Annotated in this window: 182 protein-coding genes, 3 tRNA genes and 1 pseudogene (1 of these 186 running past the window's edge); 82 read left to right on the forward strand and 104 right to left on the reverse strand. The window is 68.7% G+C overall.

The window, feature by feature from the left end:
- Nucleotides 1-62 carry the end of a DNA-3-methyladenine glycosylase I gene (locus tag B7K21_RS06565; protein ID WP_084074381.1) on the forward strand. Its footprint begins 520 nt before the window's first position, so 62 of the gene's 582 nt are visible here — the last part of the coding sequence; its start codon lies off the left edge, out of view; it ends in the stop codon at nt 60-62.
- Between the two features lie 7 nt (nt 63-69).
- On the opposite strand, the gene B7K21_RS06570 is transcribed toward B7K21_RS06565, so the two are convergent.
- From B7K21_RS06570 to gcvP, 5 genes are read right to left on the reverse strand one after another with little or no spacing between them, the layout of a single operon-like run.
- Nucleotides 70-627: a (deoxy)nucleoside triphosphate pyrophosphohydrolase gene (locus tag B7K21_RS06570; protein WP_304441282.1), complete on the reverse strand. Its 558-nt coding sequence runs from the start codon at nt 625-627 to the stop codon at nt 70-72.
- The gene (gene gcvH, locus B7K21_RS06575) at nt 624-1,007 is read right to left on the reverse strand and encodes a glycine cleavage system protein GcvH (RefSeq protein ID WP_084074382.1); all 384 of its coding nucleotides are present in this window, start codon (nt 1,005-1,007) and stop codon (nt 624-626) included. Before gcvH ends, B7K21_RS06570 begins: the two co-directional genes overlap by 4 nt.
- Nucleotides 1,008-1,038: 31 nt before the next feature.
- On the reverse strand, nt 1,039-2,193 hold the full coding sequence (gene gcvT, locus B7K21_RS06580; RefSeq protein ID WP_084074383.1) for a glycine cleavage system aminomethyltransferase GcvT: 1,155 nt from the start codon (nt 2,191-2,193) through the stop codon (nt 1,039-1,041).
- 20 nt (nt 2,194-2,213) lie between these two features.
- Nucleotides 2,214-2,558: a hypothetical protein gene (locus B7K21_RS06585; protein ID WP_084074384.1), complete on the reverse strand. Its 345-nt coding sequence runs from the start codon at nt 2,556-2,558 to the stop codon at nt 2,214-2,216.
- A 34-nt stretch (nt 2,559-2,592) separates the two neighbouring features.
- Nucleotides 2,593-5,439 carry an aminomethyl-transferring glycine dehydrogenase gene (gene gcvP / locus B7K21_RS06590; protein WP_084074385.1) on the reverse strand — a complete coding sequence of 949 codons (2,847 nt, stop codon included), beginning with the start codon at nt 5,437-5,439 and terminating at the stop codon, nt 2,593-2,595.
- A 135-nt stretch (nt 5,440-5,574) separates the two neighbouring features.
- On the opposite strand from gcvP, the gene B7K21_RS06595 reads away from it, so the two are divergent.
- On the forward strand, nt 5,575-6,558 hold the full coding sequence (locus B7K21_RS06595; RefSeq protein ID WP_084074386.1) for a glycosyltransferase family 2 protein: 984 nt from the start codon (nt 5,575-5,577) through the stop codon (nt 6,556-6,558).
- 76 nt (nt 6,559-6,634) lie between these two features.
- Entirely contained in the window at nt 6,635-9,151 is a 2,517-nt protein-coding gene (locus tag B7K21_RS06600) for a glycogen/starch/alpha-glucan phosphorylase (RefSeq protein WP_144016083.1), read from the forward strand.
- A 40-nt stretch (nt 9,152-9,191) separates the two neighbouring features.
- Here the strand turns inward: B7K21_RS06600 and B7K21_RS06605 are convergent, their stop codons facing one another.
- Nucleotides 9,192-9,566: an RNA-binding S4 domain-containing protein gene (locus B7K21_RS06605; protein ID WP_084074387.1), complete on the reverse strand. Its 375-nt coding sequence runs from the start codon at nt 9,564-9,566 to the stop codon at nt 9,192-9,194.
- 125 nt (nt 9,567-9,691) lie between these two features.
- On the opposite strand from B7K21_RS06605, the gene B7K21_RS06610 reads away from it, so the two are divergent.
- The 6 genes from B7K21_RS06610 (at nt 9,692) to B7K21_RS06635 (ending at nt 13,946) form a co-directional block, all read left to right on the forward strand.
- A complete protein-coding gene (locus B7K21_RS06610; RefSeq protein ID WP_084074388.1) occupies nt 9,692-10,324 on the forward strand; it encodes a hypothetical protein in 633 nt (210 codons plus the stop codon).
- Complete coding sequence (locus B7K21_RS06615; RefSeq protein ID WP_084074389.1) at nt 10,321-11,442, forward strand: low specificity L-threonine aldolase; 1,122 nt, start codon at nt 10,321-10,323, stop codon at nt 11,440-11,442. The genes B7K21_RS06610 and B7K21_RS06615 overlap by 4 nt, the downstream gene beginning before the upstream one ends.
- Nucleotides 11,442-11,819, forward strand: a complete 378-nt coding sequence (locus B7K21_RS06620; RefSeq protein WP_084074391.1) for a YchJ family protein — start codon at nt 11,442-11,444, stop codon at nt 11,817-11,819. Before B7K21_RS06615 ends, B7K21_RS06620 begins: the two co-directional genes overlap by 1 nt.
- Before the next feature lie 116 nt (nt 11,820-11,935).
- Complete coding sequence (locus B7K21_RS06625) at nt 11,936-13,141, forward strand: inorganic phosphate transporter (protein WP_084074393.1); 1,206 nt, start codon at nt 11,936-11,938, stop codon at nt 13,139-13,141.
- Between the two features lie 3 nt (nt 13,142-13,144).
- On the forward strand, nt 13,145-13,381 hold the full coding sequence (locus tag B7K21_RS06630) for a hypothetical protein (RefSeq protein ID WP_084074396.1): 237 nt from the start codon (nt 13,145-13,147) through the stop codon (nt 13,379-13,381).
- Between the two features lie 70 nt (nt 13,382-13,451).
- Entirely contained in the window at nt 13,452-13,946 is a 495-nt protein-coding gene (locus B7K21_RS06635) for a heme-degrading domain-containing protein (RefSeq protein WP_084074399.1), read from the forward strand.
- Here B7K21_RS06635 and B7K21_RS06640 read toward each other — a convergent pair.
- The 4 genes from B7K21_RS06640 to B7K21_RS06655 form a co-directional block, all read right to left on the reverse strand.
- Nucleotides 13,930-15,303: an amidohydrolase family protein gene (locus tag B7K21_RS06640; protein ID WP_084074402.1), complete on the reverse strand. Its 1,374-nt coding sequence runs from the start codon at nt 15,301-15,303 to the stop codon at nt 13,930-13,932. The two genes, B7K21_RS06635 and B7K21_RS06640, sit on opposite strands and share 17 nt — an antisense overlap.
- A 95-nt stretch (nt 15,304-15,398) precedes the next feature.
- On the reverse strand, nt 15,399-18,119 hold the full coding sequence (locus B7K21_RS06645; RefSeq protein WP_144016084.1) for an FtsX-like permease family protein: 2,721 nt from the start codon (nt 18,117-18,119) through the stop codon (nt 15,399-15,401).
- A gap of 62 nt (nt 18,120-18,181) precedes the next feature.
- Complete coding sequence (locus B7K21_RS06650) at nt 18,182-18,913, reverse strand: ABC transporter ATP-binding protein (protein WP_084074408.1); 732 nt, start codon at nt 18,911-18,913, stop codon at nt 18,182-18,184.
- Nucleotides 18,910-19,509 (reverse strand): PadR family transcriptional regulator, encoded by a 600-nt coding sequence (locus tag B7K21_RS06655; protein ID WP_084074411.1) that lies wholly within the window; start codon nt 19,507-19,509, stop codon nt 18,910-18,912. The genes B7K21_RS06650 and B7K21_RS06655 overlap by 4 nt, the downstream gene beginning before the upstream one ends.
- A gap of 405 nt (nt 19,510-19,914) precedes the next feature.
- Between B7K21_RS06655 and B7K21_RS12760 the strand changes: the two genes are divergently transcribed.
- On the forward strand, nt 19,915-20,421 hold the full coding sequence (locus B7K21_RS12760; protein WP_200806249.1) for a hypothetical protein: 507 nt from the start codon (nt 19,915-19,917) through the stop codon (nt 20,419-20,421).
- A 35-nt stretch (nt 20,422-20,456) separates the two neighbouring features.
- Here B7K21_RS12760 and B7K21_RS06665 read toward each other — a convergent pair whose 3' ends face one another.
- From B7K21_RS06665 to B7K21_RS06695, 7 genes are all read right to left on the reverse strand, one after another.
- Nucleotides 20,457-21,065 (reverse strand): hypothetical protein, encoded by a 609-nt coding sequence (locus tag B7K21_RS06665; protein WP_084074414.1) that lies wholly within the window; start codon nt 21,063-21,065, stop codon nt 20,457-20,459.
- Nucleotides 21,066-21,175: 110 nt separating this feature from the next.
- Entirely contained in the window at nt 21,176-21,667 is a 492-nt protein-coding gene (locus B7K21_RS06670) for an FBP domain-containing protein (protein WP_084074417.1), read from the reverse strand.
- A 260-nt stretch (nt 21,668-21,927) separates the two neighbouring features.
- Nucleotides 21,928-23,427 (reverse strand): sucrose phosphorylase, encoded by a 1,500-nt coding sequence (gene gtfA / locus B7K21_RS06675; protein ID WP_234989200.1) that lies wholly within the window; start codon nt 23,425-23,427, stop codon nt 21,928-21,930.
- Nucleotides 23,424-24,374, reverse strand: a complete 951-nt coding sequence (locus B7K21_RS06680) for an alpha/beta hydrolase (RefSeq protein ID WP_234989201.1) — start codon at nt 24,372-24,374, stop codon at nt 23,424-23,426. Before B7K21_RS06680 ends, gtfA begins: the two co-directional genes overlap by 4 nt.
- Nucleotides 24,375-24,379: 5 nt before the next feature.
- A complete protein-coding gene (locus B7K21_RS06685) occupies nt 24,380-25,204 on the reverse strand; it encodes a carbohydrate ABC transporter permease (RefSeq protein ID WP_084074422.1) in 825 nt (274 codons plus the stop codon).
- Nucleotides 25,201-26,169, reverse strand: a complete 969-nt coding sequence (locus tag B7K21_RS06690; protein WP_084074423.1) for a carbohydrate ABC transporter permease — start codon at nt 26,167-26,169, stop codon at nt 25,201-25,203. Before B7K21_RS06690 ends, B7K21_RS06685 begins: the two co-directional genes overlap by 4 nt.
- Before the next feature lie 7 nt (nt 26,170-26,176).
- Nucleotides 26,177-27,562, reverse strand: coding sequence for an ABC transporter substrate-binding protein (locus tag B7K21_RS06695; RefSeq protein WP_084074424.1), 1,386 nt, complete (start codon nt 27,560-27,562; stop codon nt 26,177-26,179).
- 196 nt (nt 27,563-27,758) lie between these two features.
- Between B7K21_RS06695 and B7K21_RS06700 the strand changes: the two genes are divergently transcribed.
- Both B7K21_RS06700 and B7K21_RS06705 read left to right on the forward strand, forming a co-directional pair.
- Complete coding sequence (locus B7K21_RS06700) at nt 27,759-28,817, forward strand: LacI family DNA-binding transcriptional regulator (RefSeq protein ID WP_200806250.1); 1,059 nt, start codon at nt 27,759-27,761, stop codon at nt 28,815-28,817.
- Nucleotides 28,818-28,993: 176 nt separating this feature from the next.
- Entirely contained in the window at nt 28,994-29,527 is a 534-nt protein-coding gene (locus B7K21_RS06705; protein WP_084074426.1) for a type 1 glutamine amidotransferase domain-containing protein, read from the forward strand.
- 25 nt (nt 29,528-29,552) lie between these two features.
- Here the strand turns inward: B7K21_RS06705 and B7K21_RS06710 are convergent, their stop codons facing one another.
- Nucleotides 29,553-30,284, reverse strand: coding sequence for a sulfite exporter TauE/SafE family protein (locus B7K21_RS06710; protein WP_084074429.1), 732 nt, complete (start codon nt 30,282-30,284; stop codon nt 29,553-29,555).
- Nucleotides 30,285-30,481: 197 nt separating this feature from the next.
- Here B7K21_RS06710 and B7K21_RS06715 point away from each other — a divergent pair, with 197 nt between their 5' ends.
- Nucleotides 30,482-31,156: an HAD-IA family hydrolase gene (locus B7K21_RS06715; protein WP_084074432.1), complete on the forward strand. Its 675-nt coding sequence runs from the start codon at nt 30,482-30,484 to the stop codon at nt 31,154-31,156.
- 14 nt (nt 31,157-31,170) lie between these two features.
- Here the strand turns inward: B7K21_RS06715 and B7K21_RS06720 are convergent, their stop codons facing one another.
- From B7K21_RS06720 to B7K21_RS06735, 4 genes are read right to left on the reverse strand one after another with little or no spacing between them, the layout of a single operon-like run.
- Nucleotides 31,171-32,286 (reverse strand): mannonate dehydratase, encoded by a 1,116-nt coding sequence (locus B7K21_RS06720; RefSeq protein ID WP_084074435.1) that lies wholly within the window; start codon nt 32,284-32,286, stop codon nt 31,171-31,173.
- A gap of 28 nt (nt 32,287-32,314) precedes the next feature.
- Entirely contained in the window at nt 32,315-33,418 is a 1,104-nt protein-coding gene (locus B7K21_RS06725) for a sugar kinase (protein WP_084074438.1), read from the reverse strand.
- Nucleotides 33,419-33,451: 33 nt separating this feature from the next.
- The gene (gene eda / locus B7K21_RS06730) at nt 33,452-34,078 is read right to left on the reverse strand and encodes a bifunctional 4-hydroxy-2-oxoglutarate aldolase/2-dehydro-3-deoxy-phosphogluconate aldolase (protein ID WP_307155795.1); all 627 of its coding nucleotides are present in this window, start codon (nt 34,076-34,078) and stop codon (nt 33,452-33,454) included.
- A gap of 40 nt (nt 34,079-34,118) precedes the next feature.
- Entirely contained in the window at nt 34,119-35,591 is a 1,473-nt protein-coding gene (locus tag B7K21_RS06735) for a mannitol dehydrogenase family protein (RefSeq protein WP_084074441.1), read from the reverse strand.
- 304 nt (nt 35,592-35,895) lie between these two features.
- On the opposite strand from B7K21_RS06735, the gene B7K21_RS06740 reads away from it, so the two are divergent.
- Nucleotides 35,896-36,762, forward strand: a complete 867-nt coding sequence (locus B7K21_RS06740; protein ID WP_084074444.1) for an SMP-30/gluconolactonase/LRE family protein — start codon at nt 35,896-35,898, stop codon at nt 36,760-36,762.
- A 44-nt stretch (nt 36,763-36,806) separates the two neighbouring features.
- Nucleotides 36,807-37,505 (forward strand): GntR family transcriptional regulator, encoded by a 699-nt coding sequence (locus B7K21_RS06745; RefSeq protein WP_084074447.1) that lies wholly within the window; start codon nt 36,807-36,809, stop codon nt 37,503-37,505.
- A 45-nt stretch (nt 37,506-37,550) separates the two neighbouring features.
- On the opposite strand, the gene B7K21_RS06750 is transcribed toward B7K21_RS06745, so the two are convergent.
- The 4 genes from B7K21_RS06750 to B7K21_RS06765 all read right to left on the reverse strand — a co-directional run bounded on the left by B7K21_RS06750 (nt 37,551) and on the right by B7K21_RS06765 (nt 43,169).
- Nucleotides 37,551-38,564, reverse strand: coding sequence for an alcohol dehydrogenase catalytic domain-containing protein (locus B7K21_RS06750; RefSeq protein ID WP_084074448.1), 1,014 nt, complete (start codon nt 38,562-38,564; stop codon nt 37,551-37,553).
- Complete coding sequence (locus B7K21_RS06755) at nt 38,561-39,538, reverse strand: ABC transporter permease (RefSeq protein ID WP_084074451.1); 978 nt, start codon at nt 39,536-39,538, stop codon at nt 38,561-38,563. Before B7K21_RS06755 ends, B7K21_RS06750 begins: the two co-directional genes overlap by 4 nt.
- A complete protein-coding gene (locus tag B7K21_RS06760; RefSeq protein ID WP_084074454.1) occupies nt 39,535-42,012 on the reverse strand; it encodes an ATP-binding cassette domain-containing protein in 2,478 nt (825 codons plus the stop codon). The genes B7K21_RS06755 and B7K21_RS06760 overlap by 4 nt, the downstream gene beginning before the upstream one ends.
- 92 nt (nt 42,013-42,104) lie before the next feature.
- Complete coding sequence (locus B7K21_RS06765) at nt 42,105-43,169, reverse strand: substrate-binding domain-containing protein (protein ID WP_084074457.1); 1,065 nt, start codon at nt 43,167-43,169, stop codon at nt 42,105-42,107.
- A gap of 264 nt (nt 43,170-43,433) precedes the next feature.
- Here B7K21_RS06765 and B7K21_RS06770 point away from each other — a divergent pair, with 264 nt between their 5' ends.
- The 3 genes from B7K21_RS06770 to B7K21_RS06780 all read left to right on the forward strand — a co-directional run bounded on the left by B7K21_RS06770 (nt 43,434) and on the right by B7K21_RS06780 (nt 45,635).
- Nucleotides 43,434-44,678 (forward strand): TIGR03862 family flavoprotein, encoded by a 1,245-nt coding sequence (locus tag B7K21_RS06770; protein ID WP_234989202.1) that lies wholly within the window; start codon nt 43,434-43,436, stop codon nt 44,676-44,678.
- 146 nt (nt 44,679-44,824) lie between these two features.
- A complete protein-coding gene (locus tag B7K21_RS06775; protein WP_084074462.1) occupies nt 44,825-45,247 on the forward strand; it encodes a MerR family transcriptional regulator in 423 nt (140 codons plus the stop codon).
- Nucleotides 45,231-45,635, forward strand: coding sequence for a carboxymuconolactone decarboxylase family protein (locus tag B7K21_RS06780; RefSeq protein ID WP_084074465.1), 405 nt, complete (start codon nt 45,231-45,233; stop codon nt 45,633-45,635). Before B7K21_RS06775 ends, B7K21_RS06780 begins: the two co-directional genes overlap by 17 nt.
- 81 nt (nt 45,636-45,716) lie before the next feature.
- Here B7K21_RS06780 and B7K21_RS06785 read toward each other — a convergent pair whose 3' ends face one another.
- The 7 genes from B7K21_RS06785 to B7K21_RS06815 all read right to left on the reverse strand — a co-directional run bounded on the left by B7K21_RS06785 (nt 45,717) and on the right by B7K21_RS06815 (nt 53,725).
- The gene (locus B7K21_RS06785; RefSeq protein WP_234989203.1) at nt 45,717-46,610 is read right to left on the reverse strand and encodes a carbohydrate kinase; all 894 of its coding nucleotides are present in this window, start codon (nt 46,608-46,610) and stop codon (nt 45,717-45,719) included.
- Nucleotides 46,611-46,614: 4 nt separating this feature from the next.
- Nucleotides 46,615-47,937, reverse strand: a complete 1,323-nt coding sequence (locus B7K21_RS06790) for a glycoside hydrolase family 32 protein (protein ID WP_200806252.1) — start codon at nt 47,935-47,937, stop codon at nt 46,615-46,617.
- On the reverse strand, nt 47,907-48,875 hold the full coding sequence (locus B7K21_RS06795) for a LacI family DNA-binding transcriptional regulator (protein ID WP_307155797.1): 969 nt from the start codon (nt 48,873-48,875) through the stop codon (nt 47,907-47,909). Before B7K21_RS06795 ends, B7K21_RS06790 begins: the two co-directional genes overlap by 31 nt.
- Nucleotides 48,876-48,952: 77 nt before the next feature.
- Nucleotides 48,953-49,864 carry a carbohydrate ABC transporter permease gene (locus B7K21_RS06800; protein ID WP_084074475.1) on the reverse strand — a complete coding sequence of 304 codons (912 nt, stop codon included), beginning with the start codon at nt 49,862-49,864 and terminating at the stop codon, nt 48,953-48,955.
- Entirely contained in the window at nt 49,864-50,742 is an 879-nt protein-coding gene (locus B7K21_RS06805) for a carbohydrate ABC transporter permease (RefSeq protein ID WP_084074478.1), read from the reverse strand. Before B7K21_RS06805 ends, B7K21_RS06800 begins: the two co-directional genes overlap by 1 nt.
- A gap of 69 nt (nt 50,743-50,811) precedes the next feature.
- On the reverse strand, nt 50,812-52,158 hold the full coding sequence (locus tag B7K21_RS06810; RefSeq protein ID WP_084074480.1) for an ABC transporter substrate-binding protein: 1,347 nt from the start codon (nt 52,156-52,158) through the stop codon (nt 50,812-50,814).
- 37 nt (nt 52,159-52,195) lie between these two features.
- Nucleotides 52,196-53,725: a glycoside hydrolase family 32 protein gene (locus B7K21_RS06815; RefSeq protein WP_084074483.1), complete on the reverse strand. Its 1,530-nt coding sequence runs from the start codon at nt 53,723-53,725 to the stop codon at nt 52,196-52,198.
- A gap of 281 nt (nt 53,726-54,006) precedes the next feature.
- On the opposite strand from B7K21_RS06815, the gene B7K21_RS06820 reads away from it, so the two are divergent.
- Nucleotides 54,007-55,425: a DUF4041 domain-containing protein gene (locus B7K21_RS06820; RefSeq protein ID WP_084074486.1), complete on the forward strand. Its 1,419-nt coding sequence runs from the start codon at nt 54,007-54,009 to the stop codon at nt 55,423-55,425.
- Nucleotides 55,426-55,516: 91 nt separating this feature from the next.
- On the opposite strand, the gene B7K21_RS06825 is transcribed toward B7K21_RS06820, so the two are convergent.
- The 4 genes from B7K21_RS06825 to B7K21_RS06840 all read right to left on the reverse strand — a co-directional run bounded on the left by B7K21_RS06825 (nt 55,517) and on the right by B7K21_RS06840 (nt 58,119).
- Nucleotides 55,517-55,600: transfer RNA gene (locus B7K21_RS06825), tRNA-Leu, on the reverse strand.
- Nucleotides 55,601-55,691: 91 nt separating this feature from the next.
- Entirely contained in the window at nt 55,692-55,967 is a 276-nt protein-coding gene (locus B7K21_RS06830) for a hypothetical protein (RefSeq protein ID WP_084074487.1), read from the reverse strand.
- Nucleotides 55,964-57,901, reverse strand: coding sequence for a ferrous iron transporter B (locus tag B7K21_RS06835; RefSeq protein WP_084074490.1), 1,938 nt, complete (start codon nt 57,899-57,901; stop codon nt 55,964-55,966). The genes B7K21_RS06830 and B7K21_RS06835 overlap by 4 nt, the downstream gene beginning before the upstream one ends.
- Entirely contained in the window at nt 57,898-58,119 is a 222-nt protein-coding gene (locus B7K21_RS06840) for a FeoA family protein (protein WP_084074492.1), read from the reverse strand. The genes B7K21_RS06835 and B7K21_RS06840 overlap by 4 nt, the downstream gene beginning before the upstream one ends.
- A gap of 130 nt (nt 58,120-58,249) precedes the next feature.
- Between B7K21_RS06840 and B7K21_RS06845 the strand changes: the two genes are divergently transcribed.
- From B7K21_RS06845 to B7K21_RS06905, 13 genes are all read left to right on the forward strand, one after another.
- A complete protein-coding gene (locus B7K21_RS06845; protein WP_084074495.1) occupies nt 58,250-58,957 on the forward strand; it encodes a DUF3662 and FHA domain-containing protein in 708 nt (235 codons plus the stop codon).
- Nucleotides 58,958-58,961: 4 nt separating this feature from the next.
- Complete coding sequence (locus tag B7K21_RS06850) at nt 58,962-59,483, forward strand: FHA domain-containing protein (protein WP_084074498.1); 522 nt, start codon at nt 58,962-58,964, stop codon at nt 59,481-59,483.
- 4 nt (nt 59,484-59,487) lie between these two features.
- The gene (locus tag B7K21_RS06855) at nt 59,488-60,693 is read left to right on the forward strand and encodes a protein phosphatase 2C domain-containing protein (RefSeq protein ID WP_084074500.1); all 1,206 of its coding nucleotides are present in this window, start codon (nt 59,488-59,490) and stop codon (nt 60,691-60,693) included.
- Nucleotides 60,693-62,114 carry an FtsW/RodA/SpoVE family cell cycle protein gene (locus B7K21_RS06860; protein WP_084074503.1) on the forward strand — a complete coding sequence of 474 codons (1,422 nt, stop codon included), beginning with the start codon at nt 60,693-60,695 and terminating at the stop codon, nt 62,112-62,114. Before B7K21_RS06855 ends, B7K21_RS06860 begins: the two co-directional genes overlap by 1 nt.
- Entirely contained in the window at nt 62,111-63,577 is a 1,467-nt protein-coding gene (locus tag B7K21_RS06865) for a penicillin-binding protein 2 (RefSeq protein ID WP_084074506.1), read from the forward strand. The genes B7K21_RS06860 and B7K21_RS06865 overlap by 4 nt, the downstream gene beginning before the upstream one ends.
- Nucleotides 63,577-64,599: a serine/threonine-protein kinase gene (locus B7K21_RS06870; protein WP_084074507.1), complete on the forward strand. Its 1,023-nt coding sequence runs from the start codon at nt 63,577-63,579 to the stop codon at nt 64,597-64,599. Before B7K21_RS06865 ends, B7K21_RS06870 begins: the two co-directional genes overlap by 1 nt.
- 70 nt (nt 64,600-64,669) lie before the next feature.
- Nucleotides 64,670-66,748, forward strand: coding sequence for a Stk1 family PASTA domain-containing Ser/Thr kinase (pknB, locus tag B7K21_RS06875; protein ID WP_084074508.1), 2,079 nt, complete (start codon nt 64,670-64,672; stop codon nt 66,746-66,748).
- A gap of 83 nt (nt 66,749-66,831) precedes the next feature.
- A complete protein-coding gene (locus B7K21_RS06880; RefSeq protein ID WP_159448439.1) occupies nt 66,832-67,914 on the forward strand; it encodes a polyprenyl synthetase family protein in 1,083 nt (360 codons plus the stop codon).
- A complete protein-coding gene (locus tag B7K21_RS06885) occupies nt 67,911-68,804 on the forward strand; it encodes a squalene/phytoene synthase family protein (RefSeq protein ID WP_084074514.1) in 894 nt (297 codons plus the stop codon). The genes B7K21_RS06880 and B7K21_RS06885 overlap by 4 nt, the downstream gene beginning before the upstream one ends.
- Entirely contained in the window at nt 68,801-70,486 is a 1,686-nt protein-coding gene (gene crtI, locus B7K21_RS06890; protein ID WP_084074517.1) for a phytoene desaturase family protein, read from the forward strand. The genes B7K21_RS06885 and crtI overlap by 4 nt, the downstream gene beginning before the upstream one ends.
- Nucleotides 70,483-70,812: a lycopene cyclase domain-containing protein gene (locus B7K21_RS06895; RefSeq protein WP_084074519.1), complete on the forward strand. Its 330-nt coding sequence runs from the start codon at nt 70,483-70,485 to the stop codon at nt 70,810-70,812. Before crtI ends, B7K21_RS06895 begins: the two co-directional genes overlap by 4 nt.
- Nucleotides 70,809-71,123 carry a lycopene cyclase domain-containing protein gene (locus B7K21_RS06900; protein WP_084074522.1) on the forward strand — a complete coding sequence of 105 codons (315 nt, stop codon included), beginning with the start codon at nt 70,809-70,811 and terminating at the stop codon, nt 71,121-71,123. The genes B7K21_RS06895 and B7K21_RS06900 overlap by 4 nt, the downstream gene beginning before the upstream one ends.
- The gene (locus B7K21_RS06905) at nt 71,120-72,004 is read left to right on the forward strand and encodes a prenyltransferase (RefSeq protein ID WP_084074525.1); all 885 of its coding nucleotides are present in this window, start codon (nt 71,120-71,122) and stop codon (nt 72,002-72,004) included. The genes B7K21_RS06900 and B7K21_RS06905 overlap by 4 nt, the downstream gene beginning before the upstream one ends.
- A 23-nt stretch (nt 72,005-72,027) precedes the next feature.
- On the opposite strand, the gene B7K21_RS06910 is transcribed toward B7K21_RS06905, so the two are convergent.
- From B7K21_RS06910 to B7K21_RS06915, 3 genes are read right to left on the reverse strand one after another with little or no spacing between them, the layout of a single operon-like run.
- Nucleotides 72,028-72,654, reverse strand: coding sequence for an aminodeoxychorismate/anthranilate synthase component II (locus B7K21_RS06910; RefSeq protein ID WP_084074527.1), 627 nt, complete (start codon nt 72,652-72,654; stop codon nt 72,028-72,030).
- Nucleotides 72,651-72,818 carry a hypothetical protein gene (locus B7K21_RS12590; RefSeq protein ID WP_159448440.1) on the reverse strand — a complete coding sequence of 56 codons (168 nt, stop codon included), beginning with the start codon at nt 72,816-72,818 and terminating at the stop codon, nt 72,651-72,653. The genes B7K21_RS06910 and B7K21_RS12590 overlap by 4 nt, the downstream gene beginning before the upstream one ends.
- Complete coding sequence (locus B7K21_RS06915) at nt 72,815-73,660, reverse strand: class E sortase (RefSeq protein WP_084074529.1); 846 nt, start codon at nt 73,658-73,660, stop codon at nt 72,815-72,817. Before B7K21_RS06915 ends, B7K21_RS12590 begins: the two co-directional genes overlap by 4 nt.
- A gap of 328 nt (nt 73,661-73,988) precedes the next feature.
- Here B7K21_RS06915 and B7K21_RS06920 point away from each other — a divergent pair, with 328 nt between their 5' ends.
- Nucleotides 73,989-74,246 carry a cell division protein CrgA gene (locus tag B7K21_RS06920; RefSeq protein WP_084074532.1) on the forward strand — a complete coding sequence of 86 codons (258 nt, stop codon included), beginning with the start codon at nt 73,989-73,991 and terminating at the stop codon, nt 74,244-74,246.
- Nucleotides 74,247-74,523: 277 nt separating this feature from the next.
- Here the strand turns inward: B7K21_RS06920 and B7K21_RS06925 are convergent, their stop codons facing one another.
- Both B7K21_RS06925 and B7K21_RS06930 read right to left on the reverse strand, forming a co-directional pair.
- Nucleotides 74,524-75,303: a rhomboid family intramembrane serine protease gene (locus B7K21_RS06925; RefSeq protein WP_084074535.1), complete on the reverse strand. Its 780-nt coding sequence runs from the start codon at nt 75,301-75,303 to the stop codon at nt 74,524-74,526.
- 3 nt (nt 75,304-75,306) lie between these two features.
- A complete protein-coding gene (locus B7K21_RS06930; protein ID WP_084074538.1) occupies nt 75,307-75,846 on the reverse strand; it encodes a peptidylprolyl isomerase in 540 nt (179 codons plus the stop codon).
- A 91-nt stretch (nt 75,847-75,937) separates the two neighbouring features.
- On the opposite strand from B7K21_RS06930, the gene B7K21_RS06935 reads away from it, so the two are divergent.
- Nucleotides 75,938-77,029: a hypothetical protein gene (locus tag B7K21_RS06935; RefSeq protein ID WP_084074541.1), complete on the forward strand. Its 1,092-nt coding sequence runs from the start codon at nt 75,938-75,940 to the stop codon at nt 77,027-77,029.
- 146 nt (nt 77,030-77,175) lie between these two features.
- On the opposite strand, the gene B7K21_RS06940 is transcribed toward B7K21_RS06935, so the two are convergent.
- Entirely contained in the window at nt 77,176-77,751 is a 576-nt protein-coding gene (locus tag B7K21_RS06940; protein ID WP_084074543.1) for a manganese efflux pump MntP family protein, read from the reverse strand.
- A 189-nt stretch (nt 77,752-77,940) separates the two neighbouring features.
- Nucleotides 77,941-78,513 carry a helix-turn-helix domain-containing protein gene (locus B7K21_RS06945; RefSeq protein ID WP_084074546.1) on the reverse strand — a complete coding sequence of 191 codons (573 nt, stop codon included), beginning with the start codon at nt 78,511-78,513 and terminating at the stop codon, nt 77,941-77,943.
- A gap of 55 nt (nt 78,514-78,568) precedes the next feature.
- On the opposite strand from B7K21_RS06945, the gene B7K21_RS06950 reads away from it, so the two are divergent.
- The gene (locus B7K21_RS06950) at nt 78,569-79,744 is read left to right on the forward strand and encodes a benzoate/H(+) symporter BenE family transporter (protein ID WP_084074549.1); all 1,176 of its coding nucleotides are present in this window, start codon (nt 78,569-78,571) and stop codon (nt 79,742-79,744) included.
- A gap of 35 nt (nt 79,745-79,779) precedes the next feature.
- On the forward strand, nt 79,780-80,133 hold the full coding sequence (locus tag B7K21_RS06955; protein WP_144016086.1) for a hypothetical protein: 354 nt from the start codon (nt 79,780-79,782) through the stop codon (nt 80,131-80,133).
- Nucleotides 80,134-80,193: 60 nt separating this feature from the next.
- Here B7K21_RS06955 and B7K21_RS06960 read toward each other — a convergent pair.
- The 7 genes from B7K21_RS06960 to B7K21_RS06990 form a co-directional block, all read right to left on the reverse strand.
- Nucleotides 80,194-80,269 (reverse strand) — tRNA-Ala (locus tag B7K21_RS06960).
- A gap of 94 nt (nt 80,270-80,363) precedes the next feature.
- Nucleotides 80,364-80,437 (reverse strand) — tRNA-Ile (locus B7K21_RS06965).
- Nucleotides 80,438-80,526: 89 nt separating this feature from the next.
- Complete coding sequence (locus B7K21_RS06970; RefSeq protein ID WP_084074554.1) at nt 80,527-81,306, reverse strand: DUF3566 domain-containing protein; 780 nt, start codon at nt 81,304-81,306, stop codon at nt 80,527-80,529.
- Nucleotides 81,307-81,450: 144 nt separating this feature from the next.
- On the reverse strand, nt 81,451-82,998 hold the full coding sequence (locus tag B7K21_RS06975) for a SulP family inorganic anion transporter (RefSeq protein ID WP_084074556.1): 1,548 nt from the start codon (nt 82,996-82,998) through the stop codon (nt 81,451-81,453).
- Nucleotides 82,999-83,148: 150 nt separating this feature from the next.
- Nucleotides 83,149-84,996 (reverse strand): BCCT family transporter, encoded by a 1,848-nt coding sequence (locus B7K21_RS06980; RefSeq protein WP_084074559.1) that lies wholly within the window; start codon nt 84,994-84,996, stop codon nt 83,149-83,151.
- 154 nt (nt 84,997-85,150) lie between these two features.
- The gene (locus tag B7K21_RS06985; protein WP_084074562.1) at nt 85,151-86,665 is read right to left on the reverse strand and encodes a catalase; all 1,515 of its coding nucleotides are present in this window, start codon (nt 86,663-86,665) and stop codon (nt 85,151-85,153) included.
- 39 nt (nt 86,666-86,704) lie between these two features.
- Nucleotides 86,705-87,139 (reverse strand): Fur family transcriptional regulator, encoded by a 435-nt coding sequence (locus B7K21_RS06990; protein WP_084074564.1) that lies wholly within the window; start codon nt 87,137-87,139, stop codon nt 86,705-86,707.
- A 222-nt stretch (nt 87,140-87,361) separates the two neighbouring features.
- Here B7K21_RS06990 and B7K21_RS06995 point away from each other — a divergent pair, with 222 nt between their 5' ends.
- On the forward strand, nt 87,362-89,860 hold the full coding sequence (locus B7K21_RS06995; RefSeq protein ID WP_084074567.1) for an FAD-dependent oxidoreductase: 2,499 nt from the start codon (nt 87,362-87,364) through the stop codon (nt 89,858-89,860).
- Nucleotides 89,861-90,031: 171 nt separating this feature from the next.
- A complete protein-coding gene (locus B7K21_RS07000; protein ID WP_159448441.1) occupies nt 90,032-92,002 on the forward strand; it encodes a leucine-rich repeat domain-containing protein in 1,971 nt (656 codons plus the stop codon).
- A 6-nt stretch (nt 92,003-92,008) separates the two neighbouring features.
- Here B7K21_RS07000 and B7K21_RS07005 read toward each other — a convergent pair whose 3' ends face one another.
- The 8 genes from B7K21_RS07005 to dnaA all read right to left on the reverse strand — a co-directional run bounded on the left by B7K21_RS07005 (nt 92,009) and on the right by dnaA (nt 104,523).
- Nucleotides 92,009-93,112, reverse strand: coding sequence for a hypothetical protein (locus B7K21_RS07005; protein WP_084074572.1), 1,104 nt, complete (start codon nt 93,110-93,112; stop codon nt 92,009-92,011).
- A complete protein-coding gene (locus B7K21_RS07010; RefSeq protein WP_084074574.1) occupies nt 93,109-94,950 on the reverse strand; it encodes an HSP90 family protein in 1,842 nt (613 codons plus the stop codon). The genes B7K21_RS07005 and B7K21_RS07010 overlap by 4 nt, the downstream gene beginning before the upstream one ends.
- A gap of 3 nt (nt 94,951-94,953) precedes the next feature.
- Nucleotides 94,954-97,551, reverse strand: a complete 2,598-nt coding sequence (gene gyrA, locus B7K21_RS07015; protein ID WP_084074576.1) for a DNA gyrase subunit A — start codon at nt 97,549-97,551, stop codon at nt 94,954-94,956.
- A gap of 16 nt (nt 97,552-97,567) precedes the next feature.
- Nucleotides 97,568-99,574 carry a DNA topoisomerase (ATP-hydrolyzing) subunit B gene (gyrB, locus tag B7K21_RS07020; protein ID WP_234989205.1) on the reverse strand — a complete coding sequence of 669 codons (2,007 nt, stop codon included), beginning with the start codon at nt 99,572-99,574 and terminating at the stop codon, nt 97,568-97,570.
- A gap of 182 nt (nt 99,575-99,756) precedes the next feature.
- Nucleotides 99,757-100,095 (reverse strand): DUF721 domain-containing protein, encoded by a 339-nt coding sequence (locus B7K21_RS12825; protein WP_234989206.1) that lies wholly within the window; start codon nt 100,093-100,095, stop codon nt 99,757-99,759.
- 184 nt (nt 100,096-100,279) lie between these two features.
- Nucleotides 100,280-101,521 carry a DNA replication/repair protein RecF gene (recF, locus tag B7K21_RS07030; RefSeq protein WP_084074583.1) on the reverse strand — a complete coding sequence of 414 codons (1,242 nt, stop codon included), beginning with the start codon at nt 101,519-101,521 and terminating at the stop codon, nt 100,280-100,282.
- Between the two features lie 3 nt (nt 101,522-101,524).
- Nucleotides 101,525-102,652 (reverse strand): DNA polymerase III subunit beta, encoded by a 1,128-nt coding sequence (dnaN, locus tag B7K21_RS07035; RefSeq protein WP_084074590.1) that lies wholly within the window; start codon nt 102,650-102,652, stop codon nt 101,525-101,527.
- A 458-nt stretch (nt 102,653-103,110) separates the two neighbouring features.
- The gene (dnaA, locus tag B7K21_RS07040) at nt 103,111-104,523 is read right to left on the reverse strand and encodes a chromosomal replication initiator protein DnaA (RefSeq protein WP_373994279.1); all 1,413 of its coding nucleotides are present in this window, start codon (nt 104,521-104,523) and stop codon (nt 103,111-103,113) included.
- Nucleotides 104,524-104,765: 242 nt separating this feature from the next.
- On the opposite strand from dnaA, the gene rpmH reads away from it, so the two are divergent.
- The 8 genes from rpmH (at nt 104,766) to B7K21_RS07080 (ending at nt 110,717) form a co-directional block, all read left to right on the forward strand.
- Entirely contained in the window at nt 104,766-104,903 is a 138-nt protein-coding gene (rpmH, locus tag B7K21_RS07045; RefSeq protein WP_084074592.1) for a 50S ribosomal protein L34, read from the forward strand.
- Nucleotides 104,904-105,248: a ribonuclease P protein component gene (gene rnpA, locus B7K21_RS07050; protein ID WP_084074595.1), complete on the forward strand. Its 345-nt coding sequence runs from the start codon at nt 104,904-104,906 to the stop codon at nt 105,246-105,248.
- Nucleotides 105,245-105,586 carry a membrane protein insertion efficiency factor YidD gene (gene yidD, locus B7K21_RS07055; RefSeq protein ID WP_234989207.1) on the forward strand — a complete coding sequence of 114 codons (342 nt, stop codon included), beginning with the start codon at nt 105,245-105,247 and terminating at the stop codon, nt 105,584-105,586. Before rnpA ends, yidD begins: the two co-directional genes overlap by 4 nt.
- Before the next feature lie 12 nt (nt 105,587-105,598).
- The gene (yidC, locus tag B7K21_RS07060) at nt 105,599-106,645 is read left to right on the forward strand and encodes a membrane protein insertase YidC (protein WP_084074598.1); all 1,047 of its coding nucleotides are present in this window, start codon (nt 105,599-105,601) and stop codon (nt 106,643-106,645) included.
- A gap of 69 nt (nt 106,646-106,714) precedes the next feature.
- A complete protein-coding gene (locus B7K21_RS07065; RefSeq protein WP_084074601.1) occupies nt 106,715-107,200 on the forward strand; it encodes a R3H domain-containing nucleic acid-binding protein in 486 nt (161 codons plus the stop codon).
- Between the two features lie 121 nt (nt 107,201-107,321).
- Nucleotides 107,322-107,996, forward strand: a complete 675-nt coding sequence (gene rsmG / locus B7K21_RS07070; RefSeq protein ID WP_084074604.1) for a 16S rRNA (guanine(527)-N(7))-methyltransferase RsmG — start codon at nt 107,322-107,324, stop codon at nt 107,994-107,996.
- A gap of 628 nt (nt 107,997-108,624) precedes the next feature.
- Nucleotides 108,625-109,704 carry a ParA family protein gene (locus B7K21_RS07075; protein WP_304441283.1) on the forward strand — a complete coding sequence of 360 codons (1,080 nt, stop codon included), beginning with the start codon at nt 108,625-108,627 and terminating at the stop codon, nt 109,702-109,704.
- Nucleotides 109,701-110,717 carry a ParB/RepB/Spo0J family partition protein gene (locus tag B7K21_RS07080; protein ID WP_084074607.1) on the forward strand — a complete coding sequence of 339 codons (1,017 nt, stop codon included), beginning with the start codon at nt 109,701-109,703 and terminating at the stop codon, nt 110,715-110,717. The genes B7K21_RS07075 and B7K21_RS07080 overlap by 4 nt, the downstream gene beginning before the upstream one ends.
- Nucleotides 110,718-110,769: 52 nt before the next feature.
- Here the strand turns inward: B7K21_RS07080 and B7K21_RS07085 are convergent, their stop codons facing one another.
- From B7K21_RS07085 to B7K21_RS07115, 7 genes are all read right to left on the reverse strand, one after another.
- Nucleotides 110,770-111,708 carry a D-alanine--D-alanine ligase gene (locus B7K21_RS07085; RefSeq protein WP_084074610.1) on the reverse strand — a complete coding sequence of 313 codons (939 nt, stop codon included), beginning with the start codon at nt 111,706-111,708 and terminating at the stop codon, nt 110,770-110,772.
- A gap of 33 nt (nt 111,709-111,741) precedes the next feature.
- Nucleotides 111,742-113,043, reverse strand: coding sequence for a PLP-dependent aminotransferase family protein (locus tag B7K21_RS07090; RefSeq protein ID WP_084074612.1), 1,302 nt, complete (start codon nt 113,041-113,043; stop codon nt 111,742-111,744).
- A gap of 127 nt (nt 113,044-113,170) precedes the next feature.
- Nucleotides 113,171-114,505, reverse strand: a complete 1,335-nt coding sequence (gene trxB, locus B7K21_RS07095) for a thioredoxin-disulfide reductase (RefSeq protein WP_084074615.1) — start codon at nt 114,503-114,505, stop codon at nt 113,171-113,173.
- A 163-nt stretch (nt 114,506-114,668) separates the two neighbouring features.
- Complete coding sequence (locus B7K21_RS07100; RefSeq protein WP_084074617.1) at nt 114,669-116,069, reverse strand: hypothetical protein; 1,401 nt, start codon at nt 116,067-116,069, stop codon at nt 114,669-114,671.
- Between the two features lie 53 nt (nt 116,070-116,122).
- On the reverse strand, nt 116,123-117,823 hold the full coding sequence (gene murJ, locus B7K21_RS07105) for a murein biosynthesis integral membrane protein MurJ (protein ID WP_159448442.1): 1,701 nt from the start codon (nt 117,821-117,823) through the stop codon (nt 116,123-116,125).
- A gap of 1 nt (nt 117,824) precedes the next feature.
- Nucleotides 117,825-119,882 (reverse strand): DUF6049 family protein, encoded by a 2,058-nt coding sequence (locus tag B7K21_RS07110; RefSeq protein ID WP_084074622.1) that lies wholly within the window; start codon nt 119,880-119,882, stop codon nt 117,825-117,827.
- Nucleotides 119,879-120,313: an NUDIX hydrolase gene (locus B7K21_RS07115; protein ID WP_307155799.1), complete on the reverse strand. Its 435-nt coding sequence runs from the start codon at nt 120,311-120,313 to the stop codon at nt 119,879-119,881. The genes B7K21_RS07110 and B7K21_RS07115 overlap by 4 nt, the downstream gene beginning before the upstream one ends.
- 208 nt (nt 120,314-120,521) lie before the next feature.
- On the opposite strand from B7K21_RS07115, the gene B7K21_RS07120 reads away from it, so the two are divergent.
- Both B7K21_RS07120 and B7K21_RS07125 read left to right on the forward strand, forming a co-directional pair.
- Complete coding sequence (locus B7K21_RS07120) at nt 120,522-121,982, forward strand: CCA tRNA nucleotidyltransferase (RefSeq protein WP_084074626.1); 1,461 nt, start codon at nt 120,522-120,524, stop codon at nt 121,980-121,982.
- Between the two features lie 274 nt (nt 121,983-122,256).
- Entirely contained in the window at nt 122,257-122,892 is a 636-nt protein-coding gene (locus B7K21_RS07125; RefSeq protein ID WP_084074628.1) for a hypothetical protein, read from the forward strand.
- Between the two features lie 49 nt (nt 122,893-122,941).
- On the opposite strand, the gene B7K21_RS07130 is transcribed toward B7K21_RS07125, so the two are convergent.
- The 7 genes from B7K21_RS07130 to B7K21_RS07160 form a co-directional block, all read right to left on the reverse strand.
- Nucleotides 122,942-123,544, reverse strand: a complete 603-nt coding sequence (locus B7K21_RS07130; protein WP_084074631.1) for a cadmium resistance transporter — start codon at nt 123,542-123,544, stop codon at nt 122,942-122,944.
- Entirely contained in the window at nt 123,541-123,900 is a 360-nt protein-coding gene (locus B7K21_RS07135; protein WP_006590980.1) for a helix-turn-helix transcriptional regulator, read from the reverse strand. Before B7K21_RS07135 ends, B7K21_RS07130 begins: the two co-directional genes overlap by 4 nt.
- A gap of 150 nt (nt 123,901-124,050) precedes the next feature.
- Entirely contained in the window at nt 124,051-124,950 is a 900-nt protein-coding gene (locus tag B7K21_RS07140; protein WP_084074633.1) for an AAA family ATPase, read from the reverse strand.
- Entirely contained in the window at nt 124,937-126,388 is a 1,452-nt protein-coding gene (locus tag B7K21_RS07145; protein ID WP_144016088.1) for a Mu transposase C-terminal domain-containing protein, read from the reverse strand. Before B7K21_RS07145 ends, B7K21_RS07140 begins: the two co-directional genes overlap by 14 nt.
- 6 nt (nt 126,389-126,394) lie before the next feature.
- Nucleotides 126,395-126,961, reverse strand: coding sequence for a recombinase family protein (locus tag B7K21_RS07150; protein WP_084074635.1), 567 nt, complete (start codon nt 126,959-126,961; stop codon nt 126,395-126,397).
- Between the two features lie 548 nt (nt 126,962-127,509).
- A complete protein-coding gene (locus tag B7K21_RS07155; protein ID WP_084074638.1) occupies nt 127,510-128,424 on the reverse strand; it encodes a cation diffusion facilitator family transporter in 915 nt (304 codons plus the stop codon).
- Nucleotides 128,424-128,801 (reverse strand): helix-turn-helix transcriptional regulator, encoded by a 378-nt coding sequence (locus B7K21_RS07160; protein ID WP_084074641.1) that lies wholly within the window; start codon nt 128,799-128,801, stop codon nt 128,424-128,426. The genes B7K21_RS07155 and B7K21_RS07160 overlap by 1 nt, the downstream gene beginning before the upstream one ends.
- Nucleotides 128,802-128,930: 129 nt before the next feature.
- Between B7K21_RS07160 and B7K21_RS07165 the strand changes: the two genes are divergently transcribed.
- The gene (locus B7K21_RS07165; protein ID WP_084074644.1) at nt 128,931-129,923 is read left to right on the forward strand and encodes a cytochrome c oxidase assembly protein; all 993 of its coding nucleotides are present in this window, start codon (nt 128,931-128,933) and stop codon (nt 129,921-129,923) included.
- An 11-nt stretch (nt 129,924-129,934) separates the two neighbouring features.
- Here B7K21_RS07165 and lnt read toward each other — a convergent pair whose 3' ends face one another.
- From lnt to B7K21_RS07220, 11 genes are all read right to left on the reverse strand, one after another.
- The gene (gene lnt, locus B7K21_RS07170; RefSeq protein ID WP_234989209.1) at nt 129,935-131,785 is read right to left on the reverse strand and encodes an apolipoprotein N-acyltransferase; all 1,851 of its coding nucleotides are present in this window, start codon (nt 131,783-131,785) and stop codon (nt 129,935-129,937) included.
- A gap of 174 nt (nt 131,786-131,959) precedes the next feature.
- A complete protein-coding gene (gene ccsB / locus B7K21_RS07175) occupies nt 131,960-132,946 on the reverse strand; it encodes a c-type cytochrome biogenesis protein CcsB (protein WP_084074650.1) in 987 nt (328 codons plus the stop codon).
- Nucleotides 132,947-132,948: 2 nt separating this feature from the next.
- Nucleotides 132,949-134,658 (reverse strand): cytochrome c biogenesis protein ResB, encoded by a 1,710-nt coding sequence (locus tag B7K21_RS07180; protein WP_234989210.1) that lies wholly within the window; start codon nt 134,656-134,658, stop codon nt 132,949-132,951.
- Entirely contained in the window at nt 134,655-135,341 is a 687-nt protein-coding gene (locus B7K21_RS07185) for a DUF305 domain-containing protein (RefSeq protein ID WP_084074653.1), read from the reverse strand. Before B7K21_RS07185 ends, B7K21_RS07180 begins: the two co-directional genes overlap by 4 nt.
- Nucleotides 135,341-135,979, reverse strand: a complete 639-nt coding sequence (locus B7K21_RS07190; protein ID WP_084074655.1) for a DUF3105 domain-containing protein — start codon at nt 135,977-135,979, stop codon at nt 135,341-135,343. The genes B7K21_RS07185 and B7K21_RS07190 overlap by 1 nt, the downstream gene beginning before the upstream one ends.
- Before the next feature lie 30 nt (nt 135,980-136,009).
- The gene (locus B7K21_RS07195) at nt 136,010-136,750 is read right to left on the reverse strand and encodes a cytochrome c biogenesis CcdA family protein (protein ID WP_084074658.1); all 741 of its coding nucleotides are present in this window, start codon (nt 136,748-136,750) and stop codon (nt 136,010-136,012) included.
- Nucleotides 136,751-136,752: 2 nt separating this feature from the next.
- Nucleotides 136,753-137,340, reverse strand: coding sequence for a TlpA disulfide reductase family protein (locus B7K21_RS07200; protein ID WP_234989211.1), 588 nt, complete (start codon nt 137,338-137,340; stop codon nt 136,753-136,755).
- A 79-nt stretch (nt 137,341-137,419) separates the two neighbouring features.
- Nucleotides 137,420-137,815 (reverse strand): helix-turn-helix transcriptional regulator, encoded by a 396-nt coding sequence (locus B7K21_RS07205; protein WP_084074661.1) that lies wholly within the window; start codon nt 137,813-137,815, stop codon nt 137,420-137,422.
- An 87-nt stretch (nt 137,816-137,902) separates the two neighbouring features.
- Entirely contained in the window at nt 137,903-138,397 is a 495-nt protein-coding gene (locus B7K21_RS07210; RefSeq protein ID WP_084074665.1) for a signal peptidase II, read from the reverse strand.
- Nucleotides 138,398-138,429: 32 nt separating this feature from the next.
- Nucleotides 138,430-140,394, reverse strand: a complete 1,965-nt coding sequence (locus B7K21_RS07215) for a cation-translocating P-type ATPase (RefSeq protein WP_084074668.1) — start codon at nt 140,392-140,394, stop codon at nt 138,430-138,432.
- Nucleotides 140,391-140,780, reverse strand: coding sequence for a helix-turn-helix transcriptional regulator (locus tag B7K21_RS07220; protein ID WP_084074671.1), 390 nt, complete (start codon nt 140,778-140,780; stop codon nt 140,391-140,393). The genes B7K21_RS07215 and B7K21_RS07220 overlap by 4 nt, the downstream gene beginning before the upstream one ends.
- A 141-nt stretch (nt 140,781-140,921) precedes the next feature.
- Here B7K21_RS07220 and B7K21_RS07225 point away from each other — a divergent pair, with 141 nt between their 5' ends.
- Nucleotides 140,922-141,515 (forward strand): cadmium resistance transporter, encoded by a 594-nt coding sequence (locus tag B7K21_RS07225; protein ID WP_084074672.1) that lies wholly within the window; start codon nt 140,922-140,924, stop codon nt 141,513-141,515.
- Nucleotides 141,516-141,631: 116 nt separating this feature from the next.
- Here B7K21_RS07225 and B7K21_RS07230 read toward each other — a convergent pair whose 3' ends face one another.
- Nucleotides 141,632-142,021 (reverse strand): heavy metal-responsive transcriptional regulator, encoded by a 390-nt coding sequence (locus B7K21_RS07230; RefSeq protein ID WP_084074673.1) that lies wholly within the window; start codon nt 142,019-142,021, stop codon nt 141,632-141,634.
- Between the two features lie 98 nt (nt 142,022-142,119).
- On the opposite strand from B7K21_RS07230, the gene merA reads away from it, so the two are divergent.
- From merA to B7K21_RS07255, 5 genes and pseudogenes are all read left to right on the forward strand, one after another.
- Entirely contained in the window at nt 142,120-143,508 is a 1,389-nt protein-coding gene (merA, locus tag B7K21_RS07235) for a mercury(II) reductase (RefSeq protein ID WP_084074674.1), read from the forward strand.
- A gap of 564 nt (nt 143,509-144,072) precedes the next feature.
- A pseudogene (locus B7K21_RS07240) lies at nt 144,073-144,663 on the forward strand (recombinase family protein); the annotation flags it as partial.
- Between the two features lie 7 nt (nt 144,664-144,670).
- On the forward strand, nt 144,671-146,068 hold the full coding sequence (locus B7K21_RS07245) for a Mu transposase C-terminal domain-containing protein (protein ID WP_082157300.1): 1,398 nt from the start codon (nt 144,671-144,673) through the stop codon (nt 146,066-146,068).
- Nucleotides 146,065-146,883, forward strand: coding sequence for an AAA family ATPase (locus B7K21_RS07250; RefSeq protein ID WP_084074676.1), 819 nt, complete (start codon nt 146,065-146,067; stop codon nt 146,881-146,883). The genes B7K21_RS07245 and B7K21_RS07250 overlap by 4 nt, the downstream gene beginning before the upstream one ends.
- Before the next feature lie 54 nt (nt 146,884-146,937).
- Complete coding sequence (locus B7K21_RS07255; protein ID WP_084074677.1) at nt 146,938-147,297, forward strand: DUF559 domain-containing protein; 360 nt, start codon at nt 146,938-146,940, stop codon at nt 147,295-147,297.
- Between the two features lie 94 nt (nt 147,298-147,391).
- Here the strand turns inward: B7K21_RS07255 and ald are convergent, their stop codons facing one another.
- Nucleotides 147,392-148,486: an alanine dehydrogenase gene (ald, locus tag B7K21_RS07260; protein WP_084074680.1), complete on the reverse strand. Its 1,095-nt coding sequence runs from the start codon at nt 148,484-148,486 to the stop codon at nt 147,392-147,394.
- A 159-nt stretch (nt 148,487-148,645) separates the two neighbouring features.
- On the opposite strand from ald, the gene B7K21_RS07265 reads away from it, so the two are divergent.
- Nucleotides 148,646-149,179, forward strand: a complete 534-nt coding sequence (locus tag B7K21_RS07265; protein ID WP_084074682.1) for an Lrp/AsnC family transcriptional regulator — start codon at nt 148,646-148,648, stop codon at nt 149,177-149,179.
- A 10-nt stretch (nt 149,180-149,189) separates the two neighbouring features.
- Here B7K21_RS07265 and B7K21_RS07270 read toward each other — a convergent pair whose 3' ends face one another.
- The gene (locus B7K21_RS07270; RefSeq protein ID WP_084074684.1) at nt 149,190-150,497 is read right to left on the reverse strand and encodes an MFS transporter; all 1,308 of its coding nucleotides are present in this window, start codon (nt 150,495-150,497) and stop codon (nt 149,190-149,192) included.
- Nucleotides 150,498-150,544: 47 nt separating this feature from the next.
- Between B7K21_RS07270 and B7K21_RS07275 the strand changes: the two genes are divergently transcribed.
- The 11 genes from B7K21_RS07275 (at nt 150,545) to B7K21_RS07325 (ending at nt 158,738) form a co-directional block, all read left to right on the forward strand.
- The gene (locus tag B7K21_RS07275; RefSeq protein WP_084074686.1) at nt 150,545-151,891 is read left to right on the forward strand and encodes an acyltransferase; all 1,347 of its coding nucleotides are present in this window, start codon (nt 150,545-150,547) and stop codon (nt 151,889-151,891) included.
- A gap of 34 nt (nt 151,892-151,925) precedes the next feature.
- Nucleotides 151,926-152,615, forward strand: a complete 690-nt coding sequence (locus B7K21_RS07280; RefSeq protein WP_084074689.1) for a TetR/AcrR family transcriptional regulator — start codon at nt 151,926-151,928, stop codon at nt 152,613-152,615.
- A complete protein-coding gene (locus B7K21_RS07285) occupies nt 152,612-153,268 on the forward strand; it encodes a LysE family translocator (protein WP_084074692.1) in 657 nt (218 codons plus the stop codon). Before B7K21_RS07280 ends, B7K21_RS07285 begins: the two co-directional genes overlap by 4 nt.
- Before the next feature lie 82 nt (nt 153,269-153,350).
- Entirely contained in the window at nt 153,351-154,046 is a 696-nt protein-coding gene (locus B7K21_RS07290; RefSeq protein WP_084074695.1) for a DUF805 domain-containing protein, read from the forward strand.
- Nucleotides 154,047-154,186: 140 nt separating this feature from the next.
- Nucleotides 154,187-154,378 (forward strand): hypothetical protein, encoded by a 192-nt coding sequence (locus B7K21_RS07295; protein ID WP_084074698.1) that lies wholly within the window; start codon nt 154,187-154,189, stop codon nt 154,376-154,378.
- Complete coding sequence (locus B7K21_RS07300) at nt 154,375-154,668, forward strand: hypothetical protein (protein WP_084074700.1); 294 nt, start codon at nt 154,375-154,377, stop codon at nt 154,666-154,668. Before B7K21_RS07295 ends, B7K21_RS07300 begins: the two co-directional genes overlap by 4 nt.
- A complete protein-coding gene (locus B7K21_RS07305; protein WP_084074702.1) occupies nt 154,665-156,458 on the forward strand; it encodes a hypothetical protein in 1,794 nt (597 codons plus the stop codon). The genes B7K21_RS07300 and B7K21_RS07305 overlap by 4 nt, the downstream gene beginning before the upstream one ends.
- 8 nt (nt 156,459-156,466) lie before the next feature.
- A complete protein-coding gene (locus B7K21_RS07310) occupies nt 156,467-156,901 on the forward strand; it encodes a hypothetical protein (protein ID WP_144016090.1) in 435 nt (144 codons plus the stop codon).
- The gene (locus B7K21_RS07315) at nt 156,898-157,548 is read left to right on the forward strand and encodes a hypothetical protein (RefSeq protein WP_084074704.1); all 651 of its coding nucleotides are present in this window, start codon (nt 156,898-156,900) and stop codon (nt 157,546-157,548) included. Before B7K21_RS07310 ends, B7K21_RS07315 begins: the two co-directional genes overlap by 4 nt.
- A 43-nt stretch (nt 157,549-157,591) precedes the next feature.
- On the forward strand, nt 157,592-158,269 hold the full coding sequence (locus tag B7K21_RS07320; RefSeq protein ID WP_084074705.1) for an SDR family oxidoreductase: 678 nt from the start codon (nt 157,592-157,594) through the stop codon (nt 158,267-158,269).
- A gap of 91 nt (nt 158,270-158,360) precedes the next feature.
- A complete protein-coding gene (locus tag B7K21_RS07325) occupies nt 158,361-158,738 on the forward strand; it encodes a DUF805 domain-containing protein (protein ID WP_084074706.1) in 378 nt (125 codons plus the stop codon).
- Between the two features lie 91 nt (nt 158,739-158,829).
- On the opposite strand, the gene B7K21_RS07330 is transcribed toward B7K21_RS07325, so the two are convergent.
- Both B7K21_RS07330 and B7K21_RS07335 read right to left on the reverse strand, forming a co-directional pair.
- Nucleotides 158,830-159,924 carry an inositol-3-phosphate synthase gene (locus B7K21_RS07330; protein ID WP_084074707.1) on the reverse strand — a complete coding sequence of 365 codons (1,095 nt, stop codon included), beginning with the start codon at nt 159,922-159,924 and terminating at the stop codon, nt 158,830-158,832.
- Nucleotides 159,925-159,938: 14 nt separating this feature from the next.
- Nucleotides 159,939-160,535, reverse strand: coding sequence for a PadR family transcriptional regulator (locus B7K21_RS07335; RefSeq protein WP_084074708.1), 597 nt, complete (start codon nt 160,533-160,535; stop codon nt 159,939-159,941).
- Nucleotides 160,536-160,809: 274 nt separating this feature from the next.
- On the opposite strand from B7K21_RS07335, the gene B7K21_RS07340 reads away from it, so the two are divergent.
- Nucleotides 160,810-163,068, forward strand: a complete 2,259-nt coding sequence (locus B7K21_RS07340; protein WP_144016091.1) for a transglycosylase domain-containing protein — start codon at nt 160,810-160,812, stop codon at nt 163,066-163,068.
- A gap of 39 nt (nt 163,069-163,107) precedes the next feature.
- On the opposite strand, the gene B7K21_RS07345 is transcribed toward B7K21_RS07340, so the two are convergent.
- Both B7K21_RS07345 and B7K21_RS07350 read right to left on the reverse strand, forming a co-directional pair.
- Nucleotides 163,108-164,418 (reverse strand): hypothetical protein, encoded by a 1,311-nt coding sequence (locus B7K21_RS07345; RefSeq protein WP_084074710.1) that lies wholly within the window; start codon nt 164,416-164,418, stop codon nt 163,108-163,110.
- Nucleotides 164,419-164,442: 24 nt separating this feature from the next.
- Nucleotides 164,443-165,741, reverse strand: a complete 1,299-nt coding sequence (locus B7K21_RS07350; protein ID WP_084074711.1) for a hypothetical protein — start codon at nt 165,739-165,741, stop codon at nt 164,443-164,445.
- A 248-nt stretch (nt 165,742-165,989) separates the two neighbouring features.
- Here B7K21_RS07350 and rpsF point away from each other — a divergent pair, with 248 nt between their 5' ends.
- The 6 genes from rpsF to B7K21_RS07380 all read left to right on the forward strand — a co-directional run bounded on the left by rpsF (nt 165,990) and on the right by B7K21_RS07380 (nt 170,135).
- Nucleotides 165,990-166,280, forward strand: coding sequence for a 30S ribosomal protein S6 (gene rpsF / locus B7K21_RS07355; RefSeq protein ID WP_084074712.1), 291 nt, complete (start codon nt 165,990-165,992; stop codon nt 166,278-166,280).
- A 57-nt stretch (nt 166,281-166,337) separates the two neighbouring features.
- The gene (locus tag B7K21_RS07360; RefSeq protein ID WP_084074713.1) at nt 166,338-166,820 is read left to right on the forward strand and encodes a single-stranded DNA-binding protein; all 483 of its coding nucleotides are present in this window, start codon (nt 166,338-166,340) and stop codon (nt 166,818-166,820) included.
- A 24-nt stretch (nt 166,821-166,844) separates the two neighbouring features.
- The gene (gene rpsR / locus B7K21_RS07365; RefSeq protein WP_084074714.1) at nt 166,845-167,081 is read left to right on the forward strand and encodes a 30S ribosomal protein S18; all 237 of its coding nucleotides are present in this window, start codon (nt 166,845-166,847) and stop codon (nt 167,079-167,081) included.
- A 14-nt stretch (nt 167,082-167,095) separates the two neighbouring features.
- Entirely contained in the window at nt 167,096-167,542 is a 447-nt protein-coding gene (gene rplI, locus B7K21_RS07370) for a 50S ribosomal protein L9 (RefSeq protein ID WP_084074715.1), read from the forward strand.
- Between the two features lie 570 nt (nt 167,543-168,112).
- The gene (dnaB, locus tag B7K21_RS07375) at nt 168,113-169,474 is read left to right on the forward strand and encodes a replicative DNA helicase (protein ID WP_084074716.1); all 1,362 of its coding nucleotides are present in this window, start codon (nt 168,113-168,115) and stop codon (nt 169,472-169,474) included.
- Between the two features lie 67 nt (nt 169,475-169,541).
- Nucleotides 169,542-170,135: a redoxin domain-containing protein gene (locus B7K21_RS07380; RefSeq protein WP_084074717.1), complete on the forward strand. Its 594-nt coding sequence runs from the start codon at nt 169,542-169,544 to the stop codon at nt 170,133-170,135.
- Nucleotides 170,136-170,146: 11 nt separating this feature from the next.
- Here the strand turns inward: B7K21_RS07380 and B7K21_RS07385 are convergent, their stop codons facing one another.
- A complete protein-coding gene (locus B7K21_RS07385) occupies nt 170,147-171,043 on the reverse strand; it encodes a cytochrome c biogenesis CcdA family protein (protein ID WP_084074718.1) in 897 nt (298 codons plus the stop codon).
- A gap of 240 nt (nt 171,044-171,283) precedes the next feature.
- Here B7K21_RS07385 and B7K21_RS07390 point away from each other — a divergent pair, with 240 nt between their 5' ends.
- Nucleotides 171,284-172,573, forward strand: coding sequence for a hypothetical protein (locus B7K21_RS07390; RefSeq protein WP_084074719.1), 1,290 nt, complete (start codon nt 171,284-171,286; stop codon nt 172,571-172,573).
- A 77-nt stretch (nt 172,574-172,650) separates the two neighbouring features.
- Here the strand turns inward: B7K21_RS07390 and B7K21_RS07395 are convergent, their stop codons facing one another.
- Complete coding sequence (locus B7K21_RS07395; protein WP_084074720.1) at nt 172,651-173,628, reverse strand: zinc-binding dehydrogenase; 978 nt, start codon at nt 173,626-173,628, stop codon at nt 172,651-172,653.
- Nucleotides 173,629-173,710: 82 nt separating this feature from the next.
- Between B7K21_RS07395 and B7K21_RS07400 the strand changes: the two genes are divergently transcribed.
- Nucleotides 173,711-175,441, forward strand: a complete 1,731-nt coding sequence (locus B7K21_RS07400; protein WP_084074721.1) for a SulP family inorganic anion transporter — start codon at nt 173,711-173,713, stop codon at nt 175,439-175,441.
- A 22-nt stretch (nt 175,442-175,463) separates the two neighbouring features.
- Here B7K21_RS07400 and B7K21_RS07405 read toward each other — a convergent pair whose 3' ends face one another.
- Both B7K21_RS07405 and B7K21_RS07410 read right to left on the reverse strand, forming a co-directional pair.
- Nucleotides 175,464-176,984 (reverse strand): glycoside hydrolase family 43 protein, encoded by a 1,521-nt coding sequence (locus tag B7K21_RS07405; RefSeq protein WP_084074722.1) that lies wholly within the window; start codon nt 176,982-176,984, stop codon nt 175,464-175,466.
- 31 nt (nt 176,985-177,015) lie between these two features.
- On the reverse strand, nt 177,016-178,014 hold the full coding sequence (locus B7K21_RS07410) for a LacI family DNA-binding transcriptional regulator (RefSeq protein ID WP_084074723.1): 999 nt from the start codon (nt 178,012-178,014) through the stop codon (nt 177,016-177,018).
- A gap of 195 nt (nt 178,015-178,209) precedes the next feature.
- On the opposite strand from B7K21_RS07410, the gene B7K21_RS07415 reads away from it, so the two are divergent.
- The 5 genes from B7K21_RS07415 to B7K21_RS07435 all read left to right on the forward strand — a co-directional run bounded on the left by B7K21_RS07415 (nt 178,210) and on the right by B7K21_RS07435 (nt 184,912).
- Nucleotides 178,210-179,502 (forward strand): extracellular solute-binding protein, encoded by a 1,293-nt coding sequence (locus B7K21_RS07415; protein WP_084074724.1) that lies wholly within the window; start codon nt 178,210-178,212, stop codon nt 179,500-179,502.
- A gap of 14 nt (nt 179,503-179,516) precedes the next feature.
- Entirely contained in the window at nt 179,517-180,533 is a 1,017-nt protein-coding gene (locus B7K21_RS07420; protein ID WP_084074725.1) for a carbohydrate ABC transporter permease, read from the forward strand.
- Nucleotides 180,533-181,408 carry a carbohydrate ABC transporter permease gene (locus B7K21_RS07425; RefSeq protein WP_084074726.1) on the forward strand — a complete coding sequence of 292 codons (876 nt, stop codon included), beginning with the start codon at nt 180,533-180,535 and terminating at the stop codon, nt 181,406-181,408. The genes B7K21_RS07420 and B7K21_RS07425 overlap by 1 nt, the downstream gene beginning before the upstream one ends.
- 107 nt (nt 181,409-181,515) lie before the next feature.
- Nucleotides 181,516-183,801, forward strand: coding sequence for a glycoside hydrolase family 3 N-terminal domain-containing protein (locus B7K21_RS07430; RefSeq protein WP_084074840.1), 2,286 nt, complete (start codon nt 181,516-181,518; stop codon nt 183,799-183,801).
- 85 nt (nt 183,802-183,886) lie between these two features.
- A complete protein-coding gene (locus B7K21_RS07435; protein ID WP_084074727.1) occupies nt 183,887-184,912 on the forward strand; it encodes a LacI family DNA-binding transcriptional regulator in 1,026 nt (341 codons plus the stop codon).
- Between the two features lie 36 nt (nt 184,913-184,948).
- On the opposite strand, the gene B7K21_RS07440 is transcribed toward B7K21_RS07435, so the two are convergent.
- From B7K21_RS07440 to B7K21_RS07460, 5 genes are all read right to left on the reverse strand, one after another.
- A complete protein-coding gene (locus B7K21_RS07440) occupies nt 184,949-186,472 on the reverse strand; it encodes an alpha-N-arabinofuranosidase (protein WP_084074728.1) in 1,524 nt (507 codons plus the stop codon).
- Between the two features lie 107 nt (nt 186,473-186,579).
- On the reverse strand, nt 186,580-187,197 hold the full coding sequence (locus tag B7K21_RS07445; protein ID WP_084074729.1) for a LysE family translocator: 618 nt from the start codon (nt 187,195-187,197) through the stop codon (nt 186,580-186,582).
- Between the two features lie 78 nt (nt 187,198-187,275).
- Nucleotides 187,276-188,091 carry an AraC family transcriptional regulator gene (locus B7K21_RS07450; protein WP_084074730.1) on the reverse strand — a complete coding sequence of 272 codons (816 nt, stop codon included), beginning with the start codon at nt 188,089-188,091 and terminating at the stop codon, nt 187,276-187,278.
- A gap of 199 nt (nt 188,092-188,290) precedes the next feature.
- Entirely contained in the window at nt 188,291-188,716 is a 426-nt protein-coding gene (locus B7K21_RS07455; protein WP_084074731.1) for an NUDIX hydrolase, read from the reverse strand.
- 73 nt (nt 188,717-188,789) lie between these two features.
- Nucleotides 188,790-189,212 (reverse strand): HIT family protein, encoded by a 423-nt coding sequence (locus tag B7K21_RS07460; RefSeq protein ID WP_084074732.1) that lies wholly within the window; start codon nt 189,210-189,212, stop codon nt 188,790-188,792.
- A 132-nt stretch (nt 189,213-189,344) separates the two neighbouring features.
- Here B7K21_RS07460 and B7K21_RS07465 point away from each other — a divergent pair, with 132 nt between their 5' ends.
- A complete protein-coding gene (locus B7K21_RS07465) occupies nt 189,345-189,572 on the forward strand; it encodes a hypothetical protein (RefSeq protein WP_084074733.1) in 228 nt (75 codons plus the stop codon).
- 85 nt (nt 189,573-189,657) lie between these two features.
- On the opposite strand, the gene B7K21_RS12450 is transcribed toward B7K21_RS07465, so the two are convergent.
- The 4 genes from B7K21_RS12450 to B7K21_RS07475 all read right to left on the reverse strand — a co-directional run bounded on the left by B7K21_RS12450 (nt 189,658) and on the right by B7K21_RS07475 (nt 193,962).
- Entirely contained in the window at nt 189,658-189,864 is a 207-nt protein-coding gene (locus B7K21_RS12450; protein WP_144016092.1) for a hypothetical protein, read from the reverse strand.
- Nucleotides 189,865-190,334: 470 nt separating this feature from the next.
- Entirely contained in the window at nt 190,335-192,287 is a 1,953-nt protein-coding gene (locus tag B7K21_RS07470; protein WP_084074734.1) for a DUF3732 domain-containing protein, read from the reverse strand.
- Nucleotides 192,287-192,778: a three component ABC system middle component gene (locus B7K21_RS12925; RefSeq protein ID WP_373994280.1), complete on the reverse strand. Its 492-nt coding sequence runs from the start codon at nt 192,776-192,778 to the stop codon at nt 192,287-192,289. The genes B7K21_RS07470 and B7K21_RS12925 overlap by 1 nt, the downstream gene beginning before the upstream one ends.
- Complete coding sequence (locus tag B7K21_RS07475; protein WP_144016093.1) at nt 192,775-193,962, reverse strand: ABC-three component system protein; 1,188 nt, start codon at nt 193,960-193,962, stop codon at nt 192,775-192,777. The genes B7K21_RS12925 and B7K21_RS07475 overlap by 4 nt, the downstream gene beginning before the upstream one ends.
- Between the last annotated feature and the right edge of the window lie 106 nt (nt 193,963-194,068).

Here is a 194,068-nt window from a genome sequence, read left to right on the forward strand (position 1 = left end):
CCGCCATGCAGGCGTGCGGCCTGGTAGACGACCACATCGCGGGTTGTGTCGCGCGACGCTAGAGGCCCATCAGCACCAGCCGCGGCGGTTGCGCTCCACAGCGTCGCGCAGGAGCGCCTCGACGATGCGCTCGTCCGCAGGCAGCCACGGAACATCGCGCCACGCGCCGGGCTCGAGCCATCGGAGAAGGTCGTGATCCTCGAGCGGCTGGGGCTGAGGCTCGCCGCCGTCTGCTGACGGCTTCAAGGTCGCCCACCACACGCGCATGACCAGGCGCGGACCGGCGGCGTCCGGGGCGCGCAGCTCCCACACCGGTCCCGTCGAGCCGATGCCGGGCAGCTCCGCGGGCGCATCCGGTCCGACGATCTCGTCGCCCAGCTCCACCTCGACGCCCAGCTCCTCGGCGAGCTCGCGATGCAGCGCCTCCTCGGGGCTCTCGCCCTCGTCGACCTTGCCGCCCGGGAACTCCCACAGACCGGCGAACACGGGGGGCGCATTGCGCCTCGCCGCGAACAGCAGTTGGGGAGAATCCAGATCGTCGGTGATCGCCGCGGCGACCACGAGGCGCGGCTCGCCGTTCACGGGAACCTGTCCGTGACCGCCGGGGGACTCGGCGCGGGAGGTCACTCGGTGATCGCCGCGTAGGCCTCGGAGTCGAGCAGATCGGACGCCTCGGCGGTGAGGCGCGCCTTGAAGATCCACCCCTCGCCGTACGCGTCCGCGCCGATCGTCTCCGGCGCGCCCTCGAGTGCAGCGTTGACCTCGACGACCTCGCCGGTGACGGGCGAGTACAGCTCGCTCACCGCCTTGGTCGACTCGAGCTCGCCGCACACCGAACCGGCCTGCACTGCGTCGCCCACGGAGGGAAGCTCGACGTAGACGATGTCGCCCAGCGCATCGGCCGCGTGCTCCGTGATGCCGACGGTGACGACCGCGCCCTCCGCGAGGTCGCCTGCCACCCACTCGTGCTCCGCGGAGTAGCGGAGCTCGTCGGGAACGTTCGCCATGGGTTGTCCCTTCCTCGGTGAGACCGCGGCCCTACGCAGTCCTCGTGTAGAACGGTAGCGCGACCACCGTCATCGGCTCGGTACGGCCACGCACATCGATGCCGAGCCGCGTGCCGGGCTCGGACAGCGAGCGCGGCACGTAGGCCATCGCAATGGGCCTGCCCAGCGTCGGCGACGGCGCTCCGGAGGTCACGACCCCCACCTCGGCCCCGCCGGGGCTGAGCACCGCATAGCCCGCGCGCGCCGCACGGCGACCCTCGCCGACCAGGCCGACGAGGCGTCGGGCATGCGAAGCGCCGTCCTCCTCCGAGGCCTTCCAGGCGTCGCGCGCCGCCTCGAGCGCGGCGCGCCCCACGAAGTCACCGCGCGGGTTCTTCTCGGTGCCGAACGCGACCACGCGCCCCAGGCCCGCGTCGAACGGGGTGGTCTCGCGCGTGAGCTCGTTGCCGTACAGCGGCATCCCCGCCTCGAGGCGCAGCGAGTCGCGCGAGGAAAGCCCACACGGGATGAGGCCGTGCGGCTCGCCGATCGCGAGCGCGAGCCTCCATACCGCGGCCGCCTCGTCCGCGCCTACGAAAAGCTCGAACCCGTCCTCGCCCGTGTACCCCGTGCGCGCGACGAACGCATGGACATCGCCCTCGAGCAGCACGTGGGCGGCGGTGTAGTAGCGCATGGCCTCGATGTCGTCGGCGCCGCGCGCGGTCATCTCCATGACGATCCCTTGCGCGCGCGGGCCCTGCACCGCGATGAGGGCGATCTCGGCAGAGTCGTCCTCGACGTCGGTGTCGAAGCCTTCCGCACGGTCGAACAGCTCGTCGAGCACCACGTCCTTGTTTGCCGCGTTGGCGACGATCACGTAGTGGTCCCAGTCGCGCCTGTACACGATCAGGTCGTCGATGACGCCACCGTCGGCGGCGCACATCATCGTGTACTTCGCGCCACCGAGCGCAACGGCGCTCATGCGACCGACGAGCGCGTCGTCGAGGAACGCCTCGGCGTCGGTGCCGCGCACCGCGATCTCGCCCATGTGGCTGAGGTCGAACAGTCCAGCGGCGGTGCGCACCGCAGTGTGCTCGGCGATGTCGCCGGTGTAGCGGACGGGCATCTCCCAGCCCGCGAAGTCGACGATCGTCGCGCCCAGGGCGACGTGCTCGTCGTGGAGGGGGGTGCGCAGTGGAGAGGTCACGCGTTCAGCGTAGTCGCGGCTCAGGAGAGTCCGTCGAGGAGCTGAGTGAGCGCGTCCCGGACGGGCTCCTCGAGCTGAATGACAATGCCGAGAATGAGCAGAAGGTAGTGGCACACGAGCGCCACAGTGGCGACGTCGTCCTCCTCGGCGCCGGCCCTGCGCGCGGCAGCGCGGGCGAGGTGCCCCAGCACGATGCCGACAACGATGCACACCGCTGCAGCAGCGGTGACGACGTAGGCGGGCACGGCGTCGACGAGATGACCGGCGCGCGAGCCGGGCACGAGCAGGATCGCCATGGTGACGACGACGAGCGTCGCCGACGTGACCGAGAGCTTGCCGCTCACGTTCGCCTGGGCCTGGTCCACGCGTTGCACCTCCGCGACGCCGACGGCGTCGTGTCTAGTCCTGCTCGTACTCCTCGAGCGGCGGGCATGCGCACACGAGGTTGCGGTCACCATACGCGTTGTCGATGCGGCGCACGGGCGACCAGTACTTGTCGACCCTGAGGTACGGGGCTGGGAACGCGGCCTGCTCGCGCGTGTACGCCTGGGACCAGGCGTCGCCCGCGACCATCGCGACCGTGTGGGGCGCGTGGCGCAGCGGCGAGTCCTCGGCGGAGATGTCGCCACGCTCGACGGCGGCGATCTCCTCGCGGATCGCGAGCATCGCGTCGATGAAGCGGTCGATCTCGGCGAGGTCTTCGGACTCGGTCGGCTCGACCATGAGCGTGCCGGCGACGGGGAACGACATGGTGGGTGCGTGGATGCCGAAGTCGATGAGGCGCTTCGCGACGTCCTCCGCGGTGATGCCTGTCGCCTTGGTCAGCGGCCGGAGGTCGAGGATGCACTCGTGCGCGACGAGGCCGTTCGGTCCGCGGTACAGCACCGGGAACGCGTCGTCGAGCCGCGCGGCGATGTAGTTGGCGGCGAGCACGGCCACCTGCGTGGCACGCAACAGTCCGGGTCCGCCCATGAGCGCGATGTACGCCCACGAGATGGGCAGGATGCCCGCCGAGCCGTACGGTGCGGCGGAGACGGGCGCACCCTTGCGCAGCAGCTCCTGCGGTCGCCGCACGGCCTGCTGCAGCTCGGGCAGGAACGGAACCAGGTGCTCGGCGACGGCCACAGGCCCGACGCCGGGGCCGCCTCCTCCGTGCGGGATGCAGAAGGTCTTGTGCAGGTTCAGGTGCGAGACATCGCCACCGAAGTGGCCGGGCTTCGCGAGGCCGACGAGCGCGTTGAGGTTCGCGCCGTCGATGTAGACCTGGCCACCGGCGTCGTGCACCGCGGCGCACACCTCGCCCACTTGCTCCTCGTAGACGCCGTGCGTCGACGGGTAGGTGAGCATGATGCAGCTGACCTTGCCGGCGTGCTGCTCGAGCTTGGCGCGCAGGTCGGCCATGTCGATCTCGCCGTCCGAGGCGGTTGCCACGACCACGACCTTGAGCCCGGCGAGCACCGCGGAAGCCGCGTTCGTGCCGTGCGCCGACGCGGGGATCAGGCAGATGTCTCGCTCCTCGCCCTGGGAGCGGTGGTACTCGTGGATCGCGAGCAGCCCCGCGTACTCGCCGCGTGAGCCCGCGTTGGGCTGCACGGACACGGCCGCATAGCCGGTGATCTCAGCGAGCCAGTCCTCGAGCTGCGCGATCATCTCGCGGTAGCCGCGCGTCTGGTCGGCGGGCGCGAAGGGGTGGATCGTCGCGAACTCAGGCCAGCTGATCGCCGCCATCTCCACGGCGGAGTTGAGCTTCATGGTGCACGAGCCGAGCGGGATCATGGTGCGGTCGAGCGCGAGGTCCCGGTCGGCAAGGCGGCGCATGTAACGCATCAGCGACGTCTCGGAGCGGTGGGCGCTGAAGATCGGGTGCGTGAGGTAGTCACTGGTGCGGCGCAACTCACGCGGAATCGCGACGCGCGGCGGCGAGTAGATCGGGTGACGCTTCGCCGCCGTGAAGGCCTCGACCACCATGTCCAGCGTGTGGAGCTCGGTGACCTCGTCGCACGCGATCGCGACCGTGTCGGCATCGACGCGCCGCAGGTTGATGCCCTCGGCTGCGGCGCGCGCCACGACGGAGTCGGCTCCGCCCGGCACCTCGCAGACGATCGTGTCGAAGAAGTGCTCGTGGCGCACTGTCACGCCGGCGGCGGTGAGAGCGTCGGCGGCGGCGACGGCCGTCGAGTGGACGCGCATCGCGATCTCTCGCAGGCCGTCCGCGCCGTGATAGACCGCGTAGAAGCCGGAGACGATCGCGAGCAGCGCCTGAGCCGTGCAGATGTTGGATGTGGCCTTGTCGCGGCGGATGTGCTGCTCGCGCGTCTGCAGCGTGAGCCGATACGCGGGCGCGCCCTCGGCATCGACCGAGACGCCCACGAGACGGCCCGGCAGCTGGCGTTCGAGCCCCTCGCGCACCGAGATGAACGCGGCGTGGGGCCCACCGAAGAACAGCGGCACACCGAACCGCTGCGCAGAGCCGACGGCGATGTCCGCGCCCAGCTCGCCAGGCGCCTTGACCAACGCGAGGCTCAGCAGGTCGGCCGCGACGGTCGCGAGCGCGCCTACGCCGTGAGCCGCCTCGATCACGGGCGTCACGTCGCGCAGCACGCCCGACGCGCCGGGCTGCTGGACGACGACGCCCACCAGGTCCTCGGGCGCTTCCCAGCCCTCGACGAGCTCCTCGACACGCAGCGGAAGGCCGATCGCCCGGCACTGTGCCTCGACCACGGCGACGGTCTGCGGCAGCGTCTCGGAGTCGAGGACGACGATGCCGCCGTCCTTGCCCTTGACCGCGCGGCGCATCAGCAGCACGGCCTCTCCCACCGCGGTCGCCTCGTCCAGCAGCGACGCACCCGCCACGGGAAGCGCGGTCAGATCGGCGATCATCGTCTGGAAGTTCAGCAGCGCCTCGAGCCGCCCCTGCGAGATTTCCGCCTGATAGGGCGTGTAGGCGGTGTACCAGGCCGGGTTCTCGAGCACGCCGCGCTGGATCACCGCTGGCGTCACCGTGTCCGAATAGCCCTGACCGATCATCTGCACCGCGGTGCGGTTGCTGCCGGCGAACCGCCGCAGCGCGCCGAGCACCTCCTGCTCGCTGCGCGCCTCAGGAAGCTGTAGCACGTCGTCGAGCCGGATCGATCCGGGCACGGCGGCCTCCGCGAGAGCGGCCAGGGACGGATGCCCCACGGCATCGAGCATCGTCTCGACGGCGTCGTCAGAGGGTCCGATGTGGCGGTCAGCGAACGAGGTCACCCGCCCATTGTGTCGCAAAGCCCCTGCCAGCGACAGGGCGCACGCCGCACGGACGGAAGGCGCGCGTCGGGCATGTACCCGCCCGCTCGCGCGCTTGCGCAAGGTCGCGCGTCGTGGTGACTACGCTGAGGTGCCATGAAGCTCGTCATCCAGGTGCCGTGCCTGAACGAGGAGGCGACCCTCCCGACGGTGCTGGGCTCGATCCCTGCCGAGGTGCCCGGCATCGACGAGATCGAGGTGGTCGTCATCGACGACGGCTCGACGGACAGGACCGCCGAGATCGCGCGTGAGTACGGCGCGACCGTGCTGCGCCACACCGGACGCATGGGCCTCGCACGCTCGTTCCGCGACGGCGTGGAGTACGCGCTGTCGCACGGTGCCGACGTGGTCGTCAACACCGACGGAGACAACCAGTACCCGCAGGCGCGCATCGCCGACCTCGTCGCGCCGATCGTCGCCGGCAAAGCCGAGATCGTCATCGGAGACAGGCAGACGCGTCAGATCGCGCACTTCTCGCCGTTCAAGAAGGTCATGCAGCGCTTCGGATCCTGGGTCGTGAACAAGGCCGCCGGAACCGAGCTGCCCGACGCAGCGTCTGGCTTTCGCGCCTACTCCCGCTACGCGCTCTACCGGCTGAACATCGTCACCAAGTTCAGCTACACGATGGAGACGATCATCCAGGCGGGCAACAAGAGCCTCGCGATCACCGCAGTGCCGATCACCACGAACCCCAAGACGCGCGAATCGCGCCTGTTCTCCAACATGTGGGTCCACATGGCGCAGTCGGCCAAGGCGATCATGCGGTCGTACCTCATGTATCGCCCGTGGACGGTGTTCGCACTGCTCGCCGTCGCGTTCGGCGTCGCCGGCCTGACGCCGTTCGTGCGCTACGCGATCCTGCTCGTCGCGGGCGACCAGGGCGACCACTTCCAGTCGCTCATGCTCGGCACGCTGCTGCTGGTCGGATCGCTTCTCTCTCTCGCGCTCGGCGTGCTGTCCGACCTGCAGCGGACGAACCGCGTGCTACAGGAGGACCAGCTGGAGCGAGCGAAGGAGCAGTCATACGGGCCCGCCCGCCCCGCCGCCGAGCTTGCCCGCGACGGGTCCGACGCGGCCTGACGCCGAGCGTCACGCCAGCCCGATCCGAGCGTCGGGCATGTGCACCGGGTTTCGCGCGCGTGAACATCTCGCTCGCATGCTGACAGGGCCGCCCCCGGACCCGTACCGTGAGCGGGTGAATGAGAACACTCCGCCCGTCGCCGCCCCCGAGCACACCGTCGAAAGCTTCACGCGCGCGTTCCTGCGCGAGCTCAACTTCGGGCAGGGCGTGGACCTGGACCGAGCCAGCGCCAACGACAAGTACCTCGCGCTGTCCCGCGCAGTGCGCCACTATCTGACGGCGCGCTGGCTCGAGACGCTGCGCAACCAGTACCGCGATCAGGCGAAGGTCGTCGCGTACCTCTCGGCCGAGTTCCTGCTCGGACCGCAGCTGGAGAACGCGCTGCTGGCCTCGGACCTTGAGGACGTCGCGCGCGAGTCGCTCGCGGCGCTCGGCGTGGACATCGACGAGCTTCGCGCGGTGGAGGTCGAGCCGGGTCTGGGCAACGGCGGGCTCGGACGCCTCGCGGCGTGCTTCATCGACTCGCTCGCGACGCTGAACGTGCCGTCGATCGGCTACGGCATCCGCTACGAGTACGGCATCTTCCGCCAGAAGTTCGTCGACGGCAGGCAGGTCGAGCAGCCGGACACCTGGCTGCACCTGGGCTCGCCGTGGGAGCTGCCGCACCCCGAGTACGCGGTGGACGTCTCGTTCGGCGGTCACACCGAGGCTCCGCCCGCCGGCAGCCCCGACGGCGCACGCACGTGGGTGCCCGGTTGGGGCGTCACGGCGATGCCGTACAACTACATGGTCCCCGGCTACCGCAACGGCCGCGTCAACACGCTGCGCCTGTGGAGCTCGCACGCGCAGCACGAGTTCGACCTCCAGGAGTTCAACGCCGGCGACTACGCCGAGGCGGTGCGCGCCCGCACCTACGCCGAGAACATCTCCAAGGTGCTCTACCCCGAGGACTCGACTCCGCAGGGCAAGGAGCTGCGCCTACAGCAGCAGTACTTCTTCGTGGCCGCCTCGCTGAAGGACTTCATCGACCACGTGCTGCCCGACGGCTACGACCTGCACCGGCTGCCCGAGCGCATCACATGGCAGCTCAACGACACGCACCCGGTGATCGCCGTGCCGGAACTCATGCGGATCCTCGTGGACGAGAAGGGCTGGGCGTGGGACGACGCGTGGGCCGTCACGCAGAAGGTCTTCGCGTACACGTGCCACACGCTGCTGCCCGAGGCGCTCGAAGTATGGCCGGTCGACCTGCTGGGGCGCCTGCTGCCGCGCCACCTGGAGATCATCTATCGCATCAACGAGGAGTTCCTCGAGGTCGTGCGCGAGGCGTACCCGGGCGACGAGCTGCGGGTGCGCCGCATGTCGATCATCGCTGAGGAGCCTGCGCGCGCCGTGCGCATGGCTCACCTCGCCACCGTCGCGGGCTTCAAGGTCAACGGCGTCGCCGAGCTCCACTCGCAGCTGCTGCGCGACAAGGTGTTGAACGACTTCGCGCAGCTGTGGCCCGACAAGTTCACGAACGTCACGAACGGCGTGACGCCGCGCCGTTTCGTGCGGCTCTCGAACCCGGCCCTCTCGGGCCTGATCACGGAGGCGATCGGCGACGGCTGGGTCACCGACCTGTCGCGCCTGAGCGAGCTCGAGCCGCTCGCCGACGACGCCGAGTTCCGTCGCCGATTCCGCGAGATCAAGGGCGCCAACAAGCAGCGCCTCGCTACCGTGCTTGCGGCACGCGACGGCCTCGAGCTCGCCGGCGACGGTCTCGTGGACGCCATGGTGAAGCGCCTGCACGAGTACAAGCGCCAGAGCCTCAAGCTGCTCCACATCGTGTCGCTGTACGAAGGCATCACGTCCGGCCGCATCCCGCTCGAGTCCGTCACGCCGCGCACGTTCGTCTTCGGCGCGAAGGCCGCGCCCGGGTATGTGCGGGCCAAGGAGACGATCGAGCTGATCAATGCCGTGGGCCGGACGATCAACGCCGACGCGTCGCTGCAGGGCCGCCTCAAGGTTGCCTTCCCCGCGAACTACAACGTGACGCTCGCCGAGACGCTCATCCCGGCGGCCGACCTGTCGGAGCAGATCTCACTCGCCGGCAAGGAGGCGTCCGGCACGGGAAACATGAAGTTCGCTCTCAACGGTGCGCTCACCGTCGGCACGGATGACGGCGCGAACGTGGAGATCCGCCAGCTCGTGGGCGACGAGAACTTCTTCCTGTTCGGCATGGACGAGCCGGCCGCGGCAGCACTCCAGGCCAGCGGCTACGACCCCGGCGCGTACTACGAGTCCGACCCAGAGCTGAAGGCGGCGCTCAACATGATCGCCTCCGGGGCGTTCACGGATGGCGAGCGCGGCGGGGCCGTGTCTTCGATCTTCGCGTCGCTCACGGAGCGCGACCGCTTCATGGCGCTCGCGGACTTCCGTTCCTACATGGACGCGCAGGCAAGGGTCGAGACGGCGTACGCGGATCAGGACGCGTGGAGCCGTTCCGCGATCCTCAACGTGGCGCGTTCGGGCTTCTTCAGCTCCGACCGCTCCATCCAGGACTACCTGGACCGCATCTGGGGCGCCAAGCCCATCGCGCAGAACTCCTGACGAGGTCGCAACCGGGCGCACGCCCGACGCCGGGGCCGGGTCAGCGGCTGGGTCGCCCCCGCAGGCGGTCGAGTTGGCGCCGCTCGCGCTTGGTCGGCTTGCCCGCTCCCCGGTCGCGCACTCCGAACGCGCCCACGTGCTCCTTCTTGGGCGGGGGCGGCGAGTGATCCTCGTACGCCTCCGCCGCGGGGGCGGCGCCGACGCGCTTGAGCAGGAGCTTCGTCGCAACCACGATTCGTTCGCGCTCGTGAGTGCGGACAATCACGGTGTCGCCCACGCGCACGGGCGTCGAGGGCTTGGCGCGCTCGCCGCGCACGCGCACGTGGCCGGCCTTGCACGCATCGGTCGCCTGCGTGCGGGTCTTCGCGAGGCGGACGGCCCACACCCATACGTCGGCGCGGACTGACTCGGGCATGAGTCGAGGGTACCCATGCGTCGTGTGAGGCACTCAGTGCTCAAACTGGCCCGCTCAGAGCACTGAGCGCCTCACAGGACGCAGCGCGGCGAACGCCTCTCATCTGCGCGCCCTACCCTTGAGGCATGGACGTGTTCTACGAGGTCTTCGGGTGGATCGGCTCGGTGCTGATCGTCGTGTCGCTCATGCAGGCGCGGATGCTGGTGTTCCGCTGGATGAATCTCATCGGCTCCACCATTGCGACGGCGTACAACCTCATCTACGGCATCTGGCCCTACGTCGCGATGAACGTGGCGATCGTCGTGATCAACGCGTACTGGCTCAACCGGCTCTATCGCGAGGCGAAGGATCCGGAGGTCTACAAGGTCATCCCGGTGCCGTCCGACGGCCCCTACTTGCGCCACCTGCTCACGGTGCACGGGGCAGACGTCGCACACTTCGCGCCGGCATTCACGGCGGAGCCGGGCGAGGGGGCACCGCGTCACTCGTTCCTGATCGTGCGTGGCGACGAGGCCGTGGGCGTGGTCGCAGTGCGTGAGGAGGGCGACGGCGTGGGACGCGTCGAGCTCGACTGGGTCAAGCCGCGCTTCCGCGACTTCACGCCGGGGCACTTCGTGTACGAGAACTCGTCGGCCCTGCCCGACGCGGGCTTCCGTCAGCTGCGTCTCACACCTCACGACATGACGGACCGCGAGTACCTGCGTAAAGCGGGCTTCCGCACCGAGCGCACCGAATGGGTGAGGGACCTGGCCGCATGACCCCGACGAGCGCCATCCACTTCGCGTCCGACAACTACGCGTCTGTCCACCCCGAGGTACTCGCCGCGATCGCTGCGGCCGACGGCGGGCACGAGCCCGCCTACGGGTCCGACGCCGCGACGGCCGAGTTCGACGCCGCGGTGCGCGCGACGTTCGGCGAGCACGCGGTTGGCTTCCCCGTGTTCAACGGCACTGGCGCGAACGTCGTGTCGCTGACGGCCCTCAGCCCGCGCTGGGGCGGTGGCGTGGTCGCCTCGGAGCACGCACACATCCACAACGACGAGGGCGGGGCTCCCGAGAAGGTGGCCGGCCTCAAGGTGCTCGCCTTGGATTCGCCCGACGGGCGGCTCACCCCCGCACAGCTCGACCGGTATGCGGGCGACCTGGGGGACGAGCACCGCGCGCAGCCGCTCGTGCTGTCTCTCACGCAGTCCACGGAGGTGGGCACCGTGTACGCGCTCGAGGAGCTGCGGGCGCTGGTGGACGCGGCTCACGCGCGCGGGATGGGCGTGCACGTGGACGGCGCGCGCATCGCGAACGCCGCCGCCGCGCTCGGCGTCGGCCTGCTCGAGGCGTGCGGCGGCGCTGACGTGCTGTCCCTCGGCGGCACCAAGAATGGCGCGATGCTGGGCGAGGCCGTGGTGGTGCTGAATCCGGAACTGAGCCCCAGCGTCGGGCATGACCTGCCGTACCTGCGCAAGCAGGCGATGCAGCTGGGCTCCAAGATGCGCTACGTCTCGGCGCAGCTCACGGCGCTCCTCACCTCCACCGACGAGGCGGGCGATCCGCTGTGGCTGCGCAACGCGCGACATTCGAACGCGATGGCGACGCTCCTGCGGGCCGAGCTGGAGCCGCTCGCGCGCGACGGCTTGTTGCGATTCACGCAGCCCACCGAGGCGAACGCGGTATTCGTGGAGATGCCGCGCACGCTGGCTGACGACATCCGCGCCACCGGGACGCGCTTCTACGACTGGAAGCCGGGCACGACGCCCGGGACGGTCGAGGTGCGGCTGATGTGCTCGTGGGACACCGCCGCGTCGGACGTCGCGTTGCTCGCCGAGGTGGCGCGCGCTGCCGCGCACCCCGTCGCTGTCGAGGCGCCGGCGGAGGACGCCTGATGGCGACGTGTCCCTGCGGCTCGGGCGACGGTTTCGCCGACTGCTGCCGGCCCTACCTGCGCGGCGACGCGGAGGCGCCGACGGCCGAAGCGCTGATGCGCTCCCGCTACACCGCGTACGTGCGCGGCGACGAGGACTACCTGAGCCGGACGTGGCATCCGAGCACGCGGCCAGCGACGCTCGACCTCGCGCAGACGCCGTGGCGAGGGCTCGAAGTGCTCGCGACAGAGGCGGGCGGACCGGACGACGACGAGGGCACCGTGACCTTCGTGGCGCACTATGCGACGGGTGCGATCTCCATGGGATCGATGCGCGAGGTGAGTGCGTTCACGCGCGTGAATGGCCACTGGCTCTATGTGGGCGGAGAGGTATCCTGACGCAGCGCAGGACAGGGACCTAGGACCCAAAGCGCACGGGCCTCTCACGCGTGCCCGGACAGCCGTGAGGGAGCCGTTCACCCGTTCGTCATGCAGGTTCACGATTCCAGGCCACAATGGAGCATGTGAACGAACCGGCCCTGCTCGCGATCGTCGTAGCCACGGCACTCGCGTTCGACTTCACCAACGGCTTCCACGACACCGGCAACGCGATGGCCACCTCCATCGCGACGCGCGCGCTCAAGCCGCGCCAGGCGGTGCTGCTGTCCGCCTCGCTCAACATGGTGGGTGCGTTCCTGTCGCTCACGGTCGCTGCGACCATCGCGACGGGCATCGTCGACTCCGGCATCGTGACGCTCGAGGTGGTGCTCGCGGGCCTCGCGGGCGGCATCGTGTGGAACCTCGCGACGTGGCTGTTCGGCATCCCCTCGAGCTCGTCGCACGCTCTCGTGGGAGGCGTCGTGGGCGCGGCGCTCGCCGCCGCCGGCACGGAAGGCGTGCTGTGGACGGGACTCATCTCCAAGGTGCTGCTGCCCGCGCTGATCGCGCCGATGGTCGCGATCCTCGTGGCGACGGTGGCCACGGCGGTCGTCGCGCGCCTGACCCGCGACGTGCCGCAGGACACCAACGACCGCGTGTTCCGCTGGGGGCAGATCGGCTCGGCGTCACTCGTCTCCCTCGCACACGGCACGAACGACGCACAGAAGTCGATGGGCATCATCCTTCTCGCCCTGATCGCCGCGGGAGCGGTGGACCCCGACGCGAGCGTGCCGTTCTGGGTGATCGTGTCCTGTGCGCTGGCCATGGCGCTCGGCACCTACACCGGAGGCTGGCGCGTGATCCGCACGCTCGGCAAGGGACTCGTGGAGCTCGAGTCGCGCCAGGGTATGGCCGCCGAGACCTCGTCGGCCGCCGTCATCCTCCTGTCGAGCCACTTCGGCTACTCCCTGTCCACCACGCACGTCGCGACCGGCTCGATCCTCGGCTCCGGCGTCGGCATGAAGGGCGCGAGCGTGCGCTGGAATGTGGCGGGCCGCATGTTCTCCGCGTGGCTCATCACGGTTCCCGCCGCAGCCGCTGTCGGTGCGGCGTTCTACGGGATCGACAAGCTCGTGGGCGGTGACGCCGGCTCGTACGTGGTGTTCCTGCTGCTCGTGGCCGCCGCGTTCGTGTTCTGGGCGCTGTCGCGCCGCGAGCCCGTGGACCACCGCAACGTCAACCACGACTGGGAGTCCGGCGAAGAGATCGTCGCCGAATCGGTCGAGGCGCACGACCCGACGCTGCTCGCCCCGGCGGGCGACCGCGCCGAGGCGGGGAGGTAGGCCGTGAGCACGTACGTCGAGTGGGGCGCGCTCGCCAAGATCCTCATCTTCGGCCTGCTTGTCGGCGCCGGACTTCCCGCGCTGTTCGCGCTGGGCGTCCGCGCGCTCGAGGGGCCGGGATCACGCGACGCCGACGGCAACCGCCCCGCCGTGCGCGTCGTGCTCGCCGCGGCGTGCTTCACCGTGATCGTCGCCGCGGTCGTCGGCGCGATCGTCTACATCGCCGCCGGCGGTCACTAGCCTCCGCACGCCCGACGCTGGGGCCGGGTTCGGCGTCCCGCGCGTCCAGTCGGCGCGCTAGGTTCGGCGTATGACTTCCTCACACGACGACCTCAACGCCGAGCTCGCGGTGCTGCGCGAGACCGAGTCCACGCTGGTGCTGACCCGCTTCACGCACGCCGACGCCTGGACCCTCGGCTCGTGGCTCGTCGAGCGCGGCCGCCGTGACGGGCTCGGAATCACCGTGGACATCCGCAAGGGTGACCAGCAGGTCTTCCACGCGGCGCTTGAGGGCACCACGCCGGACAACGACGACTGGATCGAGCGCAAGGTCCGCACCGTGCGCCGCTTCAGCACGTCGAGCCTCATCGTGGGGCGTTCCCACGCGGCCAAGGGCGTGGACTTCAACGACGCGACCCAGCTGCCCTTCACCGAGTACGTGGCGCACGGCGGCTGCGTGCCGGTGCGCATCGCGGGCGTCGGCATGGTGGGCACGCTCACCGTGTCGGGACTCAAGCAGGAGGACGATCACGCACTCGCGGTGGAGGCGCTGCAGTGGCTGCAGGGGGTCAGTGCGGGCTCATGAGCCCCTGCTGCTCGCCCGACGACTCAAGGTAGGCGCTGCGGCGCGCGAAGAGGTCCGGCACCAGGTCGCGCACGCGTGCGATGAGGTCGGGCAGGGAGGCGTGGACGAGCGCGCCGCCATCCACCACTACGTCGCCCGCCACCATCGTGAGCGTCACGTCGGAACCGCGCACCGCGTGCACCAGGTTGTGGTGGATGTTGGCGTAGGGGCCCTCTGCCAGGAGCGGCGTCATGCGAGGCGTATCCGTACGGACCGCCACGGCGTCGGCCTGCTTGCCCACCTCGAGCGAACCGAGCCGGTCGCCTTGACCGATCGCGCGGGCGCCTCCGCGCGTAGCCATCTCGAGCACGGCCCACGAGTCCATCGCGGCGGCATCCATGGCGCGCAGCTTGCCCAGGAGCGAGGCGACCTTCATCTCCTCGAACATGTCGAGGTTGTTGTTCTCCTTCTCGCCATCGGTCCCGATGCCCACGGCGATGCCAGCCTCGAGCAACTCGGCGACGGGCGCGAAGCCGCTCGCGAGCTTCATGTTGCTCACGGGGTTGTGGCTGACGCTCACGCCGTGCTCGGCCATCAGCGCGATCTCGCCCTCGTCGAGCCACACGGCGTGCGCGATCATCAGCCGCGGCACGTCCATGAAGCCCAGATCCTTGAGGGCGTGCATGGGCCGCTTGCCGGTGCGCTCCAGGAACAGTTCCACATCCAGAGACGACTCGCTGCAGTGCGTGTACAGGCCCGTGCCGTACTCCTGGGCCATCGCGATCGCGCGGCGCTGGCCGGCCTCGTCGGCGTAGAACGGGTGCTCGAGGCCCACCCACGGCATGATCCGGCCGCCAGCGGCTCCGGTCCATTCGGCGAGCATGCGCTCGTTGTCGTCAAGGGTGTCGAAGTAGTCGTAGTCGGGGTGCTCGCCCACGTAGTTGACGGTGACCACGCGGTTGCCGAGCGCGCTCGCCGCTCGGGCGGCGCCGTCCATGTAGCGCCACATGTCCACGACCGTCGTGGTGCCGGACAGCAGGCCCTCGGCGTAGCAGAGCCACGACGCGGCCTCCGCCTCCTCGGGGCGCAGCACGCGGTGCATGGGGTCGATGTGCAGGCGCAGCCACTCCCACACAGGCAGGTGCTCGGCGGTGCCGCGCAGCATGCCGCTGTGGTGATGCGCATTGACAAGACCCGGCATGAGGACGTTGTCGCTCAGGTGGCGGGCACGAGCGTCGGGGTAGGCGGCCACGAGCGCGGCGCGGCTGTCGACGGCCAGGATCGTGCCGTCTTCGTGCGCGAAACCCGCGTCGGTGAGCACGCTGCGCGCAGCGTCCATGGGGACGAGCACGTCGGCGGTCAGGATTTGCACGGCCATCGGGGACCTCCTCGGTAGTCGCGAGAAGTGCACCACACCTTGATTTCGCGGGAGTTTCCGCAGGCCCGGTGTTGAAAGTCGGAATCTGCCGCCGATCAGGCCGCCAGCCTGTAGTGCACCGCCTTGGGCACCTTGGTGAACACCCAGGCCGCGAGCGCGACCACCCCTGTCAACGCGAGCGACGCGGCGACGATCCACCACCACGGGAGCACGTAGTCGCGGTCCAGCGTGGAGAACCCCTGCACCACCACCCATGCGGTCCCCACGGGCGCGCCGATCGCACCCGCGAGGCCCACGATCAGCGCCCCCTGCCACGCCGCGACCGAACGTGCGAGTTGAGGTGAGGCACCGAGCGAGGCGAGCGTGAAGTCGTCTTGCCGGGCATCGGCGCGGGCGAGGCCGAGCGCGATGGAGACACTGGAGAACACGAGCAGCAGCGCAACGCCCATGATTGCCGCGCTGACGACGGCGGCGTACGTGTCGCGCGGCCCGCCACCGACGTAGACCCACGGCGTGGAGCCATCGGGCATCCGGGCGGCAGCGGACAACTGCGCCTGCTGCTGCTCGGTGATGGGCTCGTCGGCATCGATCAGCACTGAGGTGGGCTGGGACGGCCAGCCGATCTCGGCTGCGGTCTCGGGCGAGACCATCGCGAGTCCCACGCGCATGGTGCCCGGCGCGACCTGCTGGAAAGCACCCGGAAGTGTGAGCGACTCGTCGGGCAACGACCCGAAGTCCGGGAACTCCCCGCCGTCCACGTCGTAGAAGCCCACTGTCACGGTGCCCTCGTCGAGGAAGCTCGACGAGAAGACGACCACCCCGCCGCCGGCGAGGGCGTCCAGCGCCGCGTCGCCGGGATCGGTGCCCGCGAGCGCGGCCAGATCGTCGGCGTCGCCGACCACGATCCGCGAGGTCCACGGCCCAAAGTCAATCTCGCGCGAGTCGCAGCGCGGATCTGCGGCCCTCTCTCGCGCTGAGACGCTGAACTCGGGATCGATGAGCTCGGGGCACACGTTCTGCTCGGGCGCGAGGAGGAACGGCACCGCAGACATGTCCACCGCGCCCGGCTCCACGCCATTGAAGTTGAGGAAGGCGTCGAACACGGTGACCTCCGCGTCGGGGAGCACATCGTGCGCCGCCGCGACCACGATGTCCGCCTGGTCGGCCGTGCCCTCGATCGCGAAGCCCAGCTCGACGATCGCGTCGCCTACCGGCGCGTGGGGAGTCCAGTAGTCCAGCAGGTTCGCCCTGCCACGGTCCAGCGTCAGGATCAGGCCAGTCGAGATGGCGATGGTCACCGCGATTGCGGCCACGACTGGCGCGGTACGCCCGATGCTGCGGCTGGCATCGCGCACGGCGATCCGTCCGGCGAGGGGTGCGTTGACTGCGGCACGGCCGAGCAGCCGGAGCATCACGGGCACGAGCAGGGCGAGACCGCCGAAAGCAAGCACTGCGCCCGCGACGAGGATCATCGAAGCCTGGGAGCGCTGCGCATAGGCGGCCCCGCCCGCGAGGTCGAGCGACTGGTCGAGCAGACGCGCTGACCACGCCATCGCCGCCCCGCCCGCGATGACCGCAAGCGCGCCGAGGACGGCGGTCCAGCGTCGGGCACGCGGGGGACGGGTGCTGCCCCGCAGGACGCCGAGCACGTCGAGTCGCGACGCGGCGAGCGCGGGGACCCAGGCGGAGACGATGCCCACGAGCGCGCCGTAGGCGGCCGTGAGCGGAAGGTGCGACCAGTTCACGTGATAGCCCCAGGTGCTGTACTGCCCTTCGGCGCCGCCCCAATGCAGCAGCACGTAGTCCCAGCCGAGCCCGAGCGCGATGCCGAACACACCTCCGACGACGCCGCCTGCGAGCCCGAGCCACAAGCCTCGTGCCACACCCACCGCGACGAGCGAGCTTCCGTGCGCGCCGTTCGCCCCGAGCATCGCCATCGTGTGCCTTTGGCGACGGAACGTCACGGCGAAGGCGGCTCCGGCGAGCAGCATCGCTGCGAAGAGGCCGACGGCACCTGCTCCTAGCAATGCCGCATCGGTCTCCTGCTCGATGGGCGTGAGACCGCCGGTCACCGGCGGCCCTGTGACCACCTCGCGCGAGTAGGCGACGAGTCCCTGCCGGTTGAGTTCCTGCACGTCGCTCCACGACAGTGGCGTGTCCACGAGGTACCAGGTCATGGAGCCGTTGATGCCCCACTCGCCGAGGGCTCCCACAGCGACCGGCGCGCCGGACGTGGTGAAGACGGTTCCTGAACCATCGACGCGCGGCGACAGGATGCCCACGACCGTGTACTCGCCCGTGTCCGCGAGCTCGACAGCATCGCCGACGGCCACGCCCGCCACGGACGCAAGGGTGGGAGAGATCATGATCTCGTCGTCGGCCGCGGGGACTGATCCATCCACGAGCGTGTAGATGCCCGCGAGCGACTCGTCCCATGCCTCGCCAGCCGTCAGCGTGGCCCTGGCCGACGCGTCGGGCGTGTGAAGGAAGGTGCTCGCACCCAGCAGGTCGATGGTGCGCGCGCCGTCGGGGAGCAGCGCTTCGACTTCTGCCGCCGTGTACTCGTCGGTGCCCTCGAGCGCGCCGTCGCCCTCGACGGCGCTCTGCACATGTTCGGGCACGGTGGGAGCCTGGACCACAGGGTTGCCGGCCGAGTCCCACACGCGCACCCACGCCTGGGTCTGCCCCAGCTCGGCAGTGAGCTTCTCGTCGAGCGTGGGCGTCTGGCTGGCCATGACGGTGGAGATCAGCATGATCGCGGCAGCCGGCACCGCGACGAGCGCCGCCACCAGCACTCCCTCGCGGGGCTTGCGCATCAGCTCCCGACCTGCGAGGCGCAGCGCGGTGCGGGTGCGCCGGACGGGCCCTAGCGGCGAGCTCACAGCGTCCCGCCGGTGAGGAGCGATTCGGGCTGAGAGGCGCGCGTCTCGTCGACGATGCGCCCGTCGGCGAGGTAGACGATGCGGTCGGCCCACGCGGCGTGCCTGGCGTCGTGGGTGACGACGACCACGGCGGCGCCCTCGTCGGCCCGTTCGCGCAGGCCCTTCAGCACCGCCTCCCCGGTGACGGAGTCGAGCGCTCCCGTGGGCTCATCGGCGAGCAGTAGGCGCCGGCGCCCGACGATCGCGCGGGCGATCGCGACGCGCTGGCGCTGGCCGCCCGAGAGCTCGTCGGGGAAGGACGAGGCGCGTTCCCGCAGCCCTACGGCCGCGAGTGCACGACGCGCCTCGGAGCGCGCTGTTGCCGACGACGCGCCGCCCAGGTCGAGCGGCAGGGCGACGTTCTCGAGCGACGTCAGCGTGGGCAGCAGGTTGTAGTCCTGGAACACGAAGCCGACGCGCTCGCGCCGCACCTGAGCGAGCTTGCGGGCGCTGAGCTTGCCGAGCGGCCGTCCGTCGACTTCGATCTCGCCGTCGGTGGGCGCGAGCAGGGCGCCCGCGATCGCCAGCAATGTCGACTTTCCCGAGCCGGAGGTGCCCATCACGGCCACCATCTCGCCCGCGAAGACATCTAGCGTCACATCAGCGAGCGCGGTGACGGTGGTCTCTCCGTCGACGTAGGTCTTGGTGACACCGCGCATCGCGAGCGCGGGCCGCTCGTCGAGCGTCATCGCTGGACCCCCTCACCGGTAGCGGGGACAGCGTCGGGTGCGCTGGCGCCGGGCGTCTGCAGCGCCCCTCGCGTGCCCGACGCCGTGACCGGTGTCCGCTGAGCGAGTCTGGCCTCGGTGTGGTCGAGCCACCGCACCTCTGCCTCGGCGCGGAAGATGAGGGCATCGGCGACGAGCTCCCACGCCTCGTCGCTGCCGGTGCGCTTGGCGCGGTTGAGGTCCTGCAGCGAGGTCATGACAGCGCGGCGCTGCGCGTGAATCACGGCGAGCACGTCCACGCCGGGGGTCGAGGCTGCGAGCGCGATCTTCAGAGCGACGTCGTCGCGCCCCACCTTCTGGACCGGCACCGGGCTGGACCACCACTGCTCGACCTCGGTGCGTCCCACATCGGCGAGGCGGTAGCGGACCTGGCGACCGCCGTCGGACTCTTCGCGGGTGACCAGGCCGTCGCGCTCGAGGCGCTCCAGAGTCGTGTAGACCTGGCCGACGTTGAGCGGCCATACGCCGCCGGTGCGGCCCTCGAACTCCTGGCGCAGCTCATAGCCGTAGCGGTCCCCTTCGCCCAGCAGGACCAGCAGCGAATGCTTGATCGACATGTTGAACCCCCATGCATACCCGGTAAGTAGTTCTGACTATATACCGGGTATGCAACCGGCGCGAGGAGGAGCGACTGCGCGTGTCGCGCCCATCCACAGATTCGCGAGAGGCATTGCCGCGGACATCCAGCACTGGCTACGGTGAGGTTCCCCGGGGAGCCCCCCGGGGCTACACATGAAGGGGGAGTCGTTGGGAATGGCTGTTATCAGGAGAGTCCGAGGACTGACGTACGCGGCACTCTTGGGGACCGCTGCGGCATTGGCCGCGGCGTCAGCGGCACACGCGGGCACCAAGCCGGGTGAGGATCATGGACAAGCAGGAAAGGGTGGAGAGCAGCCCACGGTCGTCGTCGACGGCATCGAGACGACGCCGATCGCCCCCCCGACAACCTGAGCGCCGAAGTGATGGACGCGCTCGACGCGCTCCCGGTTGTCAACACCGAGGGTGAGGTGCTCAGTGAAGACTCGACCGCCACAGACCGCGCGGCGGAAGTCTCGCTTCCGGGCCCACTCGGCAGCGGAGCCTCTGGTGTCGAGGTCGCGGCTCTGGGGGTGAGTATCTGCTTCCCTGGCACAGACTCGGACGACATCGGAGTGCGATACGGCGAGGCTCGTGTACACGGATGGTGGACACGCGGCAATTGCCCCGACGGCGTGAAGGCCGAAGTAACGACCACGCTCTATGCGCTCTTTGGCGACTACAACGGGTACGCGAGGGTTTGGGTACAGCAAGACACCAACTCGCGGAAGCTGTACCCCGGGTCGAGCAGGCGCGTGCTCGCCCACCGCGACTGCGTATGGCAGGAGCTCACGGGCTGGCGGGTCAAGGTCGACGTTGACGTGATCGGGTACGCAGATCCCGCTGGCGGGGTCGACAACATCACCAATCTCTACTGCCGCCCCTCGATGTGACCCCACATCACCTCTGGTGACGCTTTGGGCGGGCGTCAGTTCATATAGATGAACTCGCGCCCGTCCGAGCCGGGCGGCCAGGCAGCGACCGACAGCAGAGGCGAAGCGTCCACTGCCGCGAGTGCGACAGTGCTGCTGGCGATGCTGACGAAGCGCACCTCGCGATCCGACGCGAGACACCACGAGCGGTCCTCGGGCCACAAGAACGACGGATGGTCCGCCTCGTCGAGTTCGAGGTCCTCGAACCAGCTCTCGATCCCAGAGATGGGTCCAGCCGCAAGGAAATACCGCACTCCACCCAAGGTCATCACGCACGCCTTCGCCGCAGCATCGTCCATGCGGGAGACGCCATTGTCAGCAACCAGCGCGTACACCATCACGGATTCCGTGAAGTGCTGAAGAACAGCGACGATGTCTCGCTGCACCTCGAGGACGCTCCGCTGCTCCCCAGCGAAGGCAGCATCGCTCTCTGCGTCCGCGCTCGACTCTGGATCGACGAGCAAGAGTGCGCGTGCGTAGGACTCGAAATGGCCCGGTCCACGCGTCACCAGCAGGTCGAACTCGAGCGGACTCGAGGCGATCCACTTCGCTTCGTCACGCTCGGCACAGAAGGAGAAGCCGTTCCCCGTTGCATTTCGGAACATGGCTCGAGTCTAGGGAAGAACCGAAGACCAACATGGATAGCCCGGACTCGTGGGGACAACGACGCCGAGTCGAAGGCGCTATGGAGAACTGCCGCGAACCCCTCCTTCCGCTACGCACACCCAAGCACCTCGCCCACGAACGCGCGCACATGCTCACCGAGCACCGTGATGCGCTGCTGACGCCCGGCCTCGCGGTCGAAGCCGGGATACGGGATCGGGGGCAGGCGACGCACGTTCACGGGGCATTCGAAGTCCTCGCACACGCGGATGCCGATCGTGTCGCCGTTGCGGCCGGCGGCCCCCGCGCGCTTGGCCACATAGAACGCGACGTCGTTGGGCAGGGTCACGTCCTCGCACCACGCGCATTGCGGGCGAGTGCGGGCGCGCGCCTCGGCCTGGCGCAGCATGATGCCGACGATCTCAGCGTCGAGCTCGCACACGACGTACCCGACTTGCGGCAGCTTGCGGTCGCGCCACCCCAGGAACTCGCGCGCGGACCAGTCGATCTCAGCGAAGTCCTCGGGCAGCAGGGCCTGGGTGCGCTCACGCTTGGAGGCGTTGATGAAGGAGGCGCGAATCTGCGCCTCGGTGAGGGAGTTCATAGGTGTGTCCGTTCGATGTGCGCGCGAACGATGCCGCGTCGCAGAGGTGAGCCGAGGTGGCGGGCGCGCCACAGCGCGGGTGGCCCTGAAGAGCCACCCGCCGGGTCAGCTCAATGTGCCGAGGGCGCAATGCGCGCCGACGACCTCCTCACGCCCTGCGGGCGTCCCGAACGTATGCACGGCGTCGAGTTCACTTCGCCACTCAGCGCGCAGGGTCGGCCGCAGTCGGCCGACTGCGACCCATGTCGCGACCGGGCTGATCAGCCAGCGACGTCGCGCTCCGTCAGGACGGTGCGCCGACCACGAACGCCGGTCTCGCTCAGCGTGAAGGTCGCCTCGGCCACATCGAACTCGAGCGACACACTGTCGCCGCCGCACACCCACCGCATGATCCCGCGCGCCCCCGAGAGGTCAGCGGAGAACTCGCCACCGAATGCGCCGTGGTCGCGTCGCAGCCGGATCGCCGCGATCTGCGCAGCAACGACCGGGTCTGCGAGCGCCGTCGCCAGTTCGGCAGCCGTGTAGTGGTGTCGGTTCACGTCACGCCCGACGCCCGTGCGGGCGAGCAGGTCCATATCGTTGACTCCTGCGAGCAGGCCGACGTAGTAGATCTGCGGGATGCCCGGCGTCATGAGCTGGATCAGGCGCGCCAGCACGTAGCGCGCGCCGTTGCCACCGAGCGCATCGAAGAAGGTGCAGTTGACCTGGTAGAGGTCGAGGTTCGAGGCAGCCGCACCCGTCGCCTGGCGACTCGTGCCACGGCTCGCGTCGTGGATCGACTCGACCAGCGCGTCGATCTGCGTCGGCTCCAGGAGCCCGGGCACGCCCGGAACCAGGCCGGATTCGCCCACATCCACGATCCCGATGCCGTCGTGCGTGTCGAGCACCGTGTACGAATTCTGCGGGCGAACGTCGAGCCAGCGCGCGAGCGGGTCCAGATCGTGCGCGTGGAGCGCGTGCAGCACTAGCGGAGGCAGCGCGAAGTCATACACGTAGTCGACGGTGCGCGAGATCTCGATCTGCTGCGTGTAGTGACCGTGCACCTCGAGCAGCACGCGCGCTCCGCGCTCGTGCGCGAGCGCCGAGATGCGCTCCGTGTAGCGACGGGTCGCGTCCGTCATGAAGCAGTCCGTGCCCGGCGCCTTGCCCGTGTAGCCCACAGCATCGAGTCGCAGTTCCGTGACTCCCGCGCCGGTGAGCGCATCGAGCACCTCCACGAGGTACGTCCACGCCTCGTCGGTGCGCAGGTCGATGTCGATCTGTTCCGGTGTGAACGTGGTCCACACGAGCCGACGCTCGCCGCCCCAGACCATCGGAGTGAACGGGAGTCCGGGACGCGGCCGATAGATACGCGTCAGGTCTGCCTCGGTCGCCCCCTCGGGAAACACCGACGAGAGCGTGAGGAACATGGGCGCCCACGGAGACTCGTCGCCACGCTGCACGACATCACGGAACCGCGCCGAGTGAGAAGAGACGTGATTGACGATCACATCGCTCATGACGGCATGGGAGCTCGCGAGGGCGCGCACGTCCTGCCAGGCGCCGAGCCGAGGGTCGACGCTCGCGTGATCTTCGGGATCGAAGCCCGCATCCGCGCCATCGAAGGGCGTGAAGTACGGCAGCAGGTGCACACCGTCGAATACGCCTGCCAGGGGGCCGGTCAGCAGAGCGTTCAGGCCCGCGAGGTCGCCCGCGAGCCGATCCACGTAGGTGATGAGCTGGGGGCCATTCGTGCGCGTCGTCGATCCCCTCGCGGTCACGCGCGCTCCAACAGTCGTCGCAGCCATGCGACGCGCGGCCTGCGCGCGTCACGGGACATGCGCGCCCACGGCGCGAGGACGTCGAAGGCGTGCGCACCACCCGGCCACACGTGCAGTTCCGCCTGTCCGCCGTCGGCCCAGATGCGCGACGCGAAGTCGACGCACTCGTCGCGGAAGGTCTCGGCGGAGCCCACATCGATGAACACCGGCGGGAGACCGGAGAGGTCCTTCGCGAGCGAGGCCGATGCGTGCGAGGTCGGCTCGGCATCGCCGAGGTAAGCCCCCCACGCTGTCGCGTTCGCTGTCGCATCCCACGACCCCAGCCCGACCATCTGCTGAGCCGAGCACGAGTTCGAGCGGTGATCGAGCATCGGGCACATGAGAAGCATCCCGGCCGGAAGCGGCGCCCCGGAGTCGCGAAGTGCGAGTCCCACCGCGGCCGCCAGGCCGCCTCCCGCGCTGATGCCCACAAGCACCATGCGTTCGGTGTCGAGTCGATCAGGCGCCGCACCTGAGCGAAGCCACGCGAATGCCGTCATCACGTCATCGAGCGCGGCCGGGAACGGCTCCTCCGGCGCGAGCCGATACTCGACGGACACGACAGCGCAGCCGACCTCGTGGGCGAGCTCCGCCAGCAGGTCGAGGTCAGCCTCCGCGGTGCCCGCGATGAGGCCGCCGCCGTGCAGGAACACGAGCGTCGGAACGGGACCGTGCCCGTGCGGCGGCGCAAGCACCACGAGGGGGACGTCCGGCTTGCCCTCCCCGCCGGTCGCGACGACATCCACGCGGTCGAAGCCCCAGTGCGTCGTCGGCGCGAGCGAGGCGACATCGCCGCCAAGCGCACGCACACGAGGAATGTCCTCGCGCGCCATCGACGTGACGACGATGTCCCGACGCCGCTCCAACGCGCGCTCGATCTCCGGATCGAAGGGCGGGGGGGTCTGCATCTGGGTCATCCCTTCACCGCTCCCTGCAGGAGCGCAGCGACGAACTGGCGCTGGAACACGAGGAACACGATCAGGACGGGTGTAAGGATCAGCAGCGATCCTGCGCACAGCAGCGGAATGTCCGTGCCCCACTGGCCCTGGAACGCGCCGAGCGCGCCAGCCATCGTGCGCTTGGTCGGGTCGTCGACGAGCACGATCGCGAGCAGGAACTGGTTCCAGGTCCACAGGAACAGCAGGATCGCGAGAGAGGCAATCGCAGGGCGCGACAGCGGGACGTGGACTCGCCAGAACAGCTGCCACGTGGAGGCGCCGTCGACCTTCGCGGCCTCGGTGAGGTCCTGAGGCATGTTGACGAAGTGCGCGCGCATCCACATCACCGCGAACGGCATGAACAGTCCGATGAGCGGCAGGATGATCGCCCACTGAGTGTTGAGGAAGCCGTAATCCCGCACCTGGTAATACAGCGGGACGATGATGCCCTCGAACGGCAGCGTCAGGCCCAGCACGAAGACCACGAACAGGGTGCGGCGGAACGGCACCTCAAGGTGGCCGAGCGCGAAGCCCGCCAGCGTGGCGATCAGCAGCGAGATCGGCACCACTCCCAGCTCGATCAGCACGCTCGAGGTGAGCATCTTCGCCATGTTCGCCGACTGGAACGCGATCACGAAGTTGTCCCAGTGGAACTCCTCCGGCAGCGACAGGCCGTTCGGGTAGGTACCCGGCGCGTGCAGGGCGGTCACGAACAGGGTCACGAACGGGATCAGAGTGATCAGCATGACGAAGATGAGGATCGCGCGCCCGAGCAGGACCTCGCGCGTGGATGTTCTCATGACATGCTCTCCGTCCTGGTGAGGCGGTTGAGGGGGAGGACCACGATCAGGACGAGCGCCGTGAGCGCGACCGCAAGCGCGGAGGCCTGCCCGATCTCCCGCGAGAAGAATGCGAGGTAGTAGATCTCGAGGCCCGGCACGAGCGTGGAGTTGCCCGGCCCTCCCTGGGTGGAGATGAAGATGATGTCGAAGCTGCGCAACGCGCTGATCACCGTGATGATGATCGCCACGCCGAGCTCCTGGCGTACGGCGGGAAGCGTCACCGAGACGAACTCGCGGATCGCGCCCGCGCCGTCGAGTCGCGCGGCCTCGTAGAGCGCCGGGTCGATCTTGGTCATGCCGGCGAGCATCAGCAGCATGCACAGACCGACGTTGACCCACGCGCCGATGACGCCGACGGCAGGCAGAGCGGTGTCGAAGTCGCCGAGCCAAGCTCGCGTGAGGCTCTCGAGACCGATCAGTGACAGGAACTGGTTCAGGACGCCATCGCTGGCCATGATCCAGGTCCACATGATGCCTGCGGCGACGAGCGGGATGACCTGCGGCAGGAACAGCACGGTGCGCGAGGCGAGCGCGAGCTTGCTCGCGCCGAGCTTGCGGATGATCGCCGCGGCGATGACGCCGAAGATCACGGGGATGATCGAGAAGTAGAGGATCAGCTGGAAGGCGTTCACGATCGGCCCGATCAGCTCGGGGTCGGTCAACAGCCGCACGTAATTGTCCAGGCCCACCCAGGTGGAGGGTCCGATGCCGTCCCAGTCGTAGAACGAGTACTGGACGGTAGCGAAGAGGGGGCGCAGGACGAACATCGCGTAGAAGAACAGCGCCGGAGCCACGAGCGCGAGTCCGGGCAGTCCCGCTCGCAGGCGCCGCGCCCTGTCGGCGCGGCGCCTGCTGCGGATGTCGCCTGACGGCTCTTCGGTCGGCGAGGTCACGCCGGCGGAGGGACGCCAGGTTCGAGCCATGGTGGGATCAGCCGCCGATCTGCTCGAGGTAGTCGGCCTGGACCGACTCCAGCATGCCTGCCGCGGTCTGCTCGCCCGCGACCATCTTCTGCAGGTTCGGAGTCCAGCTCTTCGCGTAGATCTCGCCGGTGGCGTTCGCGATGAAGTCCATCGAACCGTTGTTCTCACCGACGATCGCGCCGGCGGCGAGGGTCTGAGCCGTCACCGAGTCGGGGTCGATCTCGGGCATGAACGCGTCCACGGGGCCCATCGGGTGCGAGCCGCCGACCTCGACCGTGATGGTGCGAGCGGCCTCGTCCGTCGCGACCCAGTCGAGGAAGAACGCCGCGCAGTCAGGGTTGCCTGCGTTGGCGGAGATGCCGTAGGTGAGCGGTGCCGACATGGCGCCGAGCTGGCCGCCCTCCTCGAGCGGAGGCATGAGGAAGAAGCCGGCCTCACCGGGCATCTGGGTGTCGAGGTTTCCCGACTCCCAGTCGCCGTTGAAGATGAACACCGACTCGCCGCCGATGAAGCGGCTCATCATCTGCGAGTAGTCGAGCGAGTTGATGTCGTCGGCGAAGTAGCCCGCGTCGATCCAGCTGGCGAGGTGCTCGGCGGCCTGGACGTTGGTGTCCGTATCGATGGTCGCGCCGTCCTGGAGGTAGATCCACGAGTTGATGTCGCTCGGGGGTCCATACGAGGCCATGAGCGCCTGCAGCGGGAAGGCGAGTCCGCCGGTCGCGCCGCCGTTGAACTGCGCCACCGGCGTGAGGCCCGCGTCCTTCGCGGCCTGGAGGTAGCCGTCGAACTCCTCGAGCGTCGCCGGGGGCTCGGTCATGCCGATCTGCGCCGCGAGCTCCTTGTTGTAGAAGACACCGGTCATCGAGAAGTTCAGACCCATGCCGTAGAGCGGGCCGTCGCCACGGCGACCGTCGGCGTCGACGCGCAGCTGCTCGAGCTGCGACGACGGCCACTGGTCCCAGCCGAAAGCCGCGGCGTACTCGTCGAGGTCCATCAGCAGACCCTGGCTCGCGAGGTCGGACATCTGCGGCAGGCGCATGATGTCGGTGTCGGAGTCCGCGAGCGTGCGCGGAGCGTTCTGCGTGATGACCGCGAACTGGTCCTCGCGGATGTCGAAGGTCACGTTGGGGTACTGGTTCTCGAACTCGGCCGCGAGCTCAGCGAAGATCGGGAAGCCGGTCTCGACGTAGGCCTTGATCGTGGTGTCCTCGGCGGGGCACGAGAAGTCGCCCGATGCGCTGGGGGTCGAGGTGCCGGTGGCGGTCTCCTCGGGCTCCGCGGTGCCTCCGGGGGGCGAGCACGCGGCGAGCGCGAGCGCCCCGGCAAGGCCGAGCGCCAGCGACGGCACGAGCCGACGTCCGGTCGCCCGGTGGGTGAACGATGCCTGAGACATCTTTGTCTCCTTCCGTGGGGGAGTGCCGTGCACAGGTCGTTGAACACGGTGCTAAAACGAACTAGCAAGCGTCAGAGTGGCCCATCCAGCGTCGGACTGTCAACTGCGTACCGCGACCGTTGGCTAAATCGTTATTGTTCTTCCATGCCGCCGCGCGCGCCGAGGCCGCGGAAGAACTCAGCGAGGAGGTGCCCCGATGGCTCGCAAGCGCGTGACTCTCGCCCAGGTCGCCTCGGAGGCCGAGGTCGCTGTCTCGACTGCCTCGCTTGTGCTCTCCGGCCGCGGGACAGAGGTGCGCATCTCGGAGAAGGTGCAAGAGCGCGTGCGCGCGACGGCCGCCCGGCTCGGCTACCGGCCCAACGCCGTCTCCGTCGGCCTGCGCAAGGGAAGTACCAGCACTCTCGCTTTCGTCTCTGACTCCGTCGCGTCCTCACGTCTCGCGGGAGAGATGATCAAGGGCGCCATCGAGGCCGCCCGTGATCGCGGGTACATGGTCTTCGTCGGTGAGACGGGCGGAAACCTGACGCTCGAGCGTCAACTGCTGGACGCGATGGTCGACCGCCAGGTGGACGGCATCGTCCTCGCGTCGATGCTCACCCACGGTCGCGAGCTGCCCACCGGGCTCGACTCGACTCCAACCGTGCTGCTCAACATCGCCGTCGACGGTGACCCGGGCATGCCCGTCGTGCTTCCCGACGAGCTGCAGGCCGGGCGGGACGCCGCGAGCGCTCTTGTCGACGCGGGCCTCACCGACATCCACCTCATCGGATCGGGTCCACGCCCCGAAGATGTGCGCACCATCTCCGCCGCCGCCCACCTCCGCCTGCAGGGCATCCTCGAGGTGCTCGATGCGCACGGGCTCACGCCCTCCTCAGGTCACGCGATCAACCAGTGGCTCCCGCCGGAGGGCTTCCGCGCCGCCAACGAGATCCTCGACGCCGGCACGCCGCAGGCGATCGTGTGCTTTAACGACCGCCTCGCGATGGGCGTGTACCAGGCCGTGCAGGCTCGAGGGCTCCGCATCCCCGAAGACGTCTCGGTCGTGTCGTTCGATGACGCCTCGATCGCCGCATGGCTCCGACCGGGCCTCACGACCGTCGCGTTGCCCCACAGAATCATGGGAAAGCGCGCCGCCGAACTGCTCATCGACTCGATCGAGCACGACCGCGCACACCCTGACGGACCCGCGGCCACCGGGGTGCACCTCGTGCCCATGCCCGTGCGGGTGCGCGAGTCGATCCGCGCACACGACTGACAGCAGACCCGTCCATCGCCCGCTGCGGCGCTCTCATGGCGAGGCGGCTCGGCGTCGGGAGCATGGAATGGGTGCAGCGGACCTCCCGTTGACGAGAGCGTGAGGGGCTCGGTCGACAGGCCGGTGCCCCTCGTGCCGTACCGGCGACCATCGGACCCGACCACAAGGAGGACGAGATGTCAGCGCTCATCATCACCACCAACTACGGCGTGGAGCAGGACGAGCTCGTGCGGCCCCTCGACGCCCTCAAGGGCGCGGGAGTGCCCGTGACGCTCGCCGCCGTCAGCATGGATCCGGTCAGCACGCTCGTGAGCGACAAGGACCCCGGCGCCAAGGTCGAGCCCGACTCGACGCTGGCCGAGGTGGACCCCAAGGACTACGACGTGCTCGTCATTCCCGGCGGCACCATCAACGCGGACACCCTGCGCACGCACCCCGAGGCGGTCGCGCTCGTGCGCGAGTTCGCCGACGCCGGCAAGACGATCGCGGCGATCTGCCACGGGCCGTGGCTGCTGGTCGAGTCTGGCGTGGCCGAAGGCCGCACCGTCACCTCGTACCCCTCGCTCCAGACCGACTTGCGCAACGCGGGAGCGACCTGGGTGGACGAAGAACTCAAGCGGTGCGAGGCGGAACCCTCGACGCTCCTCACCTCGCGCAACCCGCGAGACCTGGACGCGTTCGTGCCCGCCGTCGTCGAGGCCGCGCGCTGACGCGGCAAGCATCGCGAACGCCGCGTCAGACAAGAAGGTAGGCGGCGCCGATCACGGTGAGGACGATCACCATGGCCTCGAACACCGCTTGGTCGAGTCGCTCGGCGATCAGCCTGCCGCCGAAGGCGCCCACGAGCACCGCCGGGATCAGCACCAGGTCCAGCAGGAGACCTGAGGGCGTGAGCAGGCCGAGTGAGATAGAGAACGGCAGCTTCGCGATGTTGACGATCGCGAAGAACCACGCTGCGGTTCCCAAGAAGGTCTTCACCGGGAACCGTGCGGCGAGGAAGTACATCGACATCACGGGCCCGCCGGCGTTCGCGACCATCGTCGTGAAGCCGCCCAGCGTTCCGTACAGGACCCGGCCGCCGTGCGGTCGTTCGGGAGCCGACGTGCGCCGCCGCCACAGCGTGAACGCGATGAGGAGCAGGAGCGTGACGCCGATGACGCGTCGCACCGCGTCATCGTCCGCGAGCGCAAGGAACGCCACGCCCAGCAGCACGCCCGCGATCACCGCGGGCACGAGCCGCACGAGTGCGCCCCAGTCCGCGTGGCGGCGGTACGCCCACAGCGCGAACACGTCACCGACGATCAACAGCGCGAGCAGGGTTCCCGTCGACTGGCGCGCCGGCAGCACGGCGGCGAACGCGGCGATCGACAGGGTCGACGCGCCGGGAAGCGCGGTCTTCGAGATGCCGACGACGGCGGCACCGGCCGCGAGCAGCACCCATGCCGCGGTGGGGAGATCGGGCAGCATCGGCTAGGCCACCGCGTCGGTCGAGACGCGGGAGGACGCGCCCGACGCTGTCTCGCTCATGCGATGCCCCTCCCTCCGGGTGCCGTGGGGTCTCGCGCCCCGCCGCAAACTACCGCCTCCCGGCCTCGCGCGGCTACGGTCAAGGTCAGGCGCGACCGCCGACAGTGGTCGCAGGCAGGACAGGAGTGAAGGCCCAGATGAACGAGAACTTGCCCGCCGCACGCGAGACTCTTGAGGTCGAGGCGGTGCTGCTCGACATGGACGGCACGATCGTCGACTCCACTGCGGTCGTGGAGTTGATGTGGGCGCGGCTCGCCGACGAGCACGGCCTGGACCTCCAGGAGATCCTCGCGTACTCCCATGGCCGGCAGAGCCAGGACACCTACGCGAAGTTCCTGCCTCCGGGATCGGACATCGCGGCTGCGTGCGAGGAGCACGCCCGCACCGAGCTGACCCTCACGGAGGGCATCGTCGAGATTCCCGGTGCGCGCGTGCTGCTCGAGGCGCTGGCCGGGCTCCCGCATGCAGTGGTGACGTCGGCGCCTCGCGACCTCGCGGTCCAACGCATCGTCGCGGCGGGACTTCCTGTGCCGCCCGAGCTGGTCACCGCTGAGGAGGTCACGGTGGGCAAGCCTGATCCGGAGGGCTACCTGCTCGCCGCGAAGCGGCTGGGCGTCGATCCCGCGCGCTGCCTGGTGCTCGAGGACGCCGACGCGGGCCTCCAGGCCGGCATCGCGTCGGGCGCGACGACGGTGGTCGTGGGCGAGCATCGCTCCGAGGCGACCGAGACGCTCACTCGCGTCCACGACTTCACCTCGGTCAGGGCGCGGCCGGCGGCCGGCGATGGCATCGAGGTCACGTTCGGCCAGTGAGTCGCACATCCGTCTCAACTGCGACAGGCGTCCCACACCCCAAGAAGGTACTGAATGCCGAGCGCGCGATCGTAGAGGCCGTAGCCCGGACGCGGACGGTTCGTCGTGTTCTCGTCCCACAGATGGCGGCCGTGGTCGGGCCGTATGTATCCGGCATAATCGGCCTCCGCGTAGGCCCGCATCACCCCTACGGTGTCGACTGAACCCTCGTTCGCGCGATGCGCGACCTCGGTGAAGTCCCCGCCCGGCAGGTGCTTGATGTTGCGCACATGCGTGAAGTGGATGCGATCCATGAAGGTCCGCACGGCGGCGACTCCGTCGGCCTCCACGTTCGAGGAGAAACTGCCGAGGCAAAGCGTGAGGCCGTGGTAGGGGCTGTCGTTCAGCGACAGGACCGTCGCGAGGTGCTCCCTGGTTGAGACCACGCGGGGCCAGCCGAACAGGTCGAATGCGGGATCGTCAGGATGCACCGCCAACTCGATGTCGTACTCCTCGCACGTGGGGATCACCGCTTCGAGGAAGTAGCGGTAGTTCTCATACATGTCGGCATGGGTGACACCCTGGTACGCGTCATTGAGCTCACCGAAGTGCGCGAGCCGCTCCGGCTCCCAACCCGGAAGGGTTAGCCCCTGCGATCCAGCTGCCATATCCTCAATCAGCTTCTCCGGGGTCAGGGCGTCCACGACCGCCTTCTCGTAGTACAGCGCGGTCGAGCCATCAGGGAGCGGGTGCCAGAGGTCCGTCCGCAGCCAGTCGAAGACGGGCATGAAGTTGTAGCAGACCACCTTCACGCCCGCGCGCCCCAAGCGCTCGAGAGTGGTGACGTAGTTCGCGATCGCGTCGTCCCGTGAGAGTCCGAGCACGGTCTTGCCCACCTTGATCGACTCATGCACGTTGACCGACTCGACCACGGTCGCGTCGAAGGTCTTCGTCACGCCTGCGGCACGATGCTCGGGCGTGAGCTCCGTGATCTTGGCGACCTCCGCCGCGATCTCCTCCTCGCTCCACACCTCGCCCGCCTGCTTGTGGTGAAGAGACCACACGATGGTCTCGACGCCCGGGATCTGGCGAATCTGGTCAAGGGAGACGGTGTCGTTGCCGTCGCCGTACCAGCGGAAGCTCATCTTCATGGGGCAATGCTCCTGATTCTTGAGTGCGTCAGCGGTCGACTCGGGCGCCGCCGCCGGATGCGAGCTTGAGGATCTCGTCCTTGGACGCCATCGATGTGTCACCGGGCGTCGTCATCGCGAGCGCGCCGTGTGCCGCACCCCAGTTCACCGCCGTGCCGAGTCCCTCGCCAGCGAGGAGGCCAGCGATCAGGCCCGAGGCGAACGAGTCGCCGCCGCCCACGCGATCGAGGATCTCGAGGCGCTCGCGGTGCGTCGCATGCACGAGGCCAGTGCCGGCCGACCATGCGAGCGCGCCCCAGTCGTTGACGGTGGCAGAGCGCACGGTGCGCAGCGTCGTGGCGATCACGGAGAAGTTCGGGTAGGCCGCTGCCACCTCGTCGATCATCGCCGCGAAGCCGGAGACGTCCAGTTCGGAGAGGGACTCGTCGACGCCAGGCACGTCGAACCCCAACGACGCCGTGAAGTCCTCCTCGTTCCCGATCATCACGTCGATGTATGGAGCGATCTCCCGGTTGACCTCCTGCGCGCGAGCCTGTCCACCGATCGACTTCCACAGCGACGGCCGGTAGTTGAGGTCGTACGAGACGACGGTCCCGTGTCGGCGTGCGGCCTTGACTGCGGCGAGCGTGGTCTCCGCTGCAGTGTCGGACAGTGCCGCGAAAATTCCACCCGTGTGGAGCCAACGAACGCCACGGTCCCCGAAGAGGTGCTCCCAGTCGACGTCGGAAGCCTTCAACTGCGAGGCGGCCGTGTGACCGCGATCAGAGACGCCTACCGCGCCGCGCACGCCGAAACCGCGCTCGGTGAAGTTGAGGCCGTTGCGCACCTCACGGCCCACGCCGTCGTACGAGGCCCATGAGATGAATGACGGATCGACACCGCCCGCGAGGATCAGTCCTTCGATGAGGCGGCCCACCTCGTTGTCGGCGAGAGCGGTGACGATAGCTGCGCGCAGGCCGAAGGCTCGGCGCAATCCCCTCGACACGTTGTACTCGCCGCCGCCCTCCCATGCGCGCAGCTCTCGCGCGGTCCGGATGCGGCCTTCGCCGGGATCGAGGCGGAGCATCACCTCGCCGAGCGAGACAGCGTCGAAGGCGCACTCGCGGGCTGGTCGAATGGAAAGTTCAGGCATGTGTCCTCCTGGAATGTGTACGTGTCGGACGCGCTAGGCCTGCGCGAGCGCGATGGCCTGTGCGGTGATCTCCGTGATGCCGGCGAAATCGCCAGCGGCGATCATTGCGGGCGACACCATCCACGAACCACCGGCTGCTACCACGGCAGGAATGGATAGGTAGTCCTGCAGGTTCGCGGGCGATATGCCACCCGTCGGCATGAAGGACACGCCAGCGAAGGGGGCGCTGAGCGCGCGGATCGCGGCTGGACCTCCCGACGTCGCCGCCGGGAAGAACTTGACCGTGTCGAGACCAGCCTCGATCGCGGCCTGCACCTCGGTCGCCGTGACGGCTCCCGGGATAACGGACACGCCGCTCTCTCGGCATCGTTCAACCACAGCGCTACTCAGGCCCGGCGAGACGACGAAGGACGCTCCAGCGGCGACCACCTGGTCGACCTGGCGAGCATCGGTCACGGTGCCCGCTCCGACGATCAGGTCTCCTCGGGCGGCGAGCGCGCGGATCGCTTCGAGCGCGCCCTTGGTGCGTAGCGTGACCTCGGCGACCGGGAGACCCCCGTCGACGAGCGCCGCACCCAAGGGGTCAGCATCGCGCCAGTGCTCTAGCACGACCACGGGCACGATACGGCGCTCGACCAGAGTGGACATCTGAGCGTTCACCACTTCTCCTTTCGCGAGGCGCGCCGAGGTGCCGCGCTTGTCACAGCTCGACCCGGCCGGCTGCGACGCCATCGAGGCGCGCGGCTATCGATGAGGTCAGCTCGGTTGAGGCGGCAAGGTCCTGCGCGCCGATCGCGCCGAAGAGCCGTGCGATCCGTTCTGGCCCCGGTGAGACTCCGGACCAGCATGCGGCGAGTGCGGGGCTCGCGGGGTCGGTGGTCCCGAATGCCTGCCCGCCCTGTTCGTCGGGCCGGGTGGCATTCGCCCAGGCCGCGAGCGAGAGCTCGAGGATCGGCGTCGCCTGTCCCTGCGCACGCAGTTCCCGCAGCGTGCCGAGCCAACGCTCGGGGATCTTCAGGGAGCCGTCGGAGCCGATCTGGCGCAGCAAGTGATGCATCGACGGGTTACGGTAGCGCTCGACGAGGTCGTCGACGTAGGCGTGGGCATCGAGACCTGCGTCGGGCAGTGAGGGGGCGACTTCTGCGCCGAACGCTCGCACGAGCGCCTCGCCCCATGGGGCGCGAAGCACGTCAGCGACTGTGCCGCAGTCTGCGGCGAGCCCTAGGTACGCCATGGCCGAATGTGATCCGTTCAAGAGGCGCAACTTCATGAGCTGGTAGGGAGCGACATCGGGCACGAAGAGTGCACCGCTCAACTCCCACTGCGGTCGGGGGGCACTGAAGTGGTCTTCGAGGACCCACTGACGGTACGGCTCGCCGAGCACCGGCATCTCGTCTCGCAGCCCCAGAGCCTCCGAGGCGAGGACTCGGTCCTCGTCAGTGGTGGCGGGCACGATGCGGTCGACGATCGTCGCCGGGAACGTGACCGCCTCGCTCACCCACTCGAGCAGATCGTCTCGGTCGGCCCATCCGCTCTGCTCGATGAAGGTCCGGACGACTGTCGCGAGCGCGGGTCCGTTGCCGGCCATGTTGTCGCATGAGACGACGTTGAGAGGTGCACCATTCCCTCGCCAACGCGCGCGCAGCCCGGCCGCGAGCTGCCCCAGGATGGTCGCGGGCTCCGCGTCCGATGCTGTTGCGCGGAGGTCGGCCGCGATCGGCGCCGCACTGAGGTCGAGCGTGCCGTCGGGGCGGCGGTAGTACCCCTTCTCGGTCACGGTCAGAGTGACGGTTCCCACGCGCTCGGTGGTGAGGAGGCTCCTGACCTGCGTCAGGTCTGTTCCCAGGTGCAGCGCGTCGACGATGGATCCCACAGCGCGGGTGGTCAGCGCTCCGGGTGCTCGGTCAGTCACCGAATAGAGGCAGTCCTGTGCCCGCATCTCCGTGACGGCACGCGCCGCGAACTGCTCGACTGCGACGATTCCCCAGGGCTCTCCTGCGGCGGCTGCAGCCTGTTCGGTGTAGACGGCCTGGTGTGCTCGGTGGAATGCGCCGAGCCCGAAGTGCACGACGTGCGGCGTGAGGTCACCGGGATTGACGAGCGGTCGCGCACTCTGCTCGAGCCGGCCGAGGGTTGCACGCGAAAGCCTCTCCGTCGGCACGGTCCCGGTCATCAGCGGCCCGCCTTGTCGTGACCGTCGTTCGCGGGCATGGCGGGATGCCGTTGACCCGACGGGTCGATCTGCTGCAGCTCGGTCATGATCACGTTCCACTCCTCGGCCTCGATGCCTCGACACAGGCGACGAGTGATCGTCGCCTTGCGTACAGTCCTAGTATACAAGCGCAACGTCTCGTCGCTGTCAAGGCGGACTCGCCCGCAACCAGCACCGCGAACTACCGCGCCCACCCGCCGGGAAAGGCGAACTTGACAGCGCTGAAACGCAGGTATTGCATACAAGTGACAAAGGAGCTCAACCCATGGCATCGACAGCAGCGCTGCTCTCGTCCCGGTCCGCCCGCATCGCCTTCGATGGATTCCGTACCGAACCGGTGCTCGACCACCCCGAAGGGCTCGACTTCGACCCCGTGGACGGCAGCCTGTGGTGCGGAGGCGAGGCGGGACAGGTGTTCCGCATCGACCTCACACGCCAGACGATCGAACTGGTCGACCACCACGTCGGCGGCTTCACGCTCGGCCTCCGCTTCGGACCCGGCCGACGCGCGATCTGGCTCGACGCCGTCGCGCGGCAAGTGCGCTCGCTCGCTGTAGGGACCGACAGAGGCGTCGAAGTGCTGGTAGATCGCATCGTCGACGACCACGAGCTCGTCTACCCCAACGCCCTCGACATCGACACTGACGGCACGGTGTACTTCTCCGACAGCGACGGAGACGCGGACCACGGGGGCGGCGGCATCTACCGCATCGACCCCACCGGAGAGGCCTCCCTGTGGAGCGCGGGACCGTTTCACTTCGCCAACGGCGTCGCGATAGCTCCCGACCGCTCAGCGCTCTATGTGGCGGAGTCGGCCAGCCGCAGCGTAGCGCGCGTTGGCATCAACGCCGACGGCAGCGCGGGCGAGATCACGCGCGTATGGACCCTCGGCAACCGTGTGCCCGACGGGCTGACGTACGGCCCCGACGGCGCCCTCTACGTCGCGTGCTACTACCCGTCTGTCATTCTCCGGCTCGAACCGGACGGCAGCGTGACGACTGTGTTTGAGGACCCCATCGGCCACACATTGTCGAACCCGACCAACCTCGTATTCCGCGGCACCGACGCCTTCATTGCGAACCTTGGACGCTGGCACATTGCACAGCTCGACATGGCATCGGTCGTGTTGTGACCATCGACACGCGCGAGAACAGTGTTCGCAGATACGATTCCGACATGACCAGCCCTCGTACCAATAGGCGCGCCGTATACGAGGAGCTTCGGCGCCGCGTCGTAGGACTTGACCTCGGCCCAGGGGCACCGCTGTCCGAGAATGAGCTTGCCGCCGAGCTCGGCGTCTCGCGCACGCCTATTCGGGAGGCGCTGATCATGCTCGTACAGGACGGCCTGGTGCAGGTCTTCCCCAAGGTGGGAACCTTCGTCTCACGGGTGGACGAGCAGAGCGTGCTCGACGCACAGTTCCTCCGTGAGGCGGTCGAGCTCGCCTCTCTCGACGATGTCCCCGCGACGCCCGACCCGGTAGTGGTGGCTGAGCTGCGGACGATCCTCGCCGAGCAGGAGGCGTGCGAGGACGACCCGGAAGCCTTCTTCCACCTCGATGAGCAGTTTCATCAGGGACTCCTGAGGTTGGCGCACCATGAGGGAACCTGGCCCCCGGTCGTCGCCGCGAAGGCTCACCTGGACCGTGCACGCCGACTCGGCCTTCAGGGCCACTCGCTGCACACCTTCACCTCGCAGCACCACGAGATCTTGGACTCGCTTCTCGAGGGCGGCGCTGACAGCGCACGCCCGATCCTGCGCGACCATCTCAGGTCAGTGCTGCAGGACATCGCCCGAATCCGTGAGACCTCGCCGGAGCTGTTCGCTCCCACCTCCGGCCCTCCTGTGCGACGCAACGTCGCCGTCTGGGAGTGACCGCGCCACGTCGTCGCGCCGCCCGGGCACGGTACCGGGTTCCCTCTAGAAGGAGAGCGCAACCTTCGCCACGGTTGGATCCCGACGCTCGATGAGTTCGAAGGCCGCCTGCGCGTCGGCCAAGTCGAACGTGTGCGACACGGCGTCCGCGATGTCGACAAGGCCCTCCTGCACCAATCGGATCGCCTCGGGAAAGCGGCCGTTCTGAAGCCGCGACCCGCGGACGTCAAGCTCTTTCGAGGTGATCAGGAACTGGCTGGCCATCACCGGCGCCGCGTCGAACCCCATGGGGACCACTCGCCCCGCATTGCCCGTGACCGTCATCGCATCCATCAAAGAGTTCTTCGTGGCCGCGGCGTCGATCGTCACGGTTGCTCCGTAGCCGTCGGTGTGCCGCATCACGGCCTCGAACAGATCCTGCGACGTGAGGTCGATGACATCTGCGCCCATCGCCTTCGCAACCTCCAGGCGGGCGGGAGAGATATCCGCGACCATGACGTGTGCGGTCTTCAGGCGCGCAACCTTGTGCAGCGTGCCGCCCAGGGCCCCGTAACCGATGATGAGGAGCGTGTCGTCAGCGGCGAGCCCTGCCCTCGCGCAGCTTTGGAGGGCGATCGTGACCGGCTCGATCATCACGGCATCTGAGTCGGAGACGAAGTCCGGCAGCACATGACAGTCGTGCTCCGGCACTGCCATGAACTCACGGTGCCCACCGTCGATGTGCACCCCGCGCACCTGGAGGAACTGACAGACGTTGCCGCGATCGTGGCGGCACGCGTAGCACTCTCCGCAGTTGACCAACTGGCTGATCATGACGCGATCACCGGGGACGACTCTCGTGACGCGCCGCCCCACACGCTCGACCACGCCGACGAGCTCGTGGCCCATGATGCGCGGGTAGCGGGCCGCCGCATTGGTGCCGTCGTAGATGTGCACATCCGAGCCGCAGACGCCCACGGCGACCATGCGCACCAGGACGTTGTCGACCTCGGTGAGCGAGGGCGGGTCGATCTCGATGACCTGCAGGTCGCGGGGACCTGCGATCCTCACCGCTCTCATGCGAGCACCTTCCTGGTCTTGCGACGACGGGTTTGGACTCCGGCGACCGACAGCACGAGCACGCCCACGAGGAACGCACCCATCACGAGCTGTCGCGCTCCCGAAGGAAGCTGGTACATGCCCTCCGCCGTGCTGAGCGACGAAGACATCAGAGTCACCATCAGGGCGCCGAAGATCACGCCGACCACACTTGAGCGCCCGCCCGATGCGGCCGTGCCTCCCACGAACGCTGCCGCAACGGACGGCAGGAAGTAGGCGAGTCCCATGTCCTGGAACGCGCCCCCCATGACTGCGGCCGCGAGCACTCCTGCGAGGCCGCTCAGCACTCCGCCAATCACGAACGCACGGGTCACCACGGTTGGCGTTGGCACGCCTGCAAGAGTCGCCGCGGTTCGGTTCTGACCAACCGCATGGAGCTGGCGTCCGTAGCGAGTGCGGTACAGGAGCACCGCGAGAGCGATTCCGACGACTCCGACGATGATGGTCTGCACGGAGACCGGGCCGACGGAGCCGGTGACGAATCTGACGAATCCCGAGTGGGGCAGCACCTTCATGTGCGAGGCGCTCACCAGCACGATGGTGAAGAAGATGTATCCGGTGGCGAGGGTGGTGACCATCGCCGGGACCTTGAGATAGACGTTCACGAATGCGTTCACCAGTCCGCACAAACCGCCGATGAGTACTGCACCCACGAAGCCGAGCACGGGATTGAAATCCATGAGCGTGGTCGAGACATAGGCGCACAACGTGAGGATGTAGATCTGGGACAGGTCGATTGCCCCGTCACCCGAGGTGACGACCACCATCTGGCCTAGTGCGAGCAGTGCTGCGAACGTTGCGAGGCGGGCGCTTGTGAACAGCACGTTGCCATCCATGCTGCCGGTCATCGCTCCGATGACCAGGAAGATCAGGACGCTGCCAAGGATCGGCCACACGGCGGGGTAGCGGCGAACCTTCACCATGAGGTCGCTCATGCCAGCGCACCAGCCTTCCGGCGCGAGACGAGCCTTGCGGCCAGCACGCTGATGATGATGAGACCAGTGACGGCCATCTGCAGGTTGGAGTCCACGTTGATGAAGACCAGCAGGGACGTGATGAGCGACATGGCGATCGCCGCTGCGACCACACCGACAGGTACGACCACGCCGCCAGACATCTCGCACCCGCCGACGATGACCGTCGCGATGCTGATCATGCAGAACGCGAGCGATGTGTTCACATCAGCCGCGTACGTCACTGCGGTGAAGAACAGGCCTGCGAAGACGACCATCAGGCCAGCCATCGCGTAGTTGATCATCTTGCCCATGAGGTATGACCAGCCGGAGCGCTCGACGGCGTCGCGGTTGTTCCCGACGCCACGGAGCACCATGCCGTACTTCCAGCGGAACAGTACGAACCACGCGCCTGCCGCGGCGACGATGCAGAGCACGGCCGACATCGGCAGGAACAGGATCTGCATTCGGTAGAAGGAGCTGAGCCACGCAGGGCTCGCACCTCCAGGCACCGGCGCGATCATGAGTGCGATGCCAAGCCATATGAACTGGGCGCCGAGAGTCACGACGATCGCTGGAAGGCTTCGTAGGTGTATGAGCGCCCCCATCAGCGCGTACGCGACGATCAGGAGCACGAGACTCACGACTCCCACCACGACGCTTCCGCTGAGGAGGAAGGCCACGAGCACGTTCGCGAGGCCGATCGAGTACCCGTTGCCCATATCGATGTCGCCTGACGCCACGATGAACATCTGGCCGAGAGCGGCGAACACGAGCGGCACGGCGGTGCCGAGGAGGAGTCGCGCTCCGGTGAAGCTGAGAATGTTGGGATTCACGGCCGCGTTGAGCGCAAGGATGACGAGCATGGCAGAGATCGGCAGAGCCAGGCGCGAGTGGAGAGCCTTCGCGAACAGTGAGCGGCTTGCCTCCTCGTGCGTCGCGCGCTGGACCTCCGAGAACGACGCCCGCACGATGTTGGGCACGGAGACTTCGTCGCCGGCAAGCTCTGCCGTGATCTGACCGTCGCGCATGACGTACACGCGGTCACAGATCTCCATCTCGGCGTCCTCGGTGGAATGGAACACGACGGCCTTGCCGGCGGCGGTTGCCTCGTCGAGCAATGTGTAGATCTCCTGCTTGGTGCCGATGTCCACGCCTGCTGTCGGGTCGTTGAGCACGATGATGTCGGCACCGGAGGCGAGGCCGCGGGCGATGAGGGCCTTCTGTTGGTTGCCTCCGGACAGTGCGGTGATGGGGCTGTCCACTCCCTCGGCGCGGAACTTCAGCCGGTCGTACCAGGCACCCGCGAGCGCTGCGGAGCGCTTGCGGTCCAGCAGGCCCCATCGTGTGACGCTTGTGAGGCTCGAGATGATGATGTTGTCGAGGATGCTCCACAGCGGGAAGACGCCCTCGCTGGCACGGTCGCCGCTGACGTAGGAGACGTCGCCATCGACCCTCAGCCGACCATCCCGGCCTGGGCGTGCGTCGAAGATGCTGCGCAGCAGCGCAGGCTGACCGCTTCCGACGAGGCCGGAGATGCCGACGATCTCTCCGGCACGGACTTCAAGGTTGACGTCTTTGAGGCCGCGCCCGGTGTACTGCTCCGCGCGCACCCTGACAGTGCCCTCGGTGGACTCTGGTCGCTCGCGTCTCGCGAGGTTCGCGCGGACGCCGCCGCCCATCAGTCCGACGAGGTCGTCGGCGGTGATCTGCTCGGGATCGAACTCGCCTGCGTCTCGCCCGCCCTGCAAGAGGACGATCCTGTCGCTGACATCGCGGATCTCGTCGAGCTTGTGCGAGATGTAGATGACTGCCACGCCGGTCGCGGCGACCTTGCGTACGGCCTCACTCAACTGGGCTGCACGGTTCGCGGAGAGCGCGGAAGTCGGCTCATCGAGGATGAGCAGCCTCAGGTCGTCGCCCATGAGTGCTTTGCAGATCTCCACGATCTGTCGGCCAGCGAGCGAGAGGTTGGAGACTGGCTGTGCGACATCAATGCCGTGGCCGGGGAAGTACCTGTCGAGCAGTTCTTCTGCGGCAGCCTTCTGTCGGGCGCGCCACCCGCGAGGGGACAGCATTCCGTGGTCCATGTTGAGGAGCGCGAAGTTCTCGTAGACGGCGAGGTTCGTGCATAGCGACAGATCTTGGTATGCGCATGCGATGCCAAGCTCGGTGACGTCGTGATGGGACACATGCTGCGCCTGGCGGCCGTCAATGACGATGGTGCCGGAGGTGGGCTCGAGTACGCCGGTGATGATCTTCATGAGCGTGCTCTTGCCAGCGCCGTTCGGGCCGACGAGCCCGATGACCTCTCCGGGCCGGATCGTCAGATCGGTGCCCGCGAGCGCCTGCGTAATTCCGAAATGCTTCTCGACGCCTCGAATCTCGAGCAACGGGCTCGCGCTCGTGAGGGTGGCGGCGTCGGGTGCGGGAGCGGTGTCTCCGTGCAAGGCCATGCTGTCCCGTCTCCTCGTGTGTCGTCTGCTGGGTGCAGGGGGGGTGCGAGCGCGGCGGGCCGTTGGGAGCTTCGGCCCGCCGCGCCGCGCGATCAGTTGTAGAGGGTGCTCCGCACCCACTCGCGGTCGTAGGTGGGTGCCGCGATCGCCTCGTCGTCGACGTCGGCGTACTGATCCACCTCGTCGGCGGTGACGATGCCGATCGGGTGGATCATGTCCGACGGGATGTCGTACTCACCGGAGAGCACGTCCACGGCCACGTAGACGGCTGTGGCGCCGTCCCAGGGGTTGGCGGATACGGAGATCGTGTCGTAGCCCTCAGGCGCCTCGTTGGCCCACCACTTGAGGAAGAATCCACGGTTGTCACCGCCGATCATGGGCAGGTCGGCGCCGGCCTGCTGGAAGGCCTGCACTGCCGCGTAGGAGTCGCCACCCTGCGTGACGACGCCGTCGATGCTGCCGTACTGCTGGAGAAGGCTTGGCAGCACGCCTGCGAGCTCGCTCTGCGCCTTCGAACCTGTCCAGTCGGTGTAGATCTCGGCAGCCACGGTGATGCCCGGGTAGTTCTCGAGCGCGTCGAGGACGCCTTCATGCGCCTTCGCATCGAATGCGTCGCCCTCCATGCCGCGCAGCTCGATGATGGTGCCCTCACCGCCGATGCCTTCGGCGATGTATGTGGTGAGCTGGTTCATCTGGTCCGCTGCGTCGAAGTAGATCTGGTAGACGCCGTCTGCGTCGGTCTCGATCGGGCCGTCGTTGACGGTGATGACGGGGATCCCAGCATCCGATGCTTCCTGCACCACGCCGGTCAGGGCGGTGGCCGAGCCCGGGTCGATGATGATTGCGTCCACGCCCTGCAGGATGAAGCTCTGGATCTGCTGGATCTGCTTGTTGTTGTCCTGGTTCGCTTCCGCAAAGATCAGCTCGGAGACTTCGCCAGTCGCCATGAGCTCCTCTGCGGCCTCCTTCGCGTAGGCCTCCATGGACTGGCGGAAGGTGTTGCCGTTGAATGAGTTGCTGAATCCGATGACGTAACCGTCGCCACCGGGCGCTGTGGGATCGTCGGTCGTCGTTCCGCCGTCGCTGCATGCGGCGAGCGTCCCAACGAGCGCGATCGCAACCATGGGAAGCACGGCCTTGCGGGTCCTCCGTGACATCTGTCCTCCTCGTTGAAGCCGATGTGTATGGCCTGGCGGAGACACCTGCGTCACCGCCACTGGGGGCTGCGCCAACGAATTCGCCGGCACTTCCCGGTACTTGTATACAACGCTTGTATGCGTATGTCCAGTCGTCCCCGCACGAGTGCCAGGAGACGTTATCGGAACGAGATGTACGCGCGGGGGACGAGACCCCTCGCCACGCGACGTGCACTACGTTGGCCCCATGGTCACGTGTGCGACGGCGGTTGCCCGGCGGCGACCGTGAGCCCGCCGACTTCGAGCACCGCGGCCGTCATCGGCGGCGGACCTGCCGGACTCTTCGCGGCGCAGACACTCGCTGCAGCTGGCGTGAAAGTGACCGTATACGAGCGCATGCCCTCGCCCGGACGCAAGTTCCTGCTGGCGGGCCACGGAGGGCTCAACATCACTCACTCAGAGGACCGCGCACCGTTCCTCGGGCGCTACGGACCCTCCGCAGATCGGATCGCGCCGATGCTCGAGCGGTTCAGTCCGGAGGATCTGCGCGCGTGGTGCGAGTCCCTCGGCCAGCCGACGTTCGTCGGCTCCAGCGGGCGCGTGTTCCCGCAGGCGTTCCGCGCGACTCCCCTCTTCCGCGCCTGGCTTGCGCACCTGGCCGACGCCGGGGTCACCATCGAACGACGCTCCGCCTGGTCGGGGTGGGACGCCGACGGGCGCGTGCTGATCACCGACTCGTCCGGTCGTACGCGGGCGGTCAAGAGCGACATCACCGTGTTCGCACTGGGCGGTGCCTCATGGCCCCACCTCGGAGCCGACGGCTCGTGGGTCGAGCCGTTCCGCGAGCGCGGCGTCGAGGTGACGGAACTCCGGGCCGCGAACGTGGGGCTTCGCGTCGCGTGGTCCGACGTATTCGCCCAACGCTTCGCGGGGGCTCCGCTCAAGAACGTCTCCATCACGGTGCGCGGCAGCGGCGCGCCACCTCGGCGCGGCGACGCGATGCTCACGCGCGCCGGCATCGAGGGCGGCCCCATCTACGCCAGCGGGGCGACCATCCGCGCGGCGCTCGATGCCGCCTCAGCGGGGGACGATGCGTGCGTGCTTGATATTGACCTCCGGCCCGACGTCGACGCAGCTGAACTCGAGAAGCGGCTGTCGCGACGACGGCCCAAGGACTCGGCCACGACCTGGTTGCGCCGTTCCGTGGGGCTCGACCCCGCAGGCATTGGCCTGCTGCGGGAGGCGGGTACGTTGCCCACCGAGCCCGCCGCGATGACGGCGCTCATCAAGGCCGTGCCAGTGGCGGTCGTCGACACGATGCCGATCGACCGTGCCATTTCTACTGCGGGTGGCATCGCGTGGTCCGAGGTGGACGAGCACCTGATGGTGCGCCGCATGCCAGGCACCTTCGTGGCGGGCGAGATGCTCGACTGGGAGGCACCCACCGGCGGGTATCTGTTGCAGGCCTCGTTCAGCATGGGGGCGTGGGCGGCGGACGGCGCGCTCGCGTGGCTGGGACGCGACGTCTAGTGCGAGCCAGCCCCGGCGTCGGGCATGTGAGGAACCCACGGCATCGTCCACATCTCTCCCGCTTCGCACAGTCATGCATCGCAAGCCACGCCCTTCGCATGCAAGTCGCTTGACTTCGAGCGCGCGCGAACTTCTAGCCTGCTGACATGGCAGAGGACGAGGCGGGCCTGACGGTCGCGCAGATGAGCGAAGCGATCGGCATGACCGCTCACACCTTGCGGTACTACGAGCGTGCAGGCCTGATCCGCACGGTCAGTCGGAGCGCCGGAAACCAGCGACGGTACTCCGCGGCGGACGTGGAGTGGCTGAGGTTCCTGGTGCGCCTTCGGGAGACCGGCATGCCGATCGCCCGGATGCGCGAGTACGCAGGGCTGCGCGCGCGGGGCCCTGCGACCACCGACTCACGACTACGACTGCTCGAAGAGCATCACGCGGACCTGCGCCAGCAGATCACCCTGCTTCGTGCCCATGAGCGGGCGCTGGCCGTGAAGATTGCGGCCTACCGAGATGACCTCGCCGCCCGCCACGAACCTCGACAGAACGGAACTGATGATGACCGAGACGACTGAACGACAGCGGCGGTTCGCACACGGCAAGACGGTGCTCGATGCTGTGGACGGAACCGCTGGCGCGAACGTCATCGATGCCCTCCAGGACATCTCGCCCGAGCTCGGTCACCAGGTGGTCGCGTGGGCCTTCGGCGAGATCTACTCGCGCCCTGGCCTGGAACCCCGCGACCGCCAGCTCGTGACCCTAGGCATGCTCACCGCGCTCGGCGGCTGCGAGCCCCAACTCGAGGTCCACGTCAATGCCGCGCTCAATGTGGGACTGACCCCGCAGCAGATCACTGAGGCGCTGCTGCACTCCGCCGTCTACTGCGGCTTCCCCCGCGCACTGAATGCGACGTTCACCGCCCGGAAGGTCTTCGCCGAGCGCGGACTCCTGCCCGTCGCGTAGCCGGAGGAACGTGGCCACGGCGCGGCTCTAGCCGCATGCGGGAGCAGCTCACCCGAGCGTCGCCCGGCGGCAGGACTCCGGTCACGGACGAGGGGGCGCGAGTGCCTGGGCGAGGTCTGTTGCGGTGGGCAGGTCGGCTCCCGCGCGTGCGACGGTGATCGCGGCCGCGCTCGCGCAGTACTCACCCACCTCGCGCAGCACACCAGGCGCGGCTCCAGCCAGATCGATGTCGACTGTCGTGGCGATGAGCGCGGCCATGAACGTGTCACCGGCACCGACGGTGTCGACCACATCGACAGGTTGAGACACGACATCAACACGGTCAGCGTGGGAGGCAAGGAGCGCGCCGTCACCTCCGCGCGTGATCGCCACCAGGTCGGGCCCCAGGTCGAGCAGACGCTGAGCGACATCGCTGAGCGGGACTGACGGATAGACCGCGGCGGCGTCCTCGTCACTGAGCTTGACCACGTGCGACAAGGCCGCGATCTGGCGCGACGTCTGAGCGCCGCGGGCACTGTCCACCAGTGCGGGCCGAATGTTGGGATCGAAGGTCACCCGCTTGCCGTCGAGCGCGGCTTCGCGCACCAGCTCCAGCACCACGGTGGCACCGGGCTCAAGGAAGCACGCGATCGAGCCCACATGGATCGCATCGAAGTCCGAGACGTCAATCGCAGGAATGTCCCACCGAATGTCGAACTCATAGGTGGCGCTGCCATCGACCCCAATCGAGGCCCTCGCAGTCGAAGTGCGCTCCAGACAGAACGACTCCGGCCGCACCACCACACCCGAATCCTCAAGGTGATGCACGATCCGACGGCCCCGCTCATCATCAGCGACAGCGGTCAGCAGCTCGACATCCACGCCAAGCCTGCCCAGACCCAGCGCGACATTCGCCGGCGAACCCCCCACGATCTCCACACCGTCAACCACGTCCATCAACGCCTCACCCACGACCAGAATCTTCGGTGACTCCACGTGCCTACTCCAATCCATAGACGACGACCGTGCCCGCATCGGCCGCCACCCGAAGACCAGCGCCTCGCGGCGAGATGGCGGTGGCGAACACGCCCGCCGCCGAGGACACCTCCAGCACCGGCCCGTCGACGATGATGCGCAGTCCGCCCTGTACGGGAACTCGCTGCGTATCGGCGGATGTGCCCACAGTCAGTTCGCCGTCCGCTACGGACAGCTCAGCAGCAAGCGCACCCTCCGACGTGATGAGGAGCGTGCCTTGCGTGCACTCCCACTCGATGTCAGCCGCCAGTCCGGGCAGAACGCCGTCCGCGACGGACTCGGTGCGGTGCGCGGCGACATCCGGGTGCGGCTGCGCGACGAGCCGACCCGCCCGCACAGCGACTCGATACGGGAAGCTGTGCGCCCCGGCCCAGCCGTCACCCTCGATTCCCCGTAGCCAGAAGGTCAGCGCAGGCTCACCATCCGCATCCGTGAACAGAGACGGCGCGTAGAGGCTCGAACCCCATGTCAACTGCGCCCAATCGCTCGGTACGAACACGCCATCGCGATACGCGCCGACGGCGCAGCCGGCGTAGTGGAGGACGTCGGCGTCCCACACCGAGGACACCATCACCGCGTGACCATCCACCTCGAAGATCTGCGGACACTCCCACAGCGCACCCATCCACACCGGATCACGCTCACAACTGTCGCGCGACAGAGCGACCCCGTCGTACTGCCACCGGTCGAGGTCACGTGAAGTGTAAGAGAGCGCCATCGCCGTCCCGTCGCGGCCAGCCGCACCCACGAACATGCGCCAAACCTCACCCTCACGACGCACGAACGGGTCACGGAAGGCGATCAAGTCCAAGCCGTCAGGCGCCTCCACCACCACGTCGCCCTTGACCCATGACAACCACGACTCATCGACTGGGCGCGCCACCCGCACACGACCAATCCCGAACTCCGGCACCGACGTCGCCGTATAGAACGCCCTCGTGCCGTCGCCATCGACGACCAGACAGCCCGTCCACACGCCGTCATCACCCTCACCCGGCGCAATCGCGACCGGGAGTTCCCGCAACGACAAGAGATCCGGACCCGAGGCATGCCCCCAGTGGCAATTCGGCGCCCACTCCGTACTGTCAGGAACGTATTGGAAGAACGCCTCGTAGCGGCCATCCCTGAACGTGATCCCATGAGGATCGTTCATCCAACCCGAAGCAGGCGTGAAATGCAGCACAGGACGCAAGTAAGTCTCCAAGTCGGAACGTGTGATCTCCCCCGGCCGCCTCGGGGTGGCGGGGAGGCCGCTCGCTAGATCGATTCCCTGACCACCGGCGGGCACGCGACCGCGGTGCGCGGCGAGCGGTCCGGACCCGGGCCGTCGAGCAGTGCCCGCACGCCCTCGACTCCGAGCCGGAAGTGAGGCAGGCCCACCGTCGACAACGGCGGGTGCAGGTGGGCCGCGATCACTTCCTGGTTGTCGAAGCCGACCACCGCCAGATCCTCGGGCACCCGCAGGCCGCGCTCGCGCAGGTAGTCGTACAGTCCCATCGCGACGCGGTCGTTGTGGCAGAAGACGGCGGTGGCTCCCGAACCGAGAATCCGCTCGGCGATCAAGTAGCCGCCTTCCTGCATCGGCGGAGCGTCAAAGACGAGGGCGGGGTCGACGGTCAACCCGGCGCTCCTGAAGGCGTCGTGGTAGCCCGCCATGCGTCCCTCGCGTGCAGGCGAGGCCGTCGTCGTATTCACGAAGGCGATGCGTCGGTGACCCGCCTCGATCAGCATCTCGGTCGCGCTCCGGCCACCCTGGCGCTCATCGGGAACGACGGATCTCGCCGAGTCGTCAGCCGCGAAGCAATTCACCAGGACGACGTCGTGCCCCGCGAGCGACTCGGGCACGGCGACCTCCCGGTGGTACCAGCTGGAGTAGAGGATGCCTCTGACCTTGTGCTCGAGCATCATCTCGATCGCCGACTCCTCGGCCGCGGAGTTGCCGTCAGTATTCGCGACCAGCAGGACGTGGCCCCGCTTCCAGGCCTCGCTCTGCGCTCCGCGGATGATCTCGCCTGCGAATGGGGTGGTGGCGATCGCGTCGGCAACGAGGCCGATGAACTGCGAACGTCCGCTCGAGAGCGTCTTCGCCATGATGTTGGGACGGTAGCCGAGGTCGGCGATGGCCTGTCGGACGCGCTCGCGCGTCCCCTCGCCGATGCGGGCGCTCGGATTGTCGTTGACGACGTGCGAGACGGTCGCCGTCGACACCCCCGCACGGGCGGCCACATCACGGAGCGTCACCCCTTTGGCAACCGGCCGCGATGCCGGTGCTCCCGCGTCCTCGTCACCCTGATGCACTGGCGTCATCCCTTGTTAGCCCCACTTTCCAGACCATAGATCATCGCCTTGTTCAGCACGAGGAAGACAAGCATGAGCGGCGTGATCGTCACGCATACCGCGGCGAAGGTGGCAGTCCAGTCGACGTTGCCCATCGCTCCGATGTAGTTCTGCAGGCCGAGAGGAATCGTCTTGAGTTCATCTGACAGGACGAAGGTGTTGGCGAAGATGAAGTCGTTCCAGATGAAGATGCTGTTCACCAGCACGACGGTGACGATGGTGTTGACGGAGAGCGGCAAGGTGATCTGGCCGAAGACGCGGTAGGGACCAGCGCCGTCCATCGACGCCGCTTCGTACGTCTCGCGCGAGATGTAGCTGTAGAAGGACGAGAACAGGTAGATCGACATCGGCAGCGAGAAGGCCGCGAGCGGGATGATCATCGACTGGTACGTGTCGAGCAGTCCGATGTTCGCGTAGTCGATGAAGAGCGGCACGAGGGCGATCTGGACCGGAACGATGATGCCCAGCAGGAACATCGATCGCACGAAGGTCTTCAGTCTGAATCCGAGCACTTCGAGCGCGTATGCGCCCATCATTCCCAGGACCACGATCAGCACGTTGGCGCCCAAGGTCACCACCAGGCTGTTAACGATGTTCAGACCGAGGTTCCCCGTCGAGAACGCTCGGGAGAAGTTGTCCAGAGTGAACTCAGTGGGAAGCGAGAACGGGTTCGAAGACGCGAAGTCCTGTTCGGTGCGCAGGCTGGTCATGAAGAGCCACACCAGCGGGTACACCTGCATGATGACCAGCGCGGTGACGAGCGTGGAGGAGATCACACGGTGCGCGTGCAGTCGACCTCGCCGACGTGGTGCGACGTCGCCGTCTGGCGCGGGGGCGGCGGGAACCTTGCGGTCCACGCGGGGGGTGAGGAGAGTCATCAGTCGACCTTTCGCCTCAGGAGGAAGTAGATGAGACCGACGGCCACGAGGCACTCGACGACGATGAACACCGAGATGGCGCTGGCGTAGCCGTAGTCCGTGTGTGTGAAGGCGGTCTTGTACATGTATGTCGTCAGCAGCTCAGACGCCTGTCCTGGACCGCCGTTGGTGAGCAGGTAGGGAATGTCGAATCCGCGTAGTGCGTACGTGGCGGCCATGATCGTGGTGGTGATCCACACGGGCCGGATGTACGGGAACTTGATTCGCCAGAAGATCTGCCACCAGTTGGCGCGGTCGAGCGTCGCGGCCTCCTCCAGGTCCTTCGGCACTGCCAGCAGTGCCGCGTACACGATGAGCATGTACAGGCCCGCGAATCGCCAGCCCTCGGGGACCGACACGGCGGCAAGCACCGTGTCGACGTTCGACAGCCACGGCTGCGCCAACGAGCCAAGTCCCACCCACTCGAGAACCTGGTTGAGCAGTCCGGTCGGCTCGTACGAGTAGATGCGCTGGAAGAGGAAGGCGATGGCGACCGTCGAGATGACGGCCGGGAGCAGGTAGAGCGTCTTCACCAGCTCGCGACCACGCCGAAGGGTGGTCAGCAGGCCTGCGACCAGGAGCGCTCCGCCGAGCTGCAGGACCAGGCAGATCGCCAGGTAGCCCATGGCGTTGCCAAACGAGGTCCAGAAGACATCGTCGCGCGTGAACATCTTCACGTAGTTGTCCAGCCCGACGAACTTCATGTCGGTGATCCCGTCCCACTTGAACAGGCTCAGGAAGAGCGACTGCACGATGGGCAGGAGGACGGCGAAGGCGTACACCGCCAGCGGTGGCACAAGGAACACGAGGACCGAGATCTTCGAACGACCCGGGAGCATCTTTGCCTCTTTCACACTCTGTCGGGGCCGGTCCGGCGGGGGCGGTGCCCCCACCGGACCTCCCACTGATTACTCTGCGAACGCCTCGGGACCGTTCTCGGCGATCACTGCATCCATGGTCGCGATGAACCCCTCGGGTGTCTCGTCGCCCTGGACCAGAAGCGTGAGCTCCTGCTGGAGACGCGTGTTCGACGTCGGGTCGAGCTGCGTGTCCCACGGCATCGCGATCGCGTCGCCGACATCGCCGGCCTGGTCGACGGCGCGCTGGTAGAGCGGGGTCGCGTTGTCAGGAATGGCCGCGGAGGCGGTCGTTGTCGGCGACAGCGCCCCAGACTCCGTGTAGACCTCCGGGTAGCGCGCAAGCGCGTAGGCGAGGAAGTCCTTCACCAGCGGGTCGTAGGTCTCGGCGTTGACTGCCATGCCGATGCCCGACGGCGTCACGTACTCGTTGTCCGCGGTCACTGCACCGTCGATCGTCGGCAAGGTGAAGTAGTCGACGTCGTCCCTCACACCCTCGTCGAGATTCTCGGTGGCGAGGTTGCTGAGCTCCCACGTGCCGATGTTGTAGACGGCCGCCTGGCCGGTGGTGAAGAGCGCCTGCGCGTCGGCGTAGCCGGTCGACGAGAAGCCGGGCTGGAAGCAGCCCGCCTGACCGAGGTCGTAGAGCCAGTTGACCGCAGCCACGCCGGCGGGGTCCGAGAACTTCGCCTCTCCCTTCTTGAGCGCCTGCACGTACTCGGGGCCGGCCATGCGGAACGGGTAGTACGCCATGTAGCGCTCGAGCGGCCAGAGGTCCTGACCGTCCAGCGCGATCGGGGTGATTCCCTGCGCCCTCAGTGCCTCGCACATGGCCGGGAAGTCATCGAGCGTGGCGGGCACGTCGATGCCTGCCTGCTCGAACAGCGCGGTGTTGTACCAGAAGAACTCGAGCTGGAACTCGAACGGGATCATGTACAGCGACCCGTCGTCGAAGCGCTGGTAGTTCAGCGCGGCGGGGAGGTAGTCGTCGTACAGTCCCAGATCCGTCAGCAACTCCTCGGCGTCGACCATCTGGCCGGCGCCCGCCAACTTCTTGGCGAACGGCGTGGCGTCGGTGTCGAAGAGCTCCGGCAGCTGGTGCGCTGCGGCGAGGGTCTCGTACTTCTGGATGTACGAAGGCCGGTCGGGGGTGGTGATCAGGTTCAGTGAGAAGCCCGGGTGGTCGGCGGCGTACTCGTCGGCGATCTGCTCCATCGCAGTGATGACGCCACCGTCGGCAGGGCGGGACAGGAGCCACGAGATCTCACGTGGAGTGATCGTGCCATCGTCCGAGGACGAGCTGTCCGGGGACGCGCCTGACGCGGAGCACGCTGCGAGCGTGAGCGTCAGAGAGGCCGCGGCGGCAACCGCTGCGACATTGAGGCGGTGGTGCTTCATGATGCTCTCTCTTCCATCATTGAATGAGCGGTGGGAACTACTGGGTTGATGCGCCTGAGGTATCAGGCACGCTGTGAGCAAAGTCGGAGGACCCACGCAGTTCGGCCCGCCAATCGCTCACCTCCCCGTCATTCGTACGGTTCCGGCTCTTGACCGCTACCTGCGTCAAGGTTGCCGTACCGTCGCTGACGAAGAAGCCAAGACGACCCTTGGTGTGGTCGTAGATTCGGGTGCTGAGCATCGCGGTTCCGTCGATGTTCACCACGCAGATGTCGCCGTCGAGCACGATGTCGATGACGTGCGCCCCCGGGTCGAGGCGCAGGGGGCGTTCAAGTTCGACCAGGAACGGCACGTCGCCAGAGATCTGCCACTGTTCCGTGCCTGTCGTGGCCCGCGGCCACCGATCGAAGACCGCTCGCCCGCGCCGCGGTTCCAGGCGCAGGACGTAGCCGGTGTCGCCGTCGTCGGAGGCGCGAAGCAGGAGGCCGACCTCTGACACCTCGCCTTCGAGTTCAAGCTCGGCGTGGATGTGGCACTCCGTGGGCAACGTGGCGTCTCCGACGATGGCGACGTAGCCATCCGGGGAGGCGAGCCGCGCGCCTTCAAGGCCGCGTGCCGCGTCGTCGAGGACGGCGTCGAAGACCGCCAGACGCTCGCGTGGCACTTGGAAGTCGAGCGTGCCATCCGCGCGTGGGATCGCCTCGACCACCGACAGCGAACCCGCCCACTGCCACGCACCGTCATCCCGATCGGCCTCACGGGACGCGATCCAGCCGTAGAAGAATCTTCTGCCATCGAGCTCCAAGGACTTCGCGGCGTAGAAGGCGCGGCTGTCGAGCGTGTCGAACTCTGGCGCGATCCACGGCCCACTCAAGGACCTCGCCATCCGGTAGCGGGTCACGAACGCATCGGAGAACTCGGAGTACACGAGATACCACCAGTCACCGATCTTGAAGACCTCAGGGCACTCGTGCGCAATGTAGCGGCGAGGGTCATAGAACGGGGCGACAGCAGTCCAGCTCTCGAGGTCGTGTGAGACGCATTGCGCGATGGTCCCGCGACGGCGCTCCGGACCCGAAGCGTGGCGAGCCGCAATGAGCATCCGCCACAGCCCCGCTTCGTCGTCCCACAGCACGAACGGGTCGCGCCAGTCGCCGGACTCGTACCCGGCTGGCGCGCCGAAGGTGTGCTCGGGGTGACGGTTCCACGTGCGCATGCCGTCGTCACTCGTCGCGTGCATGACGAGTTGGAGAGGTCGCCCGTCCTCTCCCAGACGCGTCGGGTTCTGACCGGTGTAGAAGACGTGGTGAGTACCGGACTGATCCACCACGATGCTGCCGGTGTAGATGTTCCAGTCCGACGCTGACCGGCCACCCGAGGCCAGTCGCTCTCCGTGGTCAGTGAACGTCACGTTGTCGTGCGTTGTGATCAGGTGCCAGGGCATGCCCGACTTGGGCCAGTTCCGGCGCTCGTGAAGGTAGAAGAGATACGCAGTGCCGTCCTCGACCCACGGAATCACATCTCCCACCCACGCCTCGTCGGGCCGGAAGAACAGTCCTTGTGACATCTTTGTCGCCGTTCGTTTGGTTAAGCGCTTGAGCTGGTGTCACCGTACGCCCTGAGGAGAATGCGGTCAAGCGCTTAACCAAAACGTTACGTGTCCGGCACGAACTCACGGGAGGAGCGGCGAGTCGCGCACTCCAGACGGCTGGTCCCACCACGGTCGCCGCGCCGAGGTCGAGTACCTGACATGGTGTGGCCCTGCCCAACACGAGGTGACAAGGAACCCGGTGTCACTCCCCCGCCATACGATGCGAACCGTCAAGGTTGACGTTGAGGGGATTGAGAATGTCGCAAACGCAGGAGGGTTGGTACCCCGACCCCACCAAGAGGCACGAGCAGCGCTACTGGAGTGGCAGCACCTGGACCGAGCATGTTTTTACCAAGGGCGCGCAGAGCGTGGACCCGTACGTGACCGAGCTGGCGCAGGTCGCGTCATCCGCCACTACAGATGCGGGTGCGGACCGGAAGGTCCCGCTGTTCGGTGCCCGCAAGCATGCCGGCAAGCTCCAGGAGGAGAATGACCGCCTGCAGGCACTGATCGATCAGCACGGCCTGAAGGACGTCGCAGATCTCGACGCGATCCGGATCGAGATTCAGGATCAGATCACCCGCGCACAAGCCGATCTCGCCTCCGTCCAGAGGGCGTTGCAGGCCGTGGAGTCGCAGAGGCGCGAGGCCGAGCGCGACGTGGTGAACCTGCGCCAAACCGCAGGCATGCAGGAGTTCGGGATCTACGACTACGAGCATCCTGCAGAGTCGTCCGTCGCGCTGGCGACAGAGCTTGAGTCGGTGCGCGCTCAGATCAAGCAGCTGGTGTCCAGCAAGAAGGCGACCGACGCCACGTCAGGCTTCACATTCAACAACTCCACCAAGCAAGGCGAGAAGTTCGTGGCTGACATGTCCAAGCTCATGCTGCGCTCGTACAACGCCGAGGCCGAGAACTGCGTCAAGACCGTCAAGGCCGGCAACCTCGCCTCAGCCCAGACGCGTCTGACGAAGTCGATGGAGCAGGTCGAGAGACTGGGCAAGATGATCAACTTGTCCATCACCGCGCCGTACCACCGGCTGCGCCTGAAGGAACTGGAGCTCGCGGCCCGTCACATGCAGGCCCTTCAAGCGGAGAAGGAGGCCGAGCGCGCACACCGTGAGGAACTTCGTGAGCAGAAGCGCGTCGAGGGCGAGCTCAAGGCTGCGAAGGAGAAGCTGGAGAAGGAACGCTCGCACTACGAGAACGCGATCGCGGCCCTCGTCGACAAGGGTGACGACGAGGGCGCAGCCCGGCTGCGGGAGAAGCTCGCCGACACCGAGAAGGCAATCGCCGACGTCGACTACCGTGCCGCGAACGCCCGAGCGGGCTACGTGTACGTGATCTCCAACGTTGGCGCGTTCGGACCTGACGTCGTGAAGATCGGCCTCACCAGGCGTCTGGAGCCCGTGGACCGCGTCAACGAACTGGGCGATGCCTCGGTGCCGTTCCGGTTTGACGTCCACGCCCTCTTCTTCGCCGACGACGCGGTCAGCCTAGAAACCAGCCTCCACCAGCGCTTCGCCGACCGCCGACTGAACAAGATCAACCTGCGTCGCGAGTACTTCCGCGCCACACCGCAGGAAGTGCTCGACGCACTCAAGGAGCAACACGTCGAAGTCCTGGAGTTCACGCTCGAGCCCGCCGCTGAGGAGTACCGAGCCAGCCAGCCCGCATAGGACAGCGAGCGCTCAACCAACGCCAGCGTCGGGCACATGAAGCCCCCAGGCAAAGCGAAAGGCCCCCGATCTCTCGGGGGCCTTTCTCACGTGCGCGAGGGGGGAGTTGAACCCCCACGCCCTTTCGGGCACACGGACCTGAACCGTGCGCGTCTGCCTATTCCGCCACTCGCGCGTGCCGGGAAATGCTAGCACGACAGCGACCTCCCGAACGAACCGGTGTCAAGGGCGCCACACCGTGCAGAGGCCAGGTGAGGGACGGGTAATCAACGCGAGAGCGGGCAGCTGGCGCACGCGATCTTCGCTCCGGGCGTGCACGTGCCGCACGCGGAGCCCGACGAGACGACCAGCCCCAGTCTCTCCGCCTCGGCGGCGACGGCCTCCGCGAGGTCCGCGCTGACGCCGAGCTCGCGTGCCGCGGCGGCGGGCGTGAAGCCGCGACCCATGAGCGCGACGACGGAGCCGAACACCGAGCCCGCACCGGAGACCGGGCCGCCCTCGCGTCGGGCGGGCGCGGCAGCCGCGCCGTCCGGGCCCCTCACAGTCGGCTCCCGACCTGGAAGACGAGGGTCGCGATCAGATAGGCACCAGCGAACGAGGTGGCCGCGGCGCCGGCCGTCCACCGACCGCCATAGAGACGCCGCTGCTCTGCGAGCGTCGCGAGGCACGGCATGTAGGCGAGGACGAAGAGCATCAGTGCGAGCGAAGCCGCGGTCGGATGGCCGCCCGAGGTTTCGGCGACGGTGGCTCGCACCTGTTCGCGCAGCGCGACCGCGCCGGAGTCCGTGGTGTCGTCAACTGCGTAGGCCTGCGCGAGCGCACCGACCACAGCCTCCTTCGCGGCGACGCCGGTGACGAGCGACGCCGCAATGCGCCAGTCGTCGAGGCCCATCGGAGCGAGCGCGGGCGCGACTCCCTGGGAGACGACGCCGTAGACCGAGTCCTCGACGGGCACGTCGGCGACGCTGTGGCCTCCACGCGCGGGGATCGCCTGCAGCACCCACAGCGCGACGACCGCGAGCAGGATCACGGAGCCCGCCTTGCGCACGAACGACACGACGCGCGACCACACGGAGCGCCCGAGCGTCCGCAGGTGCGGCCACTGGTAGTCGGGCAGTGCGATGACGAGGGACTGTGGGGTCAGGTCGCGCATCACGGTGGTCCGTGCGAGGAGGCCCCCGGCCACGACGAGCACGACCGACGCGACGTAAATGCCGAAGACGACGGTGCCGGCGTTGTGGGGGAAGAAGGTCTGCGCGAGCACCAGGTAGACGGCGAGGCGCGCGGTGCACGAGGTGAGCGGCACCAGCATTCCGGCGAGCAGCCGCTGGCGCGCATGAGGGAGCACCGAGGTCGCGGACAGCGCGGGGACGTTGCAGCCGAAGCCCACGATAAGGGGAAGCATTGCGCGGCCGTCCAGACCGATGCTCCGAAGGGCTTTGTCGGCGACGACCGCGACACGCGCGAGGTATCCCGACGCCTCGAGCCCGCTGATCGCGGCGAACATCAGTGCCATGAGCGGGATGAAGGAGACGACCGCCGAGATGCCGGCGAGCACACCCCCCAGCAGGAACGACTCGAGCCACGCGGGGCCCGACACCGCCTCGAGCAGCCACCCCGCTACGGATGCGACCGGACCGTCCACGAAGCCGGACATCGCGTCCATCAAGGGCGTCGCGACCACGGTCGTGAGCTGGAAGACCGCCCACACCACCAGAGCGAACACCGGGATCCCGGCCCACGGGCTGAGCAGCACCCGGTCGAGCGTGTCCGAGAAGGTGGGACGCGCGTCGGACGCGGGAAGCACTTCGTCGACCACCCGCTCCACCCAGTCGAAGAGCACCTGCGCCCGCTCAAGCTCGGTCGACAGCGCCGCGTCGTCCGCGGCGAGCTCCGGGAGGCCGCGCACCCGCGCGGGGCGGGTCAGCGACCTCGAGACCGCGAGTGCGAGCGCGTCCAGACCCGCTCCGGATCGGCCGTTGACGGCGACGACCGGCACACCAAGGACACGTCCCAGCGCGCCGACGTCAGGACCGAGGCCGCGCGCCTTGGCGAGGTCCGTCATGGTCACCGCCACAACCACGGGAGCGTCCTCGAGCGCGAGCTGCGCGAGGAGGTACAGGGAGCGGCTCAGCGCGGTCGCGTCGAGCACGGCCACGTGCACGCCGCAGTCGCCGCCTGCGACGGCGTTGGTGGCCACCTGCTCGTCGGGCGAGCGCGCGATGAGGCTGTAGGTGCCGGGGAGGTCCACGAGCGACACGTCGGTGGTGCCGCAGCGCCACGTACCCTCGGCCACCGCGATCGTCGTGCCCGGTGCGTTGACGACGTGCTGGCGTGCCCCGGTCAGCGCGTTGAACAGCGTCGACTTCCCGACGTTGGGGTTGCCCACGAGCATCACGCGGGGCATCGACGGGGTCTCCGCAGGCACCCCACCGCCCGCAGGCGCGGGCCCGTCGTGGCAGTGCTGCGCGCTCATGCCGGGTCCGCCTCGATCTCCTGGGCCGTTGCGCGGTCGAGCGCGATGCGGGCAGCTCCAATAGCGACGATCCGCGCACCCGCCGCGGCGATGCCGACGACCCTGACGATCACGCCCGGGCGCAGGCCCATCTCGCGCAGGTGCAGCGCTGCATCGGCCTCGGTGCTCACGGCGCGCACCCTCGCGCGAGCGCCTCGCGGAAGGTCGGCGAGTCTCACACGATCAGGGTAGGTCTGAGGGTCAGGCGAGCCTCACCTACCAAGGTCCCGATTTTCGCAACGACACTCGCACGGAAAAGGCGTCGAGAGCCTCGTGCCTGGGCGCACACCCGCACGTTACGATTCACGCATGGGTGTGCTCGACCGTTTCGAGAAGGGCGTCGAGAACGTGATGCAGAACGCGTTCGCGAAGACGTTCCGCTCCGGCATCAAGCCGGTCGAGCTCTCCGGAGCCCTCAAGCGCGAGAGCGACAATCGGGCGGCCATCGTGGACCGCGGTCGGACGGTCGCGCCGAACGAGTACGTGATCACTCTGAGCGAGGCGGACCACGGGACGGTCATCGGCTGGGGCGACGATGCTCTGGCGCATGAGCTCGAGGAGTCGCTGCAGGACCACGCGTCGCGTCAGGGCTACAGCTTCGTGGGCGCTGTGCAGGTCACGTTCGCGCAGGACGCGTCGCTCGCGACGGGCCGCTATGCGGTGAGCTCGCGCACTACACGCGGCCCCGTCGCCCCTGCTACGGGACGCAATCCGCAGTCGCGCTATCCGCTGCTCGACATCGACGGCCAGCGCTACTACCTGACGGGCGAGCGCACGGTCCTGGGGCGCGGCTCGGAGTCGGACATCGTGGTCGACGACACGGGCGTCAGCCGCCGCCACATCGAGCTGGAGGTCACGCCGTACGGCACGGTGCTCACTGACCTCGGGTCGACCAACGGCACGTACGTCGAGGATCAGAAGGTCAAGGAGGCCACCCTCGTCGACGGCAACGCGATCACCATCGGGCGCACGACGCTGATGTACTGGGATCCGGTGCCGGCGGAGGGGGACGACTGATTCGATGAGCCAGCTCTCCATCACCCTGCTGCGCATGGGCTTCCTCGTGCTGCTGTGGAGCCTCGTCCTGGTCGCGATCGCGGTGCTGCGATCCGACCTCTACGGCACGCGCGTCGTCTCACGCGGCCGCGGCCGCACGGCCAAGCGCACGCCCGACGCTCGTACGGAGAAGCGTCCGGCCCCCTCACGCGGGGCGACCGGGGTGCGCACGGGTGCGGTGGGCACGAACGAGCCCACGGCGGCCCACCTGGCCGTCACGTCCGGGCCACTCAAGGGGGCGACGGTGCCGCTCGGCTCCGCGCCGATCATGGTGGGTCGCGCGTCCACCTGCACGCTGGTGATCGAGGACGACTACGCCTCGTCCCGCCATTGCCGGATCTTCCCCGAGGGCGGCACGTGGATGGTCGAGGACCTCGGCTCCACGAACGGCACCTACCTGGGTAATCAGCGAGTGGACGACCCGGTGCCGTTCCGCATGGGAGACGTCATCCGCATCGGCGCCACGAGCCTCGAGCTGAGGAGCTGATTCCGTGTACATCGGCCTGAGCTTCGCCGCGCGCACCGACGTGGGTCTGGTGCGTGCGGACAATCAGGACTCCGCGTACGCGGGACCCCACCTCTTGGTGGTGGCTGATGGCATGGGTGGTGCCGCCGGCGGCGACATCGCCTCGTCGATCGCGGTGGGCCGGCTCGCCGCCCTCGACGGCGAGAGCCACGGCCCCGAGGAGGCGCTGGACGAGCTCAAGGACGCCATCGCCGATGCGCATGGAGAGATCGTCGCGCGCGCGGAAAACGACCCGGAGCTCTCGGGCCTCGGCACCACCGTCACTGCACTGCTGCGTGCGGGCCAGACCATGCACATGGCGCACATCGGCGACTCCCGCGCCTACCTGCTGCGCGACGACGTGCTGGACCAGGTCACGCGGGACCACACGTTCGTGCAGCACCTCATCGACACGGGACGCCTCAGCGCGGCCGACGCGGAGCACCACCCCAAGCGCAACCTCATCCTGCGCGTCCTCGGCGACATCGACGCCGACGTTCCCGTGGACATCTCAGTGCGGGAGACGCGCCCCGGCGACCGCTGGATGCTGTGCTCCGACGGGCTGAGCGGCGTCGTCAGCCGCAGCACCATCGAGGAGACCCTCAAGGAGATCGAGAACCCGGGCGACTGCGCCGACGCGCTGGTGAGCCTCGCGCTTGCCGCGGGCGCTCCGGACAACGTCACCTGCGTCATCGCGGACGTCGTGGACATCGACTCGCTGCCGCGCGGCCAGGGGCCGAACACGCAGTCGCAGATCGTCGGCTCCGCCGCCCGCGACCGGAACAAGCCCACCTCGGGAGGCACCTCAGCCGCAGGGAAGGCCGCGCGCCTCAACCCGCGCGAGGCGGTCGAAGAGGACGAGGAGCCCTCCCCATGGGCCCGACGCTGGAACACCTGGAAGGCCTGGCTCCTGCCGCTCGTCGCGCTGCTCGTGGTGCTCGGGGGCGCGTGGGCGGGCTACGCCTGGACGCAGAATCAGGTCTACGTAGGCGAGTCGGACGGGATGGTCGCGATCTATCAGGGCATCCCTGAGGACGCGCCGCTCGTCACGCTGCACACCCTGATCGAGGTGAGCGACGTCGAGATCGCCACGCTCGCGCCGTATCAGCAGGACCGCATCGAGGATACGATCCGCGCGCGGGACGTGGACGAGGCCCGCGCGATCATCACGGCTCTCGAGGACGGCGACTGATGGCGACGGTCTCCGAGCTTCGCGTCCACCGCGGGCGCGGAGCCGAGGGGTGGCTGCTCGCGCTCACGGTCGTGATCGCCGCGCTCGCGCGCTCGCTCGTCGACTACCACGCCGACGTGCTGGTGATCAGCGAGATCGCCTGGTACACCGCCGGTTTCGCGGCGGCGTGCACGGTGCTGCACCTCGTGATGCGCACGTTCGCCCCCCACGCCGACCAGGTGCTGCTGCCCGCCGCGCTGGGTCTCGTCGGCGTCGGGCTGGCGATGATCCGTCGCATCGACTTCGGGTACTTGCAGAACAAGGGACGCGAGACTGACTTCGGCGACGCGCAGATCATGTGGGCGCTGATCGGCGCCGCGTGCCTGATCGCCGTGCTGATCATCATCCGCGACCACCGTGTTCTGCGGCGCTTCACTTACACCGCTGGCGTGGTCGGCATCGTCGCGTACCTGCTGCCGGCCGTGCCAGGGCTCGGCGTCGAGATCAACGGCGCAAAGATCTGGATCTCCATCGCGGGGCGGTCGCTGCAGCCGGGCGAGTTCGCCAAGATCGCGCTCGTCATCTTCTTCGCGGGCTACCTCCAGGCGAACCGCGACGCGCTCGCCCTCGCGGGCCCCAAGGTGCTGGGCCTGAGGCTTCCGCGCATGCGCGACATGGGGCCGCTCGCGGTCATGTTCGGCGCGGCGCTGCTCATCATGATCAACCAGCAGGACCTGGGCGCGGCGCTGCTGTTCTTCGGCATCTTCATCGCCATGGTCTACGTCGCGACCGAGCGCGTCAGCTGGGTCATCATCGGCCTGCTGCTGTTCATCGTGGGCGCCGTCGCCGCGGGCATCGTCTTCCCGCACGTCGCGGCGCGCTACGACGCGTGGCTGCACGCGCTCGACACCGACGTGTACTCGTCCGGCAGCTCGCAGCAGCTCGTCGGCGGCCTGTTCGGCATGGCCTCGGGCGGCCTGTTCGGCACCGGGCTCGGCGAGGGCCGCCCCGACCTGGTGCCGTACGCCGAATCCGACTTCATCATCGCGTCGCTCGGCGAGGAGCTCGGCCTGACGGGCCTCATGGCGATCCTGACGCTGTACGTGATCATCGTGCAGCGCGCGATGCGCACCGCGATCGGCGTGCGCGACGGCTTCGGCAAACTGCTCGCTGCGGGGCTGGGCTTCATCCTCGCGCTGCAGGTCTTCATCATCGTGGGCGGCGTGACGCGCATCATCCCGCTCACGGGCCTCACGACGCCGTTCCTCGCCTACGGCGGCTCGTCGATGCTCGCGAGCTTCATCATCATCGCGCTGCTGCTGCGCATCTCGGACCTCGCGCGCCGCCCTGCGGACACGCCCGGGCCGCGCAAGGAGCCCGACGCTGCGGCTCAGGACCCGTCGCGCCGTCGCCCCGATCTTGAGGAGGCGGGTGCGCAATGAACGATCCGATCCGCCGCCTGTCCGTCGTCGCGCTCGTCATGATCCTCGCGCTCATGATGAGCTCGTCGTGGATCCAGGTGCTCGGCGCCTCGCGCCTGAACGAGGACCCTCGCAACGTGCGCACGCTGTACCGCGAGTACGGCACGTTCCGTGGGCCGATCGTGGTGGAGGGCGAATCCGTCGTCTCCTCGGTGCCGGTGGACGATCCGTTCAACTTCCAGCGCACCTACGCGCTCGGTCCCGTGTACGCGCCCGTGACCGGCTACTACTCGATCGTGTACGGCCGCAGCGGCATCGAACGCACCGAGAACACGCTGCTCAACGGCACCTCGGACTCGCTGTTCTGGACGCGCATGGGCAACCTCTTCTCCGGCGAGCAGCAGGCGGGCGCCTCGGTGGAGCTCACCCTGCAGGCCGCGGTGCAGCAGGCGGCGTACGACGCTCTGGGCGACCAGCGTGGCGCGGTCGTCGCGCTCGACCCGGAGACGGGTGCGATCCTCGCGATGGCCTCGACGCCGTCGTACGACCCCGCGGTGCTGGCGAGCCACTCCACGAGCAGCGTCAACGAGGCCTACGCCTCGCTGCTGGCCGACCCGAACGATCCGCTCATCAACCGCTCGATCGCAGAGACCTACCCTCCCGGATCCACGTTCAAGCTCGTCGTGACGGCGGCCGCGCTCGAGGCCGGCTACACGCCCGAGACCTCCGTGCTCGCCCCCGACGAGCTCGCGCTCCCGAACTCGAGCGCGACGATCAAGAACTACGAGAGCGAGTCGTGCACGTCGGACGGCACGGACCGCACCACCCTGGCCGAGGCGCTGCGCATCTCGTGCAACACGGCGTTCGCGCAGATCGGCATGCTGCTCCAGTGGGGCGTGATCGAGCGCAAGGCGGAGGCGTTCGGCTTCGGCACGTCATTTGAGATCCCCCTCCTGACCGCGGCATCGCAGCTGCCGGAGGATCCCGACGCGGCGCAGACCGCGCAGAGCTCGATCGGACAGTTCGACGTCCGGGCCACACCGCTGCAGATGGCGATGGTCGCCGCCGCCATCGCGAACGACGGTGAGCTCATGTACCCCTACCTCGTGGACCAGGTGCGCACCTCGTCCTTCTCCGTGGTCGAGGAGGCCGAGCCGCGCGTGTTCTCAAGCCCCATGACTGCGGCGGACGCGAACACGCTCACCGACATGATGGTCGCCGTGGTCGACTCCGGCACCGGGCGCAATGCGCGCATCGACGGCGTCGCGGTCGCGGGCAAGACCGGCACCGCGGAGACGGGCCTCGACACCCCGGCGCACTCGTGGTTCGTGGCCTTCGCGCCCGCTGACGATCCGCAGGTGGCGGTGGCGGTGCTCGTCGAGAACGGCGGCGACGTCGGCTCGGGCGGCACCGGCGGCCGCGTCGCCGCACCCATCGCCAAGGCGGTCATGGAGGCCGCCCTCGCGCAGGCGGGGGGCCAGTGATGGGCATCGCGGCAGGAACGACGCTCGGCGGGCGCTACGTGCTGCGCTCCATGATCGCCGTGGGCGGCATGGGCGAGGTGTGGCGAGGCGAGGACATCGAGCTCGCCCGGCCGGTCGCAATCAAGACGCTCAAGGAGTCCTCGGCCTCCAACACGGTCTTCCTCAAGCGCTTCCGCAACGAGGCCAGGAACGCCGCCGGCCTCATGCACCCCAACATCGCCCAGGTCTTCGACTACGGGGACCAGGAAGGCACCGCGTTCCTCGTGATGGAGCTCGTCGACGGCGAGCCGCTCAGCTCGATCCTCGAGCGCGAGCGCACGCTCGCCGAGCGTCGCCTGGTGCGCATGATGATCGACACGTGCCGCGGGCTCCAGGCGGCGCACGCGGCCGGAATCATGCACCGCGACGTCAAGCCGGGCAACCTTCTGGTACAGCCCGGCGACGGCATCAAGATCACTGACTTCGGCGTCTCGCGCGCCACCGACCAGACCACCCTGACCGCCACCGGCATGGTGATGGGGACCGCGCAGTACCTCGCGCCCGAACTGGCGCTGGGCAAGCCGGCGACCCCCGCGTCGGACGTGTACGCGCTGGGGATCATCATGTACGAGGCCGTCGTGGGCAAGCGGCCCTTCACCGCGGCGACGGCCGTGGACATCGCGGTCGCGCAGGTCAACAACGACGTGCCCCCGCTGCCGGACACCGTGTCGCGGCCCCTGCGGGACCTCATCCTCCACGTGCTCGAGAAGAGCCCGCGCAAGCGCCCCGGTGACGCCGAGCGGCTCGAGCGCCTGCTCATGGAGCTCCGGCTGCCGGCTGAGCACGTGCCCGCGGAAGACGTGCCGTCGCTCGAGCCGGATGTACGCGAGGAGGCGCCCGACGCGGCGGCGGCTGCAGCGTCGGGCATGCCGGGGGAGCGGGCCGAGGTGGACACTGCGCCCGCCGAGGCCAGGCGCAGGCGGCTGCCCCCATCCATCGCCCCCAAGGAGCATCGGCCACGCCCGGATGTGAGGGCTCGATGAGCGTCAGACACGGGGGATGCCACAATAAGGCGGAGCGCGCACGCGTGCGCACGACAGCATGGGACGAGGAATGAACGAGGAAGCGAAGATCCTGGGCGGCCGGTACGAGGTCGGCGACCTGATCGGTCGCGGCGGCATGGCCGAAGTCCACATCGGCTACGACACCCGCCTGGGCCGTACCGTCGCGATCAAGATCCTGCGCGCCGACCTTGCACGCGACCCGTCGTTCCAGACGCGGTTCCGGCGCGAGGCGCAGGCCGCCGCAGGGCTCAACCACCCGGCGATCGTCGCGGTCTACGACACGGGCGAGGACCACGTCGTCACGGACGCGGGCTTCCCGCAGGCCGTCCCGTACATCGTCATGGAGTACGTCGAGGGCCACACGGTGCGCGACATCCTCAAGGGTGACGTCGCGGCGCCGATCGACGAGGCCGTCGAGATCACGGCAGGCGTGCTGTCCGCGCTCGACTATGCGCACCACGCGGGGCTCGTGCACCGCGACATCAAGCCCGCCAACGTGATGCTGACCCCCACGGGTGCCGTCAAGGTCATGGACTTCGGCATCGCCCGCGCGCTCGCCGACGCAGGTCAGACCATGACGCAGACGCAGGCCGTCGTCGGCACCGCGCAGTACCTGTCCCCCGAACAGGCGCGCGGGGAGAATGTGGACGCCCGCTCGGACCTGTACTCGACCGGCTGCCTGCTGTTCGAGCTCCTCGCAGGCCGTCCGCCGTTCGTCGGCGACTCTCCCGTCTCCGTCGCGTACCAGCACGTGCGCGAGGAGGCCCCGCGTCCGTCGCAGTTCGCCGCAGACGTGCCCACCGAGCTCGACCAGGTCGTGCTGCGCTCGCTCGCGAAGAACCGTGACGAGCGGTACGCGAGCGCTCAGGAGTTCCTCGCGGACCTGCGCGCCGTCATGGGCGGTGCCCCCGTGAGCCCCTCGACCGGGGCGATCGCCGTGGGCTCCGCCGCGCTCGGCGCGGGCGCCGCCGGAGTCGCTGCGGCGTCGTTCCAGCCCGAGTCCGGCGAGCAGCCCACCACCGGCGCCACCGCGGTGATGCCGGAGGCCGCAGGCACCGCCGTCATGGCGGGCGCGGCGTACCAGGGCGTGAGCGGCCCGCCGCCATCCGTGCCGCCTGCCTCGCAGCCGGTCACTGGCGAGGAGGAACTCGTCGACGAGGCCGCCGAGCGCAAGCGTCGCATCATCCTGTACTCGTCCATCGGCGCAGCCGCGCTCATCGCGGTCGTCCTTTTGCTGTGGCTGCTGCTCAAGCCCGACGCTCCGGCCGAGCCGGACATCGAGGTGCCCTCGGTGGCGGGCATGACGCAGGAGGAGGCGACCACCGTGCTCGAAGACCTGGGGCTCGAGGTCACGCCCGAGGAGCAGGCGAGCGCCGACGTGCCGCTCGGCCAGGCCATCGGCACGGATCCCGAGGAGGGCGAGATGCTCTTCGAGGGCGACGACATCACGCTGCTGGTCTCCACCGGGCCGTCCGAGCTCGCGATCCCCGACGTGCGCGGCATGTCCGAGGAGGAGGCGACTGCCGCCCTCGAGGACCTGGGCCTGACCATCTCCGAGGTGGACACGACCGCGCACGACCCGACGCTCGAGGAGGGGCGCGCAGTCGGCACCGATCCCGCCGCAGGCACCACGGTCGAGGCGGGCGCGTCGGTCAAGCTGCTCATCGCCGACGGCCAGGTCGAGCTACCCAACCTCGAAGGCATGACAGAGGACGAGGCGCGCGCCGCGCTGCAGGCTCTCGACCTCAGCTCGGTCATCACGACCGTCGAGTCGGACGAGGCCGAGCCCGGGACCGTCGTCGCCCAGAGCCCCACCGCCGGCCTGGTGCCGATCGGCTCGAGCGTCGAGATCTCCGTGGCCGAGGCGCCCAGCGTGCGCGAGGTTCCGAACGTCGCGGGACGCACCGAGGCCGACGCGCGCTCGCTTCTCGAGGACGCCGGGTTCGGGGTCGCCGTGACCTACCAATACTCGGCTACCGTTCCGGCGAACCAGGTGATCTCGCAGAACCCGAACGCCGGCACCCAGGTCGCCGTCGGCACCACGGTGAACCTGGTCGTGTCGCAGGGCCCAGAGCCCGTCAGCTCTCCCACACCCGGCCCGGGCGGCGGAGGCGGGGGCGGCGCCTAGCCGCCGGAAGATTCCGGCAGCAGTTCTCAGAAATGGAGCCCCGTGGGAATGCCCCACGGGGCTCCGCTGTCATACAGTGCACTATGGCGCATGTTCTCTCAGTCGATACGCTCCACGGCTTCGTGGCGGAGCGGCTACCCGCCGTGCGCGCCGCGCTGGACGCTCATGTCGCACGCGCGATGACGGAGATTCCCGAGGCCGGTGACGACTACCGCGACTTGTGGGCGACCCTCGGCGCGCAGTTCGACGGTGGAAAGAATGTTCGGCCCTCGCTCGCACTCGCCGCGTATGCGGGACTTGGAGGGGACGAGCCCGAGGCGATCGTTCCCGTCGCCGCCGCGATGCAGATGCTCCACACTTCGATGCTGATCCACGACGACATCCTCGATCACGACGAGGTGCGTCGCGGCCGCCCCAATGTCGCCGGCACGCGCCGCGCAGCGCTGGCCGGGAGCCGGCTCAGCCCGGCACAAGTCGAGGACCACGTGATGACCGCAGCGCTGCTTGCTGGCGACCTCGCGCTGAGCTCCTCGTACGACCTGATCTCGCGCGCTCCCCTGCCCGCGCATCACCGCATCGCGTGCCTGGACCTGGTGACGCGCGCGATCCGCAGCACGATCGCGGGGGAGCTGCTCGACATGTACAGCGGTCTGACCCACCCGGGTGATGCCGACCCGATGGTGGTGTGCGAGCTCAAGACCGCCGTGTACTCGTTCACGGCGCCAATGCTCGCAGGTGCGCAACTCGCTGGCGGCGACCCGACCATGGTGGGTCACCTCGAGAAGATCGGCACCTCGCTGGGAATCTCGTTCCAACTCGTCGACGACGATCTGGGCGTGTTCGGCGACCCAGAGGTCACCGGCAAGTCCCACCTGTCCGACATCCGTGAGGGCAAGCGCACCGAGCTGATGCGACTCGGATATCACCGTGGCAGCGCCGCGGCCCGGGACATCCTCGATGGCGCGCTTGGCAACTCCGAGCTGGACGAGCAAGGTGCCGCGCGCGTGCGCGAGGTCCTCATCGGCTCCGGCGCCCGTGGTCAGGCCCTCGGGGTCGCCCGCCGCCATGCGCGTCAGGCGCGCCGCATCGCACTCGAGCGGATTCCCGCGCCCCTGTCCGGCTACCTCGTCGAGCTCATCGACGCTCTCGAGGAGCGCACCGCGTGAACGACCGGCCCGAGGCTGGCGACGACGCCGGCCTCGCCCTCTACGACCGCACAGCGCACGACGCCGCCGCGCAGGTGATCGCACGCTACTCCACGAGCTTCGGGCTCGGCACGCGCCTGCTGCCGCGCGCGATGCGCGGACGCATCGAGGACGTGTACGCCATGGTCCGTGTGGCGGACGAGATCGTCGACACGTATCGCGGTCCCGACGCCGGCACCCTGCTCGATGCCTTCGAGGACGAGGTGCATGCCGCGCTCGACCGCGGCTTCTCGACGAACCTGATCGCGCACGCCTTCGGCCGTACGGCGCGCACCGTGGGCGTCGGTCGCTCCCAGACGGTGCCGTTCTTCGCGTCGATGCGCATGGACCTTACGCGCGCCGAGCACACCGACGAGTCGTTCCGGGAGTACGTGTACGGCTCCGCCGAGGTGGTCGGCGAGATGTGCCTCGCGGTCTTCCTGTACGACGGCACTGGTCCGGTGAACATGCCCGACGCGGTTGCGGCTGCGGCACGCAGGCTCGGCGCGGCGTATCAGAAGGTGAACTTCCTGCGCGATCTCGCCGAGGACGACGGCACGCTCGGCCGCTCGTACTTCCCCGGCGTGACCGCTGCGACCCTCAGCGACGCGACGCTCGCGGAGCTCGTGGCCGACTGCCGCGCCGACATCGAGGCAGCGAAGGCCGCGCTCCCCGCGCTGCCGCGCCGCGCCCGCATCGGAGTGGCCACCACGATCGACATCTACACCCGGCTGCTGGACCGCATCGCCGTCACGCCAGCGAGCGACCTGGTGAGGACGCGCGTGCGCGTCCCAGACCCCATCAAGCTGGGACTCGCCGCACGCAATATGGTGGTCGCGACTCCCCAGACCACCTCCGGAGGTGCACCATGACCGCCCAGCCCACCCCAGCGTCGGGCATGCCGCACGTGGTCGTGATCGGCGGGGGCATCGGGGGACTGGCCGCGTCGGCGCTGCTCGCGCGCGGCGGCATGCGGGTGACGTTGCTGGAGCGCCATGAGCGCGTCGGCGGCCGCGCAGGCACGCTCGAAAAGGCTGGCTTCCGGTGGGACACGGGGCCGTCCTGGTACCTCATGCCCGAGGCGTTCGATCAGTTCTTCGCACTCATGGGCACATCCACCCAGGAGGAGCTCGACCTCATCGACCTGGATCCGCGCTATCGCGTGTTCTTCGAGGGCGACGATCCTGAGGGTGCAGCGGAGGCACTCGACGTGGAGGCAGACGCCGAGGCCAACTACGCGCGATTCGAGGCGATCAGCGCGGGCGACGGCGAGGCGATGCGTGCCTACGCCGCCGACTCGTATGAGCTGTACCACCTGGCACTCGACCGCTTTCTGTACACGACCTACGCCAACCCGCTGCGCGCAGCGTCGCCCCGGGTGGTGCAGCGCCTGCCGCGGCTCGCACGCCTGCTGACTCGCCCGCTGGGCGCCGCGATCGCCGCGCGCGTGCGCGACCCGCGCCTACGCAAGATCCTCGGCTTCCATGCGGTGTTCCTCGGCTCCGCGCCCGACCGCGCGCCCTCGCTGTACTCTCTCATGAGCCACCTGGATCTCACCGACGGCGTCCGCTACCCGCGCGGCGGCATGTACGCGGTGATCCGCGCGCTCGAGTCGATCGCGCTGCGCGAGGGCGTGCAGATCCGCACGAGCGCCGATGTGACGCGCATCGACGTCGGGCCAGACGGCCGCGCGCACGGTGTGACCCTCGCCTCGGGAGAGACCCTCGCGGCCGACGCGGTGGTGTCCGGTGCGGACATGCATCACACCGAGACGGCCCTGCTGGACCCTGAGCACCGCTGGCAGGACGAGCCGAAGTGGCAGCGCCGCAGCCCCGGCGTGAGCTCGCTGCTGGTGTTCGCCGGCGTGCGCGGCACGCTGCCGCAGCTGGATCACCACAACCTGTTCTTCACGCGCGACTGGGACGCGAACTTCCAGGCGATCGTGGGCGGCGAGGACCTCCACGCCCCCGTGCCCGCGTCGGTGTACGTCTCGCGCACCACCGCGACCGACCCGTCCGCCGCGCCGGACGGGCACGAGAACCTGTTCATGCTCGTGCCGTTCCCCGCAGACCCTTCACTGGGTGCGACCCCGGAATCGCGAGAGGAGCTCGAGGAGCTCGCCGGGCGGTACCTGGACCAGGTGGCCGCGTGGGCACGCATTCCCGACCTGCGTGAGCGCACCACCGTGCACGCGATCACCACGCCCTCGGACTTCGCGACGCAGCTGAGCGCCTGGCGCGGCTCCGCTCTCGGACTCGAGCACACCCTCGCGCAGTCGGCGCTGTTCCGGCCCGCGAACGTCTCCGCCAAGGTGCCGAACCTTCTCTACGTCGGCTCGTCCACCGTGCCCGGCATCGGCATGCCGATGTGCCTCATCTCCGCCGAGCTCGTCGCCAAGCGCCTGCTGGGCGACACCTCGGCGACGCCGCTGGCCACACCAGCGGCGCCCGGCTTCCTCGCCGGATCCCGGGCGCGAGGACTGCTGGGAGACCTGGCGCGCCGCGCTTCGGGCAAGCCCGACGCCGTGGCCGCCTCCAGCGGGGACGCCGCGTGAGCGTCGCGTACCTCGCCGCTCTCGTGGTGAGCCTGCTGGGGCTCGGCGTGCTCGACCGGCGGTTCCGCCTCGCGCTGTTCGACCAGCCCCGGCGCACGGCGCTGACGGTGGCGCTCGGCGTCGCCTTCTTCCTCGTGTGGGACCTGATCGGCGTGGAGCTGGGCATCTTCTTCATCGGCGATGCCCCGTACCAGACGGGGCTGGTCGTGGCACCCGAGGTGCCGGTCGAGGAGTTGCTGTTCCTCACGCTGCTCAACTATCAGACGCTCCTGCTGTGGCTCGCGTTCTCACGCCGTCGCGCTCGCCCCACGGGGGTGTCCGCGTGACGTACGTGATCCTGTCTGTGGCCGTGCTCGCGCTGCTCGCGCTCGTCACCGTCCCGACGCTGCGCAGGCTCCGCGCAAGGCCGCTGCTTCTCACCGGGCTCGTGCTCGTGGCTCTGACCGCGGTCTTCGACAACGTCATCGTCGGCCTGGGCATCGTCGACTACGACGAGGCGCTGATCTCCGGTGTGCGCGTGTGGTTCGCACCGATCGAGGACTTCTCGTACGCGCTCGGGGCTGTCCTGCTCGTGCCAGCGCTGTGGACGTGGCTGGGCCGCTCGGGCCGTACCGTGACGTCGGAGGAGAACGCATGAGTGTGCTCGCGAGCATCGTGAAGGCCTCGCGGCCCGTGTCGTGGATCAACACCGCGTTCCCCTTCGCCGCCGGCTACCTGATGGCGGTGCGCGAGATCAATGCCGTGCTCATCGTCGGCACGCTGTTCTTCCTCGTGCCGTACAACCTGCTCATGTACGGCGTGAACGACGTCTTCGACTACGAGTCGGACCTCGCCAACCCGCGCAAGGGCGGCATCGAGGGCGACGTCATCCGGGACCGCGAGCGCGCGCGGCGCGTGCACCGGGCGATCCTGTGGGCCTCCGGAGTGACGGTCCTGCCGCCGATGGTGTGGCTCATGCTGCAGGGCGGTGCCGCTGCAGCCGTCACTCTGGTGCTCGTCGTGTTCGGGGTGATCGCCTACTCGGCTCCGGTGCTGCGCTTCAAGGAGCGCCCGGTGCTGGACTCGCTCACCTCCGCGCTGCACTTCGCCGGGCCCCTGCTGTATGCGCTCGTGCTCGCGGAGGTATCGCTCGGCGATGCTGCGGTGTGGCCCGTGTGGGTCGCATTCGTGCTGTGGGGCATGGCCAGCCACGCCTTCGGTGCGGTGCAGGACGTGAAGGCCGACCGCGAGGGCGGGATCTCCTCGATCGCGACCGTGCTGGGCGCGCAGCCCACGGTGTGGTTCTCGATGGCGGCGTATCTCGCGGCTGCGGTCCTGCTGGTCCTGCTGCCCTGGCCCGGCACGCTCGCGGCCCTGCTGCCCCTGCCGTACGTGGCTTCCGTGTCCCGCTTCGCGCGCGTGACGGATGAGACGTGCGAGGACGCGAACCGCGGATGGCGCACGTTCTTGTGGCTCAACCAGCCCGTGGGCTTCTTGGTGACGATGCTGCTGATCGTCGAGTGGAACGGCTGGCTCTAGCCGCGCCGGGTACCCCCGACCGGCTACTTGCGCACGAGCGGGCTGAGGCCCGCGGACCGAGCCTCCGCGTCGGGCATGCCGCACACCTCGAGCCAGTTCGCGAGGAGGCGGTGACCGCCCTCCGTGAGGACGGACTCTGGGTGGAACTGCACGCCGGCGAGCGGCAGGGTTCGGTGCTGCAGGCCCATGATGATGCCGTTGGCCGTGGAGCACGTGACCTCGAGCTCGTCGGGAACCGTGGGGTTCTCGACCGCGAGCGAGTGATACCGCGTGGCGGTGAACGGCGACGGCAGGCCCGTCAGCACCGAGTCGCCGTGATGCGTGACCTCGGACGTCTTGCCGTGCATGAGCTCCGGCGCGTGGCTGACCACGCCGCCGAAGACCTCGGCGAGCGCCTGGTGGCCCAGGCAGATTCCCAGCATCGGGATGCCGTACTCGGCGCACTGGCGGATGGCGTCCATGGACGAGCCTGCCTCCGCGGGAGTTCCAGGCCCAGGGGAGACGAGCACGCCGTCGTAGTCGGTGACCGGACCGACGGTGTGCAGGGCGTCATTGCGCACCACCGTGATCTCGGCCCCCATCTGACGCAGGTAGCCGACGATCGTGTAGACGAAGGAGTCGTAGTTGTCGACGACGAGGATCTTCGTCATGCTCCGCCCTCCACCGTCTGCTCCTGAATCGGCAGGTGCACCGACACGTACGGGAAGACCCACTCGAAGAGCACGAGCACCATCGCAGCGAACGCGACAGCGAGGATCAGTGCCTTCATCCACGCGTTGCCGGGGAGCCGTCCCCAGACCCAGGTCGAGATCATGAGAGGTCCTCCACCATCTCGGGCGGGATGCCCTGATCGAGCGGCGCCCAGTACTTCATCTCCGCGTGCACGATCCAGCGCTGCGCCGCCGAGTAGAGCGGGTGGCACGTGGTCATCGTGAGGTAGCGGCCGTCGGGTGCGACGCCGGGCTGGTTGGGCACGGGCGCGACGACCTGCACGTCGGTGGGGCGCACGATGTCGTACTCGTAGATCTCGTAGACGTAGTACGCCTCGTCGGTCTGGACGATGACCGAGTCACCGACCTCGAGCTCTGCGACGCGGTTGAAAGGCTTGCCGTAGGTGGTGCGGTGGCCGGCGACCGCGAAGTTGCCCAGCCCGCCGGGCATGGCCGTGCCCTCGTAGTGGCCGATGCCGAGCACGTCCAGCACGGTGCGACGGTCGGTGCCCTGCGAGATCGGCTTGACATAGTCTTCGCCCCACCGCGGCACGTACATCACCGCGAACGTCTCGGCGTGGCCCGGCTCCGACATGACCGGGGGGTCATCCGTGAACTGGAACTCTGCCGGGATCGTCTGCACCACGTCGGGCGCCGAGACGTCGCCGCCCTGGCCGCTGCCCTGATCCGCCGTGATGGGCGCGATGAACTCCTCGACGATCTCGTCCTGCACCCGGTCGGCCTGCACGTCCGTGTAGAACAGCTGCCACAGCACGAACAGGCCCAGGATCACGCCGGCTGCGATGAGCAGCTCACCCGTGATGCCGAGGATGCGGTCCAGCACGCCCAGGCGGCGCGGGGCCTTCTCGCCGTCCACGGGGACGGGCTCACCCTGAGGCGGGGCCGCCGACGCGAGCCGGGCCTCGAGGTCGGAGTCGATCGCCATAGTGCCCCAGGGTACGCGAGCGCACGGGCGCAGCCCAGCCCCTGTGGGGACCGCACTGGCACCCCAGCTGTTCGCCTGAGGACGCCGCGTGTGCACGCGCCGCGGCTCCCGCACGCGGGTTGCCCATTCGCCGCGTGTCGACCCGCCGACGCGGAGCCAACACGCCGAGTGCACCACGAAGTGCGTGTGGGAGCCGCGGCGGCAACACTCACGCATGGTCCATTCGGCGGCTGGGCCCGGGGTCGCAGGCCGACGTTCTCAGCACTGGGTACCCTTGACCCAGCAGCCGTACACCGCGCGCGAGCGCGACGACCCCCAGGAGTGAGCCGTGCCCGAGTCCAAGAAGCGGACCAAGAAGAACAAGCCGCAGGTCTACAAGGCCCCCCGCAACCTCGGCAAGCCCGAGTCGGAGAACCCCAAGTGGCTCGTCCCCACCATCGTCGCGCTGCTCGTCATCGGCCTCGGCTGGATCGTCGTGCACTACATCACGGCCGGCCAGTACCCGCTGCCGATCTACAACTGGAACGTGGGCGTCGGCTTCGTGTTCATGGCCGCGGCGATGGGCCTGCTGACGCGCTGGAAGTAGTCCGCGCGCCGCAGACGCCGCGCCTCACCTCAGACGTCGAGCGCACCAGGGCAAGCCCGCCCTGGTGCGCTCCGTTGTATCCGGGCGGGGTTCGCGCCGCGCTTCTCGATCTCCCGCGTCACGCTCCACAGGCACGCCCGACGCTGTGCACAAGTCGGCGCCCCCGCCCGCGATCCTGTGGATAACTGTGGGGATATGTGAATGACACTGCTGTAGTTATCCCCACCCATCTCCACAGTGGGGGATAACTACAGGGCTGTAACTAGCCCGAGTCGCGTCAGCGCCGCAGACCCTTGCGGTCCACCCAATGCAGCATCGCGAGCATGCACAGCGCGCCGCCGACGGCACCGCCGAGGTGGGCCTCCCACGAGATGCCGGGGATCACGAAACCCAACACGAGCCACAGACCCGCGGTGGTGAGCACCGAGCGGTAGTCGAGCTTGAGCTTCCAGAGCACGACCGCGTACGCGGCGAAGAGGCCGAAGATCGCGCCGGAAGCGCCGCCGTGCACGCCTCCATTGGCGAGCAGCACCACGCTCAGCGAACCCCCGACGAGGGACACCGCGTACAGCGCGAGGAATCTGAGGCGCCCGAGGATCGGTTCGAGCTGCGTGCCGAACTGCCACAGCACGAGCATGTTCATGCCGATATGCCACACGCTGAAGTGCAGGAAGCCTGAGGAGATCCAGCGGTACCACTCGGTGCCGACGCCGCCAAGCGCATCGCCAATCGCCGGCCAGAGTCCCCAGTCAATGATCCACACCTCGCGGCCGATCACGAGATAGCCCGCAGCGAAGGCGAGCACGTTGAGCGCGATGATCGCGTACGTGATGACTGGGGTGCCGAAGGCGGAGGTGAAGCCGAGGCGGTTCACGACGGGGCGCACCTGCTGGCGAGCCTCACGCTCGCAGTCGACGCACAGCACGCCGACGGGTGCCGGCACCTGGCACTGGGGGCACGTGGGCCGGCCGCAGCGCTGGCAGGTGACGTAGGAGACGCGGTCCGGGTGGCGCGGGCAGACGGGCTCGACTGCGGCCGCGCCCCCCGAAGCGGTCATCGACTACTCGGCGATGGTGACGGACGTGATCATCACGTCCTCGACCGGGCGGTCGCCGGGACCGGTCTTGGTGGTGGCGATCTTGTCCACGACGGCCTTGGACTCGTCGTCCGCGACCTTGCCGAAGATGGTGTGCTTGCCGTTGAGCCAGTCGGGGTTGGTCACAGTGATGAAGAACTGCGACCCGTTGGTGCCCGCGGGCTTGCCCGTGATCGGGTTGACGCGCTGGCCGGCGTTGGCCATCGCGAGGAGGTAGGGCTCGTTGAAACGCAGCTCGGGGTGGATCTCATCGTCGAAGGTGTAGCCGGGGCCTCCGGTGCCGGTGCCGAGCGGGCAGCCGCCCTGGATCATGAAGCCGTCGATGACGCGGTGGAAGACGAGGCCGTTGTAGAAGGGCTCGTGGCTGGCCTCGCCCGTGGCGGGGTCCTTCCACTCCTTCTCACCCGTGGCGAGGCCGACGAAGTTGCCGACGGTCACGGGCGCGTGGTTAGGGAAGAGCTCGATCCGGATGTCACCGGCGGTGGTCTCGAAGGTTGCAATCATGCTCGCCATTGTCGCATAGGGCCTCGCGATTGCACCCGAGAGGTGGCACGATGGGTAAAAGGCTCACCAACTGGACGATGGGAGGCTCGCAATGGGACGGGCGAAGTTCGAGATGGACCCCGAGCAGTACCGTAAGCAGGCCGAACAGGCCGCGGTCGCGGCTCGCGAGGCCGCCGACAAGGCGGCGCACGCGGCGGTCGATGCCGCCAAGCGTGCCAAGGAGTGGGCGGGTCCGCAGGCCGAGCATGCGGCCGAGTGGGCGGCGCCCAAGGTTGCGCAGGCGAGGGCCTGGGCCTCACCGAAGGCGAAGCAGGCGTACGACTGGGCGGCGCCGCGCGCCGAGGCCGCGTATCACGAGGGCGCACGCAAGGTCTCGCCTTACGCCAAGAAGGCCGGCGAGAAGGCGTCGCACTGGACCGATGTCGCGCATGGCGCGATCGTGGGTGCGGCCATCCCTGCGGTGGTCGCAGCCATTGAGGCCGCCGGTGAGGAGCCGGAGGAGAAGAAGGGCGGCGCCGGCAAGGTGCTGTTGCCGATCGCGCTCGCCGCGGCCGCCGGTGCGGCGCTCGTGGTGTGGGCGCGTCGCGACCCGGGCCGCGACGCCTGGGCCGGTGATGACGAGTGGGAGCTCGACGGCGACGACGGCTCCTTCACGGACCGGCTCCGTCACGACGTCAACAAGGCCACCGACATGACCTCGTCGGCCATGAAGAAGGCCTTCGCGACCGTGTCCGATGCGGCGCAGACGGCCTCGAAGCAGGTCGCCGACGCGGCCGGTCCCGCGTGGGACAGGGCCATGGAGCAGGTGGGCCCCACCTACGCGAAGGCGAAGGAGGCAGCGGGTCCGGCCTATGAGCGCGTCAAGGAGACGGCGCTTGAGGAGGCGAAGAAGATCCAGGAGGCCGCGGGCCCCGCGATCGAGCGCGTCAAGGAGACCGCCACGGCTGAGGCGAAGAAGTTCGCGAGCCAGGTGGACGAGGCGCGGCACAGTGCCGCGGTCGGCCTGGCTGGCACGATCGACGATGCCGAGGACGTCTGGGAGGACGAGGGCGGCACCGGCGAGGATGGGCTGACCGCCGAGGAGCGCAAGGACGAGGCGATGGCCAAGAAGGCGCCCGCCAAGTCCACGGCAGCGAAGAAGCCTGCGGCCAAGAAGCCCGCCACGAAGAAGACGGAGAGCTGAGACCGCTCAGCCGACCACGCACGGACGCCCCGGCCTCATGGCCGGGGCGTTCTGCTGGGTGGAGGCGTGAGGAGCCTGGCTGATGCGTGGGCCGCGTCTGCGGAGGCGTGAGGAGCCTGGCTGACGCAACCGTCGGGCGTGTGCGGTCAGCCTGCGGCGAGGTGCTCGATGAGGATCTTGACGCCGATGCCGATGAGCACGAGGCCGCCGGCGATCTCGGCGTAGGAGCGCAGGTGCTGTCCCGCGTGGTGACCCAGCCGGTAGCCGGCCAGCGAGGCGACGAAGGTGATGACGCCGATCGCCACGACCGCGAACACGATGTCCACCTCGAGGAAGGCGAACGAGACTCCGACCGCGAGCGCGTCGATGCTGGTGGCGATGCCCAGCACGAGCAGTTCGCGCGCGCCGATGCGCACGTCGCCGTCCGGCACGTCGTCGACGTCGTCGTCGGCATGGCGCGATTCCCACAGCATTTTCGCGCCGATGGCCACGAGCAGGCCGAAGGCGATCCAGTGATCGAACGCCTGCACCTGAGAGGCGAACTGCGACGCGAGCGCCCACCCGATCACGGGCATGAGCGCCTGGAGGAGACCGAACGTGATGGCGAGCTGGAGCGCCGGCTTCCACACGAGGCGTCGCAGGTGCATGCCCTTGCCGACGGACACAGCGAAGGCATCCGCGGCGACGCCGAGGGAGGTCAGCAGGAGCGTGAGGAGTGACAACGGAAGGCACCTCGCGGTGTCGAATGGCCGTGTCGAGAGACTGTCAGGGGTCGCCTCGGCACGCTGAACGTGCCGAAGGTCTCGCTCACCCGGCAGTGCCAGGAATCCACCCCGGGCGCCGGAGCGCCAGTATGTCGACGTGGATTCGGATCCTTGCGGATCGCTGGGAGCTACTCCCCTTCGTCGGCCCTAGTCTGGCACATCTGCCCGACGCATGACCAGCACCGCCTCGGCCGGACCGTCGAGCGCGGCGTAGCTGTGCGCGGAGTCCGACTCCCAGGCCACATGCTCACCGGGTCCGGCCTCGACTTCCTCGCCCGCGCGTCCGGCGCGCACCCGTCCGCGGGTGACGATGAGGTGCTCCACGACACGTGCGCCGTGGGCAGCCGAGCGGTGCACCTCGCCCGGGGTGAGGTGCAGGGTGTAGATCTCGACCGCGTCGGATGCGGATCCGGTGGTGCCGAGTAGGCGCGTCGAGATACCGGGAGAGGAGACCTCCGCGCCTGGGCGTTCAGCCAAGAGCCACGCGAGCGGCAACTCAAGCGCGTTCGCGAGCGCGTACAGCGTGGAAAGGGTCGGGTTGCGGGCGCCATGCTCGATCTCGGACAGCGACCCCTTGCCGATGCCCGCCATGGTTGCGAGCGCGCCAAGCGAGAGACCGCGCTCCGCGCGGATCGCCCGCAGCCGTTCGCCGACGAGCGGGGCGATGTCCTCGGGTGCGGTCTGCGGAGGTGAGCCCGCGTGCGTGGCGTCGGTGTTCACCTTGCCAGCCTAACCAGTGTTCCGTTTGCGGAACACCTCGAGTACCGTTCTGTCTATGGAACACGGCTTTCGGCACACCGTCGCGATGGGCCTCGTCACCGCACTCGTCGGCTTCGCAAGCTCGTTCGCCGTCGTACTCGCCGGACTCAAGGCCGTCGGTGCCAGCGATGCGCAAGCCGCCTCCGGCCTCGCGGCACTGTGTGTGACGCAGGCGATCGGCATGCTGTGGCTCTCGTGGCGTTACCGCACACCGCTCACGCTCGCCTGGTCCACACCCGGCGCCGCACTGCTCGCCACTCAGGGCTACGTGGAAGGCGGCTGGCCCGCCGCGGTCGGCGCCTTCGCGCTCACGGGTGCGCTCGTCGTCGCGACCGGGCTGATCGCCCCGCTCGGCCGCCTCGTGTCCGCGATCCCCACCCCCATCGCGCAAGCCATGCTCGCCGGCGTCCTCGTGCCTCTGTGCCTCGCACCGTTCACGTCGCTCGCGTCGCAGCCGTGGCTCGTCGGCGTGCTCATCGTCACGTGGATCACCGTCCATGCGTTCGCGCCCCGCTGGGCCACGCCCGCGGCCTTCGCGCTCGCGCTGGTCATGATGGTCGTGGCCACGGCACGGTCCGGCAACCTCGCCCTCGCCACGCCCACGTTCACCCTCACGAGCCCGACGCTGTCGCTGGGCTCCGTACTCGGCGTCGCCGTGCCGCTCTACATCGTCACCATGGCCTCACAGAACGTGCCCGGCGTGGCGGTGCTGCGCGCAGCAGGCTTCGAGACGCCATGGCGTCCGGCGATGCTCGTCACCGGCGTCGGCACCGTCCTGGGCGCCCCGTTCGGTGGGCATGCGATCAACCTCGCGGCCATCACCGCCGCATTGCCCGCCTCCCCCGAATCCCACCCCGACAAGTCCCGACGCTGGGTCGCCACCGCGACGGCCGGCGCCGCGTACCTGGGGATCGCCGCCATCGCCGCAACCCTCACCACGCTGGTGGCCGCTGCTCCCGCCGGCTTGCTCGAGGCCGTCGCCGGCCTGGCGCTGCTCACCACCTTCGCAGCCTCCACCTCCGGCGCCCTCACCGAGCCGAGCGACAGGATCCCGGCGGTGATCACCCTGCTGCTCGCGGCGTCGGGCGTCGCCATCGCCGGCATCGGCTCCGCGTTCTGGGCACTCATCGCCGGCCTCGCGGTCCGGTGGGTGCTCGCTCAGCGTGATCGCGGTGCCGTGACGGTACGGTGAGGCGAGAGCACTGCTACAGGGTCAAGGGGGGACCGATGACATACGGTGCGGCGTCCCAAGAGCCCCAGGCACCGCGTCGGCGCCGGTTCGCATGGCTGCACCTGCTATGGGCGATGCCCATCGCCACCGCGGCAGCCGCAGGGCCGCTCTTCATCGCCGCACTGTCGCAATGCGGCATCAGCGGATGCTCCGGCGGGGGATACGGCGTGTCGTACGGCGATCCCGGGGAGATCTTCGCCGAGGTGCTCCTGGCGGTGGCGATCCTCCTCACGCCGATCGTCGCGGTGCCGTGGGTGCGCTCGTGGAAGGCTCGGCTCGCCGTCGCCGTCGGCATCGGCGCCCCGTTGCTGATCGTGCTCTTCAACGAACTCAAGCCTCCGGCTCACTGACCAGCCGGGCGCCCACGATCCCCCAGACGCAGAAGGCCCGGCGCGTGAGCGCCGGGCCGGTGGTGGAGCCTAGGGGACTCGAACCCCTAACCCCCTGCTTGCAAAGCAGGTGCGCTACCAATTGCGCCAAGGCCCCTTGCGGGTGATCCATCATCTCATGAGGATCTGTGGCTCGGAAGGGAGCGGCTGCGCCGCATCGACCATCCGACGCGACCTTCCGGTCGCTTCCGTGGGCCCAGGAGGACTTGAACCTCCGACCTCTTCGTTATCAGCGAAGCGCTCTAACCGCCTGAGCTATGGGCCCGTTCTCCGCGGCGTGGCCGCGGCGATAAACCATACCAAACGCGAGGGGCGCGAACCAAACTGGCGGCGGCCCCGGCGTCGGGCGTGGGTTCAGTCGTCGGTGAGGGTGACGTAGAAGCCGCCGACGACGGCGGAGACGACGTTGTAGAGGAAAGCGCCGATGGTGGTGAGCGCGGTGAGCAGCACCACGTTGACCACGGCGATGAGCGTCGTGGCGGACATGACCTTGTCGATCTCCACGAACTGCAGCAGGTCGAGGTCGGTGTTCTCGGGGAACAGGCGCAGCACCCACTCGTTGATGAGCACCCACGTGCCCATCGAGTCGAGCACGTTCCACAGCACGTACATCGCGACGACCATCATGATGCCGATCGCGATCGACAGCAGGAAGCCGATCTTGAGTGCCGACCACGGGTCGATGCGCGAGACGAGCACGCGGACCTTGCGGGGTCCGCCCTTCTTCTTGGACGCGGCGATGGGGTCGGCCGAAGCGATCTCTTCCTTCGCATTCGCCGCGGCGGACTTGATCTTGCCCAGGCCACGCCCGAACGCGGAGGTCGACTCCTCCTCGACGGGCGCTGCCGGCTGCTGCGGGGCAACGGGCTGGGCGCCGGTCGTCGGACGCGCCGGGAACGCCGTCGAGCCGGACTGCGGCGCGAAAGGGTTCGAGGCGGGGGCAGGGCTCGAGGTCGGGGCGCCGTTCGCTCCCGCTCCGGTCACCGGGGTGCCGCCGGTGAGCGGGGCGCGCGTGGGCACCTGTCCGGAGCGCAGCGGCGCGCGCTGCGGGGACACGCCCGACGCGGGGGTCACCGGGGCGGCCGACGCCGGGGCGTCGGTGGTGGGCTGCGTGGCGCGGTCGTCCGCGTTCATCGACACTCCTTCGGGACGGCGACGCGCCGTCTCACGGGGTCCAGGGTACTTGAGGCGCAGCGAAGGCTCACTCCCGCCCCCTCAGGTTTCTCAACGTACCTGGATCGAGAAAGGTTGCCCCGGCGGCGGATCGGGTGGGAGGCTTCAGTGCCCGGCGCCCAGGTGACCCGTCATGCGGCCGTGGAACTCCTGCGACGCGTCGTTGAGTCCGACGATCTCGACGCTCTTGCCGTGCGTCGCGTACTTGTGCTCGATCGAGTCGAGCGCGGCGACGGTGGAGGCGTCCCACACGTGCGAGTGCGTCATGTCGATCACGACCTTGTCCGGGTCTCCTGCATAGTCGAACTGCGAGTACAGGTCGTTCGAGCTCGCGAAGAACAGCTCGCCGCTCACGGTGTAGCGGCGCACGCCGTCGACGGGCTCCGCGCCCGTGACGTCGGCAATGTGTGCGACTCGGCGTGCGAACAACACCGACGCGAGCACGACGCCCGCGACCACGCCGTACGCGAGGTTGTGGGTCACCACGACGATCGCGACCGTCACGAGCATCACGGAGGTCTCCGAGCGCGGCATCCGCCTGAGCGTCGAGGGCCGAATCGAGTGCCAGTCGAACGTGGCCCACGAGACGAAGATCATGACCGCCACGAGAGCCGCCATCGGGATCATCGCGACCACGTCGCCCAGCGCGAGGATGAGGACCAGCAGGAACACGCCCGCCGCGAACGTCGACAGACGTGTGCGGGCACGGCCCACCTTCACGTTGATCATCGTCTGGCCGATCATCGCGCAGCCACCCATGCCGCCGAAGAAGCCCGTGATGATATTCGCGGCGCCCTGGCCCCACGCCTCACGCGTCTTGTCCGAGTGGGTGTCTGTGACGTCGTCCACGAGCTTGGCGGTCATGAGCGACTCGAGCAGGCCGACGAGCGCGACGCCCAGCGCGTAGGGAGCGACGATCTGCAGCGTCTCGAACGTCAGCGGAACGTCGGGGAAGAACAGCGTCGGCAGGCCCTCGGGGAGCGCTCCCTCGTCGCCGACGGTCGGCACGGCGATGGACGCGAGCACGGTGACGAGCGTGAGCACGACGATCGCGACGAGCGGCGCGGGGACCACGGTGGTGATCTTGGGCAGGAGCGCGATGATCGCGAGCCCCACGCCCACGAGCACGTACACGATCCAGTTGACGCCCGTGAGGTGCGGCAACTGGGCCATGAAGATGAGGATCGCGAGCGAGTTGACGAAGCCGATCATCACGGAGCGCGGGATGAACCGCATCAGCTTCGCGACCCCGAGCAGGGACAGCACCACCTGGAAGACGCCGCCGAGGATCACCGCCGCGATCAGGTAGTCGAGTCCGAAGTCACGCGCGAGCGGCGCGACGACCAGCGCCACCGCCGCGGTCGCCGCCGAGATCATGGCCGGGCGGCCGCCGAGGAACGAGATGGCGATCGCCATCGTGAACGAGGCGAACAGCCCGACGCGCGGGTCCACTCCCGCGATGATCGAGAACGAGATCGCCTCGGGGATGAGGGCGAGCGCCACCACGAGCCCCGAGAGGACCTCGGTGCGCATCACCTTGGGCGACAGCCAGTCGGGACGCTGCCACGAGCTGGGCCGCCACGGGATCCCAAAGCGATCGGTGACCTCGGGGACGCCGGTGGACGTGCGTCGGGCGGGCGCGGGCGTGCTCATGCGGGGTGCTCCTGACTGGCGGGGACATCGCTGCCAGGCAGGCGTGAGCACGCGCGTCAGCGCGTCGCTTCAGGGGTGGGGGGCCTGCCGTGGCCGCCTCAAGGGTACCGGAGGCTTCCCTGGGCGGTCACGGCACGTGACCTGCTGGGCCTACTGCTGCTCCCGGGGACCCGGCCCGCCCGGAGTGTCGTCAGTCGCGATCGGTGCCTCTGGGGCGCCCGACGCGTCGGCTGGGGGCGTCGCGGCAGCCGCCGGCGGCGCCTTCCTGCGCCCGGGCAGCGACGGCATCTGCGGCATGCGGCGCCTCTTCACCGGAGGCGGGTCGGGCTGCGGCTGGTCGAGGCCGTAATGGTCGCCGATCTCGGAAAGCAGCTCCTGCCGGTCCTCGAACTCGTAGCGCAGATGCTCCTTGTGGAACATCTTCCACAGCGACACCACCATCAGCAGCATCACGATCGAGAACGGGAGCGCCGCAATGATGGAGGCCGTCTGCAGCGCGCCGAGGCCTCCCGCCACGAGAAGAGCGGCGGCGACAAGGCCCTCGGTGACGCCCCAGAACACGCGCACCCAGCGCGGCGGGTCATCGGTGCCGTCAGCCGTGAGCATGGACACCACGAGCGAGCCCGAGTCAGACGACGTGATGAAGAACAGCGCGATGAGGATGATCGCGCCGATCGACACGAGGTACCCGCCGGGCAGGTCGGCGAGCATCGTGAACAGCGACATCGTCGAGTCGACGGATCCGTCCTCGCCGATCAGCCCGCCCGCGCCGTAGATCTCGCGGTACAGCGCCGTGCCGCCCATGATCGAGAACCACAGGAACGTGATGATCGTGGGCACCGCGAGCACTCCCGCGACGAACTCGCCCACGGTGCGACCCTTCGAGATGCGCGCGATGAAGATGCCCACGAAGGGCGCCCATGCGATCCACCAGCCCCAGTAGAACGTGGTCCAGCCCGCCTGCCAGTCCTCGCCCGCCTGGCCCTCATAGGCCGAGACGTCGAAGGTGAGGCCGATGAAGTCCTGGATGTACGTGCCGATGGACTGCACGAACTCGCGCTCGAGGAACAACGTGGGTCCCGCGATCAGCACGAACAGCATGAGGCCCCCGGCGAGCACCAGGTTCGCGTTCGAGAGCCACTTGATGCCCTTGCCCACGCCGGACAGGAGCGAGGCGAGGGAGATCGTCGTGACGATGCCGATGATGACGACCTTCGCGAGGTTGCCGGGGTTCGACAGCAGGTCCACCGCCTCCATGCCGGAGGCGATCTGGCTGACCCCGAGGCCCAGCGAGGTGGCGACGCCGAACAGGGTGCCGACGACGGCGGCCACGTCGATCGCGTGCCCGAGTCCCCCCTTGACGCGCTTGCCGAGCACCGGCTGCAGCGACCAGCGGATCGACATCGGCTTGCCGAGGCGATGCACCGTGTAGGCGATCGCGGCGCCCACCACGGCGTAGATGGCCCACGCATGGATGCCCCAGTGCATGTAGGACTGGTTGATCGCCTGCTCGGCGATGTCTGCCTGCGGCAGGCCCGCCACCGCGGGACGCGGATTGGCGTAGTGGTTCAGGGGCTCGGCCACACCCCAGAAGACGAGCCCGATGCCCATGCCGGCCGCGAACAGCATCGAGAACCAGGAGACCGTCGAGAACTCGGGGCGATCGGACTCCTTGCCCAGGCGGATGCGCCCGAACCGGCTCAGGCCCATATAGAAGGAGAACGCGACGAAGATGGCGACGGCGAGGATGTAGTACCAGCCGAGCGCACCCACGATCGACCCGTTCACGCTCTCGAAGAACTCGCCTGCCGCGTCGGGCAGCGCCATCGCGAAGATCACGAAGCCCACGATGATCACCGCGGCCGGGTAGAAGACCCACGGCGTGATGCCCGCGTTGAGGCGCGCGAGCCACGATGAGGGTTCGGGAGGAGCGGCTCCCGCGGGCGCGGCCATGTCGTCGGTCTCGGTGGTCGTGGGGGAATCCGGCTCCTGGGACATGCATGTCACCGTAGCAATGTCGCATGGCCCATGCAGGATGGAACCTTTGCCTGGACATGACGAAGGCCGGACCTCCCGGGGACTGGAGGTCCGGCCTTCGCGACGGCGGAGCCCTGGGCGGGCCCCGCCGTCAGGTGACGAGGCGCAGCGTCGGTCAGACGCTCGCGGGCTCCCACCCAGTGCCAGGCTCGCCGGCCTCGAAGGGCGCCTTGCCCGTGAGGTTGGCACGCAGCTGGGCGCCCAGGTCGGCATCCACATTGGTCCAGTACTGGATCGCGCGCTCACGGATGTCGTCCGACTTCACGGCGCCCACGTGGCCGGTGATCTGCTCGAGGATGTGAGCCTTCTCCTGGTCATTGAAGACGTCGCGGTAGAGCGTGCCCGCCTGACCGAAGTCGTCGTCCTCGGCGTGGAGCGTCGCGGCAGCGCGCACCAGCTCGCCATCGGACTGCCAGTTGCCAGCATCGCCCGCCCGCTCGGCGTCGGCGTGAGCGCCGCCGTGCGAATTGGGCGCGTACACCGGGGTCTCGGGTGACGAGAACGAGTAGCGCATCGCGCCGTCCTTGGCGTACGAGTGACCGTGCGGGCTCGCCGCGTGCGGCGAGTTGACGGGAAGGTCGGCGTGGTTGGTGCCCACGCGGTAGCGATGGGCGTCCGCGTAGCTGAAGATGCGGGCCATGAGCATCTTGTCGGGCGACGCGCCGATGCCGGGCACGAAGTTCGACGGCGCGAACGTGGCCTGCTCGATCTGCGCGAAGTAGTTCTCGGGGTTCTTGTTGAGCTCCATGACGCCCACCGGGATGAGCGGGTAGTCGCCGTGCGGCCACACCTTGGTGAGGTCGAACGGGTTGAAGCGGTACGTCTTCGCGTCCTCGTAAGGCATGACCTGCACGTAGAGGTCCCAACGCGGGTAGTCGCCGGCCTCGATGTGCTCGTAGAGGTCGCGGATGTGGTGATCGGCGTCCGAGCCTGCGAGCTGGCCCGCCTCATCGATGGTCAGACCGTGCACGCCCTGCTGGCTCTTGAAGTGGTACTTGACCCAGAAGCGCTCGCCGTCGGCGTTGATCCACTGGTAGGTGTGCGAGCCGTAGCCCTGCATCTCGCGCCACGAGCGGGGCAGGCCGCGCTCGCCCATGAGCCAGGTGACCTGGTGGGCGGACTCGGGCTGCAGCGTCCAGAAGTCCCACTGCATGTCGTTGTCACGCAGGTGCGAGCCCGGCAGGCGCTTCTGCGAGCGGATGAAGTCGGGGAACTTGATGCCGTCGCGGATGAAGAACACCGGGGTGTTATTGCCCACGAGGTCGTAGTTGCCCTCGGTCGTGTAGAACTTCAGCGCGAAGCCGCGGGGGTCGCGCCACGTGTCGGGGGAGCCGTGCTCGCCCGCGACCGAGCTGAAGCGCGCGAGCATCTCCGTCTCGACGCCGGGCTGGAACAGCGCGGCGCGCGTGTACTTCGCGATCTCGTCGTTGGTGGTCGTGAACGTGCCGAACGCGCCGCCGCCCTTGGCGTGGACCACGCGCTCCGGGACACGCTCACGGTTGAACTGCGCGAGCTTCTCGACCAGGTAGTGGTCGGTGAGCGCGGTGACGCCGTCGTTCCCGACGGTCTGCGAGTGCTGGTCGGAGGCGACGGGCGCCCCCGAGTTGGTGGTGGTGAACTTGTCCGTCATGGCTGGCGGACCTCCTCTGCGTGGTGGGGACGTGAGAGTTCAGTGGACAGTGGCGACGGAGGCCTCGCGGCACTCCGTGCACACTCCCCAGTAGGTGACCTCGGCCTCTGCGATCGCGAAGCCGTGGGTCTCGGAAGGTGTGAGGCAGGGCGCATGCCCGACGCTGCAGTCGACGTCGGCGACCTTGCCGCAGTGCGTGCAGACGACGTGGTGATGGTTGTCGCCCACCCGGAGTTCGTAGAGGGCCGGCGAGCCGGCAGGCTCGATCCGACGCGCGAGGCCGTGCGTGGCGAGGTCGCCGAGCACGTTGTAGACCGCCTGAAGCGAGGTCCGCGGAAGCGTCTCGCTGACCTTCGCGAAGATCGCGTCGGCTGCGGCGTGCGGCATCTCGACCAGGGCGTCGATCACCGCGACGCGAGGCGCGGTGATGCGCAGGCCGGAGTCGGCCAGCATCGTGCGCGCGTCGAGGTCCATGCCTCTGACACTAGCGGTCTCTTTTGAATTGATCAAATCAAATGCCGCGGCGGCTCTCGCCCTGCAGCCCGGGTACAGACGGAGCATGCTGGGAGGCGAGGAAGGTGCGCGCCTGCCCGTCCTGACCCCAGCGTCGGCCGTCTCGGTGACCTAGGGCCCAGGCATGCCCCCGGGGGCAGGCGTAGCCTCAAAGCAGGTCAAATACCCCGGGAGGTATGAATCATGAAGCTCGTCGTCGTCGGCGGAGTCGCCGCAGGAGCATCCACCGCAGCCAGGGCACGTCGCCTCGACGAGTCCGCCGAGATCGTCGTCTTCGAACGCGGCCACCACGTCTCGTTCGCGAACTGCGGCCTGCCGTACCACGTGGGCGAGGTGATCTCCGAGCGCTCCCGCCTGCTGCTGCAGACGCCTGAGAGCCTGCGCGAGTCCCTCGACATCGACGTGCGCATCGCCACCGAGGTCGTCGCGATCGACCGAGAGGCAAAGACGGTCTCCGTACGCGAGGTGGACACCGGCAAGCAGTACACCGAGTCGTACGACAAGCTCGCACTCTGCATGGGAGCCGAGGCGGTGCGTCCGCCGCTGCCCGGCATCGACCACCCCGCCGTGGAGGTGCTGCGTCGCATCGGCGACATGGACCGCATCAAGACCCGCCTCGACGCCGCCATCGACGCGCAGAAGGCGGGACGCCGCGGCACGGTCACCGCCGTGGTCGTCGGCGCAGGCTACATCGGACTCGAGATGGCCGAGAACCTGCACCACCGCGGGGTCAAGGTCGACGTGGTCGAGCTCGCGCCGCAGATCCTTCCCCCGGTCGACGCCGACATCGCCGCCCCCGTCGAGCGCCACCTGCGCATGCGCGGCATCGGACTCCACCTCTCGACCGCTGCGGCGGCGTTCCAGCCGCTCGCCGACGCCGACGGCAATGACCGCGTGAGCGTCGAGCTCAACTCGGGGACCACGCTCAAGGCGGACCTGGTGATCCTCGCCGCGGGCGTCAAGCCTGCGGTGGAGCTCGTGAAGGACGCCGGGATCGAGCTCGGCGAGCGCGGCGGCATCAAGGTCGATACCCACATGCGCACCTCGGACCCGTCCATCTACGCCGCGGGTGACGCTGTCGAGACTCCGCACCCCGTGCTGCCCGGCGAGTTCCTCGCGCCCCTCGCGGGACCGGCGAACCGCCAGGCTCGCGTCGCCGCCGAGAACATGTGCGGTCGCGACTCCGAGTACAAGTCCACCCAGGGGACTTCGATCGTCAAGGTGTTCGACATGGTCGCGGGCGGCACCGGCGCCACCAAGCGTCAGCTCGAGGCCGCGGGCATCGACTACCGCGTGATCCACGTGCACCCGTCGGGCCACGCCGGCTACTACCCCGGCACAGCGATGATGCACATCAAGCTGCTGTTCTCGCCGAAGGACGGCGCGATCTACGGAGCCCAGGTGTGCGGCTTCGACGGGGTCGACAAGCGCATCGACGTGTTCGCGATGGCGATCCGCGCAGGCCTCACCGTCTTCGACCTCGAGGAGCAGGAGCTCGCCTACGCGCCGCCGTTCGGCTCCGCGAAGGACCCCGTCAACATGGCCGGCTTCGTCGCGGCCAACACCATCCGCGGCGACTTCGACCTCTGGTACGCCGAGGAGTGGCCGCTCGCCGACGGGACTCGCCTCGTCGACGTCCGCACTCCCGAGGAGTACGGCATCCACCACCTGCCGGGCGCCGAGAGCGTGCCGCTCGCCGACTTCCGTGAGGCCGTCAAGTCCTGGACCGACAAGGACCAGCCGATCCGCGTGTACTGCGCAGTGGGCTTCCGGTCGTACCTCGCGCACCGCATCCTCATCCAGAACGGCTTCACCGACGTGAAGACCCTCTCGGGAGGCTCGACCACCTACGGTCATGTGCACGACAACCCCGCCGAGGAGTACAGCGCGCAGCCTCCGATGGAGAACTACGCGGAGAAGGTGTCCGTCGCGTCGGCGGTCGCCGCGGCGACCGGCAAGCAGACCGACCTGGACTGCACTGGCCTCGCATGCCCCGGCCCGATCATGCGGCTCGCGAACGCGATGAAGGCCGCAGATGCCGGCGACGAGATCCGCGTCACCGTCTCCGACCCGGGCTTCGCACTCGACGGACCTGCGTGGGCGTCCAAGAACGGGCACACGCTCGTGTCGATGGACCCCAAGGGCCCCGGATTCGTCGCGACGTTCCGCAAGGGCGGCGTCGCCCCGGTCCAGGTGGGCGGCAGCAACGGCGGCAACAAGCTGTCGATGGTGGTCTTCTCCGGCGACCTCGACAAGCAACTGGCGGCGTTCATCATCGCCAACGGCGCGCTGGCCATGGGCCAGGAGGTCTCCCTGTTCTTCACCTTCTGGGGACTCAACGCGCTGCGCCGCACTGACCCGCCCAAGCGCGACAAGTCCATGATGGACAAGATGTTCGGCGCCATGATGCCGAAGGGCGCTGAGAAGCTGACGCTCTCGCAGATGCACATGGCTGGCGCTGGCACCGCGATGATCAAGAACGTCATGAAGCAGCACGACGTGCAGTCGCTGCCCGAGCTCATCAAGAACGCGCAGGACGGCGGCGCCCGCCTGCTCGGCTGCACGATGACCATGGATCTGCTGGGCATGGCGCAGTCCGACCTCATCGAGGGCGTCGAGCTCGCCGGCGTGGCGACCTTCCTGGGCGAGGCCCAGGAGTCAGGAACCACGCTGTTCATCTAGCGTGCGATCCGCCCGAGCGCGGGCGCAGACATCGAGAGGCCCGGGGAGACCCGGGCCTCTCGGCGTGTATGCGAGGTGCGCAGTGCTGCAGCATCGCGTAGCATCTCTGCAAACGGATAGTTCTCACCACTTATCTTCGCTGGAGTCCCCGTGCCACATGCTCCCCTTCGAGTGCAGACCCACGTCGCGCTCGTCCTCGCGCTCGTCGCCTCTTTCGACATCCTCCCGGCCACCCCCGCAGCGGCCGCCACCGTGACGCAGGCCGGCATCACCTACGAGACCGCCGGCGACGGCACCGCCACGGTCACCGGCTTCGACGGGTCGAGCGCCTCGGTGACCATCCCGGACTCGATCACCGAGGCGGCAACCGAGTACCTGGTGATCGCCATCGCGGACCACGCCTTCGATGGGAATGCGTTGACCTCCGTGACGATCGGCGACGAGGTGCGCCGCGTCGGCCGCAATGCCTTCTGGAACTCCGGAATCACCTCGCTCACGCTCGGCAGTTCCGTGGAGACGATCGCCTGGGCGGCCTTCGAAGGCACCAGCCTCGGCGACGTCGTCATCCCGTCCAGCGTCACCACCATCGAGAACTACGCCTTCGCAGGCTCGGGACTGACGAGCGTCACCATCGACGGCGCCGACACCTCGATCGGCTACGAGGCATTCGCCCGCAACCCCGCCCTCGCCTCCGTCGACCTCGGCAACGGCGCCACCACCATCGGCGAGCGCGCATTCCAGAACCTCACGAACCTCACCCACCTCGACCTTGGCGGCACCACCAGCATCGGCTACGCCGCCTTCGAAGGCACCCACCTCGGCAACCTCACCATCCCCGCCAGCGTCACCGCGATGGGCTCCTACGCGTTCAAGGACGCCGGCCTCACCAGCGTCGTCATCGAGAACGCTGCCTTCACCATCCCGGCTGAAGCGTTCTTCCTCAACCCCGACCTCGCCGTCGTGGACCTCGGCAATGCCGTCACCGGCATCGGACATCACGCATTCGCGGACGCATCGCTCTCCGAGGTCTCGGTGCCGGGCACCGTCGTCTCCATCGGCAACTTCGGGTTTGCAGGAAACGTGGGTCTCACGACGCTCTCGCTGGCACCCGGGCTCGAGACCATCGGCGATGGAGCCTTCGCCTACACCGATCTGCGGGAGGTCACCATCCCGTCCACGGTCACCACCATCGTCGACGGAGCCTTCCTATTGAGCGGGCTCACGTCCGTCACCATCGACGATGCCGCCGTCAGCATCGGAAGGTTCGCATTCGGATACAACACCATCGAGTCGCTGGACCTCGGAAGCGCCACTGTCTCGATCGGTGCACGGGCGTTCCGAAACAACGCGCTCACCACGGTGACGCTGCCCGAGCAGGTCTCGATCGTCGGACCTGACGCTTTCGATGGCAACCCCTTGGAGACCGTGCGGGTCCTCGGACCTCTCGCCACCTACCCTGGCGGCTCGTCCTACGGCCCCTTCGGGCCAGGACTCGATCCGCTCATCCAGTTCTCCGAGGAGCATCGCGCGAGCGGCTACACGAGCCCTACCGTCACGCTTGGCGGCGCCACCTACCGCTCCGTCGGCCTGATCACGGTGTCCATCAAGACCAACCTGACGGCTGAGCCGACCGTGCTCGAGGTGCCGTCCGGCTGGGTGCTCGCGGCGCCTTCACTGGTCGAGGACGGCTACTGGCTCACGTCGCTCTCCACCATCCCCGCCGGGATCCAGGTGGGCGAGACACTCACACAGTCCGCGACGATCACGGCGGAACTCGCGCCGACCGCCGTGTCCGGCGCCGCGTCGGCCGTGCGGGGCGAGCCGTATCGCGTCGAGGTCACCGGGGTGCCCGATGGTGGACGGGTCGCGGTCGAGCTCCACTCGGCGCCCGTGGACCTCGGCACGCACGAGGTGGTCGACGGCGCCGTGACCGTCACGATCCCCTCCGACGCCGAGTTCGGCGCGCACGACCTCGTCGTGACCGGCGAGCAGTACGGCACCGCAGTCGGCACGGTGCAGCTCACCGTCGTCGAACCGCTGGCCGAGACAGGGCCCGACGGCGCATCGCGAACCATGGGGCTCGCGCTGGTGTGCGTGCTGATGGGCGTCGCCGCACTGTTCGGACGACGCCTCCGGTACTGACGCCGCTCAGGCCACGCCGGTGAGCGTGCGCTCGAGATGTTCCACGTGGAACGTCGTGCCGCCGCGCGCGTCGAAGCGCTCCGCGAGGTGACGGGCTGCCGCCACCGCGCGCGGCGCGGCCTGTGCGACGGTCCAGGGTTGATGGCCGGTCGGTAGCAGGCGCCCGACGCGGGGGTCACCTGCCGTGCTCAGCGGCTCGGATCCCAATCCGGCGGCCTCCAGACCTGACAGCACGGCCGCGAGCTCTCGCAGCGCAGACATGCGCAGGTGCGTCGCCAGTGCTGAGCCCATCGCCCACGGCAGCGCGGACTCGACATGCTTGAGCGCCTCGTCGAACCGCCCGGTCGCGAGCGCGTAGCGGGCGAGCCGCCCCAGCACCTCGGGCGTCGTCGGCCGCGCCTGCACACGACGCGACGCCGAGGCATACGCGGCCTCCGCGTCGGGCATGCGTCCCATCGCGGTCCACGCGAAGAGGCCCCGGCTCAGCGCGGAGGCGGGCTGGTCGGCGTCGACGCACGGCTCAGCGGCGTAGTCATCACACGCTGCAATCGCCGCCTCGACGCGCCCCGCGGAGTCGGCGATCTGCGCGGCGATGTCACGCGTGCATCGGATGCAGTGCGTCATCGCGTCGCCCGGAGTCAGGATCGCCTCGTCGATGTGCGCGGCGGCCGCGTCAGCGTCGCCGAGCGCCCACGCGTGCAGCGCGCGCAAGACGGAGACCGCATGCGGACCCGTGCCCGCAAGGCGACGTTCGTGCGCATCGATCAGCTCCGTCACCCGCGCCGGCGCGAGTGCATCTGAGAGCGCGAGCTGTCGCAGGGCCCAGTCCTCGAGATAGAGCACGTCCTCCGTGCGATCGAGTCGGCGCGGATGCGAGGCAGGGTCATCATCGTGCCTCGCGACACACCAGGCGAGGTGCGTCACCGCCTCGGAGACCTCGAAGCGCATCGCAGCGTTCGGCACCGCGCGCAGCCGTGCCGCGTACTCGACGCCGGCGTCGTTCGCCTCGCGCGCGAGCGCGATCGACTCGTCGAGGAGCATCGCCTGGGCGCGCAGCTCCCAGGTCCGATCCGCGCGCTCGATCAGCTCGAGCGCCCTCGCGACGGTCACGCGAAGTCCTCGGGACGCAGCTCGCCGAACCCTTCCAGGCCGACTTGCAGGGCAATGAGCTCCTGAAGCGCGTCGCCGAGCGCGCGGCGGTCGCGGCCCTCGAGCGGGTGGTGCCCGGCGAGGAGCGCGGTGACCAGCAGCACCTGAACCACGCGGACGAACACCGCTTCGTCGCTCAGCCGCGCGAGCGCCCGCACGGTCGTATCGTTCCAGTTCAGGCACAGTCGAGCGACGGGCGCGTCGCTGCGGTCGGCGGCCTCGGCTCGCTCGACTGCATCGAGCACCTCTGTCCAGGGATTCGGCATCGACCATGCGTAGCCTTCGCCGCGAGCTCGGCGGCGGTCGGCCGCGCGAAGCGCCTCGGCGTCCTGCACGTACAGCGCCGGCACCTCGAGCTGGGGGATGCTTCGCACCTCGACCTGCAGTCCGCCGCGATCGGCAAGCACGTCCGAAGCGCGCCGCGCGACCTCGCGAGCCAGGGCGGCGTCTTCCCCCGACGGCGGGGCAAGCGTGTCGATCAGCGTCGCGACGTCCACCTCCTCGGTCGGCACGATCCCCAGTCGGCCAGCCAGGCGCAGAATCGCCTCGTCGTACGCATGACCGGCGTTCACGAGCAGGCCAGGGGTGAGCCCTGCTGCCTGACGGAACTCGTCCACGGTCGGCGCGTAGTGAACCGTCTGGCCGAGCGAGGCGAGATCGGCAAGCGTGCGCTCGCCCTCCGTGGTCGGTACGACCAGATGCGGAAGGACGACGTGCGCGAGCGGCACGTCCACGAGGCACAGCTGCTTGAGCGCCATCCCGTGCACCGCCACGAACATGCGCAGCAGCCCGGGATTCTCGTCAGCGGTGACGCGGATCCAGCTACGCAGAGACCGATCGATCGCCTCGCGCGTGGCGGTGAGCGCGTCGTCGTCCACGAGCGCCTCGCGCGACGCGGTCGGGGTGAGTCCCGTCGAGTCCACGACCACGGCCACGAAGAATGACCACTCCGGGAGCAGCCGCTCGACGCGGTCACCCACCAGCATCCCGCCCAGGTACACGCGCGCGGGAGGCGCCGCACCGGGAGGCGGAGGGGTGGGAAGCACATACGCCGTGCCGAAGGTTCCGGTCTCCGGCACGGCGAGCGCGATCGTCGCGAGCGGCGCCGCGCCCAACAAGCTCTCGCCGTACAGCTCTCGGTCCACCGGGTTCGCGAGGAACGGCGCCGCGCTCGTCACCTGCGCCCAGCCGACGCTGGGTTCGGCGATCCTCACCGTCACCTTCAGGTGCGCCGCGAAGCGCGCCGCCGCATGGCGCACGAACAGGTCGTCGACCAGCATCCGCGCATCGGGCCGAGGGCGCACCGTCACCGTGGAACCCACGGGAACCGCGTCGGCCTCCGCCGCCTCGAGCTCCGTCACGGTGAACGTGCCGTCGGACCGGCCCGTCCACACGCACGGCGGCGCTCCGGTGATCGAGCGCGACACCACCTCGATCTGGTCCGCCACCATGAACGCGCTCAGCAGTCCCACGCCGAACCGTCCCAGCCGGTCGGTGCGCGGCAGGTCGAGCAGATCCTTCTTGGAGGACCTGCCCACGGTGGCGAGCAGCTCACGCGCTTCGGACGCGGTGAGCCCGACGCCGTCGTCGGTGATCACCAGCGCGTCACCGTCGTGCCTGGCCGGCGTGATCGACACAGCGCCTTCATGCCCGGGCTCGATTTCCGCCCGAGCCGCCACGGCGTCGGCCGCGTTCTGGATCAGCTCCCGCAGGTACACCCGCGGCGACGAGTACAGCGACCGCCCGAGCAGGTCCACGACACCTGCGAGGTCCACCTGGAAGCGCTCGGGCGCGGTCACTGCCTACTCCGTTGCGTCAGCCGTGGTCGCCTCGCCGTCAGTGACGCCGTCCTCGGCTTCCGCCTGCTCCTCGAGGTTGCGCTCGACGTTGCGGGCGATGCCGATAATGCGGTCGTTCTTGCCAGGCTTGGCGAAGATGACGCCCATCGTGTTCTTGCCCTTGACCGGCACCTCGGTGACGGACGACCGCATGACCTTGCCGGACTCCATGATGACCAGCACTTCGTCGGTGTCGTCCACGAGCATCGCCCCGACCAGGTCGCCGCGCTCCTCGGTGAGGGTCGCAACCTTCACGCCCAGGCCTCCGCGGTGCTTGGGGGACCAGGCCGACGCCGCCGTGCGCTTCGCGTAGCCGGCTGCGGTCACGACGAACGAGTACGGGCCGCCTGCGGCGACGACGGCCTCGACCGCGTCCTCGGCGACCTCCTCGCCCGCATCCTCGCCCGCGTCGGCCGTGCCCGCGAGGATGACGTCCATCGCCAGCAGCTCGTCGTCGTCCCGGAAGGACATGCCCTTGACGCCCGACGTTGCGCGGCCCATGGGACGGAGCTCGTCATCGGTCGCGTGGAATCGGAGCGACTGGCCCTTGCGGCTGACCAGCATGAGGTCGTCGTCCTCCGATGCGAGTCGCGCCGAGACGAGCTCGTCAGGACGAAGCTCGCCGTCCTCGCCCTCGACCTCACGGAGGTTGATCGCGATGAGACCGCCGGAACGGTTGGAGTCGTAGGCGCTCAGGTGCGTCTTCTTCACCAGACCGCGCTTGGTGGCGAGCACGAGGTACGGCTTGTCCTCGTAGGTGCGCAGGTCCATGACCTGCGCGATCTCCTCGCCCGGCTGGAAGGCCAGCAGGTTCGCGACGTGCTGACCCTTCGAGTCGCGGCCGCCTTCCGGCAGCTCGTAGCCCTTCGCCCGGTACACGCGACCCATGTTCGTGAAGAACAGCAGCCAGTGGTGCGTGGTGGTGACGAAGAAGTGATCCACCATGTCGTCGCTGCGCAGCGTCGCACCGCGCACGCCCTTGCCGCCGCGCTTCTGCGCGCGGTACTGGTCGGAGCGGGTGCGCTTGACGTAGCCGCCCGAGGTGATCGTGACGACGACCTCCTCCTGTGCGATGAGGTCCTCGACGTCTACCGAGCCGTCGAACGGGGAGATCTCGGTACGGCGCTCGTCGCCGAACTTCTTGACGACCTCAGCGAGCTCCTCGGAGATGATCGTGCGCTGGCGCGGCTCCGAGGCGAGGATCGCCTTGAAGTCTTCGATCTTCTCCATGAGCTCGGCGTACTCGGCCTCGATGCGCTGACGCTCCAGCGCGGCAAGGCGACGCAGCTGGAGGTTGAGGATCGCGTTCGCCTGGATCTCGTCGACGTCCAGGAGCTCCATGAGTCCCGTGCGGGCCTCGTCGGCTGAAGGGGAGCGACGGATGAGCGCGATGACCTCGTCCAGCATGTCGAGGGCCTTCACGTAGCCACGCAGGATGTGGGCCTCGCGTTCGGCCTTCGCCAGGCGGAACGCGGTCCGACGCTGAATGACTTCGATCTGGTGCGCGATCCAGTGCTTGACGAACTGGTCGATGCTGAGGGTGCGGGGCACGCCGTCCACCAGCGCGACCATGTTCGCGCCGAAGGTCTCCTGCAGCTGCGTGTGCTTGTACAGGTTGTTCAGCACGACCTTCGCGACGGCGTCGCGCTTGAGCACGATCACCAGTCGCTGGCCGGTGCGACCCGAGGTCTCATCGCGGATATCGGCGATGCCCGTGAGCTTGCCGTCCTTGACGAGCTCCGCGATCTTGAGCGCAAGGTTGTCCGGGTTGACCTGGTACGGAAGCTCGGTGACGACGAGGCACTGACGACCCTGGAGCTCCTCGACGTTCACGACGGAGCGCATGGTGATCGAACCACGGCCCGTGCGGTACGCCTCCTCGATGCCCTTGCGGCCGAGGATCATCGCGGCCGTGGGGAAGTCGGGTCCCTGGATGCGCTCGATCAGCGCCTCCTGGAGCTCCTCACGCGAGGCCTCCGGGTGGTCGAGCGACCACTGCACGCCGTCCGCCACCTCACGAAGGTTGTGGGGCGGGATGTTGGTCGCCATGCCGACCGCGATGCCGGCGGAGCCGTTGACGAGCAGGTTGGGGAAGCGCGCCGGCAGCACCGACGGCTCCTGAGTCTTGCCGTCGTAGTTGTCCTGGAAGTCGACGGTGTCCTCGTCGATGTCCCGCACCATCTCCATGGCGATCGGCGCCATGCGCGACTCGGTGTAGCGGTGCGCAGCGGCGGGGTCGTTTCCGGGAGAGCCGAAGTTGCCCTGGCCGTCCGCCAGCGGGTAGCGCAGGGACCAGTCCTGCACCATGCGGACGAGGGTGTCGTACACCGCACCGTCGCCGTGCGGGTGGTAGTTACCCATCACCTCGCCGATGATGCGGGTGCACTTCGAGAACGAGCGGTCGGGTCGGTAGCCGCCGTCGTACATCGCGTAGACGACGCGGCGATGGACGGGCTTCATCCCATCGCGCACATCCGGGAGGGCGCGGCCGACGATGACGGACATGGCGTAGTCCAGGTAGGACTGCTGCATCTCCACATTGAGATCGACCTTCTCGATCATGCCGTGGTTGTGGACCTCAGATGTCAAGGAACCTCACGTCCTTCGCGTTGCGCTGGATGAAGCTGCGGCGGGCCTCGACGTCCTCGCCCATGAGCACGGTGAAGGTCTCGTCGGCGAGCGCTGCGTCGTCCATGGTGACCTGCAGCAGGGTGCGGGTCTCGGGATCCATCGTGGTTTCCCACAGCTCCGAGTAGTCCATCTCACCCAGACCCTTGTAGCGCTGGATGCCGTTGTCCTTGGGCATCTTTCGGCCCGCCTCGCGGCCCAGCTTGAGCATCGCGTCGCGCTCACGGTCGGTGAATGCGTACTCGTGATCGGAGTTGGACCACTTGAGCTTGTACAGCGGTGGCTGCGCGAGATACACATACCCGGCTTCGATGAGCGGGCGCATGTAGCGGAACAGCACGGTGAGCAGCAGGGTCCGGATGTGCTGGCCGTCGACGTCAGCATCGGCCATCAGCACGATCTTGTGATACCTGGCCTTGTCGAGGTCGAACTCGTCGCCGATGCCGGACCCGAAGGCCGTGAACAGCGCCTGGATCTCGGCATTGGCGAGAGCCTTGTCCAGGCGCGCGCGCTCGACGTTGAGCACCTTGCCGCGCAGCGGCAGGATCGCCTGGGTCGCGGGGTTGCGTCCGCGCACTGCGGAGCCGCCCGCCGAGTCTCCCTCGACGAGGAAGATCTCGGAGATCGACGGGTCCTTCGAGGAGCAGTCGCGCAGCTTGCCAGGCATGCCGCCGGACTCGAGGAGCCCCTTGCGGCGGGTCGCTTCGCGCGCCTTGCGGGCGGCGATGCGTGCCTGCGATGCCTGCATCGACTTGCGGATGATCTCGCGCGCCTCGTTCGGGTGCGAGTCGAGCCAGTCGGTGAGCTGCTCGCCGACGACGCGCTGGACGAAGGTCTTCGCCTCGGTGTTGCCGAGCTTGGTCTTGGTCTGGCCCTCGAACTGGGGCTCGCCGAGCTTGACGGAGATCACGGCGGTGAGGCCTTCACGGACGTCGTCGCCCGTGAGGTTGTCGTCCTTCTCCTTGAGGATGTTCTTCTCGCGCGCATACCTGTTGATCAGGGTGGTCAGCGCGGCGCGGAAGCCCTCCTCGTGCGTGCCGCCCTCGGTGGTGGCGATCGTGTTCGCGTACGTGAACACTGACTCCGAGTAGGCGGACGTCCACTGCATCGCCATCTCGAGCGAGATCTTCTTCTCGGTGTCCTCGGCCTCGAGGGAGATCACGTCCTCGTGGACCAGCTCCGACTTCTTGGCGGCGTTGAGGTGCGAGACGTAGTCAACCAGTCCGCCGTCGTAGCGGTAGGTGACGGAGCGGGACGTGGGGATCTCGTCGTCGTCCGCGGCCTCGTCGCTCGGTGCGATGTGCTCGGGGCGCTCGTCCGTGAGCGTGATCGACAGGCCCTTGTTGAGGAACGCCATCTGCTGGAAGCGTGCGCGCAGCGTCTCGTAGTCGTAGACCGTGGTCTCGAAGATCTCCGGGTCGGCCCAGAAGGTCTGCTGCGTGCCGGTCTCGTCGGTGTCCTCACCCTTGACCAGGGTGGTCTGGGGCTTGCCGCCGTCACCGAACGACTGGCGCCAGACGCTTCCCTGCCGCTTCACCTCGGTCTCGACCTTGTGCGACAGCGCGTTCACCACGGAGATGCCGACGCCGTGCAGACCGCCGGAGACCGCGTACCCGCCGCCGCCGAACTTTCCTCCGGCGTGCAAGATCGTCATGACGACCTCGACGGTCGGCTTGCCCTCGGTGGGGTGCATGTCGACGGGGATGCCGCGGCCGTTGTCGGTCACGCGCACGCCGCCGTCGGCGAGGAGCGTCACGGTGATGGTGTCGCAGTAGCCGGCGAGCGCCTCATCCACCGAGTTGTCGACCACCTCATAGACGAGGTGGTGTAGACCTCGCTCGCCTGTCGAGCCGATGTACATGCCGGGCCGCTTGCGGACCGCCTCGAGACCCTCGAGGACGGTGATGTTCTCGGCGCCGTACTCAGGTGCACCCGAGGGGGTCGCGCTGTCTGTCACGTAGATCGCCTTTCAAGCCCCTGACGCGACCTCAGATGGCTCGCGTCATATCCTGGATCATTCTAGTGGCCCTGAGAGGCTTTCTGGGCCTGTTCACAGGGGTTTTCCGGCTTTCGCTCGGAGTACATGATCGAGGTTCGCAACGGCGATCCCCGCGAGCGGGTGGATCGGGGCCTCTCGGCTCACCCGTAGGTGTCGCGTGGACCGCGGCCGCGCACCGTGCGCGGACCCTTCGTCCACGTGCGCGCCGTCGGCCCGAGCACGGTCAGCTCCTTGACGAGGTCGCGCCCGAGCTCCTCGTTCAGGCGGTGCATGAGCTGACCCTTCATCAGGGTCAGCTGCGTCGCCCATGCGGTCGAGGTTGCCTTCACGGTGAGCACGCCGTCCTCGAACCCGAGGGGCTCGCAGCGATCGGCGATCTGGTCTCCCACCACCTCGCGCCAGCGCGCCGTCACCGACGTGATCTCGATCTGCTCGGCCCAGCCCATGCGACGCAGGAGCGTGGTGACCGCATCCGACATCGGGCGCGGGTCCCGGCCCGCGCCGAAGGGCTGGGGATCCCGGTCCAGCTGGGCGCGTTTCTCGTTCCTGTCCCGACGCGCCGCGCGAGGTGACGTACGTCGCGCGCCTCGTTCTCGAGCGGACGCCCGCGCGCGTTCCATGGCCTCGCGCGCGAGGTCTGCCGCGGAGGTGATCGGCTCCTCGTCAGGCATGGTCGGCCCCCGCAGCCGCGGTCTCCGGCACCGCGACGCCCATGGTCACCCGCACGACCGAAGATCCGGCGGGGTGACTCGCGAGGGCTTCCGGCACATCGGCCGCGACCGCAGCGGTGATGAGCACCTGGCTCGCCTCGGCCAGCCGTGCGGCCAGGGCATCGCGGCGGCCAGCATCCAGTTCGGCGAACACGTCATCGAGGATCAGCACCGGCTCGCCGTCGGGGTCGCCATCGGGTCCGCCTTCGGCGGTGAGCAGCGCGTACGTCCCGAGCCTCAGTGCCAGCGCGCACGACCAGCTCTCGCCGTGGCTCGCATACCCCTTCGCGGGCATCTCGCCCAGGCGGATCTCGAGGTCATCGCGATGCGGGCCGACCAGGCTGACGCCCCGCTCGATCTCCGTGGGACGCAGATCTCGCATCCGCGCAAGCATGACTTCGGCCAGGCGCGCCGCCTCGACGTGCGACCCCGGACCGTCCTCCTCTGGCGACGCGTGCTGCTCGGTCCGTTCAGCGTCGGGCCTGCCCGACGCTGGGCTCAGGTCCTCCTGCCAGGTCGCCCGGTACGAGACGAGGCAGTCACCGCCGTCCGGCGCGACGTCGGTGTAGGCGTCCCGGACGTGTGGGGCGAGAGCGGCAACCGCCCGCCGACGTGCGGCCACGATGCGACCGCCGAGCTCAGCCAGCTTCTCGTCCCAGATGTCGAGCATCGTGAGATCGCCGCGTGCGTTGCGGGCCGTCTTGAGCATCGAGCCTCGCTGCCGGAGCACGCGCTCGTAGTCGGCGAGGTCGCCCGCCATGGCGGGTTGCAGGCCGACGACCAGTTCGTCCATGAACTGCCTGCGCCCACCAGGATCGCCCTTGACCAGCGCGAGATCTTCGGGAGCGAACACCACCGTTCGGAGGATTCCCACCAGATCGCGAGGTCGCGCCTGGCCCCTATTGAGACGCGCGGTGTTCGCCTTGCCTGGCACGAGCGTCACCTCGATAGCCAGCGCGCGGCCCGCCTTCTCTATGCGTGCCCCGACGATCGCGCGCGGCGCGCCGAAGCGGATCAGTGGCGCATCCGAGGCGACCCGATGCGAGGACAGGGTCGAGAGATAGCGCACGGCTTCGACCACATTGGTCTTGCCCTGACCGTTGCGCCCGACGAGCGTCGTCACCCCTGGTTCCAGCGGCAGATCCAGATGCTCGTAGCTGCGGAAGTCGGCGAGCTGGAGGTGGGTGACGCGCATGCCCTACGAGGCGATGCGGATCGGCACCAGCAGGTACCGGAACGCGGAGGCGAGTTCACCGTCGGGCTTGTCCAGCCCGATGAACTCGACCGGCTTGGTCTCCTGAGTGAAGCCGAAGCGCACGTACTCGGTGCCGAGGGCGCCGAGCCCGTCGAGCAGGTACTGCGGGTTGAAGGCGACAGTGATATCGCCGCCCTCGACAGTGGCCTCGAGCGCCTCAGACGCCTGGGCGTCCTCGCTCTGCCCGGCATCGAGCGTGACCTCGCCCTCGGCGAAGGCGAGACGCACCGAAGAGTTGCGCTCGGCGACGAGCGACACGCGTCGCGTCGCGTCGATGAGGTCCTGGGTCCGCACGACCGCCGTCAGCGGGCTCTCGTCGGGGAAGAGTCGGCGCACCTGCGGGTAGTCGCCGTCCATCAGTAGCGAGGTGGTCACCAGACCGCCGGCCTCGAAACCGACCAGGTCCACGCCCTGACCGGAGCTCAGGGCAACGGTCACGTCCCCCGCGCCGAGAGCCTTGGCCGTCTCGCTCAAGGTCTTGGCCCGCACGAGTGCGACCGAGGAGATGTCGGACGCGGACGGCTTCCAGCTCAGCTCGCGCAGCGCGAGACGGTAGCGATCGGTGGCGAGCAGCGAGATCTGAGAGCCCTCGATCTCGACGCGCACGCCCGTGAGGATCGGCAGGGTCTCGTCGCGCGATGCCGCGACGGAAACCTGAGCGACTGCGTGCTGGAACTCGGTGCCGTCGATCGTGCCCGACTGCTCAGGCATGGAAGGCAGGTCCGGGTACTGGTCCACGGGCATGGTGGCGAGCGTGAAGCGCGAGGCGCCGCAGGTGACCGAGACCTTGGTGCCGTCCAGCTCGAACTGGACCGGCTTGTGCGGAAGCGCGTTCGCGATGTCCCGCAGCAGACGGCCCGAGACGAGCACCTCGCCCGCGGACTCCACGTCGGCAGGGAACTCCCCGCGCGCGGACACCTCGTAGTCGAAGCTGGACAGACGCACGGTGCCCGAGGCGTCGGCCTCGAGGTGGACGCCGGCGAGGACCGGAACGGGCGGACGCGCCGGGACGGCGCGCGAGGTCCAGGCCACGGCGTCGGTGAGCACGTCGCGGTCGACGGAAAACTTCATCGGGTTCTCTCCTTGGCTTCTGGGGGAAAGACTACGCCAGATGGGACGCGCGTCCAGGGGGTGGTGAGAGCGCGTCCGATGCGCGGGGCGCGGCGCGTCATGAAGGTCGGATGGGGATGGATAACAAGAAAGTACGGGAAGTAGTCATAGGGGCGGTGGAATCTGGGGAGAACCTGCGATCGCCCAGGTACGGATGCGAATCATGATGTGCATGAAACGTGGATCACGCTGCGGATGGGTCGCAGGAGGTGGTGGAAGGCGTCACGCGAATCACAGGTTCCTGTCATTTCTCCACACTTCGTCCCTGGTGGATGACTGTGTCGTTCACAAGTACTCACAGGGTTTTCCACATCTGTGCAAGGCGTACCTGACTGTGGTATTGCGACAAGTGTGGGAAAGCGGCGGGACCGCCATGGAACTCCGCAACAGCGTCGGGCGCAGCCGGGAAGCGGCGTGGCTCAGCTGCGCGACTGCTGCTTGATGCGCGCGTGGATCTCGTTGACCTGGTTGTACATCTGACGACGCTGCGCGATCTGGTCCTCGACCTTCTTGACCGCATACATGACCGTGGTGTGGTCCTTGCCGCCGAAGCTCTCACCGATCTTCGGAAGTGAGAGGTCCGTGAGCTGGCGGCACAGGTACATGGCGATCTGACGCGCCGTCACGAAGACTCGCGATCGTGAGGTGCCCGTGAGCTCCTCGATCGAGATCCCGAAGTAGTCGGCGGTCATGCCGATGATCGCTCCCGCGCTGATCTCCGAGTCGTCGTCGCTGATGAGATCCTTCAGCACCACCTGCGCCAAGGTCAGATCGACGGGCTGCTTGTTCAGTGCCGCGAACGCGGTGACTCGGATCAGCGCACCCTCGAGCTCGCGGATGTTGCTCGTGATGTTCGAGGCGATGTACTCGAGCACGTCTCCGGGAGCCGCCACGTCGTCCGCCTGCGCCTTCTTGCGAAGGATCGCGATGCGGGTCTCGAGGTCCGGCGGCTGCACATCGGTCATGAGACCCCACTCGAAGCGGGTGCGCATGCGCTCCTCGATGCCGTCGAGGTTGCGAGGGCTGACATCCGAGGTGATGACCACGTGCTTCCCGGCGTTGTGCAGCGCGTTGAACGTGTGGAAGAACTCCTCGAGCGTCTGCTCCTTGCCCTGCAGGAACTGGATGTCATCGATGAGGAGGACATCGACCTCGCGATACGTGCGTTTGAACGTCAGGGAGCGGTCGTCGCGGATGGAGTTGATGAAGTCGTTGGTGAACTCCTCCGAGTTCACATACCTGACCCGGGTCTGCGGCTTGATCTGCCTCGTGTAGTGGCCGATCGCGTGGAGCAGGTGCGTCTTGCCCAAGCCGGAGTCGCCGTAGATGAAGAGGGGGTTGTACGTCTTGCCCGGGCTCTCGGCCACGGCGAGCGCCGCGGCATGAGCGAAGCGATTGGACGAACCGATGACGAACGTGTCGAACGTGTACCGCGGGTTCAGGTGCGGGTCCGGCACCGGCTCGGCCTCCCGGGCGAGAGACTCGCGCCGAAGTCTCTGATCCACAGGAGGTGGTGGCGTCTGGTCGCCGCCCTCAGGAACGGGAGTCTCACTCGGAGTCAGTGAGCTGTCCACCGTGACGGCGATGCGGATGTCGCGCCCGATCACCTCGGACAGCGCCTCGGTGATCGGACCGCGTAAGGTCGTCTCCACGTAGTTCTTCGTGAAGTCCTCGGCGACGGCGAGGAACACGTTTCCCTCGACCACGACGAGGGGAGTGACGAGCCTCAGGAACGAGCGGTGCTGCGTGGAGATCGAGTCGTCGGCCGCCAGCAGCGTCAGCGCGCTCTTCCACACCTCTTCGATGCTGGGTGTGGCGGCCTCATCGGTCACCCGAACCACTCCTTCTGCTTAGTCGTCCACAGGTTTGTGCACAGGCCGTTGAGACTACGTCATAGAGTCGTAACCCGGGAAGCGGCGTGTCGCTCCCTACCCCTCAAGCCATTGTGCGGGAGCCTATACGTTTCGGGTCATCCCGGCGATGGGTGCTGTGCAATTTGACCCAGGCGGTCCTGGCGCGTAACGTTGGTGCGCTGATGTGACCTCATCCCCCTGAACTTTCTTGGAGTACTGCCGTGAGCAAGCGGACCTTCCAGCCGAACAACCGCAAGCGCGCTAAGACGCACGGCTTCCGCCTGCGCATGCGCACCCGTGCCGGCCGCGCGATCCTCGCGTCGCGTCGCCGCAAGGGCCGCGGCAACCTCTCGGCCTAAGTGCTGGCGGCCGGCACTCGACTGCGGACGGCGGCGGACTTCGAGTCCGTGATGCGCCGCGGGTCGAGGTCCGGACGCAGGACCGTCGTGGTCTACCTCGCGCAAACCGGCGATGCCTCGAGCATGGCCGGTTTCGCTGTTTCCAGAGCAGTGGGGGGCGCCGTGGTACGCAATCGAGTCAAGCGGCGACTCCGCGCGATCGCCGCCGATCTTCTTCCCACCCTCCCCGCCGGAACGGGCCTCGTGGTGCGCGCGCTGCCCGCGTCGGCGTCGGCGTCGTTCGCCGCACTCCAGAGGGACGTGTCCGACGCGGCTTCCTCCGCCCAGCGAAAGGCCCGCCAGTGAACACCGTCCGACGCGTGCTTCACGGCATCGCCGCAGTGCCGCGGCTCGTCCTCATCGGCCTGGTACGTGTCTACCAACTGGTGGTCTCGCCACTGCTCGGACCCCGCTGCAAGTACTACCCCTCGTGCTCCCACTACGGTCTCGAAGCGCTCCGTCGCCATGGAGCTCTCAAGGGCACGGCACTCGCGACGTGGCGAGTGCTGCGCTGCAACCCCTGGAGCCACGGTGGCGTCGACGACGTCCCTCAGGTGGGGGAGCCGTTGTTCAGGCGCGCCCCCGCCGCTCCTCATCAGGACCTCCACGCTGTAACCTCGACGCCAGTCGACCTCAACGAATAGGCACACTTCCTCATGGCATTCCTTGACACGATCCTCTACCCGCTCGAGTGGGTGGTCGCCAACGTGATGGTGATCTGGCACCAGATCCTCGAGTTCCTCGGACTCGATCCGGCCGCGGGCATCACCTGGGCGCTCTCGATCGTGGGACTCGTCGTCACGATCCGCATCGCCCTGATCCCGCTGTTCGTGAAGCAGATCAAGGCATCCCGTGCCATGCAGGTGATCGCGCCGGAGCTGCGCGAGATCCAGAACAAGTACAAGAACAAGAAGGACCAGGCGTCCCGCGAGGCCATGAGCCGCGAGACCATGGAGCTCTACTCCAAGCACAAGACGAACCCCTTCGCCTCGTGCCTGCCGATGCTCATCCAGGCCCCGATCTTCTTCGCGCTGTTCCGCGTCCTCAACTACTACCTCGAGGGGGACAAGGGCGAGATCGGTCTGCTGACCCAGAACCTCATCGACCAGGCAGCATCTGCCACGCTGTTCGGCGCGCAGCTCAACGAGACCTTCCTGACCCCCGGCAGCAGCACCGAGGCGAAGATCCTCTCGGCGGTCCTGATCGTCGCGATGGTCGCCACCACCTTCCTCACGCAGCGTCAGCTCACGCAGAAGAACATGCCCGCCTCCGCGCTCGAGGGCCCGATGGCTCAGCAGCAGAAGATCCTCATGTACGTGCTGCCGTTCATCTTCGTCATCTCCGGACCTAACTTCCCGGTCGGTGTCCTCATCTACTGGACCACCACCAACCTGTGGACCATGGGGCAGCAGTTCTACGTGATCCGACGCAACCCCACGCCCGGTTCCGAGGCCGAGCGACGGCTCAACGAGCGCAAGGCAGAGAAGGCGCGGCGCAAGGGTCTAACCATCGAGGGCACAGGCTTCGACATGACGGCCGAGACGGACACCAAGCCCACCGGCGGACAGCGCCAGCAGCCCAAGCGCAAGAACCGCAACAAGGGCGGACAGCGCCCGCAGCAGGGCGGCGGCAAGCCCGATGCGGGCACGGGCGACGACGCGAACGGCGACGGTTCGGACGGCGACTCCGGCAAGTCCAGCTGATCCAGATTCAGACCACGCGCGCCACGCGCGCCACAGACCGCCGCGAGGACGCGGCAGAAGCGAGACAACATGAGTGACGAGAGCATCAAGCGGCTCGAGGCAGAGGGCGACGCTGCGGCAGACTTCCTCGAGGAACTGCTCGACATCCTCGACATGGACGGCGACATCGATATCTCCGTCGAGGCCGGCCGTGCGAAGGTCGCGGTCGTGCCGGACGGGCCCAGCCAGGACCTCAAGCGGCTCGTGGGTCCCGAGGGCGAGGTGCTCGACGCGCTGCAGGACCTCGCGCGGCTCGCCGTGCAGTCCGAGACGGGGGAAGTCAGCCGGCTGATGCTCGACATCGCCGACTTCCGCGCGGGACGGCGTGAGAAGCTCGCTGAGCAGGCCCGTGAGGCCGTCGCGAAGGTGCAGGAGTCGGGCAAGCGAACTGAGCTGCCGCCCATGAATGCCTTTGAGCGCAAGGTTGTCCACGACGTCGTGCTCGCGGCCGGGCTGGGCTCGGAGTCGGAGGGCGAGGACCCGCAGCGCTACGTGGTGGTGCTCCCGGCCGAGTAGCCATCGGAGGTGATCGCGTGACGCGGTCGCTCCAGTCGATTCGTTCGTTGCTTGCGCGCCGTCGGCCCGAAACCCCGGGCTGGCGGCGCGCTAGTGTTTCACGTGAAACAGGAGGATGGGAATGACTGACGATCGTGCACCGGGCGACGAGATCGATCCTGCGCTGCGCACGCTCGACGGCGACCCTCTGCATGGAGCGGCCGCGGTGCGCGACTACTTCGGCGACGTCTACCCCCGAGTGCTGGCCTTCACGGAGATGCTCGCCGACCAGGGCGTGCTGCGCGGCCTCATCGGCCCGCGCGAGTTGACCCGCGTGTGGGAGCGGCACATCCTCAATTCCGCCGCAGTGGTGCCATTCCTTGGGCCTGGCGTCACGGCAGATGTCGGCTCCGGGGCAGGCCTTCCAGGGATGGTCATCGCCGCCATGGAGCCTGAGCGGTCCGTGGTGCTGATCGAGCCCATGGAACGCCGGGTGCAGTGGCTCCTGGAGTCCGCGCGGGAGTGTGGCATTGAGAACGTGACTGTGCTGCGCGGTCGTGCGGAAGAGGTGCGCGAGTCCGTCGAAGCAGACGTGATCACGGCGCGGGCGGTGGCGAGCATCGACAAGCTGGTCAAGTGGTGCGCTCCCTTGCTGTCGGAGCACGGCAGCATGGCACTGCTCAAGGGGCGGTCCGCGGCCGATGAGCTCGAGCGCGCGAAGTATGCGCTACGCAAGCATCACCTGGCAGGAGAGGTGCTGTCGGCCCCGACTCTCGAGGGACTCGAGCCGACCACGGTGGTGCGGCTGAGTCGCTGAACTCAGCGCGGAGCGCTCGCTGGGAGCGCTGCGGTGAGAGGTACGCGACGACCGCGCAGGAGGATGACGTTGATTCTGGGCTCCGGAGTCCGCGCAGCCCGAGTCGGCTGTCCGTCTCAGATAGCGAATGTTTCACGTGAAACGCGCGGGCACCGGGGTTGTTCCCCTGGATTCTCCACCGAGATATCCACAGCGCATCTGTGCGGGAAACGACGGTTGTGCACCGTCTCTGTCCACAGACGTGGGCGGGGGCCTGGCACCGGGAGGGGCCGCGAGGAAGATAGCCGGAGCGCGTCGAGGTCCGCCGTCAGGAGCGCGCGGACCCCACTGCGCGATAGTCTGACTACCCCAGTGGCGTCGGTCGTTGACGTCCATGCTTCGGCTTTCCCGCTGGGTGGCGCGCGCTGACTGTTTCACGTGAAACATGGCGCGCGGATGGGCGGAGCGATGAGGTCACCAGTCCTCAGTGCTTCGCGACACGAGGGGGCGTCCGAGAATGGCGTTCCTCCGAGTTGAGTGTGAGTGGGCGCGCCGCGATAGACGCGGTCAGCGCCGGGAGAGGGGCTGCATGTCCGGCCGCCCGATGGACACGATCGGCACTGCAGTGGAGAGATGACGAGGAGCCTGTGTGACTGACAACCACGAGAACGCCCCGGTGAGTGGCGCAGCTGACGCATGGGCGGGTGACGTGGCGCGCCCCGTGGTGCCTTCGGCGCCGAACCGACGGCCGTCGGACTCGGGCTACGGCGCGCCTGCCTCGGGCACGGGGAATCTTCCGCGCGAAGGCGGCGGTGTTTCACGTGAAACCACGGAGTTTGTGCCGGGGGACGACAGCCCCGTGGGGCGTGAGCTGTGGGAGACCGAGCAGTTGCGTCGGAGCCTTGAGGATGCAGATTTCCCCCGCCCGTCGTCACCGCGCGTGATCACCGTGTCAAACCAGAAGGGCGGCGTCGGCAAGACCACCACGTCCGTGAACGTTGCCGCGGCTCTGGCCAGCCGGGGAGCGAACGTGCTGGTGATCGACGCGGATCCGCAGGGAAATGCCTCGACCGCATTGGGAGTGGAGCACCGCTCGGGGACACCCTCGATCTATGACGTGCTTCTCGACGACGTGCCACTGTCTAGGGTCGCGCAGCGCTGCCCGGATGTGCCCACGCTGTGGTGCGTGCCAGCGACCATCGACCTTGCGGGAGCGGACATCGAGCTCGTCTCGGTGGTGCGTCGCGAGTTCCGTCTCCACGACGCCGTGCAGCAGCTGCTCAAGGGCGCGGGCAAGGATCTCGACTACATCTTCGTCGACTGCCCGCCGAGCCTGGGCCTCCTCACGCTGAACGCCATGGTCGTCTCAACCGAGGTGCTGATCCCCATTCAGTGCGAGTACTACGCGCTCGAGGGCCTCACACAGTTGATCAAGACCGTGGAGATGGTGAAGAAGCACCTGAACCCGCAGATCCATGTCTCGACGATCGTGCTCACGATGTTCGATGGACGCACGAACCTGGCCCGTGAGGTCGCGGGAGAGGTGCGCTCGCACTTCCCCGAGCAGACGCTCGAGCAGACAGTGCCGCGTTCCGTGCGCGTGTCAGAGGCCCCGAGCTTCGGACAGACGGTCATCACCTACGATCCCGCGTCGAGCGGTGCCGTGGCCTATCTTGCGATCGCGCGTGAAATCGCGGCTCGCCACTTTGCCAAGGAAGGACAGCAGTGAGCAAGCCGAAGCGTGGCCTCGGACGGGGCCTCGGAGCACTGATCCCCACGGAGGCCGAGGAGACCGCGGCGCCGTCGCAGCGCCCCTCCGATGTGTTCTTCGCCGGCACCGGCGCGATTCCCCAGGTTTCCGATGACTCGCGTCCAGTGGCGTCCGACGTGGACGAGGAAGACGCCCCGGACCTCGTGCCCGTTCCGGGAGCGCGGTTCTCACACATCGATCCGCATGCCGTCGTGCCGAACCCGCGCCAGCCGCGCACGGTCTTCGACGAAGAGGCGCTCGCTGAGCTCGTGGGGTCGATCAAGGAGATCGGCGTCCTGCAGCCCATCGTGGTGCGGCCGAACCCTGCGGGTGAGGGCTACGAGCTGATCATGGGCGAGCGGCGTCTGCGCGCGTCGAAGGAGGCGGGTCTCGCGCAGATTCCTGCGATCGTCCGCAGCACGGATGACGTGGACATGCTCCGAGACGCGCTCGTGGAGAACCTGCACCGGAGTCAGCTCAACCCGCTCGAGGAGGCGGCTGCATATCAGCAGCTCCTCGATGACTTCGGTATCACTCATGAGCAGCTCGCGACCCGCATCAGCCGCTCTCGCCCGCAGATCTCGAACACGCTGCGTCTGCTGCGCCTGCCCCCTCTGGTCCAGCGCCGAGTCGCAGCCGGCGTGCTCTCGGCGGGGCACGCGAGAGCGCTGCTCGGCCTCGACGATCCCGCGGCCATGGAGCACCTCGCGCAGCGCATCGTCGCGGAGGGCCTCTCGGTCCGCGCCACGGAGGAGGCGGTGACGCTCGGCGTCGCTGCGCCCAAGGAGAAGAAGGGTGCGGTGAGGGCCGGAACCCGCACGCCCGCGCTCGACGACCTGAGCGCGCGTCTCGGCGACCGTCTGGACACGCGTGTCAAGGTGCAGCTGGGACGTTCGCGAGGAAAGGTGACGATCGACTTCGCCACGGTCGAGGACCTCAACCGCATTCTGGGAATCATCGCGCCGGAAGACCCGGGAGTCTTCCAGGGCTGACCCGTGTTCAAGGACTGACTGAAGACCGTTCCCCTACCAGGGGCGATGGACGTCAGGCGCCGCGGTGGAGCGCCGTCTCGAGCATGTCGCGGTACAGTTCGCCGAGGTCCAGACCTGCGGCTTCGGCCGCCTGCGGGAAGAGCGACGTCTCCGTCATGCCGGGCGTGATGTTGATGTCGATCACCTGCGCGCGACCCTCCTCGTCGAGGATGATGTCCACGCGCGAGAGGTCGCGCAGATCCATGACGCGGTGTGCGGTCAGCGCTGCTTCGGAGACGGCGTCGGCTTGAGCGGCGTCGAGCCGTGCGGGCGCGTAGTACTCGACGCGGCCAGGGTTGTAGCGCGCGTCGTAGTCGTAGGAGCCGTCGTAGACGACCTCGACGCCTGGAAGCGCGTGGGCGTCCTCGCCGGTGCCCACGATGCTCACTGCCACCTCGGTGCCCTGGACTGCGTGCTCGATGAGCGCCATGTCTCCGTACGCGTAGCTGTGCACCATCGCCTTGGCGAGCTCGTCGCGCGTGCGAACGATGCTCACACCCAGGGCCGAGCCGCCGCGGGCTGGCTTCACGACCAGGGGTAGGTCGAACCGCGCGACGATGGCGTCGAGCATCTGCTCGGCGCCCACCTCGCGGAACAGCGACTGGGGGAGGGTGACGTAGTCAGGCGTGTGCAGTCCGTGGCGGCTCATCACGGCCTTGGCCACTGCCTTGTTCCACGCGACGCGCGCGGCCTTGGACGAGGTGCCGACGAACGGCACGCCCAGCACCTCGAGGAGCGCCTGCAGCGACCCGTCCTCGCCGGATGCGCCGTGCAGCAGCGGCCAGACGATGTCGACGCCCGAGTCGCGCAGGTCAGGAATGAGCGCGTGGTCCACGTCGTGGATCGAGATCTCATCGACGTGGGGCCGCAGCGCCTCCTGGACGCGTCGCCCCGAACGGATGGAGACGTCGCGCTCGTGGGACAGGCCGCCTGCCAGGATCATCGCGTGCATGTCGGGTCCTCTCGGGGCTTCTTCGCCGGGTCGTCAGTTGAGGTCGGGTGCGGGGAAGTCGACGGTCTCGCCCGTCGGGCCGCCGGAGGTGCCGAAGATCTCGACCGTCTCCATCTCGGCGTCCACGACGGTGGCGAGCCGCCGGATGCCCTCGCGGATGCGCTCAGGCGTGGGATAGCAGTACGAGAGGCGCATGTGGTCGGTTCCGGAGCCGTCGAAGAAGAATGCGGAGCCCGCGACGTAGGCGACGCGGGCCGTGATGGCGCGCGGCAGCATGGACTTCGCATCGAGGCCCTCGGGGAGCTTGACCCACACGTAGAAGCCGCCGTCAGGAACGTTCCAGGTGGCCTCGGGGATGTGCTCCTGGAGCGCGGAGATCGTGGCGTCGCGTCGCTCGCGGTACTGCTCGCGGAAGCTCTTGATCTGCCCCTGCCAGTCGTGGTGGTCGAGGTAGCTGCGGATGGCGAGCTGGCTCGCGTTGGAGGGCGAGAGGATCGCAGCCTCGGAGGCGAGCACGAGCTTCTCGCGGACGGCGTGCGGCGCCACGGCCCACCCGACGCGGAAGCCAGGCGCGAAGGTCTTGGAGAAAGACCCCAGGTAGATGACCCCTTCGGGGTCCATCGAGCGCATCGCGGGCAGCGGATCGCGGTCGAATCCCAGCAGTCCGTAGGGGTTGTCCTCGAGGATCAGCACGCCGTGGCGACGGCAGATCTCGAGCACCTGCACGCGCCTCTCGAGCGACAGGGTCACGCCAGCGGGGTTGTGGAAGTTCGGCACGGTGTACAGGAACTTCACGCGGCGGCCGGCGGCCGCGAGGCGGGTCAGTGTGTCCTCCAACGCGGAGGGGATGAGCCCGTCGGCGTCCATGGGGACGTGCACCACCTCGGCCTCGCGAGCGCGGAAGACCCCCAGCGCGCCCACATATGAAGGTGCCTCGGCGACGATGACGTCGCCTGGGTCGATGAATATGTTGGTGACGAGGTCCAGGGCCTGCTGCGATCCGGTGGTGACGACGACGTCGTCGGGATGCGCGGAGATGCCCTCGAGCGCCATGACGTCGAGGATGCGCTCGCGCAGCCCCTCGTCGCCCTGCCCGGAGCCGTACTGGAGCGCGACCTCGCCCTGCTCGACGACGAGACGGCGCATCATCTCGCCGAGCTCCTCGAGTGGGAGGCCCCCGATGTACGGCATACCGCCGGCCAGCGACACCACCTCGGGGCGGCTGGCGACGGCGAAGAGAGCTCGGATCTCGGACGCGCGCATCTGATGTGCGCGTGCCGCGTAGGACCCGTACCAGGGGTCGAGCCGCGTGCCGCCGGTGTCCGAGGTGCTCATGTGCGCAAGTCTCGCACGTCGGCGCCGGTGTCCAGTAGTCGGCACATGGGCCGCAAAGCAGCGAGGTGGCACCTCATGTGAAGTGCCACCTCGCATGCCCGACGCTCGGGCAGGGTCATGCCTGCGTCTACGCGGAGGCGGGGGCCCCCGCGAGCACCTCGTCGAAGAGACTCACCAGGGCGGGCTTGGGCTTGGCGCCCACGACGGAGCGCACGAGCTCGCCACCGGCGAAGAAGGAGAGCGTGGGGATCGACGTGACGCCGTACGCCTGCGCGAGCGAGCCGTTGGCGTCGGTGTCCACCTTGACCACCTTGATGCGTCCCGCGTACTCGGATGCGAGCTCCTCGAGGATCGGCGCGACGGCGCGGCACGGCCCGCACCACGTCGCCCAGAAGTCGACCACGACCGGGAGGTCGGACTCCAGGACCTCGGCCTTGAACGTGTCCACGGTCGCGGCGACGGGAACCGCCGGAGCGGCCGCGGCGGGCGCCTCGACCGGGGCGACGACCTCCGCAGGGTCGCCGGCAGCGTCGGCCAGAGCGTCCAGGTAGTGCTGGGCGTCAAGCGCGGCCGCGCAGCCCGAACCGGCGGCAGTGATGGCCTGGCGGTACCGCGAGTCGACGAGGTCGCCGCACGCGAACACGCCGTCCACGTTGGTGGCCGTGGTGCGGCCCTGCACCTGGACGTAGCCGGCCGCGTCGGTGTCGATGACGTCCTTGACGAGCTCGGAACGGGGGATGTGACCGATCGCGACGAACAGTCCGGTGGCGGCCAGCGTCGTCTCCTCGCCGGTCTTGACGTTCGCGACGCGCACGCCCGCGAGCTTGTCGCCGCCGTCCAGTCCGACGACCTGGGAGTCCCACACGAACTCGATCTTGGGGTCTGCGGCGGCGCGGTCGGCCATGATCTTCGAGGCGCGCAGCTCGTCGCGGCGGTGCACCAGGTAGACCTTGCGGGCGAAGCGCGTGAGGAACGTGGCCTCCTCGACGGCGGAGTCGCCGCCGCCCACCACGACGACGTCCTGGTCGCGGAAGAAGAAGCCGTCGCACGTGGCGCACCACGAGACGCCCTTGCCGCTCAGTCGCTTCTCGTCATCGAGCCCGAGCTCGCGGTACGCGGAGCCCGTGGCGAGGATGACGGCGTTGGCCGTGTAGGTCTTGCCCATGCCGGTGGTCACGGTCTTGACGGGACCCTCGAGCGCGAGCTCGGTCGCGTCGTCGAAGATGACCTCGGCGCCGAACCGCTCGGCCTGCGCCTGCAGCGTCTCCATGAGCTCGGGTCCCTGGATTCCCTCCACGAAGCCGGGGAAGTTCTCCACCTCGGTCGTGTTCATCAGCGCGCCGCCCGCGGTGATGGAGCCCGCGATGACCAACGGCTCGAATCCTGCGCGCGCGGCGTAGATCGCGGCGGTGTAGCCGGCGGGGCCGGAGCCCACGATGATCAGGTTGCGGTTGTCGCTCATGCTGTACCTCACGTATCGAATGGCGCCGATGGATGCGCCACGGTCTCCAACAGATGCTAGTCGGCGCGTGTTCCCGAGCCGACCCTCGGGCGCAAGATTCACTCAATCATCATTGAGCGTCCCCGATGATTCGTCGCCCCCGCGCGCGCGGATGGGGCGCGACTCACTCCTCGGGGGCTGGTGACGCCGAGGGCTCCGGCTGCGGCGTGTAGGTCGTCGCCGGGTACGTGAACTCGGGGTAGGGGTTGGACGGGCCCGACGGTCTGTCGTCGGGCGATCCCTCAGGCATCTGCCCGAGCGCGTAGACGAAAGCGAGCACGACGCCCAGCAGCCCCAGCCCGATGATGATGGGTGCGCCGACAAGAGGACCGGGCCGGCGCGCGCGCGTGCTCGCCTCCTGCACCCGCGCCGCGAGCTGGTCCGACTGCGGCCACCGCCGTTGCAGGCGCCGCATGAACGCCTCCCATGCGGACGGCGGCACGGACGCGTTCTGCACCTCGGCGATCACGTCCCATGACTGCAGGTCATCGAACTGCTCGCGCTCCTCGCGCGTCGGGCCGGCTGCGGCGCGCGCCGCGGCCGCCGCCTCGCGGGCAGCACGCGCCTTGCGGGCGCGCTCGTCCTCGAGAAGGGGGCGTGTCACCTCGTCGAGACGCTCCGACGCGACCGCGAGACCCACGACGCCGTCACACAGCCCCAGCGCGACGTCCCTCTCGGCCACCCGGCGGGCGCGTGCGAGCACCGCGTCGGACGCGACCTCGGCGCCCGATCGCCCGAAGGCCCCCTGGATGTCCTGCGCGAGCACCTCGCGTCTCACGGGGAGCGCTCGCACCTGCGCGGCGAAGTCACGCAGTGCCGCGCGGGACCCTCCCAACGCCGTGGACAGCTCCTGGAGCCTCGCGGGCGCGTCACCCGCGATCGTGCGCACGGCGAGCGCCCAAGCCGAGCGCGGAAGGCCGCGCGGCAGGTCGTCCTCGGAGGCGTCGCCCGCCTCACGTCCTGTCAGCGCGAGCACGTAGAGCCCGGCGAGCGCGGCAGCGTCCGCACGCTCGGTCATTCCGACGCCCTCGCCCGCCTGGGCGCGCAGCTCGCCGTCGACTCCCAGACCGGAGAGCAGCACCGAGCCCGCGTCAGTGACAGTCACGGCCGACGCGCGGATCGCGCCGTGGTGGAGTCCGCGCGCGGAGAGAGGCCTCAGCGCCTGAGCCAGGCTTCCGACGAGGGCAGCCGCGATCGGATGCGACAGATTGCGGCGCGGGAGGATGTCCCCCAGCGGACGACCCTCCGCGCGCTCGACCACCACGTAGGTGACGCGCTCGTCGGCACCGGCGCCAGCGTCGGACGTGCCCGCGGCGAGCACGCGTGCGAGGCGAGGATCGCCGATGCCCGATGCGCGGCTCGCAGACCGGCGGACCGCAGACGGCGCGACCGACGTCACCACGAACACGGTCACCTTGCGCCGCAGGCGCTCGTCGCGCGCGAGCCAGCGCTCCACGCCCGGAACGTCGTGATCCTCGGGCGACACCAGCACGAAGCGGCGCTCGAACGTCGCTCCTGACCTCACGTCATGACCCCCTGGTGGCGCGCCTGGTCAGGCGCAAAACTGTGGTGTGTAGATCATCGTACGCGCCGCACGCGACGCAGAATCGGCCTCAGCACCTGCTCCAGCTCCTCAACGCGCAGGAGTCGCAGGACGGTTCCATAGACGAGCGCCATGGCCGCGGCGACCAGACCCCCATAGCCCAGCGAGCTGACAGACGTGAGGGCCCCTCCCAGGCTCGTGAACCACTCGGGGTCGGGCCCCAGCACCATCAGGCCGGCACCCGCTGCCGCTGCCGGAATCGCCCCCACGAGCGCCTTGAGATGGAGGATGGCCGTCCTCCCGGCGTCGATGCCGCCCAGCCGGCGGTGGAGCGTCACCCCACGCACCAGCACGGCAACCACGTTCGAGACCACAAGGCCTGCCGCGACGCCCGCCGCCCACCAGCGGGGATCCGCGAGCGCCTGCACGCCGTACGCCACCGCGAGCCACGCCAGCGTCATCGGGATGTGGATGAGGAACACCGAACGCGCGTCCTCCATCACGAACAGCACACGCTTGACCAGCACGCTCAGGCCGAGAGGCACGAGACCGAGCGACAGCACCCACACGACCTCGGTCACCGAGCGCGCCTCAGGGTTCGAGGCGGTCGGGAGAAGTGCGCGCACCACCAGCGGACCGATGACCAGCATCATCGCCGTCGCGTAGACGGTGAAGACGCCGATGAGTCGCGCTCCACGGGAGATCTCGCTGCGCAGTCCGCCGATGTCACCGTTCGCATAGAAACGGGACATCGTCGTGAACAGGGCGGTGAGGATCGAGACCGTCACCAACGAGTGCGGGACGAGATAGACGGTGAGCGCGCTCGTGTACGCGGCGTTGCCCGCGATGCCAATGGCCTCGCCGTCGGGGTTCGCCGCCGACGCCACCTGCGTGGTCAGTGCGACACCGATCTGCTCGACCACGACCGCAGCGAGCGCCCACGACACGATGCGTCGCAGCGTGGCGAGCTCCCCTCGCGGCCCTGACCAGCGCCACTTCCAGCGGTAGCCGCCCCTCACGAGCGGGATGACGAGGATCAGCGCCTGCGCGGCGATGCCGAGAGTCGCGACGCCGCCCAGCAGCGCGATGCGCTCCGGAGTCCAGTCGGAAGGCACGAACTCGCTGCCGGTCACGTACTTGCCGTAGATCGCGATGTATGCGACGAGGCCCGCGATGCCGATCACATTGTTGAGCACCGGCGCCCACATGAACGGACCGAACTGCTCGCGTGCGTTGAGCACCTGCCCGAGCAGCGTGTAGAGGCCGTAGAAGAACAGCTGCGGGATGATCCAGTACGCGAGCCCCGTGGCGAGCGCGAGCAGCTCGGGGGACCAGTCCTGCGAGTAGACCTGCACCATGATCGGCGCCGCGATCGTGAGCACGGCGGCCGCGCCAGCGGAGATGACCGAGCCGATCGTGACGATCCGGTCCACGATGCGCTTGCCATCAGCCTTGCCGAACGCCTTGACGATCTGCGGCACGAGCGCCGAGTTCAGGACGCCAGCGGCGAGCAGCGCGAACATCGCGTTGGGGATCTTGTTCGCGACGTCGTAGGCGTTCGCTCCCGCAGCGTTGACGCCGAGTGCCGCCACGAGCAGCATCGTGCGCACGAAGCCGAGAATTCGCGACACGAGCGTGCCCGAGGCCATCACGAGGGTCCAGCGGCCCAGGTTGCCTCGACCCTCTCGGCCCCCGGGGGCGATCTGCCGCTCGACTTCGTCGCCGGTGTCAGTCACGTCAGTCATCTTGCCGGTCCGGCTGCGCTTCCGCCTCGTCACCCGCGCAGGTCACGTCACTGTCGCCCGGCGCGGCGGCCTGCTCCGCGCGTGCTGGGCCGAGGCGCGTGTCGCGGCGGCCACGGCGGATCGTGCGCACGACGCCGCCCACGAGCAGAAGCACCAGCAGAGCGGAGAAGACGAGCGTCGCCGCGTTTCCCCAGTCGGCGCGCACGCGCACCGTGAGCGACTGCGGCGGTGCGAGGAGCTCGCCGTCGAGCGTGGTGGCGCTGGCCGAGACGTCGACGTTGGCGGTCGAGACCGCAGAGAACGGCACCTGAACCGCGAGCTCGCCGCCTGCGGGCACCGTGGCTCCGGGAGAGCCTTCGACCCGCAGATTCACGGCCGAGGACTCGACGACCACGCGCACCGTCACCGCCTGGTCGAGCCCGTTGCGCACGGTGATCGGCAGGAATCCCTCGGCGGCGATGAGGTTCAGCTCGGACGAGGTCGCGACGGAGATCGCATTCGCCGTCTCGGTGGCCGCCTCGATGGCGTTCTCCACGAGCGACTCCCGCGAGTGGGGCGTGCCGCGGCTCACAAGCGAGGCCGCGCGCAGGATGTCCCGTGCGTGGTCGGCGAGGAGCTCGTCGGGACGCTCCGCCGCCGACGCCACCACCGCGACGTTCTCGTACGCGTTCCCGAGGCGCACCACATCGGGGCGCGACAGATCGTCCTCCGCACCGCCCGACGCGAACGTCGCCTCGACACGACCCGTGTCGGAGAGCACGGTCGCGAGGGGTACGGGCCGCACCCAGGGTGTGCTGAAGAGCGTCGTGATCGACGAGGACGCGATGGCGGAGTCGATCTTCCAGGACTGGCCAGGCGCGATCACTACGGGGTCGCTCTCGCCCGAGCCCGCGATCAGTGCGGATTCCGCCACGAGACGGAACGTCGCCGTCGGCGAGCCGGTCCGGTACGACCCGAGCGTCTCTGTGAGCGTCGCATCGGGCTGGATCACCGCGACCGGTCCCTCGGACGTCTGCACCTGCGCGACCGTGGCCGACTTCGCGCCGGGAAGCGCCTCCGCGGCGAAGCGGGGCTCGAGCAGCACCGCCGTCGCACCAGCGCTTGCGGCCGCGGCGAGCGTGGGCTCATCCGCGATGGCAACCGGAGCGATCCACGGCAGCGTCGCGAGGTCGGGCTCACCGGAGGTCAGCGGCCCGGTCAGTGCGACGTCCAGCAGACGAGTGTCACCCGCGTGGGCCAGCGAGGTGAGGTCGACGTCAGCCGCGGGAACGCGGAAGGCCTCGTGATCCTCCACTGTGTCGTCGTCCGCGCTCGCGGGATCGACCAGGAGCGTCACCCTCGAGTCGGATGCGGCGGCGAGCGTCATCTCCGCCCGTGCGGTGGCGCCCGTCACCGTGGCAGCCACATTCACGGAGAGCTCGGGCACCTCAGCGTCCGCCCAGGTCAGCACCATGGCATCGAGCGTGGTCGCGCCGGTCGCGTCGACGCGAGTCACCGACAGTCCGTACACGCCCCACGAGCCGCCGGGCAGTGCGAGCGACGAGGCGGGCAGCGCAAGGCTCACCGCATCCATCGCCCCCGCGAGGAGTCGCCCGCCCGCGCCGAAGGGCGCCGTCGCGACGGTCGTGCGGGGGAACGCTCCGGGGTCGGCGAGGAACGCCTCGAGCTGCCTCTGATCCGTGAGAGGAGCCGACGTGAGGCGGATGTGGAGCTCGGCGCCCGTCACGGCGGCATCCGTGTCGTTGTTCAGCGCCACGGTCAGTCGCAGCGTCGATGACGGCATCACCACCGCAGGGCTCGCCCCCGTGATCTCCGCCGACACCATGCCCGCCGTGGCCATGCGCGCTTCCGACGACTCCGTCGGCGCCGCGAGGAGCGCGGGCACACCGCCCGAGCCGAGCGTGACCGGTGGCGACGCGACGAGTGTGGGCACGACGGGCTCGTCGGCGGAATCGAGAGGCACATCCCCCGCGGTGGCGGCCACGGGAGTCGCGAGTGCGGCGACGGCCGCAAGGCACAGTGCCGCCAGGCCCTGACGAGTCAGTCTCACGAGGGTGCCAGCAGGGCGGCCGCCGCCTGTGCCATCTTGCGCTCATTGGGGAACGCGAGACGCTGCACCAGTTGCGTCACCGGAATCCAGTCGGCGACCTCGGCCTCATGGTCGGGATCGTTCTCCGTGGTGATGACGCCGCCGCGGGCCTCGAGCAGGTAGTGGTGCACAGTCTTGTGCACACGCCGGTCCTCGCCCGTGAACCAGTAGTCGATCACGCCGATCGGCTGGATGATCTCGGCATCGATGCCGGTCTCCTCCGCGATCTCGCGCACTGCGGCGATCTCGGGCGTCTCTCCGTGCTCGATGTGCCCCTTCGGAAGGCACCATTCCAGGCGCCCCGCCCGATTGCGACGGCCGATGCACGCCGCGTAGGCCACGCCGTCCTCGACCTTGATGGCGATACCGCCCGCCGACACCTCGTTGCTCACGGGCAGATGCGATCCGCGCCCGCCCGAGCCATCGCGCCGGCGCCGCAGCGAGGCCCCGCCGGGCGGCATGGGCGCCGGGCTGGGTCGCGGGACGGGCGGCACGGGCATGCCGCAATGCTAACCGGGGCATGTGTCCCCTCTGTGACCGCGCGCGCGAGTCATCCCCAGCCACAGCGTCGGGCGGGCGATCTCTGGGAGACTGTTCTCCATGCCTGAGCCCACCGCGCCCGATCGGGTGCCCCTCGACGTGCTCCGTCGCCGCGCCGTCGGCCTGTGGACCGCGCTGCCCTCCGAGGTCGGTGAGCTGGGCGCGCTGTTCGCGGACGCCGGGCACGAGCTCGCACTCGTCGGAGGGCCCGTCCGGGACGCGTTCCTCGGGAGGTCGAGCGCCGACCTCGACTTCGCCACCTCAGCGTCGCCTGACGAGACCGAGGCGTTGCTCAAGCGCTGGACCAGCGCCACCTGGGACATGGGGCGCGAGTTCGGCACCATCGGCGGGCGACGCGGCGACGTGGTGGCGGAGATCACCACGTACCGGGCCGATGAGTATGACGGCGCCACCCGCAAGCCCGTCGTCGCCTTCGGCGACTCGCTCGAGGGCGATCTCGCGCGGCGCGATCTGACGGTCAATGCGATGGCTGTGCGCGTGCCTTCGCTCGAGTTCATCGACCCGTTCGGGGGGCTCGAGGACCTCGCAGGGGGGCTCCTGCGCACACCGATCGACCCCGCCGTGTCCTTCGGTGATGACCCGCTGCGCATGATGCGTACCGGACGCTTCGCCTCGCAGCTCGGCTTCGACATCGAGCCAGCGACGTTCTCCGCGATGCATGCCATGGCGGACCGGATCTCGATCGTGAGCGCCGAACGCGTGCGCGACGAACTCGTCAAGCTGCTCCTCGGCGCCGATGTGCGCGCTGGGCTGACAGCGCTCGTCGACTCAGGGCTCGCACAGCGCGTGCTGCCCGAGCTGCCCGCGCTCAAGCTCGAGGTCGACGAACACCACCACCACAAGGATGTGTACGAGCACACGCTCACCGTCGTGGAGCAGGCGATCGACCTCGAGACCGATGCGGACGGGCCCGTGCCGGGACCCGACCTGGTGTTGCGCCTCGCGGCGCTGCTGCACGACATCGGCAAGCCCGCGACGCGACGTCACGAGCCGGGGGGCGGCGTGAGCTTCCATCACCACGAGGTCGTGGGCGCCAAGCTGTCCACCAAGCGCCTCAAGGCATTGCGCTTCGACAAGGACACCATCCGTGCCGTGCATCACCTCGTCGAGCTGCACCTGCGGTTCCACGGATACGCGGACGCCCGCTGGTCGGACTCGGCGGTGCGCCGCTACGTCACGGATGCGGGACCCGAGCTCGAGAGGCTGCACCGGCTCACCCGCGCCGACGTGACCACGCGCAACCGCCGCAAGGCCGAACGCCTCTCCTTCGCGTACGACGACCTCGAGCAACGCATCGCCGAGCTGCGCGAGCAGGAGGAGATCGACGCGATCCGGCCAGACCTGGACGGCACGCAGATCATGGAGATCCTCGGAATCGCGCCGGGCCGCGAGGTGGGTCAGGCGTACAAGCACCTGCTAGAGCTTCGGATGGAGCATGGTCCGCTCGGCACCGAACGCGCCGAAGCAGAACTGCGCGCCTGGTGGGATGCGCGCGGCTGAACGCCCGGCTGCTCCTCCCGACCGTCAGTCCCCGCCGCCCTCCCTCCACGGCCCCCGCCACCACTGCCCCCGCCGCCCCCACCGACCTCGCCCTCCCCAGCCAGGGCGCTCATGCCTCCCGCCGGAGGGTTTGAATGCTGATCCAGGGCGTTCATGTCTCCTCGGACAATCCGGCCATCATCGTCCCCAGGTCCGGAGCTCCTGCGCCCTTTCCACAGTTCTGTGATCCCGTGCGACCGCCAGCCTGTCAAGACATGAGCATCGGCGCGTGTCCATGGCAGACCTCACACGCGTGACCACCCGTTCCTTGGGGCCCTTCTCGTATGCGCAGCTCACCGCGCTCGCGAGTCGCAAGGGAGTCGACGCCGCCATCTCGCGCAAGGAACTGATCCGGCTGCTTCCGAATCGGTACTGCAACGCGCTGCACTGCGAGTCATGGCTGGTGCGAGCCCTTGCGGCTGTCGACTGGTCGGGTGGAGCGCTCGCGGGCCAGTCGGCGCTCGCCATGGCCGGTGCGGGTGAGGAGCCGACCGCGATCGACGTCGTGGTCAAGCCTGGTCTGCATCGGGCTGGCCCCGACTGGGTGAGGGTGCGTTCCACGGTCAACGCCACACCGACCTTCCATGCGCTGGGGCGCTCGGTCGTGACACCGGCCGCGGCTGTTGTGCAGGCGTTCGCGTGGGCGCCGGCGGATCGGCGGGCTGGGCTGATCCTTGAGGCATGCCGACGCGGAGTGTCGCCCGAGCATGTGCTTGCCGCGTCGGAGTCATATTCGCGGTTGCCCGGGCGCGCGGAGTTGACGCTCATGGTGTGGCTTCGTTCGCTTGGTGGCGGGGTTTTTGCAGCGCTCCGTGGCGGTCTTGTTGCCGCGATCACGCAGGACTGGCTGCAGGTAGGTGTCGCGGTCTGAACCGAGAGGGGTGCGCCCGGTCGGGGCCGTTTGGATCGCTGCCGCTACGTCAGAGTCCGAAGGCTCCGCCGCTGACGAGGATCACGATGCCGAGGCCGATGAGAACGATGGGGAAGAGGATGTGCTCCCAGCGTTCGAGCACTTCGGCGATCGGGGGGCGGGTGGCGACGAACTTTGCCAGGGCCACCAGGACCGCGACGAGCGCGAGGAAGACGATGCAGTAGGCGACTACTGCGAGAGGTTCCACGCCGAGGAAGACAGGGGTGTAGACGCCGATGTTGTCGCCGCCGTTGGCAAGGGTGACGCCTGCGACTGTCCACACGCCGACCTTCTTGCCGGCAACCTTGGCCTCGTCGTCATCGTCGTCATCGTCTCCGCGCCAGGCCTGCCATGCGGCCCAGAGGCCGAGGCCCAGAGGGATGAGACCGAAGTACGGGATGGCTGCCGAGGGCAGGAATGCTCCGGCACCGATGGTCACCAGGACCGCGGCACCGAGGATGCCGGCGAATCCGAGGTACTGGCCGGCCAGAATGCGGGCGGTAGTGCCGCGCTGGCCTGCCCCTCGCGCGAAGAAGAGGGAGAGCACGATGATGTCGTCGATGTTGGTCGCTGCGAACAGGCCCATCGCCTGCAAGACCGAGGTGAGGATCATGCGCCCTCCCCAGCTGCGTCGCATCCGGGAAGCGAGCAGGCGGGATCGATGCACGGGGCGTCTTCGTCCACTGCCAGGGTGGCATCGACCAGTGCCGTCAGCGCCTGCGCCAGGTGCGAATCGGCGATCTCATATCGTGTCCGACGACCCTCGGGCTCGGAGACGACGATCCCGCAATCGCGCAGGCATGCCAGGTGGTTGGACACGTTCGGGCGTGTCAGGTCCAGATCTCGGGCCAGTTCCGCCGGGTAAGCGGGATGGTCGAGCAGGGTCAAGATGATCCGGGATCGAGTGGGGTCGGCCAGTGCACGACCCAGGCGGTTCATCACGTCGAGACGCGAAGCAATAGTCAGCATGGACTGAACTATACAGCGCGCACGGAACACTCGGTCACAGGCGTCAGCCCAGATCGCATGCCCGTAAGGGGAACCCTCACCGGACACCACCGCTACTTATCGAGAGGAACGTGTGAGTCGCATCGCTTGGTGGCGTGCTTCTGGTAGCGGTCAGTGGCCGATGAGGAGGGCTTCTCTGGCGGCGCCGACGAGCTCTGGGGTGAGGGTGTGGAGGTCGTTGATGGTCTGGATGCGTTCGATCTGGGTGGCCAGGCGGTCCAGGAGCCGGAAGTTGCCTGCGGTGATGCGAGCGATGGTGGCCAGGGCGGTGGCGTGCGCGATCGGGTCGTGGTCGGCGTGCTGGGCGGGTAGGCGCGTGGTGAGGACAGCGGTGAGCTCGTCGGGGCCGAGGGGTCTGTACTCGTGGGCGAAGCCGATGCGGCTGTAGAGCTGGGGATAGCGCGCGAGGCGCTTTTCGATGCCTGGCATGCCGATGAGGATGACGCCCATGTGGTGGCGGTCGTAGTAGTCGCGGACTTGCTCAAGACCGGTGCTCTTGAGCCTGTCGGCTTCGTCGATGATGAGCAGCTCGGTGCGCCCGGAGGAGCGTGAGGCGTCGTGAACGTAGGGGTCGACGAGTCCGAGCTCGTCGTAGTCGATCGCGTAGGAGATCGCTTGGCAGGCTCGGGGTAGGCCTTGGTCGATCTGCTTGATGGTGGCGGCCACCGTGGGGGTGTAGAACGCGGTGCGTACTTCCAGGACCCGTGGCGGCACGGGTCCGACCGTGTCGCCGACGTCGTATTGCCATCGCTCCCAGGAGTCGACGCCGGCGTAGTGGCGGGCTGAGAGTGTCTTGCCTATCCCGGGCGGGCCCCAGCACAGTCCGATGTAGCGGTGGGTGCGCACGGTGTCGGCGAACTCGGTGAACCGCCGGTGCTCGCGGGTGCTGTAGAAGGACGGGACGGGGTGAGGGTGCGGGGCGGCGGAGTTGACCTCGTCGAAGGTTCCGGTGAGGAACCGCCGGCCGTCGTCGTCTTTGCCGAGCACGGAGAGCTTCTTAGTCGGTGGCATACAGACGCAGTCCATGTCGTGGTCGGGGCTCAGGAGCCGGTGGCGGTGCTGTGTCGTCGGTGCTGACTGCTGGTGGGGCGTATCGGGTATCGCTGGGCAGGGCGCTGGCGAGGGTGCGGTGTTGGCGGAGCTGGTCCTTGAGGTCGCGGCGGCGTTGACGGCGGGCGGCTTGGAGCTGGTCGAGGGAGATCGACTCGGCGGACAGCTCAGGGGCGATCGCCCGGCACAAGAACTCGTCGTTGAAGTACACGCGGATCTCCCCGACGTCGCGCGGGTTGAAGCGGACGGTGACCTGCTCCCCGACGTAGGCGGCCAGGACTGTGGACAGGTAGCGGGTCGAGGCGAACTGGATGCCGTCGCGCTGGACCTTGCGGGTGGTGGCCGCGGTGAGCAGGAGCAGGTCGAGATCCTCAGGGTGGGCGGGGCTGCGCGGGATGAAGCCGCTCGCGCTCCACCGGACGGTCGGCCCCTGGTGGGTCTGGGAGTGGGGGCGGGCGTTGTACTCGGCAACGACGTACTGCTCGAGGATGGCGTCGAGGTCTTCGAGCGAGAGCGACGGGGAGGTGACCGGTGCGCCGTTCGTGCCGTGCGGGATGTACCCGGGCAGGTGCGGCAGGAGCTCGGTGGTGACGGTCCGGTAGAACCGCTCGATCTTCCCCCGCCCTTGAGGCACCCCGACCCGGGAGTGGATCAGCCGGATGTGGGTGTCCAGGCACACCTGCTCCAGGCGAGCGGAGGTGAAGTCCGAACCGTGGTCGCTGTAGAGGACCTCGGGCAGCCCACAGACCGGCCAGCCCGGGTTCGCCTTGGCATTGACGGCCTGGTGCAGGGCGAGCGCCGTCTGCTCGGCCGAAGGTGCGCCGAGGAAGAGGGTGTAGCCGACCACGGCGCGGGAATAGTCGTCCAGGACCACCGTCAACCAGGGGCGCACCTGGGTGCCCTTGGCGTCGAGGATCGCCACGTCCAGGAGAGTGTGGTCGACCTGCCACTGCTCGTTGGGGCGCTCGGCCGAGCGCCGTAGCACCAGCTCGAACCTGTCCCGGTATCCCGCGTCCCCGTGCTCGGCCAGAGCGCGCAGCCCGGGATCGATCCCGGCGACCAGGCTCCGGACGCTGGAGTAGCTGGGGGCAGACAGGCCGCGATCGTGTGCGATGCCGGCCACGCGGCGGTGGATGAACGCCACTGTCGGAGTCGGCATTGCCAGGGCGAGAGCTTCGACTACCTCGATCAGCTCTGCCGGGATTCGACGCCGGCCATGATCGCTGCGTTGGCGCCGAGCGAGGCTGTGTGAGGTGGGGTCAGACCGATAGGCGCGCGCCCAGCGCGAGAGGGTGCGCAGCGGGACCCCCGACTCGGCTGCCAGCCGCGTCCATGGGACACCGTCGTCGTGGCGGCGCAGGAGAGCGATCTTGTCCGAGACCTCCCACCGCGCCGGCACGTCCCCTCACATCGGCCGTGCGTCTTGGGCGAGGTGGCGGTAGATCGTGCCGCGCGAGACCCCGAAGGTCTCAGCGATCTGCTGGACCGTGTAGGATTTCTCGTCATACATCGCCCTGGCCTGACGCGCCTTCGTCGCCGTCATCTTGAACCGGCCCCCACCCTTGCGACCTCTCGCGCGGGCAGCGGCAAGACCATCCTGGGTCCGCTCGACGATCAGGTCATGCTCGAACTCGGCGATGGCCGCGAGCATGTGGAAGAACAGGCGGCCACCCGGTGTCGTGGTGTCGATCCCCTGAGACAGTGCCTTCAGCCCAATGCCCCGCTGCTGCAAAGTCTCGACGACTTCCTTGAGGTTGCGCACCGATCGACCAAGCCGGTCGAGCTTGGTCACCACGAGGGTGTCACCTGAGCGCAGGTAGTCCAGAGCATCGTCGAGCGCGGGCCGCTTGGCCAGCACACCCGAGGCGTGCTCGACGAACACCTTCTCGCACCCCGCGGCGGCGAGCAGGTCCGTCTGCCCGTCCGGATTCTGCTCCCGGGTCGAAACGCGCGCGTATCCGATCGAAGCCATCACCCGAATGTACCGACAACGTGCCTCGCGGTACATAGGTCTCGGACACGGCCCATGAGACACGACGCGCGGTGCAGCACCGTTGTGACTCCCGGCGGAAGTTGGCGGGCTCCTGCCGGGACTAAGTGGCGGTGGGCTGGCCGGGCGTTCGATCCGCTGACCAGCTGGCCGTGGGTGCCGTCGTCGCGGTGAACGGACCTGACGGGCAGGAGTGGGGCGACGGAGCCACGACGGTGTCCGGCGCCACTGTTACCCAGCGCCTTGGCGATGGCCTCCCGGCCGGGGACTTCCAGGTCGCTTGCGCTCCGTGTCCGGTGACGGCCACCCTGTCGACGGGACCTTCCGCTTCACCGTTGAGGCGGCGCCTGAAAGCGCGAGCACATCTGAGCCGTCGCCCGAGCGTGCCGACGAAGGGGCGACACCGACCTGGCCGCCTACAACGCGATGCTCGCACGCCTGGCCCGGCGCGCCGATGCCACCGCCCCTGGGCGCACCCAGCAACCAGGGGCCCCCCAAGCGCTCGGCGGAGGTGTCGAGGGACTGAGCGGCTACCAGGTCAGGTCTGAGCACTCGTGCTGCTGCTGGGCCGTCTCCACCTGGAGCGTGGCGTGGGCGATGCCGAAGCGATCCCGCAGGATGTCCCGCGCGGCGGCCAGGACCGCGGCGTGATCCGATCCGCTGCTCGCGACGAGGTGAGCGGTGGCGACGTTCATCCCGGAGGTCAGCACCCACAGGTGCAGGTCGTGGATGGCGCTCACGCCGGGCACGGCGCTCAGCTCTCGGCTGACGGCCTCCGGGTCGATGCCGGCGGGTGCGTGCTGGCCGAGTACCGCGAGGACCTGCCGCCCCAGGGTGACGGCACGCACGATGACGAAGACGGCGATCGCCAGGGCGACGACGAGGTCCCAGACCGGCCGCCCGGTGGCGATGATCAGGACACCGGCGACCATGACGCCGACGGAACCGGCAGCGTCGGCCACCACTTCGAAGTAGGCGCCCCGGACGTTGAGGCTGTCCTTGGACCCGCTGCGCAGCAGCAGCATGGAGACAAGGTTGATCACCAGGCCCACGAAACCGACCGCGAGCATCACGCCCGAGGGTAGGGACGGGTCCTCGCCGATCCGGCTGATCGCCTCGACGACCACGTACACCCCGACGCCGAGCATGATCAGCACGGTCAGGCCGGAAGCGAACACTTCCGCGCGGTACGAGCCGTAGGTTCTTCTTCCGGTGGGGTCGGGGCGGGTGGCGATCCGGGTGGCGAGCAGGGCCGCCCCCAGTGCCACGACGTCGGCGGCCATGTGCCCGGCGTCGGAGATCAGCGCGAGGGAGCCGGAGATCAGCCCGGCCGCCAGCTCGACGGCGAAGAACGTCGCGGTCAGGAAGAACGCTGCGGCGAGGCGGCGGCGGTAGCGCCCGCCGGCGTGCTCCGCGACGGGGCCGTGACCGTGCCCGGCGCCCATCAGCGGCTGCCCTCGTGTCCGGTGTGCTCGCGGCACACGTCCAGCAGCATCCGCACGTGGGCGTCGGCCAACCGGTAGTACACCCGGCGGCCCTCACGCCGGTTGTCCACCACCGCCGAGGCCCGCAGTAGACGCATCGTCTGGGACACCGACGCCTCTGGGACCTGCACCGCTGCGGAGATGTCGCACACGCACAGCTCACCGGCCTCCAGCAGCGCGTACAGGATACTGGTGCGCCGCACATCACCGAGCAACCGGAACAGCTCGGCCAGCGCACCTGCCTCGGCGTCGTCCGGGACGCTGGCACGAATCAGTGCCACACGTTGGGACTGCGGATCACCACCGACGCAGCCGTCCAACGGCAGGACCCGACCCATGGGCATCTCCTCATCTGCGCGGATCTTCAGATAAGGTCACCCTAGCGCTGCGCTCGCCGTGAGTCGCAATCTGGTCGATCGCCTTCACACCCATGTCGCTGTGAGGGGGCGAAGGCGGAGGAGGAGCGGATGCAGGACGACCCGGGCGTCACGGGGCCGGTGTGGCTGCCGACCGCACCACCGTCCCTGGAGACGATGCTGGCCCCGACGCTGCAGCCCGTGCCGGTCCTTCCGGCGCTGGCCGCGGTGCTGCTGGTGCTGTACCTGGCGGGCGCGTGCCGGCTGTGGCTGCGAGGGCGGCGCTGGTCGATCGGTGCGACCATCTCGTTCACGGTGGGCTGTGTGGTGCTGGCGCTGGTGACCGGTGCGGGCATCGAGGGGTACGGGTTGCGGCTGTTCTCGGCGTTCATGTTCCAGCAGCTGACGTTGATGATGCTCGTCCCACCGCTGCTGGTGCTGGGGCGGCCCGGCACGTTGCTGCTGCGCGCGACCCCGCACCGGGGGGTGGGCACGGTGGTGCTGGTCACGGCGCGGCGGGCCCTGCGCAGCCGGGTCAGTCGGGTGGTGCTGCACCCGGCGGTGATGGTGCCGTTGTTCCTGCTGGCGTTCTACGGGCTGTACCTGGCCGAGCTCGCCGACCCGCTGCTGCGCACCTGGACCGGGCACCTCGCCCTGGAGGTGGGGTTCCTGGTGGCCGGTCTGCTGTTCACCGTGCCGGTGCTGTCCACCGACCCGTTGCCGATCCGGCAGACCCATCATGGCCGGGCACTGGACCTGGTGCTGGAGATGCCCCTGCACGCGTTCTTCGGGGTGATCGTGATGATGGCCACCGCGCCGATGGTCCCCTTGTTCGCCGCGCCGCCGGCCGGCTGGGGGATCGATCCCCTGCGCGACCAGCAGCTGGCCGGTGGGCTGGCCTGGTCCTACGGGGAGGCGCCGGGACTGCTGATGCTCCTGCTGATCGCCAGCAGGTGGCAGCGCAACGACACCGAGCGGTCCAGAGCCCGAGACCGGCAGATCGACCGCGACGGCGGCGCCGACGCCGAGCTCGAGGACTACAACGCCTACCTCGCGCGCTTGAACGGCTCGCGGCCCTCGGGGGCGCCACCTGCACAACCGTGATGGTCGGAGCCTCACAGGACCTCGGCATCGGAGGTTGCCGACACCGCGGTGGTGGTCTTCTCGACGATGTCCTGGCCGAGCCGGATCCCGGTGTAGGCCGCGACAGCCATCAGCGCGAGGAACCCGACGATCAGGCGCCCCTCCAGCCACGAGGGCCACACGCGGGTCACCCACACCCGGCCCGGCACCCGCAAGGCGCGCACCCGCTGGGCCCGCACCCCCAGCCTCGGGGCCTGGGCCTCCGCCGCGCGGAGCCGCCGCGGGAAGGGGCGGCGGCTGCGGTCACGGCCGGGTCGCCGACTGCCTACCAGCGCACCGCTGACGACAGCGGCCGCCGCCAGGACGTAGACGGCGGTCTGCGGCGTGGTGCCCAGTCGCGCCGCCGGGGTGAGCGTGCTGCGCAGCGGCAGCGAGGCAATGAGCTCCTCATCGGTGAACAGACCGGTCCGCGCCACGACCGCCCCGTCCGGCATGATCATCGCGCTGACGCCGACGGTGGAGACCTGGACGGTCGACCTGCCGTGCTCCACCGCGCGGAAGCGGGACATCGCCAGCTGCTGGGTCGACTCCGGAGTGCGCCCGAACGAGGCGTTGTTGGTCGGGATGACGATTAGCTCTGCCCCGTCGAGGACCCCTTCGCGGATGAGGTCTGCGTAGGCGACCTCGAAGCAGATCCCGGTGGCCAGGCGCACGTCACGTCCAAGCGCGTCGATCCACACGTCCATGACGGCGGGGTCGCCGCCGGCTGCCATGTCCGTGGCGACCCGGTCGACGAGCGGAGTGAGCTGGCGGAAGAACGCGCGGAAGGGGACGTACTCCCCGAAGGGCACCGGGTGCTGCTTGGCGTAGGCGTCGCCACTCCCCGCACCGGCGGTCCAGGTGATGATCTCGTTGTAGCGGATGTCCTGCCCGTCGGGAAACCGCTGGGTCCCCAGCAGCAGGGGGGCGCCAACCGCTGCGGCGGCGCGCTCCACGGCCGAAGCCTGCGCCAGGTCGGTGCGGGGGTCAATGTCGGCGGCACTCTCCGGCCACACCACCAGGTCCAGCTGGCGCCCTCCGGCGGTCGCCGCGAGCCGCTCGGTGCCTTCGGCGTGGTTGGCCGTGACGTCGCGGGCCTGCTCGGCCCAGTCGGCGCCCTGCTGCGGGACATTGCCCTGGACGGCGCCGACCAGCAGTGAGCCGTTCTCCGGGCCCGCGGTCAGGGGAAGCAGGCCCGGGACACCCGCCAGGAGCACCGCGGCGAGCAGCGCCCGAGCCGCGGGGATAACCGCGGTGCGGCGCAGGTACTGCAGCGCCAGCGCGATCAGCGCCCCCGTCACGGCGACGAACGCGGAGACCAGGACCTCCCCTCCGTAGGGCGCGAGACGCAGCAGGGGCGCCTCGGTCTGGGAGAACGCCAGGAAGCCCCACGGGAAGCCCCCGAAGGGCCAGGAGCTGCGGACCTGCTCGATGGCGACCCACAGCACGGCTGCGGTGACCGCCTGGGCCAGCGGGCGACCGGTGAGCCAGACGGCCCTGCGCGCGTACGCCCACAGCGCACCAAAGCCGGCGACGTACAGCGCCTGGAACACGCTGAGCGCGACCCACGGGAGCGCCGATCCGGTGGCCTGCACTGCCCAGTGGACCAGCGGCAAGAAGAACGTCAGCCCCCAGACCAGGCCGATGCCTGCGGCGCGGACCGGTGACGCGCCGCGCATCGCGAGCAGCAGGCACGCCATGCCGGCGTAGGCCAGCGGCCACCATCCCCGGTCAGGAAACGCGAGACTCATCGCCCAGCCACCCACGCCTGCTCCGACCAGCACCAGCCCCGGCAGCATGAGGCCAGGTAATGAGGTGCCACCGTTGCGGCGTCGCGCATTCACGCGCTCGACCTCCTGCCGGGGCGACCCGACGTCGACGCGAGGATCCCCGCCGACCACACCAGCTGGACCGGGCCGCGCGGCCGACAAGGAAGGGCGGTCCGGAGCCGTGCTCACCCAGCGCCTCCCGATGGGTCGTCACGCACCTGCCGGGCGCACATCGGCGTCGGCCGGTCCTCAGACGCCGGCATAGGAGTGCAGGCCCGTGATGAACAGATTGACGCCGACGAAGTTGAACCAGAACGCGGCGTATCCGGCCAAGGCGAGCCACCCGGCCTTCCTGCCCCGCCACCCGGCGGTGGACTGGGCGTGCAGGTAGGCGGCGTACAGCACCCAGGTGATGAAGGCCCAGGTCTCCTTGGGGTCCCAGCCCCAGTACCGGCCCCAGGAGTCCTCGGCCCAGATCGCACCGGCCAGCACGGCGAACGTCCACACCGGGAAGGCGAACAGGTGGGCGGTGTGGGCGACGCGCTCCAGGGTGGCGCCAGCCGGCAGCCGGCCGGCGTAGCCGCGGGTCGCCTGCCCGCCGGCATCGCGCGCGTCGGCGCGTCGGCGCGTCAGGTACAGGCCGGTAGCAGCTGCCCCGACGGTGAAGACACCACCGGCGATGATCGCCGCCGCGACATGGATGACCAACCAGTACGAGTTCAGCGCCGGGACCAGGTCCCCCGCGGGGGTGTAGAGCACCGTCACGGCCAACCCCAGGCACAAGGTGACCAGAGCAAGGACCCACACACCCAGGTCCCGAACCGGCTGGCCGCGGCGCAGGAACACCAGGTAAGCGGCCGTGGCGGCCAGTGTGGCGGCGGTCGTGAACTCATACATGTTGCCCCACGGCGCCCGGCCCACGGCCAGACCCCGGGCGACGACCCCGGCCACGTGCAACACGAACGCGAGCGTGGTCAGTGCCGCCGCGATCCGCTCCGTGCGACGCGCGGCTGCATCGCGGATCGCGGGCCGGCCCCCAGCGGTCGGCGGCTGCGGGTCGGGAACGGCGGCATGTGCGCCGGCGGCGTCCGGCTCGAGGCGAGGCGCGTCCTCAGGCACCGGGTGCGACCGGCGGGCCGCCTGGTAGGCGTAGGCGAGCATCGCCAACGCATAAACCGCGATGGCGCTGTAGATGAGCCGGTCGCTCAGCTCGGCCAGGAGGTTGGGGATGGGCACGTTCAGTCCTCTCGGTCGTGCGGGGAAGCGTCTGCGCCGCCCGGTTCAGCGCCTGGCAGGGCGGCGAGCAGCGACGAAAGCTCGCCAGGGACCGGCTCACGGCGGGTCAGCGCGTAGCTGGCTGCCTCGACAGTCGCGGCGCCGCCTGCGGACGCTGCGCTGACACGGACCCAGACCCGGCGTCGGCGGACCGCCAGTGAGACCGTCAGGCCCAGCAGGAGGGCGACCGCGGCGACCAAGGAGAGCTCCTTGCCGGGGTCGTGGGCGATCTGAAAGTTCGCGAACCGCGAGACCGACTCGAACGTCAAGGTGCCCTGCCCGCCGGGCAACGTCATCGACTCACCAGGTCGCAGAGCGCGCGCGAACGGCTCGTCCCCGACCATGACCTGGCTCAGATCGGTCTTGTCCAGGCGGAAGACCGACTGCGGTGCGCCGTCACCCAGGCCGAGGTCACCGGTGTAGGCGGTCAGCAGCAGCTGGGGATCGACCAGGTCCGGGTACAGCGATCGAGGGCCGGCCGCGGGGTCGACGGAGGCGGTGGGCAGGAAGAACCCTTCGAACCCCAGCTGCGTCGGCTGCCCGTCCGGGACCTTGATCACGCCCTCGGAGGACAGGTTGCCGTCGAAGGGCACGAACACCACCGGCCCGGAGAACACCGTCTGACCCCGGCCATCGATGACGCTGACCACCGGGGCGTAGCCGTGGCCGGTGAGGAACATCTTGGTGCCCTCCACCTGCAGCGGGTGGTTCACCTCGACGGTGACCTTCTCCGCAGGGCCGCCGGGGGTGCGCAGCACGGTCAGGTCGGCCTGGAAGTCCCGGGCGCTGCCGCGTTGGGGGCCGGCCGTCTCGAACCTGGCAGTGAAGTCGTCCAGCGTGACCGAGAACGGACTCAGGCCCGCGGCGTCAGTCAAAGGCCCGGGAGTGAACTCGTCGTACTGCAGCCGCGTGTTCGTGAAGGAAGCACCCTCCACGACGATCACCCGCCCCTCGAAGCCGAAGAGCGACCCGATCGCGACGCCGAAGAGCAGGGCCAGAAGTGACAGGTGGAACACCAGGTTGCCGGCCTCGCGCAAGTACCCCTTCTCCGCCCGCACGGAATCGTCATCGACGACGACGCGAAACCTCCGGGCCCGCAGATGAGAGGCGGCTGCCTGCAGGATCTGCGCCGGCTCCGCGGCCACGGTCGCACGACGGTGGTCGTCCAGGCGCGCGAGGTTCGTCGGTGCCCGTGGGGGTTCAGCGCGCGCCGACTGCCACAGGCGCGCCGCGCGCGGCAGGACGCATCCAGTCATGGAGACCATGAGCAGCAGATAGATCGCGGCGAACCAGGGCGAGGAGTACACCTCAAAGAACCCAAGCCGGTCCAACCACGGGCCCACCACCGGGTTGTCAGCCAGGAAGCGGGTCACGGCGCCGGGGTCGAACGCGACCCCGCGCTGGGGAAGCAACGACCCGGGCACGGCAGCCAGGGCCAGCGCCAGCAACAGCAGCACTGCGGTCCGCATGGACGTCAGCGTCCGCCACGCCCACCTGGCCCATGCCACCAGGCCCTGCCCCGTCGGGCGCGGTGGCACCGCCATCACCCCAGGGCGAGCCGCCTCCTCGAGACGGTGGCTGAGCGCAGTGTCCTCGAGCGTGTCCTCGGCTGGCCGGGATGCCGTGGCCTCGGCGACGGCGTTACCGGGCCAGGCGCCGATTGATTCGGTCACCGGCCCGCAGACCCGGCTTCCCGCGCGTCGAGCATGTCATTGAGTACCGCGAGCTCGGCGGTCTGGGAGCTGACGATCGCCTGGGCCAGACGACGCACGTCCTGGTCCCCGACCAGGTCGAGGGCCGCCTGAGCCATGGCCACGCCGCCTTCGTGGTGCGCCACCATGAGCCGCAGGTACAGAACCTCAGCATCGAGCCCTCCCGCCTCGGCGAGCCTGCCCAGGTCCTCATCACTCGCTATCCCGGGCATCACCTCATCGGATCCCGGCCCCCCGGTCGCGTCAGCACCGTCGCCCATGGACCCCATGCCGGAGCCGGGTTCGCTCATCCACTGCATCGGCGCGGCCAGGCTGGCCTGCGGAAGGTCCCACTGCTCCAGCCAGCCGTACATCTGCCCAGCCTGCTGCTGCTGGGTCAGCAGGATGTCCAGCGCCAGGGACCGGACCTCGGGATCCTCCGTGCCGTCGCGCACCATCGTGGACATCTCCACCGCCTGGGCGTGGTGCGCCTGCATGTCGCGGGCGAACCCAGCCTCGGCTGACCCCTCGGCCGGCCGCGAGACCCGCTCGCCTGCGCTGGTGAGGGCCGAACCGGCGACCAGGCCGGCGACGCCCACCACGGCGGCCACCAGGATCACCACCGCAACGGTCGGGAGCCTGCGTGCGCCAGCGCTCTCGCTCATCACGCGTCCACCCCGCCCGTGCACGGCGCACCCGGCTCCGGTGTCTGCTCACCCTGCTGGTACTTGACCAGGAACTGCTCCAGGCGCGGGTCATCCGCGGTTTCCAGCGCCAGCTGGGTCCCCCAGGCGCTGGCCACCACCGGCTCCTCGGGCATGCCATCGAAGGGGCTGAGCAGGACGTACGCGTTGCCCTCAGCCAGCTCGGCGAGCCGCTGCACCTGCTCGGCCGGCAGGTCCGAGCTATAGGTGATCCACACGGCACCGTGCTCCAGGGAATGCACCGCGAGCTCGTTGGCGATCGGCTCGGTGTACGTCCCGCAGTTGGCCCACACGCCCGCGTGGTCACCACCGACGGGCGGCGTCTGCTCGTACCGCACCGGCTGCTGGACATGGCTGGCCGACAGGTCACTGAAGGTCGCAACCCCTTCGATGTCGCCCGATGCTGCCTCAGTGACTTCGGCGGCGCGCCGCTGCTCGCCGACGAGCACGACAGCCGTCGCTCCGATGAGGACCCCGGCCACGAGCACGCTCGTGCCGGTGATGACCGCCGTGCGGCGGCGTTCGGCGCGCCGCTGCTGCTCGCGGATCTCGGCCAACCGGGCAGCGCGTTCGGCCGCTTCGTGCTTACGGGTTGCCATCAGTGGAGGCCTTTCGCTCTTCGACGTCGTTCACAGGACGGTGGTGTAGCCCGAGATCGTGGACTGCAGGCCTCGCATCAGGTGGTCCCACACCCCGGTGGCCAGCAGCAGACCGGTGGTGATGAGCATGACCGCACCAGCGCGTTTGATCCCCACGGTGTGCCGACGTGCCCACTGGGTCGCCGTCAGTGCCCGCCGCATGCCCAGACCGACCGCGATGAACGGGAGACCGAGCCCGGCGGCGTAGACCGCGGCCAGCGTCGCCCCGCGCCCGGCGCTGGCCTCGGTGAACGCCAAGGTCTGCACCGTGGCGAGGGTCGGGCCCAGGCACGGTGTCCAGCCCAGTCCGAAGGTGACCCCCATCAGCGGGGCGCCGACCAGGCCCGACTTGGGACGCAGCCGCGGCAGCAGCTGGCGCTGGGACCGGGGCAGCCAGCCGGCGAAGACCAGACCCATCACCACGACCACGACGCCCAGGACACGGGTGAGCACCGCTTGCGAGGACTGCAGCGTCGCGCCAAGACCGCCGAAGAGGGCGCCGTAGGCGACGAAGACCGAGGCGAACCCCAGGATGAACAAGGCAGTACCCACCACCACCGGACGTCGCCGCGTCGCGACACCCTCATCGAGCAAGGGGCCGCCAGCGACGTAGGACACGTACCCGGGCACCACGGGCAGCACGCACGGGGACACGAAGGAGATCAGCCCCGCCAGGGCTGCGACGGCCACGGCGGCCAGCATCGGGCCGGTCGCGACCAGGTCTTGGAGCATGCTCACGACGACGTGGCGGGCTCGGCCAGGACCGTGTCCAGCAGGGCGGTCAGGGTCGACTCCTGCACCGCGCCGAGGACGCGCGCGGCCGGCCTCCCGTCACGGTCCAGGAGCAGGGTCACCGGGACCCCGGCTCCGGGGAGGTGATCGGCCAGGCTCAGCAGGGCCTTGCCATTCCTGTCGTCGATGCTCGGGTAGGTGATCCCGTAGCTGTCCTCGAACGCGATCGCCGCGGCCGGATTGTCGCGCACGTTGACCCCGACGAACCGCACTCCCTGGTTCGCGTATGCAGCCGACGTGGCGGCAAGGATCGGCGCCTCCTCCCGGCACGGCGCACACCACGAACCCCACACGTTGATCACCACGACGCCGCCGCGCCATGCGGCGATGTCGATCGCCTCACCAGTCAGCCCGGTTCCCGACAGTGCCACCGGTCCAGCCCGGTCCTCAGGTGCGTACTCCGTCACCGTCGTGCTGCCCGCCGCCGCCGAGGACCCCTCGAGCGCCGCGCCTTGGCCCGCCGACAGGAAGCCGGTGAGCTGGACCGCCACCACGCCTGCAGTGACGAGGACCAGGACCAGGAGGATCACCCGCGGGCCGGTCAGTGGCCGGCGCGGCCGTGCCCGTGCGGGCGATCCCTGGACCGGAGGTCCGCCGGCCGCGGTCGGCTCATCCACGAGCGGTGATCAGCTCGGACGGCTCCGCCCACAGACTCTCACCCGGTGCGGCGACGCCCAGGGCGTCCAGTAGCGCCGCGCCCTGGGAGGTCAGCCGGCACATGACCAGCTTGCCGTGCCGGCGGGAGGTCACCAGGCCGGCGCGGCGCAGAACGCGCAGGTGGTGCGAGACCAGGTTCGGCGCGGCGCCGACGACCCACGCCAGATCGCAGACGCACAGCTCGGCCCCGAGGGCCAGGGCCGTTGCCGTGCGAAGGCGCACCGGGTCCGCCAGTGCCTTGGCAGTAAGCGCCATCGCCTGGGAGCGGTGCGCCTTCGGCAGTGCTGCACGGACCGACTCGGCGCGCGCCACGTCCAGGCACAGCAGGTCGCACGCCTCGGCCGTCATGCGGTCATGGTAGCACGCGTTGATGTGAGCATCGGCCGCCGATTGTGCTGGTGGCCAATACCGACGCGAGGCCCGCGTGAGTTCCACTCACCCGATCCCGCTCGTGCCGTCCCCGCTCGGTGTTGCGGGTGTCGGGTGGCGCAGGGTGGTCAGCACCAGCAGGGCGACGCCGGTGACGATCGCGGTGTCGGCGAGGTTGAAGGTCGGGAACCACCCGCTGTGCAGGTAGTCGGTGACCACCCCGTCCCCGGCCCGGTCCACGACGTTCGCGATCGCCCCACCTAATACCAGGGCGAGGGCGGGCAACCGCCCTGGCGAGGGGGTGGCGGCGATCCGCCAGGCGACCACGGCGACTGCAGCGGTGACCAGGGCGGTGACAGTGAGCACGAGCCAGGTCGGCGCGCCGTCGCCGACGGAGAAGGCCACCCCAGGGTTGTAGGCCAACCTCAGCTCGACCGGACCCAAAGGGATGACCCGCTCCTGCAGCGAACCCACTGCCCAGGCCTTGACGCCCAGGTCGACAGCGGCCAATGCAGCAGCGCCCAGCCCTGCCGCCAGGCGCCGCCGCGTCGGGCTGGCCAAGCCCCGTTTCTCCTCCCTTGCGGTGCCAGCGGTCACCGCGTGACCAGCGCCGGACGCTCGACGGCCGCAGCAGTTCCCGTGATGGCCTGCGGCAGTGGGCGAGTGCGGCCTGCGCGGACGCCGTTGGCGATCACTACGACCTCGGCCACCTCGTGAACGAGGACCACGGCGGCCAAGCCGAGGACACCGAAGAGGGCCAGGGGCATGAGCACGATGATGATCGCGAGGGACAGGCCGACGTTCTGGCGCATGATGCGCCGGGCCTTGCGGGCGTGGGTGAACGCCTGGGGCAGGTGGCGCAGGTCTTCACCCATGAGCGCGACGTCGGCGGTCTCGATCGCGACGTCGGTGCCCATCGCTCCCATCGCGATGCCGAGGTCGGCGGTCGCCAGGGCGGGGGCGTCGTTGACGCCGTCGCCGACCATCGCGGTGCGGCGCTGGGTGCGCAGCTGGGCGACCAGTGCGGCCTTGTCCTCCGGGCGCAGGTTCGCGTGGACCTCGTCGATGCCGACCTCGCGGGCCAGGGCGGTCGCGGTCAGGGTGTTGTCGCCGGTGAGCATGGTGACGTGGTAGCCGTCGCGGCGCAGCTGGGCTACGACCTGCGCGGCCTCTGGCCGGAGCTCGTCGCGCACGGCGACCGCGCCGAGCAGCGAGCCGTTCTCCTCGATCAGGACGGCGGTCGCCCCCGCCTGCTGCATCCGCTCCACCTCAGCGGCCAGTGATCCGGCGTGGACCCATCCGGGTCGCCCGAGCCGGGCAGGCCGACCCTCGAACGTCCCGGTCAGGCCCGCACCGGGGACTGCCTCGACGTCGGTGGCGGGGGTGGCCGGGGTTACGGCGGCCAGGATGGCCCGTGCCAGGGGGTGCTCGCTGCGTGCTTCGAGGGCGGCCGCGACCTGCAGGACGCGCTCCTGGGTGCGGCCGGGCGCGGCGACGACGGCCACGACGGTAGGGGCGTTGCGGGTCAGCGTCCCGGTCTTGTCCAGGGCGACCCCGCGGATGGCACCGAGGGCCTCCACGGCCGCGCCGCCCTTGATGAGCACACCCTGCTTGGAGGCGGCCCCGACGGCGGCGACCACGGAGACCGGCACGGAGATCGCCAGGGCGCACGGTGACGCTGCGACGAGCACGACCAGGGCCCGCTCGATCCACGTGCCCGGGTCGCCCAGCAGGCTGCCGACGACGGCGATGAGCGCGGCGGCGATCATCACACCGGGCACTAGCGGCTTGGCGATGCGGTCCGCCAGGCGTTGGGCTTCGCCCTTGCGGGACTGCTCGGCCTCGACGATCCGCACGATCCGCGCCAGGGAGTTGTCCTGCGCGGTGGTGGTCACCTCCACCTCGAGGACGCCGGATCCGTTGATCGACCCCGCGTAGACGTCTTGTCCGGGTCCGGCCTCCACGGGCACCGACTCACCGGTGATGGCTGAGACGTCCAGGGCGGTGCGACCGGTGCGGATGATCCCGTCGGTGGCGACCCGCTCCCCGGGCCTGACCACCATCAGGTCCCCGATGCCCAGCTCACCGGGAGCTACCGTGGTCTCTGCGCCGTCGCGCAGCACCGTCGCGGTAGCGGGCACGAGGTTCAGCAGCGCCCTCAGGCCGCGGCGGGTGCGGGCCAGGGAGTACTCCTCCAGGCCCTCGCTGATGGAGAACAAGAACGCCAGCGCGGCCGCCTCGGCGACCTCACCGAGCAGCACCGCGCCGATCGCGGCGATCGTCATCAGGGTCCCGACGCCGATCTTGCCCTTGACCAGTCGCCGGATCGTGCTGGGGACGAACGTCCACGCACCGACCAGCAGCGCCACCCAGTTCAGCACCGTCGCAACGGCGGACTGATCCCTGGACCCTGCGACCAGGCCCGCCAGGAGCAGCACGCCGGCGACGGCGGCGAAGCGGAGCTCGCTGACCTCCCACAGCCGCTCGGCCTCGTGCTCCTCGGCTTCCTCGCCGCCGGGGGTGGTCTCGTCGTCGCTGCAGCCGCAGGCGTCGCTCATCGTGCGCTCTCCTTGGTGATCGGGTCAGAGGTGGTGGGGTTTGCGTAGGTGGGGCACAAGGCCACAGCGTTGCCGGTCGCGGCCAGCAGGCCCTCGGCCACAGCCAGCAGGTCCAGCAGTTCAGGGCGGCTCAGGTGGTAGACCGACGCGCGTCCCTGCGCGCGGTAGTCGACCAACCCGCAGTCCCGCAGGCAGGCCAGGTGTGAGGACACGGTGGACTGGCTCAGGCCCAGCTCGGTGCACAGGTCCACGACCCGCGCCTCGCCCCTCGCCAGGCGGCGCACCAGCGCCAGGCGCGTCGGGTCGCCCAGGCCTCGGAACAACGCCCCTGCGGGCGCGAGCTCGGCCCGGCCACTTACATCAGGACTTGCGGCGATCATCGGCATGGGTCGATGCTAGCGCCTATCGGGTGTGGATTCGACTCGGCCGGGCTCCGGAGGCTGCTGTGTCCGATCTATCGGCCACTCCGGCCACAGCCGCGAGTAGCGCGCCGGGCCTCGCACCGCAACCAACCGAAAGGCCCCTCGATGGAACTGGCCGTAGCCGCCCTGCAGGCCGTCGGTCTGTTCCTGGTGACCAACATCGACGACATCATCGTGCTCTCACTGTTCTTCGCCCGCGGCGCCGGCGCCCCAGGCGCCACCGCCAAGATCATCGCCGGGCAGTACCTCGGCTTCGGCGCCATCCTCATCGCCTCCGTCCTGGTCGCACTCGGCGCCAACGCCTTCCTGCCTGAAGACGCCATCGCCTACTTCGGACTCATCCCCCTGCTCCTGGGCCTCTACGCCGCCTGGCGGGCCTGGCGTGGCCGCGACGCCGACGATGACGACCCGGGCAAGGCCGTCGCCGTCTGGACCGTCGCAGCGGTCACCTTCGCCAACGGCGGCGACAACATCGGCGTCTACGTCCCGGTCTTCCTCACCGTCGGCCCCGCCGCGACCGCCGCGTACGCCGTCGTGTTCCTCGCCCTGGTCGCCGTGCTCGTCCTGGCCGCCAGGTACGTCGCCACCCGACGACCCATCGCCGAAGTCCTCGAACGCTGGGAACACGTCCTGTTTCCCCTCGTCCTGATCGGACTGGGCATCGTCATCCTCCTCGAGGGCGGCGCCTTCGGGCTGTAGAGCCGTTGGCCGTTGCCGGTGGCGGCGGAGAAGGTCATCGTCGGCGGGCGATTGCCGGTCACGGTTCTCGGCCGCCCCCTGGCCTGCTGCCGATGCGCGCAGATGGCGGTCGCGGCTCAGAGGTACCGACAGACGTCGGTCGGGTCGCAGGCCCCCGGGTCAGGTGCGGCGGCGGCGTCTCGCAGCTCGGTGACGTTCTCGCGCAGCGCCTGAAGGTCCGCGATCTGGCGGTCGAGCTGGTGGACGCGGCTGTCGAGCAGCTCGCGGACGTGGTGGCAGGGCGCCGCACCGGCGTCTCGTACGTGCAGCACCTCTCGGATCTGCGCCAGGGTCAGGCCGGCGGCCTGACCACGGCGGATGAAGTTCAGTCGCTGGAGGGTCGCGGGCTCGTAGTCGCGGTAGCCGGTGGTGGTGCGCTCGGGCGCCGGGAGGAGCCCTGCCTGTTCGTAGTAGCGCAGCGTCTTGGTCGTGGTGCCGCTCGCCTGGGCCAGCTCTCCGATACGCACATCGCCTCCAGCTGCCGAGCCTACCGGCCTTGACCTTCCAGTGCGCTAGAAGGTCCAGGCTGGCACCTGGACCGGGACCGACGACGAAGGGATCTGGCATGAGCGCGGGCTATGACGTGGACCTGGCGGTGGTCGGCTCCGGTGGTGCGGCGATGGCGGCTGCGATCACCGCTCGGCAGGCTGGGCACACCGTGGTCCTGATCGAGCGCGGCGTTCTCGGTGGGACCTGCGTGAACATCGGCTGCGTGCCGTCCAAGACGCTCCTGGCGGCCGCCGGCGCCCGACACTCCGCCCTGACCAATCCCTTCGACGGCGCTCCCACGTCCGCAGGTGGCGTAGACCTACGAGCGCTGGTTCACCAGAAGGACGAGCTCGTCGAGCGCATGCGCAGTACGAAGTACGCCCACGTCGCCGCCGCCCATGGGTTCGAGGTCGTGCCTGGGCACGCCAGGTTCCTCGATCGCGACACGCTCGCGGTCGACGGCAAGCCGCTGCGCGCCCAGGCGTACGTGGTGGCCACCGGGGCCGCGCCGGCGGTGCCCGAGCTGGCGGGTCTGGACAGCGTGGACTGGTTGACGTCGACGACGGCCATGGAACTCGAGCAGGTGCCGAGGTCCCTGGTGGTGATCGGTGGCGGCTACGTCGGGCTCGAGCAGGCACAGCTCTTGGCCCGTCTCGGTGCGAGGGTGTCCCTGGTCGGGCGCGTGGCCCCCCGGGCCGAGCCGGAGCTGGCCGAACCCCTGCGTGCGGTCTTTGCCGAGGACGGCATCGGTGTCCTCGAGGAGCACGCCGTCGCCGTCTCGGTCGACGGAGGCGAGGTCGTCGTACGGGCCGCCTCGGGTGCTGCCGTCCGCGCAGAACGGCTGCTGATCGCCACCGGTCGCACGGCCCGCACCGACGGGCTGGGGCTCGCCGCAGCCGGCGTCGACGTCGACGAGCGGGGTTTCGTCGTCACCGATGAGTTCCAGCGCACGACCAACCCGCGCGTCTACGCCGCAGGCGACGTGTCCGGTGCCCCGCAGTACGTCTACGTCGCCGCCGCCGCAGGCCGCGCCGCCGCCACCAACGCACTGACCGGCCCGGACGGTCCTGGGGCGCGGGTCGACTACACCGGCCTGCCCACCGTGGTCTTCACCAACCCCCAGCTCGCCTCGGCCGGGCTGAGCGAGAAGGAGACCCTCGAGCGCGGCCACGACTGCAGGTCCCGAGTACTGAACCTCTCAGAGGTCCCGCGCGCCCTGGTCAACCGCGACACCCGAGGGGCCGTGAAGATCGTCGCCGACGCCACAACAGGCAAGGTCCTGGGGGTGCACGCCCTCGCCGACGGTGCCGGCGAGATCATGCTCGCCGCGACCTACGCCATCAGAACCGGCATGACGGTCGACGACCTCGCAGACACCTGGGCACCCTACCTGACCATGGCCGAGAGCCTGCGGATCGCCGCAGGGCTGTTCCGCAACCATTTGCCGACGTCCTGCTGCGCCTGACCGGTCCAGCGCCCTCGACGCCCCCGCTGTCATTCCGGCCGCGCTATGTGCTGACCGCACCAAACCCGGCACTGTCGCCCGCGACCCGGATGCTGTGGCCAGCTTCGGCCCCATGCCGCCGAGCTCAACCACACGCCCGGCTCTACACCTGGCGGCGGCTGGGCGCTCTGGGCCGCCCGCCGCTCCGCGCTGAGCCGAACCAGGCGCTGGCGCCGACCGTCTCACGCCACCGCCGGAAACGAACGTTTCCGCTACACCCGCCAGATCCTCCTCCAGGGTGAGTTCTAAGTCGCGGAAACTGACCGTACGCGACCCACACAGACGCCGCCAGAACTCGGCGAGCCGCACCAATAACCTGCCGCTCCGTCCACGCCCGGAGGACCACTGCGGCGCGGTAGCGGTGTCCTCGCGCGGGTCCACCTGGCCGGCTCATCGCCCACCGGTCGGCGTCACGAAGCGGGCCCCTTCAGACACTCAGCACCCGGCAACTGGTCGACGCCGCCAGAGAAGTCCTCCTCATCGGCCACTGACAGTTCTCAGAATCACGCCACCAACCGATGCGATCCACAGAAGGTCGGCTATGCCCGAGTCTCCACCGACGAGCAGGACCTGACCGCGCAGCGTGACGGACTCGCGGCGTTCGGCGTCGATCCCAAGCGCATCTACGTCGATCACGGGCTCACGGGCCGCAACGTCGACCGTGAGGGCCTGCGGCAGGCGCTGGCAGCGTGTCGGGACGGCGATACGTTCGTGGTCACCAAACTCGATCGGCTGGCGCGTTCGGTCCGTGATGCCCACCAGATCGCCGACGACCTCGCGGCGCGGGAAGTGAAGCTGAGCATCGCCGGATCGGTGTATGACCCGACCGACCCGATGGGGAAGCTGTTGTTCAACGTGCTGGCGATGGTCGCCGAGTTCGAAGCCGACCTCATCCGTGCCCGCACCCGCGAGGGGATGAAGGTCGCCAAGGCCAAGGGCCGGCTGCGCGGGAAGTCACCGAAACTCACCCCCCGGCAAGAAGCTCACCTCGTCCAGCTACATGCTGCCGACGAGCACACCGTGGGCGAGTTGGCCGAGCTGTTCAGCGTGGGCCGCTCCACGGTCTACCGCGCCCTTCAGCGCGCCGAGCGCGGGCGCGAGAACGCCTTGCAGTAGGTGCGTCGTGGACGCTCGAGCGCGGTGGCGAATCCTCAGGCTCCACGTCGAGGACCAGGTGCCCCTCGCGCGCTTAGCTCGCGAGACCGATGTAGGGCTGCGGACCCTGGAGCGCTGGCACGCCCGCTACCGCGCCGACGGCTACGCCGGACTGGAGACAGCCTCACGGGCGGACGCCGGCTCCCGCCGCCTTCCGCCCGACCTCGTCGACCTGATCGAGGGCCTGGCACTGAGCAAGCCGCGGCCGGCCATCGCCACGATCCATCGCAAAGTCACGGGCATCTGCGCCGCCCGGAGGTGGCCGGTCCCCTCCTACTCGGTGGTGTGGGACATCGTGCGGACCCTGGATCCCGGCATGGTCACCCTCGCCCTGGAGGGCGCAGCGTCCTACCGCGACAAGCACGAGCTGGTGCTACGCCGGCAAGCAGAGCTGCCCAACGCGATGTGGCAATCCGATCACACCATGCTCGACATCCTGGTGGTGGGCACCGACGGCAAGCCCGCACGGCCATGGCTGACAACGATCCTCGACGACTGCTCCCGGGCGGTCTGCGGCTACACAGTCTTCCTGGGCGCACCGTCGGCGATGAACACCGCCCTGGCGCTGCGCCAAGCGATCTGGCACAAGACCGACCCGGCCTGGCCGATGTGCGGCCTGCCCGACGTGCTCTACGTCGACCACGGCAGCGACTTCACCAGTGACCAGCTCGCCCACACCGCCGTCGACCTCCACATCCGACTGATCCACTCCACCGTCGCCCGACCCCAGGGACGGGGCAAGATCGAGCGGTTCTTCGGCACCATCAACACCGAGCTACTCGCCACCCTGCCCGGACACATCACCGAAGGGCACCCCTGGCCGACACCGAAACTGTCCCTGGCCGCCCTCGATAGCGCCCTGGAGGCGTTCGTGGCCACCTACAACGACCGCACGCACAGCGAGCTCGGAACCTCCCCGCGCAGCGCGTGGATCGCCGATGGCTGGCTGCCCCGAATGCCCGAGAGCCTGGAAGACCTCGACAGACTGCTGTTGACCGTCGCCAAGACCCGCGTCGTGCGCCGCGATGGCATCCGCTTCCAGGGCCTGCGCTACGTCTCGCCAACTCTGGCCGGCTACGTCGGACGCTCGGTCGTGATCCGCTACGACCCCCGCGACATCACCGAGATCCGCGTCTTCGATCACGACGAATTCGTCTGCAAGGCCGTCAACCAAGAGCACCACGACCAGAAGGTCAGCCTCAAGGAGATCCAGGCCGCGCGCAACGCCCGCCGCCGGGCGCTGCGAGCCGGCATCAACGAACGCATCGCCCTCGTGGCCGCACCTACCGAGACGCCACGGATCACCGAAGCACCGGCTCCGGCGCCGAGGTCGGCGTTGAAGATCTACAAGGAGGACCTCAGGTGAGCCAGCGCTTCATCGTCACCAAGGAGCACCGCCGCTTCACCGAGTTCGCCGACGCCGTGCGCCGCGGGCACACCATCGGTTTGTGCTTCGGATCAGCCGGCGGAGGAAAGACACTCTCCGCGCGCCGCTACGCACACTACGAGAAGGCTCATGACCTGCTGACCTACTGGGGGCCGCGCTCCGACAACGACGCCAAGATCTACGCCGCCTTGAACCGGAGCCGCACCGTGCTCTACACCCCAAGCGTGCTGACCACCCCGCGGACCCTGAAGGACGAGCTGACCCAAGCCATCACCCGCACCAACATGTGCATCGAGCAGCACCTCGTACCTCCCGGCACGGCCACTCCCGAGGCCTGGGGATGGCGACACGGCACGAACTACGTGGAGCTGATCATCGTCGACGAGGCCGAACGACTGCGTCCCGCCGCTCTGGAACTGCTGCGCGATCGCTACGACCGCGACGACATCGCCCTGATCCTGATCGGCATGCCCGGCCTGGAGAAGCAGTTCAGCCACTACCCCCAGTTCTACAGCCGAGTCGGCTTCGCCCACCAGTACCGGCCCCTGGGACAAGACGAACTGCTGTTCGTCCTCGAGCGACACTGGCGATCCCTCGGCAAGACCCTCGACCCCGACGACTTCACCGACGCCCAAGCCATCGCAGCCATCGCACGGATCACCCGCGGCAACTTCCGGCTCCTCGAACGCCTCTTCCCCCAGATCCAGCGGGTCCTGAAGATCAACGAACTCGACACCATCACCAACGACGTCATCGAAGCCGCACAGAGCACCCTGGTCATCGGTGTCACCTGACCCCGCCACGAAGCGACCGAAGAACCCCGCCATTCAGCAGACGAAGTCACACTCATGGCGAGGGCGGCCCGTGACGGAGTGGAGAGCTTCCTCGAGCTGCGCGGCGGCAGCATCCTTCGGGGGCCAGTCCTCTCGCAGTGCGTGCGTCAGCATCGGCTGTGCGTAGGTGAAAGAACCTTCCGGGTCGATGCCTTTCACGTACCGAGCGCGGTGGCGATCGAGTTCGATGGCGAGGCATTCCATGGGTCGTCCGAGCAGCGGCGGCGCGATCGTGAGCGGGACGTCATCCTCGCCTCCGCCGGTGTGCAGACTCTGAGATTCGGATACGCGGAGGTGCGGGATGACGCACGACATTGCCGGGAGCTGGCCGAGGCGACGGTGCGCGCGCGGATGGGCTCTACCGTGGGCGCGTGAGTGCCCTGGCTGCGCGGATGCACGCACGAGCGGAGGCGTGAATGCCTTGGTTGGCGAGAACTGGCGTGCGTGTAGCGGAGGGGCGCGAACTGACTCACACCGCTGCGGGCAGTTGCGGGAAGAGCGCCGCGACGGGGCCGTGCACGATCCTGCCGCCCACCGTCGCGAGGCCCTTGCCCAGGACCGGGTCCTTGGCCGTCGCGACCTCCCAGCCGTCGTTGGCGAGACGCACGGCGTACGGAAGGGTCGCGTTGGTGAGTGCGAGCGTGGAGGTGTTGCCGACGGCGCCCGGCATGTTGGCCACGCAGTAGAACGTGGAGCGCTCGACGGGATAGGTCGGCTCCGCGTGGGTGGTCGGGTGGGAGTCCTCGAAGCAGCCGCCCTGGTCGATCGCAATGTCCACGAGCACTGAGCCTGGCTTCATGCGGCCGACGAGCTCGCGGGACACGAGCTTGGGCGCCTTGGCGCCGGGCACGAGCACGGCGCCGACGACGAGGTCGGCCTCCAGGCACGAGCGCTCGACCTCGTAGGCGGACGAGACGACGGTCTTGACGCGGCCTGCGTAGAGGTCGTCGAGGTGGCGCAGTCGGGGGATCGACAGGTCGAGCACGGTCACGTCGGCGCCGAGGCCGACGGCCTGCGAGATGGCGTTGTGGCCCGCCATGCCGCCGCCCAGCACGGTGACCTTCGCGGGTCGCACCCCGGGAACTCCGCCGAGCAGCACGCCACGTCCGCCCTGGCTGGACTGCAGGTGGTACGCGCCGACCATCGTGGCCATGCGCCCGGCGACCTCGGACATCGGCGCGAGCAGCGGCAGCGACCCGTCTGGGAGCTGCACGGTCTCGTATGCGATGGCCGTGGTGCCGGCGCCGACGAGCGCGGTGGTGAGCGCCTCGTCGGCGGCGAGGTGGAGGTAGGTGAACAGCAGCAGGTCCTCACGCAGATACCGATACTCGGACGCGATGGGCTCCTTGACCTTCAGCACCATCTGCGCACCCCAGGCCTCATCGACCGACCCGAGCCGAGCACCTGCGGCGACGTACTCCTCGTCGGTGAACGCGGAGCCGAGTCCCGCACCGGCCTGCACGGTGACGGCATGTCCGTGCGCGACGAGTTCGTGCACGCCCGCAGGCGTGATCGCCACACGCTTCTCGTTGTTCTTGATCTCTGCGGGGATCCCGACGTGCATGCTGCGACCTCCAGGTGCGGCCGGCGGCCTGCGACCCCGCGGTGATCAGGGACGCTCACCGGTCGACGTGTGCTGTCCCTACCATTGTCGAACGATCTTCGGCGATAGCAACTGATCGCGGATAGACTGCCCGGAAATGCGCGAAAGGATGAAGAACCCATGGAGGATGTACCAGATCGGCGGGCGCTGCCGACGAATATTCGGCTCGATGAGCTGGACGAGCGCATCCTCACGGAGCTGATGCGCGACGCGCGCCTGTCCAACACTGCGCTCGCGGCCAGGCTCCACGTCGCGCCATCGACGACGCATGCGCGCGTCAAGGCCCTGCGGGACGCCGGCATCATCCGCTCCTCGCACATCGAGATCGACTTCGAGCGGTTGGGAATGTCGGTCCAGGGACTCGTCTCGGTGCGTCTGCGTGCGCAGGCGCGTCCCCAGGTGAAGACGTACGGCGCGAAGGTGGCGCAGCTACCGAACGTGGTCTCCGTGTACTTCATGGGCGGCCAGGTCGACTTCCTCATCCACCTGACATGCACGTCGACCGCGCAGCTGCGCGACTTCGTCGCGAGCAATCTGTCGATGGATCCCGTCGTCGCATCGACGGAGACGAACATCGTGTTCGATCACCTGATCGGCGCGGAGCACCATCGCGAGGCCAACTCGTTGGCGGCGATGAGGGGCGCGATCGGCTGACTGCGGCCGCTCAGTCGACGCGTGGCGTCACCACCGCGCGCGGCTCGCGCGGTGCCCGTGCGAACAGCACTCCGAGGCCCACGTAGGCGATGGCAATGCCGAGCATGACCCCGCGCGACCATCCGGTGTCCGGCAGCACCAGGGCCGCGATCGCTGCGGAGGAGATGAACGCCACGTTGTAGGCCATGTCGTACAGCGTGAAGGCGCGCCCGCGCACTGCGTCCTCGGTGTCGCGCTGCACGATCGTGTCGACGGCGATCTTGCCGCCCTGTACGGCGAAGCTCACGATCACCGCGGCGCTGAGCAGTGTCCAGGGTTCGGGTCCGATGGCGAGCAGCACCTGCGCGACGGCGCCGATGCCGAGGCACAGCACGATCCACCGGTGGCGGGAGATGCGGTCGCCGAACGCGGGGGTGAGCACGGCGGCGAGGCCGAATCCGACGGCCGCGAAGCCGAGCACGATCGTGAAGGCGCCTAGCCCGGCGCCGGCGTCGGACGGGTCGGCGAGCACCTGGCGGGACACGACGATCGAGGCGACGAACATGAGGCCGTACAGCAGTCGCTGCGCCGCCATGATGCCGAGCGCGTGCCAGGGGGTGACGCGGGCGCGGAGGTAACGGGCGCCGTCGATCAGCTCGGCGGTGAGCGCCTTGAGCTGCTGTGCGACGTCGAGGGCGGCGAGTGGGTGCTCTGGGCCCATCTCTGTGCGCCCGATGCGAGTGGTGGACCACGTGGCGCATGCGAAGGCCACGCCCGACGCGACGAGTGCCGTCATCGCGAGCGACGCGTCCGACGCGGTGGGCACCAGGAACGTGGCGACGGCTCCGATGGTGCCGCCCACGGCAGCGGAGATCGTGCCGAGCGTGGGCAGCACGCTGTTCGCCGCGAGCAGCTCGTGCGCGGGCACTACCCGCGGCAGACCGGCCGTCATGGTCGCGAGCACGAAGCGGTTGACCGACAGTGTGAGCAGCGCCGAGGTGTAGAGCGTCCAGGCGGGTGCGCCCGCGGCGACGAGGGTGCAGATGAGCGCGGTGAGCGCGAGTCGCGCGACGCTGCCCCACAGCAGGATCCGCTGGCGCTGCCACCGGTCGATGAGCGGCCCGACGAACGGACCCACGAGCGTGAACGGCGCGAGGAGCACCGCGAAGCCGAGCGCGATCTCGCTCGCGCTGGATCCGCGCGTGGGGTCGAAGAAGAACGCGGTGGCGATGCCGAGCTGGAACATGCCGTCGCCGCCTTGGGAGAGGACGCGCACGACGGTCAGGCGGCGGAATCCGGCCGATCGCCACAGGGACCTCAGGTCTGTGGCGAGCGACATGCGACCAGCGTAGGGCCCACGCGGGGCCCGCTCGCTAGCATCGGCGCATGAGCGCGCAGAGCCCGCTGTCCCACATGGTCGAGGCCACCCCCGCGTCGCGCGATCGCTACGCGGACCTGCTGCGTGTGCTGTCGTTGCTGGGCGTCGTGCTGGGTCACTTCACGATGGCGGCGGTGGTCTTGGACCACGGTGCAGTGACGGTCTCGTTCGCGAACGTGCTGGACACTGAGGCATGGGCGCGTCCGTTCACGCTCGTCGCGCAGGTCATGCCGGTGTTCTTCGTGGTGGGAGGCTTCGCCCACGCGACCGCTTGGCGTTCGCTCAGGGCGCGGGGCGGCGGCTACGCGGACTTCGCGCGGGCTCGCATCGCGAGGCTCGTGCGCCCGACGCTGGTGTTCGTCGGGGTCTGGCTCGCCGTGTCGGTGGTCGCCGAGGCGGTGGCGTCGGAGTCGGCGGTGGTCGCGCCGGTGCTGCAGATCGCGGGTCAGCTGCTGTGGTTCCTCGGGGTCTACCTGATCGCTGCGGCATGCGCGCCTGCGCTGCTGACCGCGCACGAGCGCTGGGGCTGGCGTGCGCTCGCTGCGCTCGTGGCAGTGGTCGTGCTCGTCGACGTGCTGCGGCTTGCGGCGGGCGTGCCGGGTGTGCAGTGGCTGAACTTCGCGTTCGTGTGGCTCGCGGTGCATCAGCTGGGCTTCCACTACGCCGATGGTGTGGCCGACCGGGTGGGCGAGCGCCGGCTCGGCGCGCGGCTGCTGGGCGGGGGCGTCGTCTCCCTGGCCCTGCTCGTGGTCGTCGGACCGTACTCGACGACGATGGTGAGCTACGCAGGCGAGGAGCTGTCGAATCTCGCTCCGCCCACGACGGCGCTGCTTGCGTTCGCGGTGGCGCAGGCGGGCGCGCTGCTGCTGCTGAGGCGGCCCGCGCGTCGGGCTCTGGAGCGGCGGCGCGTGTGGACGGCCGTGGTCGTCGCCGGCTCCATGGCGATGACGGCCTTCCTGTGGCATTTCACTGCGCTGATCCTGATCTACGGCGGGCTGTGGGTCGCGGGCGTCGATCTGGCCGGCGATCCTTCCGAGGCTTCGTTCTGGTGGTTGAAGCTGGCACTGCTGGTGCCGTTCCTCGCGCTCGTGATTGCGTTGGTGCTGGTGTTCCGCCGCTTCGAGTCGATGCCGGGTCGCCGCGAGCCGGTGGGTCCGAACCGGGTGCGCGCGGCCGTCGCCGCCGTCGGGTCGGCGTGCGGGATCGCGGGCATGCTCGGCTTCGCTGTCACGGGGTTCCGTGGCACGCTCACGGGCTACGTCGGCTCGGTCGCGGGCGTGCCGATGACGGTGTGGGGTGCGACGGCGCTGCTGCTCGCCGCCGCCGGGCTCACGTCGTGGGCGGCACGGGCGTAGCCTGAGCGCAGTTGAACACGTTCAGGAGTCCTCGATGCCCACCCTCGACAGCACCACGCGCGATCGCATCGTCGCCGCCGCGACCGCACTCATTCTCGAGCGCGGCTACCAGGCGACCACGATGCGCGATATCGCCGAGCGCGCCGACGTGTCGCTCGGCAGCGCCTATTACTACTTCGCGGGCAAGGAGGATCTGGTTCAGGGCTTCTACCTCTCGATTGCGCGCGAGCACGCCACGCTGACGCGCGAACGCATCGCGGAGGAGAAGTCTTTCAAGGCCCGCCTGGCGATCGCCTACGACACCTACCTCGACGTCGCCTCCCGCTACCGCGCGGTCGCGGACACGCTCGTGAGCCTCGCGGTCGTTCCCACAAGTCCACTCAGCCCGTTCGGCGCCGAGTCCAAGCCCGCGCGCGAGACCTTCATCCAGCTGTACGAGGACGTGGTCGAGGGATCCGACCTCAAGACCGACTCGCGACTGAGGGCCGCGCTCCCCGAGATGCTGTGGCTCGTGCAGATGGTGATCACGCTCGGCTGGGTGCAGGACCTCTCGAGCGACCAGCGGGTCGCACGCAGGATCGTCTCGCGCATGAGCCCGACGCTCGCGCGCCTGATCCGCGCCGCGCGTCTCAAGCCGTTCTCACCGTACGTGGAGGAGGCAGTCGGAGCGCTCGCCGCCATCAAGGAGGCCCGACAGGCGCGAGTCTCGGGCGGCGACGCGTGATCGCGCCCTCGACCCTCGCCGCGTTCTCCGCGCTCGCGTTCGTGATCATCATCATCCCTGGCCCCAGCGTGCTCTTCATCGTGGGCCGCGCGCTCCAGCACGGCAGACGCGAAGCGCTGCTGTCGGTCGTGGGCAACGCGGGCGGCGAGGTCGTGCACGCGGTGCTGGTGGCGATCGGGGTCGGCGCGATCATCGCCGCCTCGGAGGCGGCGTTCGTGGCGCTGAAGCTCGCCGGTGGCGCCTATCTGATCTACCTGGGCATCCAGGCCATCAGGCATCGCGGTGAGGGGCTCGCGATCCCGGCCGACGCGTCGGCCGAGGCGGCAGTTCAGGCCCGCCCCGGCGTCGGGCGTGTGCTCGGCGAGTCGTTCGTGGTGGGAGTGACCAACCCCAAGACGCTGGTATTCGTCGCCGCGGTGCTGCCGCAGTTCGTGGATCCCACTCGCGGACCGGCATGGGCGCAGATCCTGATTCTCGGGATGGTCTTCGCCGCGATCGCGATCGTGAGCGACGGCGCGTACGCGCTGCTCGCCTCAGGCGCCAAGCGCTGGTTCGCCGGCTCGCCGCGACGGTTGTCGCGTGTGCGTGCCGCAGGCGGGGGCATGATGGCGACGCTCGGGGTCGTGCTCATGCTGTCGCGCCGCGTGGCCTGACCTTCCCAGCCGCCGCGCGGTCGCCCCGTGAGCGTCGGCCCTGGTCTGTAGGCTGAGGCAGAACGACTCAGGGAGGTCGACGATGAGCTTCGGCGCTGCAATCAAGGTCTGCTTCAGCAAGTACGCCACGTTCTCAGGGCGCGCGCGGCGCAGCGAGTACTGGTGGTTCTACCTGTTCCTCCAGCTGGTGCAGATCCCCTTCGGGATCATCTTCATGATCCTGTACTTCGCCGCGTTCCTCCCGGTGCTCCAGCAGGCGGACTCTCAGGGGAACATCCCCGAGACGGCCTTCGAGGAGATGAACTGGGCTCCGCTCATCGCGGGCATCGCGCTGCTGTTCGCCGTGTCCCTGGCACTGCTCCTGCCGAGCCTGGCCGTACAGGTGCGCCGTCTCCACGACACCGGGCGCAGCGGCTGGTGGATCCTGCTCGGGCTCGTCCCGTTCGGCGGAATCGTGCTGCTCGTGTTCGCGGTGCTCGACGGCGAGGCTCGTGACAACCAGTACGGTCCGGACCCGAAGGCGGGCGAGCGGTGGCAGACGGTCCCCCAGCAGCCGTACGGGTACGCCGCTCCCGGCACGCCGTCCGCGCAGGGCTACGCAGCCCCGCCGGCCGCGTCTGCTCCCGCAGCGCCGGGCACGTTCGCACAGGACACCGCCCCCGCAGGCGTGGAGCCCACCCCGCACGCGCCTGGCGTCGAGGAGACGCCGCCTGCATCGCCGCGTGACCCTCAGGGCGGCGCCCAGGGCTCCGACCCGTTCCAGACGCCTCCCCGCTGATCGGGTCCTGGGTCGCGAGCGCCGGGCCGCGTCCACAGACCCGCCGTGCGGCACCTCTTCCCACACGGTGAGTGATGCCCATCGACCCTCCGCTGCGCCGGTCCTAGCATCGGGGCATCGGACCAGGGGGGTGCGGGGGCATGGACGGGATCGTGCAGCACGCCGCTGCACTGAGCGACGCCGCGCGGCGCGAACTGGAGGCCGGGCTGGCGACGCTCGCGCGCGGCGGCACGCCTGGGGCGTCGCGGGTCGCACCCCGCATCGCCGAGCTGGACGCGCGACTGTGGAACGCCGACCGACTCGCTGACACGGACACGCAGGTTGCGCCATGAGTGGCGCCCTACGAGTCGAGGGTGACGACCTCACGCACGCGGCACGGGACATGCGCACGGTAGTGACGGGATTCTCGCGCGAGGACGCACGCGCCGGCGCAGCGGCAGACCACGTGGGGCACGCGGGACTGGCACAGGAGATTCAGGGCTTCGCGTGTGCGTGGATTATCACTCGCGACCGGATCGCCACACATCTCGCCGCGCTCTCCGACTACCTCGACGCGACCGCCGAGACCTTCGCGGACATGGACCGTCAGCTCGCAGACGAGCTCACCCGGGCTTCCTCGTGAGCGCGCTCGCCCCTCCGGCAGGCAACCCGACCGCGCTCGATTCCGACGTCGACCGGATCACGCGCACCAGGCAGGCGCTCGAGACCGCAGCCGACCTGCTCGAGGCGATTGCTGTCGAGGCGCGCAGCGATGCCGTCGACGAGCTCAGGGGCGAGATGACCAAAGGCCGCGACGGGCTGCGCTCCGCCGAGGACCGCTACGACGGCACGGTGCGCGCGCTCCGTGACTACACGATCGCGCTGCACGATTTCCACGACACTGCCCAGCGTGAGATCTCGGCCGAGCACGACGCCCTGCTCCGACTTTCACAGTCGGAGCACGACGTGGACTACGCGGCCGAACAGCTGCGCTTTGCGGCCATGAACCCCGACGACGTGGCCGCGCGCGAGACCTGGGACGCGGAGCTGTACGCGGCACGGATGCGCCACCAGCACGCGGGGGACGCGGTGGCCGCAGCCCAGAGCCGATATGCGTGGGCGGAAGAGCAGCGCGATGCCGCGGCGAGGCGGGCGATCAGCCGCATCCAGGCAGCGACCAGCGCGACCGACGATAGCCTCCTCGATCACGTGGGCAACTTCCTCACGAAGGTGGGCGAGGTCATCAGCGCGGTCGCGGAGTGGGCCGAGAAGTACTTCGCCCCCGTGATTCAGGCGGTGGCCGAGGTGGTGAAGGCGATCGTCATCGCCGCCGCGGCGGTGATGACGGTGATCGCCCTGATCGCTCTCGTCGCACTCGTGGCGACCGTCGTGTTCCCCGCACTGTTCGCGCTTCTCGCTGCGGCGATCGGCCTCGTGCTGCAGATCGTGTCCGCGCTGGCGCTCGCGGGGCTCGCCGCATACGGCGCGGCGCAGATCCTCGGGCTCGACGACCTCGCCACTCTGCGACTCGTGGTGCTGGCGCTGAGCATCGCAGCACCTGCATTCGGAGCGTTTCTCCTGTGGAGGCTGTCGACGGAGGTCCGCGCGGGTGCGACGTGGCAGGCGATCGTCGACGCTGGCGGCCATGTGGCGCATCCCTTGCCCGATGACGACGCAAGCAGTTCTTCCACGGCCGACGCGCGCGAGCGGCTCCGCGACACGGACAGCGTCGTCGACTCGGCAGACGATCTGCTGCGGCGCGCAGGTCAGGTGGACGCCGCGGGAGGGGACCGGGAGGCGGTGGTGGACATCACTCGGATCGTCGTCGACGGCGAGGAGCGGTGGATCGTGACGCTGCCGTCCACCATGGACTGGGTGCTCGGCGGCGACGCCGGGGCGCCGAACGATCTGGACGCCAATCTGATGCTGATGCTCTACCCCGAGCTTGCGTCGCAGTACGAGGTCGCCGTGCTCGATGCGATGGCACAGGCAGGGATCGATCCCGGTGAGCCGGTTGTGCTGACGGGATGGAGCCTCGGCGGGATCATGGCGGGCCATCTCGCATCCTCGGGCGCGGGCGGCTACGACTATGCGGGCATCGTCGCGGCCGGCTCTCCGATTGACCACATGGACACGCACGGCATCCCGGTGCTGCAGGTCAAGCACGAGCTCGACCCCGTGCACCAGCTCGACCTCATCGACATCCCTCCGACGGAGCCGGGGCGGGTGGAGGTGTGGGACGGAGGGCGCTCCGGGATCGGCATCGAGGCGAAGGTCTCTCCCGACATCGGAGTGCCGCACGCCAACGAGCTGTACGCCGCAACGCTTCAGGAGCATCTGCGCCACGACGCCACGATCGATGACGGGTTCGAGGACTTCTTCTACGGACGGGAATCTCAGGTCGACCACCACCAGTACGCCTTCAGCGAGTGAGGAGCATCGTGAGGAGACGTGCCGCTGTGCTCGCGGGATTCGCCGCGGTGCTGCTTCTCGCCGGCTGCGCGAACGGCCCCTCGGCGTCGGAGGTGGCGGCCGTCACCGCAGCCGTCGGCGAGCACGAGGACGTCGCCATGGTGCGCTACATCGACGCCGAGTCATCGAACTCCGAGCTGCTGAGCCGCTCCCTCACGGTGGGCGTCGAGTTCGTGGCGAGCCCCGTCGACGGCCCCGCTCTCGCGACGGTGCTCGAAGCGATCGCCGAACCGCTGCCCAGCGGCTACCGACCGGGCATCGTCGTGTCCGCGAAGGACGAGGAAGGACTCGCGGACCTCACCGCCGCGGCGACGGAGCTGGGGCTGCCGACGTCGGGCGGGCTCGCGCAGGGCGAGCTTCACACCACGGTGGACGAGATCGACGCGCTGCTGGGATCGCCATGACGGAGTCCGACGCCCCAGGACGACTTGTACTGCGCCTGCCCGGCACGTGGGTGCAGCTGGATCCGAGAAGGCGCGAGGAGACCGCACGGCGCATCAGGCGGTACGTCGAGCTCGCTGTGGGACGCGACGACGACCGGGTTCAGGTCAGAGCCGGGCTGCGTCACGCGCTCGCGGCGACGATGGACGTCGCAGGAGAGGACCTGCAGTCGATGCTGCTGTGCCATGAGATCGCGCCCGGCGCTCCCACCGCGCTCTCGCTGTCGGTGCTCGTACCGCGTGACGTCCGGATCAGCCCCGCCGTCGGCACGGACCCGCAGGCAGTGATCGCGGGGTTCCTCGAAGCGATGCAACGGATCGGTGACGGTGAGGGCTGGGAGCAGATCCCCGTGTCCGACGGCGCCGCGGTGCGGCGCTGGCGCGTGGGTGAGGTCGCGCTCGTGCCTGACGACGCCGACACCGTCGTCAGGCAGGTATCCGTGGACGTGTGGCGAACGGTGCCCGAATCGAAGCGCCTGATCCTGGTGCACGCCGACTCGGTGCTCGCTGACATCCCTCACACCGTCGTACGGCTGGTCGATGCGATCGTGGGCTCGTCGCGCGTCGCGCCGCAGCCGGTCGCGCACATGGCGGACGTGGGGCTTTCGTGAGCACCCGCGGGAATCTCTGGGCGTGCATATGCGTCCACCACACATGAGCCTTTCACCTGCTCCTACGCGTGTGGCGATCGTCGGAGGCTCCGGCAAGGTCGCGCGTCGTCTCATTCCCCTGCTGCGTGAGCGAGGAGTCGAGCCAGTCGCGCTCGCGCGGCGGGACGCCCAGCTGGACGAGCTGGCGGACATGGGTGCCATGCCACGACGGCTCGACCTCGAGCGAGCCACGGCGGACGACTTCGTCGCGGCCTTCGACGGATGCGACGGCGTCGTCTTCTCCGCCGGCGGCGGGGCCGACGGCAACGTGGAACGCAAGCGCAGCGTCGACCTCGAGGGTTCGCTGAAGTCGGTGGAGATCGCACGCGCAATGAGCATCGACAGGTTCGTGCAGGTCAGCGCGATCGGCGTCGATGAACCCGCCGACTCCTCGCGCGGTACGGCATGGACGGCGTACGTCAACGCGAAGCGCGACGCCGACCTGTCACTGCGGGCGTCGCAGCTCGCGTGGACCATTCTGCGGCCGGGCGCTCTCACCGATGACGAGCCCACGGGCAGGATCACGCTCGGCGCCACCGTGGAACGCGGCTCCATCCCTCGTGCCGACGTGGCCGCCGTGATCGACGCGTGCCTCGCCGACCCCACCACGGTGCGGTGCCAGTGGGAGCTCGTGGCCGGGGACACCCCGATCACGGACGCGCTCGCGGCGCGCACGTGCTGACGGGCGCTCGAGTTTCTCGCCGCGCGCGAGGGCTCCCGCCGCCCTAGCCTGGGTCGTGACGTCGCGCCGCGGCGAACGGAGGGGTGGGGACATGTATTGGTTCAGGCAGGGACTCTCGAGGTACGCGGACTTCCAGGGCCGATCGCGCCGCATGGAGTTCTGGGGCTTCTACTTGGGCGCGTGGCTCATCAGCGCGGTGCTCGGCGGCGTCTACCTGTGGATGGCGCTCGCGTTCGGCGACGAGAGCGGCCCGGGTGTGCTCGCCTACGTGGTCGCGGGCGTCGCGGTGCTCTTCGCCCTCTTCCTCATCGTGCCGACCCTCGCCGTGTGCTTCCGTCGCTGTCACGACATCGGGGCCTCCGGGATCATCGCCGTCATCGGCCTGTTCGTCCCGTTCGTGATCTGGATCGTGGGTCTGATCCCGGGTCAGCCTGCGGCTAATCAGTACGGACCTGACCCGAAGGCGTAGCGCGCACGGACCGCAGGCGCGACGAAGGCCGGGACCCCGTGAGGGGATCCCGGCCTTCGTGCATGCCGGGCGCGCAGCCCGGCTGAGCGTCCTACCGCTCGGCCTCGCCTGCGATGAAGGCCTCGAGGGCGGCGCGGCCCTTCGTGTCCTCCATCTGGACGGGCGGCGACTTCATGAAGTAGGTCGCGGCGGACAGGATCGGGCCGCCGACTCCGCGGTCCTTCGCGATCTTGGCGGCGCGCACGGCGTCGATGATGATGCCGGCCGAGTTCGGGGAGTCCCACACCTCGAGCTTGTACTCGAGGTTCAGGGGCACCTCGCCGAAGGCCGAGCCCTCGAGGCGCACGTACGCCCACTTGCGGTCGTCGAGCCACGCGACGTAGTCCGACGGGCCGATGTGCACGTTGCGGTCGTTCTTCACGCCGGCGAGCGGGCCGTTGTCGATGTTCGAAGTGACGGCCTGCGTCTTGGAGACCTTCTTGGACTCGAGGCGGTCGCGCTCGAGCATGTTCTTGAAGTCCATGTTGCCGCCGACGTTGAGCTGGTACGTGCGGTCGAGGCGCACGCCGCGGTCCTCGAACAGCTTGGCGAGCACGCGGTGCGTGATGGTGGCGCCCACCTGCGACTTGATGTCGTCGCCGACGATCGGCACGCCGGCGTCGGTGAACTTCTGCGCCCACTCCGGGTCGGACGCGATGAACACGGGCAGGGCGTTGACGAACGCGACGTTCGCGTCGATCGCGCACTGCGCGTAGTACTTCGCGGCCTCCTCGGAGCCCACGGGGAGGTAGCACACGAGCACGTCGGCCTCGGAGTCCTTGAGGACCTGGACGACGTCCACGGGAGCCTCGTCGGACTCGACGATGGTCTCGCGGTAGTACTTGCCGAGGCCGTCGAGGGTCACGCCGCGCGAGACCTGAATGTCCGTCTTGGGGACCTCGCAGATCTTGATGGTGTTGTTCTCCGAGGCGTTGGTCGCCTCGACGAGCTCCTTGCCCACCTTCAGCGAGTCGACGTCGAACGCGGCCACGAACTCGATGTCGGAGACGTGGTAGTCGCCGAGCTGGACGTGCATGAGGCCGGGGACCTTCTCGTCGGCGGGCGTGTTCTTGTAGAACTCGACGCCCTGGATCAGCGACGTGGCGCAGTTGCCGACGCCGACGATCGCTACGCGAAGCTTCGCCATGGGTGTGTTCCCTTTCAGTTGTGTCCCGCGGATGCGGAAGTGTCGTCGTCTCCGCGGGTCGCGGATCGTTCGTTCTCGATGAGCTGGTCGAGCCACTCGACCTCGCGCTCGACGCGCTCGAGTCCGTGGCGCTGCAGCTCGGCCGTGTATGCGTCGAAGCGCTCCCGCTGGCGGCGGTGCATGGCGGTGAGCTCTTCGAGCCTCTCGGACAACCGCAGGCGGCGGCCCTCGAGGATGCGCAGGCGCGTCGCCTCGTCGGTCTGGCCGAACAGGGAGAAGCGCAGGTCGAAGCTGTCGTCGTCGTACGCGTGCGCTCCGGCGGAGGCGAGCTCTGCCTCGAAGCGTGCGCGCCCGGCGTCGGTGAGGCCGTAGGCGATGCGCGAGCGGCGCGAGGCCGTGGCCCCGACGTGCTCGGCGCCGTCCTCGCCGACGGTCTCGATGAGGCCGTCCGCGACCATCCGCTTGAGCGCCGGGTACAGCGACCCGAAGCTCAGAGCGCGGAACGGGCCGAAGTCGGTGCCGAGCCGCTTGCGGATCTGGTAGCCGTGCAGGGGCTGCTCCGCGAGCATGCCGAGGATGCCGAGCGTGAGCACATCGGTGCTGCGTGCCATGGCGTCCTCCTCTCTCGCGGTGCGTGCCCGGTGCGCGGGGCCGCGCCGGACGGTGTGAAACGGATACTTGGACTCGATGTATCGAGTACGAGTAGCACCTAGTTGTATCGCTTCGATACATCGAGCGCAACTCGACCCACTGAGCAACCCCTCTTCTCGTCCGAAGTGACGGCCAGATCGCGCCGCTGCGCGTGCCCCAGCCACACGACTGCGGTGGCGCCGTCACTTCGGCAGGGCGGGAACCCGCTCGCGCGCTCATTCGTAGACTGACCTCGTGAGCGACTCTTCCCAGCCCAGCCGCCGTTCCCTGCGTCCGACCTCGTCGTCGCAGCCCTCGGCGCGTTCCGGCGCGCCTCGTTCCGGCGCCGCGCCCCAGCGCCCGACGACGGGAGTGAGCCGCACGCGTACGGGCGCGCAGCCCGCCCGCACCGCATCGGGCGGATCGGGCAAGGGCTCGGGAGGCGGCAGCGGAGCCAAGGGCGGCGGCAAGCCGCCGAAGCCGACGTGGCGCATCTGGGTCGAGCGCATCGGGCTGTGGGCGCTGATCGCGGGTCTCGTCGCCTTCACGATCGGCGCGATCGCCGTCTTCATCAAGTATCAGAGCCTCGAAGTCCCGGAGCCCTCGGACTTCGCGCTGTACGAGTCCTCGACGTTCTACTACGCGGACGGCACCACCGTGATGGGGACGCTCGGCGAGGCGGAACGCGAGGTCGTCGACTTCGAGACGCTGCCGGACTACGTGGGCAACGCCGTGGTCGCGGCCGAGGACCGCTCCTTCTGGACCAACCCCGGCGTCGACTTCGTCGGCACGGCCCGTGCGCTGTACAAGACCATCGTGAAGGGCGACAAGCAGGGCGGCTCCACCATCTCCCAGCAGTACGTCGAGCGCTACTACTCGGGCGAGACCGTCACGGACATCCCCGGCAAGATCGAGGAGGCGCTGCTCGCGCTCAAGGTGAACAACGAGCAGTCCAAGGAGGAGATCCTCGGCAACTACCTCAACACGATCTACTTCGGCCGCGGCGCCTACGGCATTCAGGCGGCCTCCCACGAGTACTTCGGCAAGCCGGCGGCCGAGCTCACCCTCTCGGAGTCGGCGATGCTCGCGGGCATCATCCCCGCGCCGTCCGCCTGGGACCCGCGTGTGGACCCTGACCAGGCGGAGTACCGCTGGAACTACGTGCTCGACGGCATGGTGGACGCCGGCTTCATCACGCAGGACGAGCGAGACGCGCAGGTATTCCCCGAGTGGATCGAGTACTCGCAGGAGAACGTCTTCGCCGGAACCCGGGGCTATCTGCTCCAGGCGGCGATCGACGAGGTCGTGGCGCAGGGCGAGTACACACGCGAGGACATCGAGACCAAGGGCCTGTCGATCGTCACCACGATCGACCCGACGCACCAGGCGGCCGCCGAGGCCGCCGTCGCCGAGATGCCCGAGGACCATGCGGAGAACCTGCGCGTCGCCGCAGTGACGGTCGCCGCAGACACGGGTGCGATCACGTCGATGTACGGTGGCGCCGACTACCTGGAGATCCAGCGCAATGCGGTGACGCAGGACATCGCGCAGGCGGGCTCGACATTCAAGCCGTTCTCGCTCATCGCAGGCCTCGAGCAGGGCATCGGCCTAGGCACCGAGTACCTGGCGAACAACAACATGACGCTCGAGGGCTACGAGAACCCCGTGCGCAACTTCAACGGCCGCAACTACGGCGTGATCGACCTCGTGCAGGCGACGCAGAACTCGGTGAACACCGCTTTCGTGCAGCTCACCAACGACGTGGGCCCGCAGGCCGTGCTCGACGCCGCTGTCGCGGCGGGCATCCCCGAGGACACTCAGGACCTCCAGGCGACGCCCTCGATCGTGCTGGGCGCCGCCGCGCCGCACCCCTTGGACATGGCGAACGCCTACGCGACGCTCGCGTCGGGCGGAGTGCGCACCGAGGCCTACATGGTCCAGTCGATCCTCGACGCGGGCGGCGAGAGCGTCTACGAGCACCAGGTCGAGGCGCGCCGCGTGTTCGACGAGGACGTGATCGCCGACGTCACGTACGCGATGCAGCAGGTGGTGCGCTACGGCTCCGGCACGTACGCGAACTCGCTCGGCCGCGAGATCGCTGGCAAGACCGGCACGTCGAACAGCAACAAGTCCGCGTGGTTCGTGGGCTTCACCCCGCAGATCGTGGGCGCGGTCGCGCTGTACCAGGTGGGCGAGGACGGCTCGGTCGAGGAGATCACGCCGTTCGGCGGCTTCTCCCAGATCACCGGCTCCACCGTGCCGACGCGCGTGTGGACCTGGATGATGGGGCCGATCCTCGAGGGCTACGAGATCGCGCAGTTCCCGCCGCGCGCGAACGTGGGTACCGACATCCTGCTCGAGCCGTCGGAGGAGCCGTCGCCGACGCCCACCCCGGAGCCGACCGAGCCGGAGCCCGAGCCGAGCGTGACGGTCGAGCCCTCGCCTGACCCGATCCCCTCGGTGACGGCGGTGCCGACGCCGGAGCCCAGCATCGAGGTGACCGCCAACCCGTAGCCGACCCGAGCGTCGGGCATGCCCGACGCTGCGTTCCCCCTACCTGCCGAGCGCCGCCTCCGCCGCCGCACGCTCGGCGCGCTGCATAGCCCGCGGGTAGAAGGTGCGGTACTTCCGGAAGTGGTTGAGCTGGTTCGCCGCGACGTAGGCGAGCCGGCGCGGGTGCGTCTCGCGCGGATTCCACAGCGGGTTCATCACGCGCCGGCGCGGGAGCGCACGGATCGCGCGCCGGACGTCCTCGTCGAGCAGGTAGCCGCGCATCAGCGCCGTGGGCACCACGGTGAACAGGCTCGAGTACGGCTCGCCGCGCTCACCGGGTGAGACGACCGGCTCGTCGAGGATCCAGTCGCGCACGTAGGCGACCGCAGGGTTGAGGCCCGACGACGTGACGAAGAAGTTCGAGCGCGACAGGCGCGGGTTGAGCTCGAAGAACACCATCTCGCCGGTTCGCGGATCCATCTTCATGTCGAAGCTGCCGAAGCCTCGCCACCCGATGCCCTCGAGCATCCGCTCCAACGCAGCCACCGCGTCGGGCGCGTCCACGGTGAGCACCACCGACGAGTTGCCCACCGTCGAGGGCGTGTGCTCCTGCAGCAGGATGTGGCCGAACACCGTGTAGGACGCCTTGCCGTGGCGGTCCACGTACGTGTTGGAGATGCGCAGGCCCGCGTCGTCGCCCGGGATGAGGTCCTGGATGAGGAACGTGTCGCGGTAGCCCGAGGCGTGGACCTTGGTCATGAGCGCGTGCAGGTCCTCGAGCGAGGCGACCGTGTGCACCTTCTCCTTGCCCGCGAATTCCACGGCGTGGTACGCGGCCGTGGAGCCGGCCTTGGCGATGACAGGGAAGGCCAGGTCGGCCACTCCGGCGTCGAGTGCGTCGAGATCGAGCGCCTCGGCGACGGGGAAGACGAAGCCGCGCGGGTGCGCGAGGCCGTACTCGTCGCACAGGGCCGCGAAGCCCTCCTTGCTCGTGACGCGATCCATGAGCGTCTGGTCCACGTACGGCACGACGTAGCGGGGCTCGAGATCGCTGCGGCGCGCGACGAGGGCCTCGACGTGCCAGTCGGCGCTGCCGAGCACGATCAGCGTGGCGTCAGGCCGCTCGGCCGCGACGCGGTGCAGGGTGGCGACCACCACGTCGGGGTCGTCCATCGCGGGCTCGACGATGAGGTCGATGATGCGCGAGTCGCGCACCGTGCCGCCGCCGCCCTGGGAAACCACCACGGAGCGCACACCGAATGCCTCGTCGAAGGCCCGGGCGATCGAGTAGGCGCCGATGTCGCCGCCGAGCACCACGGGGACCAGTTCGAGGTCGCCCAGGATGTGCCGGAACGGGGCGTGCGAGGCCATGCGGACTCCTGTCAGGCGCCGGCGCTAGAAGCCGGACTCGGTGGGCTCGGGGTAGTGCTGACGGTACTTGAGCACGAGGCGCGCATCGAGGGCGCGCACGTAGAGGCGGCGCAGCAGCGAGCCGTCGCCGCGATAGCGCAGCGGGTGGAAGACGCCCGCCCGACGCTTGGCGGTCTTCACCGTCGCCCGCAGCTCGGGATCGAGCAGGTAGCGCAGCAGCATGCGGAATGGCACCACCGAGTACAGGACCCGATCGGTGGGGGTCACCGGCGGCTCCGGGGCCGCGGCGGCGTGCTCGGGCAGCAGGTCGCGCGCCACGACGGCGGCGACGTTCGCGCCCGCGGCAGTCACGTACCAGTTGTTGCGCCCGATGCGCGGATTCACCTCGAAGAACACACGCTCGCCGGTCGCCGACGACACCTTGTAGTCGAAGTTCGCGAACCCGCGGTAGTCGGCCTCGCTCAGGAAGCGCGCGGCGGCGGCGAGCGCCTCATCGTCGGCCTCCGTGAGGATCGCCGCCGGGATCCCCATCGTCCCGGGAGTGTGCTCCTCGAGCAGCACCTGGCCGCCCGCGAGCAGCGTGATCTCGCCCGTGGAGGACCGGTACGCGGTGAGCGAGCGCATGTGCGTCTCGTCGCCGGGGATGAGCTCCTGCACCAGGAACTCGCTCGGATAGTCGGCGGCATCCAGGTGGCGGAGCACCTCGAGCAGCTCCTGCTCGGACTCGAGGTGGTGAATCTTGCGCTTGCCCGGGAACGAGACGCCGAACCAGTCCGCGCTCGAAGCCGGCTTGCCGATCACCGGGTAGGTGAGTCCGCGCGCGGCCATGGTGGCCACCGCGTCGGGCGTGCCGACGACGGGACCGCCCTCGGCCTCGGCGCCGATCGAACCCGGCGTGAAGCCGACGGCGACGGTGGCAGGGGTACGGATGCCGACCTTGGCGCAGAGCTGCGCGAAGTGCACCTTGTTCGAGACCTTGTCGAAGGTCTCGAGATCGCAGAAGGGCATGAGCCAGCGCTCGTCGATACGGTCGCGCAGCCGCCCGAGCGTGCGCACGTGCCAGTCGAGGTTCGTGAAGACCAGCAGCTCGTGCTCGGGATGATCCGCAGCGATGCGATTCAGGTGGCCGACCAGCGCGTCGGGGTCGTGCATGTCGGGCGCGATGATGCGCTCGGCGAGTCTTGAGTAGCGCATGAAGGTCGTGTCGCGCACCTGGAGTGAGACGGGCTTCCACCCGAACAGCTCGTGCGCCGCGCGCTGGAAAGCGTAGACCCCGATATCGCCGCCGAGACCCACGAGAAGCACAGGCTTGACCACGTACATGTTCCTTCCGGCCCTGGGGACAGCGGCAAGTCTATGCGGGCCGCCAGCCCGGCCCCGGCGTCGGGCAGGCGCGCACCTCCCCTGATGCCCTCCACAAGCACGGGACGCGCCTGGCACCCGTGCGTGCGATGCCGTACTCTTGTACCTCGTGGCTGCGGCCGTCACCCGACGCGCCAGCCGCCACAAGCATCAACCCTCCTGCCACGGAACGTCCGTGGCCGCATGAGTCCAGAGGAGGTGGGTATTCGATGCGCCAGTACGAGATGATGGTCATCCTCGATCCCGAGGTCGACGAGCGTACGGTCCAGCCGTCGCTCGCGAAGTACCTGACCGTGGTCACTGACGACAAGGGCACCGTCGACAACGTCGACGTCTGGGGCCGCCGTCGTCTGGCCTACCCGATCCAGAAGAAGAACGACGGAATCTACGCGGTGATCAACTTCACCTCGGAGTCCGCGACGGCCAAGGAGCTCGAGCGTCAGCTCGGCCTCAACGAGACCGTCCTCCGTCTGAAGCTCCTGCGCCCGGACGCCAAGTAAGGCGGACGGGACTCTCCCGACTCCTACCCGAACCGACACCTAACCCAGGGGACACACATGGCAGGCGAGACTCAGATCACCATCGTGGGCAATCTGACCGGCGACCCGGAGCTGCGATTCATCCAGTCCGGTGCTGCGGTCGTGAACTTCACGGTGGCGTCCACCCCCCGCACGTTCGACCGTCAGTCGAACGAGTGGAAGGACGGCGAGACCCTGTTCATGCGCTGCTCCCTGTGGCGCGAGGCCGCGGAGAACGTGGCCGAGTCGCTCACCAAGGGCATGCGGGTCATCGTGACCGGCCGCCTGGTGTCGCGCTCGTGGGAGGCGAACGGTGAGAAGCGCACCGTGAACGAGATCCAGGTCGACGAGGTCGGCCCCTCGCTGCGTTACGCCACCGCCAAGGTGACGCGCAACCAGCGTGGCGGCGGCAACGGCGGCGGTGGATTCTCGGGCGGCGGTGGCGGCTTCTCGGCGCCCGCCGGTGGGTCGGACAACGACCCGTGGGCAACTGCCCCGGCGTCGGACGAGCCCCCCTTCTAAATCACACGTTCAGGAAATCGAGACATGGCTAAGAACGACATCCGCAAGCCGCGTAAGAAGGTCAACCCTCTTAAGGCGGCCAAGGTTCAGAAGATCGACTACAAGGACACCGCGCTGTTGCGCAAGTTCATCTCCGACCGCGGCAAGATCCGCTCGCGTCGCGTGACCGGTGTCACCGTCCAGGAGCAGCGTCAGATCGCCCGCGCCATCAAGGTCGCGCGCGAGATGGCCCTTCTCCCCTACGCCGGCTCCGGCCGCTGATCGGGGGTAGGAACATGGCCAAGGTCATCCTCACCCACGAGGTCCAGGGTCTGGGCATCGCCGGCGACGTCGTGGACGTCAAGGACGGTTACGCCCGCAACTTCCTCGTGCCCCGCAAGCTGGCCACCCCGTGGTCGGCCGGTGCCGAGAAGCAGATCGAGGGTCTCCGCAAGGCGCGCCGCGCCAAGGAGATCGAGTCGATCGAGGGCGCCCAGGCTGCCCGCGACGCGCTCCAGTCGGCGACCGTGACCGTCGAGGCGAAGGCCGGCGACGCCGGTCGCCTCTTCGGCGCCGTCACCCCCGCCGACATCGCGGCCGCCATCGGCGACCGCGCCAAGGTCGACAAGCGCCGCATCCACATCGCGCAGCCCATCAAGGCGCTGGGCGAGTACACGGTCTCCGTGTCGCTCCACGACGACGTCGTGGCGCACCTGACTGTCAACGTGGTCGCCGCCAAGTAGCACCTTCGCCTGCACCGCAGGCACGCAGGAGCCCGGTCCCGTGAGGGGCCGGGCTCCTCTGCGTCCCGCCGCCTCGCGCCGCTGCCTCGCCCCGGCCCCCACCGACACTGCGCACGGAATCTGCGGCGACGCGCGGGCGGGGCGCGGCTCTATCGCGCCGCTGGACGGGGTGTCGGCCCGGGATCCGTGCGTACTGTCAGTGGAGGGATATCCACAGGTGTCGTGCTGGGGATGACACGCCATCGCGACACGCCGAAGCGCGACACGCCGGGGAGTTCCTCCCAAGACCCATCCACAGGCCGCGGGTGTACGAAGTCCCAGGTAAACAGCAATGTTCACACAACCTTCACGTACAACTCACAGGTTCGTCCACAGGGCGCTATGCACGTTGTCAACACTGCATCCACGGACCTGCGGCGAGTTGTCCACGGGCTGTCCCGATCGCGACCGATGATGACTTGATAGGCAACCCCGCAAGCCCCTAACCTCGCGTGTCAGACCCCCGCGCGACAGTAGGGGAAGGCGCGAGTGACGCGCATCGCACTGAGGTCATGGAAGGGGGTGACGCGGATGTCGGTCGAGGAGCTCGAGGCCTCCTACGGACCCAGCACGTTCGACAGGCTCCCCCCGCAGAATCTCGAGGCCGAGCAGTCAGTGCTCGGCGCGATGCTGCTGTCCAAGGACGCGATGGCCGACGTCATCGAGGCCGTCCGCGGCGACGACTTCTACAAGCCCGCGCATGAGCTGATCTTCGACGCAGCGGTGAAGCTCTACAACGCGGGCGATCCCGTCGATGCGCTGACGGTGGCCGCCGAGTTGCAGCGCGCGGGCACGATGTCGCGCATCGGCGGAGCCGAGTACCTCCACACGCTCATCGCGACCGTCCCGTCGGCCGCGTCCGCGGGCTACTACGGGCGGCTCGTGCGCGAGCAGGCCATCCTGCGCCGCCTGGTCGAGGCGGGCACGCGGATCGCCAACATGGGGTACGACGGCGAGGGCGGCGAGGTCGACGCAATCGTGGACTCCGCGTCAGCGGAGATCTTCGCGGTCACCGAGCGCAGGAACTCGGAGGACTTCCTGCCGATCGGCGACATCCTCGAGCCGACGCTCGGCCAGATCGACCAGGCGTCCAAGCATGACGGCACCATGCTGGGCGTCCCGACGGGGTTCCGCGAGCTCGACGACCTGACCGGTGGCCTGCAGGGCGGCCAGATGATCGTCATCGCGGCACGACCCGCGATCGGAAAGTCGACGCTCGGCCTGGACATCGCTCGCGCCACCTCGATCCACGCGGGCGTGACGTCCGTCATCTTCTCGCTGGAGATGAGCCGCGAGGAGATCACCAAGCGCATGCTCGCGGCCGAGGGCAAGGTGAAGCTGACCCAGCTCAACAAGGGGCCGCTCGGTCCGAATGACTGGGACCGTCTTGCCCGCGCCTCGTCGCGCGTCTCGAGCGCCCCGCTGTTCATCGACGACTCGCCCAACATGTCGCTCATGGAGATCAGGGCGAAGTGCCGTCGCCTCAAGCAGCAGCACAACCTGGGCCTCGTGGTGCTCGACTACCTGCAGCTCATGAGCTCGGGACGCAAGGTGGAGTCGCGACAGCAGGAGGTCTCCGAGTTCTCGCGTGCGCTCAAGCTCCTCGCGAAGGAGCTGGAGGTGCCGGTGATCGCGATCTCGCAGCTGAACCGTGGTCCCGAGCAGCGCACCGAGAAGAAGCCCATGCTCTCCGACATGCGCGAGTCTGGCGCCATCGAGCAGGACGCGGACATCGTGATCCTGCTGCACCGTGACGACGCGTACGACCGCGAGAACCGTCCTGGCGAAGCGGACTTCATCATCGCCAAGCACCGTGCCGGCCCCACCGACACGATCGCCGTCGCCTTCAAGAAGGACTACGCGCACTTCGCCGACATGGCGCCGGAGATGTAGCGGACCCATCTGTCGAGCGGTCAGCTCCGAATGGGACGAGGATGTCACTACGCGACAAGGAGTCCTCATGAACACCCGCCTCTTCGCCGTGCCCGCCGCGGCCCTGCTTCTCGCGGCCTGCGCCGCGCCGGCCGCCGAGGGTGACGCAGCGTCGGGCGGCGGCGAGCCGCTAGCGAGCGCCTCGCCCACGTCCGACGCGGTGGCCGGGGGCGGCGGCGAGACGTCGGCGCCCACCGGGGAGGCCGACGCCGACAACGTGTTCGCGTTCACCGCGCAGACAGTGGACGGGCAGGAGTTCGACGGGCTCAGCATCGACGACCGGGACGTGGTGCTGTGGTTCTGGGCGCCGTGGTGCCCCACGTGCCAGATGCAGACCCGCACGATCAATGCCGCGCTTCCGGACATGCCTGAGGGAGTGGACATCGTGGGGATCGCGGGACTCTCTGACGACCTCGAGTACATGCAGGAGTTCGTCAGCATCTACGAGGTGGACGGCATGACTCACGTCGCGGACCTCGACGGTGACGTCTACCGACGGTTCGAGATCACGCAGCAGTCCACGCTGCTGTTCATCGACGACAGCGGCGACGCGTGGCTCGGTGGTCCGTCGATGACGGCCGACGACATCGTCGCGCGCGCGGAGGAGCTCGCGGCGAGCTGAGACTGCCGCGCTCAGCCTCGCTCGGCCCGGCGCGCGGCGAGGAGGACTGCGGCGGTGCCGCCGAGCGCGAGTGCCACGAGCACGATGAGCACCGGCGTCCCCCAGGATTGCACCGCCTGGGTGACCTGGAACTGCCACTGGGTCGTGACCCGCACCACTGGATCCAGGGCGTACACGCCGTAGCGCGGCAGCACCTCCGCGAGGCCGAACAGCAAGACGTAGAGGCCAGCGAGCACCATGAGGACACCCCCGGCGCGCATCAACTGAGGGGTGCGACGCCTCAGCGCGGTTGCGGCTCCGGTGCCGGCGAGGGCACCCGCGAGGGACACGATGACGATCGAGGCGCCCATGCCGAGCCCATACGCCACGAACGGGGCGAGGGCGGCCGCGGGGCCGGGTGCGTCGAGTGCTCCCGTGACGACGACGAGGAACAGGCCGATCGTGCAGCTGAGCGAGGCGAGGGCGAAAGACGCCCCGTACAGCGTCTGCGACGTGAACGTGCGGCCGGGTGCATGGGAACCACGGGCGAGAGCGCCGAGGCCTGGTCCGCTCAGTTCGCCATGGACTGCCATGCGGACTCCGAGCACCGCGACGAGGGCGCCGAGCACGACGGTCACGTAGGACACGACCGGGAGGATGCTCGCTTGGAGACCGAGGCTGACCGCGCCGAACAGCAGGCCGAACGCGAGGAAGACCCCGAGGAATCCCACGGTCATGGCCGCCGCGAAGCCCAGCGCCCGGCGGAGGGCGATCGCCCGCGGCACCCCGGCGTCGGGCGTGCCGACGGCGCCGGCGGAGCCGGTCATGATCAGCGTGAGGTACGCCGGAAGCAGTGCGAAGCCGCACGGGTTGAACGCGGCCACGGCGCCGAGCAGCAGCGCGTAGGCGGTGTCGCCGGAATCGATCATGGGTTCCCTCTCGCGTGGTCGCGGGGTGGTTCGGAGCCTAGCGCTCGGCGGATGGGCACGCGTGGCGGCGGCACTCGAGGCGATCGCCAGCGGTAACCGACCCCTGTTTGATAATGGTTCTCATTCTTGTTACGCTCCAGAACAGCGGACGTGGAGTCTCACCGCTCGCGCCCGCGCCCCAGGGGCCTACGCCCCACATCGGAGAACGAAAGGCAAGCCCACACTCGGGCGAGGTAGTTCATGTCCCACCCCATCCGCCGCCGCATGCCCGCCGCGGCCGTGCTGGCCGCTTCGGCCCTTGCGATGTCGGCCTGCGCCGCAGGCACCGCTGCCCTCGAGCCCGTGGCGTCGCACGGCGCCGACGGCCACGAGGACGACGCGATCGCCGCCGAAGCGTCGGCCCCGACCCCGCGCCTTGCGATGACCTATGACGGCGGCATCGTCGTCATCGATGCGAACACGCTCGAGATCGAGGCGGACATCCCTCTTGAGGGCTTCAACCGACTCAACGCCCTCGGCGACGAGCGCCACCTCGCCGTCTCCACTGCTGGCGGCTTCACCGTGCTCGACGTGGGCGCGTGGACGCAGGCGCACGGCGACCATGCTCACTACTTCACGACCACGCCGTCTCTCACCGACCTCACGATCCCTGCCGAGGTCCCCGGACACGTCGTGGTGCACGACGGACTGACCACGCTGTTCGATGACGGCACCGGCGACGTCACGGTCCTCAGCGCCGACGAGTGGACCCACATGGTGGAGGAAGGCCACCTCGATGTGATCCGCGAGTACACCACCGCCGAGGCGCACCACGGCGTGGGCGTCGCCACCGCGTCGGGAGAGCTGCTCGTGACCCTGGGCGACGAGGATTCGCGCGACGGTGCCATGATCCTTGGCGACGATGGACGCGCGATCGCCGAGACCCATGAGTGCCCTGGCGTCCACGGGGAGACCGCGTTCACCACGGCCGGTGGCGAGGAGCTGTTCATGCTCGGCTGCGATGACGGGCCCATCGCCTTCCACGGCGACCACGCGCACAAGTTCACCGCGCCGGATGCGTACGGGCGCACGGGCAACCTGTTCTCGATCGATGGATCAGACGTGGTGCTCGGCGACTACAAGAGCGACCCCGAGGCGGGCATCGGCCTGAGCGAGATCGCACTGATCGACGCCGAGGCTGAGACGCTCGCGGTCATCGACCCCTTCGGGGGCGCGGACGCCCAGTACACGTGGCGCGGCCTCGCGCGTGGAGAGGGCGGCGAGGCCCTCGTCCTCGGCACGGACGGGGCACTCCGCGTGCTCGACCCGTCGACGGGAGAGATCGTTCGCAGCGTCCAGGTCGTGGACGCGTGGGATGTGCCCGATGCGTGGCAGTCCCCGCACCCCGCGCTCACGGTGCTCGCAGGCATGGCCTACGTCACCGAGCCCGCCACGGGTGAGATCCACGTCGTGGACTACGTCGGGGGTGAGGTGTGGAAGTCGGCCGACGTCGGTGTCGAGATGAACGAGATCGCGGGCATCGAGGGCTGACGCACCCTCACTGAGAACGGGGTCGAGGCACGGCGAGAGCCGTTCCTCGACCCCGTCCTCGTGGCGGGTGACGCGCCCTAGGGGCGCAGGAGGATCTTGCCGGCCCTGCCGGGCGCGAAGTTCGCCCGCGCCGCCTCGGCGATGTCCTCGAACGGGTAGATTGCCTCGACCGGGAGCGCGATCGTGCCGTCGGTGAGCCTCGCGAACAGCTCGCCCATGAGGCGACGACGGTCCTCGAGGGCCATGGCAGCACTCACCTTGCTTCCCCAGAATCCCTTGACCGTGGCCTGCTTGAAGATGACGTCTCCCGACGCGATGTTCATGGTCTCCGACGCCATGGCGCCGAACGACACGAGCGTGCCGCGCTCTCCCAGCAGGGAGAGCACATCACCGGAGGAGTCGCCGCCGACCGAGTCGACTCCCACGGAGATCCGAGCGTCGCCGACGATCGCACGCACTCGGTCCTGCCAACCCTCGGTGTCGGTAGCCACCACGCGCCCGATGCCGGCGTCGGCGAGCTCGTCGACCCCCTCGGAGCGGCGCACCAGGCCGACCACGTTGATGCCACGCGCGGGCGCGAGCTGCGCCACGAGGCGGCCGACGGCGCCGTTCGCGGCGTTCTGGATGAGCCAGTCGCCCTCGTCGAGGCCCAGCGAGTCCAGGAGGCTGAGGGCCGAGAAGGGCATCGCGACGAGCTGGGCAGCGACCTCGTCGGGCACGGCTTCGGGCACCGGGATGAGTGCGGCTGCCTTGGCCGTGAAGAACTCGGACCACACGCCGAAGGTGCCGCCGGTGGCGACGCGCTGCCCCACGGCCAGGCCCTCGACGCCCTCGCCGAGCGCGTCGATCACGCCGACGGCCTCGGTGCCCGCGCGCGCAGGCAGCTCGGGCTTGAAGCCATACGTGCCGCGCACCGTCCACAGGTCGTGGTTGTGGATGGGAGACAGGAGCAGGCGCACACGCACCTCGCCCGGGCCAGGCTCGGGAACGGGTGCGTCGGTGACGGACAGGACGTCGGCGGGCTCGCCGAAGGACTCGTGGGTGATGCTTCTCATGTCATGAAACAACCATGGGAGCGACCGCCGCATTCCGGCACCAGCGTCGGGCGTTTGCCAGACTGGAGGCAGAAGGAGGCCCATGACGGCGACGGGGATCGAGCGCTGGGCGCCGGGCGTGCGCCTCGTGCGCGACTACCGGCGCGCGTGGCTGTGGCCAGACGTGCGCGCTGGGCTCGTGGTGACGGCCCTCATGATCCCCGCGGGCATGGGCTACGCCCAGGTGGCCGGGCTCCCCCCGGTGACAGGTCTGTACGCGTCCATCGTGCCGCTCGTCGTCTACGCCGTGTTCGGGCCATCCCGGATCCTCGTCATCGGCCCCGACTCGGCCCTCGCGCCCGTGATCGCCGCAGCCATCCTGCCGCTCGCGGCGGGCGACGAGGACCGCGCACTCGCGCTCGCGGGACTGCTCGCCCTGCTCGTGGGAGCCTTCCTCGTGCTCGGTGGGCTGCTGCGCCTCGGCGCCGTGACGGACCTGCTCTCCAAGCCCGTGCGCGTCGGATACCTCAACGCGATCGCGCTCATCGTGATCGTCTCTCAACTGCCGGCCCTCGTCGGATTCTCCGTGGACGCCGAGGGATTCGGGGCCGAGCTTGCGGCGACGTGGGACGGGATAGTCGGGGGCGAGCCCGACGCGGCGGTCGCTCTCACAGGCATCGGGTCGCTGGCGGTCATCCTCGTGATGCGACGGCTGCGCTCGCGGGTGCCCGGCGTGCTCGTCGCCGTGGCGCTGGCGACGGCCGCGACCGCGATGGGGCTCGGGTCCGCGTCCACGCCGGTGGTGGGATCGCTGCCGCAGGGGCTGCCCGCCCCCGCGCTCGGGGGACTGACGTGGGCGGATGTCGGCGCACTGATGCCAGCAGCGGCAGGCATCGCGCTCGTGGCATTCACCGATACGGCGGTGCTGTCGCGCACTCTCGCGGCCCGCCGGGGCGAGACCGTGAGCGGGAGCGCCGAGATGGCCGGCATCGGCGCCGCGAACGTCGCTTCCGGACTGCTGGGAGGATTCCCCATCTCCGGCTCCTCGTCCCGCACGCCGGTCGCTCAGGACGCCGGTTCGCGCACGCAGCTCACGGGCGTCGTCAGCGCAGCGCTGGTGCTCGCCTTCATGCTGGTTGTTCCGGGGCTGACCGCACTGCTGCCGCAGGCCGCGCTCGCGGCCGTCGTGATCGCCGCCGTGCTCACGCTCATCGACCTGCGGTCAGTGGCGAGGCTGTGGCGCATGAATCGCGTGGACGCCGCGCTGTCGGTGGTCGCGCTCGCGGGAGTGCTCGTCTTCGGCGTGCTCGAGGGCATCGTCGTCGCGATCGGGCTGTCGCTGCTCACGTTCATCAACCGCTCGTGGCGCCCGTATCGCGCCGTGCTCGGACGCATGCCCGGCAGGCGCGGGTACCACGACCTGTCCCGCCATCCGGAACGCGGCGAGACGATCCCAGGCCTGGTGATCGTGCGCTTCGATGCCCCGCTGTTCTTCGCCAATGGAGCGGTCCTCGACGACTGGGTGCGCGGCGTCGTCGAGGATGCGGGGCCCGAGGTGCACACCGTGATCCTGGCCGCAGAGCCGATCACCGCGATCGACACCACGGCGTTCGACGAGCTCGTGGAGCTGGACGACTACCTCGCCGCCCACGGCGCCCGCCTCGTGTTCGCCGAGATGAAGGGACCCGTCAAGGACGCGCTGCGTCGCTACGACGACGAGGGTCGGTTCGACCGCGACCGCTTCGCGCCGACCGTCGGCGCCGCCGTCGACGAGGTCACCGGTCACCTGCGGGGCGACCTCGATGGCGGGGCCGGCCCGCGTCAGGACGAGTGACGGAGGCCCGTGGCCGACGCTCCTACCGGGTGATCTCCACTCGCCGCACGCGCGCGTGGCCGTGACCGACGGCGAACGGACCCCACCACGAACCCATGAACCAGCCAGGTCGTCCGGTGGCGAGGTGCGCCACGTCCACGACCGCCAGCACACCGCCGTCGACGAGCACTTCGACCGTGTGGCCGCGAAGCCGCAACGACACCGCGAGAGTCGCCGCTCCGTGGACCCGCGAGACCAACGTCGTCGCGACGCCATCGTCGACGGAGACGAGGCGAAGCTCCCCGGAACGATCCACCGAGACCTCCAGGAACGCGCTCTCGGTGGTCCGCAGCAGCACGCCGGCGCGAAGCGCCTCGGCGCCGTCCTCGAGCGAGATCTCGGCTGTCAAGGTCTCGGAGTCCGTGAGCACGCGGCGCCCAAGGAACGCTGTCCTGCCAACCGCCGTCGGCTCGACCGCTGTGGCCGCAAGGGTGACGCCCGCGCCGTCGAGCGCCGCGAACTCGCGCGGATGCCATCGCACGCCGTTCCAGGCGAGGCCGAGCTCGTCACCCGAGAAGTCGTCGACGATCGACGTGGGACGCGGCGTCTGATCGGGGACGCCGTCCGCCGTGATCTCGGCCAGCACGCGACCCTCGCCCGGGGCGATGACGAGCCGTCCGTGCTCCCATGCCGCCGGCACCAGGTGGGTCTGCCGTCCGCGCAGGCTGTTGGTGCCATCGGGGAGCACGTGGGTGGCGAGCATGACTGCCCACCAGCCGCCGTCCGCATCCTCGAAGACGTCGGCGTGACCCACGTTCTGGATCGGCTCGTCCTCGCCGAGATGCCGGTGGGTCAGGCGCGGGTTGCCGGGATCGCCCACGTACGGGCCCTGGATGTCGTCGGCGTACGCGACGCACACCGCGTGGTCGCGGTCGGTGCCGCCCTCGGCCGAAACCAGCATCCAGCCGCCGTCCGGCTTCGCGATGAGGTGTGGGCCCTCGGCCCAGCCTGCGCCCAGGAGCGCGCCCTGCCACAGCACGGTCGCCTCACTGCGGGGCATGAGCGACTCCGGGTCCAACTCCACGAGCCACACATCGCACTGGCCCTCCCACAGGCCGTCCTCCTGCAGTGCGGTGCCGCACAGCCACACGCGGTCGCCGTCGAACGTGAGCGAGGGATCGATGCCGGGCAGGCCGGGCAGCCAGAGGGGATCGCTCCACGGCCCGGCGGGGTCGGTCGCGGTGCAGACGAAGTGGCCCGCAGCGTCGGGCGCCTCGTCGTCGCCTGGGATATGGGTGCACACCACGTAGTAGGTGCCGCGGTGGTAGCGGATGGTCGGCGCGTACAGGCCCTTCGATCCGGCGATCCCGGTGTAGTCGATCTGGCCGGGACGGTCCACCACGTGGCCGATATGCCGCCAGTCGACGAGGTTCGTCGAGGCGTGGATCGGGAGTCCGGGCAGGTGCTCGAACGTGGACGTCACGAGGTAGTACGTGCCGTCGACGAGGCAGATGCTCGGGTCGGGGTGGCAACCCTCGAGGATCGGGTTCTGGTACGTGCCCATGATGTGGGGCTCCTCTCGTCGTTGAGGGTTGTCAGGCTGGTGGCGCGGTCGTGTGGCGCACGACCAGTCGGGTCTGTAGAAGCGTGTGCGGCTCCTCGAGCTCCTCGCCGCTCATGAGCGCCGCGAGCATCTGGACCGCCTCTTCCCCGAGGCGGCGCATCGGCTGCCTCACGGTGGTCAGCGCGGGCATCCAACGCGAGGCCTCGGGCACATCGTCGAATCCGATGATCGAGAGGTCGCGAGGCACCTCCAGGCCGAGCGTGGTCGCGACCTCGCCGATCGCGATCGCGGACAAGTCGTTCGCGGCGAACACCGCGGTGGGCCTTTCCGACGACGTGAGGAGTTCGTTCGCCATCCTGCGCGCCGCCTCCTGGTCGTAGAAGCCGGTGCGGGTGAGGCGCGGATCGAACGGGATTCCCGCGTCGGCGAGAGCGCGGCGATACCCCGCGTCGCGCGCCCGCGACGAGCGCAGATCGGGCCGTCCGGCCACGAAGCCGATGCGCCGGTGGCCGAGCTCGATGAGGTAGCGAGTCGCGGTGACCGCGCCGCCGTAGCTGTCCGACTCGATCGTCACGCCCTGGGCCGGGCCCGCATGCGGGTCGATGGCGACGATCGGCATCTCGGACTCTGCCAGGTGCGCCGTCGGGGTGACGAGGATGGCGCCGTCGATCAGGTTGCTGCCTAGCCGGCGGAGCGAGCGCGACTCCCAGCCGGACGACGCGGAGCCGTACGCGCCGGAATAGGCGAGCACGTCGAAGTGTCGCTTCTGCGCCTCGGTGCTGATGCCCTTGAGGATCTCGGCGCTGAACGGCTCGAACTCCGCCACGAGCACGCCGATGACGCCGGTGCGGATGCCTGCCATGCGTCTCGCAGCGAGGCTCGACTCGTAGCCCATCTCCTCGACGATGCGCATGACGCGGTCTGCCGTCTCCGGCGCGACGCCGTAGCGACCGTTGACAGCCTTCGACACCGTCGCGACGGAGACCCCTGCCGCGGCGGCGATGTCGCGGATGGTCGGACCTGTACCCATGATGCTGACTGTAAAGCAACGAAAACAGTTTTCGAAACCGTTTGACACGGGTGTTCCCGAGTCCAAAACTGTGCGAGACGACCTGCCCCGTGCGGCAGTCAGTCACAGCAGCACACGCCGCCTGGCGGCATCCATACCGAAGTTCACGCCAACGACGGCGGCGAACACTCAAAGACGAGAGGTAGGCATCACACGATGAACAGGCGCAAGATCTTGGCGGGGACCACCGCACTTGCAGCGGGAGCATTGCTGCTCACCGCATGCTCCGGAGACACTGGGGACACGCCTTCCGAGAGTGGCGGTGAAGTCACCCTTTCGCTGTGGCAGAACTCCACGACCGGTGACGGCATGCAGTACTGGGAGGACATGGCCGCCGCGTTCCACGAGGCGTACCCGAACGTCACCGTCGAGGTGCAGTCCATCCAGAACGAGGACATGGACGGCAAGCTCCAGACCGCGCTCAACTCGGGCGACGCTCCGGACATCTTCATGGCGCGTGGCGGCGGCAAGCTCGCCGACGTCGTCAAGGCCGGCCAGGTCATGGACCTGACCGACAAGCTCGCTGACGCGACGAATCAGGCGATGGGTGCCTCGCTCTCCGCGTTCACGATTGACGGCAAGGTCTACGGCGTGCCGACCGCGGTGCTCCCTGAGGGCTTCTTCTACAGCCAGGACCTCTTCGAGGCCGCCGGCATCGCCGACACCCCGACCACGCTCGACGAGCTGAACGACGCGGTCGCAGCGCTCAAGGCATCGGGCGTCGACCCGATCGCGGTCGGCGCGAAGGACGCATGGCCCGCGGCTCACTGGTACTACAACTTCGCCCTCCGTGAGTGCTCGCAGGACGTCATGAACCAGGCGGCCAATGACCGTGCGTTCAACGACGAGTGCTGGCTCCGTGCGGGTGAGGACCTGCAGGAGTTCGCCGCGACCGAGCCCTTCAACAACGGCTACCTGACCACCGCTGCCCAGCAGGGTGCGGGTTCGTCGGCCGGCCTCATCGCCAACCACCAGGCCGGCATGGAGCTCATGGGCGCCTGGAACCCCGGCGTCATCGCCTCGCTGACGCCTGACGAGGAGCCGCTTCCGGACCTCGCCTGGTTCCCGTTCCCCGAGATCGACGGTGGTGACGGTGCTCCCGGCGCCATGATGTCCGGTGCTGACGGCTACTCGTGCCACGTCAACGCTCCGGCCGAGTGCGTCACGTTCCTGGACTTCATCTCCACCAAGGAGAACCAGGAGGCCTACGCCGACGCCTTCCAGACGATCCCGGCCAGCTCGGAGGCACAGGGTGCGGTGGACAACCCCGCCCTGACCAAGCTGCTCGAGTCCTACAAGGAGGCGCCCTACGTCATGCTCTGGCTCGACACCATGTACGGCCAGAACGTGGGCAACGCGCTCAACATCGCCGTGGTCGACATGCTTGCGGGCAACGGGACGCCGCAGGACATCGTCGACGCGGTCAACGACGCAGCGCTCAAGGGCTGACCGGCTCCATCATCATGACTCCCACTAACGACAGCGCCGTGAAGACGCCCGTCGCGCCGGTGGAGTCCGCTCTGGGTGGGGGCGATGCCGTGGCATCGCCCCCGCCCTCCCGCGGGCACAGCCGCCGTCGCTGGGCGATCCGCGCCGAGATCGCGCTGCTGGCAGGACCGGCGCTGCTGGTCTTCCTGACCTTCGTGATCCTGCCCGTCATCATCGCCGCCTACTACGGCTTCTTCAGCTGGAGCGGCTACGGGCCCGCGACCGACTTCGTCGGTCTCCGCAACTACATCGTGATCCTGCAGGACGACGCCTTCCAGTCCGCCCTGCGCCACAACGCGATCATCGTGGTGCTCTCCCTGGTGATCCAGGGGCCCATCGCGATCGGACTCGCGCTGCTCCTCAACCGCAAGATGAAGTTCCAGTCCTCGCTACGAGTGCTCATCTTCGCGCCCTACGTCATCTCTGAGGTGGTCGTGGGTACTGGATGGAGCCTCATCCTCGCCTCGAACGGTGCCCTCAACGGCATGCTCGAGAAGCTCGGCCTCGAAGGCCTGCAACAGGACTGGCTCTCCAACCCCGAACTCGCCATCTGGACTCTGATGGCGATCATCACCTGGAAGTACATCGGCTTCGCCGTCATCCTCTTCCTTGCAGGACTGCAGGGCATCCCTGAGGAGATCACCGAGGCGGCCGCGATCGACGGTGCCAGCTACTGGCAGATCCAGCGTCGCATCACGCTGCCCCTCATGGGCCCGACGATCCGCATCTGGGCGTTCCTCTCGATCATCGGCTCGCTCCAGCTCTTCGACCTGGTCTACATCGTCTGGGGTCAGTACGTCGCGGAGACGGCGGGCACCTCGACGATGGCGACCTACATGGTGTCGTCGGGACGCAACGCCGGCAGCTACGGCTACGGAAATGCCGTCGCCGTCGTGATCTTCCTCATCTCACTGACCGTCGCACTCCTGTACCAGCGCTTCGTGCTGCGTCGCGACACGGACGGTGCCGTCACCGGAGGGAGTGACAACTGATGTCTACGACCACCCTGTCCCGGCCGAGCCACCGCGCTGAGGCCCCCGCGAAGTCGATCCGGCGCAAGCCCACCTTCGGGATCTACTTCATCGCGCTGGCCCTCGTCGGCACGATCATCACGCCGATCGCCTACATCATCATCGGTGGATTCCGCTCGAACGCGGAAATCACGCAGGACCCGGCGGGTTTCCCGAACGAATGGCGGGTCGAGAACTACGCCAACGTGCTCGGCTCCGATGTGTTCTGGCGCGAGGTGCTCAACTCGACCATCGCTGCGGTCGCCACGACCCTGGCCGTCGTGGTCCTCGGCGTGATGGCCGCGTACGTGCTCGCTCGCTACCAGTTCAAGGGTCGCGGCGCGCTGTTCTCGGTCTTCACCGCAGGACTGATGTTCCCGATGACGGTGGCGATCACGCCGCTGTACATCCTCGTGCGGAGCCTCGGTCTGATGAACTCGCTCGCCGGTGTCATCGTGCCGCAGGTCGCGTTCCAGCTGTCCATCACCATCATCATCCTCGTGCCGTTCCTGCGGACCATTCCGCGCGAGCTCGAGGAGGCTGCGTTCATGGATGGCTGCGGTCGGCTGAAGTTCTTCTGGCGCATGGTCATCCCCCTGTCCATGCCGGGAGTCGTGACGGTGGGGATCCTGGCGTTCATCGCCAGCTGGAACAGCTACATGCTGCCCCTGTTCATCCTCAACAACGAGGCCACCTACACCCTGCCGCTCGGCGTGCAGGCGTTCGCGTCCCAGTACTCGGTCGACACGGCGAAGGTGCTCGCCTTCACGTCGCTGTCGATGATCCCCGCACTCGTGTTCTTCAGCCTCTTCGAGCGCCGCATCGTCGGCGGTCTCACCGGAGCCGTGAAGGGATGACCACTGCGGGACCCCGGTCCACGCGTCGCATCTAGTTCTAAGGACCAGCCTTGAACAAGAAGTCTGAACCTGTCGTGTCCGCGCGCGTCCGTGCGCTGCTCGACGAGATGACCACCACCGAGAAGATCGCGCAGATCTCGGGCTACTGGGTGGACCGCGGGGACCATGTCGTCGCACCGATGCAGGGCGCGATGGCGCCCTCGGACGCCTACGACGAGGCCACCAAGCACGGCATCGGTCACCTGACCCGGGTCTACGGGACGCGTCCCGTAGACCCGGTCAGGCGGGCCGAGTGGCTGTGGGCCGAGCAGCGGCGCCTCAAGGCGGAGACGAGGCTGGGCATCCCGGCCCTCGTGCACGAGGAGTGCCTGACAGGCCTGGCCGCGTGGCAGGCTGCGACCTTCCCTGCGCCGCCGTCGTGGGGAGCCTCGTTCGACGACGCGCTCGTGGAGCGCATGGCGACCTCGATCGGCACGTCGATGCGCGAGCTCGGGATCCACCAGGGACTCGCCCCCGTGCTCGACGTCGTCCGCGACGCGCGCTGGGGGCGCGTCGAGGAGTGCATCAGCGAGGATCCGTACCTGGTCGGGTCGGTCGGCAGCGCGTACGTGCGCGGCCTTCAGTCCGCCGGGATCGTGGCGACCCTGAAGCACTTCGTGGGCTACTCGGGCTCGCAGGCCGGCCGCAACCACGCGCCGGTCCACGCGGGACCGCGTGAGCTCAACGACGTCTTCCTCGTGCCGTTCGAGATGGCACTGCTCGACGGCGGTGCACGTTCGGTCATGAACTCCTACGCGGAGATCGACGGCGTGGCCACGGCCTCGAACCGAGAGCTCCTGACCGATCTGCTGCGCGATACGTGGGGATTCGACGGCACCGTGGTCGCCGACTACTTCTCCATGGCGTTCCTGCACAGCATGCACAAGGTCGCCGCCTCGAAGGCCGACGCCGCACGCATCGCGCTGCGGGCCGGCATCGACATCGAGCTGCCCGACGCCGACGTGCTGCTGGAGATCGGCGAGCCCGACGAGGAGCTCGCCGCGCTGATCGACCTCGCCGCGGCGAGGGCGCTCACCCAGAAGGAGGAGCTCGGGCTTCTCGACGAGACCTTCGATGAGGCTCCCACGGATGTGGACCTCGACGGCGAGGAGGCGCGAGAGATTGCACTCGCGCTCGCGACCGAGTCCGTGGTGCTGCTCAGCAACGACGGCACCCTGCCGCTCGCCAAGCCCTCGACCATCGCCGTCGTCGGCCCGAACGCCTTCGGTCACGAGGCGCTGATGGGCTGCTACTCGTTCGCGAACCATGTGATGGCGAGCCACCCGGACGTGCCGATCGGAATCCAGGCCCCCGATCTCGTCACCAGCATCACCGAGCGCTTCGCCGCATCGGCGATCGTGTCCGCGCGCGGCTGCGACGTCGAGGGCGACGACCTCTCGGGCATCGACGAGGCCGTGGCGGCGGCGGAAGGCGCCGACGTGGCGGTCGTCGCGGTCGGAGACCGCGCGGGCCTCTTCGGGCGCGGCACCGTGGGTGAAGGAAACGACGCCGAGTCGCTCGACCTGCCCGGTCAGCAGCGACACCTGGTCGAGCGACTTGTGGCCACCGGCACGCCGGTCGTCATGGTGGTCCTCAGCGGTCGTCCTTACGACCTCGCCTGGGCGCTGGAGGGATCGGAGGCGCCTGCGGCCGTGCTGCAGTCCTTCTTCCCCGGCGAGGCCGGAGCGACGGCCGTGGCTGCGATCGTGGCGGGCGACGAGGCCCCTTCGGGGCGCCTCCCGATGTCCCTTCCGCGCTCGGCTGGCGCCCAGCCCTACGGCTACCTCCACCCGCCGCTGGGAGGGTCGTCAGAGATCACGTCGGCCGACTCCACGCCGGTGCGTCCGTTCGGCTTCGGCCTCAGCTACACGTCGTTCGTGCGCGAGTCGCTCAGGCTCGATGGAGCCGTGACCACTTCGGACGGCGTGCAGGCGAGCGTTGTGGTGCGGAACACCGGCGAGCGTGCCGGCACGGATGTGGTTCAGCTCTATGCGCACCTGCCGTACCGGTCCACGACCCGCCCGGTCGCGCAGCTCGTGGGCTATGCCCGCGTCGCGCTCGAGCCGGGCGCCGCGGCGACGGTGACGTTCGACGTCCCCGCGGCTCGCCTCGCGGCCAGCGACATGCGTGCGGTCCGCACCGTCGAGCCGGGTCCGCTGGAGCTGTGGGTCGGAGCGCACTGTGAGGAGCGTGAGACCGAGGTGTCCACGACGCTCGCTGGCGACGTGTTCGCGCCGACGGTCGAGTCGCGCCGCCTCACGGCGGTCCGGATCTCCGCGGACGTCGCCGGCGACGCGAGCAGGGGCGCCGACGAAGCGCTGCACGCCGCAGGCGTGGGGTCCGTCTCCGCGTAAGTGCTCAGGCTCGCTCGAGGCCCGACGTCGCGCCCACCGGCGGCGTCGGGCCTCGAGCGTGTCGTGGCCGCGCCATGATTGACCCATGCCTCGCACCAGTGATGCCACGCCTCCCACGATGAGCGACGTCGCTCGTCACGCGGGCGTCTCGGTGATGACGGTCTCCAACGTGATCAACGGCAAGGTTGCGCGCGTGAGCCCCGAGATCCGCGAGCGCGTCCAGGACGTCATCGCCGAGCTGGGCTACCGCGTCAACCTGCCCGCGCGCGCCCTCCGCCTGGGCCGGACGGGAACGGTGGCGCTCGCCGTGCCGACGCTGGACGACCTGTACTACGGCGAGGTCGCGCAGCGCCTCGCGGACCGCTTCGAGGCCCGGGATCTGCGGCTGGTCGTCGAGTCGACCAAGGGCGCGCTCACGGGCGAGCTCGCGGTGCTCGATGACTCTCGCCTGATGTCTTACGACGGCGTCGTGCTCGCGGCTGCGGCCGGTGATGCCGCAGTGCTCGACAGGCTTCACCCACGCAGTCCCCTCGTCATCCTCGGCGAGCGCACCGTGCCCGCTCGGTTCTCGCAGGTCCGCATGGACAATCGGGCCGGCGCACGCCAGGCGACCATGGACCTGTGGAGCCGTGGGGCGCGCAACATCGCGCTGCTCGGTGGCGCGGTGGGCGATGAGGACGGCATGTCCACCGACCGCGCGGCCGGGTTCCAGGATGCGCTCGCTGAGGCCGGCGTCGGACGTGATGCTGGCAACGTGATCCCGACGGGCGCGCGCCCCGAGGACGGCTATGCCGCGGCCTCGGCCCTGTGGGACGCGGGCGTCAGCATTGACGCGATGCTGTGCGTGACCGACTCGCTCGCGTTGGGCGCGCTGGCGGCGGCGGCGGCGCGAGGAATCCGGGTGCCCGAGGAACTCCAGATCATCGGATGGGATGACACTGCGATGGGTCGCCTCGCGGTTCCGGCGCTGTCGAGTGTGACTCCCGACAATGCCGCGGCGGCCGATGCGGCGGTGCGGCTGCTGCTGGGTCACATCGCCGATGCGGAGTTCGCCCCGGAGCACGTGGTCGTGAGCACGACGGTGACGCACCGCGGCACGACTCGACGCTAGGCGCAGGGACGCGCCAGGCGTCGAGCCGCGCAGAGGCTAGGCGTGGTCCAGGGCCACGCTCACGGTCGCGAACGAGTGGGGCGGCATCGTGACGCGAAGGATGCGCTGGTCCACGGTCACGTCGAGGTCCCGCGGCGCCACGGCGTCGGGCGTCTGAGGCGTGTTGTGGGCCGCGATCGACGACGCCGCGAGCACGCGGCCGGTGGCGCCGGTCACGCCGGCGCCACGCACGTCGAGGGTGACCTCCATCTCCTGATCCGGGTCGAGGTGCGACAGTGAGATGAGGAGCTGGCCGTCCTTGGTCGACGCGGACGCTGACAGGGCGCGCAGCGCGTGGCCGTCGACGTCGAGGCTCGGCGCCTCCAGGATCGACGCGTCCACGCTCGTCCCGTCCTGGTGACCCTTGTTCATCTCGAACACGTGGTACGTCGGGGTCAGGACCATGGAGCCGTCGTCGCCCGTGAGCAGCATCGCCTGGAGCACGTTGACGGTCTGCGCGATGTTCGCCATGCGGAGTCGTCGCGCGTGCGCGTGGAACGCGTCGAAGTGGACGCCCGCGACGAGCGCATCGCGCAGCGTGTTCTGCTGGTGCAGGAACCCGGGATTGGTGCCGGGCTCGGGCAGCCACCAGGTGCCCCACTCGTCGCACACGAGGTCGACCTTGCCCTCGGGGTCGTAGCTGTCCATGACGGCCACGTGCGCGCGGATGGCGCTCTCGATCCCGGTCGCCCGCACCATCGTGCGCAGGTAGTCCGAGGTGGAGAACTCGGTGGCGGACTCCGTGTTGATGCCTTGCGAGGCGTAAGTGTAGTAGTGGAACGAGACGCCCTGGAAGATGGGTGATTCCGGCGAGGCCTGGCAGTCGACGCAGGCCACCGCCTCCATCAGCGCGCGGGTCCACGACAGGTCGTCGTCGGAGCCGCCGGCAGCGATGCGGGCCACCTTGTTGTCGCCGTGGTTCTTGCAGAAGGTGGCGTAGCGTCGGGCCTCGTCCGCGTAGGCCTGCGGGCGCATGTTGCCGCCGCAGCCCCACGCCTCGTTGCCGAGACCCCAGAACGGCACCGGCCACGGCTCGTCGCGACCGTTCTCGCGGCGGAGGCGTGCCATGGGGCTGTCGTCGGAGCGCGTGAGGTACTCGAGCCACTCGCCCATCTCGCGGACGGTGCCGCTGCCGAGGTTGCCGTTGACGTACGGTGCGGCGCCCAGGAGCTCGCACAGGCGCATGAACTCGTGCGTGCCGAAGCTGTTGTCCTCGACCACGTCGCCCCAGTGGGAGTTGACCATCGTGGGCCGCTGCTCGCGCGGACCGATGCCGTCGCGCCAGTGGTACTCGTCGGCGAAGCATCCGCCGGGCCAGCGCAGGTTCGGAACCTCGAGGTTGCGCAGCGCCTCGACCACGTCGGCGCGGATGCCGTCCACGTGCGGCAGGTCGGAATCCTCCCCGACCCAGAACCCGCCGTAGATGCACCTGCCGAGGTGCTCGGCGAAGTGCCCGTAGAGGTGCTTGCTGATCTGTGCGCGCGCGACGTCGGCGCTGATGGCGATCCTGGCCTGGCTCATGGTGACTCCTCGTTGACTCGACCAGGTTTAACGATACACCAGCAGAGCCGACGGTGGGCACTCTCCGGCCGGCCGTGTTCGCTCCACCGCCGGGGACCTGGCCGCGACTACGACACCAGGGATGTCACCGATGCGACGATCGCGCCGATCCCGAACAGCGCCACCACCACCGCAGCCGCCCTTGTGATGACGGGCAGCGCCCCCGCGAGCCGCGCGCGGCTTCGATCAGATCCCATCACCAGCGCGACGAACAGATCCCACCCCAGCACCACCAGGAACATCCACGTGCCGTAGACGACGAGCCACCCGGCCGATGCGTTGGACACCACCGCCGCCAAGCTCACATAGAACAGAAGGTTCTTGGGGTTGAGAAGGCCCGAGGCGGCACCCATTCCCAGGTGCCTCACCCAGGACATCCCGCCGGTTACGTCGACGTGCCCGAGAGTCAGCGACACCCGAGTCCGCCAGAACGACACCCCCATCCACAGCAGGAATGCGCCTCCCACGAGTTCTATCCAGGAGAGCACGACCGGGCTCTGGATCGCACCGAGGCCACCGAACGCGGCGACGATGAACGCGCCGTTGGCCATCGCGATTCCGACGCACACGCCGCTGGCGCTGCGCCAACCCCGCGCGGCCGCGGTCCGTACGATCAGGAAGAAGTCGACGCCAGGGATGATCAAGGCGAGGAAGTGCGCGAGCGCGACGGCGAGGAACTGATCCATCTGGCTTTCATTCGTGAGACCGGGGGACTCTCACGATGATCGCGCCGGCCAGCGCGGACAGTCTTGAACGATATTGCGTCAGCGGATGTATTCACCTGGCGTGCTCGCCACGTGCGCGCGGAACACTCGATGGAGGTGGCTCTGATCCGCGAACCCGAGCGCGTGCGCCACCGACGCGATCGGCTCGCCCCCACGCAGCATCGCCCGCGCCCGAATCACCCGCGCGTTGTTGCGCCATGCGATGGGCGTCAGCCCCGTCGCCTTCTTCACCGCTCGTATCAACTGGTAGCGGTCCATCCCTGCCGCAGCGGCGAGATCATCCAAGCGAGGATCGTCCGGCTGTTCCGCTAGCACCTCCAGCACCGGTCGCAGCGAGTCCCCGAGGAACGTGGCCCCCACCGCCTCCGCATGCTGCACCTCCGCCCCGCCCAAGGCATCGAATGCGCGGCGCAGCAGGACCGTGAACTCTTCCAGTCCGGAGGGTCGCGCAAACAGCGCCGAGTTCGCGTCGTCGAAGACTCGCCGCGCGTCCCCTGCCCGGTAGACCTGAATCGCAGACTCGAAACCAGAACGGCCGGACCACACGTGCGTGCGAAGCCACTGCGGTTCGATGAGCATCATCTGATACGTCCACTCGCCCTCCACCGGATTGCAGGAGTGAACGTGTCCAGCGGGTATCAGCACCACGTCGCCAACGCCGAGCGGCACGGGTGCACCCGACCTCCCGACGAAGACGCTCGACCCCTCGTCGATCAGCCCGATCGCGAAACGCTCATGCGTGTGCGGGCGGTAGCACGAGTTCCGGCGGCACGACCGCCGAGACTCGAGCTGCGGAAAGCGTGAGTCATGCCAGAACTCGGGCGCGCGCACCGCACCGTCCGCCTTCGCTCCCATGCGCGCGATCGTATCCCGCACCCCCGCCTTGCATCCGGTGGAGACGGTGGGGCGTCCGGTGCGGCCAAATTTCGTGAAGAGCCTGCAGCACGTGAGGTGCCTGGGCCGGTCGCAGCACGAGATGACACGCTGGCAGGCAAGGCTGCTAGTTGTCAATCGACCCGGTATTGCGAGGTATAGGGAAGCAAGCTGCCGGGGATCAGCCGAGGCCTCTGTCTGTGAGCAGGTCACGAACGCCAGCGGGGTACAGCGGTGCGTGCGCCGCATCCAGGGGCACCCATCGGACAGTGCTGCCTTCATCGAGAACCCGCAAGTCTGCGTCGTCCGGCAAGGCTTTGAAGTCGTCGGAGTCAAGGGCAAAGACGTGCGCTATCTCGTGTCCGGGATGCCCCTCGTACTCGAAGATGTTCTCGATGACGCCCAGCAGCGTGACGTTGCCCAGCGTGACATCAAGCTCCTCTCGGAACTCCCGCCTCAGTGCAGCCTCTGCCGTTTCGCCGAACTCGATGCCGCCGCCAATTGCCCGGTAGTACGACTCGGCCTTGGTGCTGTCATGGCCTTCGATCACCAAGACGTGACCGGCGCGCACGGGGAGGCCAACTGAGATGTTCCGAGTTGCGGCCATGCTCTCGATGGTAAGCGCATCGGCCGTGGCGACAGGTGATTTGAAAAGCCTGCTAGTGGCCAATCAGCCCGGTCTAGAGCAGGTTGGCGCTGACTTCAACAGCGCGTGCGTCAAGGACATCTCGGGGCGGCTCGCTCCACTTGGCTTCGATACGGAATCCGTCTTGTGGGTTCCGCGGGATCACATGCAGGTGGGCGTGGAAGACTTCCTGGAGGGCAGCTTCTCCATCGGCGAAAAAGAGGTTGACGCCTTCACACGGGATTGTCGAACGTCGGATTGCTGCGGCGACTCGCTGCGCCGCCATAAACATCGCCGCGCCGTCCGATTCGTTCACGTCCTCCAGTCCTGGGGAGTGGCGCTTTGGCACGACGAGTGCGTGGCCTGGGGTTGCGGGCTGAATGTCCATGAACGCCAGCACGGTCTCATCCTCGTACACGACGCTAGAAGGCAGTTCGCGGGAGATGATTCGGCAGAACACGCACGGTTGGTCGGGCATGGCACCACTATGCCGAAGAGTGCGACAGCCTCGTGGGGTGTAAAACGAGTCAGCCAATCCCGCTGGCCCCTGATCCAGCCCCCAAAGGTCAACTCGACTCGCGTTCTGGGTGGCGTGGCTACAGTGTCTTCCATGACCACGTCTGCACTTCCGCGCCGGATGCCGCTCTCTCGGTCTGCCGTGATCGGTGCAGTCGCGGCGATTCTTGGTCTGTTTCCGCTCGCGATCGGCTTCTCGACGGTAGGGCTCATGCAAGTCCGCGATGACTACTACCGGGGTCGAGGGTTCGCAGTCTTCGGGCTGGCGTTCACCGCCCTCACATGGCTGCCGATCGTGTGGTGGTACTTCTTCGCGCGATAGGCCGCTCGTCGCCTACGCGCCGCGTGAGCGACGCCGCGAAGTTTACTTGTTGCGAATCGACTCGCTGCCAAACCTAGGGGCTCGACTAAGTCGCTTGCTCGACTACTGCGACGCTGACGTCGACTCGGAAGGCATCTGGCTCAGGCTGGGTGATAGACCACCACCACACGCCAATTCCAGCTAGTGACAGCGCCGCAAGAACAGCGACGAACCAGACGATCCTCGAATGCAGCACGATCGACCAGCGCGACCGAAACGCGCTCGTGTCCTCAGGTGCCTCGGTGCCTTCCACGCGAATGAGCCTAGCCACGCGTGAGTTCTGGCGCACCAGTTCATCTGGCCGTCATGCGCAATTCCCTGCGTAGGCTCCCGGGTTGAGAAGTGAGCCCGACAGCGTCCGCCAAGCCCGCCTGCGTCTACCCGGAGAGTCGCGCGAGGCACGGGAGCTTCGTGAACAGTGCGGGCGTGCGGATTGCAGTCGCTGCACTGCAGCACGTACCAGACCGGCGTGACCACCCTGATGAACGGGCGTCCGTTGCCAACGGAGGGTGACAGCCGAGAGCGGCTGTCAGTTCGCATCCTTGGTCGGCGTTGTGCTGGGATGTGTCACGCACGAAGTGTGCGTGGAGCCGCCACTCACCGCGACGCTACATCTCAGCAATAACCTTGAGAAGCCATCTACGAGCCACTATGACGGCCGAGAGATCCGAGCCTCTGAGCGCTCACCTGCTTGAGGGGCGGTGAAGATTGTGCGTGACGGTCCTACTTGTCGTCGGCGTCTACTGTCGCTGTGGCCTTCTTCGGCTGCGGCCATGACTCTGGGATGAGGACTTCTCCTTCTCGCCAATTGTGTGCGACCGCATCCTGGAACCATGGGTCCTTGTAGTTCGCGTGGTCGATGACGATGAGCTGGAAGGCGTCGCCCTTGTCCCCGGCGTAGCGAGCGAACTGCTTGAACATGTTGCGCACGGTCTCTCGGTCAGGATCAGCCTTGTCGTGCGGCGAGTCAGACTGAAAGTGCGCTTTGCTGGGCTGATCGATCATGAGGAAGCGGGGCACCGGGCGCTGCTGGTCAATGAAGAACTCATGCAGCGCCAGATGCGTGGCAACGTGATAGCCGACCCAGTTCTCGCCGCTCCCGATGTTCTCAAGAGGCAGAGGCCCCGAGCTGGTGTCGACGACGATAGTCAGGTCCTCTACGTCAAGTCGGATCGGATCATCCGCTTGCTCTAGGTTCAGGTCCCGCGCGTATCTTTCGAGCATGACGCTCAGGGCATTCAACCTTGAGAGCAGTTGTTCGCGCACGCTTCCTGCATTGAGTTCGCCCTCAAGTGCCTTCACCGTGGCGGCAGCAGAGGAGCGCTGGCGAGCCAGTTCCGCTAGACCCTCGTCATTGAACGCTTTCAAGCGACTCAGGATCGCATCGACTCGGCCGCGTACGAACTCCTGGCTCGCCTCAAGCGATTCGCTACGGTCGACGGTGGCGTTCGTAGTCAGCCACGCGTCGATGATGTTCAGTTCGCGTCGAATTTCTTTGATCTTGGCGTCGATGTTGCCGACTGCCTTCTGCGTACGGGTTCGGCGGCTCGATACCTCGTGCAATTCCGCCTTCAAGCGCGTGAGGCGTTCTGACATCTGTGCAACGGTGGGATCGGCGCGCTCCAGCGGCTGAGCACAAATGGGACATGCGTTGCTGTCTCCGTGGTCTGCCGGCATGAGACCGATTACCGCAAGCCTCCCGGCTTGGGCATCCAGAGAACTGTCGTATCCGTCCTCGCCGTCCCGCTCGTCCAGGAGCAAGTCTCTGTGCGTGATGAGCGAACGTAGTTCGTTCGACAACTCCGAACGGTGTCCTTCCTTCGCGCGTCGCTCGTCGTGCAGGCTGATGTCCGCGTCCTCGGCAACGACTTTGCGGCTCCTATCGAACCGGATCCTGTTGAGCACAGTGAGTGGATCGGAATCGTCGGTGAGGCCTTCGACTAGTTGAACGGATCGGGCTTCTGCTAGAAGCTCCCGCAACTCTTGCTCCCACCCCTTTCTCTCTTCCTCGGCCGCCCCGATGGAGACTTCGATTCGCCTTAACTGAGATCGGGCTTCGCGCAGTTGGCTCCTCTTCGCTGCCTGCTGCCCGTCAACTGCTCCGAGGAAGAAGGGCAGGCTGTCTCTGAGGCCGGCTTGAATACCTCGCTCGTTCTGGCGGTGGAAGAGGATGCTCTTGCTGTCGATCTCATGCTGTTCCTGAAGTGTGAGCGGGACAGCGTGGCCGAGGGTGATGGCCACGGATGGTCGCGTTGACTCTTCGCCCGACTCCAGGCGTACATCTGCGAGGCCCATTCGTGCCCCAAGGTGGGCTCGGAGGCTGGCAGTATCGCTGTTTAGATGGAGGTCTGCGTGAAGCGGCGGTTCAAGCGCGGGGCCACCGAACTCCAGCATCGCCCGGCTACTGGTGTGACCTGCCACGGGCGCTTCCCTTGCGGCTATGGCGCGACTGCCGTCCTGGAATTGGACGAGTAGGGCGTACCAGGAGATCTTCTTGAACGGTTCTGTCTGGGGTATTGAGGACTTCTTCCGCCCGAGGCAGTAGTCGACGATGCTGATGAGGGCGCTCTTGCCAGTCTTCGAATCCCCCGTCACGATATTCAGCGCGCCGGGTGTGAACTTGACCGACCGCTCTTCACCCTCGTGACTGTAGATGCTTACGCTGATGATCTGCACTAGGGCGACACTCCGAAAATGGTGTAGATGTTAGTGCTCGTACCTGCACGGCCGAGCATTCCGCCAAGACTGGCGGATGAGCGGAGAATCTCGGCCAATTCCGTATTCGCACCTACTTTAGTGCCAGTTGGAATGTTGGCTACAAGGTGTCCGTCCGCGATAGCGAGGATCTCCGTGCGCAATGCAAATCGCAGTCCCTCGTCGACATGGGGGCGAAAGCGGTGCGTACGGTCTGCGAACGTGACCAGTTCCGTCGGGTGATTCCCCACCCATGACGCCAAGTGAGTCTTTGAGACGTGAGCCAAGCCTTGGCGGGTCTCGCGGTGGAGAACCAACGGGGGGACGAGATAGCAGAGCTCCCATGGCATCGCGTGTGACGCTTCCTGGTGGTATCGAGCCGCGCACCAGGCGATTGCCGCTCCTACCAGCGCAGGGTTGATCATGGTGGCGGTCAGTGGTGGGCGAATGTTCCACGCAAGGAGTGCTGTCATGCGGATACTCCGAGAAGTGCTTCAAGTTTCGCCTTGAAGTCCGGATGCCAACCGATGTCTCCACGGTCCGCTAGAATGTGGCGGGAGCCATTTGTCAGGAAGTTCTCGGCGAATGTCGCTCGGATTCTTACGACGTTCGCGTCATAGAGTGAATTGAACAACTCGCGACCGGCTTGCACCTTGTCACGTTCAGTGAGCTCGCCGTCGAGTTCGAGTTGGTCGCACATGTTCTCGAACTGGATCTCCCACTCATCAATGAGATCTCGCTCGAATTTCGTAAGGTCTTCTTCAACGAGATCGCCGTCCTGCACCCACTTTGACGTTTGTGCGTATGCCCGGTGGTAGTTGACGATGGCCTTTCTCAGGTTGTGTCCGTGAACTTTGACCCACCCGAGTTGTGCGACGAATGGCCTGCTGCGAAGCCCCTCAATGATCTCGTCTTCGACGTCTGCCAGTGACAGGTCGACGGGCAGTGCATCGGCCAGGAACTCATCGCGTAGCGAGTAGATCTGGTTGTAGAGCATGCCTGCGGAGATCGTTTCGACGTCCGCTGCGAGCAGCACCTTGAAGGTGATGCGGTGCCACCATCCCATGAGTCGTTCAATCAGCAGGTCAGCATGCTCGTCCCGTACAGCTGTCGCGAGCTCTTCTCTGAGGAGTTGATCGGTCTCGGAAGCATGGGGCGCGTCGGTGACGATAGTGACGCGCTGCAATACGCCGAGTCGCTCTGCCGGTGTGGCGGCCAGCCAGGCCTCGCGGCCCTTCTTGGTCTCCTCGGCCGTGAGAGTCTCGGCCAGGCTCGTGAGCAATTCGCTCGCAGCTTGTGGTTCGTGGTCCTCGGTTGTGAGGAACGAGACTGCGGAGCCCTCGCTGGCGGACGCGGTAGTGAGAAGGTAGAGCCGCGGGCCCGACACATCCTTGAGGCTTGGTGTCTCTAGCCACACGCGGAGCGTCTTCCAAAGATCCGGGCTTCCATCGGTGAGCGTTGAATCGCCTTGGTGATGCTTCACTTGTTCGGCCGTGTCGAGAGTCCCGTCCGCGCGAAGCAGTGCGACGTCGTCATAGGTCTCAAGGGAGACTCGTATTGCCTTGTCTTTCCTGCCGGCGCGGAGCAGTTCGAGCAGCGCCCAGTGCAGTTGGTGGAGGTGCCCGACGGCGGAGGCGGACGCATCAAACTTGCTCACTGAACTCCCCCAGGAATCTGCGCAATACGTCGGCCGCCATTTTAAACGCCACCGTTCGTGCCCAATATAGCCACTCGGAATGGTTGAGGGTTTGGCGCAAGGCCGG

Origin of the sequence: Demequina sp. NBRC 110052, assembly GCF_002090075.1 — a bacterium.
Taxonomy (GTDB): Bacteria; Actinomycetota; Actinomycetes; order Actinomycetales; family Demequinaceae; genus Demequina.

Bases quoted from the DNA above. Each gene is read 5' to 3' on its own strand.
- gcvH (WP_084074382.1), bottom strand. From the start codon at position 1,007: ATGGCGAACGTTCCCGACGAGCTCCGCTACTCCGCGGAGCACGAGTGG.
- B7K21_RS06595 (WP_084074386.1), top strand. From the start codon at position 5,575: ATGAAGCTCGTCATCCAGGTGCCGTGCCTGAACGAGGAGGCGACCCTC.
- B7K21_RS06600 (WP_144016083.1), top strand. From the start codon at position 6,635: ATGCTGACAGGGCCGCCCCCGGACCCGTACCGTGAGCGGGTGAATGAG.
- B7K21_RS06605 (WP_084074387.1), bottom strand. From the start codon at position 9,566: ATGCCCGAGTCAGTCCGCGCCGACGTATGGGTGTGGGCCGTCCGCCTC.
- B7K21_RS06610 (WP_084074388.1), top strand. From the start codon at position 9,692: ATGGACGTGTTCTACGAGGTCTTCGGGTGGATCGGCTCGGTGCTGATC.
- B7K21_RS06615 (WP_084074389.1), top strand. From the start codon at position 10,321: ATGACCCCGACGAGCGCCATCCACTTCGCGTCCGACAACTACGCGTCT.
- B7K21_RS06620 (WP_084074391.1), top strand. From the start codon at position 11,442: ATGGCGACGTGTCCCTGCGGCTCGGGCGACGGTTTCGCCGACTGCTGC.
- B7K21_RS06625 (WP_084074393.1), top strand. From the start codon at position 11,936: ATGGAGCATGTGAACGAACCGGCCCTGCTCGCGATCGTCGTAGCCACG.
- B7K21_RS06635 (WP_084074399.1), top strand. From the start codon at position 13,452: ATGACTTCCTCACACGACGACCTCAACGCCGAGCTCGCGGTGCTGCGC.
- B7K21_RS06640 (WP_084074402.1), bottom strand. From the start codon at position 15,303: ATGGCCGTGCAAATCCTGACCGCCGACGTGCTCGTCCCCATGGACGCT.
- B7K21_RS06645 (WP_144016084.1), bottom strand. From the start codon at position 18,119: ATGCGCAAGCCCCGCGAGGGAGTGCTGGTGGCGGCGCTCGTCGCGGTG.
- B7K21_RS06650 (WP_084074408.1), bottom strand. From the start codon at position 18,913: ATGACGCTCGACGAGCGGCCCGCGCTCGCGATGCGCGGTGTCACCAAG.
- B7K21_RS06655 (WP_084074411.1), bottom strand. From the start codon at position 19,509: ATGTCGATCAAGCATTCGCTGCTGGTCCTGCTGGGCGAAGGGGACCGC.
- B7K21_RS12760 (WP_200806249.1), top strand. From the start codon at position 19,915: ATGGACGCGCTCGACGCGCTCCCGGTTGTCAACACCGAGGGTGAGGTG.
- B7K21_RS06665 (WP_084074414.1), bottom strand. From the start codon at position 21,065: ATGTTCCGAAATGCAACGGGGAACGGCTTCTCCTTCTGTGCCGAGCGT.
- B7K21_RS06670 (WP_084074417.1), bottom strand. From the start codon at position 21,667: ATGAACTCCCTCACCGAGGCGCAGATTCGCGCCTCCTTCATCAACGCC.
- B7K21_RS06680 (WP_234989201.1), bottom strand. From the start codon at position 24,374: ATGCAGACCCCCCCGCCCTTCGATCCGGAGATCGAGCGCGCGTTGGAG.
- B7K21_RS06685 (WP_084074422.1), bottom strand. From the start codon at position 25,204: ATGAGAACATCCACGCGCGAGGTCCTGCTCGGGCGCGCGATCCTCATC.
- B7K21_RS06690 (WP_084074423.1), bottom strand. From the start codon at position 26,169: ATGGCTCGAACCTGGCGTCCCTCCGCCGGCGTGACCTCGCCGACCGAA.
- B7K21_RS06695 (WP_084074424.1), bottom strand. From the start codon at position 27,562: ATGTCTCAGGCATCGTTCACCCACCGGGCGACCGGACGTCGGCTCGTG.
- B7K21_RS06700 (WP_200806250.1), top strand. From the start codon at position 27,759: ATGGCTCGCAAGCGCGTGACTCTCGCCCAGGTCGCCTCGGAGGCCGAG.
- B7K21_RS06705 (WP_084074426.1), top strand. From the start codon at position 28,994: ATGTCAGCGCTCATCATCACCACCAACTACGGCGTGGAGCAGGACGAG.
- B7K21_RS06710 (WP_084074429.1), bottom strand. From the start codon at position 30,284: ATGCTGCCCGATCTCCCCACCGCGGCATGGGTGCTGCTCGCGGCCGGT.
- B7K21_RS06715 (WP_084074432.1), top strand. From the start codon at position 30,482: ATGAACGAGAACTTGCCCGCCGCACGCGAGACTCTTGAGGTCGAGGCG.
- B7K21_RS06720 (WP_084074435.1), bottom strand. From the start codon at position 32,286: ATGAAGATGAGCTTCCGCTGGTACGGCGACGGCAACGACACCGTCTCC.
- B7K21_RS06725 (WP_084074438.1), bottom strand. From the start codon at position 33,418: ATGCCTGAACTTTCCATTCGACCAGCCCGCGAGTGCGCCTTCGACGCT.
- B7K21_RS06735 (WP_084074441.1), bottom strand. From the start codon at position 35,591: ATGACCGGGACCGTGCCGACGGAGAGGCTTTCGCGTGCAACCCTCGGC.
- B7K21_RS06740 (WP_084074444.1), top strand. From the start codon at position 35,896: ATGGCATCGACAGCAGCGCTGCTCTCGTCCCGGTCCGCCCGCATCGCC.
- B7K21_RS06745 (WP_084074447.1), top strand. From the start codon at position 36,807: ATGACCAGCCCTCGTACCAATAGGCGCGCCGTATACGAGGAGCTTCGG.
- B7K21_RS06750 (WP_084074448.1), bottom strand. From the start codon at position 38,564: ATGAGAGCGGTGAGGATCGCAGGTCCCCGCGACCTGCAGGTCATCGAG.
- B7K21_RS06755 (WP_084074451.1), bottom strand. From the start codon at position 39,538: ATGAGCGACCTCATGGTGAAGGTTCGCCGCTACCCCGCCGTGTGGCCG.
- B7K21_RS06760 (WP_084074454.1), bottom strand. From the start codon at position 42,012: ATGGCCTTGCACGGAGACACCGCTCCCGCACCCGACGCCGCCACCCTC.
- B7K21_RS06765 (WP_084074457.1), bottom strand. From the start codon at position 43,169: ATGTCACGGAGGACCCGCAAGGCCGTGCTTCCCATGGTTGCGATCGCG.
- B7K21_RS06775 (WP_084074462.1), top strand. From the start codon at position 44,825: ATGGCAGAGGACGAGGCGGGCCTGACGGTCGCGCAGATGAGCGAAGCG.
- B7K21_RS06780 (WP_084074465.1), top strand. From the start codon at position 45,231: ATGACCGAGACGACTGAACGACAGCGGCGGTTCGCACACGGCAAGACG.
- B7K21_RS06800 (WP_084074475.1), bottom strand. From the start codon at position 49,864: ATGACTCTCCTCACCCCCCGCGTGGACCGCAAGGTTCCCGCCGCCCCC.
- B7K21_RS06805 (WP_084074478.1), bottom strand. From the start codon at position 50,742: ATGCTCCCGGGTCGTTCGAAGATCTCGGTCCTCGTGTTCCTTGTGCCA.
- B7K21_RS06810 (WP_084074480.1), bottom strand. From the start codon at position 52,158: ATGAAGCACCACCGCCTCAATGTCGCAGCGGTTGCCGCCGCGGCCTCT.
- B7K21_RS06815 (WP_084074483.1), bottom strand. From the start codon at position 53,725: ATGTCACAAGGACTGTTCTTCCGGCCCGACGAGGCGTGGGTGGGAGAT.
- B7K21_RS06820 (WP_084074486.1), top strand. From the start codon at position 54,007: ATGTCGCAAACGCAGGAGGGTTGGTACCCCGACCCCACCAAGAGGCAC.
- B7K21_RS06835 (WP_084074490.1), bottom strand. From the start codon at position 57,901: ATGAGCGCGCAGCACTGCCACGACGGGCCCGCGCCTGCGGGCGGTGGG.
- B7K21_RS06845 (WP_084074495.1), top strand. From the start codon at position 58,250: ATGGGTGTGCTCGACCGTTTCGAGAAGGGCGTCGAGAACGTGATGCAG.
- B7K21_RS06850 (WP_084074498.1), top strand. From the start codon at position 58,962: ATGAGCCAGCTCTCCATCACCCTGCTGCGCATGGGCTTCCTCGTGCTG.
- B7K21_RS06860 (WP_084074503.1), top strand. From the start codon at position 60,693: ATGGCGACGGTCTCCGAGCTTCGCGTCCACCGCGGGCGCGGAGCCGAG.
- B7K21_RS06865 (WP_084074506.1), top strand. From the start codon at position 62,111: ATGAACGATCCGATCCGCCGCCTGTCCGTCGTCGCGCTCGTCATGATC.
- B7K21_RS06870 (WP_084074507.1), top strand. From the start codon at position 63,577: ATGGGCATCGCGGCAGGAACGACGCTCGGCGGGCGCTACGTGCTGCGC.
- pknB (WP_084074508.1), top strand. From the start codon at position 64,670: ATGAACGAGGAAGCGAAGATCCTGGGCGGCCGGTACGAGGTCGGCGAC.
- B7K21_RS06880 (WP_159448439.1), top strand. From the start codon at position 66,832: ATGGCGCATGTTCTCTCAGTCGATACGCTCCACGGCTTCGTGGCGGAG.
- crtI (WP_084074517.1), top strand. From the start codon at position 68,801: ATGACCGCCCAGCCCACCCCAGCGTCGGGCATGCCGCACGTGGTCGTG.
- B7K21_RS06905 (WP_084074525.1), top strand. From the start codon at position 71,120: ATGAGTGTGCTCGCGAGCATCGTGAAGGCCTCGCGGCCCGTGTCGTGG.
- B7K21_RS06910 (WP_084074527.1), bottom strand. From the start codon at position 72,654: ATGACGAAGATCCTCGTCGTCGACAACTACGACTCCTTCGTCTACACG.
- B7K21_RS12590 (WP_159448440.1), bottom strand. From the start codon at position 72,818: ATGATCTCGACCTGGGTCTGGGGACGGCTCCCCGGCAACGCGTGGATG.
- B7K21_RS06915 (WP_084074529.1), bottom strand. From the start codon at position 73,660: ATGGCGATCGACTCCGACCTCGAGGCCCGGCTCGCGTCGGCGGCCCCG.
- B7K21_RS06925 (WP_084074535.1), bottom strand. From the start codon at position 75,303: ATGACCGCTTCGGGGGGCGCGGCCGCAGTCGAGCCCGTCTGCCCGCGC.
- B7K21_RS06930 (WP_084074538.1), bottom strand. From the start codon at position 75,846: ATGATTGCAACCTTCGAGACCACCGCCGGTGACATCCGGATCGAGCTC.
- B7K21_RS06935 (WP_084074541.1), top strand. From the start codon at position 75,938: ATGGGACGGGCGAAGTTCGAGATGGACCCCGAGCAGTACCGTAAGCAG.
- B7K21_RS06950 (WP_084074549.1), top strand. From the start codon at position 78,569: ATGGAACACGGCTTTCGGCACACCGTCGCGATGGGCCTCGTCACCGCA.
- B7K21_RS06955 (WP_144016086.1), top strand. From the start codon at position 79,780: ATGACATACGGTGCGGCGTCCCAAGAGCCCCAGGCACCGCGTCGGCGC.
- B7K21_RS06970 (WP_084074554.1), bottom strand. From the start codon at position 81,306: ATGAACGCGGACGACCGCGCCACGCAGCCCACCACCGACGCCCCGGCG.
- B7K21_RS06975 (WP_084074556.1), bottom strand. From the start codon at position 82,998: ATGAGCACGCCCGCGCCCGCCCGACGCACGTCCACCGGCGTCCCCGAG.
- B7K21_RS06980 (WP_084074559.1), bottom strand. From the start codon at position 84,996: ATGTCCCAGGAGCCGGATTCCCCCACGACCACCGAGACCGACGACATG.
- B7K21_RS06985 (WP_084074562.1), bottom strand. From the start codon at position 86,665: ATGACGGACAAGTTCACCACCACCAACTCGGGGGCGCCCGTCGCCTCC.
- B7K21_RS06990 (WP_084074564.1), bottom strand. From the start codon at position 87,139: ATGGACCTCGACGCGCGCACGATGCTGGCCGACTCCGGCCTGCGCATC.
- B7K21_RS06995 (WP_084074567.1), top strand. From the start codon at position 87,362: ATGAAGCTCGTCGTCGTCGGCGGAGTCGCCGCAGGAGCATCCACCGCA.
- gyrA (WP_084074576.1), bottom strand. From the start codon at position 97,551: ATGATCGAGAAGGTCGATCTCAATGTGGAGATGCAGCAGTCCTACCTG.
- B7K21_RS12825 (WP_234989206.1), bottom strand. From the start codon at position 100,095: ATGTCGGATGCGGTCACCACGCTCCTGCGTCGCATGGGCTGGGCCGAG.
- recF (WP_084074583.1), bottom strand. From the start codon at position 101,521: ATGCGCGTCACCCACCTCCAGCTCGCCGACTTCCGCAGCTACGAGCAT.
- dnaN (WP_084074590.1), bottom strand. From the start codon at position 102,652: ATGAAGTTTTCCGTCGACCGCGACGTGCTCACCGACGCCGTGGCCTGG.
- yidC (WP_084074598.1), top strand. From the start codon at position 105,599: ATGGCATTCCTTGACACGATCCTCTACCCGCTCGAGTGGGTGGTCGCC.
- B7K21_RS07065 (WP_084074601.1), top strand. From the start codon at position 106,715: ATGAGTGACGAGAGCATCAAGCGGCTCGAGGCAGAGGGCGACGCTGCG.
- rsmG (WP_084074604.1), top strand. From the start codon at position 107,322: ATGACTGACGATCGTGCACCGGGCGACGAGATCGATCCTGCGCTGCGC.
- B7K21_RS07085 (WP_084074610.1), bottom strand. From the start codon at position 111,708: ATGCACGCGATGATCCTGGCAGGCGGCCTGTCCCACGAGCGCGACGTC.
- B7K21_RS07090 (WP_084074612.1), bottom strand. From the start codon at position 113,043: ATGAGCACCTCGGACACCGGCGGCACGCGGCTCGACCCCTGGTACGGG.
- trxB (WP_084074615.1), bottom strand. From the start codon at position 114,505: ATGAGCGACAACCGCAACCTGATCATCGTGGGCTCCGGCCCCGCCGGC.
- B7K21_RS07120 (WP_084074626.1), top strand. From the start codon at position 120,522: ATGCCTGAGCCCACCGCGCCCGATCGGGTGCCCCTCGACGTGCTCCGT.
- B7K21_RS07125 (WP_084074628.1), top strand. From the start codon at position 122,257: ATGGCAGACCTCACACGCGTGACCACCCGTTCCTTGGGGCCCTTCTCG.
- B7K21_RS07130 (WP_084074631.1), bottom strand. From the start codon at position 123,544: ATGATCCTCACCTCGGTCTTGCAGGCGATGGGCCTGTTCGCAGCGACC.
- B7K21_RS07135 (WP_006590980.1), bottom strand. From the start codon at position 123,900: ATGCTGACTATTGCTTCGCGTCTCGACGTGATGAACCGCCTGGGTCGT.
- B7K21_RS07140 (WP_084074633.1), bottom strand. From the start codon at position 124,950: ATGCCACCGACTAAGAAGCTCTCCGTGCTCGGCAAAGACGACGACGGC.
- B7K21_RS07150 (WP_084074635.1), bottom strand. From the start codon at position 126,961: ATGGCTTCGATCGGATACGCGCGCGTTTCGACCCGGGAGCAGAATCCG.
- B7K21_RS07155 (WP_084074638.1), bottom strand. From the start codon at position 128,424: ATGGGCGCCGGGCACGGTCACGGCCCCGTCGCGGAGCACGCCGGCGGG.
- B7K21_RS07160 (WP_084074641.1), bottom strand. From the start codon at position 128,801: ATGGGTCGGGTCCTGCCGTTGGACGGCTGCGTCGGTGGTGATCCGCAG.
- B7K21_RS07165 (WP_084074644.1), top strand. From the start codon at position 128,931: ATGCAGGACGACCCGGGCGTCACGGGGCCGGTGTGGCTGCCGACCGCA.
- B7K21_RS07185 (WP_084074653.1), bottom strand. From the start codon at position 135,341: ATGAGCGAGAGCGCTGGCGCACGCAGGCTCCCGACCGTTGCGGTGGTG.
- B7K21_RS07190 (WP_084074655.1), bottom strand. From the start codon at position 135,979: ATGGCAACCCGTAAGCACGAAGCGGCCGAACGCGCTGCCCGGTTGGCC.
- B7K21_RS07195 (WP_084074658.1), bottom strand. From the start codon at position 136,750: ATGCTCCAAGACCTGGTCGCGACCGGCCCGATGCTGGCCGCCGTGGCC.
- B7K21_RS07205 (WP_084074661.1), bottom strand. From the start codon at position 137,815: ATGACGGCCGAGGCGTGCGACCTGCTGTGCCTGGACGTGGCGCGCGCC.
- B7K21_RS07215 (WP_084074668.1), bottom strand. From the start codon at position 140,394: ATGAGCGACGCCTGCGGCTGCAGCGACGACGAGACCACCCCCGGCGGC.
- B7K21_RS07220 (WP_084074671.1), bottom strand. From the start codon at position 140,780: ATGCCGATGATCGCCGCAAGTCCTGATGTAAGTGGCCGGGCCGAGCTC.
- B7K21_RS07225 (WP_084074672.1), top strand. From the start codon at position 140,922: ATGGAACTGGCCGTAGCCGCCCTGCAGGCCGTCGGTCTGTTCCTGGTG.
- merA (WP_084074674.1), top strand. From the start codon at position 142,120: ATGAGCGCGGGCTATGACGTGGACCTGGCGGTGGTCGGCTCCGGTGGT.
- B7K21_RS07255 (WP_084074677.1), top strand. From the start codon at position 146,938: ATGGCGAGGGCGGCCCGTGACGGAGTGGAGAGCTTCCTCGAGCTGCGC.
- ald (WP_084074680.1), bottom strand. From the start codon at position 148,486: ATGCACGTCGGGATCCCCGCAGAGATCAAGAACAACGAGAAGCGTGTG.
- B7K21_RS07265 (WP_084074682.1), top strand. From the start codon at position 148,646: ATGGAGGATGTACCAGATCGGCGGGCGCTGCCGACGAATATTCGGCTC.
- B7K21_RS07270 (WP_084074684.1), bottom strand. From the start codon at position 150,497: ATGTCGCTCGCCACAGACCTGAGGTCCCTGTGGCGATCGGCCGGATTC.
- B7K21_RS07275 (WP_084074686.1), top strand. From the start codon at position 150,545: ATGAGCGCGCAGAGCCCGCTGTCCCACATGGTCGAGGCCACCCCCGCG.
- B7K21_RS07280 (WP_084074689.1), top strand. From the start codon at position 151,926: ATGCCCACCCTCGACAGCACCACGCGCGATCGCATCGTCGCCGCCGCG.
- B7K21_RS07290 (WP_084074695.1), top strand. From the start codon at position 153,351: ATGAGCTTCGGCGCTGCAATCAAGGTCTGCTTCAGCAAGTACGCCACG.
- B7K21_RS07295 (WP_084074698.1), top strand. From the start codon at position 154,187: ATGGACGGGATCGTGCAGCACGCCGCTGCACTGAGCGACGCCGCGCGG.
- B7K21_RS07300 (WP_084074700.1), top strand. From the start codon at position 154,375: ATGAGTGGCGCCCTACGAGTCGAGGGTGACGACCTCACGCACGCGGCA.
- B7K21_RS07315 (WP_084074704.1), top strand. From the start codon at position 156,898: ATGACGGAGTCCGACGCCCCAGGACGACTTGTACTGCGCCTGCCCGGC.
- B7K21_RS07320 (WP_084074705.1), top strand. From the start codon at position 157,592: ATGAGCCTTTCACCTGCTCCTACGCGTGTGGCGATCGTCGGAGGCTCC.
- B7K21_RS07325 (WP_084074706.1), top strand. From the start codon at position 158,361: ATGTATTGGTTCAGGCAGGGACTCTCGAGGTACGCGGACTTCCAGGGC.
- B7K21_RS07330 (WP_084074707.1), bottom strand. From the start codon at position 159,924: ATGGCGAAGCTTCGCGTAGCGATCGTCGGCGTCGGCAACTGCGCCACG.
- B7K21_RS07335 (WP_084074708.1), bottom strand. From the start codon at position 160,535: ATGGCACGCAGCACCGATGTGCTCACGCTCGGCATCCTCGGCATGCTC.
- B7K21_RS07345 (WP_084074710.1), bottom strand. From the start codon at position 164,418: ATGGCCTCGCACGCCCCGTTCCGGCACATCCTGGGCGACCTCGAACTG.
- B7K21_RS07350 (WP_084074711.1), bottom strand. From the start codon at position 165,741: ATGTACGTGGTCAAGCCTGTGCTTCTCGTGGGTCTCGGCGGCGATATC.
- rpsF (WP_084074712.1), top strand. From the start codon at position 165,990: ATGCGCCAGTACGAGATGATGGTCATCCTCGATCCCGAGGTCGACGAG.
- B7K21_RS07360 (WP_084074713.1), top strand. From the start codon at position 166,338: ATGGCAGGCGAGACTCAGATCACCATCGTGGGCAATCTGACCGGCGAC.
- rpsR (WP_084074714.1), top strand. From the start codon at position 166,845: ATGGCTAAGAACGACATCCGCAAGCCGCGTAAGAAGGTCAACCCTCTT.
- rplI (WP_084074715.1), top strand. From the start codon at position 167,096: ATGGCCAAGGTCATCCTCACCCACGAGGTCCAGGGTCTGGGCATCGCC.
- dnaB (WP_084074716.1), top strand. From the start codon at position 168,113: ATGTCGGTCGAGGAGCTCGAGGCCTCCTACGGACCCAGCACGTTCGAC.
- B7K21_RS07380 (WP_084074717.1), top strand. From the start codon at position 169,542: ATGAACACCCGCCTCTTCGCCGTGCCCGCCGCGGCCCTGCTTCTCGCG.
- B7K21_RS07385 (WP_084074718.1), bottom strand. From the start codon at position 171,043: ATGATCGATTCCGGCGACACCGCCTACGCGCTGCTGCTCGGCGCCGTG.
- B7K21_RS07390 (WP_084074719.1), top strand. From the start codon at position 171,284: ATGTCCCACCCCATCCGCCGCCGCATGCCCGCCGCGGCCGTGCTGGCC.
- B7K21_RS07395 (WP_084074720.1), bottom strand. From the start codon at position 173,628: ATGAGAAGCATCACCCACGAGTCCTTCGGCGAGCCCGCCGACGTCCTG.
- B7K21_RS07400 (WP_084074721.1), top strand. From the start codon at position 173,711: ATGACGGCGACGGGGATCGAGCGCTGGGCGCCGGGCGTGCGCCTCGTG.
- B7K21_RS07405 (WP_084074722.1), bottom strand. From the start codon at position 176,984: ATGGGCACGTACCAGAACCCGATCCTCGAGGGTTGCCACCCCGACCCG.
- B7K21_RS07410 (WP_084074723.1), bottom strand. From the start codon at position 178,014: ATGGGTACAGGTCCGACCATCCGCGACATCGCCGCCGCGGCAGGGGTC.
- B7K21_RS07415 (WP_084074724.1), top strand. From the start codon at position 178,210: ATGAACAGGCGCAAGATCTTGGCGGGGACCACCGCACTTGCAGCGGGA.
- B7K21_RS07420 (WP_084074725.1), top strand. From the start codon at position 179,517: ATGACTCCCACTAACGACAGCGCCGTGAAGACGCCCGTCGCGCCGGTG.
- B7K21_RS07425 (WP_084074726.1), top strand. From the start codon at position 180,533: ATGTCTACGACCACCCTGTCCCGGCCGAGCCACCGCGCTGAGGCCCCC.
- B7K21_RS07430 (WP_084074840.1), top strand. From the start codon at position 181,516: ATGACCACCACCGAGAAGATCGCGCAGATCTCGGGCTACTGGGTGGAC.
- B7K21_RS07435 (WP_084074727.1), top strand. From the start codon at position 183,887: ATGCCTCGCACCAGTGATGCCACGCCTCCCACGATGAGCGACGTCGCT.
- B7K21_RS07440 (WP_084074728.1), bottom strand. From the start codon at position 186,472: ATGAGCCAGGCCAGGATCGCCATCAGCGCCGACGTCGCGCGCGCACAG.
- B7K21_RS07445 (WP_084074729.1), bottom strand. From the start codon at position 187,197: ATGGATCAGTTCCTCGCCGTCGCGCTCGCGCACTTCCTCGCCTTGATC.
- B7K21_RS07450 (WP_084074730.1), bottom strand. From the start codon at position 188,091: ATGGGAGCGAAGGCGGACGGTGCGGTGCGCGCGCCCGAGTTCTGGCAT.
- B7K21_RS07455 (WP_084074731.1), bottom strand. From the start codon at position 188,716: ATGGCCGCAACTCGGAACATCTCAGTTGGCCTCCCCGTGCGCGCCGGT.
- B7K21_RS07460 (WP_084074732.1), bottom strand. From the start codon at position 189,212: ATGCCCGACCAACCGTGCGTGTTCTGCCGAATCATCTCCCGCGAACTG.
- B7K21_RS07465 (WP_084074733.1), top strand. From the start codon at position 189,345: ATGACCACGTCTGCACTTCCGCGCCGGATGCCGCTCTCTCGGTCTGCC.
- B7K21_RS12925 (WP_373994280.1), bottom strand. From the start codon at position 192,778: ATGACAGCACTCCTTGCGTGGAACATTCGCCCACCACTGACCGCCACC.